Consider the following 229332-nt stretch of genomic DNA (forward strand, 5'->3'; position numbering starts at 1 on the left):
AATGCTCTCGATGGCATATTCCACGGCCACGATCCGCACGGTGCCGGTGGGCGTGTCCTGAGAATCGTTGAGCGCCTGCAACCGGCTTTCGATCTTCTCGAAACAGGGATTGAGGGTGGCCAGCAAATCCTCCCCTTCCAGCGTCGGCGCCACAGTGCGGGTCGTGCGGGTCAAGAGCCTGAGCCCGAGGCGTTGTTCCAGCCCCTTGATCGTATGGCTCAACGCCGATTGAGACACGTTGAGACGAGCCGCTGCCTTGGTAAAACTGCGTTCTTCGGCCACGGCGGCGAAGGCGATGAGGTCGTTGATATTCTCGCGTATCATGAGGGAAGCCGGAGGTTGGAACTGTATGATCAAACGGTTTCCCTCATGATATATGGCCCTGCTTCATGAAGTCGAAGGGTTTGCGGCGCATGTGGCGCATATTTCATGGCCCGCGTTTCACGCGACGATCCTCCAACGCGCATGAGGCTCTCGCCCTGGAAGGCCGCTGGCACACCGGATCGCCCGCCACACGGAGAAGGCAGGGCCAGCGTCATTCCCGGAACCAACTTTTCAATCAGAAAACGACGTGGAATCATGTCTTTGCCTTCCCTGAAAGAACACCTGTCATGCTAGACGGGCAGGTCATCGGGATCATGCCCCGTTCTCTCAGACCATTCATGATGAGCCCTCATGAATGCATTGCATGGAATGGCGATTATCCTCGCCACATTTTGCGCCATCATATCTGCAGATGTTTGCCCCTTCCCAAAGAGGATGCCAAAGAGACCATGTGCGACGCCTGTAACACCTCCCCCGAATTCCTGACACGCGAGGGCGAGAGCCGTCGCGGCTTTCTGACCGCCGGTGCGGCCGCCGCCGTGGCCGCACCGCTGGCTGCAGCCGGGTTTGCCGGGACTGCCCGGGCCCAAGACGTCAACGCGCTCGCTGAGAGCCAGGTGCAATCCTGGGCCGCCTTCGACACCGATGGCGCCTTTGCGCCCCACACCATCACCCGTCGCGCCGCAGGGCCGAAGGACGTGGTGGTCGAGATCATGTACAGCTCGATCTGTCACTCCGACATTCACACCTACAAGGGCGACTGGGGCCCGCAGGTCTATCCGCTGGTGCCGGGCCATGAGATGGTCGGTCGCGTTGTGGCCATCGGTGCAGATGTGATCAAGTTCCGCGAGGGCGATTACGCCGGTGTCGGCACCATGGTGGATAGCTGTGGCACCTGCGCCAACTGTGTCGCCGACCGGGAACAGAACTGTCTCAACGGCACGACCTTCACCTATGGCTCCGAGGATAAAATCTCCGGTGGTCTGACCCAGGGCGGTTACTCCAAGAAGATCGTTGTCAAGGAAGAGTTCGCCCTGCGCATCCCGCCGGGGGTGGACCTCGCAGGGTTTGCGCCGCTCCTCTGTGCGGGCATCACCACCTTTTCGCCGATCAACCACTGGGATCTGAAACCGGGTCAGCGCTATGGCGTGATCGGTATGGGCGGTCTGGGCCACCTCGCCGTGAAACTCGCCGTCGCGAAAGGCGCCGAAGTTGTGGTCTTCACCACCTCCGAGGACAAGATCGCCGATGCCAAGGCTTTCGGTGCCGCCGAGGCCTATCTCTGGTCCGACGAAGAGGCGCTTGCGAAACAGGCGATGAGCTTTGATCTGATGATCTCCACCGTGCCTGTGGCCTATGAGATGCAGCCCTTCCTCAACATGCTGAAACTCGACAAGACGCTGGTCAACGTCGGTGCGCTGTTCGAAGTCCAAGGCGCTCAGGGCATGATGATGGCCTTCAACCGCCAGAGCCTTGCCGGCTCCATGACCGGTGGCATTGCGGAAACGCAGGCGGTGATCGACTTTGCCGCCGCCCATGGCGTGGCCGCGTCTTATGAGATGATCACCCCGGATCAGATCGGCGAGGCCTGTGAAAAGGTCGTCAACAAAGAGGCCCGCTACCGCTATGTCATCGACATGACCGCGGCCTGATGCCATTCGGGACGGGTCCTTGCGCCCGTCCTACCCCTCACGGAGTCCAAGAGATGTTCACCCCCCTCCTCCGCGCCACTCTGCTCAGCCTCGCTTTGACCGCTCCAGCGGTCGCGGACAGCTCCGAGACGCTACACCAGAAAGACAGCATGATGACAAAAATCCAGTTCACCTTCGGCTCAGAGGTTCTCACCGCCACGCTCGATGACACCACCGCCGGGCGGGATTTCGCCGCTATGCTGCCGCTTGAGCTGGAACTGACGGATTACCACGACACCGAAAAGATCGCCGACCTGCCACGCAAGCTCGATACCACCGGCGCGCCAGCCGCCTATAAACCCGAAACCGGGGACATCACGCTTTATGCGCCCTGGGGCAATCTTGCGATCTTTTACAAACCGTTTCGAAAATCGAACGGGCTTGTGCGGCTTGGGGCGTTTGACGGATCGCTTGCGCCGCTTCTGAAGGCCGGCGACACACCGGTGCGGATCGAAATCGCCGAATGAGGACCCATCGCGACGGTATCCGCCGGACACGGCGGTGACCGGCAAGCCCATCTCAACACGCGCTCTGAGCGGAGAGGCAGAGACTTGCCCCTGAAACAACGGGCAGCGCATGGCACCAGATCACTGTTTCCCCTTAGAGCGCCCGGATCTACGCCGAGATTGAGGTAAAAATCGGCCGCGACAATATCGAAGCGCTTCTCGATCAGATCGAGCACCTGTTACAGGCGCTCGACAGATGCGCGGAGTGACGATGCGGAGGCTTGCCGGCATGCCGATGCTGCGTAGGCCTAAGTATCGGCCGGTGTGAAGGTGTGAAACCGGCCCGGCCATTCCTGTGGTGTTGCTACGTGTCTGGAGCGCCTTCGCTCCGACGCCGTGACGCAAACTTCGGCGAGATTCCGACATTCGGCGCCGATGTTCACCCCATGTGGACCCTCATCGGTCGAGGTGGTCGCGCATACGGTAATAGTGGATCGCGAGTGTCCCGTAGAGCGGATGCAGGGCATGAAATGGCATTGCCTTCACCGAGCGGGAAACCGGAACCGGCATGTCGGTGCCCAGCGCAAGATGCGCCGCGAAAGCTTTTCCCAGAGCCGTTGCGAGCGCCACGCCGCGCCCGTTGAACCCCGTCGCAAGCATCAATCCAGGCGCGGGTTCGCACACACGGATGCGGTGATCCGCCGTCATGCCCACGCGACCGAACCAACGGTATTCAATATCGAACCCCGTGCCAAAGATCGCATTCAGCTCCGCAACGATCCGGCGGAAATCTTCCGCGTGGGTCGGATCGGAAAACTGCCCCCGCCCTCCGAGCATGAGACGATTGCCCGGTCCAATTCGGAAATAGGTCCCGACCCGACGGGCCTCTGACACCACGACGCCGTTCGGCAGGATACGATCGAGTTGTGCACGGCTGAGCGGTTTGGTCGCGATCTGAAAACTGTTGGCAGGCACCGTTGCACGTTTGACATCGCGGCTCAGGCCGCGTGGCGTGTAGACATTGGTGGCAAGCACCACGCGCTCGGCACTCACAACGGCCCCTGACGGCAAAGTCGCCCGCCACTTTCCGTCTGTGCGCTTGAGCCCTACCACCGGGGTTTGCGCAAAAATCCTGGCCCCCGCCGCCTCGGCCGCCCGCGCCAGTGCGCGCGCGTATTTCAGCGGATGGACCTTGCCCGCGCGCCGGTCGATCCAGCCGCCTGCGAATATGTCGGACCCGGTCTCGCGCAGCATCGCCGCAGGGTCGAGCCAGGCCACAGGCGCACCGCGCGCCTCCCACTGGCGCATGCGGGACTGCAACCCGGCAAGATGCACCTGTTTCGCTCCAGCCTGAATCCAACCCGAGCGCGAGGCCTCACAGTCCAACCCCAGCCGCTCGACCAAATCGAACAACACATCCGCAGTGCTTCCCGCGAAGTCGGTCGCCGCTTCCCCCCAGAGACGGTCCATCGCGTCGGGATCGTCCTTGAGCCCCGGAATCACCTGCCCACCATTGCGCCCGGAGGCGCCGAAGCCGGGCTCCTGTGCCTCAAGAAGTGCAACATCTACCCCCGCTTCAGCGAGGTGTAGTGCGGTCGACAGCCCCTGAAACCCGCCACCGATCACCAGAACATCGGTTTGAAGGCTGTCGGACAGCGACGGAAACTCAGGGACCTCCGGGGCGGTTGCGGCCCAGATGGATTGAAAGCGCATGATCTTCTCCGATCACATGAGGTGGCTGACACGACGCAGGAATTCCTGTGTTCGTTCGTTTTGGGGCCGGGTCAGGACCTCTTCTGCCGTGCCCTGCTCCGCGATCCGTCCGCTGTCGAGAAAGAAGACGTTGTTGGCCACTTCACGCGCGAACTGGATCTCGTGGGTGACGATCAGCATGGTCATGTGCTCTTCCGCCAGATCGCGCAGAACGGTCAGAACCTCACCGACCATTTCAGGGTCGAGCGCGGAGGTCGGTTCATCCAAGAGGATCGCCTCGGGCCGCATCGCGAGCGCACGTGCGATGGCGACACGTTGTTGCTGACCCCCGGAAAGCGCCGAGGGGTAGAAATCCATCTTGTCGGCGAGCCCAACGCGGCGCAGGTGTTCTTCAGCACGCACGCGCACCTCGTCCTTGTTTTCGCGCAGCACCTGAACCGGGCCCTCCATGACATTTTCAAGCGCGGTCATATGTGGAAACAGGTTGAAGCGCTGAAACACCATCGCCACGCGGGTGCGAATGTCGTGAATGGAACGCGCATGGGCGTCGACCTTTTGCTCGTCCACGAAAATCCCGCCGGACTGATAATCCTCCAGCCCGTTCACACAGCGCAGGAGTGTGGATTTTCCGGACCCGGAGGCCCCGATCAGGCAGACGACCTGGCCCTTTTCGACCTCGGCATCAATGCCCTTGAGCACCTCGTGATGACCGTAGGATTTATGGATGTTCTCGAAACGGATCATCGCGATTTCCCCATTTTCAATTCGACACGTCGCATCACGATGTTGAGCGGAATGGTCAGGCACAGATAAAGCGCTGCAACCATGGTAAAGACGGTCATATTGTCAAAGGTCGAGGAGGCGAGCATTTTGCCCTGCATCGTCAGCTCAGCGACCGAAATCACCGAGACCTGCGAGCTGTCCTTGAGCAGCATCACCATGTTGTTGCCATAGGGCGGCAGCGAAATCCGCACAGCCTGCGGCAGGATGATCCGCCGCATCATTTTGCCATGGCGCATGCCGATGGATTTCGCGGCTTCGACCTGCCCGCGGTCCACCGCCTCGATCCCGCCGCGAAAGGTTTCGCCGATGTAGCACGAATAGATCAGGCCGAGGCCGATGATCCCGGCCTGAAAAGCGGTCAGGTCGATGCCCATGTCCGGCATCACGAAATAGATATAGAAGAGCACCACAAGGATCGGAATGCCACGCAGGAATTCAACGATATAGCGCGCAGGACGTTCAAGCCAGATATTGCGCGACGTGCGCATCATGGCCCAGAGAAGCCCGAGGGCCGTGGCGAGGAAAAGCGCAAGCAGAGAGACCGCGACCGTGCGCCAGAGACCGGTCAGCAAAAGCGGCAGGTACTCCTGAATCCGCTCGGAAAGGGGCGACATGATTGCCTCCTGTCGATGGGGGACGCCCGGCGGTTCGAGCGCCGGGCCAATTTCGGATCAGAGGCCGTATTTGGCAAAAATCTCGGCAAGCTCACCGCTTTCCTTCATCGCGGCAATCGAGGCATTGACCTCGGCCAGAAGCTCCGGGTTTTCCTTGGACACAGCCAGTGCGACATCGCCGATCCCCATCGGCTCATAGCCCTCGACCAGCTTCACACCGAGCGCCGGATTTTGGCCCACCTGATAGGCGATGATCGGCAGATCGCCAAAACCCGCCTTGATCCGACCCAGCTTCACGTCGCGCATGATGTCGACGAGGCTGTCATAGAGCTTGACCTCTTTGAAAATACCTTTGGCCTGAAGCTTGTCGGCAAAGGTCGTACCGATCTGGGCGCCGACGATTTCGCCGGCCAGATCGTCGAGTTGATAGGCGGTATCGTCATCGGCGGCCACGAACATGCCGTCGCCATAGCTGTAAACCGTATCCGAGAAATCCACGACTTCCTTGCGCTTGTCGGTGGCGAGCATGCCCGCCGAAATCACGTCGATCTTTCCGGTTTCGAGCGCCGGGATCAGGGCCGAAAACTGGTTGATCGCGAATTCGGGCGTATCTCCGAGATCCTCTGCGATCGCGGCGGCCAGATCAACCATGGCACCGGTCGGCTTCTGGGTCGCCGTATCAACGAAGGTGAAAGGCACGCCGGTGGTGGTCACCCCAACGGTCAGCTCATCCGCCTGAGCGGACAGCGCGGAAAGGGCCAGAGTGCTGGCGAGAGCAAGCGAGCGAAGTTTCATCAGATTTATCCCTGTTATTAAGCGCGCCTTCAGACGCATTTGAACTTTCTTCACCATATTGAAGAAAATATCATTCTCAATGAAAAATCTTCATGGTTTTCATATTTTTGAAAAAACTTGCCAAATACTTAGATTTATCTTCTTATTTCATCACGATGCATTTAGAATAATGAAGAATATCTACCAACAACCCACAACAATATCCACTTCAAGCCCCCCCTGAAAGCGCCATGTCCATCGCAGATTCGGAAGCCAAATTGAAAACTGACCCGCTGAGCGGTCATGATGATGTCTCGCTGGGCGACGCCGTGCGCCGGGCGCGTCGGGATCAGCGCCTGTCGCTTCAGACCGTCGCCGATGGTGTCGGCATCTCAACCGGGCTTCTGAGCCAGATCGAACGCGGGATTTCCTCTCCCTCGATCCGCAATCTGCGCGCCATCTGCGATGTGATCGGCATCCCCTTCCTCTCGCTCTTCGACACGGATGGCGAAGCCGATCAGGAGCAAGGGCTGATCGTCCGGGCCGCTTCTCGACGGACCGTCGACTTCGGCGATCGCGGCATGGTGAAATCGTTCCTGACAGCTCATGACGACGGCACACTTCAGGTGATGGAGATCATCATGGCACCGGGCGGCGGATCGGGAGAAGACGCCTATGCCCATGAGGGCGAAGAATGCGGTGTCATCCTCTGCGGCGAGGCCGAGCTTTTCGTCGAGGACAAAGCCTATCATCTCAGCGAAGGCGACTCCTTTCACTTTGAAAGCAAACGTCCGCACCGATTTCGCAACATTGGTGACGAGACATGTCGCATCATGTGGGTCACGACGCCGCCGGTTTGGTAAGGCATTCGCCGGAAGCGCAAGCTGGTTCACTTCTCTGGATGATCGTAAAAATCACAAAGATACTTTGTGCTCACGAAACCGTAACCGCACCGATCTCCATGGATGGGAGAGGACGGTTCCTTGGCAACATCTTCATAGAGCGGCTGTGACCGACGCTGAAATATGAATGCGTCTACCTACATGCCTGGGAAACCGGCTCGGAGGCAAAGGCAGGCATCCGGAAATGGATGACCTTTCACAACAACCAACGCCCACACTCAGCCCTCGGCGACAGACCACCCGTCGTGATCTACGGGCTGAGAAACGAAACAACCAACCTTGATCAGCAGGTGCAGGGGGTAGGTGATGACCGTCGGACGGAACAGACCCATTCGAGCTCGACTTCTATGACCCTCAAAGCCTCTGGCAGCGCGACAGCAATGTCTGCAAAAATTCACACTATTGAGCAGCCCGTTTCCAAGGGCCTGAGCGCGCAACGCTATTAACATTGCGCGCCTGATGCAGGAGGTGCGCACGGTTTCGGGTCCGGTCCATGAATGCATCTGCGAGTAAGGGGGCGTTGATGTAATCATACCATTCCTTTGGCAAGCACTGCGCGATCATGATGGTCGAACTATGTGCGGAACGGTCATCGCGCGTTTCTTCTCGGGATTCACTTCTTGAGCCCTTCGGATAAAAATCGTTCTCAATCACCAACCTCCCGATCTTCGTGTGAAATTCCTTCACCTCCGCCTCGGGCGGGCCGCTCTGTTTGCCGCCAGAAAACACATCCGCCATGCCTTCCAGGACTTGACGCTCCCAAGCGCTCACCTGGTTCGGGTGCAAATGATGTTTCGATGCGATCTCCTTAATCGCCTTATCGCCCGCAGCGCTTCCAATGCCACCTCGGACTTAAATTGATCTGTAAAATATCGGCGCTTCGCCTTTCTCATCCCCCTTCAAAGGTCCGGGATACACCTTAGCTCATTGTTTGATTTCCTGAGACCACTTCAAAACGGCTTATTCTGTCTCATAAGCGAGACATATTTTCTCCGACTTAAGTCTTATTTTGAGGCAGGGTGTGGCAATTTGTTACATGCAGGCTAAATCAAGCCCCTCAAAAGACTAAGATGTTCCCAAGCTATATCTCATCGTCACACAGCCATAACATCAGACACCCAAAGGTTCTTCAGCCCCATGATCAAACGCATATTCACCGGTGGTGTCGCCCTCGCGGCATTGGGCATCGCCGGTTTCGCGATCTACGCATGGCATCCGGCAATCGACCCGGTTGCAACGCCCCCCGCAGACAGCTTTGCGCCAGCTCAGATCGAACAGGGGCGTATTCTGGCCGCCGCCGGATATTGCGCCACCTGCCACACCGCCGCGGACGGCGCGCCCTATGCGGGCAACTATCCGATGAAGACGGATTTCGGCACCATCTATTCCACCAACATCACGCCCGACCGGGAAACCGGGATCGGGGCATGGTCGGAAGAGGCCTTTGAACGCGCGATGCGCGAAGGGCTTGATCGCAGCGGCGCACATCTTTTCCCCGCTCTGCCCTTCGATCACTTCACCAAAATGTCCGACGAAGACATCTCGGCGCTTTACGCCTATATCATGTCCTCCGTGCCCGCCGTGGCGCAGGAGCATCGCGACAACGACCTGCCCTTCCCGCTCGACCAGCGGTTTTTGCAGGCCGGTTGGAAAATGCTCTTTTTCGATGAGGGCCGCTATGAGCCAGACCCCGCGAAATCCGAGGAATGGAACCGGGGCGCTTATCTGGTCGAGGGCGTGACCCACTGTGGTGCCTGCCACACCCCGCGCAATGCGCTCGGCGCCGAGGAAACCGACGAGATGTACGCCGGCGCCGCGATCGACGACTGGATCGCACCGCCTCTGACCGCCGCGAACCCGTCGGGCGTGGCCTGGACCTCCTCCGCCTTCTTCGACTATCTCAAAACTGGATCGTCGCGCTACCACGGTGGCGCCTCCGGCCCGATGGCGCCGGTGGTCCACGCCGGTCTGCGCGAACTTCCCGACAGCGATCTGCGGGCGATTTCCGTCTATCTCGGTGATATCGTCGGCGCGCCCGATGAAGACCCGGCCACCAATCCGGCCGTGATCAAATCGCTTGAGGCCGGTATCCCGCAACAGGACTATCGCGCCAATCAGGGCGAACGCCTCTATGCCACCGCCTGTGCGTCCTGCCACTACAACAGCCAACAGATTGCCGCGGGTCGCCCCGATCTGGGCATCAACTCCGCCATGCGCCTCGACGATCCGACCAACCTCATCCATGTGATGCTTGAAGGCGTCAAAGCCGATCAGGGCATGGAAGGCGTGGTCATGCCCGCTTTCGGGTCTACCATGTCGGACGAACAAATCGCCGCCATCGCTGCCTATCTGCGGTCCACCCGCACCGACAAGGCACCCTGGGCGGATCTGGAACAGAAAGTCGCCGACATCCGCGCCCTTGGCGCAGCGGCGCATTGAACGGATCGGGAGAAAGAGAATGACTCGTTTTACGATCAACGGAAAAGCGATTGAGGTCGATGTCGAAGAGGATACGCCCCTTCTGTGGGTGATCCGCGATGAGATCGGCCTGACCGGCACCAAATTCGGCTGTGGCGTTGGCATGTGCGGCGCCTGTACCGTCCATGTCGGCGGGCGCGCGACGCGCTCCTGCGTCACCCCCGTCTCCGCCGTCGATGGCGCGGAGATTACCACCATCGAGGGCCTCTCCGCCGAAGGCAATCACCCGGTGCAGACCGCGTGGCGTGATCTGAAAGTGCCGCAATGCGGCTACTGCCAATCCGGTCAGATCATGCAGGCCGCTGCCCTTTTGCAGGACATCCCCGAGCCGTCCGACGACGACATCGACGCGGTGATGACCGGCAACCTGTGCCGCTGCATGACCTATTCGCGCATTCGCGACGCCGTGCGCGAGGCCGCAACCGCAATGAAAGAGGAGCGGTCCAATGGCTAAGCTCAAACTTCCGCCGCGTGGTGAAGCTACGGCTGAACTGACCCGTCGCGGCTTTCTGATCTCCATGACTGCCGCCGGGGCCGCCTTTGGCTTCCCGCGTGCCGGTCTCGCCGCGATGGACCCGGCAACGCCCGATGGCGTACCGCCTGCGCCTGCGGGCGCTGTCTATGAACCCTCGCTGTGGTATTCCATCGACGCCGAAGGCAAGGTCAACGTCAACATCATCCGCGCCGAAATGGGCCAACACGTCGGCACGGCAATTGCCCGTATTCTGGCCGATGAGCTTGAAGTTTCCTGGGAGGATGTGCGCATCACCCATGTCGACAGCGCCGAAAAATGGGGCCTCATGGTCACCGGCGGAAGCTGGTCCGTGTGGCAAAGCTGGCCGCTCTATCGTCAGGCGGGCGCCGCCGGGCGCACCGCGCTGATCGAAGCCGCCGCCGCGAAATGGGGCGTCGAGACCTCCGACTGCGTGGCCCGCGACGGGAAGATCACCTCCGGCGACAATGCGATCAGCTATGCGGATCTCGTGTCCGAAGGCATCACCCGCAGCTTCACCGAAGACGAGCTCAAAGCCCTGCCGCTCAAGCCGGTCTCGGATCTGCGCCTCGTCGGCAAAGAAGTCACCGCCCTCGACATCGCCAACAAGACCACCGGCAAAACCATCTACGGCATCGACGCCAAAATCGACGGCATGGTCTATGCCGCGCCGCTTTTGCCGCCGACCCGTCTGGGATCGTCCGTCACGAACGTGGACGACAGCGCCGCACAATCGGTCAAAGGCTATGTCCAGACCCTGACCCTCGACGATCCGTCGGGCACGGTGCCGGGCTGGGTCATGGTGATCGGCGAAACCTTCATGGCGGCGCAGCGCGCGGCGGAGAAGGTCAAGGTCACCTGGGCCGCCGGTCCGACCGCCGATGTCACGGAAGCGCAAATTCAGGACCACGGGCGGGAGCTGATCGCCAACCCCGATGTCGGGTCCATCCTCGACACCGGCGACACCAACACCGCGCCCGTGTTCGAAAGTGCCGCTGACGTGCTTGAGGCAGAATATACCACCTCGACCGTGCTGCATTTCCAGATGGAGCCACTCAACGCCACCGTCTTCCAGAATGCCGATGGAGTCTGGGAAATCCACACCGGCAACCAATGGCAATCGCTGATCCTGCCGACCTTGCAGACCGCTTTGGGCGTCGAGGCCGACAAGATCGTGATGCGCACCTACATGCTGGGTGGCGGGTTCGGGCGTCGTCTCAATGGCGATTACGCCGTCCCCGTCGCGCTGGCGTCCAAGGCGCTTGGTGGCAAACCGGTCAAGATGGTGATGATGCGCCCCGAAGACGTGCTGTTCGACAGCCCGCGTTCGGCCTCCGTGCAACAGCTCAAAATGGCGTTTGACGCCGAGGGAACTGTGATCGGCATGGAACATCACGCCACCGCCGGTTGGCCGACCGAAGTCATGATCCCGGGCTTTATGCCCAAGGGCATCAACGACGAACCTTACGACCCCTTCGCCATTGCGGGCGCCGATCACTGGTATTCCGTCGGCGCACAAAAGGTGCGGGCGATCTCCAACGATCTCGCCAATGCCACCTTCCGCCCCGGCTGGCTGCGGTCCGTGGGGCCGGGCTGGACCAACTTCGCCGTGGAAAGCTTCATGGACGAGGCGGCGCATAAACTCGGGCGCGATCCGCTTGAGTTCCGCCTGAGCCTCTTCACCGCCGAGGGCCGCAACGCCGGTTCCGCTCCCAATGCGATCGGCGGCGCGAAACGTCAGGCGGCAGTTGTGAAACGGGCCGCTGAACTGGCCGGATGGGGCGAAGACCTTCCCGCCGACACTGGCATCGGTATCGCGACAAGCTTCGGTCAGGAACGTGACATGCCCACTTGGGTGGCCTGTGCTGCACGCGTGAAAGTGAATCGCGAGACGGGCGAGGTGACGGTGGAGAAACTGCATCTCGTGACGGATGCCGGCATCGTTGTCGATCCCGACGGCGCGCTGGCTCAGACACAGGGTGCCGCGCTTTGGGGGCTGTCCATGGCGCTTTACGAGGGGACAGAAATCGAAGCGGGCAACGTGCGCGACACCAACCTCGACACCTACACCCCCTTACGGATGATCGACACGCCGGAGATGGAGGTCGAATTCATCGACAGCGCAGAGGTGCCCGTGGGCTTGGGCGAACCCGCAACGACTGTTGTCGCACCGGCCATCGGCAACGCAATCTACAACGCGGTCGGTGTGCGTCTGCGCTCTTTACCGATGACACCGAAGAAGCTCCGCGCAGCCCTCGCAAGCTGAGCCTAGCTTTTCGGCAAAGAAGACACCGGGGCGGCATAGAGCGGCCCCGGTTTTTTTTAATGTCTCAGCCGGGCGATATCCTCCGGCGTATCAATATCGACCAGGGCGTCGGGTGGCAGGGCGACGCATTGGTGCTCAGGCAAACCCCGGATCAAGGTCCCCGCTCCACGATCTCCCGTGAGTGTGCTAAGCTGCGCGAAATAGCGCGCAGGAAAAACCGCCGGGGGCAGCGTTTTCTCCCCGTCGAAACTCGCCGCCGGATCAGCGTGCCCCCTTTGCAAAAGCGTTTCCAGATGCGCCGAAGGCACGTTCGGCATATCGGCCAGTGAGATCAGCAAAAGCGCCGCGCCCGCACGCTCTGCGACCTCTGTTCCGGCCCGAAGACTGTCGCTTTGCACAGGGTCGCCGTCCAGCAGAACGATCTCCTCAAACCCCGCCAGACGGAAGACCTCGCCGACCTCCGGGTCGGACACCACCGCGATCCTCAGGTCGAGAGGAGCGGCCCGCATCACCTCTGCGGCATGGGCACAAAGCGGTGTACCCCGAAACGGGGCAAGCAGCTTGTTCTCTTTACCAAAGCGCCGCGACTGACCGGCAGCCAGTACAAGCCCGGCGCTGTTCACGACGCCAGCCGCGTCGAAGCCACACCGTCCACCATCGTGGCGCTCTCATGAGACAGCACCTCGGCCAGCACAGACACCGCCAAGGTGCGCGGGTCTCGGGTCGATGGAATGACCCCGATCGGGCCTTTGATCCGGTCCAGATCCGCCTCGCCAAAGCCCATGGCGCGCAGCGTCGCGATCCGGGTCGTGGCGGTCCTCAAGCTGCCTTGCGCGCCGATGTAAAACGCCTCCGACCCAAGCACCCGTCCCAGAATTTCCGACTCCCAGTCATGGCTGTGAAAGAACATCGCCACGGCGGTGTAACGGTCGATGACGACGTCTTCGGGCAGGGTTGCGCTGGTGATCTGGCGGGTGAGGAGCCCGGGCGCCTGTCGCTGTGCCATGCCCAGCGTGTCGGCATCGGGCGACAGCAGAACGCTGTCATAGCCTGCCGCGGCCGCCATCGTGGCAAAGGCCACCGCCTCGGTGCCGGCGCCGAAGATCACGAAACGCGTGTCAGGTAAAATGTGGAGGTGCAGATCGCCCTGCGCCGCCGCCTCCAGCGAGATGTCACCCCGCGCCATGTCCAGCCCCAGGACGACCGGTCGGCGTCCGCCAAGAGAGGACTCGAGCGGCTCAAGTCGAAAGATGTCCGGCACAGGCATCAGGTAAATGTCCAGCGATCCGCCACAGGGCAGTTGAATGTCCATGAAAGGCGAGCCCTGCCCGTAACGCAATTTGCGCGGTGTCTTCTCTTGCAAGGCGCGCGCGGCATGATGAGCCACATCGCCGTCGATGCACCCCGACGACAGCGCCCCGAAACAGGTGCCATCGGCCATAACAATCATGCTCGCCCCCACGGGGCGAAACGACGGCCCGCCGGTGGCAGCGATCACCGCCAGAACGCATCCGGGTGCGGCCCCTTCGGCCTGACGGCGCACATGGGCGATGGCGGAGGCGATGGGAAAATCAAAGGCGCGCACGGTAATCATGACGATGTTTTAGCCTGTCCGGGGAGAGATTGCCAACTTGCTGCGGGCGCTGATGCGGTCCAACTGGAGACGGAGGAAAATACCAGTTGAGATGCCGCGCCTGAAAGGCTTCCACTTCCCATGTGTGATTATCACTTATGCAGTTTGAGCGCACCACCGTTTCATCCTCAGCACGGCGGATGTTAAAGACCTGCTTGCCGAGAGAGCCGTAATCTTCAGCCGGGGAACCGTAAGCAAATGAGTGAACCGGTTCGGTCAGCATTTCGTCCGTTGTGTTAAGCTTGACCGGCCTGCGCCGACTGACAAATGGCACCTAGATGAAGTCATGATACCGATCAAGGGGTCTGATGCCGGAGATTGCAGAAGCCTACGCCAAATACCGGGCTCTGTTGCAAATTTTTCGTGAGTGCGCAAAGCTCCGATTTTCAGGTAGCGGCCACCGTATCTATTGGATACGAGTCCTGCTGACCGTTCCGAGCCTACAAGCTGCAGGAACCCGGTGACTCCTGTGTGGGTTTGCAAGTTCTATTTTCAAAACGCAGTAGGTGATCGCTGCACACAGACTGACGGGAGGCTGTGAAGAGCATTGAATAATCAGTTTATTATCGCAACAAGCGCCATCATTGCTTTGGGCGGAGCGGCGTTTTTTGTTTTGAACAGGGACCAAGAACCTGCCTATCCCACCCTGCTCGACAACCTACCCAAAAGCAGCTTCGCGGTGGAGCAGACCCTGCCAGATGATCTGTCTGCCTGGATCGCCAAAACCCCCCTTTCCAACCCCTGGACTCCACACAAGGACGCTTCTCGGGATCAGATCGTTTTCACCAACGAGAATGAAATCTTCCCGTTTCTGGAGGGGTGGGAAACGGACTTTCCCAGCCTGATGGACGATGATTTCCTTGAGAACACGCATCTGACCTTCAAGGACCCGGAATACGGCGAAAGCATTGCCATGGCTGCGATCCTGAAAGAGCCGCAAGAAGTGTTTTTGAGCTCGTCCTATTCCGGCTTCGCGAATCCGATATTCTCGGGCGTGAACATTACCAACCCGCAAAGTGTTTCGGCCCGCCTGTCCGACATGGGCATTAATTTTGATAACGAGAGCCAAAAGGAAAGCATCCTGTGGGTTTCGCGATCCCCCGCCCTTGAGGACATGATGCTTCTTTTCAATCAGAATGGCGGACTGGTTTACGCTGTCGCGATTGGCTGCAATCGCGCAGAGGTACAGCCGTGCCTGGAAAAAATCAAAGACATCCGGCAAGAACTTGGGTTAAGCGGCTTGGCCGATGCCGACATATCCGCTGAAAACGTTGATTTTCAAGGCTCTGGCAACAGCAGCGCTCTCGTAAACAGCTCACCAGTCGACGTATATCTTGATCCTCGGCCAGATGATCCTATGAAACGCCTTATAGGATCCGGTGCATTAAAGATTCCCTTCCTGAATGATTGGCAGACGGAAGAGGGCGACGGCGCTTACACATTTAGCAAGCAAGGCGAGGCTGGTCCGGCGACCATTCGGATTTCCAGTCAGGAAGTATCGCTTTCATCTGAAGATGAGCTGTCTGAACTTACCAGTCAGCACCCAGATTATACGGTTTACAAGAAAACGGACAGTATTCTCGGGATAAATCCTGACACCTATATTCTGGCAAAAGAAAGCCAACTGGACGAGCGCACCGTTGGTCAAGCTGTCACATCTCTGCAACCCGGGAAGTTGGTTATTTTCGATTACTCCTACCCAATTGGAGATGCTGACTTGAGCTCTACAATCAAAAAAGCGGTCCATTATTCTTATTATAGCGATTAGTGATCGCCTTCAGGATCAGGCTTCATATCTGTTGATTTCCGCAGAAAAGTGCCCCGGTACTGTCGCAAAGTTTCTGGTTTCCCGTCTCACGTGAATATGTCAGCGCCGCCAGATGGTTGGCGAGGGTCGTTGTGATGAACCAGTTCAAAGGGGCATAGTTTCCGAAATCGGCGATCTTGTGGCCTTTCGCGGCCCTGCTGGTATTGGGTTTTTGGTAAATCGGCATCAGGCGCATCAGATCTAGATTCCCTTTCGGTTCAGTGTGGCCGGAGACGGCACCTGAAAACTCGCCACTTCAGCCGTCTCCTCTCCGGCCTCGGGAAGGTATGCGCAAGCCAACGGAAACGAATTTGTCCGTTGCGCGGATCATACGGCGGCAGTGCTGTTCGTTATCCGCAATTATTTTCTGAGCTACCTGTTCCATCTCGGGCGTCAGTTCAGTCGCCATAATCTGGCGATATTGCTCTTCCACCTGCTGACCGACTCCGTCGAAAGAAAAGTCGCTGTGGTAGCCTTTTTTGAAAACATAGTTTAGGAGCCGCCCCGATGCGGGCGGGAGGCGTTTTCCCGAGAGATGCTGCCGAAACAACCACAAGATCAAATCAGCGATCTGAATTCCGGCGCTGTCGTCCGACAGCGGAAACCTCAAAGGTAGACCCCGCCACCTTCTGAAATACAATGGTTTCGCCGGGTCGATGGATCGGCTCATCGGAAGCGTTAGAGAACATCTTATGCCACTCAGCGAGCGACCCCTCGAACTGAGATTGTCGATCGTGGACAATCTTCCTCAAGGGCCGACGCCAGCGTTTCGAGAAACCCTCCAAGCCATCGAGGAGATTTGCGAAAGCAACCATGTTGGGCATGTGGCCATTCTTGGCCTGCCGTCCCTCGATGAAGATGTCGAGTGCCTCTGGATGATCGCGAGACCATATTAGCGTCTCTGTTACGACTTCACGTGAGCGCGCATCTGCTAAAGTCGGCACCTGCGCCAAAAGAGCTTCGCAGATAACAGGAATTGTCTGGCGGGCAGTCTTTTCGTTCCGCGCCATCAGCATGTCCCAGAAGTCGCGGGCAATCTGCTCAGTGATCAAGGTCACGACCTTGAAGCAAAGGATCATCTTCAGAGGTCTGATGTTATACGCTGACCATGAGGCAGCTGGGTTCTCTCCTGAGTCGAAGAAGACATCGTAGACTTTGGTTGCCAGTAGGTATCGCTTCTCTACACGAGATACGAAGAAGCGGGCATCAATTTTCTTGAGTAGGCTCAAGATGTCGCCCGCAGCGTTCTCGATTGGCCCCATTCCAACCACGGAGGCATGCAGGGCCGGGACGCCTGCGCATGGAAATCGACTGGAGCGCCCTTCCATGCAGAACGTCGAAATTCGTCTTCGTGACCAATGCAGCCGTGAAAAAGTCAGGCTGATCCGGGTCAAATATGTTTTTGCCGGTGTTACCGGTTTCATCCACGTAGGCGAACATTTTTTAACTGTGGTTTTCTGGTTCCCGGTTGCGTCGTCTTAGAAGAATATGGCTCCTTTGATGATGGCAGGCAACATGAACGGGATCGCATGTAAACCTGCATTTGAAGCGCGAGTCCGCTGTCAACCTTGTCATCAGGGCCATTCGCGCCATCGACGAACGACATCGAAGTCCGCATTGCTGCCGTCCCGCACTTTTGGCTGGGCTGATCCTTGAAGCCGCGCGGCCGCTAACTAAATTGCCACGATGCCGATTTGAGGCAAGCGCTGACGCCTTCCGGAAACTCCACAATCGCTCGATCCTTGGCGTCTCGCTCATGTGGATTTTCCGGCTCCCGTTGCACACACCGGCCCCGCCTGACATCGCCTCCCACACGGCAGGGGAAGGTGGGGACGGCAGTCGCTATCCCTGATGGCAGGACATGGAGTCCCCGTCATTTGCAGCGCGAACCCGCCCCGCAGGAGGCATGTACCTGATTGGAGCAATCCGGCTGGCTGGGCATCTGCAAAATCCGTCTGATTTCGTCGTTTGTTCTTGATTAAGGTGACTCATGTAGACATTGTGTCAGAAAAATACCCAGAGGGGCGCTGACACATGCAGGCTGATTTTTCGACACTTCTGGCGCAGGCCGGATACACTGTTCCAGAGGCCGCGCGCGTGCTCGGCTATTCGGAAGGCCACATCTATCGCTGGAAGCGCGGTGAGGAAATCCCCCGTGAAAGTGTGATCCGCCTGCTGAACATGGAGATCGAGCGGCGTCGCGATCCTGGCGATAGGGAAAAGACCTTTACCTTCATCGATCTCTTCGCGGGGATCGGCGGGCTGCGGCGGGCAATGGAAAGCGCGGGCGGGCGCTGCATCTTCACCTCGGAATGGGACAAATACGCCCAGCAGACCTATATGGCAAACTTTCCCGACAACCGGCTTCCGGTGGGCGATATCCGGGAGGTCGAGGCCGAAGACATCCCCGCGCATGACGTGCTGGTCGCGGGATTTCCCTGCCAGCCCTTCTCGATCGCCGGGGTGTCCAAGAAGAACGCGCTCGGCCGCGCTCATGGTTTTGAAGATGAAACCCAGGGAACACTGTTCTTCGACGTACTGCGCATCCTCATGCACCACCGTCCTGCGGGTTTCATGCTGGAGAACGTCAAAAACCTGAAAAGCCACGACAAGGGTCGGACCTTCGAGGTCATCCGTCGCAAGCTGACGGAGGAGCTGGGTTACACGCTGGAAACCCGGATCATCGACGCTGGACATTTCGTGCCGCAGCACCGCGAGCGGATCGTAATGGTCGGCTTCCGTGAAGCGACCGGGTTCAGCTTCGATGATGTGCATCTCCCGGCTTACGGCACCAAACGGATGCGCCATATTCTGCACCCCGAGAATGGCACGGAACAGCCCGAGGGCCATTTCACGGTGGGGCCGGATGCGGTGGTCAGCGACAAATACACCCTGACCGATAAGCTCTGGGCCTATCTGCAAGGCTATGCCGCGAAGCATAAGGCCAAGGGGAATGGGTTCGGCTTTGGCTTGGTGGATGGGGATAGTATCTCGCGCACGCTTTCGGCCCGCTATTACAAGGACGGCTCTGAAATTCTGGTCAGTCGGGGCGAAGGCAACAACCCGCGCCGCCTCACGCCACGCGAATGCGCACGCCTGATGGGCTACCCGGATGACTTCCGGATCCCGGTCTCGGATACACAGGCCTACAAGCAATTTGGCAACTCGGTCGCGGTGCCTGTATTTTCCGAGGTGGCAAAGGTCATGGCTCCGCACATCCTCGCGCTGACGAGAGCTGAACCGCTCAAAAAAGTTGGCTGACGTTCACGACAGTAAAACCCGCAGCCGCAACATGGCGGCGATCCGGGGGGCTGACACCAAACCGGAAATGCTGATCCGGCGCGGGCTTCATGCCCGTGGCTTTCGTTATCGGCTCCACGACCGGAAACTGCCAGGAAAGCCGGACATCGTGCTGCCAAAGCACCGTGCTGTGATCTTCGTCAATGGCTGCTTCTGGCATGGTCATGACTGCCCACTCTTTCGATGGCCCGCAACACGGCAGGAGTTCTGGCGCACGAAGATTACCGGCAACATCGAGCGGGACGCGCGGAATATTGACATGCTTCTTGTCTCCGGCTGGCGCGTTGCGACGGTCTGGGAATGCGCGCTGAAGGGGCGTGGCAGGCTGTCGCCGGAAGCAGCGATTGACTCCCTGACCCGATGGATATGTTCTGAGGGCCAAAGGCTGAGTCTCGAAGGCCTGCACACAGAAACAGGCGATTTGAGTTGAGCGAGCAGGGTATTTTCGATTTTGAGGGTGAAGGCGGCGGTCCGGCCGGGCTTCTGACGGATTTGCTGGGCCGGGCTGAGCGGGTTCTGGTCAAGAAGCTCTCGAACAATGACCGTGACTGGGCGCGTTACGCCAACAAGCACCAGGCCGGGATCTATATCCCGGCGGAACAGCGCGAAGGCGGGTTCTTTCCGCCGCTGGAGGTCAAACCGCGCAAAGACCCGGATGCGGCCCCGATCCGGGAGGCCTGGTTCGATACGCTCTGGCCGCAGGCTTCGGGCGATGAGCAGGCCAAACGCACCAGGATCGTGCATTACACGAGCAAGGGCCCCGAGACGCATATGACGCGCCTGCCGAAAGAGTGCTTCGAGCAGCTTTCGCCAGCCTCTTTCCTCGTGATGGGGCGGTATTGGCAGGGTGAAAACGCCGTCTACGAATGCCTGACCATCGATTCCGCCGGCGATGAAGCCGACCTGCTTCTCCTGCAACTCGACATCACGCCGGATTTCCTGATCGGTGAATTTGAGCCCGCTGAGGTCCGGGCACGTGAACAGGACCGTGTTCTGGATTTTGCGGAAGAGCTGATCGCAGCATGGAAGGCAGGCGCGATCGTCGAATTCGGCCGCTCCCATGCTGCCATGCCGAAAACCGAAGAACTGGCCGGACTTGCCAGCGCCCGTTACCTGGAAATCCACGGTCTGGACTGCCTCGATCCCTTTGCAATTGATCGCCCCGGTGATGCGCTCCGTGAAATCAGCCGCAGCATCGAGTGGGATATGTTCCGCGACTTCCAGCGCCGCGAGCGGGCGGTCGAATTGGTGCGCATCGTCCTCGGAGACAAGCCACGCGACATGACCGTCGCGGAGATCATCCGGCAGCTGATCAGTGAACTGCCCCGGATTGACGCGCTGATGCTGTCGGCCAGCCAGCAGCGGAAATCACGAGCGGGCTATTCCTATGAGCACCATATCGAGGCGATGCTGAGCGGAGGAAAGATTCCCTTCGAAAAGCAGGTGGTCATCGAGGCGAAGAAGCGGCCCGACTTCATTCTTCCTTCACTCGCCTTCATCAACAGCGGTGAAGCCATCGCCGCAACCGGTCTGATCCTGAGCGCGAAAACCACCCTGCGCGAACGCTGGAAACAGGTTGAGCGCGAAAAAGGCGAACGCAGGCTCTATCTGACCACCGTGGACGAAAACATCGCGGGCAACGCCATTCAGGACATGGCTGGCATTGGCGTACAGCTTGTGATCCCCGAGAGCCTGATGGACGCCAAAGAGACCGAATATGCCGGGCACAAGAACGTGCTGACCTTCCGGCGGTTCTGCGATGAGGTGGTGGAACCGAATTTGGCAGTATGGGGGTAGTACGATCGCCGGTTATTTAGGCATGAAGGGCGGAAACCAGTCCTGCATTGCACGCCGCACGAATATCCGGTTTGTGGATATGCCCGCTTACACCAAGTACGTTCTCTCGCTCATGACACTGCACGTTCCAATTTCCCCCTTGAGTTGATCTTTCACGAGGTTACACTCACGCCAACGCATTCATAGTCTTCCGGTTTCTCGCATGAATTTCTTCTCGCAAACCTCCCGCATGGGTCGCCTGACCACCGCACTTGGCGAGGACGTTTTGGTCCTGATGCGCTTTGAAGGCGAGGAGCGGGTCAACGGGCTTTTCACCTACCACGTCGACTGTCTCGCCTCCGCCGATGATATTGATTTCGATGCGCTTTTGGGCACCCATGCCACCGTAACCCTGCGCACCCATGACGGCTCGGATAAGCCTTTTGACGGCATCATTTCCGAAGCGCGGTGGATGGGCGCGGGCGAGAATGGGCATCGCTATCGGTTGACGCTCAAACCCTGGTTCTGGCTCGCCTCTTTGCGCCGCAACCAGCGGATTTTTCACAATAAAACCGTGATCGACATCCTCGCCGAGCTCCTCGGTGCCTATGCCTCGGCGGGCAAGATGGAGCCCCGGCTGACGCTCGATTACCCGGAACTCGAATACACCGTTCAATACCGAGAAAGCGACATGGATTTCGCCGCGCGCCTCATGGAACGGCACGGGATTTCCTATCATTTTGAACAGGATAGCGGCTCTCACCTGATGGTTCTGACCGACATTGTCGAGAGCCATGCGACCATCGGCGCGCGCCCGTTCAAGCCCTATGATGGCCACCACCAGGAGGAAATCGAGCACTTCTGGGAATGGCGTCCGGCGCGGCGGATCACGACCGGGGCTGTGCGGCTGACGGATTACAATTTCAAGACGCCGACCGCGGCGATGGAAACCAATTCTTCATCTTCTTCGACCTATGCTCAGGGCCAGATCGAGAGTTTTGACTGGCCGGGGGATTACCTCGACCAGGGCCGTGGCGATGTGGTCGCGCGGCTGCGCTCAGAAGGCGAGACCGGCCAGGACCGGCGCTTTGAGGCGCAGGGCGATATTCCTGCGCTTGGCGCGGGGCTGCGGGTGACGCTTGGCGGCGAGCCTCTGCCGGGAACGGGGGAGGACTATCTGTGCCTCGTGGCGCATCACAGCTACACGTCGGACAATTACGGTTCCGGCGGCGAAGAGGGCGACGGCTACACCTACACCGGGCGCTATGTTTTGCTGCCTGCCGACGCGCCCTTGGTGCCGGAGTTGAAGACCGCGCGGGCGGACGTGAAAGGTCCACAAACGGCGGTGGTCGCGGGCGATGGCGAGATCGACTGCGACGAATACGGGCGCATTCTGGTGCAGTTCCACTGGGACCTCGACGCGGCCTATTCGATGCGCTGCCGTGTGTCGCAGAGCTGGGCGGGCAACGGCTGGGGTGGCATGGTCATCCCTCGGATCGGCATGGAAGTCGTGGTCGAATTCCTCGACGGCGACCCGGACAAACCGCTGGTCACCGGGTGCGTTTATAACGGCAAGAAAATGCCCCCTGCCGCGCTTCCTCTACACTCGAGTAGATCCACTTTCAAAACCAATTCAGTCGACGGTGAAGGCTTTAACGAACTGACCTTTGAAGACAAGGCCGGTGCGGAGTTTGTCTATCTTCACGCACAAAAGAATCTCGATATGCATATTGAGAATTCGTCTCAACGGCGCGTCGAATTTGATGATGCTGTTTCGGTTGGCAATGATTCAATGCTCTCCGTTGCGGCCAATCGGACTGTTTCCGTTGAAGGCGATATGGGGCTGACTGTCATTGGCGCATTAAGTGAAAAAATTGACGGCAATCATGGCCACAAAGTGGGTGCTGACTTCTCGCTGCAAACGGGCGGAGATTTGACGCTCAAAGCAGGTGGGGAGATTGTTATCGATGCGTCGAAAATCACACTTGTCGCGGGCAGTTCTGCAGTTGTGGTGCAAGGAGGAGCTGTGAATGTCGCTCCTGTTCTGAACGTCGGCAACGCCTCTCCGGGAGCAGCCGCCATCCCAGCCATTCCGACTGTTCTGAAGGCTGCAGCAGGCGAAGGCTCACCTTTTGTCAGCCACTGCCCCCTTAAAGACGAAGCCTAATCATGGTTGGTGTAACTATAGATCAGTTCCTGTCCCCGAAGGGCTCTCCTGCATGGCTTGTTTTGGACGGGGTGAATTGCCCTGATCTTTCGCATTTTCTCGGGCGAACCGCGAACTGTTGCTTTTATCGCGAAACGGGTCAGAAGCAGCCCATTCATGCGCCTTGGATGATCAGCATCGATGATAAAATCTCCGAGATGGCGTCTTTCCTTCCGAATGATACGCATTGGGGATTCATCTTTACGTCCCATTGGCCCATACGAGATTTGCGTGCACATTTTCGGCGCTACACGATGCTGAAAACGCCGCAGAATGAGGCTCCAGTCTATTTCCGTTTCTATGATCCTCGTGTGTTGTTCGACCTTAGTCATGCACTTGAGGCAGAGAAACTCCGGATGTTTATGCGACCATTCGACCGGCTTGCGCTTCCTTTATCCCCTCTTCTCGGTGAAAGATGTGGTCTTTCTCCATTGGCTCACCATAACGAATTCAGGTCTAAGTTTCTAACGCTCCCGCTCCCGCCAGCATATCCGCCGGAAAGTGGGTCTCAGAGTTTTCAGATCGGAACAGCCGAGTATCGGCGCTTTGAAAGTCTGCAAGCCCGGAGGGCTGAACGCAAGTTGGCTCGCGAGTTGCATCTTATGGCGCGGAACAGGTCCGATACCGAAATTCTTGACATTGCAGCGGCAGCGCCCGCGCGCGCAGCGAGATATGATTTAACGTCCGTGCGCCAAATCAGGTTGTTCGCGAATTGCATGCTGAAATTCGGAATCACCTTCGACGAAAGTCACCCGGGGGCGCGAGAGGTTTTAACTCTGAGGTGGGCCTCTGTTCGCGAAAAATTTGTCGCTTTGCAAAACTGGTACACAACTGCGAGCGACAAGTCATATCCTGCACAGGCGTCTCAGGATTTGGATATTTGGGATCAATTGGAAAGAATGCGCATTTCATGACAGATTATGTTCCAACACTGGATGACATCGAAGCGTTGGTCGGTGCGCATCCCGATAAATTCTCGTCCCCGTTGCAAACCATGCGGTCTATTTCCAGTGCTCGTGCCCAAGGGGAAACGGTCAGTGAAATCACTGCGCAACATCAGTATGGGGATTATTTGTCCAATGGTGGCGAACCGCTGAGTTCGGATGGAGCCATTCCGTCAGCGGAAGCATTGCACGATCAGCCTCAAGGCAAAGCGGGATGCGATTGCGAGGCGGCTATGCCATGCTGCGTGAATTCGATAACGCTCGGCTGCTCGCACCGAGAGGGACGCCTTATCTTGCCACAGGAGGATAAAGGTGATGGCCAGTCTCAGTGCAAACTCGTTCTTGTGGCGGATCAAGGGGGCGCTTCCGGATATGATCTGCTGAAGGTGACGCTCGACAGGACACCTCATGGCGACTGTGTCATGCCAAAGCAGATGCCAAAATCCCTGATCAAAATGGAAGGCGGGGAGACAGAAGAAAAGACCGAAGAAGACTATGAAATTCAACTGTCTTATCCCGGAAATACCGATCTTGGACAAACGGACATCGAAAGATTTGTCAACGCCACAAAGCACACACTGTTTGGCGATCTGGAGAAACTTGGAACAAATTATTCTCTAAAGCTCGACACTTGCAGTGGCGAGACGACGTTCGACAGCGTGCTTCAGGTTTATCCCAAACTCGAATGGACGGCTGCAAGTTTTGGCTACGAGATTAAAGGCACCTACTACACGGACTTTACCTTTGTTCCCAGCGTGGCTTTGACTGGTAAGCTCAACGGTACTTTCGGCGCATCTACCTTTTCCATCGATGGCAAGGGAGAGAGCAAAACCGATCCGGAAAATCATTCCAAATCCCTTATTCCTTTCCTCGACAAGACGCTGTCCAAACTTCAGGACCTGACGGGTGAAGGATCGAGAACCAGCGAAAAATCCACACATTCGTCGATTTCAGTGTTCCACAAGGTCAATCTCGGAACGAGTAAATTCAAGCTGGTGGAGCATCCCACCGATCCGGCTGCCGTAGGGATCGAAGCGAATGTGACAATGGGCTTCGCCCCTCTGATCGGGATCGAAGCCAAGCTCGATATTATTGATGCGCTTTTGACGGCGGCCAACGGTGTGGCGCCTGGATTCGCGGAGGCTCTTCGTAAAGCGCGCGAGGTGATGGCGAAGGGTATCGGGGAAAAAGGTAGCAACGCACACCTTTCTGCTCATGCGGCTATCACGTTAACGATTACCGGAAATCTGGGCGATGCCAGCGTAGCTATATCTCGCAAAGTCAATGAGACGAGATGGTCGGGCAAGGGACAGGTATCTGGATCACTCGAAATTTCGATTGCCGCTATCGTGAAGGCAGAAGGAAAAGCCTATATCGTGGAAAGCACTTTTTCCGCGTCAGGAAGTGCGAAATCGAAACTCACTGCGGCACTCCAGACAATCCCTTCACCACAAACTGATAAGAAGTTGCACGCAAAAGTCGGATGGAACGGCATTAAGGTGAATGTCGCTGCCGAAGCAAAAGTTCGCGGTTTCGGTGTTGTCGATATGAGTGCTCAGAGGAAAAAAGAAATCCCAATACGCAAAGAAGAGGTGTTTTACGATGTGGATTTCTAAACTGGTATTGATGATAAGTTTGATGATGTCAGGGAGCACAATGATGGCAAATGAACTCGCCCCTTCGGAAACAGCGCTTGGGATTGATCTGGATCTAAGCGCCGCCGCGCTCGATTTCCGTGTCAATGATGTGCCTATCCTGGATCCGCAGGTCCCTCTGAGTACTGACGCGCAGATCGCAACGCAGCTGACATTGAATGAGGCCTTTACCAAAGGTCAGAATACCATATCTTTCGCTGTACAGTTCAAACCGAATTCAGAGTGGACGCCAGGCCTTCATCTTCGACTGCATTCCTGGCCAGCAGGAACCATACCCGAGCTCTTTCAGGGATCGGATTTTGTTTTTGATGTAATCGTAGCTGTTTCGCAAAATGATCCGGGCAAGCTCGAAATGACACAGATGGTTGGCTCAGGGGAGCCGCTGGTCACAATCGCCGAGATACACCAAACGGCTGGCGATGGCACAACCGATGGTTGGAACACATGGTCGGTGACAGCAGAGGTGATGATCGATTTCCCGCAGGACGCCTGGCAGTCCGCGCAGGTTCTTGAGGTCACGCCCGAACTACGACGAGAACTTTCTGGTGAATATATGAAGCTGCATTCCGCGCTTGCAGAGGGAGGACGCACCGCTCAAATGGCTTTGGCCCCCTATATCCATCGTCTTGCCGGGGGCGTCGGCGCCAGCGACGCGGAATATTATACCTCCGGCTATGAGGCGTTACTTTCCGGAGACGCTGGGTTTACGCTCCGTCCGTTCGATGCCGATGAAAGCAAGGTGCAGCTTTATGGTCATGGCAGGCTTGCTGCTTTATTGCCTCTTCCAATCCGATATTGGAATCCCGAAGCAGAACAGGAAGCCAGCCTTTTCATTTACTTTTGGAAAGACCAGACTGGGCAATGGCAAATCATCCATTGAAGAGAGGTCGTGTTCCTCTGAGAGCTTTTCTGATCTTGGCCTATGTCTGCGCCGCTTTTGGGGGCTTTGCCGCGCCTTCATTGGCAAACGAACGCGACCCGGCTCAAACCGCACTTGGAATGGACATTTCTCTTTCCGGTGTACAGCTTGACCTGCGGGTGAATGATGTGCCGATCTCCGACCCATCGTTTCCGCTCGGATCGGACGGGCCATTTTCTACGGTTATGACGCTGAACAGCGCGTTCGCTTCGGGCAAGAACTCAGTCACATTGTCGGTTGCCCCGAACGCCGAAGTATCGCCTGGCTGGGACCAACATGCCCATGCACGTTTTGGGTATTGGCCCGCAGCCGATTTTCCGATGCCTTTTGATGACCGAGCTTTTGCAATAGATGTCCAATATCGCCTTGAAACGGATGCGACGGAAGGCGACTTCTCTGTCACATATGCAGCTCAGGAGTACCTGACAGCATCACAGTCCGGGAACATCGCATCGACCGACGAAGGAGACATGTTCGGGCTGACCCTTGATATCGGGTTGAACTTGCCGCCTCTGGCATGGATGCAAGGGCAACACCTCACGCCGGACGCAAAGATGCAGCGTGAACTTGTTGAACAATACGCAAAGCTTCATACGCACATTGCCCAAGGTTTTGACGGTATGAACGAAGCTCTCTCGCCCTATTTCACGCGGCAAGCCGCTGCATTTGGCGTAAGCTTGGAGCAGTTCATCGCGCTGAACGTTCGTCCGATGTTCGGGCCCGAAAGCGGTACGGAATTTCTCCCGTTCGACATCTCGAAATCTGAACTCCGCGTTTATGGGAATGGTCGGCTGGCTGCGCTCGTCCCGATGCCATTGACCTATCGAAACGAAGCCTATGGTGAGGAAGGGGCGTTACTTATTTACTTCTGGAAGGACCAGACGGGGCAGTGGCAGATCATTCATTGAGATTGGTACAGAAACGCACGGTTGAGTGGGGCCATTATGTGTTCGGCATCATGCTGTTTGGAATGGCGTTTCTTGTGCCCGACACGGCTGAAACCGAAGAGATAGCCTTGCGCAACACTGCGATCCTTATGGATTTGTCCGTCACCTCGGGTGCGGTGGATGTCCGTGTGGAAGACGTGCCCCTTTTTGATCCTGCCGCTCCGATAACGGCCTCACAAACTCTCGACACACAGTTTCCGATCAATCAGGCGTTTCATTCCGGCGATAACACGATGACGTTTCGTGTGCGCTTTACCCCTTCATCGGATCCGGTCGTCGTCCCTTCACTTAAAGTTGCGATAGGGGCCTACACCGGCGTCAGTTGGCCAAGCATTGGTGAAAACAGACCGTTGGTGTCTGACTTTGAACTCAAACCTGTCTTGACACCTGAGGGCAGGTATCTTGTGGAAGTCAAAGAACGCCATTCTGAGCAGGAGGTACTACAAGCAGGAGAATTAACGCATATCTCAGGCGATGGCCTCCCGGAAAGCTGGAACACCTATCAGTTACGTTTAAAGGTCGCTCTGCCGCTGTCCGAATTCGCATGGCAACAAGGACAGATCCTGTCTGCAACGCCAGATACCGAGCAAAGTCTCAGAGGTGAATATCAGCGTCTGTTTCATATTCTTTCCCAAAAAGACAGTGCGCTATACCGGCAAGCTTTGTGGCCATTTCTGAGCAATATGTCTGCGGCGCAAGGGCTCGACACAGAGACCTATACGGCAATGTCGCTCGATCCTGTCATCGGTCCGCAGAGCGACTATGATCCAGTTCCGTACTCCGCCGTAGGATCGCATCTTGAACTCTTTGGGGAGGGGCGCTTGGCGGCACTTGTTCCAATCCCTCTCAAGTTTCGCCATCGTGAGTGGGGCGATGAAGCTACGCTTTTCATTTACTTTTGGAAGGACCAGACTGGGCAATGGCAAATCATTCATTGAAATTGGATAAGATTAGGATCGGTATTACATGAAACCTGTGGCATGCTTAGGGGACAAACACATTTGCCCAATTCACGGGAGCAACGCGATTGTAAGTGTTGCCTCCAAATCCACCTGTGACGGATTGCCGGTTGCATGTGTAGGAGATGTAACTGGATGTGGTGCTACCATCACGTCTGGCTCATCAAGCTGCATAACTGACGGAAAACAAACGGCTTACGTTGGTTCAACAACCAGCCATGGTGGAACGATTGTGTCCGGATCTTCGAAACAAATGATCCCCGATTAGCGACTGTACCTGTCGTTAGCAGCCCCCAAAGTGGATTACGAGTACAGGCGTAATACCTTGTATAAAGGGCAATCGGGTGTCGCCCCCGCATTCAGGGCAAAAAATGCGTCTATTAGAGACAAACTTTTTGCTCTCGCTGCTGACCTGCTCCCCTGAGAGTCCGCGTTTATTGGTTAGCTCTGTTCAGGGTTTGGTCCTCTCTTGACCGTTGATGATACTCCCACGGGGTGAGCCCGTCGAGGCTCGAGTGGGGGCGGTGATAGTTGTAGTCCTCGCGCCATGCCGCGATCAGATGACGGGCATGGCGCAGGTTGGCGAAGAGGTGCTCGTTCAGGCACTCGTCCCTCAGGCGGACGTTGAAGCTTTCGACGAAGCCGTTCTGCATCGGTTTTCCCGGCGCGATGTAATGCCATTCCACATGCCTGTCCTCCTGCCATTTCAGGATCGCGTTCGAGGTGAGCTCGGTGCCATTGTCCGACACTATCATGCAAGGATAGCCCCGCATCTCGGCAATCCGGTCCAACTCCCTGGCAACACGCACGCCCGACAGCGACGTATCGACAACCGAGGCCAGGCATTCCCGGCTGAAGTCGTCGATCACGTTTAGGATGCGGAACCTGCGTCCCTCGGAAAGCGAGTCCGACACGAAGTCCAGGCTCCACCGCTGGTTCGGCCCCTGAGCACGGGTGAAGCTCTGGTCTGTAACGAGGATCAGGTCGTCGGCGAGTTCGTCAGGTAATTGCCGTTTTATAGCCGCAAGATTCTCTCGAAATTCGTCCGTAACTTTAGCCGCAGGTTTCACAGCGACAGCCAGCCTGCGCCCGTCCGTCAGTGTGACCAACAGGTCAATATGGTGGCACCCCTTTTTACCTGACGCGTCGATGAACGAAACTTCGAACGGCTGTTCGATCAGATCGGCGAAATTCGGGCGGGTTGTCGCCATGTGGATCGTCAAGAGTTCGAGCAAACTCTCGAACTGGACCCGGAAGCGGTGACCATCGTGTTTTCTGGCAACCGTTGTCCAGCCACGGCAGCTGAACCTAGATCGCATCGCCACCATGCGTGTGGCGCGCGACATGAGAGGGAGGGTGACGCCGGAGCTGCTCTCCGCGCCTTGAATGGCATTCATTGGTGTTTTCCTTGCGTACAAAAGTTGGTCGCGAGCAGTCGCCTGCACGCGTTTTTGTTTGACTTTTGTTCCGGAAAAGGTGATCAATGGGCCAAGCGTTGGAGGTCATTGATCTTCACAAAGGGCTCGGAAGTTTGCAGCTTTCGGGCCTTTGCCTTTTCTGGGTATCTGTTGATTTCTTTATGTCATGATTGCGTGGCCTCTTGGGTTTGTTCTCTGGCTTCGCCCCAGATTTCTTCGATATCTTTGCTGAGCCGCTCAGCAATTGCAGTTTCAATTCGTTTTGAGACGTGCCGCCGCTTTGCGGCATGGACGACTGACGACGGGCCCACCCCAAGTTCACGAGCAATCTGGGAAAATGAAGAGCCACGCTCTCTCAAGGCTGCCTTCAACCATTCATGTCGGTTTTTGATTTCTGGCATTCTCGCCTCACCACTGATTCGTTTATCGAATCGCACACTTTATTTGGTATCGCAACATATAGTTGATTTTGTCCAATTTATTCGAATGATGTTCTATATGTTGTGTATATATGTCTGTTTTATTTAGCCTTCCGAAGGAGAAAACAGACACAGAAGGCGGATAAACTGACAGCGCTATAGAATGGCTTGCTTCGGAAACCGCGCCCTGAAGGCTAAGTTGGCGATTTTCAGGTAAATCAGAAAAGCTTCATCGTTGAAGAACCAATTCACAAAGCCATTCAAAACAAATTGTTATTATGAATCTTGTGCAGAAGTGTCGGGCTGCACCAATTCGATATGACTAACGCCAAGTGCCTGTGCGAGTTCGTACAGGGTGATCACTGTCGGGTTGCGCTTACCCCTCTCTAAGCCGCTTAGATACTGCTGGCTGAGGCCTGAACGCTCTTCGACCTGCTCCTGTGTCAGACCTTTTTCCCGACGCAGGCGTGCAAAATTCCGACCGACCAGTTTGCGCATATCCATGCGCAACAAGGTCGCGGTTTACATACTTTAATGTTATCAACTATAATATGTAAATTGAGCCATTATCGTATATTCATGCGACCTGACGGGTGAAAAAATGAAAAGATTTTCTCATATATTGATGTTTTGCGGCGCTTTGTTTGCTCCCCTCACAGTTTTCCCTGTTGCGGCCCACGCCCAAGATCACCTGACCGAAACGCTCACCCCCGAGCCGCGCCCTTATCCCTACGCCATCCTCGACATTCAGCCGGGGGCGGAGGCGATGGAGGCGAGCAGCATGTTCGGAGAACGGATGATGCTGATCCTCGTGCCCGAACAGGTTGCGCTGCGGGTCGAGAATGGCGAGGGGCGCGCCTTTGCTCTGACCTTCGACCAAAAGTTGGTGACACAGGGCGTGGGGCTGCACACCCGCATGGGGCGCGATCCTTATGCCGAGATCACCGCCACGCTGGCGACCGAGACCATGGGCGGGCGGGTGCTGCAAATCCGGCGCACGATGCGTGAGCCGAACGAGAACCTGCCCGAACCCGCCGCGCTGATCGCGCAGTTGGAGGAGCGCTATGGCCCGCCGTCGCAACGCACGGCTTATGGTGCGACCTGGGCTTGGGGGGATGACGGCTTTATTCCCGATCTTGACGGTCAGCCGCTGCACGAGATCACGACTGTGGATCGCTTTGGCTCCCGCAAAACGACACAGTATCGGCCCTGTTCAGGTGGTTTCAGTGGCGATGCCGAATACCGTTTCCGCCAGCACCGCGAAACGCAGATCATGCCGGGGTGCACGGCGCTGTTCTCGGTCAGCTTTAACGGTGGCGCGCAGACTTCGACCATCAGCTTTTCGCTGACTGATTTCGACCTGATCCGCCAGCATGTGGCCGAAGTAGATCGTCAGATCATGGAAACGTTGACGGACGACGCGCCGGTCGCGCCCGCCGATATGGATCTGTGAACCATGGCCGACACTGCATCTGAGACCCAGACCTGCCCGTTCTGCTACACCGAAATGGACGGCCGGGCAGACGTTTGCCCAAACTGTCTGGCCACCAAAGACACGACGCCCGAATGGGCCAAGCGCCTGAAGGTCTACTGGTCGGCGGCTGTCGTCATATTCATCGGGCTCGCGCTTGCGTTCATAGACGGCAAGGGCATGAACTGGTGGGGGATGCCTTTTGTGGGCGTGGGCGCCTTCTTCCTGCTCAAGGCCCGCAAGGTGGACGTCTCGGATGTGATTTGGCACCGCAAAGAATAGGATAGACGTCTCTCATGGAAACTCAGTGGATCGACAGCCCAAAGCGCAAGTCTGCTCTGGCAGCAGATGACGCATCTTACGAAAAACAGTTCGACGGCCCATGGCGTGGGAATAAGGATGGCAAGCCTCCTTTCGGCCCGAGAGAATGTCCTGATGTGATGAGAAAGTAATACTGATGCCTCGTTTCTTGGTTTGGAGTGACCTGCATGATGAATTCTGGGAAGGTTTTGACTTGCCCGACCTGTCTGCACCTGTAGATGGGGTGCTGATCGCGGGCGACACCCATACGATGGGTCGCCATCTGGAAATCCCAGCACGGGCGGCGCGCAAGTATGGCTGCCCGGTCGTGGCGATCTGGGGCAACCACGAACCCTACGGCTCGATCTGGTCGGAGCTGTTGGGGGAGGAAGAATGCCAGCTTGCGGCGTTCCGCGCTGAGGGTCTCGACATCCGTGTGTTGCATGGCGCGGCCACCGAGATCGCGGGCGTGCGCATCATCGGCGCGCCACTCTGGACCGATCTGCAACTTTATCCTGAGTTCGACTATCTTGCCGAAATCATGGTCTCCAGCCAGATGATGGATTATCGCGCGATCCGAACCGCGCCGAAGGCCAAGTTTACGCTCGATCACATGCGAAGGCAGCACGCAAAAGACAAGAAGGCCATTCTTGCAGAGCTGAGCAAGCCCCATGATGGCAAAACGGTCGTCATGACCCATCATATGCCCGTCCGTGAGTTGATCGCCCCGTGGCGAACTGTCGGAAGCAACATAAACCGCGCGCTGAACAACGCCTTTGCCAGCGATCTCTGGGATGAAATCCGAGGCTTCGACATCCACACGTGGATCTGGGGCCATAGCCATGAGGGGGAGGCCTGGACCGGCGAGGGGGAACATGGCCCGATCCGCTTTGTCACGAACCAGCGGGGGTATCCGGGGGAGGGGACTGAGTTTGATCCAGCTTTCGTACTGGAGATTTGATGTGTCGAATACGAATGGCAGCAATGCGGAGAAGGCGGTTTGTTGAATGGCAAGCATCTCGTTGCCTCGAAAATGAGCCACAAGATTGACCTTGTGAGTGTCAGCGCCGATAAGTGCAGTTACATGGAAGCAAGGCATTGAAGGCTAGGTCATGACATTAGACATCCGTGGTAGCCTCAAGAATACTCGCAAAAGCAAGAATGCCTTCGTCGTTGTCGACGAGTTGATGGCAAACTCGATTGATGCTTTTTTGATTAGGCGCGCTGCCACGGACGGCGATTTGAGTCTTGAAATCAAGTTTTCAACCAAAGCGCAAAAAACAGATCTGCTTGGTCAAGAATGCGACTTGGAAATTGAATGCGTTGACAATGGGTGTGGTTTTGGACCGGATCAGTTAAAGGCGTTCCTTACCAAAGACACATCATACAAAGACGATCTTAGTATTCCGGGCATCGGCAATTGCAAAGGGGCGGGTCGAGTTCAGTTCTTTCATCATTTCTCAAAGTTGTCAGTGTCGTCGCTGTATTCAGAGAATGGTGAGAAGTACGGCGTATACTTGCCTGTTGAAGAAGCCCGAAAGGAAATTGAAGAATCCGATTTTCTAATCGAACCGCGTGACAGTGGTAAGATTGGGACGGGGGTAACGCTTTCAGGAGTTTTGCCCAAAATCCGCGAAACTATTTTCACCGTTCAATTCGTTCAAGAGTGGTTCCAAGCTGAGGCGCTCAAGCAGTATGTTTTATTCAGTGCATTACAGAGGTTTGTAAGCCTCAAAGAGGTTCTTGGGAACTTTCGTATCGCGTTTGAGAGCGATTTTGATGGCGTAAGGTCAAACGCGATATTGAGTGCATCCGACATTCCCGAGCGCACCTCAGTGCACAATCTGGATATTGTTCATTTAGAAGGCGATCAGACTATTCACGCACCACTAACCGTGACGCACTACAAGCTTGATGAGAGCAAGTATCCTTTGCCGAAGAACGTTGTTGGATTGTGTGCGAAATCTGCAATCTCTGAGGATATAACCAAACGCTACTTGCGATCTAAGTCGATTGAAAACAATGCAATTCAAGGTTTCTACCACATAATCCTTGTCGAAGGCCCGTTGCTTGATGAAGGTGTGAATGAACAGCGCGATGGGTTCGATAAAATTCCGCGAGAAAATGGGAACGCTGACCTGTTTGACGGAAGTCCGATCAGTTTTGAAGACATTTATGCTAAGCTTGATGACAAGGTGCAGGAGCTACTTACGCCCCCTGATTGGTCTCGTGACAAGATCGTGTCTGAAGTCGGTCATGATTTTGGTGTGTCGGAAGAAATGCTTTCCCATTCGAATACACGAGTGTCATTTGGTGATACGCCTTCAAGTGTTGCTAAACGGGCGCTTAAGAACTTGCAGGAAAAAGTGGTGGATGAAACGGCTAGCCTTTTGTCGATGAAGGAAGCAATTGCGCGACTAGAGCCCGACAGCGATGACTTCCGGCGCAAAGTCGATGACTTATCTTGGCAGTTTACAGCATCATTAAAAACTGTGGACATGGCTAATCTGTCCCAATTGGTGGTGCGGCGATCCAATATGATCGAAGTTCTAGCTATGGCAGTGAAAGAACTTCTGAGAGTCCAAACTGACGTGCAGCCCGGAGAGCGAAAGAAGAACGAAGCCCTCATTCACAATATCTTTTTTCCTATGCGGAAAGATAGCACTGAGGTTTCAGACCACGATGTGTGGCTTCTAAGTGAAGAGTATCACTATTACGACTACATCGCCTCGGACAAGCGACTGAGCCAGATCAAACTAGGCGATGAATTGTTGTTTGAGGAAGAAATAGACGAACGCGTTGATGAGCTTCTTGACCGCATGAGTGAGGAAAACAAGGCTGTGCGGCCTGATATTGCGCTTTTCCATGAAGAAGGGGCGGTCGTAATAGTTGAGTTCAAAGCGCCGGGAGTTAGTTTGGACAATCATTTTGGTGATTTGGTGGAGTACGCCACGTTGCTGGCTGCCAAGTCTAAAGGCAAACTAAGGAAGTTCTACGGTTATCTCATTGGCGACAAAATCAACACCGCCCGTCTGGGTAGCTTTAAGCCCTTGCCGGGTGCGAAAGGGTGGTTTGATACAATAGATATTCGGGAACCTGAAACGCAAGTTGGGATTGGACAACTCTACTCGGAGCTGTTGTACTATGATGATGTGGTCGAACGTTCTCGAAAGCGAATTGGAGTTTATAGGGAGCGCTTGAAACTCCCTAACTGATTAGGAACTTTATCTGAAAATTACAGGCGATGAATGATGCCGTATTTGCATTTCAGGTGGTTTCATCGAGAACCAATTGCGCCTCGCGCGAAGGCCCAGCTTAGGCTGCATTCACTATCTGCGGTGCCGCACATGGGTATACAGATTTGGATGAAAATGTCCGAGTATTGGCAGGGGTGGAAAATGTAAAATGGCGCTTCCGCCGCGAGAGCGAGGTGATCGCAGAAACGCGTTTTTGGCGGCGGAAATTCTAATCGGCCTGGGTTTTGAGAAGCGTATACAGAAGATGAGTTTAGAAAATTCAAAAAGTTCAGATCAGCCCAACGCGCGCAAGCTGATATACACTCAGCAAGCGACGATCTGGCTGGATCAGTTCGAACCGCTCGATCAAGAAACAGCGAAGCTTCTTCTAAATTCGCTTACATTAGTCTCTCACAACGAATTTCGAAGAAACCTTGAAACCTTAATTGTTGAGTCCTCAAATGAGCTGGATGGGCCGGTTGCTCTCTATGCGGTGAGAGAAATGAAAAAAGAGATTGAGGAGGGTGCCTGGGACGGACCAGTCATACCCTTCTTCGATCAGGTGTCCTTAAGCGACGATGGAAAGAGTATAAACGCGGTTGATGCTACTTCGGATCAAGGCAGCGAGGCGATAGTTGCTCAAATCATCCGGCAACTTTCGAGAGCGCACCCCGACAAACTGCTGAATCACCCTTCAAGAGAAGAACTAAGGGTGCGCAAATGTGATTCACTGATGTTTGTTGATGACTACGTTGGGTCTGGACGCCGAGTGTCTGAGTTCATCGAAGCTTTCTGGCGCGATAAAACCATCATTTCGTGGCTTTCATCGAAACATATAAAAATTCAAGTGGTGGCATATTCTGGGACCGAACATGGGATCAGAAGCTTAAGACGTCTCAGGGCAAGACCCGAACTGAAAATCCACCGAGATTCACCGACCTTTTCAACCCTACCTATCAATCTTGAGCGGCGGCAAGCACTGTCCGACCTATGCGAAAAATATGGCCGTAGAGCTTTGAAGACCCGTAAGCATTTCTGGTGGGGCTTCAAGCAAGGGATGTCCTCCCTAGTTTTTGAACATGGCTGCCCAAACAACACGCCTGCGATTTTGTGGGATCCAGACGACAAAAACGGAAAGTGGGTAGGTGTTTTCCCCAACAGGACTGTGGGGACGACAACCGCGTCAGTTTTCCCCCCTGAGATCATGCGTGGCGATGCAATACAAACGCTTCGTGACGTTGGCCAGACACGGCTGGCGAAATCTGGGGCCTTGATGAGAAGGGGAGAACTTGGGGTTCTAATTCTCGTGATCTTAGGGATCATCGCAAAGGGGCAACGAAAAAGAGCGGTGATTTGCTATGCGACAGGGCTGAGTTCTAAGGAATGTGAGGCGGTGATATCGAAGTGCATCAAGTGGCAATTCCTAACACCGGAGCGCCGGATCACACCGAGGGGGCTATCTGAGCTGACGGCGGCGAAACGAATGTCATTTTCACCCCAAGGCTTCCTTGCCGTCGGCTCTGATTATTACTATCCTCGTCAGTTGAGAGCGGTCACCTATGACTAGTGCTAGCGAGCGATTCAAATTCGCACCCTCGGGGGCGAAGGAGGATCGCTACACCACTGTAAGGTGGATGTTGGGGTACGGATTCCGGGGCCTCACGGAAAAGCCCACGCATGGCTGGAGACGGCGCACTCTGCCTCATCCAGCGTATGCCTCGGGTCACCAGAGCGCGCCGTCGCCTGCGGCGACGCATCGGAGTAGTTTTATGTGGTCCTCTCAATCCTACAAGAACCAAGGGTTAGCCAAGGGCGTTTCTGAAACATTGCTAGACAACGCAATCGTTCAAAGTGAACTCCTTATCTATTCAGAGCTCAGCCTTCCCTCAATTCTGAGTCTGAACCATTTGGCCAAGCGTACCTGCGTCGAATATGAATGGCTTCGAGGTTTCGTGATGCGGCGAGCAATGAACGGGGTTGAAGACTTCGAATCCTACAAAAAGTTTTCGATCCGAAAGCGCTCTGGTGGTCGACGTTTCATTCACGTCCCGACACCCAAACTGATGCACACTCAACGCTGGATCAATGAGCACATTCTGAAAGGCGTGCCTGTTCATCCAGCAAGCCAGGCTTTCGGCAAGGGTAGCTCCATAAAGAAATGCGCATCACGGCACTGTGGAGCAAAATGGCTGATCAAAATAGACATCGCGGACTTCTTTAGTTCAGTATCCGAAATTCAAGTTTTTCGTATTTTTCGATCATTTGGATATCAGCCGCTAGTCGCATTCGAGCTTGCGCGTTTGTGCACTGTCGGCACCTATTGGGAGAGTCCAAGAGGCAGTTTGCCTCAGTGGAAAACAAGGCACCCCAACAAGTCTATCCCATTGTATGATCAGAAGATATTGGGCTACCTGCCTCAAGGGGCACCAACTAGTCCACTTCTCGCAAACCTTGCAATGAAAGACTGCGATAGGGCGCTGCAAGCCTTAGCCCACAAGAACGGCCTTGCGTACACGCGCTATAGCGACGATCTGAGCTTCTCAACAAAAGACAAGGGTTTTAGCCGGTCCCAATCTCGAGAATTTGTTTGTGATGCGTATGCTATTCTTTCACGATCCGGCTTCAGGCCAAATTTGAGAAAAACTACTGTTGTGCCACCGGGCAGTAGAAAAATCGTACTGGGTCTCAATGTAGAGACCGAACACCCAAGATTGACGAAGAGCATACGAGACCGAATCCGGCAACATCTACACTTCTTGAAAAAGGTAGGGCCTGTAGAGCACGCCTTTAATCGAGAGTTCGACTCCGTTTGGGGGCTGAAGGCACATCTTCGCGGCTTAATTGACTTTGCAAATATGATCGAACCTGACTTTGCAGAAGCGTCTCTAAAGGAGTTCGATTCTGTTGAATGGCCCGTTTAGGAATTGATCGAGAAAGTCGGAGAGGTCCTATCTCTTCCCAAGGGAATGAATGATCAGCGCTCTAAGTGCGCCTGCGTCAAAAGGCTTGAACGGCAGCTTGTATGTGTGGTGGCGTAGAATCCAGTTAGGCCATTCGATGCTCACTTCGTGCTACGAGGGTTCGTAGAGCCTCGGTCGTACTCGCCCGAAGGTGATCGAAAGATACCGAAGTAATGAAATTCGTCGCGATCATCACCGAGATAGTCTTTGCATCCCAAGTGTCATGACTCACACTTGGGATGAGCTTCCATGAGGCCAATGGACAAGAATCCTGTCAGAAATGGACAGAAACCCGTCACAAATGGACAAGTCGGGTGTCACCAGACATTAATGTAAGAAAGTGGTGAGCCGTGCAGGATTCGAACCTGCGACCCACTGATTAAAAGTCAGTTGCTCTACCAACTGAGCTAACGGCCCACTCTCTCAGTCTCATCGACTGTGCGGCGGGGTTTAATGTCGTGGGTCAGGACCGTCAAGCGCAAAACTGAGATTTTCTTGGAAAAGGTTTCGACAAGGTTTATATGCCCGCCCATGCAACAGGATTTTGACACCTCCCGCCGCCTTCCGTTTCTGAAAATGCATGGGCTGGGCAATGACTTCGTGATCGTCGATTCACGAGGGCGGGACGCGATTGTCACCGCTGAACTAGCGCGCGCCGTGGGGGATCGCCATCGCGGCGTGGGGTTCGATCAGCTGGCCGAGATCCGTAGCTCGGATGCCGCCGATATTGATCTCGACTTTTGGAACTCTGACGGATCGCGGGCGGGCGCTTGTGGCAACGCCACGCGCTGTGTCGGGCGGTTGATGTTGGATGAGACGGGAAAGGACGAGATTACGATTCGCACTGAGCGCGGGATTTTGATCGCCCGGCGTGCAGGCGATGAGGTCTCGGTCAATATGGGCCACCCGCAGCGGATGTGGGACGAAGTGCCTTTGTCGCATCCGGTCGACACCGATTTCCTGCCACTCGAAGGTGAGCCTGTCGCGGTGGGCATGGGCAATCCCCATGCGGTGTTCTTTGTGCCGGACATCAAAGAGGTCGATGTCGCCGGTTGGGGCAAGCGCGTCGAATACGACCCGCTTTTCCCGCAGCGCACCAATGTCGAGTTTGCAGAGGTGCGATCCCGTGATGAGATCAGAATGCGCGTCTGGGAGCGTGGCACGGGGATCACGCTGGCTTGTGGCTCGGGGGCCTGTGCGACGGTTGTGGCCGCCTCTGTGCGCGGCCTCACCGACAAAAAGGTGCGGATGGAGGTCGACGGCGGCTGGCTCACGCTCGATTGGCGCGAGGATGGCGTCTGGATGACCGGACCGACGCAACTGGTGTTCCAGGCGGAATTCGACGCGTCTTTTCTGGAGCGCGTCTGATGTCCGCCAAACCGCCAATCTTTGCGACACTCGGCTGTCGCCTCAACGCCTATGAAACCGAGGCGATGAAGGAGCTGGCCGAGACCAATGGCGTCGAGAACGCGGTTGTTGTGAACACCTGCGCCGTGACCGCCGAAGCCGTGCGCAAGGCCCGCCAAGAGATTCGCAAACTGCGGCGCGAAAACCCGGAGGCGAAGATCATCGTCACCGGATGCGCGGCGCAGACGGAGCCGGAGACCTTTGCCACGATGAGCGAGGTCGATCTGGTGATCGGCAACACGGAAAAGATGCAGCCCGAGACCTGGCAGAGCATGGGTCCGAATTTCATAGGCGACACCGAACGCGTGCAGGTCAATGACATCATGTCCGTGACGGAGACCGCCGGGCATCTCATCGACGGTTTCGGACGGCATCGGGCCTATGTGCAGGTCCAAAATGGCTGTGATCACCGCTGTACGTTCTGCATCATTCCTTATGGCCGGGGCAATTCGCGCTCCGTGCCCGCGGGTGTTGTGGTCGATCAGATCAAGCGGCTGGTGGATAAGGGCTTCAACGAGGTGGTGCTCACCGGGGTCGATCTGACCTCTTGGGGGGCGGATTTGCCCGCGACGCCGCATCTGGGCGATCTGGTGATGCGGATTTTGAAACTGGTGCCGGATTTGCCGCGCCTGCGTATTTCGTCGATCGATTCGATTGAGGCCGATGAGATGCTGATGCAGGCGATCGCCACCGAGCCACGTTTGATGCCGCATTTGCACCTGTCCTTACAGCATGGCGATGATTTGATCCTCAAACGTATGGCGCGGCGGCACCTGCGCGACGACGCGATCCGGTTCTGTGAAGAGGCGCGCAAGCTGCGGCCTGAGATGACCTTTGGCGCGGACATCATCGCGGGGTTTCCGACGGAGACCGAGGCACAGTTCGAGAATTCGATGAAGCTGGTGACGGATTGCGACCTGACTTGGCTGCATGTCTTCCCCTATTCGAAACGCGAAGGCACGCCCGCCGCGAAAATTCCGCGTCAGGTGAATGGCAAGGTGATCCGTGACCGCGCTGCGCGGCTGCGGGCGGTGGGGGATGAACAGGTGCAAAAGCATCTTCAGGCCCAAATTGGCCGTGAGCATGTGATCCTGATGGAAAACCCGCATATGGGTCGGACGGAACAGTTCACAGAGGTGAGCTTCGAGACGGCTCAAGACGAAGGCGCGATCCTCAAGGCGGTGATCACCGGCGTCAAAGGCACGCAGCTCACCGCATGAGACCTATCCTCTATACCTTTCGCCGCTGTCCCTATGCGATGCGGGCGCGGCTTGCGATTGCCTCGGCAGGCGTCGAGGTGGAACTGCGCGAAGTGGTGCTTCGCGACAAGCCGCAAGAGATGCTTGCGGCCTCGCCGAAAGGCACCGTGCCGGTGCTGATCACTGGGACGGGCGTGATTGAGGAAAGCCGCGACATCATGGATTGGGCGCTGACGCAGAACGACCCGGAGGGGTTGCGCGACATGCCCACCGAAGGGGCGGGCTGGATTGCCCGGATCGAAGGTCCGTTCAAGACCGCGCTGGACCGCTACAAATACGACACACGCTATCGCGACGCCGATCCCGCTGCAGAACGCACGAAAGCCGCCGCGATCCTCTGGCAAGTTGATGCGGCCTTGCGTCGCAGCCTCTGGCTGCACGGCGACCGCCCGACATTGGCCGACCTCGCCACGATCACCTTCGTGCGGCAGTTCGCCATGGTGGATAAGGCGTGGTTCGACACTCAGGACTGGTCCGGTGTTCGGGGCTGGCTTTACCGCTTTCTGGCCTCGGAACGCTTTGCAGCGATCATGCAAAAGCACGCGAAATGGCACATTGCAGATGCGCCGGTGCTTTTCCCATTGCCGGAACTTGCCGAACTGACAAAATGCCAAGGCATCCTGCAAACGGGTTTCGAGAAGCCCTCTGACGGATATAGATAAATCCCTGATATATCTTATATAGGACACAGTTTCCAGTCCCGACAACACATCACGCTGTTCACAATTCATTGAATGCTAGACTGAGCGGCCTCCTGCCGCTACAAGCGGCGGCGAAGGGCCAGGGTAAAACCATGGCCTCTCATCGTATGGGCCGGGGAGGACCGGCTGGAGAAAATGGAGATTTGCTCGTGTCCCACGTAGAAGAACACGAAGGCACCCGCCGCGATTTCCTGTACTACGCCACAGGTGGCGCAGGTGCAGTAGCCGCCGGTGCTGCCGTCTGGCCCCTGGTCAACCAGATGAACCCGTCCGCAGACGTTCAGGCGCTCTCCTCGATCCGCGTGGACATCAGCGGCGTCGAGGTCGGCACCCAGCTCACCGTCAAATGGCGCGGTAAACCGGTGTTCATCCGTCGCCGGACCCAGGACGAAATCGACGCGGGTCGTGCCGTGACCATGGACGAACTCGTGGACCCGATCGCGCGCAACAACAACATCGACTCAGGTGCCGATGCCGAAGACAAGAACCGCACGCTGGACGAAGCGGGCGAATGGCTTGTCATGATGGGGGTTTGCACCCACCTCGGCTGTGTGCCGCTGGGCGATGGCTCCGGTGACTTCGGCGGCTGGTTCTGCCCTTGCCACGGCTCGCATTACGACACCGCCGGTCGCATTCGCAAAGGCCCGGCTCCCGAAAACCTTCCGGTTCCGATCGCCGCCTTCGAGGGCGAAACCGAGATCATTCTGGGCTAAGGGAGAAATTCATGTCTGGTATTCCGCACGACCACTATGAACCGAAGACCGGCTTCACCAAAGCGGTGAACTCCCGTCTTCCGATCATCAGCCTGATCTACGACACGCTGATGATCCCGACACCCAAAAACCTGAACTGGATGTGGATCTGGGGCATCGTCCTCGCGTTCTGCCTCGCACTTCAGATCGTCACCGGTATTGTTCTGGTGATGCACTATACGCCGCATGTCGATCTGGCCTTCCGCTCCGTCGAGCACATCATGCGTGACGTGAACGGCGGCCATATGCTGCGCTACCTGCACGCCAACGGCGCGTCGCTGTTCTTCTTCGCCGTGTATCTGCACATTTTCCGCGGTCTCTACTACGGCTCCTACAAGGCGCCGCGCGAGATCACCTGGATCATCGGCATGATCATCTACCTCCTGATGATGGCAACCGGCTTTATGGGTTACGTTCTGCCCTGGGGTCAGATGTCCTTCTGGGGTGCGACCGTGATCACCGGCCTCTTCGGCGCGATCCCGTTCATCGGCGAGCCGATCCAGACCTGGCTTCTGGGCGGACCGGCCGTGGACAACGCCACGCTGAACCGCTTCTTCTCTCTGCACTACCTCCTGCCCTTCGTGATCGCAGGTCTGGTGATTGTGCACATCTGGGCCTTCCACAACACCGGCAACAACAACCCCACGGGTGTTGAAGTGCGCCGCACCTCGAAAGCCGAAGCGGAAAAAGACACGCTGCCGTTCTGGCCGTATTTCGTGATCAAAGACCTCTTCGCCCTGGGCGTGGTCCTGATCGCCTTCTTCGCGGTTGTCGGTTTCATGCCGAACTACCTCGGCCACCCGGACAACTACATCGAAGCCAACCCGCTTTCGACGCCGGCTCACATCGTTCCTGAATGGTACTTCCTGCCGTTCTACGCGATCCTGCGCGCTTTCACCGCCGATGTCTGGCTCGTCCAGATCATCAGCTTCCTGACGGGCGGCATCGTCGATGCGAAATTCTTCGGCGTGCTCGCCATGTTCGGCGCGATCATCGCCATGGCTCTGGTGCCCTGGACCGACACCTCGTCTGTGCGTTCCGGCAAATACCGCCCGATGTTCAAGGTCGCCTACGGGCTGCTCGTGTTCTTCTTCCTCGGCCTGACCTGGGCCGGTGCACAGGGCACAGACCTGATCATGGTCGGCATCCTCGACGGTCATCCGGTGTTCATGCAGGCCCTCTCCGGCGCCGATTTCGACAACACCATCGGCATGTCCGCCCCGGGCTTCGCCCTGATCGGCTCCGCCTACTGGTTCGGCTATTTCTTCGTGATCCTCCCGCTTCTGGGCATCATCGAGAAACCCCTGCCGATGCCGGCGACGATCGAAGAAGACTTCATCGCTCACTACCCGTCCGCCGCCAAAGAGCCGGCCGAGTGAGAAAGGACTTGAGGAACATGATCAAGAAACTCACCCTCTCCGCCCTCACCGCTCTGGGTCTCTCCGCCTCGGCCGCCATGGCCGCAGGCAGCGGTGGGCATATCCACGATGTGGACTTCTCCTTCGAGGGTCCCTTCGGCAAATACGACCAGATGCAGCTTCAGCGCGGTCTGCAGATCTTCACCGAAGTCTGCACCGCCTGCCACGGCATGAAATTCGTGCCGATCCGCACCCTTGCGGATGAAGGCGGCCCGGAGCTTCCCGAGGATCAGGTCCGCGCCTATGCGGCCCAGTATCCGGTGAACGACGAAGCCGCGAACATGCATCTCTTCGACTACGAAGAAGGCGCGGCGCGTCCGCTGACCGAGAACGACCACTTCCCGGCCAACGCCTCGCAGAACGCACCTGACCTGTCGCTGATGGCGAAGGCCCGGGCTGGCTTCCACGGTCCGGCGGGCACCGGTATCAACCAGTTCCTGAAAGGGATCGGCGGGCCGGAATACATCGTCGCCATTCTCACCGGCTACACCGGCGAGGAGAAAGTCGAAGCGGGCACCACCTATTACGAGAACACCGCCTTCTCGACCGGTTGGATCGCCATGGCCCCGCCGCTCTATGGGGAAGACGTCGAATTTGCCGACGGTCACTCCAACGAGCTGCACCATGAGGCCGAAGACGTCGCAGCCTTCCTGATGTGGGCCGCCGAGCCCAAGATGATGGCGCGCAAGAAAGCCGGTTTTGTCGCCGTGACCTTCCTTGTGATCCTGACCTCGCTTCTGTTCCTGACGAACAAGAAGCTCTGGGCACCGCATAAGGGCAAAAAGACCACGCTCTGATCAGAGTTGGCTCGAAACAGAAAGCGCCCCGATTTGGGGCGCTTTTTTCATGTTCCGATGTAGGCTTTGAGTCCTTCTGGCGGATCGGCTTTCATCTCCGCCCAGTCTCTGGGCGGCAGGCAACGCCCGTCTTCGATCCAGATCACCAGATCGGCAAACCGGTCCACATCGGCAATGTCATGAGTGACCATCAACATGGTGGCTCCGAGTTTCGCACTGACCTCTTTCGCCAGCCCGATCATCTCGCCCCGCATCGCCGGGCCCAGCGCCGAAAACGGCTCATCCAGCAGGATCAGCGGCTTTTCCTGCACCAGCACCCGCGCAAGCGCCACCCGGCTTTGCTGCCCGCCAGAGAGCTCTGCGGGGCGTCGCGCTTCCATCCCGGAGAGCCCCACCGAACTCAACGCCTCGGACACACGCGCCTGCTCCGTTTTTGTTAGGCGCAAGCTGGGCCGAATCCCAAGCCCGACATTCTCCGCCGCCGTCATATGCCCGAACAGGTTGTTGTCCTGGAACAGATGCGAGATCGGGCGCTCATGCGGCAAAGCCTTGGTCAGGTCCTGCCCATTCCACAGAAGCCGCCCCATATCGGGGGCCTCGAACCCGCCAATCAAAGACAGAAGCGTGGACTTTCCAGCCCCCGAGGGGCCGATGACGGCAACACGAGACCCGAGCGGAATCACGCAATCGACGGACAGGGTGAACTCCCCTTGAGTGAGACGGATGGATTGAAGCTCAAGCACGGCGCTTCCCCCAGAGATCGAAGATGTAAAACAGGGTCAAACTCAGCCCCAAAAGCAGCAAAGCCGCCCCCATGGCCTGATCCATACGGTAAGCCCCCATGAGGCGGTAAATCTGCAAGGGAAGCGTGGCCGCCTCAGGACGGGCAAAGAGTGTGATCACCCCCAGATCGCCCATCGACAAAGCCGCAGCGAGACCGGCGGAAAATCCCATAGGAACGCGCAGACGTGGCAGAAACACGAGCCGAACCCGGCTCAAACCGGTCAGTCCGAGACTGTCAGAGAGACGCCCGTAATCGCGTTCTGCCCCCATCAAAGCCGGGCCAAGCGCGCGCAGGATGAAGGGCATCGACATCACCGCGTTGACCAAGGCCGTGATGGGCAGCGCCCAATCGGCCGGGTCGGTAATGGCGAAAAGTACGATGTAGAGACCGGTACCCATGACCAGAGGCGAAGCCGCGATGGAGGACATGCCAATGATCTCCAGCCCCCGCCAGCGCAGCGCGGAGAGGGCCAGTGCGAGAGACATCAGGATCGCCAGCGCGGCAGAGCCAAGCGCGGTGATCAGGGAGCGCAGAGCGGCCTGCCAGACCGAAGCGGGCAAATCGGTGATCCCCGCAGCCCCGCGCAAGGCGATGGCCAGAAGCGGGGCCAGGAGAAACAAGCTCACGACAACGATCCAAAAGAGATCAAGGATGCGGGCTGGAACTGTCCGCGCGTCAAAACGCTGAACGACACGATTGAGGCCTCCCCAGCCCATTTGCGGCACGCGGAATTTGAGCGACAGGACAACGGCCAAGGCACAGATCAGCACCTGAATCAGCGCGAGCAGCGAGGCTTTGCCCAAATTAAAATCGTACCGAAAGGCCTCATAAATCGCGAGTTCGACCGTGGTGGCCTTCGGTCCGCCGCCAAAGGTCAAAGCCACCGCAAAAGAGGTGGTGCAAATCAGGAAGATCACGGTAAAGGCGCCGGGGACAATGTCGCGCAACATCGGCAGTTCAATGTGGCGAAACACGTCCTTTGGCCCGAAATGCAGAGAGGATGCCAAGCGGAACCGCTCCGCCGGGATCGCGCCCCAGCCCTGCAACAAAAGCCGCGTCGCCAGAGGCAAATTGAAAAACACATGCGCCAGCACGACGCCATGGAATCCGTAGATCGAAATCGGCTCTAATCCGGCCCAACTCAGCACGACAGACACGAATCCCGACTTGCCGAACACGGCAGTCAGACCGAGGATCGCCACAATCGTCGGCAGGATGAACGGCGCCCCCAGAAGCGTGATCAGAAGCTCGCGTCCGGGAAAGCTGCGGCGAGCCAAGGCTCGCGCAGCAGGGATCGCAAAGAGAACAGAGAAAAGCGCCGAGAGAAACGCCTGCACGACGGTAAACCGCACCGCAAGCCAATCGAAATAGGAGAGGGCAGAGAATGTCTCCGCCCTAAGCGCCACGGCGCCCAAAGTACCCAAGGTCAAAGCGGCGACCAGAGCCGCCGCTATAAGCCCCGGCCAGAACGTTATTGAGAAAACGCGGTGCGCCATTCGACGATAGCCTCATCCCGAAGCGCGTCAGCTTCGTCCTCGTTCAGGAAAATCGCTTTTTCCGGATAGTTGAGCTGCGAAAACGCCTCCGGCCATTGATCCTTGGGCAAAGCTGACGGATAGGACCAGTTGGCGGTCGGGATGATGTTCTGGAAGGTCGGCGACAGGATGAAAGCCATGAATTCATCCGCCAGCTCCGGCTGATCTGTTCCGGCCAGCTTAGCGGCTGTTTCGACGATGAAATAGTGGCCCTCATCGAACAAAGCCGCCGATTTCGTCTCATCCTCTTCCGCCATGATGTGATAGGCGGGGGAAGTCGTGTAGGACAGAACCATGTCCACCTCACCATCGGTAAAGAGGCCATAAGCCTCCGACCAGCCCTTGGTCACAGTGGTCACTTTCGGCGCGAGTTTGGCCCAGGCTTCCGGCGCGTCATCGCCGAAAACCTCCTTACCCCAGAGCACCAGAGCGAGACCCGAGATCGAGGTCCGCGGATCCTGAATGGCGATGCTCCAGTCCTCATCCGAATTCACCAGTTCGTGGAACGACGTCGGCGGATTGGTGATTTTGGTGTTGTCGTAAATGAAAGCCGTGTAGGACCAGTTGAACGGCAGGAAGATGTCATCTTGCCAGTCGATCGGCAGGGTCAGAGGAGACAGGTCCAGCCCATGCGGCGCAAACAGCCCGGTCTCGCGCGCTTTCTTGGTCACGTCGGAATTGAACCCGATGGCGACATCCGCCTTGGTGCGCTCGCCCTCAAGCATCAGACGGGGCAAGACATCCCCTGTGACATACTCGATCTCGCACGCGCACTGCGCCTCGAAGGCCTCCTTGATCGCCGGACCCGGCCCCCATTCGGAGGCGAAATAATCGGGCGCATAGATGGTGAGAGGCTCTGCCGAGGCAGCGGACGCGGCCATCACGGCCGCAAGGGTAAGACCATATTTCATGGCTCGCTCCATAGAATATGGGCGAAGAAAAAGGGCAGCTTGTCCGGGTAGATCAGCCGAAACCTTCCCTCCGCCGGTGTTAGCCGGTTCAGGTTCAACGGGTTCGCATTCGCATCTCAGCCGTGATCTCTCACGGGCACCCCGAGGTGTGGATCAACTTAGCGCGAAATCCACCGGACACAAGACCCGCTCTTTTCGAACCGCGTCGAAGCGGTTAAACGTCTATGCGACCAAGGAGCCGCCCATGAGCATGAATACATTCGGACATCTTTTCCGCTTCACCACCTGGGGTGAAAGCCATGGCCCCGCCTTGGGCGCTACCGTTGATGGCTGTCCTCCGGGGATCCAGATCAATGAAGAGATGCTTCAGGTCTGGCTCGACAAACGCAAACCCGGCACGTCGAAATTTACCACCCAACGGCGCGAACCGGATCAGGTGGAAATCCTCTCGGGCGTATTCGAAGGCAAGACCACCGGCACGCCGATTCAGTTGATGATCCGCAACACGGATCAACGTTCGAAAGACTACGGCGAAATCGCGCAGGCGTTCCGCCCCGGTCACGCCGACATCACCTATTACCAGAAATACGGCATCCGTGATTATCGTGGCGGCGGGCGTTCCTCCGCGCGGGAAACCGCCGCGCGCGTGGCCGCCGGTGGCGTGGCGCGGGCGGTTTTGGCTGAATTGGTGCCTGATTTGCAGATCACCGGCTACATGACCCAGATCGGTCCGCATGGCATCGAAGGTCCACGCGATATGGCGGAGATCGAAAATAACCCGTTCTGGGTGCCCTCTGCGCAAACCGCCGACAAATGGGCCGATTATCTGGGCGAGATTCGCAAAAACGGCTCGTCCGTTGGCGCCATCGTCGAGGTCGTCGCGAAGGGCGTCCCTGCGGGCCTCGGCGCGCCGATTTACGCCAAGCTGGATACCGATCTCGCCGCCGCGATGATGTCGATCAACGCCGTCAAAGGGGTCGAGATCGGCGAAGGCATGAATGCCGCCTGTCTGACCGGAGAAGAAAACGCCGACGAGATGCGGATGGGGCCGAATGGGCCTCAATTCGGGTCTAATCATGCGGGCGGCATCCTTGGCGGGATTGCCACCGGGCAGGATGTCGTCGTGCGCTTTGCGGTGAAACCGACCTCCTCGATCCTCACCCCGCGCAAGACGGTGACGAAATCCGGCGAAGACACAGATTTGATCACCAAGGGCCGCCACGACCCCTGTGTCGGCATTCGCGCCGTGCCGGTGGGCGAGGCGATGATGGCCTGTGTGATCCTCGATCACTTGCTCTTACATCGCGGCCAGATCGGCGAGGGGCTTCGCGGCAAAATTGGCTGAGATTCTCACCATTTTCGGGATCACATTCCCGATCTTCGCCATGGTCGCCATCGGGTATGCGACGGTCACAAAGGGCGTGTTTCGCCCACAGGACATGAGCATCCTCGGCGGTTGGGTGATGAATTTCGCCCTGCCCGCCTTGGTTTTCGGCGCGATTTCCTCCCGTCCGATTTCCGAGGTGATCCACCCGGATTACATCGTGGTCTACGCACTCTCCGGCCTCCTGACGGCGGGGCTAACCTTTCTCTGGTTCTCCATCGTCGCCGACCCAGGTCGTCGCGGCGTGGTGACGATGATTTCTTATTGCCCGAACTCGGGTTTCATCGGCTACCCGATGTTCCTCATCCTCGTCCCCGATCACGCCGGAATCATCCTTGCGATGAATTTTCTCGTGGAGAACATCGTCTTCATCCCCCTCGCGCTCATGGCCATCGAGGCGGGAAAACCGCGTGAAGACCGCCGGGGGAATGCACTTCAACAATTCGGCCAAGTCCTCAAAAGCCTGCTCAAGCGACCTCTGATCATCGCCATCATCCTTGGCTTTCTCATTTCCGCCTCGGGTCTGTCCCTGCCCGGCCCGGTTCACAAACTGATTGATCTGGTCGCGGCCTCCGCCTCTGCCGTCGCGCTTTTCGTCATTGGCGGCTCGCTTGTAGGACTGTCCTTTGAGGGTAATCTACGCTTGGCAGGCCAGGCCGCGGTGGGCAAACTGATCGTCATGCCCGTTTGTACAGCGCTTGTGATCTTCTTCATCGGCCACTTTGGTGTCACCATGGATTCGAACCTGCGCACCGCTGCACTTATTTCCGCAGCCCTTCCGACCATGGCGATTGCGGCGCTCTTTGCCCAGGAAGTCGGACGCGGTGCGCTGGCCTCCCTCTCCATCCTAGTCAACACACTGGGGGCCTTCGTCACCCTCAACATCGTGCTATTTCTGGTGGTTTAGAGACTGTTTTCACCGAGCACACCACCAAAGAAAAAGGGCCGCGAACCGCGACCCTTTCCCTTAAACCTTAAAACCGGTTCAGCCGTTCACGCTGTCTTTCAGCGCTTTGGCGATGGTCATTTTCACGACCTTGTCGGCTTCTTTTTTCATCTGGTCGCCGGTCTGCGGGTTGCGAACCATGCGCTCCGGGCGCTCGCGGCAGTAGATCTTGCCAACACCCGGCAGGGTCACGGCGCCACCGGCGGACACTTCTTTGGTGATGATCGCAGTGATCGCTTCGAGCGCAACACCAGCGGATTTCTTGTCGGTGCCCATTTCTTCGGCCAGAGCAGCCACGAGCTGGGTCTTGGTCATCGGTTTCGACATTGTCTGTATACTCCTCGTACGCCCCCCTTGGATTAGGGGATTATCGCGCATTTCTAAGCCAATATTGCGGGGGCATACAACGCCTAGTGTACATATACTGGGGTTTTTCGCGCATTTTGGACGAAAAAGACTCAGTTAAAGGAAAGCCGTCTCCTCGAAGGAGCGCAATTTCCGGCTATGGATTCGCTCGATCGGCATCGCCCGCAAAAGCTCCATGGCGCGAATGCCGATCAGCAAGTGCCGGGAGACCTGCGATTTGTAGAACTCGGACGCCATCCCCGGCAATTTCAATTCGCCATGAAGCGGCTTATCCGACACGCACAAAAGCGTCCCGTAAGGCACACGGAACCGGAATCCGTTGGCGGCAATCGTCGCGCTTTCCATGTCGAGACCGATGGCACGCGACTGGCTCAACCGCTGCACCGGACCGGATTGGTCCCGAAGCTCCCAGTTCCGGTTGTCGATCGTCGCAACCGTCCCGGTTCGCATGATCCGCTTAAGCTCATAGCCCTCAAGTTCGGTGATCTGCTCCACCGCATCTTCAAGCGAGGTCTGAATCTCCGCCAGCGCCGGGATCGGCACCCAAACCGGCAGATCGTCATCCAGCACATGATCTTCGCGCAGATAGGCATGTGCCAGAACGAAATCGCCAAGCCGCTGGGAGTTGCGCAGACCCGCACAATGGCCGACCATGATCCAGGCATGCGGCCGCAGCACCGCAATGTGATCCGTCGCGGTTTTCGCATTCGACGGCCCGACCCCGATATTCACCAAAGTGATCCCGCCGCCATCGGCGCGTTTCAGGTGATAGGTCGGCATTTGCGGCATCTTCGACGTGGGCGGGATCACCGTATCGGGATCGGTGATTTCGACATTCCCGGTCGAAACGAAGCTGGTGTAGCCGCTCTCCGGATCGGCCAGAACCTTGCGCGCATAGGCTTCGAATTCCGAGACGTAGAACTGATAGTTGGTGAACAACACATGGTTCTGGAAATGGCTCGCATCGGTCGCAGTGTAATGCGACAGGCGGGCCAGAGAATAATCGATCCGCTGTGCCGTGAAGGGCGCGAGCGCGGAAGACCCATCCTCGTGCAGATAGCCGAACCCGTTCACAATATCATCATGGGTGGTGCTCAGATCCGGCACATCGAAGACATCGCGCAGCGGAAAAGCCATCGCCCCCTCCTGCGGCACGGTGATATTTTCGTCATTGGCGACCGCGAAATGCACCGGCATCGGGGTCTGCGACGACCCGATCTGAACCTGCACCCCGTGATTGCGGATGATCTGGGTGATCTGTTGTTTGAGATAATTGCGGAACAGGTCCGGTCGCGTGATCGTCGTCGAATATTCGCCCGGCCCTGCCACATGACCAAAGGACAGCCGACTGTCCATCGTGGCGTGCGAGGTCGTCACCACGCGAATCTCCGGATAATAGGCCCGATACCGCGCCCTGGGCTTTTCGCCGCGTGCGATCATCGAGAATTTTTCCGCCAAGAAAGAACAGGCTTCCGTGTAGAGCTCTTCGAGTTGGCTGACCGCCGCCTCCGCGTCGGAATAACTCCGGGGATCGCGTTCTGGCGGGGTTTCAAGCATCAGGCTCGTCAAACGGCTGTCCATTCTTATATTCCTTTTATCAGCACGGTATCTCCACAGTTGAGACCATGTGCGGCGCGGACGCAAGAGCCCCGAAATCAGGAGAGACCCATGACCACACAGAAACTGTTTTCCTTCGGTCACGGCTATAGCGCGCAGGCTTTGGCCCGTCGTCTCCTGCCGCAGGGCTGGGAGATCATCGGCACCACCCGTAACCCCGAAAAGGCACGGGAATTTGACAATGCAGGTGTGGAGCCGATTTTACTCGGACAAGAGCCGATTCCAGCGCAATTAGGCGGCGCAACACATCTTTTGATCTCTGCTGGCCCGAATGCAGAGGGGGATCCGTTTCTGCGCGATTACCGGCAGCCTCTCATCAACGCCGCCCCAAATCTGCAATGGATCGGCTATCTTTCAACCACCGGGGTGTATGGCGATCATGGCGGAGGTTGGGTCGATGAGGAAACCCCTCTGACCCCCGCCACGAAACGCGGCATCGCACGGGTTCAGGCCGAAATGGATTGGCAGGAGACTGCGCAGGATTTGGCTCTAAACCTGTCGATCTTTCGCCTCGCGGGCATCTACGGGCCGGGTCGAGGACCCTTCGCCAAGGTCCGAAATGGTACGGCCCGGCGCATCGTGAAAAAGGATCAGATCTTTTCCCGCATCCATGTCGAAGACATCGCTCAGGTTCTGGAAGCCTCTATCCACAGGCCCGACTCCAGCGGAATCTATAATATCTGCGACGACCTTCCGGTCCCGCCGCAGGAGGTGATCGGCTATGCCGCCGAACTTCTCGGCTTGCCGCTCCCGCCCGAAGAAGATTTCGAAACAGCGGAGATGACGCCCATGGCGCGGAGTTTCTATGCAGAAAGCAAGAAGGTGCGAAACGACCGGATGAAGCGGGATCTGGGCATCCGGCTCATCTACCCGGATTACAAAACCGGCCTGCAAGCCTTGCTGCAAGAAGATCAGTAACGCCAGTTCCGCCGATAATCCCAAAGCGTAATGCCGTACAGAACCACCCCGGCAAAGGTCAGCACCGCACCGACATAGCCCGAGGAGGTGAACCCGTAGCCCTTCGCGAGGTAGATCGAGGCGATAAAGGGCCCCAGCGCATTGGCCACATTGAAGGCGGCATGGTGCAACGCCGCCGCCAGCGCCTGCGCATCGCGGGCGACATCCATGAGTCGGGTCTGCAACAGGATCGGAAAACCGTTTGCCAGCCCCATCGCCAGCACCAGCCCCGCCATGGCCCCACTTTGCCCCGCGATCAGCGGGTAAAGCAAAAGCAGACCGATATTCACGAACAGCATCAGAAACACCGACAGGTTCAGCGCCCGGTCCGCCGCCCAACCGGCAATCAGCGCGCCGAGCGTCATGCCAACCCCCATCAGCGCCAGAAACCACGGCACGGCGCCCTCTGCGACCTGCGTCACCTCCAGAAGCGTGGAGGTGAGATAGGTGTAGAAGGCAAAGAACCCGCCAAACCCGATCGCCCCGCTCAACAGGGTCAAAAGCACCTGCCGGTTCTTCAGCGCACCAAGCTCCTGCACCGCATTGGACCCATCGCCCGCCGCCGAAACCGGCGCGAAACTCAAAATCAACACTGCCGTCAGCGCCGCCAGAACGCCGACCAACGCGAAAGCCCAGCGCCACCCCACCGTCTGACCAAGCACATTCGCCATAGGCACACCGACCACCGTCGCAATGGTCAGCCCCAACATGAGACGCGCCACAGCCTTGCCCCTCTGTCCGGGGCCGGCAAGAGAGGCCGCAAGCAAGGCCGCCACGCCGAAATAGGCGCCATGCGGCATACCGCTCAGGAAACGCGCGATGAACATGGTCGTGTAATTCGGCGCTATCGCCGAGAGGACATGGGTCAGACAGAACATCGCCATCAAACCGACAAGCAACATCCGCCGCTCGATCCGCGCCGCTGCAATGGCGATCATCGGCGCACCGACGACAACCCCCAGCGCATAGGACGAGACAAGGTGGCTCGTCTTCGCCTCATCTATGCCCAGCCCCACGGCCATATAGGGCAAGAGGCTCATCGTCGCGAATTCCGTCGTCCCGATGGCGAACCCGCCCATCGCAAGCGCGAAAAGAACGATACCCGGACGGGTGCCGGGCGCGGCTGTGGAGGCAACGGCCATGGGAAATCCTGATTTGAGGCAGACTGCAAACGCCAGTCTTCGTCCATTCAGATCAAAGGATCAACCGCACGACCAAAGCGCTGGCGTCATACCCGCCTTGCGAAAACCGCGATCAGGCGCGTTTGCTGGCAATATCGGCAACCCCGAGCACGGAGAGCACCTTCGTCTCGATGTCCGGCGTGTTGAGACCGGCGGTCGCATACATGGCCTCGGGGCTGGCATGGTCGATGAACGTATCCGGCAAAGTCATCGAGCGGAATTTCAACCCGTGATCAAAGACGCCCTCATTGGCGAGGAAATCCGCCACATGCGACCCGAATCCACCGACAGAGCCCTCTTCCAGAGTGATCAGCGCTTCGTGGTTGGCCGCCAGATCGCGGATCAGATCGTGATCGAGGGGCTTGGCGAAACGCGCGTCGGCCACGGTGCAAGAGATACCCTTGGCCGCGAGGTTCTCAGCAGCTTTCAGGGCGGGTTCGAGGCGTGTGCCAAAAGACAAAAGCGCCACGCGCGTGCCTTCGCGCACGATCCGGCCCTTGCCAATCTCCAACACTTCGCCGCGTTCGGGCATCTGGACGCCAACGCCCTCACCGCGCGGATAACGGAAAGCAATCGGCCCCTCGTTATGCGCCACGGCGGTGGCAACCATATGCTTCAACTCCGCCTCATCGGCGGCGGCCATCACCACCATGCCCGGCAGGTTCGCCATGAAGGCAATATCGAACGCGCCCGCGTGGGTCGCCCCATCGGCGCCGACAAGACCCGCACGATCAATGGCAAACCGCACAGGCAGGCGCTGGATCGCTACGTCATGGACGATCTGATCGTAACCGCGTTGAAGGAAGGTCGAATACATCGCACAGAACGGCTTCATCCCGCCAGCCGCCAGACCGGCGGAAAAGGTCACGCCATGTTGTTCGGCGATACCGACATCGAAACACCGGCTCGGAAACCGTTCGGCGAAAAGATCGAGCCCCGTGCCATCCGGCATGGCGGCGGTCACGGCAACAATCTTGTCGTCCCGCTCCGCTTCCTGAATGAGCGCATCCGCAAAAACCCGTGTGTAGGACGGCGCATTGGATTTCGCTTTTTTCTGTTCGCCCGTCAAAACATCGAATTTCGCCGTCGCATGCCCCTTGTCCGGACGGCTTTCGGCAGGCGCGTAACCCTTGCCCTTCTTCGTGATCGCATGGATCAGGATCGGCCCGGTGGCCCGCGCCTTCACGGTGCGGAGCACGCTCAGAAGCTGGTCCATGTCATGCCCGTCGACCGGCCCGACATAGGAAAAGCCCAGTTCTTCGAACAGCGTGCCGCCCACGGTCATGCCCTTGAGCATTTCCTTCGCGCGCTTGGCCCCCTCCTGAAACGGATACGGCAAAAGCGATACGGCCCCTTTGGCGGCCGCTTTCAGCTCCTGAAACGGCGCTCCGGCATAGAGGCGGGTAAGATAGGAAGACAGCGCCCCGGTCGGCGGCGCGATGGACATTTCGTTGTCGTTCAGGATGACGATCAGGCGTTTGCCCAGATGGCCCGCGTTGTTCATCGCCTCGAACGCCATACCTGCCGACATGGAACCATCACCGATCACGGCAATCGCGTCGCCCAGCCCGTAGTCCGGCGCGCCCCCGAGATCGCGCGCAACGGCAAAACCAAGGGCCGCGGAAATCGAAGTGGAACTGTGCCCGGCACCAAAGGGGTCAAAGGGGCTTTCCGAGCGCTTGGTGAAGCCCGAAAGACCTTTCTCCTGTCGCAGCGTCCGCATCCGGTCGCGACGCCCTGTCAGGATCTTGTGCGGATAACATTGATGCGACACGTCCCAGATCAGCCGATCTTTCGGCGTATCGAACACCGCGTGCAACGCCACGGTCAGCTCCACCACGCCAAGCCCCGCCCCAAGGTGCCCACCGGTCTCGGATACGGCGGAAATCACCTCCTGGCGCAACTCTCCGGCAAGACGCTTGAGTTCGACATCAGACAGCGCCTTGAGATCGGCGGGGACATTCACGCGGTCAAGTGTCGGTGTGGCTGGACGATCGGACATGGCGTCTCGCTTTCTCAGGTTTCCCGCGAAATAACGAAGCGGGCTACGTCTCGCAAGGGTTCGGCACGGGTTCCATAGGGGCTTAAGGCCGCACAGGCTTCATCGACCAAGGCCACGGCACGCGCTTTCGCCCCCTCAAGACCCAGAAGCGACACGAACGTCGCCTTCCCCGCATCTGCATCCTTGCCCACGGCCTTGCCGGTTTTTTCGACATCGCCCTCGACATCGAGAATGTCGTCCTGAATCTGGAAGGCGAGGCCCAGCGCCTTGGCATAGGCGCCCAGCGGTGTGGGATCGGCCCCAGCCAGAACCGCCCCCGCACGGGCGGACCATTCGATCAGCGCCCCGGTCTTGTTGCCCTGCAACACAGTGATCTCGTCGAGGCTCAGAGGCGTAGCGGAGGTTTCCGCCGCAATATCCTGCGCCTGCCCCAGAACCATGCCCCGTACACCGGAAGAACGCGCCAGAGAGGCGATCAATTCGACCCGAACCTGACTGGAAACACCCAGTTCTGGCCGGGTCAAAAGCTCGAAAGCAAGGGGCTGAAGCGCATCGCCGACGAGCACCGCCGTCGCCTCGTCCCAGCGCTTGTGCACCGTCGGCTGACCCCGGCGCAAATCGTCATCGTCCATACAGGGCAGATCGTCATGCACGAGGCTATAGGCATGCAGCGCCTCGATCGCGGCCGCAGCCCAGACGGACTGCGCGGGTGCAATCCCATGCAATGCCGCACCTTCCATCACGAGGAAAGCCCGCAAACATTTGCCGCCCTCAAGTGCATAGCGCATGCCCTCCTCGACCGGCATGGCACCAAGCGGGGACAAAACAGTCTCAAAACAGGCGGAAACCGCCGCTTTGCAACGCGCCAGACCGTCTTGCATCAGACACCTTCGGCCTTGGTCACGCCCTTGGCTTGGCCATCCGGGCCGATGGTGATCTTTTCGACCTTTTCCTCGGCGTCCTTGAGCTTGGCCTCGCAATGCGCCTTGAGCGCCGCGCCGCGTTCGTACAAAGCAATGCTGTCCTCAAGCGCCACGTCACCGCGTTCGAGCTTGCTCACAACCTCGTTCAACTCCGCCATAGCGGTTTCAAAGGACATTTCGCTGACCGGCGTATCGCTCATCTGACTCTCCAAAATGCTTTCTCACTGCATATAGGAAAACCGGCGGGAAAAGCCAGTTTGACTTTGCCGACTTACTCCGGCGTCAGCATATATCCCGCACCCCGCACGGTCTGAAGATAACGCGGCTGGCGCGGGTCGTCTTCGAGCTTGCGGCGCAGACGCGTGATCTGGACATCGACGGCCCGCTCCTGCGCCTGATCGCCATCGCGTCCCAGCCGTTCGACCAACTCGCTCCGCGTGACCGGCTCTCCCGCCGAGGTCACGAAAATCTTCATCAACTGCGCCTCGGTCCCGGTCAGCCGCACGATCTGGTCGCCTTCCCAAAGCTCGCCGCGCTCGACATCGTAACGGAACCGCCCGAGATGCAGGTATTTCGGCCCCGCCTCCGCCTGCTCCATCTGCGGCATCCGGCGCAGCACCGCGTTGATCCGCAACAAAAGCTCTTTCGGCTCGAACGGCTTCGGCAGGTAATCGTCCGCCCCCGCCTCAAGCCCGGCAATCCGATCCTCGGTCTCGCCCTTCGCGGTCAAAAGCATGATCGGCGTCGAAAGGGTCTTACGCAGATCGCGCGTCAGGCTGATCCCGTCCTCGCCCGGCATCATCACATCGAGCACAATGAGATCGAATTCCAGCCCCGCAAGCAAACGCCGCGCATGGGCCGCATCCCGCGCCGCCGTCACACAAAACCCGTGCCGGATGAGGAACTTCTGCAACAGCCCCCTGATCCGCTCGTCATCGTCCACAATCAGAAGGTGGATTTCCCCACTCAACCTAGTCCTCCTTCCCGGACAGCGCGTTGAAAAACGCCGTCTGATCCGGGTCCATCATCGCCTCGAGCACCTGCCGGAACCCCGAAACGGCCTCGTGTCCCGCCTCGCGATACGCCGCGCGCATCCGGGCGCGTTGCACCTCTGCAATCTCACCTTCCAGCACTTTGCCCGTCTCCGTCAAATAGAGATGACGTTCGCGCTTGTCCTGAACGCCCACTCGGCTTTCCACCAGACCGTCTTCGATCAACGTCCGCAGCACACGGTTGAGCGACTGTTTCGTCACGCCGAGAATGCCCAGAAGGTTGTTCACATTGGTGCCCGGAGCGCGGGAAATGAAATGCAGTGCACGGTGATGCGCCCGGCCATAGCCGTGTTTTTCGAGAATACGATCCGGGTCCGCCGTAAAACCGCGATAAGCAAAGAACATCGCCTCGATGCCCTTACGAAGCTGTTCATCCGTCAGAAAAAGCAGTGCTTCCCCACTCTTGGTTCCGCCAGATTTACCATCCGCCATATCCTGCCTCGTTCTCGAACTGCGCAAATTACGTACAGTTTAAGTCAGTGTTGTTGACATTCCAAGACGGAATTGATAGCGAAACCGGGATTTCACGCAACAATCATCCCATTTGATGCCATCCGGCGCAACTTCATGAAAGAGGGATGTCGACAAAGGAGAGTCCCATGGCTGGCAGCTACGAAGATCGCGACGGCTACATCTGGATGGACGGCACGCTCGTCGATTGGCGCGACGCCAAGGTCCATATTCTTACCCATGCCATGCATTACGCCTCCTCCGTGTTCGAGGGTGAGCGTTGCTACAATGGCAAGATCTTCAAATCCGTCGCGCATTCCGAACGGCTGCTCGCCTCGGGCAAGGCGCTCGACATGCCGATCCCCTATTCGGTCGAAGAGATCGAAAAGGCGAAATACGACATGCTCAAGGCCAATGGCTGGACCGACGCCTATGTGCGCGTGGTCGCCTGGCGTGGCGCTGGCGAAGACATGGGTGTCTCTGCGCTGCGCAACCCGGTGCGCATGGCCGTCGCCGGTTGGGAATGGGGCGCCTATTATGGCGATGCCAAAATGAAGGGCGCCAAGCTCGACATCGCGAAATGGAAACGTCCCTCGCCGGAAACCATCCCGACCGCCGCCAAAGCCGCCGGTCTCTACATGATCTGCACCATGTCGAAACACGCCGCCGAAGCGAAAGGCTGCTCCGACGCGCTGTTCATGGACTATCGCGGCTATGTGGCCGAAGCGACCGGTGCGAACATCTTCTTCGTCAAGGACGGCGAGGTGCACACGCCGATCCCGGACGCGATCCTGAACGGCATCACCCGCCAAACCGTCATCGCCATGCTCAAGGACAAGGGCGTGACCGTGCACGAACGCCGTATCCTGCCCGAGGAGCTTGAAGGTTTCGAACAATGCTTCCTCACCGGCACCGCCGCTGAAGTGACCCCCGTGGGCCAGATCGGTGACTATATGTTCGAGGTCGGCGCACTCACCCGCGAGATCTCCGAAGATTACGAAAAACTGGTGCGCAGCTGAGATCAAACCCTTTTGCGCTCCCAGCAAAGGACATTAACCGGGAAATAAGGGCTTTCTGCCAATCTGCGCGCACATGATTGGCAGGAGGTTCCCGTGGTCTCGAAAAAAGACACCATCGTCATTACCCTCATCACGGTGTTCGTCGTAACACCGGCCATTCTGGCGCTGACCGCGTATTTCGTGACAAGAAACCCATCCCTGCGCCCGCTCGGCATCACGGTCGAACGATTAACCGAGGCCGGGCAGATCGAGAACAAGAGCCTGATCATCGCCGTGGTCGACATCGGCCAAGAGGCGAAGGCGACCAGCACCAGAGATCAGTACAAGACCGCCCTCGAAACCGCCTTTGCCCGCATGGAGGCGAAGGTTCAGGTCAAATTCCGCACCATCCCCGGCAGCCGTGAGGTGAACGTCACCTATCTCGTTGGAGAAAGCCGTATCGGCCCCTTTCCCATCGCCCGCGCCGCCGCCGGTGTCGCCGCCGCGACTCAGGCCGAGCGCATGGTCGTCGCCCAACGCAAAGCCGTCGAAAAGGAACAGGAACGCCGCGCCCAGATGAAACGCGACGGTTTCTGGCCTCATGTGCTGGAGTAATGGAAACGCTTTAAAGTGCGTCCGCCTTCTTGCGCTTGGCCGCACTGACCCCAAGCGCGCGCTCGCGCAGAATGATTACGATACCAGCAGCAATCACGATGGACGCGCCCAAAAGCATCGGCTTCGTCGGCACGTCGCCAAACACCGCGTAACCGATGCCCAGAGCGAAGATCATCGAGGCATAATCGAACGGCGCAAGAAGCGAGGCATCGGCATAGCGATAACAGGAGGTCAGGAACACCTGCGCCACTCCGCCGATGAGACCGCCGAGGATCAGAAACACCAGAACCTTACCGCTCGGCATCACCCATGGCGTAACGAACAGGGTCAAAAGCCCCGCAAACGTACAGGACATCGAAAACCAGAACACGATGGAGGTCGTGCTCTCCGTCCGCACCATATTGCGCACATGGAGCTGAACGATGGCCGCCAGACAGGCCCCGCCCAGCGCCATCATCGCCCCAAGCTGCTCCTTCGGATCGGGCGCGCCGTGCAGCACCGTCATCCGCGGCGCAAGCACGATGGTCACCCCGATCAGCCCGGCAAACACCGCTGTGAACCGGAACAGGCGCACATCCTCCCCTGCGAACATCGCCGCAAAAATCACCAGAAGCAGAGGCGAAGCATAGCCAATCACCGTCGCCTCGGGCAGCGGCAAAAGTGCCAGCGCCATAAAATTGAGAAACATCGCACTTGCCCCGATCAGACCGCGCCAAAGATGCCCCATCGGTGATTTGACCCTGAGCCCTGCACGAAACTCACCACGCCCGGCAAGCCAGATGAAGATGATCGGCAAGGCAAAGAACGACCGGAAAAACACCGCCTCGCCCGCAGGCACCTCGTCGCTTGCGGCTTTCACAAGTGCTGCCATGATGACAAAACAGATCACGGAAGCGAGCTTGAGACCGATACCGCGAAACGGCTGCATGATGCGTCTCCTGTCAGGTGGGAATACGCCTGTGTGTCATTCCTCCGTCAGCCGCGCAACGGCCCATCGCGCCGCGTCGCGCACGGTGGGGTCGGCATCCTCGCACAACCCTGCCGCTACGTCACGCAAACCGGGCGAACCCGAATTTCCGATGGCATAGAGCACATTGCGTACGAACCGATCCCGCCCAATCCGCTTGATCGGAGAGCCGGAAAACTTTTCCCGGAACGCCGCATCCTCCAGAAGCGCCAGTTCCGCCAGCGGGGGAGAAATCAAATCCGCCCGCGCCGCAAACCGCACCTCTTTCGCCTCCACCGCGAACTTGTTCCACGGGCATGCCGCCAGACAATCGTCACAACCGTAAATCCGGTTGCCCATTCGCGCGCGCAACTCTTCCTCCACCGGCCCGTGATGCTCAATCGTCAGGTACGAAATGCACCGCCGCGCGTCGATCTGATACGGCGCCGGAAACGCGCCCGTCGGACAAGCGTCGAGACAAGCACGACACGACCCGCAATGGGGCTTTTCCGCTGGATCAGGGTCGAAATCATGGGTCGTAAAAATCGCCCCGATAAAAAACCAATTACCCAGATCGCGAGACAGGAGATTGGTGTGCTTGCCCTGCCAACCAAGCCCGGCCTGCGCCGCCAAAGGTTTCTCCATCACCGGCGCCGTGTCGACGAAAACCTTGATCTCCGTCCCCTCACCGGCCTGCTCAATGAGCCAGCGCCCAAGCCGTTTGAGCCGCTTTTTGACGATGTCATGATAGTCCCGATTGCGGGCATAGACCGAAATTGTGCCAGATTCGGGTCTATTAATCGCCTCCATCGGATCGTCATCCGGCGTATAGGCCTCCGCCAGCATGATCACCGAACGCGCATCAGGCCACAGCGCCGCCGGGTCCCCCCGCCAGTGCATCCGGTCTTCCATCCAGCCCATCTGGCCATGCCGCCCTTCGGCAACAAAACTCTGCAAATGCTCCATCGCACCGGGAATCTCCGGACGCCCGAAAGAGACCTTGGAGAACCCTTCCTCCAAAGCCCGCGCGCGCACGATTTCCTTGTCCAACCCGGCCAAACGAAGCCCTTTCTTTTGTCCGGAAATATCCTCGGGGGAAATTGCCCGAAGGACAAGGGGGGCGGCAGACAGCCCCCGGCATCGCGTTCAGAAATCGAGATCCGTGTAATGTGCCGGTGGCGGAAAACCCGACACCTGATCCGCCAGAAGCGAGCGGAACGACGGGCGCGATTTGATCTTGGCGTACCAATCCTTCACCACATCGTGCCGGTTCCAGTCCACATCCGAGATATAATCGAGAGCAGACAGATGCGCGGCTGCCGCGAAATCGGCGAGCGTCATGGCATCGCCCGCCAGCCAGCGGCGCCGGTCCAGCAACCACGCCATGTAATCAAGGTGATATTTGATCGCCTTCGAGCCCGCCTTGACATTGGCCGCCACCGGATAGCCGGTCTTCATCAACTTGCGGTTCACCCGCTCATAAAGAAGTTTCGACGTCACCTCATGGTGGAACTTGTCATCGAACCACGCCACCAGACGGCGCACCTCATAGCGCCCTTCGATATCCTTCGGCATCAAAGGTGGATTCGGATAACGCTCTTCAAGGTATTCGCAAATCGGCGCGCTTTCCGACAAATGCATGTCGTCGATCCGCAGCACCGGCACTTTGCCCGCCGGGTTACGCCGCAGGAAATCCGCATCCTGTTCCCAGTACCGCTCTTCGACCAGCTCCACCTCGAGCTTCTTTTCCGCCAAGCAAAGACGCACCTTGCGGCAAAAAGGGGACAGGGGAACGTGGTATAGGCGGATCATGATCTCTACTCGCGGTTTTCTCTCTACTTGCCGCAAGCCCCGCGGCAGTTCAATCCTCGAAACAGGACGCGCGCCCGTCTCGCGCAATTGTGGCCGCCCCATCCACGATCTGCGCAGCTCTTTGCCGAACGAAAGGACCCGGATTTCCGGCATCGCGTGTCTTCGGCGACGGCAGGATCGCGGCAAGTCGGGCAGCTTGCGTCGCGGTCAAATCTTCGGGACCCACCCCGAAGTAATGCCGCGCAGCGGCTTCGGCGCCGAACACGCCTTCGTCGAACTCGGCGATATTGAGATACACTTCAAGAATCCGCTTCTTGCTCCAGCTCAGCTCGACCACGGGAGTGAGCAACGCCTCAAGCGCCTTGCGCGGCCAGCTCCGCCCATGCCATAGAAAGGCGTTTTTCACCGTCTGCTGGGTGATCGTGGATGCGCCGCGATTGCCCCCCTCGGAGATGGCGGACCGAATCGCCCCGAGATCGAATCCCCAGTGCTTACAGAAATTTGCGTCCTCCGCGGCGACCACGGCGCGGGCGAGATGCGGCGACATCCGCTCGATCGGCGTCCATTGATAATCGACCATCTGCCCCTGACGCCCGCTTTCCGCCAACATGTAAAACGTCCCCGGCACCGGGATCACCGAATAGGACAGAATCCAAGCGAGCACGAGAATGAAAGCCAGAAGAATGCCGCGCAAGACACGGCGGCGCAGACGTCGAAACATGCCCACGGGCCTCGCGGAGTTCGTTTTGGATTTGCGCGTCTTAGCCATGGGGACGAGGAACCATGCGGGACGCGGGGAGGTCAAGCCTCGGCTGCGTACACAAAAGAAAAAGCCCCCGAAACGGGGGCTTTTTGCTGGATCGGTGTCGATTTCACTCGGCCGGAATCGCGCCTTTTTCAAGCGTAAGCGGCACCGGCAAGTGAATGAGCATCTCTTTCGGGCAGATCTGGAGGAAGTTGCCTTTCTCCTCGTCCCAGTGATCGAGAATTTCCTTCGCCTTGATGGAATGCGTTTCCTTGGCGTGACGTTCGATGAGTTCCTTGAGCTGGGTCTCCCAATGATCCACTGTGACCGGGCACGTCACGAGGGTTTCAAGGTTCATCAGGTCGAGCGCCTTGCCCTCCGGGTCGTAGAGATAGGCCATACCGCCCGTCATCCCCGCCCCGAAGTTCGCGCCGATGGCGCCCAAGATCACCGCAATCCCGCCGGTCATGTATTCACAACCGTTGGAGCCGCAGCCCTCGATCACCACTTTCGCACCGGAGTTCCGGACCGCAAACCGCTCGCCCGCACGACCCGCGGCAAAGAGATAGCCGTCCGTCGCGCCGTAAAGCACGGTGTTGCCGATGATCGTGTTCTGATCGGCGATGAGCGGCGAATGCATCGGCGGACGCACCACAACGGTGCCACCCGAAAGGCCCTTCGCCACATAGTCGTTGGCATCGCCCGACACTTCGATCTTGAGACCCGGCGCCGCGAAAGCACCCAGCGACTGCCCCGCAGAGCCCGTAAGTTTCACGGTCAGGTGGTCCGGCTGGAGGCTGTTGCGCATGCCGAATTTCGACACGATATGCGACGAGGTGCGCGTCCCGATGGTGCGAAGCGTGTTCTGCACCGCGTAGGACAGCTGCATCTTTTCGCCATCGTTGAGGAAGCGTGCGGCATCCGACACGATCTGCGCATCGAGCGTATCCGGCACCGCATTGCGCGGTTTGGAACGGTCATAGACGATCCGGTCCGAACCATCGACGGAGAGCAGAAGCGGGTTGAGGTCGAGATCGTCGAGATGTGCCGAGCCACGCGAGGTCTGGGTCAGAAGATCGGCACGACCGATGACTTCGTCCAGCGACCGCGCCCCGAGAGAGGCGAGCAACTCACGCACTTCCTGCGCATAGAAGGTGATCAGGTTGACGACCTTGTCGGCATTGCCGGCAAACTTCGCACGCAGGCGCTCGTCCTGGGTACAGACGCCGACCGGGCAGGTGTTCGACTGGCACTGACGCACCATGATACAGCCCATCGCGATCAGAGCGGCGGTGCCGATGCCGTATTCCTCGGCGCCCATCATCGCCGCCATGACGATGTCGCGACCGGTGCGCAGACCGCCATCGGTGCGAAGCGTCACACGATCCCGCAGGTTGTTCATCGCAAGCACCTGATGCGCCTCGGTGAGACCCATTTCCCACGGCAGACCGGCGAATTTGATCGAAGTCGCTGGCGAGGCGCCCGTGCCCCCGTTGTGACCGGAGATCAGGATGATGTCGGCTTTCGCTTTCGCCACACCGGCGGCAATCGTACCGACGCCGGAGGAGGCCACGAGTTTCACCGTTACCTTGGCTTTCGGGTTGATCTGTTTCAGGTCATAGATGAGCTGCGCCAGATCTTCGATGGAGTAGATGTCATGGTGCGGCGGCGGCGAGATCAGCGTCACGCCTTTGGTCGAGTGCCGCAGCTTGGCGATGAGGTCGGTGACCTTCATCCCCGGAAGCTGACCACCCTCGCCCGGTTTCGCACCTTGGGCAACCTTGATCTCCAGCTCTTCGCAATGGATCAGGTATTCGGCGGTCACACCGAAACGACCCGACGCCACCTGTTTGATCTTCGCGGACGCGTTGTCACCATTGGGTTCCGGCGTGAAATCGTCCGGAGACTCACCGCCCTCACCCGAGTCGGATTTCGCCCCGATCCGGTTCATCGCGATGGACAGCGTGCGGTGCGCCTCAGGCGACAGCGCACCCAGCGACATCCCCGGCGTCACGAAGCGTTTGCGGATCGAGGTGATCGATTCCACCTCTTCGATCGGCACCGGTTTGCCGAGCGCTTTGAAGTCCAACAGATCGCGCAGATGGATCGGCGGCATCGACTGCATCTTAGCCGAATACTGCTTCCACATCTCATAGGATGCACGATCACAGGCCGATTGCAGCATGTGCATCGACTGCGCTTCCCATGCATGGGTCTCGCCCGATTTCCGCGCTTTGTAGAAGCCGCCGATCGGCAGCGTGTTGCCACCAAGCCAGCCCTGTTTGTGCACGGCTTCGAGTTTGCGCTGAATGCCACCGACGCCGATGCCGGAAATCCGCGAGTGCATGCCCGGGAAGAAATCCGCCACCATGGCGCGCGACAGGCCCACGGCCTCGAAGTTCAGACCACCGCGATAGGAGGAAATCACCGAAATCCCCATCTTCGCCATGATCTTCAACAGACCCGCATCCACCGCCGCACGATAGCGCGACACCGCCTCGGTCAGGGTGCAATCCAAGAGCCCTCGCTCGATACGATCCGCAATCGAATCCTCAGCCAGGTAGGCGTTCACGATGGTCGCACCGCAGCCGATCAGCACCGCAAAATAATGCGGGTCGATACATTCGGCAGAGCGCACACCCAGCGAACAGAAGGTCCGCAGCCCCTTGCGCGTCAGCCAGCTATGCACCGCAGAGGTCGCGAGAATCATCGGCATCGCGATTTTCTCTTCGCTTTGCTTCTTGTCGCTCAGAATAATGTGACCGCCACCGGAGCGCACAGCCTCTTCGGCCTCCGCACGGATGCGTTCCAGCCCGTCACGCAGCGCGTTCGGCCCGCCGTTCACCGGGAAGGTACAGTCGATCTCGGTCATCGGCGCATTGAAATGGCCTTTCAGCGCCTCGAACTGGGCATTGCCGACAAACGGGCTTTCCAGCACGAGAATCTCGGTCTGGGAGCTGTCCTCGTCGAGCACGTTCTTGAGGTTGCCGAACCGCGTTTTGAGCGACATCACGCGATATTCGCGCAAGCTGTCGATCGGCGGGTTGGTGACCTGAGAAAAGTTCTGGCGGAAGAAGTGGCTGAGCGGACGGTATTTCTCCGACAACACAGCCGCAGGCGTATCGTCGCCCATGGAAGCAAGCGCTTCCTTGCCGTCTTCGGCCATCGGAGCCAGCATCTGTTCCAGTTCTTCGATGGTGTAACCGGCCGCGATCTGACGCTTCTTAAGCTCGGCGCCGGTGAAAATCGCCGTCTCCTTCAGACCCGCAAGCTCTTCGTCCAGATCGACGATCTTGCCGACCCAATCGCCAAAGGGCTGGGAATTCGCCAGACGGTTCTTGATGTCCACGTCGTGGTAAAGCTTGCCCTCGGCCATATCGACGGCCAGCAACTGCCCCGGACCCAGCGCGCCTTTTTCCACCACGGTCGCCTCGTCGGTCGGCACCATGCCCACCTCGGAGCCCGCGATCACAAGACCGTCACCGGTGACGACATAGCGCATCGGACGCAACCCGTTCCGGTCGAGACCGGCACAGACCCAGCGACCGTCGGTCATCGCCAATGCGGCCGGACCGTCCCACGGCTCCATCACGGAGTTCACGTAGGAATACATGTCGCGCCACGCCTGCGGCAGTTCCTCGGCGTTTTTCGACCAGGCTTCGGGCACCAGCATGGTTTTCGCCATCGGTGCAGACCGCCCGGCACGCACCAGCACCTCGAAGACGGAATCGAGCGCGGCAGAGTCCGACGAGCCTTGCGGGATGATCGGCTTGATGTCCTCGGCCATGTCGCCGAAGGTCGACGAGGCCATGCGGATCTCGTGCGATTTCATCCAGTTGGTGTTGCCTTTGATCGTGTTGATCTCACCGTTATGCGCCAGCATGCGGAACGGCTGGGCCAGCCACCATTGCGGGAAGGTGTTGGTGGAATAGCGCTGGTGATAGATCGCGAAGGCGCTCTCGAACCGCTCGTCCATCAGGTCCGGGTAGAACACCGCGACCTGTTCGGCCAGCATCATGCCTTTGTAGATGATCGAACGGCAGGACAGCGAACAGATGTAAAGCTCGCGCACACCGGCGGCCTGGGCGGCCTTCTCGATCCGGCGGCGGATGACGTAAAGTTCGCGCTCGAACGTCTCTTCGTCCACGCCTTTGGAGTTGGAGATCAGGATTTGCTCAATCTCGGGACGCGTTGCATTGGCCTTCTCGCCCAGGCAGGACGTGTCCACCGGAACATGGCGCCAGCCGTAAATGTAATAGCCCATGCGGAGCACTTCGGTTTCCACGATGGTCCGGCAGGTCTCCTGCGCGGAGAAATCCGTGCGGGGCAGAAACACCTGACCCACGGCCAGCAATTCGCCGTGACGGGCTTCGTGCCCGGTACGGCGAATCTGGTCGCCAAAGAAATGGTGCGGGATCTGAACGTGGATGCCCGCGCCATCGCCGGTTTTGCCGTCGGCGTCCACGGCACCACGGTGCCAGATCGCTTTCAGCGCGGATATGCCGTTTTCCACGACCTTGCGGGATTTCGACCCGTCGATGGACACCACGAGACCCACCCCGCAGGAAGAGTGCTCGTCGTCTTCGCGGAACAGCGAGTGTTCCGCCATCCACTGGCGTTTCGCCTCTTCACGGGCGGCCCAGCTTTCATCAAATTTCGTCATGTCGGATACCTTTCAGATAAAGGCGGCAGGGACCTCTCTCCCTGCCCTTTTGAAGTCGAATTACTCAGCCGCCACAGCCGCGCTCTGATCGAGATACTCGACCATCGCGTCCGCTGCTTCGCGCCCGTCCCGGATCGCCCAGACCACAAGCGAGGCACCGCGCTGGATGTCGCCACAGGCATAGACACCCTCAAGGTTGGTCGCATGGGTTTTGAAGTCGGCCATAACGGTGCCCCAACGGGTGGTCTCAAGCTCTTCGACACCCCAGAGGGTCGGCAGATCTTCGGGCTCAAAACCAAGCGCCTTAATCACAAGATCGGCCTCTTCGATATAGTCGGCGCCCTCGATGATCTCAGGCGACTGACGCCCGGAAGCATCCGGCGCACCAAGGCGCATCTTCTGCACCATGACGCCTGTGACCGGATCGCCCGCAAAGCCTTTCGGCGCGGAGAGCCAGACGAATTCGACGCCTTCTTCCTCGGCGTTCTGGGTCTCGCGCTGAGACCCCGGCATGTTGGCACGGTCGCGACGATAGAGACATTTGACCGAGGTCGCGCCCTGACGGATCGCGGTCCGCAAACAGTCCATCGCCGTGTCCCCGCCACCGATCACGACGACCTTCTTGCCAGCGGCGTTCAGCTCGCCACTCTCGTACTCTTCAACCTCATCGCCAAAGGACAGCTTGTTCGAGCAGGTGAGATAGTCGATCGCACGCACGATTCCGGCGGCACCGGACCCCGGCCCCTTGAGATCGCGGGACTTGTAGACACCCGTGGCAATCAGCACGGCATCGTGTTTACCGCGGATCGCATCGAAGGAAATGTCTTCGCCCACGTTGCAGTTCATCACGAACTCGACACCCGAATCCTCGAGCTGCTTGACGCGACGCAGGACGATGTCCTTCTCGAGCTTGAAGCCCGGAATGCCATACATCATAAGTCCGCCGGCACGGTCCGAGCGTTCGTAGACCGTGACCTTAAGGCCCGCACGGCGCAGACGGTCTGCAGCGGCCAGCCCCCCCGGACCGGAGCCGATGATGCCAACGCTTTCCTCGCGCTCGACAGCGGGTTTGATCAGCTCGACCCAACCTTCTTCCCAAGCCGTGTCGGTGATGTATTTTTCGACGGAACCGATGGTCACAGTGCCGTGGCCGGACTGTTCAATGACGCAGTTGCCTTCGCAGAGACGGTCCTGCGGGCAGATGCGACCGCAGATTTCAGGGAAGCTGTTGGTGGCCTGAGAAATCTCATAGGCCTCTTTCAGCCGTCCCGTTGCAGTCAGACGCAGCCAGTCGGGGATGTTGTTGTGCAGCGGGCAGTGGGTATGGCAGTAGGGCACACCGCATTGAGAACAGCGCGACGCCTGTTCCTTGGCTTTTTCATCCGCGAACTCGCCGTAGATTTCCAGAAAATCGTCCTTACGATCCTCCGCGTCCCGCTTGATCGGCATATCCCTGCCTACGGTCACGAATTTGAGCATCGGCTCTTTCGCCATGACACCACATCTCCGAAGGTTGGTAAAATTGTCGAGGCCTCATTATAGCGTCTCGAAAAAAAAGAAAAGTCAGAAGTGCTGTCTTATTTTTCATTTCTGAGCCACCGCGCAGCGGAAATTCAGACCGAAACGTCAAATAATACGTCATAATTATTGACTTATAATTTGCCTTCTTATTGATTCCAAATGAGTTTACCCTAACCGCCACCAAGGCCGCATCGGAGACCCCATGAGCCTCTTTTATCTTCTCATCGTTGCAATCGTGCAGGGTATCACGGAGTTTCTTCCGGTTTCGTCCTCCGGACACCTGATTCTATTGCCTCTTTTCCTTGGCACGCACGACCAGGGTCAGGCCATCGACGTGGCCGTCCATGTCGGCACGCTGGGGGCCGTAATCCTCTATTTCTGGCGCGACGTGAAGGACGGCCTCGCCGGGCTGCCCCGGTTGATGACCGGGCGCATCGACACGCCCGGCTCCAAACTCGCCTTGCTTCTGGTCGTCGCCACCGTCCCGGTGATCGTGATCGGCCTCATCCTCAAGATCACCGGACTGTCCGACGCCATGCGCTCGCCGCTGGTCATCGGCTGGACCATGCTGATCTTTGGTCTCGTGCTCTATTGGTTCGACCAGAAGGGCGCCGAAGTGAAGAGAGAGACAGACTGGACCCTCAAGGACGCGATCAAGCTCGGTCTCTGGCAGGCGGTGGCCCTGATCCCCGGCACCTCCCGCTCGGGCATCACCATCACCGGCGCGCGCGCCATGGGATACACCCGTGCAGATGCGGCGAAAATTTCCATGCTGATGTCGATCCCGACCATCATGGCCTCCGGCATCCTGCTTGGCGCGGAGGTGGTCGGAGACGCGGATTGGGCGATGCTGAAAGATGCGGCCATCGGAGCGGTGTTCGCCTTTGGCGCGGCGCTCCTTGCTCTGACCCTGATGATGCGGCTGCTGAAATCGGTGAGCTTCACACCCTATGTCATCTACCGTGTGATCCTGGGTGTGGTGCTTCTCGCCATGGCCTATAGCTAAAAGAAAACGCGCCCCGGGAGGGCGCGTTTGTCATTCGATCCATGGGCGCGATCAGATTTCGCGCAGGTTTTTCGCGCTTTCGCGAATGGCGTCATACTGACCACCGTCGCGGTACACCCACATGTAATCAGGCAGAACCGCCTGCATCGCCGTCGGCTTGATCCCCAGATCAGCAAAGCTCTTGGCGCTTCCGGACACGACATTGTCGACCTTCAGGTTGGCGATCTGATCGCGTGTCAGGATACCGTTGTGGAACAGGCCCAGCGACACTTTCTGCAACACGGTGAAACCGAAAGCCATCAGACTGCCGACCCAGAAGGGCAGACCGATCACCGGACGCTTGCGATGCACGACCTTGAGCATTTCCGCCATCAACTCGCGGAAGCTGCAGACATCGGGCCCGCCCAGCTCATAGATCCCCGGCTCCGCCTGCCCCAGAACGCCCTTGACGGCGGCCTGCGCCACATCATCGACATAGACCGGCTGGAATTTCGTATTGGCGCCCACAAGCGTGAGAACCGGATTTTTTTCCGCCATCTTGCCAAAACGGTTGAAGAACTGGTCCTCCGTCCCGAAAATCACCGACGGGCGCAGGATTACGGCCGACGGGAAGGCCGCAAGCACCTTGGCCTCGCCTTCCGCCTTGGTCCGCGCGTATCTGGACGCCGCCCCGGCACCCGCCCCCAGCGCCGAAAGGTGCACGAGCTGCGCCACGCCTTCTTCCGCTGCAATACGCGCGATGCGGCCAGCGCCGTCGGCCTGCACGGCATCAAAGGAATTCTTGCCACGCTCGGTCAGTACGCCCACGCAGTTCACGACCGCATCCGCGCCAAGCATGGCCGCACGCACGGAGGCGTCGTCACGAATGTTGCAGAACACCGGCTCGACCTGTCCAACCGCACCGTAAGGTTTGACGTGAAGCGATTCGTTGGGGCGACGCACTGCGACGCGGACACGCCAGCCCTCCTTTGCCATACGACGGGCGATATACCGCCCGACAAAGCCAGCGCCGCCATAGATGGTGACCAGTTTCGTCATCTGCATCTCCAATGCCAAATTGTCGCGTCTGGTTTAGCTTTTCAGGCGGAAATGAACAAGGGATCTTCGCTCTCGCAAAAAACATTGAAAATGGCCGTTGACACGCCCCGCGTCTGCCTTTAGATCACCGCCTCACGACGCATCTGTGCCCAGATGGCGGAATTGGTAGACGCGCCAGCTTCAGGTGCTGGTGTCTGTATGGACGTGGAGGTTCGAGTCCTCTTCTGGGCACCAAAATCCCCCCTTTTGAACATCGCAAAATGTCATTCAGGCGGGATTGCGTCGTGCCTCCTGCGTCATAAGTGGAAACGGCGTCCGATCTTGTGGCGAAATGCGCCCATGTTCGACTCCAACATCTGCCCGCGCGCTACGGAACCTGCATGCCATATGCGTCAGTCCCGAATGAGACCCGCAAGATATTTACCATATTCGGTTTTCTTGAACGTTTCGGCATGCTCCCGCATTTTCCCGGTGTCGATCCAGCCTCTTTGATAGGCGATCTCTTCCGGACAGCCCGATTGCATACCCTGACGCATCGAGAGCGTGCGCACGAAATTCCCGGCATCCAGAAGCGAGCCATGCGTGCCAGTGTCGAGCCAGGCGTAACCACGCCCCATCCGCTCCACCGACAGCGTGCCATCGGCAAGATAGCTTTCAAGCAGTGTCACGATTTCCAACTCGCCACGCGGCGAAGGCCGGACTTCTTTTGCCCTGCGCGGCGCATCGCCATCGAGGAAATAGAGCCCGGTGACCGCGTAATTCGACGGCGGGACCTCGGGTTTCTCGATGATTTCCTCGACCGTGCCTTCGGCATCGAACCTGACCACGCCATAGCGCTCGGGATCGGCCACATGATAGCCGAACACGGTGCCGCCCAGTTCTTTGGCATCGGCCCCAGCCAGCATCTCCGGCAAGCCATGACCAAAGAAAATATTATCGCCCAGCACCATGGCGGAGGGCGCACCATCGAGGAAGTCTTCGGCCAGAATATAGGCCTGCGCCAGACCGTCGGGCGAGGGCTGGGTGATGTAGGTCAGGGACAGACCCCATTGCGATCCATCGCCCAGAAGGCGTTTGAACTGATCTTGATCCTGCGGCGTGGTGATCATCGCGATCTCGCGAATGCCCGAAAGCATCAGCACGGAGAGTGGATAGTAGATCATCGGCTTGTCGTAGATCGGCATAAGCTGTTTCGAGACAGCCATAGTCAGCGGATAAAGCCGCGTGCCGGAGCCGCCTGCGAGGATGATGCCTTTGCGGTCAGTCATGATGTCTTCCCCAACTCTTTAAGAACCTCGGCCAAACCGGCCTTCCAGTCCGGGCGTTTTATCCCGAATGTGGCCTCCGTCGTGCTGCAATCCATGCGGCTGTTGCCCGGACGTTTCGCGGGCGTCGGATAAGCCGACGTCGGGATGTCCTCGACCGCCATCGCCTTGCCGGCCTGCGCGAAAATCTCGCGGGCGAAATCCGCCCAGCTCACATCCGGCGCACCGGAGAAATGATAGGTTCCGGCTCTGTTCGGGTCTGTTTTGAGCCGCTCCACGATGGTCACACAAGCCTTCGCGATGTCGCGTGCGGGCGTTGGGCCGCCGATCTGATCGGCCACGACCGTAAGCTTGTCGCGGGTCTCGGAAAGCCGCAACATGGTTTTGACGAAGTTCCCGCCATAAGCCGAGAACACCCAAGACGTGCGCAGGATCGCAAAAGCCCCGCCCGCCTCTCGAACGCCATTCTCGCCCTCGAGCTTGGTCTCGCCATAAACACCCAGCGGGGCGGTCGGATGATCGGGGGCGAAGGGCGCATCCCCTGCCCCGTCGAACACATAATCGGTCGAGATATGCACAAAAGGAATGCCCAGATCGGCGCAGGTCTCGGCCATCTCTGTGGGCGCCGCCGCATTGACCAGCGTGGCGACCAATGGGTCGTCTTCGGCCTTGTCGACGGCGGTATAGGCCGCGGCATTGATCACAGCCTCGGGTTTGAGATCGCGGATGATCCGGCCACAGACCAACGGATCGGTCAGATCCGCCTCATCGCGCCCAAGGAACGTGGCCTCGGGCAGAAGCGTTTGCAGCTCGCTCGCCACTTGACCGGTTTTGCCGAAAACGAGGATCATGCCTTAACCCCCAACCGTTCCCCGACCCCGTGGCGTTGCTGCAGGGCACGCCACCAATCCTCGTTGTCGAGATACCAAACGACCGTCTGCGCCAGCCCCTCCTCGACCGTCACCGAGGGCCGCCAGCCAAGTTCTTCGCGGATGCGCGACGGGTCAATCGCATAGCGCGCATCATGACCCGGACGATCCGTCACAAAAGTGATCTGATCGGCATAACTTCCGCTGGATTTGGGTCGCTTTTGATCGAGAATGGCACAGAGCGTTTTCACCAGCTCGAGGTTCGTCCGCTCGTTTTCGCCACCGATATTATAGCTTCGCCCGATCTCGCCCTTTTCGACCACCAGCAAGAGCGCGTCGGCATGATCCTCGACATAAAGCCAATCGCGAATGTTCGAGCCGTCGCCGTAAATCGGCAGAGGCTTGCCCGCCAGAGCATTCAGGATGATCACCGGAATGAGTTTCTCAGGGAAGTGGAACGGTCCGTAATTGTTCGAGCAATTGGTCAGAACCACCGGCAGCACATAGGTCTCATGCCATGCGCGCACCAGATGATCCGAGCTGGCTTTCGAGGCCGAATAGGGCGAACGCGGGTCGTAGGGGGTGTCTTCGGTAAACTTGATCGCCGGATCGTTGGGCAGCGAGCCAAACACCTCATCCGTTGAAATGTGGTGAAAGCGGAAGCTCTCCGGCTTGCCCGTCTCGACCCAGTATTTGCGCGCCGCCTCCAGCATGTTGAACGTGCCGGTGATATTCGTCTCGATGAAATCGCCCGGCCCGTCGATGGAGCGGTCCACATGGCTTTCGGCGGCCAGATGCATCACCGCATCGGGCCTATGTTTGGCAAAAACAGTGTCCAATCCCGCCCGATCACGAATATCGACCTGCTCGAACGCATAGAGCGGGCTGTCGGACACAGAGGCCACATTGTCGAGGCAGGCCGCATAGGTCAGCGCATCGACATTCACCACCTCATACCCGCGAGACACCGCAAGCCGCACCACGGCGGAGCCGATGAACCCCGCGCCTCCTGTCACCAGAACTTTCATATGTTGTCCTTCGTGAAAGGCGTTTCGAACGCGGCGAAAACCTGCGCCTTCTCATCCTTTTCCGAGATCACCGGCGTGATCCCCTCAAGCGGCCAGTCGATGCCACAACTGTCCCATTTCACCGCACCGTCGCAGTCCGGCGCGTAGTGATCGGTGCATTTGTAGACGATCTCGCTATCCGGCTCGAGCGTCATGAAGCCATGCAGGAAACCCGCCGGTATCCAGAGTTGCTTGCCATTCTCGAACGACAGCTCCTCTCCAACCCATTGGCCGTAAGTCTCCGATCCTTTGCGCGCATCCACGGCCACATCGAAAATCCGGCCCCGCCCACAACGGACAAGCTTGCCCTGCGCATGCGGCGGGCTTTGGAAATGCAGGCCCCGCACCGTGCCGACTTCGCGCGAAAGCGAATGGTTGTCCTGCACGAATTCCGGCAAATCGAGTCCCGCTTCGATCAGTTTCTTCTTGTTCCAGCTTTCGGAAAAGAACCCGCGATGGTCGCCGAACCGGGGCGGCGTAATAAGATAAACGCCCGGAAGCGAAGTTGGAGAAATCATGACGACCTGTCTTTTCCTCTGGAAACACACTTGCGCCGAAGGTGCATAATTTCTGCCCCAGCCGCAATCTTTCGCATTTCATAAAACAAGACTATCGCCAATTTGCAGCACTGGCGCCAAGCTGCCGTCAAAAACGCGCAGGGGAACACCGCTCCCCCGCGCGGACATCTCAGAAGTCCCAGTCCTCATCTTCGGTCGCAACCGCCTTGCCAATCACATAGGACGAGCCGGAACCGGAGAAGAAATCGTGGTTTTCACTGTCGGGGCTGAGAGCGGCCAGAATTGCCGGGTTCACCTCGGAGACTTCGGACGGGAACAGTGCCTCGAACCCGAGGTTTTGCAACGCCTTGTTGGCGTTGTAATGCAGAAACGCCTTCACATCCTCGCTCAAGCCGAGACCGTCGTAGAGCTCTTCGGTATATTGCGCTTCGATGTCGTAGAGATCGAACAGCATGGCAAAGGCATAATCCTTGAGCGCCTGTCGTTCTACCTCGGGCAGGCGCTCCATGCCGCGCTGGAACTTGTAGCCAATGTAATAGCCATGCACCGCCTCGTCACGAATGATCAGCCGGATGAGGTCCGCCGTGTTGGTCAGTTTCGCCCGCGACGACCAGTACATCGGCAGGTAGAAGCCGGAATAGAACAGGAAGCTTTCGAGGAAAACGGAGGCGATCTTGCGTTTAAGCGGATCGTTGCCCGGCGCGTAGGTTTCGAGGATCACACGCGCCTTGGCCTGAAGATGCGGGTTTTCCTCCGACCAGCGGAAAGCCTCATCCACCTCTTTCATCGAACACAGCGTCGAGAAGATCGAGGAATAGGACCGCGCGTGCACCGCCTCCATGAAGGCGATGTTGGTCAAAACGGCCTCCTCATGCGGCGTCACCGCATCGGGCATCAGGGACGGCGCACCAACGGTGTTCTGGATCGTGTCCAAGAGCGTCAGCCCGGTGAACACCCGGATGGTCAGGCGCTGTTCGTCCTCGGTCAGGGTCGACCAGCTCGGGATATCGTTCGACAGCGGCACCTTCTCCGGCAACCAGAAGTTCACCGTCAGGCGGTTCCAGACCTCAAGATCCTTATCGTCCTCGAGGCGGTTCCAGTTGATGGCGCGCGGGATGCGGATATCGGTCATATCTTTCATAAGAGCCTCCTCAGAGCGTGCAGGACACGCAGCCTTGCACCTCGGTGCCCTCAAGGGCGGCCTGACGCAAGCGGATGTAATAGATGGTCTTGATGCCTTTTTTCCACGCGTAAATCTGCGCTTTGTTGATGTCGCGCGTGGTGGCCTCTGCCGGGAAAAACAGGGTCAGGGACAGGCCCTGATCGACGTGTTCGGTGGCGGCGGCATAGGTGTCGATCAGGGCTTCCGGCCCGATCTCATAGGCATCGCGGTAGTATTCGAGGTTCTCGTTCGACATGAAGGCGGCCGGGTAATAGACGCGACCGATTTTGCCCTCTTTGCGAATCTCGACTTTCGACACAATCGGGTGGATCGAAGAGGTCGAATTGTTGATATAGGATATAGAACCCGTCGGCGGCACGGCCTGAAGGTTACGGTTGTAAAGCCCGTCCTTCATCACCGCCTCTTTGAGCTTCGCCCAGTCCTCGCGGGTCGGCAGATCCATGCCTTCGAACAGCGCTTTCACCTTCTCGCTTTCCGGTAACCAGTCGCGGTCGGTGTATTTGTCGAAGAAGGCGCCATTGGCGTAGTCGCTGTCAGCAAAGCCCTTGAAGCTCTCGCCATGTTCGCGCGCCAAAGCGTTGCTCTCACGGATCGCGTGATAGGCGACAGCGGCGAAATAGACGGAGGTGAATTCGACGCCTTCGGGGCTACCGTAATGGATGTGTTCGCGGGCGAGGAACCCATGCAGGTTCATCTGACCGAGGCCGATGGCATGGCTTTCATCATTGCCGCGACGGATCGACGGCACGCTATCAATCGCGGACATTTCCGACACGGCGGTCAGCGCACGCACGGCGGTGCCGACGCTCTGGCCCAGATCCTTGCCGTCCATGGTTTTCGCGATATTCAAGGACCCGAGGTTACAGGAAATATCGGTGCCGAGGTGGCTGTAGCTCAGGTCGTCGTTGAACTCAGAGGCCTCGTTGACCTGCAAAATCTCGGAGCAGAGGTTCGACATGTTGATCCGGCCCGCGATCGGGTTCATCCGGTTCACCGTGTCCTCGAACATGATGTAGGGATAGCCGCTTTCGAACTGAATCTCCGCGATGGTTTGGAAGAATTCCCGCGCGTTGATTTTTTTCTTGTGGATGCGTTTGTCATCCACCATGTCCTCATATTTCTCGGTGACCGAGATTTCGGAGAAGGGCACGCCGTAGACTTTCTCCACGTCATGCGGAGAGAAGAGATACATGTCGGCGTTTTTCTTCGCGAGTTCAAAGGTCACGTCGGGGATCACCACGCCAAGAGAGAGCGTCTTGATGCGGATTTTCTCGTCGGCGTTTTCGCGTTTGGTGTCCAAGAACCGCATAATATCAGGGTGGTGCGCGTTCAGGTACACGGCGCCGGCACCTTGACGTGCGCCCAATTGGTTGGCGTAGGAAAAGCTGTCTTCCAACAGCTTCATCACCGGAATGACGCCCGAAGACTGGTTCTCGATGCCTTTGATCGGCGCGCCGTGCTCGCGGATGTTGGTCAGCAAAAGCGCTACACCGCCGCCGCGTTTCGACAGTTGCAGCGCGGAGTTGATGCCGCGGCCGATGCTTTCCATGTTGTCTTCGAGACGCAGAAGAAAGCACGAGATCAACTCGCCACGGGATTTCTTGCCGGCGTTCAAAAACGTCGGTGTTGCGGGCTGGAACCGGCCCGACAGCATTTCGTCCATGAAGGACAGAGCCAGCGCCTCGTCACCGCGCGCCAGAGCCAGCGCGGTCATCACCACACGGTCCTCATAGCGCTCAAGATAGCGCTGACCGTCGCGGGTCTTCAGCGTGTAGGAGGTGTAATATTTGAAGGCGCCGAGGAAGGTCGGGAAGCGGAATTTCTTGGCATAGGCCTCGTCCCAGATCTTGCGCATAAAGTTCTTGGAATATTGGTCCAGAACCTCCTCCTCATAGTAGCCTTCCTCCACGAGATAGCCGAGCTTCTCGTCGAGCGAGTGAAAGAACACGGTGTTCTGGTTCACATGCTGCAAAAAATACTGCCGCGCGGCCATGCGGTCGGCCTCGAACCGGATATGACCATCGGCGTCATAGAGGTTCAGCATGGCGTTCAAAGCGTGGTAATCGAGACCGTTCAGGTCGCTGTCGAGCATGGCTCCATCCCCAATTTTTCCAATCCCGCACGCACGCGGGTCAAATCCCTGTCAAATCCCGCCAACTCGAATTTATAGAGCAGCGGGACATTGCATTTGCGGGCGATGACGTCGCCCGAACTGGCAAACAATGTGCCGAAATTCCGATTGCCCGTGCCGATCACGCCCACAAGATGCGCGCGGTTCGCCACATCGTTGAGAAACCGGATCACCTGTTTCGGCACCGCACCGCGCCCTTCGCCATCCGCATAGGTCGGACAGATCAAAACAAAAGACCGGGTCGCGGCAGGCATTGCCTCTTTCGGAGAGATCGGGATGCGTTTGGCGCCAAGTCCAAGCCGCTCCACGAAGCGCACCGTGTTGCCCGAGGCCGATGAGTAAAAGATGATCTCCGGGACGTTCTCTGGGACGCTGGGCGGTCGTACCTCTGCGCCCATCGGATCAGGACAGGCGGGCGATCATATCCGGGCGAAACCCGGACCAGTGATCCTCACCGGCCACCACAACCGGCGCCTGACGGTAGCCGAGACCGGTAACATGGCTCATCGCATCGTCATCCTGCGTCAGGTCGATGATGTCATAGGAGATGCCTTTCGCGTCGAGCGCACGGGTCGTCGCGGTACACTGCACACAGGCCGGTTTGGAATAGACGGTGATGCTCATTTTGTCCTCTCGCTTTTCATTCAGCCGAGGACGCGCACGGAAAACCCGTATCACACGCCCCCGAACCCTCCGTTCGTGGTCACTTCATGCTTCCGGCAGGTCTCCTGACTTGCGGGTCGCAGCATTGGCTGGCCTTCCCGGGCAAAGGCCCAGTGGCATGATCAGCCGTGCTCACCGCTTACAGTTACGGGGGTAGCGCCGGATTTTCACCGATCTTCCCTCTTAGCTATCGACTCATGTCGATAGAACCGAAGCAACATCATATAGCTTCTTGGAGCGGCATACTGTCAACATATAGATAGCGCTTGACAGGGATTTCCTGAGTCTCACCGAAGACTCGCTGGCTCCCTTGCCCCGGCACGGCGGAAGGCTTATGCACATCCGCACAGTGGGATTTCAGCGCGAAAGGCCAGAGCCATGGCGAATTTTCTGTATCAAAACGACCTCCCCGACGATCTCGATCTTGGCCCCGTGGTGGCGATTGATTGCGAAACCATGGGACTGAACCCGCATCGCGACCGCCTCTGCCTCGTGCAAATGTCCGGCGGTGACGGCAATGCCCATCTCGTACAGGTGTCACGCGGCCAGACTGAGACCCCCAACCTGTGCAAGATGCTGGCCGACCCGAAGGTGCTGAAACTTTTCCACTTCGGGCGCTTCGACATCGCGGCGATGTATCACACCTTCGGCACGCTCGCGCAGCCGGTCTACTGCACCAAAATCGCCTCGAAACTGGTGCGCACCTTCACTGATCGGCACGGCCTCAAGAACCTGCTCGAACAATTGCTCAAGGTCGACATTTCGAAATACCAGCAGATGAGCGACTGGGGAGCCGAGGAGCTGACCGCCGCCCAGCTCGATTACGCCGCCTCCGACGTGCTCTATCTGCACCAGTTGCGCGACAAGCTGAACGCCATGCTCGAACGCGAAGGCCGGATGGAGATTGCGCAATCCTGCTTCGATTTCCTGCCGACCCGCGCCAAGCTCGATCTCGAAGGCTGGCCCGAGATCGACATTTTCTCTCACTGACATCCCCACGGAGCGTCACGACATGACACAGCCCGTCACTTTCCTCGACACCGCCCGCCGTGTGATCCGGCAGGAGGCCGATGCGCTCGGGCTTCTGGCCGACAGTCTCGGCGCGGAATTCACCGGAGCGGTCGAAACGATCCTCGCCGCAAAGGGTCGCACCATCGTCACCGGCATGGGCAAATCCGGCCATATCGCCCGCAAGATCGCGGCCACCTTGGCGTCGACCGGCACCCCCGCGCATTTCGTTCATCCGGCAGAAGCGAGCCATGGCGATCTGGGCATGATCGGCGACGGAGATGTGTGCCTCGTGCTGTCGAATTCCGGGGAAACACCGGAGCTGGCGGACGTGATCGCCTACACACGTCGGTTCAAGATTCCGATGATCGGGGTCGCCTCGAACCCCGACAGCTCGCTCATCCGGGCCTGCGATGTGGCTCTGATCCTGCCGAAGGCGGCTGAGGCCTGCGGTCATGGCATCGTACCGACCACCTCGACCACGATGACGCTGGCGCTTGGCGATGCCATTGCCGTTGCTCTCATGGAACATCGCGCCTTCACCGCCGACAATTTCCGCGTCCTGCATCCGGGCGGGAAACTTGGCGCGCGTCTCACCAAAGTGCGCGCGCTGATGCACACCAACATGCCGCTCGTGACCGCAGAAACCCCGATGCGCGACGCGCTTTCGGTGATTTCGGACAAAGGCTTTGGCGTGGTCGGCATCGTCGATGCGCAAGGCCAGCTCACGGGGATCATCACCGACGGCGACCTGCGACGCCATATCGACGGGCTTCTGGAAAAAACTGCGGGCGAGATCATGACCAAGGGGCCGATGACCATCACCGCCGATGCGCTGGCCGAAAAGGCCGTGGCGCGCATGGATGAGCGTGCGATCACCTGTCTCTTTGTGCGGGAAACTGCCGATGACGGACGTCCCTGCGGGATTCTGAAGATTCAGGACTGTCTTCGCGCCGGGGTCGTGTAAGACGTCCTTATGGCGCGGTTCGATAACTCCTATTCCAAATTCGTGGCCTTTGCGAAGGTCGCCTTACCGTTGGCGAGCCTCGCGCTTTTGGCGACGCTCTTTCTCTTTGCCCGCGGCAAGGAAATCGGCATCTCGATCCCCTATGCCGATGTGGATCTCGAGACCCTCGCCCGTGAACAGCGTATCGAGGGGCCGTCCTTTGCGACCGTGACGCGCGATGGGGCCGAGCTTGAGATCTCCGCCGATGTCGTACGCCCGGACCTGTCGACCCCGGATGTGATCAATTCCACCATCGTACGCGGCGCGCTCAGGATGCCGGATAACGGTTCCGTGACGCTCAAGGCCGATGACGGCGTGATCGACGGCCCCGCCCAGATCGCGGAACTGTCCGGCCATGTGGAGATCGAAACCTCCACCGGTTACACGATCACCTCCGAACGGATCGCCACGCTCCTCGATGTGTCGAAGATCGAAAGTCCCGGAAGTGTCGAGGCGACCGGTCCCGCAGGCGATCTGACAGCCGGTTCCATGGAAATTTCACAGGATCCGGAGACCGATGCCTACCTTCTGGTTTTCAAGAACGGCGTGAAGCTGATATATCAGCCCTGATTTTCGAGGATTTGCACGTGCCCACCATCCGGACTCTTTCGCTCAGTTGCGCCCTGGCCCTTGCGCTCACCCTTCCCGGCCTGCCGTCGATGGCACAGGGCACGCAGATCGCCTTCGGGGGGATCAGGCACGACAGCGCCCTGCCCGTCGAGATCACCTCCGACGAACTCAGCGTCGACCAGAACACCGGTCAGGCGATCTTCACCGGCAATGTCGTGATCGGCCAAGGCACGATGCGGCTCGCCGCCCGGACCGTCGAGGTGATCTATGCCAGCGACACCAGCCAGATCGCCCGGCTGCTGGCTTCCGGTGGCGTGACGATCACCAAAGAAGGCGAAGCCGCCGAGGCGCAAAACGCCGAATACAATCTCGAATCAGGCACCGTGACCCTGACCGGCAGCGTGCTTTTGACCCAAGGGAACAGCGTGATGTCCGGAGAACGCATGGTGATCGACCTGAACACCGGCACCGGTCGCATGGACGGGCGTGTCAGAACCATCCTGCAATCCGGCTCACAAACCGGGGCCGATCAATGAGCGACACCACCGGGCTGAAGGTCCGCAATCTGCGCAAGGGCTATCGCAAACGGACGGTGATCCGCGACGTGTCGCTCGATCTCGAACGCGGTGAGGTCGTCGCCCTTCTGGGGCCGAACGGCTCCGGGAAGACCACCTGTTTCTACACCATCGCGGGGCTTGTCATGCCGGAAGGTGGCGAAGTCAGCGTCGATGGGCGCAACATTACGCTCTTGCCGATGTATCGCCGTGCCAAGCTCGGCATCGGCTACCTGCCGCAGGAAGCCTCGGTGTTCCGCGGTCTTTGCGTCGAAGACAACATTCTCGCCATTCTCGAAGTCTCGGAGAGCGACCCGCTCCTGCGGCGTGAGAAGCTCGAGGATCTGCTGTCGGAATTCTCCATCGCCCATCTGCGGCGCGCACCGGCCTTGTCGCTGTCGGGCGGCGAACGGCGGCGAGTCGAAATCGCACGCTGCCTCGCCTCCGATCCGTCCTACGTGCTGCTCGACGAACCTTTCGCAGGCGTTGATCCGATCGCGGTGGCGGAAATTCGCGGACTGGTTTCCGATCTCAAGACACGCGGCATCGGCGTCCTGATAACGGACCATAACGTTCAGGAAACATTGGGAATTATAGACCGCGCCTACATCCTCCACGATGGTCACGTCCTGATGTCAGGGACCAAGGAAGACATTGTCGCCGACGAAACCGTGCGGCGCGTTTACCTTGGCGACAATTTCCGGATCTGAACGCGGGTTTCGATTGACATTCCCCCGCATTCTGGCGCCTTATAAGTGTCCAATGCGTGACGTAAGGATGAGAGTCTGCGCCATGGCACAAAAGAGCCACAGAGCGCCGGAAAAACGCCCCGACAGATTGTCCGGGTTCCCCCGCCTTCGCATGCATTGTAATCCCGCTTTCAACAAAAACCCAGGACCTCGCATCCACGCCGGAGGAGGCGTTCAGGCGTAGGTCAAACAAAGAAGGAGGTATCTATGCGGTACCAAATCAGCGGAAAACAAATCGACATCGGTGAATCGCTTCAAACGCATGTGAAAACCGAGCTTGGCGCCGTTCTGGACAAATACGGACAACGTCCGACCGACGCGAATGTCGTGTTTTCCAAATCTGGGGCGGAATATGTTTGCGAGGCCGTGGTGCACCTGTCCTCCGGCCTGAACGCACAAGCCAGTGCAAAGGCTCATGAAATCTATGCCGCCTTCGACGCTTGCGCCGAAAAAATGGACAAGCAGCTGCGTCGTTACAAACGCCGCCTGAAAGATCACCACAAGGAGCGCACCGAGCCTGTTGAACTTTTCGGCGCTTCTCAGTATATCCTCGCCGCATCGGAACACGATGAGGATCAGGAACCGGAAACCCTGCAACCGATGATCATTGCGGAGATGGAAACCAAGATTCCGACTCTGACGGTGGGCGAAGCGGTGATGCAGATGGAGCTTGCCGGGGCCCCTGTTCTTGTGTTCCACAAAGAAGGTAAGAACGGTGTAAACGTGGTCTACCGCCGTGCCGATGGCAACATCGGTTGGGTCGACCCTGACAACGCGAAATAATGAAACCGGCCCGCCTCGACGGGTCGGGGCGGGTAGTTTCAAATGAATATCGCAAAGATCTTGGATCCGCAGGCCATCAAGGTCGTGGGTAAAATGACGAGCAAAAAGCGTCTGTTTCAGGATCTCGGTGAGATCGCCGCGAGCGCATACGGTCTGTCGGAAAACGGCACGGTCGATGCGCTTCAGGCCCGCGAAAGCCTTGGCCCAACCGGTGTGGGCCATGGCATCGCGCTTCCCCACGCCCGCATCGAAGGTCTGGAGCGCGTTGTCGGTGCCTTCATGCGCCTCGAGAGCCCGATGGATTTCGACGCGGTGGATCGCCAACCGGTCGATCTGGTCTTCGCCCTCTTCGCCCCGGCCGAATCCGGTGTCGATCATCTCAAGGCTCTGGCGCTCGTCTCCCGCACCATGCGAGACAACGACATCTGCGCCAAGCTGCGCGCCAACAACGATCCGGCAACGCTGCACGCCATTCTGACCGAAGGCCCGGCGATCAAGGCTGCCTGAGCGCCCCTCTCCGTTTATCTCCAGGGCTTGAACCCGAACATCATGTAATCGCGCTGATAGGCCGTCCGCACGGCCTCCTCGACCTCTTCGTCGTAAATCTCGGCGAGGGCAATCGGCACATCCTGCGGTTCCTCCCCGACCAGTGGCGGCAGCTTGCCCAGCGCACCGGCGAGATGGGTCAGATCCTCGGCAAGGCTCTCTTCACGCAGCACCATGTCGGGCAGGGAAAAGTCGGCGAAACCCTTGATCACCTCGGATTGCGACGCCCATGTGCCGTCGACACGGATCGACGTCTGACCGTTGAGGTTGCCGCGCACGAAATCTGCGAATTTGATGAAGGCCTCGCGATGCTGATCCCGGCTGTAGTCCGCATCCGGCCCGCTGATCGGCAAGGGCAATTTATAAGTTGCCCGCAGGGTTTCACGAATATCGCCATAGGTCTGCCCGCTGAGGTTCAGAATATACTGACAAAACGTCCGGTGCAGCCGCTGCACCGGGTGTGCAATCACCGTGAAACTGCGGTGCCCCTTGTTCTGTCGCTTCCACTGCCTCAGGGATTTCTGCGTGAACCCCTGTGTCAACTCCTCAGGCGTCACCTTGTCGAGCGCGGCTATCCAGGCCTTCACCGCAGTCTCCGGCCCGCTGCGCACCGGCATGTAGAGCACGGACGCCGCCTGTCCCGCCACATAGGTCGGCACGGCCGGATGGCGCCGCGGTTCGAAATTCGGTGTATTCGACAGGTTGAAATGGTCGACGTTCGACAGGTCGGAGACCATTTCGGCGTAGTTCAGAACCTTGTCTTCGAGACGTGCAGGGTTCTGCACCTTGGTCTTCTGGTTGGTCTTGGCGCGTTCCTCGGTCACTTCAAGGAAATGCGCCAGACCGTTCAGCACCTCGATGTCCTGAATATCCTCGTAATTGATGTAGAATGCGGTCTGCCCGGTGGTTTGCAAACTCCGTTGCAAGAAGAGTTGAAACTCTTTCAGCGCGTCGAGCATCTCCTGAAACTCGCGCCTCTCAAATCGCACCTTGGCGGATTTGGCATCCTTGAGGTCGCCGAGCCGCCATTGCCCGGTGGCACCCGCAATCTTGCGCGACACGTAGCTTTCGAGCGGGTTACGGGTCAGGATGATCTTGGCGCAACGCGGATCTTGCAACACATGAGACAGGATGCGCGGATCGTGGTCGTGGAAAAACCGAAACCCGGAAAGCCCCTCCGTCTCTTCCCGCATCCGCCCCAGCAACGCGGTGGGATCGGCCTCCCGCATTGCCATGGTGACGCCCAGCATTTCCTTCTGGTTCGATTTGCCGATGAAGGCCGGATTGAACACCTCGCCCCAGCATTTCAACCCCGGATAGGAATTGACGTTTTCCTCGAGAAAATTGGACCCGGTCCGCATCTCGGCGAAAATCACGAAATAATCGAAAGGCTTGACCATGTGTTCGTTTTACCAGCGTTACTTTACAAGATAGGGCCGCTTGTGTTCCCGCGTCCGCATGTCCGGCTCGGACCCCATCGGGAAATCCCCCATGAGATGCGGCTTCATCCCCTGGTTCTTCAGATTTTGCAGGAATTGCCCGAAACCCGTCAAATCCCGCATCCGCGGCGCCTCGGTCAGACGGCGGACATTGCGCGGGCCAATCTCGTCGATGATCGCCTGCAAAGGCTCCATCTGGCTCTCGATGAAATCCGCCATGGTCCAGATCCGCACCCGCGCCTTGATATGTTGCGAACGCAGGATCTCGATGTGCTCCGCTTCGATCCGTTGCAGACGCGCAGCTTCGCGGCGGACTTCGGAAAAACTCTTGTTCGAGCGGAACAGGGTCACCGCCCAGGCTCCGGAAATCACCGAGATCTGCGCATTCGGGTCGGTGGCAATCAACCAGCTGATTGCCTGATTGTCGCGCGGGCCGTACATGAAACATTGCCGCTCGCCGCGGGTGTTCCAGATCAGCGACGTCAGGAAGCCGCAGGGGTTGTAATCACGCAGGGTTGCATGACTGGAGAGCGCACCGGAAAAGACCTTTTGTCCGCCGGAGAATTCCACCGCATCGGGTGCAAAAAGATGACCATGGACGCGCGCACTCACTGCCCGCGACAGCCATTCGTCGAAATTCTCGAACAGGTCCGAGAAGCCTTCGAACACCGAATAAGGCGCGCTGGTCTTGCCATGCCCCCTGCCATGTCCGGGCATCCGGCTTTGCATGTAAAGCCCTTCGCGCCCCATGACGCGCCGCTCCACTGCCTTGGAAAAAATCCGGTCGATCTTGCCCGGGTTGGGCTCGGTCCCTTTCATCGGATTGCTGTCCGGGTTGAGGAAAGTCGCGTAGAGGCGTTCCGCCTTTGGCCAGATCTTGCGCGCCACGAAACAGTCGGAACGCCGCAGGAGCTGCAGGTGGTCGTCGTAGAAAATATGCGGTTTGCCCTGATAGTCGAACTTCGACAAGGTCAGGGACCGGCTTTCGATATTGTTCGAATAGAGCCGCACGAGGGTCTGGTAATAGCTTTCGTCCGGAATCCAGACTTTCTTGAAATAGTCGTCGTAAAGCTGGCGATCCGGGTCTTCGAGAATGGCAGACAGGGTCTGACGCGTCAGACACCACCATTGCGAACCCAGATGCGGCACCAGCCCGTCGGGGATCTTGCGCTTGTATCCGATCCTGCGCTGAAGCGCGACATAGCGGTCGAACAGCCGCCGCTGCTTTTTCCACGAAAACGGGAAACGCAGAGTGAAGCGCTCAGAATCGAGACCTCCAACGGTCCAGGGCACATCCTCGGTCGTCACGCTTTCGATGAAATTCGTCATCGGCCGCGCCGCGAGGTAGCGTTTCAGATCCTCAACCGGACGCAGCGGCAGGCAGGCTCCGGAGGACAGGTAGACATGCCGCGCCTCCGGAAAACGCGACAGCATCAATTCGGAGGCGTCCTGAGATGCCGCCACCAGGGACCATGTGCCCCAGTCACAGGCATGACGTTTGGAAAACAGCACATTGTCCAGATCGGAGAGGCTGTCGACGAAGGGTTGATAAATCTCTTTCTTCACCCGCCGGTCGACATGGATCACCACCGGGCAACCATGCGTCGCCCAGTGGCGTGCCACCTGTTCGGCACGGTCGAGCGCGGTGTGGACCAACATCACGAAGCCGACGGTCATGCCCAGTTCCCCTTGGACATGAGACCCAGAATTTCTAGCTGGCGCCAGTTGATGTATTTCTCCGACCAGTTGCACCACAGCTCCGGGTCATCCTTGATCCGGTTGTGATAGGCGAGATATTCGCGCGAGCCGGCGTAATGCTGACGGCGCTGCAATTCTTCTTCGGTCTTCTGCACGAAGGTGTTGAGAAACTTCGCATGCAAGAGCGCGCCAGACGCCTTTTCCCCACCTTCCGTCTCATAGACGAAATTGAGACCGCGCGGCAAAAGCATGTGGGTCGAATGCATATAGGCATAGTCGCGATGCCATTTGACCAGCGGGATCTTGTTCAGAGACGGCGCATTGAACGGGTCGTCGTTGAAGAACAGACGCGCGCGCGGGCCGCCCTGTATCCAGAGATTGTAATATTCCGGATTGGTCGAGATCATGTAATTGCCACTGTCGAACCATTCCGCGATCTCGAACGGATTCTGCCCCTCGCGATAGGGCTGCGCATCAATCGGCCCCTTCGGATACATGTCGATCAGCATCGCGGAGAAACTGCGAAGGCCTGAATTGTCGAGCCAGTCGGTGAGCGCCGGGATCGGACGAGTGTCGCAGAACGGAAAGACCAGAAACTCGTCCACGTCCACGGTCAGCGTCCAGTGACCGTGGCAATATTTCCGCGCCAGCCAGTTCATCCAATGCACACCGAAAAGCGATTTGCGATAGCTCGCCGTGGTGTGCCATATCGAGACATCCTCCTGCCCGATCAGGAATTCGCGCGAGCCGTCATCACTGTCATTGTCGACGAACAGGAAATGGCTAACCCCCATATCCCTGTAATATTTGAGAAAATACGGAAGGCGGATACGTTCGTTGCGCAGAGTGCAGACGACGAGAATATCCTCCGGCCGAATACGGGCGGTGTTGTCCTGAATCAACATGAGGTCCCGGCGCGCCCGAAAGGCCCGCCAGAGCGCCTGTTTGCGCCTCAGCCGCATCCTATATTGCAACAGCCTGCTCACCGATCAGCCTTAATGTTCCCCGAGAGCGAATATGACACATTCCGCGCGCCGGACTGAGCCATATTCGTGTATTTTGCGGTTCAATTTACGGGTTTACGCCAAAAACGTAAACAATTCATATTAAATGGCAAAACTGTTCCATCAGCCCCGCCAATCCCCACGCGCCATCAAGCCCAGCTTTTCCAGTTGCCGCCAATCCTCGTAGGCCACGGACGACTCATGCCAAAGCGTCGGCCCGGCGATCAGCTCATCGTAATAGGCGCCGAACTGGTCGGGATCGGCGAAATGCTGACGCCTTTCCTTTTCTTCCGCGGATTTTTCCACCACGATCGACAGGAATTTCGTATGCAAAAGAACGCCCGACAAATGCACCTGCCCCGGGCCATCATAGGCCAGGTTCAGTGTCTGCGGCAGCATCGCATGGGTCGAATTGACATAGGCATAGCGCCAGTGCCACTTCACCAGCGGCAACTTGTTGAGCGTCGGGCCTCGCCGACGATTCCGGGCAAAGAACACCCGCTCCCGCACCCCCCCCTGAACCCAGAGATTGTCCTTCGGCTTCTGTCGCTCGCTGCGATACGGCCCCGCATCGAAGTAACGCAGGATCTCGAGGGGATTTTGCCCGGGGCGATAGGCAACCTCGTTGAGTCCCTCTTTCGGGTAAAGTTCGAGCATCAGGGCTCCCATGGCCCGAACATCTATGCCCTCCAGATACCCGGTCAAATCCCTCAGAGAGCGGGTCTCGTGATACGGGTAAATCAGCAATTCATCGGCATCGAGGGTCAGGCACCATTTGCCATGCGCGTATTTCATCTGGAGCCATGTCGTCCAATCGAGCCCGAAACGCGCCGCCTTGTAACTCGCGGTTGTGGACCAAAGCGACACGTCCGGCTGCTCGGACAGAAGCTCCGCCGTGCCGTCGGTGCTGTCATTGTCGACAAAGAGAAAATGAGTCACGCCAAGGCGCCGGTGATGATCCAGAAAATAGGGCAGGCGTTGCGACTCGTTGCGCACGACCGCGACACAGAGGATCGCATCGGGTCCGATGGCAGAGGTCCGATTCCGCACGACACGCAACCCATGCCGGGCCCGAAACGCCCGCCATAGCAAATGCCGCCGCAACACCCGCAACTTGTAGCTCTGCCAAACCCGGCCCAAAATCGTCCCTTCCCCGCGATTTCGGGCAGATTAAGCGCTTTGCCGGAAACCGGAACCCCGGATGTGCAAGAAGGGCCAAAAGGCCCTTCCTGTGTGTCATTTGTCATAATGGCCGCTTTGGTGCCATCGCCAGGCATCGCCGATCATCTGCACCAGGTTCGAGCGCTCCGGCCGCCAGCCCAGCTCCGTGACCGCACGTTCGGATCCGGACACCAGCTTGGTACAATCGCCCGCGCGGCGATCCCCCTCGACATAGGGCACATCCCTGTTGGTCACCGACCGCGAATGGTCGATCACCTCACGCACGGAAAACCCCTTGCCGGTTCCCAGATTGAACATCCGGCTGCCCTTGCCGTCCTCGAGCCATTTCAACCCAAGCACATGCGCATCCACAAGATCGCAGACATGGACGTAATCGCGAATGCAAGTGCCGTCCGGCGTATCGTAATCCGTGCCAAAAATGGTCAGGGCGTCCCGCTTGCCTGCAATCGCATCAAGCATCAGCGGGATGAGATGGGTCTCCGGCTGATGGAACTCGCCGACCTCAGCCTCGGGATCCCCCCCCGCGACGTTGAAGTAGCGGAAGATCACCGAATTGAGACCGTAGGCCTGTTCGAAATTCTCGAGAATGTCCTCGATTGCCCGCTTCGACGCCCCGTAGGAATTGATCGGCATTTGCACGGACTCTTCGTCCAGAACCACATTGTCCTGATCGCCAAAGGTGGCACAGGTCGAGGAAAAGACGAAATTCATGCAACCGGCCGCCACGGCCGCCTCGATCAGCGTCAGGGAGCCGATGACGTTGTTGCGCCAGTATCTGCCCGGATCCTTCATGCTTTCACCGACCTGCGAGAAAGCGGCGAAATGCATGACGGCAACCGGCCGATACGCGGCAAAGACCTCGTCGAGACGGGCACGATCCAGAAGATCGCCCCGCTCGAAAGGACCGAATTTCACCGCGTCCTCCCATCCCGTCGACAGGTTGTCGAAAGTCACGGGAACATAACCCGCCTCGCGCAGCGCCTTGCAGGCATGCGAACCGATATAACCGGCCCCGCCGGTCACGATCACGTTCCTGGTCATTTCGGACCCTTACTGAGCCGCGGCACGAACCGCAGAAAGTTCGTCGAGATATTCCTGAAGCTCATCGCGCAGATCGTCACGCGACAGACCAAAGGCAATCGTCGCCTGAAGGAAGCCGGCCTTGGAGCCGCAATCGAAGCGCTGGCCGGAGAAGCGATAGCCATAGACGCCACGCTCGGTCCCGATCTCGTCCGCGATCGCATCGGTGAGCTGAATCTCCCCCCCGGCACCGGATTTCATCTGGTTGAGGTTATTCATCACGGCCGGGTCGAGGATGTAACGTCCGATCACCGCCAGATTGGACGGCTCGGTGCCCGGCGCAGGTTTCTCGACCATGCCTTTGACCGACACCATATCGCCCATGTCCTCCTTGATATCGAGCACGCCATAAGAGGAGACCTTGTCCGCCGGAACCTCCATGGCCGCAACCATCGAGCCGCCATGTTCTTCATAGGCTTCGACCATCTGCTGCAGACAGGGTTTTTCCGCCGCGATCACATCGTCCGGCAGGATCACCGCGAAGGGTTCCTTCGGGTCGAGCAGGCGACGCGCACACCACACGGCATGACCCAGACCGAGCGCCTTGTGCTGACGAATATAAGCGATCGCACCGCTGTCCATATTGGTCGATTTCAGCACTTCGAGCAGCTTGTCCTTGCCCTTGCGACGCAACTCCTGCTCGAGAATCGGGGAGTGGTCGAAATAATCCTCAAGCGCGCCCTTGCCGCGCGAGGTGACGAAGATGAATTCCCTGATCCCGGCCGCGCGCGCCTCGTCGATCGCATATTGAATCAGGGGACGGTCGACCAAGGTCATGATTTCCTTCGGAATCGATTTGGTCGCGGGCAGAAACCGCGTCCCAAGACCGGCCACCGGGAAAATCGCTTTGGTCACTTTGCGTGTCATCTTGTCTCCTTCGGCCCTTACTCACGAGCCAATCAAATTTCTTTCACCCGCCTCGACCCTACGCTTTGAAAGGCCGCAGGTCAGTACCATGCGCCGGTATTCACACAGGAATGCTACGGATTTGCAACCCCGCCCACTTGAGGCGGGAGAGGTGACGTTTTTTTGGGCAAATTATTGCTCGCACTGCATGACTCGGAGAATCATTACGCGCATTTCATCTCCGTCAGCATGGCCTCGATCCGGGGCACATCCTCGGGGTTGTTCAGTTCCCAGAACTGCCGCCCACGCGCGTCCACCTCGACACAGAGCACCGGGCGCTCCTGTTCGAGAAAGCGCAGCTGCTCGAGCCCTTCGAGACGCTCGAGCGGCCCCATCGGCCATTTCGGATAGGCGCCCAGCGCGGAAGGACGATAGGCGTAGACACCGACATGGTGAAACACCGGGGTCGCATCCGCATCCGCATAGGTCTCGGAGGTATAGGGAATCACTTCCTTGGAGAAATAGAGTGCCTTGTGATCCGAGCCAAACACGGCAGTTGTGCCACCGACCCGACCCGCACGGCGATCTTCGAGAAACCCGTTCAGCGCCCGTCCGTCGCAGCGCAGGACAGGTGTCGCAACTTCGGCGGTCGGATGCGCCCGCAAACCTGCCACGAGGTCTTCGACAAACCATGCGGGCGTCAGCGGCGCATCGCCTTGCAGGTTGACGACGATGTCATACCCGCCCCCAAGATTTTCCAGAGCCTCGGCACAGCGCTCGGTCCCGTTGGCGCAGGCCTCCGAGGTCATCACCACCTCAGCGCCGAAGGCCTCCGACGCCACGCGAATGCGATCATCATCGGTGGCCACCACGACCCGATCCACACCTCTGGCTGCGACAGCAGCCTCCCAGCTCCGCCGGATCAGGGACTTTTTCTCCCCGGTGGCCCCGGTCAGTTCGACAAGCGGCTTGCCCGGGTAGCGGGTTGAGGCGAAACGGGCGGGGATAACGATCAGGACGGACATTCAGGCGTCTTTCAGTTCGACGCCCGGCGCGTAGGCGATGAAGAAGGGGTTGGCATAAGCCGGCTTGCCATAGGTCAGAGGCGTATGGTCGTCGAACCGCACAACATCCCCCCCCGCGCCCAACAACACGGCATGGCCGGCAGCGGTGTCCCATTCCATGGTGCGCCCGACACGCGGGTAAAGATCGGCCTCACCGGTGGCGACGAGACAGAACTTGAGCGAAGAGCCAGCGGATTTGCTGTCCTTCGCCTTGTATTTGGCGAGGTAATCCTCGGTCGCCTGATCGCGGTGCGATTTCGACGCCACGATCATCAGCGCCTCATTGTCCGGCGTGGAGACGGAGATTTTCTTCATCTCGCCCGGTGTCCCGGCAACAAAGGGCCCGCTTTCCTCATAGGACTGACCAGACGCGTCGGTGATGAACAAACGTCCCCGCGCCGGGGCATAGACCACACCGCGCAGCGGCACGCCCTTTTCAACATAGGCGATGTTCACCGTGAAATCGCCGCGTCGCTTGATGAATTCCTTGGTGCCGTCGAGCGGATCGACGATCAGGAAGGTCTCGGCCTTCACCTCATGGGAGGCGGCCTGTTCCTCGGTGATCAGGGTCACATCCGGAAAGACGGCGCGCAGCCCCGCCGAGATCAGCGCATCGGCGGCTTCGTCGGCCTCCGTCACAGGGCTTTCGTCGGATTTGGTTTTGACCTCGAAATCGTCCGCATTGTAGATGTCCATGATCTTCTCACCGGCCTCAATGGCCAGTCGGCGCATCACCGGGACGAGTGTGTCGAAATCCATATCCTGCTCCTGTCTGTCACCACATTCGTTTTCGTTGAAAGAAAACGGCAAGAACCTTATGCTATGCGCTTATGGGAACAGCAAGAATTCCCTGCCGGGCAGGCAAGTTTCCAACATGGGACCAAACAGATGTTTCACTACTCCAGAAGCCAAAGCGGATTTTCCGCCGCTCTGACGGTCCTGCGTCTGATCTTCGTCAACACGGTGCGCCATGTCCGCAAGACCAATGGCAACCCGCTGATCGGTCTCTTGCTGAACGTGTCGCAAGCGATGGTTCTCGTCCTCGTGTTCACCTTCATGTATTCGATCCTCGGCGTCCGCAGCTCCGCGATCCGGGGGGATTTCATTCTCTACATCATGTCCGGGATCTTCCTGTTCCTGACCCACAACAAGGCATTGGGCGCCGTCGCAGGCTCCGAAACCGCGACCTCTCCGATGATGCAACACGCCCCGATGAACACCGCCATTGCGATTTTCTCCTCGGCGCTGAGCACGCTTTACATTCAGGTGCTCTCGGTCTCGGTCATCCTTTTCGGTTATTCGCTCGGCTGGGGCACCGTGACCTTTGAAAACATCACCGGTGCCTTCGGCATGCTGCTTTTGGCATGGGCCTCCGGTGCTTCGATCGGCATGGTTTTTCTGGCCGCCAAACCCTGGGCGCCGGGCCTCATCCAGATCGTTCAACAGATTTACACCCGCGCCAACATGTTCACCTCGGGCAAGATGTTCGTCGCCAACCAGACGCCGAACTACATGCTTGCGATGTTCTCATGGAACCCGCTGTTCCATACCATCGACCAGGCCCGGGGCTTTACCTTCGTCAATTACAATCCGCACAAAAGCTCGATCCTCTATCCGGTCGTCTTCACCCTCGTGTTCCTCACCATCGGCCTCCTGGCCGAATTCTTCACCCGCAAACGCGTCTCGCTGAGCTGGGGGCGTTAAACCGCCTCAGCTCACCACCCGGAGCGTCAGGTTGATCCGCCCACCGCGCGGCAAAATCCTGCTGCTCCCGGCCTTGATCCGGTCGATGCCGTGATACAAAAGCCGCGCCTGCTGCCCCATCACGAGCACATCGCCCGATTTGAGCCAGACGCTTTCCGTCTTGCCCCCGCGCGTGAGGTTTCCGACCCGGAACAGCGCCTCGTCCCCGAGCGAAATCGACACCACCGGCTGGCCGAAATCCGCCTCGTCCCGGTCCTGATGCATCCCCATCTTCGCCTCCGCGTCGTAGAAATTAATCAGGCAGCATTCCGGTTCCCGCTCCGTCCCGGACACCTCATCCCAGACCTCAAGCGCGATCTGCGGGATCGCGGGCCAGCGCATACCCATCGGATGCGTCTCGCTATACCGATACCCATGACGATCAGAGACCCAGCCAAACCGCCCCGCCGACGTCATCCGCACGGACATCTGTTTGCCGGACGGCGTGACCGGATGAAACAGCGGCGCTTCGCGCACCACGCCGCGAAGCGCCTCGACCAGTCGCTCCTGCGCCTCCGGCCCGATCAATCCGGGAAACAGCTTCATCCCTCGCAAATTCAACGGCTCCCGCCCCTGCATTTCAGCCCTCCCCTCCACTTCCTCAGGAAATGACTCGATTTTTCCACACCTCAACCCCTTCGCACAACTTGCAGGCACGAAAACCCGTCCTTATATACGCCCAGAAGCCTTGATCGGACTGGTCATCAGACCTGATTGTCAGCCCGGTCAAAATCACTGGGATCGACCGCGGGTGCCGCAACGGGCCCAACGTCACAACATCGCCTAAGAGAGGATTTTGAGCATGGCCAAAGTCATCGGTATCGACCTCGGGACTACCAACTCCTGCGTTGCCATCATGGATGGTTCGCAACCGCGTGTGATCGAGAACTCCGAAGGGGCGCGTACCACGCCCTCCATCGTCGGTTTCACCGACAGTGAACGCCTCGTCGGCCAAGCGGCCAAACGTCAGGCCGTCACCAACCCCGAAAACACCGTTTTCGCCGTCAAACGTCTGATCGGCCGCCGCATGGGCGACGAAGCCGTTGAAAAAGACAAGAAACTCGTCCCTTACGCCATCGTAGACGGCGGCAATGGCGACGCTTGGGTGGAAGTGCACGGCGAAAAATATTCGCCCTCGCAAATTTCCGCCTTCATTCTTGGCAAGATGAAAGAAACCGCCGAGTCCTATCTCGGTGAGGAAGTGACGCAGGCCGTCATCACCGTTCCGGCCTATTTCAACGACGCCCAGCGTCAGGCCACCAAGGACGCCGGCAAGATCGCGGGCCTCGAAGTGCTCCGCATCATCAACGAGCCGACCGCGGCCGCCTTGGCCTATGGCCTCGACAAGGAAGACACCAAAACCATCGCCGTTTATGACCTCGGCGGCGGCACCTTCGACGTGACCGTGCTCGAACTGGGCGACGGCGTGTTCGAAGTGCAGGCCACCAACGGCGACACCTTCCTCGGTGGCGAAGATTTCGACATGCGCATCGTGAACTACCTCGCCGAGGAGTTCAAAAAAGAGCATGGCGTCGATCTGACCAAAGACAAAATGGCGCTTCAGCGTCTGAAAGAAGCCGCCGAGAAAGCGAAAATCGAGCTGTCGTCTTCGTCCCAGACCGAGATCAACCAGCCGTTCATCTCGATGGACCCGTCTTCCGGCACGCCGCTTCACCTCGTGGTCAAACTGACCCGGGCGAAACTGGAAAGCCTTGTGTCCGACCTGATCAAGCGCTCGATGGATCCGTGCAAAGCGGCTCTGAAAGACGCGGGCCTCACCACCTCCGACATCGACGAAGTCGTACTTGTCGGGGGCATGACCCGTATGCCGAAAGTCATCGAAGAGGTGACGAAATTCTTCGGCAAAGAGCCGCATAAGGGCGTGAACCCGGACGAGGTCGTGGCCATGGGCGCCGCCATTCAGGCCGGTGTTCTGCAAGGCGACGTCAAAGACGTCCTGCTTCTTGACGTGACCCCGCTGTCTCTCGGCATCGAAACGCTGGGCGGTGTCTTCACCCGCCTGATCGACCGTAACACGACGATCCCGACCAAAAAGTCGCAGATCTTCTCCACGGCTGAGGACAACCAGTCCGCCGTGACGCTGCGTGTCTTTCAGGGCGAGCGTGAAATGGCCGCCGACAACAAGATGCTCGGTCAGTTCAACCTCGAAGGCATCCCGCCGGCACCGCGCGGCATGCCGCAGATCGAAGTGACCTTCGACATCAACGCCGACGGCATCGTCGAAGTGGGTGCGAAGGACAAAGGCACCGGCAAAGAGCAGAAGATCACGATCCAGGCTTCTGGTGGTCTCTCCGACGAGGACATCGAAAAGATGGTCAAGGACGCCGAGGCGAATGCCGAAGCCGACAAGGCCCGCAAGGAACTGGTCGAAGCGAAAAACCAGGCCGAAAGCCTCATCCACTCGACCGAAAAGTCGATCGAAGAGCATGGCGACAAGGTGGATCCGACCACCATCGAAGCCATCGAACTGGCCATCGCTGCGCTCAAGGACCAACTGGAAACCGAGAACCCGGACAAGATCCGCTCCGGCATCCAGAACGTGACCGACGCGGCCATGAAACTCGGCGAGGCCATCTACAAGGCCGAGCAGGAGAAATCCGGCGGTGCCGAGCCTGACATGGACGATGTCGATATGGGTCCGTCTTCTGTCGATGACGACATTGTCGACGCCGACTTCGAAGACCTCGACAGCGACAAACGTTCGTAAACCGTAATCGCGGACACGATCGACCGGTCCGGAGATCCGGGCCGGTCATCGCGTTCCAGAAGGAGTAAAATCCATGGCAAAACGCGATTATTACGAGGTGCTTGGTGTCAACAAGGGCGCCGATGCCGCGGAATTGAAGAAAGCCTATCGCAAGAAAGCGATGGAATTTCACCCCGACCGCAACAAGGACAACCCCGATGCGGAATCCAAGTTCAAGGAAGTGAACGAGGCCTACGACACGCTCAAGGATCCCGACAAGAAAGCCGCCTATGACCGGTTCGGTCATGCCGCTTTCGAGCAGGGTGGCATGGGCGGCGGACGTCCCGGCGGCGGGTTTGGCGGCGGTCAGGGCGATTTCGCCTCGGCCTTCTCCGATGTGTTCGACGACCTGTTCGGCGATTTCATGGGGGGACCGCGCGGTGGCGGGGCCCGGTCGCGGGCTCAGCGCGGATCGGACCTGCGTTACGACATGCGCGTCACGCTCGAAGAAGCCTATAAGGGTGCGCAAAAGACCATCAATGTTCCCACCTCCGTGGCTTGTAACAGCTGTCACGGCACGGGGGCTGCGAATGGTGCGGAGCCGCAAACCTGCCCGTCTTGTTCCGGCATGGGCAAGGTCCGCGCGCAGCAAGGCTTCTTCACGGTCGAACGCACCTGTCCGGCCTGTGGCGGTCTGGGTCAGATCATCAAGGATCCCTGCCCCGATTGTCACGGCGCGGGCCGTGTGGAGAAAGAGCGCTCTTTGTCGGTGAACATCCCGGCGGGTGTCGAAACCGGCACGCGCATCCGTCTTGCCGGCGAAGGCGAAGCGGGGCTGCGCGGCGGTCCGACGGGCGATCTCTATATCTTCATCGAGGTGCGTCCGCATCCGATCTTCGAGCGCGAAGGCGTCAACCTGCATTGCACCGTTCCGGTCTCCATGGCCACAGCGGCGCTGGGTGGCGACATAGAGGTTCCAACCATCGACGGCGGACGCTCGCGAGTAAAAATCCCGGCCGGCAGCCAATCTGGTCGCCAGATGCGCCTGCGTGGCAAAGGCATGCCTGCGCTGCGCGGTGGCGGGCAGGGTGACATGTTCATCGAGCTTGCGGTCGAAACGCCTGTCAATCTCACCTCGAAGCAGAAAGAACTGCTTCAGGAGTTTGAAAAACTCGCCGAGGACAACAATCCCGAAAGCTCGTCCTTCTTCAAGAAGGTCAAGAATTTCTGGGATGACATGACCAGCTAAGATCATGAGACAGGGCGCTTCGGCGCCCTTTCTTAATGCCCGTTAACTCCTTTTTTAGCGAATCGGGGCACGGTTTCTGTCATGACAACGCCCGTGACCCCCTCCGCATTTCGGGAAATGCCCGACTGGCTCTTCGATCTCGAAGAGGCCCGACCGGTTGCCCTTCCCTCGCGCCCGCCCAGCTATTTGCGCAACCACCGCAAGCATTTGCAGGAGCGGTTCTTTGAGGGCGGCGCACAGGCGATGCCGGATTACGAGCTTCTCGAGCTCATCCTCTATCGCGCCCTGCCCCGCGCCGATGTCAAACCGATCGCCAGTGCACTCATTGACCATTTCGGCGATTACAACCGTGTCATCTCCGCCCCGATCCCCCGCCTTCTCGAAGTCGCGGGCGTCGACCTCTCGGTCGCACAGGAACTCAAGATCGTCGAAGCGGCCGCTCATCGTCTGGCCCGCGCCCGCGTCATGCAGCGGCCAGTGATTTCAAGTTGGGATGCGGTCATCGACTATTGTCACACCACTATGGCGCATCGGGAAACCGAACAGTTTCGCGTGCTCTATCTCGACCGGAAAAACATCCTCATCGCCGATGAGGAACAGGCCCGCGGCACGGTCGATCACGTCCCGGTCTATCCGCGTGAGGTTGTCAAACGGGCATTGGAACTGAATGCCTCCGCCCTGATCCTTGTCCACAATCACCCTTCGGGCGATCCGACGCCTTCGGATGCGGACATCAGCATGACGAACCAGATCCGCGATGCGGCGGAGGCGCTGGATATCCAACTCCACGACCATCTGATCATCGGAAAATCCGTCGAGCTGAGTTTTCGCGGGTCCGGTTATCTTTGATCCCGGACCCAGACCTCGACACGCCGGTTGAGCGAACGCCCCCAACCGATGTCGTCACAGGCCAGAGGCATCGCCTCGCCATACCCCTCCGCCACCATCTGCATGCGCTCCGGCTCATAGGCCTCGCCCAGCGTCTGTCGTACGGCGCGCAACACGGTTTCCGCGCGACGTTTCGACAGCGTCCGGTTCACGCCCGCCGCCCCCTGCCCGTCGGAAAACCCGGCGAAAGTCAGGGATTGCCCCTCATAGACACCGGCTTCCAGAAGTTCTGCCAAAAGATGCACGTTGGAGCGAGACTGGGCATCCAAAGTTGTCGATCCCCCTTCGAAGCGGAACCCAAGCGTCAGACGTTTGGCCCCCTGCAAAGCGCCGGTGACGTCTTGGAGGTCCTTCAGCGAGACCTCCTCCCCTGCATGGGTGATCGCATTGGCAAAGCGCCGCCCCTGATCGCGGAACGACAATTCATCGACGCCCTGATCGACGAAATCGGTCCGCGCCACAACGATCTGTGCCGCAGGCGAGCGCGCGAAAGCCAGGAATTCCCGCGCCAGAACCGGTAAGCGGCGTGCAGGTGTGTAAAGAAACACCGGGCGGGTCAGCGGGTAATCCTCGGTCTTGATGTCGGCCGGCGCCGCCTCCGCCTCGAAGCCGCAGGCCCCGCTGAGCCCAAGAGGTTTTACCGCGCCGCCCTCGGACATGCGCCCAAGCCCGATGGCATAAGGGTCCTGCTCCACCGCCGCAACAAGTCCGTCGTAGCGCTCATGCAACTGCACCACCCCGACCGGCACTTCGACACCCCGCCCGAGAATCATCCGGCGAAACTCACTGCCTTCGCGCAGATCGTCCCGCATCAGATGCGGCACCACCGGTGCGTCGCCGCCGCCGAGCTCCTTCCAATTGGTAATCTTGCCGGAGAAAACCCCCGCCAGATCGGCAAGCGACAGGCGCTCGACCCGATTGGAGCGCGACACCACGGGGATCAGCGCATCCAAGGCCACGACCCGCGCCCGCAACGGATCGGAGAGATCCCCGACACCGGCGTCAAAGGCCAGAACCATTTCGCTCGGTGCAACCTTGCGCAGGGAGAGCACAATGTCGGTGTTCTCCGCCACCAGATCGGCGAACCCCTCGGAGCTTGAGGTGTCGGAGAGGAGGAACTCCCCGACCGTAAGATCGTTTTCCGTGTCGGTCAGGACGATGGAGGTCAGACCGACGTCGGGCGTGCTGGTGGCCACGGCATAGCCATTGCGCATGGCAAAAGCGGTCACCAAAGCAGGCAGGAGTGTCCGCGTGCCCTGGGCATCGCCGGACATCCGGACCTGTGCATAATATCCATCGAGATCGGGGCACCCCGGTCCTTCGCAGCGCACGCCGGACCCGTCGACGGTGAGCACCCCGAGATCGGTGTCCACCCGGTAGAATTCACCATCGAAACTGAGAAACGTGCCGCTGATCGCAATCGAACCGTCACGAGACATGAGATTGACGTCCTGCGCTGCGGCAGGCTGTGACACGGCCAGACAGGCGAAGAGGCCGAACACGGAAAATTTCAACATGAGCGAGCCTCTGCGCTTTGAAACCATTGGCGAAAACTACCGTGCCGCCGGGAAATCAACAAGCAATGAAAAAGGCCCGCGCTTTCGCACGGGCCCGTTTTCGGTATGGCTCCGGATCACACGGCGCCATGGCAATGTTTGAATTTCTTGCCGGACCCACAGGGACAGAGATCATTGCGCCCCGGATTGCCCCAGGTCGAGGGATCGTTTTCGTCGAACCCCGGCACGGCATTCGGATGCCCCTCTTCGGGTTCGTCCACCGGCTGCGGCGTTGCCCCGGCAGCGAGAGCCGCCTGTTGCTCCATGAGCTGTTGCAACATGGCGTTGCGCTCTTCCTCGGTCATCGGACGCACACGGGAAAGCTTTTGCGTCACTTCGCTGCGCAGGCTGTCGAGCATGCTCTCGAACAACTGGAAGCTTTCGTTCTTGTACTCGTTGAGCGGATCACGCTGGGCATAGCCACGGAAACCGACAACGGAGCGCAGGTGCTCAAGCGTCAGAAGATGTTCACGCCATTTGCTGTCGATCGTGTTCAGCAGGAACTGTTTCTCGATCTGGCGCATCTGATCGGCGCCGAAAGCCGCTTCCTTCTCCGCCATCATCTTGTCGGAGGTTTCGGAAATCCGTTCGCTGATCGCCTCGTCGTCGACACCTTCTTCCGCGGCCCAGTCCTTGATCGGCAGATCCATGTTAAGCATCTCGGCAACGCTTTTGTGCAGCCGCTCGATGTCCCACTGATCCGGGTAGGATTTCGGCGGGATCGCCTCCTCCACTAGATCCTCGATCACCTCGTGACGCATGTCCTCGACGATCTCGTTGACGTTCTCCGATTCCATGATGTCGCGACGCTGGGAGAACACCACCTTGCGTTGATCGTTCATTACGTCGTCGAATTTCAGAAGCTGTTTACGGATGTCGAAGTTGCGGCCCTCGACCTTCGCCTGCGCCTTTTCGAGCGATTTGTTGACCCAGGGGTGGACGATGGCCTCCCCCTCTTTCATCCCAAGCGACGACAACATCTTGTCGAGACGCTCGGAACCGAAAATCCGCATCAGATCGTCATCAAGTGACAGGAAGAACAGGGAACGCCCCGGGTCGCCCTGACGCCCGGACCGACCGCGCAACTGATTGTCGATGCGGCGGGATTCGTGGCGTTCGGTGGCCAGAACGTAAAGCCCGCCCGCCTCCAACACACGTTTCTCTTCTTCGGCATGTTCCGCCTCGATCCGCGCACGGATTTCATCCGGTTCAGCCTCGGGGTTAGCGGCAATCGCCTCCATCACCTTCATCTCGACATTGCCGCCGAGTTTGATGTCAGTGCCGCGCCCGGCCATGTTGGTGGCGATGGTCACCGCACCGAATTTACCGGCATCGGCAACGATCTGCGCCTCCTGTTCGTGGTGACGGGCATTGAGCACGTTATGCGTGACGCCTTCACGGGTCAGAAGCTGCGACAGCTCTTCGGATTTCTCGATGGAGGTGGTGCCGACCAGAACCGGCTGGCCTTTCTCATGCGCCTCCTTGATCGATTCAACCACGGCGGCGAGTTTTTCACCCTCCGTACGGTAGACCCGGTCGTGCTCGTCGATCCGCTGGATCGGACGGTTGGTCGGCACTTCGACCACCCCCAGCTTGTAGATCTCCATGAATTCCTCGGCCTCGGTCGCGGCCGTCCCGGTCATACCGGAAAGTTTGTCATAGAGACGGAAATAGTTCTGGAAGGTCACCGAAGCCATGGTGATGTTCTCAGGCTTGATCTCCAGCCCTTCTTTGGCCTCAATCGCCTGATGCAGACCTTCGGAGAGACGACGCCCGGACATCATCCGCCCGGTGAATTCGTCGATCAGCATCGCCTCACCATTGCGCACGATGTAATGCACGCCGTTCTGGAACAGCTTGTGTGCACGCAGGCCCTGGTTCACGTGGTGTACGATGGTGGTGCTTTCCGGATCGTAAAGCGTTTGCCCTTCGGGCAGGAACCCGGCCTCGTGCAGGCGTTTTTCGAGATACTCATTGCCCTCTTCGGTGAAGGTCACCTGACGGGTTTTCTCGTCGATCTCGTAATGCTCTTCGGTCAGTTCCGGGATCAGCGAGTCGATGGCCTTATACAGCTCGGACCGGTCGTCCGATGGCCCCGAGATGATCAGTGGCGTGCGCGCCTCGTCGATCAGAATGGAGTCCACCTCATCGACGATGGCGAAATGATGCCCGCGCTGAACCATGTCCTTCAGCTCGGATTTCATGTTGTCGCGCAGGTAATCGAAGCCCAGCTCGTTGTTCGTCGCATAGGTCACGTCGCAGGCATAGGCCGCGCGCTTTTCCGCTTCGGGCTGGTTCGAATAGATCGAGGAACAGGTCATGCCGAGCGCTTCGAAGACATTCGTCATCCATTCGGCGTCGCGCTTGGCAAGGTATTCGTTGACCGTCACCACATGAACGCCCTTCCCCGTCAGGGCGTTCAGATAGGACGGGAAGGTGGCAACCAGCGTCTTACCCTCACCGGTCTTCATCTCGGCGATATTGCCCTGATGCAGGAAGATGCCGCCCATAAGCTGGGTGTCGAAAGCACGCAGGCCAAGCGCACGGCGCGCCGCCTCGCGACAGTTGGCGAAGGCTTCCGGGAGAAGCGCATCGAGGCTCTCGCCTTCGGCCACCCGTTTCCTGAATTCTTCCGTCTTGGCGATCAGACCCGCATCGTCGAGTTTCTCGAACTCCGGCTCCAGCGCGTTGATCTTGGCCACGAGAGGTCGGGTCGCCTTGATCTTGCGATCGTTTGGGGTCCCGAAAACCTTTTTCGCGAGTGTACCGATGCCCAGCATATTTTCTCCGCTCGATGCGTCCTGACAGGATCGTGTGAGAGGAGGGATTGCCCCGTTGCCTCACAACCCATAGAAACAGGCGCAAAGGCTCCTCTTCAGTGACCTATCGCGATGTAAGGGGCCATATCATGAGTGTCAACGTCGCGCCCCGGAATGGCGCCGACAGGAAGGATTTTCTCGATGAAATACCGCATTTCCGCCACCGCAGCCCTGTTTTCGCTGGCCATCACCGCTGCGGCGCCCTCTTTTGCCGAAGATATGACCGCAAACACCGTGGTTGCGCGTGTCAACGGGGTCGAAATCACCCTCGGCAACATCATTGCGGCGCGTCAATCCCTTCCGGATCAGTACCAGAGCCTGCCCGATGCACAGCTTTTTGATGGCATCGTGAACCAGATCGTGCAGCAGGAACTGCTGAAACAGTCCGCCGGCGACATCACCGACGCGCTGAAATACCAGCTCGCCAACGAGGAACGGGTACTGATCGCGGGTCACGCTCTTGAAACCATCGCCGATGCCGCTGTGACCGACGACGCGCTCAAGGCCGCCTATGACGCCAAATTCGCCGAATTCGAACCGGGCCGCGAATATCACGCCGCGCATATCCTCGTGGACAGCGAGGAGGAGGCGAAAGCGATCATCGAAGAGCTGAACAACGGTGCCGATTTCGCCGATCTCGCCCGCGAGAAATCCACCGGCCCGTCGGGTCCGAACGGTGGCGATCTCGGTTGGTTCGGCAAGGGTATGATGGTCGCGCCCTTCGAAGACGCTGTAGTGAAAATGGAAGAGGGTGCGATTTCCGAACCGGTTCAGACCCAGTTCGGCTGGCATGTCATCAAGCTGATGGAAACCCGTCTGGCCGAAGTGCCGCCGCTCGAGGACGTTCAGGACGAACTGACCGCCGACATTCAGGAACAGGCCATCCGCGCGAAGCTCGACTCGCTCGAAACCGAGGGCGATGTGGAGATGGTCGAAGGCATCGAGCCCTCCGCCCTGCGGATGGACGATCTGATCGCGAACTGACATCACCTTTGAGGATCGCCGACCATGGCCAAGATTGATCACGTCTCTCCCCTCGCCCCGAAAGCGGGCTTTCCTGACCTGCCTGTGATCGAGGGGGTGCGTTTTGCCGCCCTCGAGGCCGGGGTGCGTTACGCCGGTCGGACCGATGTCATGCTGGCCGAACTGTGCGAGGGCACGGCCGTGGCCGGTGTCTTCACCCGCTCGACCACCCGCTCCGCTGCGGTGATCGACTGTCAGGACAAGATCGGGCTCGATCTTCCGGGCAAGGCGGCGATCCTCGTGAATTCCGGCAACTCCAATGCCTTCACCGGCAAGAGCGGCTTTGACTCGGTGGCAAAAATCACCGCCGCCGTTGCCGAAGAGATGGGGATCGAACAGAAACGCGTCTTTACCTCCTCGACCGGCGTGATCGGCGAGCCGATCAAATGGGAGCGGATCACCGCCAAGATCGGCGACCTCAACGCCGCCCTCGCTGAAGATGCCATGGAAATGGCCGCCCGTGCGATCATGACCACCGACACCTTCCCGAAGGGTGCGACACAAAGCGTCACGCTCGACGGTGTCGAGGTTAAGATCGCCGGGTTCGCCAAAGGCTCCGGCATGATTGCCCCCGATATGGCCACCATGCTCTGCTACATCTTCACCGATGCCGCGATCACCCGTGACGTGTTGCAACAATGTCTCTGGCTCGACAATGCCAAGACCTTCAACTGCATCACCGTCGATGGCGACACCTCGACCTCCGACACTGTTCTTGTTGCCGCGACGGGCAAATCCGGGATGGGCACGATCACCGATTTCGCCGATCCGCGCGTGCATGACTTCCGCGAAGCTCTGCATGCGGTGATGAAGGATCTCGCAATCCAGATCGCCCGCGACGGCGAGGGCGCCACCAAACTGATCGAGGTTCAGGTCACCGGCGCCAATGCTAGCGGTCCGGCGCATCGTGTCGCCATGGCCATCGCCAATTCGCCGCTCGTGAAAACCGCCGTGGCCGGAGAAGATCCGAACTGGGGTCGTATCGTCATGGCCGTCGGCAAATCCGGTGAGCGTGCGGAGCGGGATCGTCTGACGATCTGGTTTGGTGACATTTTGGTTGCCGAAAACGGCTGGGTTGCGCCGTCCTATTCCGAAGAAGCCGGTGCCGCTTATATGAAGAATGACGAAATCGTCATTCGCGTCGATCTTGGCCTCGACAATGGTACCGCAACCGTCTGGACCTGCGATCTCACCCATGGCTACATCACGATCAACGCGGATTATCGCTCGTGAAGCTGGTTCTCGTTTCTGCCGTGGCCCTCATAGACGTTGAGGGCCGCGTGCTTCTTGCCCAGCGCCCGGAAGGAAAATCCATGGCGGGTCTCTGGGAATTTCCCGGCGGCAAGGTCGAACCCGGGGAAACTCCCGAAGCCGCGCTGGTACGTGAATTGCACGAAGAACTCGGCATCGAGACCTGGAATTCCTGCCTCGCACCGCTGACCTTTGCCTCCCATGGCTATGACGATTTTCACCTGATGATGCCGCTCTTTGCCTGTCGCAAATGGAAGGGTATTCCGACACCCCGCGAAGGTCAGGTGTTGAAATGGGCAAAGGCCTCGGAGTTGCGCGACTACCCGATGCCGCCCGCAGATATTCCGCTGATCCCGATTCTCCGCGATCTTCTTTGAAATGCGCAAAGCAGAAAAGCCGTTTTATTTCAAAAACCCCTACATATGCACAACATTTGTGCTTAAAAGTGCCAATTGTCTTAAATTTGTAAATGATTTTTGACCGCATTTATGCAATTCTTTGGGTAAGTCATTCAAACTGGGGATAAAGCAATGATGCGTTCGATCACTCTTGGAAAATACATTTCCGTTCAGGGTCGCTATGTTGGCGAAACCGACAACGGAAAAATTCAGGTGCGCGTCGGCGACAAGACTTTCGTCGGCAAACCGGTGTCCTATACCAAGGCAGCCTGATTCCATCGTCGTCCGCTACAGTTTCACGAAAAAGGCGCGCCCAATGGCGCGCCTTTTGATTTGGTCCTGAAAGGGGGCGACAGCTCAGTCGAGCTGGCGTTCCACTTCCTCGCGTTCGAAAATCTCGATGACATCGTTCGGACGGATGTCGTCGTAATTCTCGAAAGCCATCCCGCATTCCTGACCGGAAATGACCTCTTTGACCTCGTCCTTGAAGCGTTTAAGCGTCTTCAGCGTGCCTTCGTGGATCACCACATCGTCGCGCAGAAGGCGCACGCCCGCGGAACGACGCGCCACACCTTCGGTGACGAGACAGCCAGCAACCTTGCCCACGCCGGAGACCTTGAAGACCTCTTTGATCTGCGCATAACCGATGAAGTTTTCGCGGATCTCGGCAGACAGAAGACCGGAGGCCGCCGCTTTTACGTCATCCACAAGATCGTAGATCACGGAATAATAGCGGATTTCCACGCCCTTCTGGTTCGCGGCATTGCGCGCGGGCGCATTGGCACGAACGTTGAAGCCGATGACCGGCGCGCCGGAGGCTTCGGCCAGGCCAATGTCGGTTTCGGTGATCGCGCCCACACCGTAGTGCAGCACGCGCACACGCACCTCGTCGTTACCGATTTTCTCCATCGCCTGAACGATGGCTTCGGCGGACCCCTGCACGTCGGCTTTCACCAGGATCGGCAGTTCCTTGACGTTCTCGTCGGCTTTGGCCTTCGCCAGAAGCTGATCGAGGGTTGTCGCGGCACCGGCGGCGGCACGTTTGTCCTTGGCGGCCTGTTCGCGATACTCGGCAATCTCGCGGGCTTGCGCTTCGGTCTCAACAACGTTGAGCACGTCACCGGCTTCCGGCGTCCCGTTCAGGCCCAAGACCTCGACCGGCACGGACGGGCCAGCCTCGTCGACGCGGTCGCCCTTGTCGTTGACCAGCGCACGGACCTTGCCCCATTGCTCACCCACAACGAAGATATCGCCGCGTTTGAGCGTACCTTTCTGGATCAGAACGGTGGCAACCGGACCGCGGCCCACATCGAGCTGAGCTTCGATGACGGCACCTTCAGCGGCACGATCCGGGTTGGCCTTGAGTTCGAGAATCTCGGCCTGAAGCGCGATGGCTTCGAGCAGATTGTCGAGCCCCATGCCCGTTTTGGCAGAGACTTCAACGTCCTGCACCTCACCGGACATTTCCTCCACGATCACCTCGTATTGGAGAAGTTCGGTGCGCACTTTCATCGGATCAGCGCCCGGTTTGTCGCATTTGTTGATCGCCACGATCATCGGAACACCCGCCGCCTTCGCGTGCGCGATGGCTTCGACCGTTTGCGGCATGACCGAGTCATCGGCAGCCACAACCAGAACCACGATATCCGTCACCTGCGCCCCGCGGGACCGCATGGAGGTAAAGGCCGCGTGGCCCGGCGTATCGAGGAAGGTCAAGACAGACCCGGATTCCGTCGTTACCTGATAGGCGCCGATGTGCTGGGTGATGCCGCCGGCTTCACCGGAGGTCACGTTGGCATGACGGATCGCATCGAGCAGGGAAGTTTTCCCGTGGTCGACGTGGCCCATGATGGTGATCACCGGTGGACGCGGTTTCAGATCTTCGGCCTTGTCGTCGACCGACTGGATCACGTCCTCGACGTCGGCGTCGGACACACGTTGGATGCGGTGGCCGAATTCCTCGACGATCAGTTCGGCGGTGTCGGCGTCGATCGACTGGTTCTGAGTGACCATCATGCCCATTTTCATGAGCGATTTCACGACATCGGCCACGCGCTCGGCCATGCGGTTCGCCAATTCGGAGACCACGATGGTTTCCGGAACCTGCACGTCACGCACGATTTTCTCGCGCGAATCCGCCCCGCCCATCGCCTTCTGGCGCATGCGTTCCTGTTTGCGCTTCATCGCGGCCATCGAGCGTTGACGTCCGCCTTCGCCACCGTTCAGCGCCTGGTTCACGGTCAGCTTGCCGGAACGACGGTTGTCACCGCCCTTATTGCGTCCGCTACGATCATCCGGCTCACGCGTTTCGCGACCGCGCGCCGGCGTTGCGACACGACCACCACGTTCCTGTTTCTGCATCGCAGCCTGCGCCGCAGCCGGATCGTCGGTCTTCTCAGCAGCCGGGGCCGGCGCCGGTTTCTTGGCAGCGGATTTCGCCGCAGCTTCGCGCTTCTTGGCCTCTTCGGCCTCACGTGCCGCACGGGCGTCCTCTTCTTCCTTGGCTTTCAGCGCCGCTTCGCGCTCCGCCTCTTCGCGGGCCTTTTCTTCGATCTCACGACGACGGCGCTCGCGCTCTTCCTCGCGGGCCTTCTCATCTTCTTCGCGCTTTTTCGCCTCTTCGGCCTCAGCGGCCTTCGCAGCGGCCAGCGCCTTCATCCGGCGCTCCATCTCCGCATCGGAAATGCCAGCCGGACGTTTCGACGGATCGCCCAAAGCCGGGTTGCCCGAGCCCGACGACTTGGAAGCACCCGGCTTCGGCACCACAACACGTTTGCGTTTGGTTTCCACAACCACGTTCTTCGTGCGCCCATGCGAGAAGCTTTGCTTCACCGAACCGGAACCACCACGAAGGCCGAGGGTTTTCTTGCCGTCTGTATCGCTCATTTCGTCGTCTTACCCTTCCCGGCGGAGCCCTCTCCACCGATTGTCTCGCGCACGCCCATAAGGCGGTTGGCATCCTCTACAACACGTTTTGAGAGTCCGCCACCTGCGAGCGCGCCATGTATCACACTTTCGCGGCCAAAAGCCAAACCCAATTCGGAACTCGTCAGATGACCGAACCAACGCCCGCCTTCGGGCGTCCAAAGCTTGCCTTTGCCACGTTCAGAACCGTCCGAGGCCTGGAGCAGCACCTTCGCATGCCCGTCGGCCAGCCAGCTTTTGACCTTTTCAAATCCGCACACCGCCTGACCCGCCTTGCGGGCCAGAGAAATCAGATGCACCACCCGATCCGCCAGCCCCGCCTCAAGCAGATCGACAAATCCGTCGGGTACCGTGACCGGTTGACGTGCTGCCTTAGCAAAGAGGTTTTTCTTTACAGCCTCTTCAAGAGCGGCACGATCCGCGCTGATCCAAAAGCCCCGGCCCGGCAGTTTCTCGGCCAGATCGGGAACGATGAGCCCGTCGGGCGCCACCACGAACCGGATGAGACCACGCCGCGGCTCTGCCTCGCGCGTGACGATGCAGCGCCGTTCCGCCTCATCCCTGACTTTCGTGTGTCCGCCTCTGCTCATCGCTCACCTTCTTGCAAACGAGGCCCGATCAGGCCTCGCTCTCCTCTGTGGTTTCGTCAACCTCTTCCTCGGATTCGAGATCGGCCGGGTCCACCCAGCCAAGCTGAATGCGTGCGGTCATCACGAGGTTCTGGGCTTCTTCGAGGGAGACGTCGAACTTTTCGAGGACACCGTCGTCCTTCACACGTTCGCCGTTCACCGTGGTCCAGCCACCGGCAAGTTCCCAATCGGCGCAGGTCGCGAAATCTTCCAGCGACTTCACGCCGTCCTCGGCCAATGCCTCAATCATCTGGGGTGTCAGACCCTCGAAATCAACCAGGCTGTCTTCCACACCCAGCTCACGGGCATGTTCCATCGCCTTGCGATTGGCCTCTTCGAGCACGTCACGGGCCCGAGCCTGGAGCTCGGTGGCCGTATCTTCATCGACACCGTCGATCACCAGAAGCTCGTCAACGTCGACATAGGCGACCTCTTCCAGGTTCGTGAAACCCTCGGAGACCAGAAGCTGGGCAAAGAATTCGTCCAGATCGAGGCTGTCCATGAAGAGCTGCGTGCGGGCCGCGAATTCTTTCTGACGACGCTCGGATTCTTCGGCTTCGGTCAGGATGTCGATGTCGAGACCGGTGAGCTGCGATGCCAGGCGCACGTTCTGACCGCGACGACCGATGGCCAGCGACAGTTGCTCGTCCGGCACCACGACCTCGATCTTGCCAGCATCCTCGTCGAGCACAACTTTCGACACTTCGGCGGGTTGCAGCGCGTTCACGAGGAAGGTCGGCGCATCGTCATTCCACGGAATGATGTCGATTTTCTCGCCCTGAAGCTCGTTCACCACGGCCTGCACGCGCGAACCGCGCATACCGACACAGGCACCGACCGGGTCGATGGAACCGTCATAGGAGATCACGGCAATCTTCGCGCGCGAACCCGGATCTCGGGCCACGGCCTTGATCTCGATGATGCCATCGTAGATTTCCGGCACTTCCATCTTGAACAGTTCGGCCATGAATTCCGGCGCGGCGCGGCTCAAAAACACTTGAGGCCCGCGCACTTCGCGGCGCACGTCCTTGATGTAGCAACGGATGCGGTCGTTCGGGCGATAGGTCTCGCGACCGATCTTCTCGTTGCGGCGCAGGATGCCTTCGCCGCGACCGATGTCGACGATCACGTTGCCGTATTCCTCGCGTTTCACAACACCGTTGATGATGGTGCCCACACGATCCTTGAACTCGTCGTACTGACGATCACGCTCGGCTTCGCGCACTTTTTGCAGGATGACCTGTTTCGCGGATTGCGCGGCAATCCGGCCCAGTTCCACCGGCGGAACCTCGTCCTTGATCTCGTCGCCGATCTGCGGGTCGGCCATGTATTGCTTGGCCTGTTCGACGGTCAGCTCGGCCTGGTAGTTCTCGAGCTCTTCGTCTTCCACCACCGTGCGCACACGGGTGAAGGTGGCGCGGCCGGTCTTGCGGTCGATGTGGACGCGGATGTCCATTTCCGAGCCGTAACGCGATTTCGCGGCACGGGCGAGGGACTCTTCCATCGCTTCGACCACGAGATTCGGGTCGATCATCTTCTCGCGGGCCACGGCCTCGGCGGTTTGCAACAGCTCAAGCTGGTTTGCAGAGGTGATTGCCATATTCAGTCCTCTCTCAATCCTCTGAAGACCCGTCGTCGGTCTCGATGTCGTCAAATTGGGTTTCGTCGATTGCGCCATTCGCTTTGCGTTGACGCAGCATTTCGCGGATCAGCTCATCGGTCAGCACGAGTTTCGCGTCCGACAGCCAATCGAAATTCAGACCGATGGTGACCTCTTCACCAGTCTCATCTAGGGTGAGCAGAACCTCGTCCCCTTCGACACCGGCAAGCACACCCTTGAAACGGCGGCGGCCGTCGATCATCTCGGTCGTTTCGATCTTGGCCTCATAGCCCTCGAAGGTTGCAAAATCCTTCAGACGGGTCAGCGGACGGTCGATCCCGGGGCTCGACACTTCGAGCGTATATTCATCTTCGATAGGGTCTTCGACGTCGAGAATAGCAGAAACCGCAGTGGAAATCTCGGCACATTCGTCAACTTCGATGCCGCCTTCGGGGCGCTCAGCCATGATTTGCAGCGTCTTCGATTTCGTCGAGGACATCAAACGCACACGCACAAGCTCGAACCCCATCCCTTCGATGACGGGGCCGACGATTTCCGCCATCCGGCGGTCGATCGCGGTCTTGGCAATCAGTTCGGACATGTCTTGCCTTTCAGAACTGGCAACGCCCTCATGAGGAAACTCACGGTAAGGGCACAAAAAAACGGGCGCGCGGCCCGTCGATCTTTCCCGGTGGAGCCTCGGGAACTCCCGACAGCGCCGCTGTTGGAGGGGTCTATACGCGCCCTGCGGCGAATCTGCAAGCCCTATCGCGCCCGCCCTCAACGCCCCAGCCGATCCATGGTCATCACGAGCGCCTCGGTGATCCCTGGCTCCGACAGGGCATGCCCCGCCTGCCCGACCATGATGAGCCGCGATTTCGGCCAGGCTTTGTGCAGCTCATAAGCCGTCTCCGGCGGGCAGATCATATCGAACCGCCCCTGCACGATGGTGCCGGGCACCTCCGCGATCCGGTCGACATTGCGCAAAAGCTGGCCGTCGTGAGCGAGAAAGGCCTTGTTGATAAAGTAATGGTTCTCGATCCGGGCAAAGGTTCGGGCATAGTCCGGCCCCGGATCGCCGACGACACCATCGGACCCCAGCGACGCCAGAGCGTTCTCCCAACGCGACCAGATCCGGCCATAGGTGACCTCCTGCCGGTGGTCGCCGCTAAAGAGGCGCCGGTGATAGGCGGTTATGAGATCGCCCCGCTCCTCCGGTGGGATCGCATCGCGGAACTCTGCCCAATGCATGGGCCAGAACCGCCCCGCCCCCCCGGCATAGAACCAGTCGAGTTCACTTTTGCGTGCAAGGAAGACCCCGCGCAGCACCAGATGGATCACGCGCTCCGGGTGAGTCTCCGCATAGGCCACACCCAGGGTTGCCCCCCAGCTTCCGCCGAACACCATCCAGCGCTCGATGCCCAGCGCCTCGCGAATACGCTCGATATCGGCGACAAGATGCCATGTCGTGTTGGCCTCAACCGAGGCAAAAGGCCGGGATTTCCCGCAGCCGCGCTGATCGAACAGAATGATGCGATAGAGCGATGGATCGAAATAGCGCCGCATATAGGGGCTGCACCCGCCACCGGGACCGCCATGCAAAACCACCACCGGAATCCCCGCAGGATTGCCGCTTTGCTCGACATAAAGCTTGTGCCCGTCGCCGACATCCAGCATGCGGTGGTCATAGACCGCGATTTGCGGATAGAGATAGCTGTATGCGCTGTTTTGGCCTGAGACCTTGTCCATGGGTGTCCTATATAGAGCGGGTCCAAGCGGATGTCCCGACGAAGCGAGTTGAACATGAAGGAGGCGATCATGCAAACCACCATTGACCCCGATGAGGTCGCGAAATTCGAGGCCATGGCCGCCGAATGGTGGGACCCGTCCGGCAAGTTCAAGCCTTTGCACATGATGAACCCGGTTCGGCTCGATTATATCACCACGCAAATTGCCGCAGAGTTCGGGCGCGATCTGTCCGCCGACAAACCGTTTGAGGGGTTGCGTCTTCTCGACATCGGCTGTGGTGGCGGGCTTTTGTCCGAACCGATGGCGCGATTGGGCGCGACCGTCGTGGGCGCGGATGCCGCGGAACGCAATATTCCGGTGGCACAGGTCCATGCCGAACAATCCGGGCTCGACATCGACTATCGTCACACCACCGCCGAAGCACTTGCCGAAGCCGGAGAGCAGTTCGACGTTGTGCTGAACATGGAAGTGGTCGAGCACGTCGCCGACCCGCTTGCCTATCTCACCGCCTGCCAGACACTCTTGAAACCGGGCGGTTTGATGCTGTGTTCGACACTCAATCGCAATCCGAAAAGCTACGCCATGGCCATCTTTGGCGCCGAGGTCGTCATGCGCTGGCTGCCGAAAGGCACCCATGAGTGGAAGAAATTCATCACGCCCGATGAGCTGGTCGACCTGATTTCGAAAGCGGGTCTTGAACCGGTGGACCGCAAAGGCTTCGTGTTCAATCCGATCCTGTGGAAATGGTCGATCTCGGCGCGCGATCTTTCGGTCAATTACGTGACGGCTTCAATCAAGAAATAGACCCTATTTCGGCGTCCGTGACGCGGATACCACCCGCTCGACCGGAACGAACCCCGCGCGCTGATACAGTCGCGCAGCGGTGGTGCCGTCTTCCGCCACGATCACCTGACGCGCATCGGGATAACGCGCCACCGCGCATGCACTGACCTCCCCCAGAAATGCCGCGCAGAGGCCGCGACGACGATGGCTTGCGCGGGTTTCGACAGATTGGTAGCGCACCAGAGCCGGGGACCAGACCAGCCCCATATCGGCCACAAGCAGTTGCCCCTCGAACAATCCGTACCAGACGCCTCGTCCAGCCTCACTCACCTGACGCCTGCGCAAAAAGCTCTTTTCGATATAGCTTTGGGCTGTGTTCGGCTCGAATCCGTCGCGCAACATCCCCTCGAGCTGCAATGCAATCACAGCCTCCCAGTCGGCATCCGATATTATCTGCCGAAACGCGATGCCGTCCGGCAAGCCCGGTCGCGCCGCCCGATCGCCCGCAAGCGTGATCCCGGTTTCGATCTCGTAGCCTGCCGTCTCGAATGCCGCTGCGAAAGGTCTCGTATCCGCATCGGGCACATCCCAGAAGATCACGGAAAAATATGCCTCGGGATGATCCCCCTGCGCGATGGCGATCTGTGTCTCCGCTTCCGCCGCATTTTTCGGCAGTGACTTAAAAATCGTGCGATTGCCGAACCAGAAATCGGGTTGAGCGGGCGTGTTCTGGACAAACCGGTCCGCATGGCACGTCAACTCGGACTGATCCCCCATGACGAGGAGGTCCGTTGCAAGTTCGAGCGTCTCAAGATCCGTCATCTTCAAGCCGTATCCTCATTTCGCGCAGCACAGGCAGAGCCGCCTTTACCCGTTCCGTTCCGATGGCCTCGACAATATCAGACAGGATCGGCGCAATCGCCGCTAGAGCCGCATCCCGGGCTGCGCGTCCGGCGGGCGAAATCGACACGAATTTGCGGCGCGCATCGTCCCAATCGGGCCGGACGTGGATATACCCCGCCCATTCCAGCTTGTTGATCGTGTTGGTCATCGCGCCGCGGGTGACGTGAAAGGCACGGGCCAACTGGGCCGGAGAGCGCTCATCCCCCAGCCGTGCAAGGTGATTGAGCAAAGAAAAATGGCTGATCTCCATACCTTTCGGCAGGGCTTTGGTCAGCCGGTTGCGCGCCAACTGATCGGCCATGAAAATCTCGGAAAACAGCGCGACCGAGAGGGCATCGTTGTTGGAAGACCCGCTCATGTCTCGACCCTGAACTCCCGATCGTGCGACAGGGCCGGAATGCGTTTGCGCGCCTTGTCGACTTCGGCCAGATCAAGCTCGACAAGACCCCAACCCGGCTCGACGCCCCCATCGAAGAGCACTTCGCCCCAAGGCGACACCGCCAGAGAATGCCCGTAGGTGCAGCGGTTCACATCGACCTTTTCGCGGTGATGTCCGGTCTGCGCTGGCGCCAGAACGAAACATCCGGTTTCGATGGCCCGCGCGCGCAACAGACTATGCCAATGCGCCTCGCCGGTGATCGCCGTGAAAGCCGCGGGCTGGGTAATGATCTGTGCGCCCGCCTTCGCCAGCGTCCGGTGCAGATGCGGGAAACGCAGGTCGTAACAGATGGTCATGCCGATCCTGGCAAAAGGTGTGGTGGCAACCACCGCCTTTTCACCGGGACGATAGCCATCGGATTCGCGGTAACGCTCGGTGTCGCTCACATCCACATCGAACATGTGAATTTTATCGTAACGCGCAGCGATCTCTCCCTCCGGCGAGATCAGGAAAGACCGGTTGGCAAAACGCCCGTCCGGGTCATCTGTTTTCAGGCCTAGAGAGCCGATCAAGAGCCAAATCTGGCGCAAACGGGCAGTTTCACGCAGAGCGGCCAGCGTCGGATCGTCGGCCTCGTGACACAGGACCTCTTTCTGATGGGCCCGCGACGAAGACACGCAATTGGTCACCTCCGGCGTCATCACGATTTCGGCCCCCGCATCGGCAGCGGCGTTCACAAAGCCCTGCGTGATCGGCAGGTTGAAGAGCGGATCGTCGCTCGAATTCAGGGTGATGAGACCGACGCGCAACATGGATCAGCCCGCCAGGAGCGGATCGAGCTTGCCCGCGCGCTCCAGCGCATGGAGATCGTCACAACCGCCGACATGGGTGTCGCCGATGAAAATCTGCGGCACGGTATAGCTGCCGGGCGCACGTTGCATCATTTCCTGACGCAGCGCGGGATTGGCCATGACGTCGATGTCGGTGTATTCAACGCCCTTGCTGTCGAGAAGACGCTTGGCGGCAATGCAATAAGGGCAGATGGGCGTTGTGTAGAGCGTGACGGGTTGCATGAGAGGAAATCCTTTTGTCTTGCGGCGACTATAAGGATTTAGGCCTCCCTGTCCACGCGCGCCAGAACCGCAACATGGACCGACGTCGCGCCAGCCTTGCGACAGGCCTGTGCACATTCGCCCAAGGTCGCACCCGTTGTCAGCACATCGTCGATCAGCAACACGGGCCGCCCCTCGATCCGCCCAGCCTGTGCGCGGTTGATTCGGATGGCGCCAGCCACGGTATCGCGCCGCTGTTCCGCCGTCATGCCATCGAGCTTGCGCGTCGCCGACGGGCGCCTCAACAGGTCCGGAATGTAGTTCACCCCATGGAGTTTCGCGACTCTCTGCCCCAAAAGTGCCGATTGATTGTAACGCCGCCGGAGCAGGCGCAACCAATGCAGCGGCACCGGCGCCACCACCGTCTCCGGCGCGATCAAGGGCGCTGCCGCCTCCGCGAGCCAGGTTCCCATCGGATGCGCCAGATCGGTACGGTCGCCATGTTTGAAGCGCAACACCATGGAGCGCGCATTGCCTCCGTAAAGCATGACCGCCCGACCACGGTCCCAGTCCTTCGGTCGGCTGCGGCAATCGTCACACAGATCGCCCTCCTCGGCATCGCCGACCAGAGGCCGTCCGCAACAATCGCAGGGATGATCCACGATATACGGCGTTTCGGACCAGCATTTCGGGCACAGACCACGCTCAACCTCGATCATTTCGTCGCAGGTCAGGCATTGCGCCGGATAGATCAGTTTGGCCAGTCTTTGCATTTCCCGTCCGACTACCTAGATTGACGCCCGCAGACCATCATCAGGACGAACCCCATGTCACAGCCCCCTCTCCTCGTCGATCGGGAACAAATTGCCCGAAACCGGCAACGTGCGATGCGGATGGGAGGGGATTTCTTCCTGCATGAGGAGGCCCGTTTCGAAATCGAGGATCGGGTGGATATGGTTAACAAATCGTTTACATCTCCCGCCGTGGTCACGGGTTTTCCCGAAATGTGGGCAGGATACTTTCCCGAGGCCAAGATCGTTCCCGACGATGACATCCTCGCCCTCGAAGAAGGGGCGCATGATCTGGTGATCCACGCCATGAGCCTGCATTGGGCAAACGATCCGGTCGGACAGCTCATCCAATGCAATCGCGCGCTTAAGCCGGACGGGCTCATGATCGCCGCGTTTTTCGGGGATCAGACCCTCAATGAGCTGCGCGCCTGTCTCGGTCAGGCGGAGACGATGGTCAGCGGCGGGCTGTCACCGCGCGTCCTGCCGATGGGGGAACTGCGCGATCTCGGTGCTTTGCTGCAACGTGCCTCCTTCGCCCTTCCGGTCGCGGACAAGACCGTGCGCAAGGTGACCTACCCGTCCCTTTCGCGCATGGTCGAAGACCTGCGCGCCATGGGAGAAAGCAATGCTCTGACGGCCCGGCTCAGAATACCGAGCCCGGCCCGACTCTTCGTGACAGCCGAACAACTCTACAAAGATCACTTTTCCGAAGACGGGCGACTGATCGCCACGTTCGACATGGTATTTCTCACCGGTTGGGCACCGGATGAGAGCCAGCCGAAACCGCTGATGCCCGGCTCCGCGAGGATGCGTCTGGCCGATGCACTTCACACCGAAGAATTCAAGCTACCGGAAGGCTGAGCTTGACCCGCCCCCGAACCGACCTAAGCCTAGAACAAACAAAAATCAGGAAGATCACATGGGACTCATGAAGCCTTCGCGGCTGAACACCAACGCACCGGACGCCACCTGTCCGCTGCATGCGCCGAAAGACCATCCGAAAGTGCCCAGGGAAAAGATCGGCGTGTTGCTCGCCAATCTCGGAACCCCGGACGCCACGGATTACTGGTCGATGCGGCGGTATCTGGGTGAGTTCCTGTCCGACAAGCGGGTGATCGACTACCCTTGGTGGAAATGGCAACCGATTCTGCAAGGCATCGTTCTGACCTTCCGCCCCTCTAAATCCGGGGCGGCCTACAAGTCGATCTGGAACACCGAGGCGGATGAAAGCCCGTTGATGACGATCACCAAGGAGCAGGTGAGTGCAATCAAGATTGCGCTCGAAGCGGAATATGGCGATCGGGTCATGGTCGATTTCTGTATGCGTTACGGCAACCCCTCAACCAAATCCAAGGTTGAAGAACTGGTTGCCGAAGGCTGCTCGAAAATCCTGTTTTTCCCGCTCTACCCGCAATATGCCGGGGCCACGACAGCGACCGCAAATGATCAGTTCTTCCGCGCACTGATGGAAGAAAACTGGCAACCCGCGTCCCGCACCGTGCCACCCTATTTCGACGATCCCGCCTATATCGACGCCCTCGCGCAATCCGTCGAGCGCGCCTATGCGGCGGCGAAGCGCAAACCGGACATCCTGATCTGTTCCTATCACGGCCTGCCGGAACGCTACCTGAAAGAGGGCGGCGACCCCTATCATTGCCAATGCCAGAAAACGACTCGGCTTTTGAAAGAGCGTCTGGGCTGGAACGAAACCCGGATCATGACCACCTTCCAGTCCAAATTTGGCCCCGAAGAGTGGCTTCAGCCCTATACGGTCGAAGAGGTCGCGCGTCAGGCCGGGAAAGGTAACAAGAGTATTGCCGTCTGCGCCCCGGCCTTTTCCGCCGATTGCATCGAGACGCTCGAAGAGATCAACGAAGAGATCAGGGAAAGCTTTGAGCATGCAGGCGGTGAGGAGTTTCTCTATATCCCCTGTCTCAACGCGGACCCGCTGCACATCAGCGCGCTGGTCGGTCAGGTCAGGAAAAACCTTGCCGGATGGGTGTAACCCCTCCGGCCTATCCTCTGGACAAATGAAAAGGGCGGTTCAAAAGAACCGCCCTTTCAATTCTGTTGTGTCTGGCGACGATTAGTCGGCAGCAACAGCAGCAGCCACCAGAGCCAGGATCAGAAGCGGCACAACGTAGCCACCAGCGGACGAAGAAGAGGTTTCTTCGACAACAACCGGAGCTTCGATGACCGGCTCAGAGTAGCCGCCAGCAAAAGAAGCGGTGCCAGCCAGAGCGAAAACGGCAGCAACAGCGAGTTTTTTCATAGTCAATCCTCCTTGAACCCCACGACAGAGGGCAGGTTTGTTTCACACAATCAGCTATATGAACCAATCGTGAGCAAAATCAATTGCTCCTTTGATCCTGCCATATTTTCCGACCTCTTGTCGTCAAATTAGCAACACTTGCGTGCCGACCTTGGCGAGCTGAAACAGCTCCGCGATGTGTTCGTTGTACAAACCGATGCACCCGTTCGAGGACCGACGCCCGATCTTGCGCGTGTCGTGGGTGCCGTGGATACGGTAATACTGCCAGCTCAGATAAAGCGCATGAGTGCCCAGCGGATTGTTCGGACCGGGACCAACAAAGTCGGGCCATTCGGGATTGCGTTGCTTCATCGACGGCGTCGGCGCCCAACTCGGCCCCTCGACCTTGCGGATTACCTCGGTCCGTCCGCGACGGGTCAGATCCTCGCTCAACGGCACGGAGGTCGGGTAGAGTTTATAGATGCTCTGGTCTTCGCTCCAGAAATGCAATGCCCGAGAGGTCGTGTCCACAAGGATCGCCCCGTTGCGCAGATTGCTGAAATAGGGTCGCCAATCCAGCGAGCGAAAGCTCGAAATGTTGCGGCGTACCACGGTCGAGAGATCGTTCTCCATCTCCGTCGTCCCTTCCGACTGCGCAAGCGCAGGCGTGCTCAACAGCGCGACACTCCCGGCCACGAAACTGCGCCGGGAAAACTTGAAAACGGGGGCTTTACTCATGAGACTTCGCCATTTCGTGATGTGATCTTGATCGCCATGCGTTATATGGCGCGTTTGTTGCAGTCGCAAATCAAACAATCGTTCATGGGCGCCCCTCATGGCGAAAAGCCGCGAACAGGATTTGATCCCGGCCCGCAAAGCGATTAACTCATGCCAATCATCTTGGCCAAAAATCCCGGCCGCTAAAGTTCATGGAGTATCCGGAATGTCGCGCATCGTCGCCATCCTCATGTTGGCCCTGGTCGGTCTGACCGCTTGTGAAACACCGACCGAACGTCTTGGCCCCGATGGCAAGCCCCTGCCCCGCGTCTATCGCGTCCACGCCAAGGACGAAGCGACGATCCAGTATCGCATGCTCGATTCGATCAACGCCCTGCGGTCCGCCGCCGGCGAACGTCCGGTACAGCTCAACGCCAACCTAAACGCCGCCGCCGCAACCCATTCGCGCGACATGCACGTCCAGAACCGCCCTTGGCATTTCGGCTCCGACGGCTCTTCGCCGCTCGATCGGGTGACACGCTCGGGCTACAGCGGACTGATGCTGGGCGAGAATATTTCCGAGACCTACGAGACCGAGCTCGAGACTCTTTCAGCTTGGATGGAGCAGCCCGACACGCGTGACGTCATCCTCGACAGCCGCGCCACCGATATCGGCTTTGCCTGGTATCAGGAGGACAGCGGCAAGCTCTGGTGGACCCTGCTGATCGGGGCGCAGACCGCACAGGCCTACGCCGCCAACTAAGGCGTAGCATCCAGATATTACGGGAAAATATCGACCTGGGTGCCGTTCTGCACCATCATGTAGATTTTCTCGATATGGCGATCCTTGACGGCGATGCACCCCGCAGTCCAGTCCTTGCCCTTGCCACGGTTCTCACCGGCCCGGCCATGGATGAAAATATCACCTCCGGGACGCCGCCCCATTGCCTGAGCATAGGCGGCATCTTCGGCGTTCGGATAGGAAATCCCGAGCGACAGGTGATAGGCGGAATTCGGATTGCGGCGGTCGATGATATAGCTGCCTTCCGGCGTCTTGCCATCGCCCTCGAATTGCTTCGGACCGACCGGATTGCCACCCAGACCGATCTTGTACTCCTGAACGATCTCATCTCCATGCAGGAGATAAAGTCTGCGCCGCTCCTTGTAGATCACCACCCGGGTAATCTCCGGCCCCGAATAGGGCTTCAGTTCGCGTGCAAACGCAGCTTTGGAAAAGGCCAGCGCAGAGGCTGCCGAGACAAGGAAAACCCGCCGTTTCATGATCACTACCCGATCTTTGTTTTTTCCACTCCATACACCGGATCGGCAAATCCCGCCAAATCATTTTCGCAGATCAGGCGCGTCGAAAACAGGCGGCAATTTCAACATGGGTCGACCAGCGGAACTGATCCACTGGCACGATCCACTCAAACTCAAAGCCCGAATCGATAAGCTGTTTGGCATCACGGGCAAAGGTGATTGCGTTACAGGACACGAATCCCACACGCGTCAGATTGCTTTTGGAGATTTCCGCGCATTGCGCCTGCGCCCCTGCCCGCGGCGGGTCTATCACAGCGGCATCGAATCGGTTGAGTTCATCGCTGCGCGCAGGCTGCCGGAACAGATCCCGCGTCTCGACAGACATACGTTTCAGCCCCGGTGCCTGGCGCCAGCCTTTCATCAACGCATCGAGCATATCGGAGACACCTTCGACCGCATGCACCTCGGCACTTTCCGCCAGAGGCAGAGAAAACGTACCGCAACCAGCAAAGAGGTCGATAATTCGCTCCGCATCGCCAACCGCCCGCCGCATCAGCGCCACCAGAGCGGCCTGCCCTGCGGCGGTCGCCTGCAAAAATGCACCCGGGGGCGGAACGACGAGAGCTTTACCGAAACTCAGGAAGGGCAGCGCCTCTCCAGCAAGATCTTCGCCATTCCACGACAAGCGAGACAGACCCAAATCCCGCACGAATTGGCCCAATTCGACCCGCATCCCGAGATCGAGCGGCTTGCCATTCCGAACCGAAATATCCAGCCCACTGTCGGAGGCGATCACGGTGATGTCCATCTCTCCGCGCCGCGATCCCCCCAGTTCGACCAGCCGTTCCAGATCGGCGTAATGTGCCATGATTTCAGGCACCATCAGGATGCAATCCGGCACCGGCACCAGACTGTCGGAGGCGCGGGCATGAAGTCCGAGCATCACACCCTTTTTCGTCCGCCTTCCATGAAACACTGCACGTCGTCGACTTTGCGTTGGAGAGGTCAAAATAGGCTCTAACCCGGTGGAAATCCCCTGATGACGCAATGCGGTGGCGACAAAATCGGTTTTCCACTGCGCCACGAAATCATCCGAGGCATGTTGCAGGGCACAGCCTCCACAAGCCCTGGCATGTCGGCACGCAGGCTTCACCCGGTCAGGCGACGGCGTGACAATACGGACGTCTGCGATCCGCCCCTCGGCAGGCGTACCTTCGACCACCTCCCCCGGCAAAGCGTTCGGCACGAAGAGGCCTTCCGCCGTAATGCCATCGCCCTTATGGCCCAACCGCTGAATGACGTACTCCATCAGCCTCTCTCCACACCTCGCAACAGCTCTTCTTTCGTGAGACGAAAGCTGCTGTCGATCCAATCCTGCTCAAGCCGCTTTAAAGCCGCGCCCAACTCTTTCCCGAAAAGAGAGGTCATCAGATCACCCGCCGCAATCGGAAACTGCGCCGCCAGGCCTTCGCGTATCTCTTTTGCAAGCGTCTCCGGCAAAGGCTGTTCCAGAAAGGCCGCGCGCAGGGTCATGGCCCCTATCGCAATCGTTTCACCCTCCCGATAGGCAATTTCCTGAGCGCTTTGCATTCCGAGAGCGGCTTCTCGCAAGGCCCGATAATACCGGATTTGAGGCTTCGACAGACGCAAAAGCTCCGCCACATCGAAATCCCCCAGAGCCGCAAGACGCAGGATCGGATCGGGCGCCCGCTCCAGAGAGGTCAGAATGAAAAGCGCCTTGGTCGACGCGCCCGGCAAAAGCGCATTCAACACCCCGCTCTGATCCATTGCGCCCAGCGCACGATCAGGTGAGGTGGCGGACAAGAGTTTGATCATCTCATGCCCGATCCGTTCCCGAGACAGGCGCGCGAGGCCATCGATATGCGCAGCACAGGCCGAGAGTCCATCGGGGTCGAGCCCCGCCTCGTCATCCCCATACCAGGCGTGAAACCGAAAAAACCGCAGAATTCGTAAGTAATCCTCACGAATCCGCTGTACTGGATCGTCAATGAACCGCACCCGTCTCGCCTCAAGATCCGAAAGCCCGCCAAGCGGATCGACGATGCGGCCATCGGCCTTCGCATAAAGTGCATTCATCGTGAAATCGCGCCGATGTGCATCCTCCTCAAGCGTCTCGGAAAAGGCCACGACGGCACGACGCCCGTCGGTTTCCACGTCCCTGCGAAAAGTCGTGATCTCGAAAGGCTCCCCCTCGACAACCACCGTGATCGTCCCGTGATCAATGCCGGTCGGAATCGCCTTGAACCCCGCGGCTTTGGCCAGTTCCACGGTGCGCTCCGGGCGCACCCGCGTGGCAATGTCGAGATCGCTGACCGGCACACCCAACAGGCTGTTGCGAACACAGCCGCCCACGAAATAAGCCTCCTCCCCCGCCTCGGAAAACATCGACATGATGCATTGCGCGGGAGAGCTTTCGATCCAGTCCGCCGTAAGTTTCATGACCCGCTCACCCGATCCGCAAGCACACGCAAGATCCGCGCTGTCGCTCCCCAGATGTAATAGGGCCCATATGGCACGGTGTAGAAGGAACGCATCTGACCGCGCCAGCGTCGGGACTGGATGGAGAAGTTCTTGGCATCAAGCACATGGGACAGAGGAACTTCAAAAACTTCAGAAACTTCCCCCTCTTCGGCAATTGGCGTGAAATCACCTCTGATCCAGCCCAAAACCGGGAACATTTCAAATTGCGTCACAGTTTCATGGGTCGGAAGCTCCCCCAAAACCTCGACAAGAGAGCGCGGCAGGCCGATCTCTTCGGTCGCTTCGCGCAGGGCGGCATCAATGGGGTCGCGGTCCGTGGGATCGACACGCCCGCCCGGAAACGCGATCTGACCGGGGTGATGTTTCAACGCCGAGGAGCGTTTGGTAAGGATCAGCCGCAGCCCCTGAGGCGTGTCTCGGATCGGCACGAGAACACCCGCAGGGCGCAGTTTCGCCGTCGCAGCCGGACGCAGGTCTCGGTTCAGGTCGAAATCCGAAGAAGATGCCCCCGGATCACTCAGCAGAGCCTTGAGGGCATCCCGATCAATCGGCGTCACCATCTGGGCTTTCCTCCGCTTCGAACCCGACGGTTTTCGGGTCGAGCACATAATGCGCGCCGCAGAACTGGCAATCCGCCGTCACGACACCCTCGTCGGTGGTCATGCGCAAAATATCCTTGGCCGAATAGATCGACAGGCTCTGACGCACCTTTTCCTCCGAACAGTTACAGCCAAAATGCACAGGTTGCGGGTCGAACACGCGGGGACGTTCCTCGTGGAACAGGCGCACGAGCAATTCCGTCGGCTGCACATGCGGACCGATCAGTTCCATATCCTCGACCGTATCGAGCAGAATATTGGCCCGGTTCCAGTCCTCGAAATCGTCATCGTTCAGGATGTCGGCCGCCTGCAAAAGACCGTCCTCGTTGTCCTGTTGTGCGGCGAAAGGCGAAGCTTTCGGCATTTTCTGGAGCATGATGCCACCAGCACGCCAATGCTCCTCCCCTCCCGCCAGACGGGTGGTGCCGAAAGTTGTGGAGAATCGCGTCGGCAATTGCTCCGATTGCGCGAAATAGGTCTCGGCACAGGACGACAGAGAACCGCCCGAAATCGGGGTGATGCCCTGATAGGGCACCATCCCCTTGCCCTGGTCGATCAGGATCGCAAAATAGCCTTTGCCGATCTGGGAAAACGCATCGACACGCGGCAAAAGCCGGTTGGCATCGAAGGATGCATAGGCGCGGATACGTGCCGGTTCGCCCTCGGCAGTGGGCGCATAGTAATCGGTCGCGATCAGACGCGCCGGACCATCGCCGCGCACCTGAAGGGAAAGTTTCCAGCGCAGCTTCATCGTCTGGCCGATCATTGCCGTCAAAAGCGCCATTTCCGCGACCAGGGCCTCGATTTCCGGCGGGTAGGCATGCTGTGCGAGGATGCGATTGAGCACCCCGTCGAGACGCGCCACGCGCCCGCGGATGTCCGAGGCATCCAGTTGGAAAGGCAGGACGGTATCGTCCCAGGCAATTTTCGATCCGAGCATTTGTGCTTCCCCTCAGCTTCGGCGCTGGAATATCCTGTTCATATAGGCGGAACAACCACCGAAGAAAGGCAGGGCAGACATGCGACGATACGGGGAACCCAGACTTGAGGGACAATCTTACCGTGCCCGCCCCGGGGCCTATGCCATCCTGCCGAAGAACGGACGGCTGCTTTTGACTTATCAGGCAGGCATCCACAATGAATTCCAACTGCCCGGGGGCGGGATCGACCCGGGCGAAAGTCCGGTGACGGCCCTGCATCGCGAAGTCTTCGAAGAAACCGGCTGGCGGATCGCACAGCCGCGTTTTCTCGGTGCCTTTCGACGGTTTGTGTTCATGCCCGAATACGATCTCTGGGCCGAAAAGATTTGTCACATCTATCGGGCGCATCCGGTCCGCAAACTGGCCGAGCCGCCAGAAGAAGATCACTCCGTCCATTGGGCAAGCCCCGAACAAGCCATGGTCAGCCTTGGAAATCCCGGTGACCGGGCCTTTCTTCAGCGCGTGTTCTGACCGGAATATTCCAGCAAAATAGCCGAGATATCGTCGGGGAAATCCCTGTCCTTGTTGTAATCGTTGAGATCCCACAGGAAGGTGTCGAAAAACGCGTTTCCGGTCTCACGGCTCACCTTGCGACACATCTCGGCAAGCCCCTCCTCACCGAGCATTCCGTCGCCGCCATCGGGACATTCCGTCACGCCGTCGGAGAAAATCAGGATACGCTCACCTGGCGAAAGGGTCAGACGCACATCTTCATACGGCGCATTCGGGATAAGCCCGACCGGCATGCCACCGTCACCGAAGAAGGTCACACTCCCGTCGGTCGATTGGAATATCGGGGTCGGATGACCGCATTGCGCCATCACAAAATCGCCGCTGAACCGATCGAAATGCCCAAGAATCATGGTAAAATAGAGATCCGTTTCCATCTCCTCGAGCATCAGCCGATTGAGGGCCGCCGCGACCTCGGAGGGATCTGCGGGGTAAAACCCACCCTGTTCATTGCTGCGGATCGCAAGGTTCTGTTCCGGTGTCGACCCTGTCAGATAGGCCGCAAGCCGCGCCGTCATCAATGCGGAGGCAATGCCATGCCCCGACACGTCGAGCGCGAAAATGCCGAACTGTCGCTCGTTGATCGGGAAAAAGCCGACAAGATCGCCTCCGACATGCCCACTCGGCCGCAGCAGCAATGACACCTGCGCCGTCTGGAAATCCCGGAACCGCTCTCGCACCAGCGACTGCTGCATCTTCCGTGCCTCGACCAGATCGCGATCGAGCGAATCGTAGAGCGCCGAGATCTCGGCCAGGGTCGAGCTGACCAGGCGGTTCTTTTCCGTCAGTTCCCGCTCCATTCGCAAAATGCGTTCCCCGGCACGGATGCGGGCCAAAAGCTCATCGCCCGCCACAGGTTTGGTTAGAAAATCATCCGCACCGACATCGAGCCCCTGAGCCACCTCCGCCTTGTCGGATTTCGACGTCAAAAGGATGAAATAACCATAATGCGCACGGTCGAGTTGCCGAAAGGCCTGACAAAACTCCAGCCCGTTCATTCCCGGCATCATCCAGTCGGAAACTACGAGATCAATCGGCTCACGCTGGCAGATTTCTATCGCCTCCCCCCCCGAAGCCGCCTCGAAAACCACATATCCCCAACGGCCGAGATAAGAGGACAAAATACGGCGTTGTGCCCGCGAATCGTCCACGACCAGAACGGTGTTCACGACGCCACGTTCAGGTACGGCTTGTAAATACGTGTGATTTTTCTGAGCGATGAGCAAAACGAAGCACCCTGACCTGTGACGTGTTCCGCTCATCCTGAGCCAGACGATTTAATGTCGCCTTAAATCTAAAATTTTCCGGAAAATCGGGACCGCGCTTACATTTGCGTAACCTTATTGCACTCTTATCGCTCACAGACAGGAGGCTGCCATGATTGACTGGGACCGGGTTGCGGAATTGCGAGACGAAGTTGGCGCGGAAGATTTTCGCGAAGTCGTGGACCTGTTTCTCGAGGAGGTCGACGAAGTGATCAAGCGCATGAAAGCCATGTCGGACTCATCGTCTCTCGAACAAGATCTTCACTTTCTCAAGGGCAGTTCGCTGAACCTCGGTTTTGCTGCCTTCTCCGCCCTGTGCCGTGACGGAGAAAAAGCAGCGCGAGAGGGGCGCTCCGAAGTGATCAACATGGCCAAAATCTTTGACAGTTACGCTCAATCACGCTCCGAATTTATCAGCCGGGCTGTTGCCTGAACAGCCATCTATAGAACGAATTCCGCCAGATCCCGATCATTTGTGATATCACGATAGACCAGCCCGGCCTTGTTCATGTTCTCGAACAAATGCGCAAAATTCGCCGGATCGTCGGTTTCGATTCCAATCAGGACCGATCCGAAATTGCGAGCGGATTTTTTCAGATATTCGAAGCGAGCGATGTCATCGTTCGGCCCCAGCATGTCAAGGAAATCGCGCAAGGCACCGGGACGCTGCGGCATACGCAGGATGAAATACTTTTTAAGCTCCCGGAAACGCTGTGCCCGTTCCTTGACTTCCGGCAGGCGTTCGAAATCGAAATTGCCACCAGACGTCACACACAGAACGCGTTTACCCTGAATCGCGTCACGAATGTCCTGAAGCGCGTCTATCGACAAGGCCCCAGCGGGTTCCAGAACGATGCCCTCGACATTCAGCATGTCGAGCATGGTCGAACAGATGCGATCCTCGGGGCAGGCGAGAATGTGATCGGTGGGAATGTCCTGCAGAATCCCGAAAGGCAGCGCTCCGATCCGCGCGACGGCCGCCCCGTCGACAAAACTGTCGACATCGCTCAGCGTCACGGGTTCTCCGGCCGCAACCGCAGCCGCCAGAGAGCGCCCACCCATCGGCTCCACCAAATAGACCTCGGTCGCAGGCGCCGTTTCGCGCAGGTAGGACAGCACGCCCGCCGAAAGCCCGCCGCCGCCCACGGGCAGGACAACTACGTCCGGTACCATCTGGGACATGAATTCGACGGCCACGGTCGCCTGCCCCTCGATCACATCCATGTCGTCGAAAGGTGCAAGAAAATGCCCGCCCTGCTCCGCGCAATAGCTCTGTGCTGCCTCCAGTGTGTTGTCGAAATAGTCGCCAACCAAACGGATCTCGATGTTGTCACCGCCAAAGACCTTGGTCTTGTCGATCTTCTGCTGCGGCGTCGTGACCGGCATGAAGATCACCCCTTTCACCCCGAATTGCCGACAGGCAAAAGCCACGCCCTGTGCATGGTTCCCCGCAGAGGCGCAGACGAAAAGACCGATGCTCGGGTCTTTTTCCCGCGCTTTTATCATCGCATTCCATGCGCCGCGCAGCTTGTAGGATCGCACCGGCGTCAGATCCTCGCGCTTCAGCCAGACATCGCAATCATAGGCTTTCGACAGGTGATCGTTGCGCAGGCAGGGCGTAGGCGCGAACAGACGCCGGACCAGCGTTTCCGCAGCGCGCGCACGTTCGGTGAAAGGACCCGTCTCAGTCATGAAGCTCTCCCCGCATGGCCAGTTCGTAAATCGACGACAACAGGCTCACGTTGACCATCAGCAAAAACCACCCCGCCAGCAATTCATAAAGCAAGCCCAGCAAACCGCTTCCGAACACCGATCCGATGAGCTGAATCACGATGAACAAAGCGATAGACAGGATCACGGCCTGAAAGATCACGGCGGAATGCGGCTTCGTGGCCTGCCAGGCTTGAACGAATGAGATTTTCTGCCCCAGCGCAACTGCGGGCAGGGTCGGAGAGAGCCGGAAAAACACGAACACGGCAGGCAATGCGATCAGTACCACGACAAACAGCCCGCCCAGGGCCTGCGCCAGAACATTTCCAAAGAGCCCAAGCAGAAGACCACCCAAGAGCCCAACGGAAAGACCGATCAGCAAGCCAATGACGATCGACAGGATCAGATAGCCCCAGATGCGGGACCCGCTCCAGGACGGGAAGGCCGAGGTCGGGCGTTTGCCCTCCAATGCGTAACGGTGCCACTCGACAGCGATCCAGCAGGAGCCCACCGCCATCACCACATTCGACAGGAGAATGAGCCAGATGCCACTGCCTGCAACAGCCTCCGGATTCCCCGAAGCCAAAGCCTCCATATCGACGGCATTAAAAGTGAGAATCTGCACGATCAGAATGCCGATCCAGATCAGACCGGAAACGGCGAGCGCCTCGTCCAGATGCCGGATGACCCGCAGAACCGCGTTTTGGAATAGAATGAAACCCGTCATGACGACCTTTCTCAGAACTTATGCCCGCAGGTTTAGTGCTTTTGCCCGGGGAGCTAAAGCAATCTTGGGCGTAAACCTTGCTCTTGCCCCAAAAAACCGATAATCGCGCCTGCGAACTCCGAAAAAGGAATGTCCCATGTCTGCGCCTAAAAAAGTGGTTCTCGCCTATTCCGGCGGCCTCGATACTTCGATCATCCTGAAATGGCTTCAGACCGAATACGGTTGTGAGGTCGTGACCTTCACCGCCGATCTCGGTCAGGGCGAGGAGTTGGAGCCAGCGCGCCAGAAGGCGGAACTCCTTGGTATCAAACCGGAAAACATCTACATCGAAGATGTGCGCGAAGAGTTCGTGCGTGATTTCGTCTTCCCGATGTTCCGCGCCAACGCGCTTTATGAAGGCGAATACCTGCTGGGCACCTCGATTGCGCGTCCGCTGATCTCCAAACGTCTTGTCGAGATTGCCGAAGCGACCGGGGCCGATGCCGTGGCGCATGGCGCGACCGGCAAGGGCAACGATCAGGTGCGTTTCGAGCTTTCCGCCTACGCGCTCAACCCCGACATCAAGGTGATCGCGCCCTGGCGGATCTGGGACCTGTCATCCCGTACAAAACTCATTGATTTTGCTGAGAAAAACCAGATCCCGATCGCCAAAAACAAACGTGGCGAAGCGCCGTTCTCGGTCGATGCCAACCTGCTGCACACCTCGTCCGAGGGTCGCGTTCTCGAGAACCCGGCAGAGCAAGCGCCGGACTACGTTCTCCAACGGACCGTGCCGGTGGAACAGGCGCCGAACGAGCCGGAATATGTCGAAATCACCTTTGAAAAAGGCGATGCGGTTGCGGTCAACGGCGAGGCGATGTCTCCGGCTACCCTGTTGACAAAGCTCAATGAATTGGGCGGCAAACATGGCATCGGCGTGCTCGATCTGGTGGAAAACCGCTTCGTCGGCATGAAATCCCGCGGCATCTATGAGACCCCGGGCGGTACCATTCTTCTGCAAGCGCACCGCGGCATCGAACAGATCACGCTCGACAGCGGCGCAGGCCACCTGAAAGACAGCCTGATGCCGCGCTATGCAGAGCTGATCTACAACGGCTTCTGGTTCTCCCCGGAACGCGAAATGTTGCAGGCCGCCATCGACAAATCGCAAGAACATGTGTCTGGCACCGTGCGCCTGAAACTTTACAAAGGCGCTGCGCATACCGTGGGCCGCTGGTCCGAGGCCTCGCTTTATTCCGAGAAACACGTGACCTTCGAGGACGATGCCGGTGCCTACGACCAGAAAGACGCCGCAGGCTTTATTCAGCTCAACGCTCTGCGCCTGAAACTTCTGGCGGCCCGGAATCGCCGCCTGAAATAACTGTCGGCAAAACGTCGGACTATTGTCGGACTTCCGTCGGGCACAGGTCCGACAAACGTATAAGAAAAGGGCGCCCGAAGGCGCCCTTTTTCATGAGAGGATCCGCCCCGGTCTTAGCCACGAAAGGCTTTGACATCCGCCGCGGTTGGAATGGCATCCGCGGTACCCGGACGGGTGACCTTGAGCGCCGCCGCCTGTACCGCCCACTCCATCGCCGTGCGGATCGGCATACCGAAATCGAGACCCGCCGCCACATAGCCCACAAAAGTGTCACCGGCGCCTGTGCTGTCGACGGCAGTGACTTTCGGTGAGGTCACTTCGATCACCTCGCCGGTTTCGTTCGAGCGCCACATCGCCCCTCTGGCCCCGAGTGTCACGAGAACCTGCGGCACCGGAATCTGATCGAGGGTCATGCCCATCTCGGAACAGAGCTGCGAGGCCTCCACCGCGTTCATCACCACCATGGAGACATCGGGGATCACACCGCGCACCGCCTCGACGGAGAACGGAGCAGCGGAGTAGATCACCCGCATGCCCTTCACCAGCGCAAAGGTCGCGGCATGGGCCTGAAGATTGGTTTCGTTCTGGAGCAAAAGCGTATCGCCAGATTTGGCCTGATCAATGGCCTGAATGACGAATTCGCTATCCTGTTTCACATTCGCACCCGGGTCGATGACAATCATGTTTTCGCCATCGGGCCCGACATAGATCACCGCATGACCGGTGGGCTCGTCGACCTCCCGCAGGAATTTACAATTGGCACCGTAGGTTTCGATCCGCTGCCGCACCCAGGGGTCGGTCTTGCCGATGGCACCGATGTGATAGACCTCCGCCCCGGCTTTCGCGGCGGCGACGGATTGGTTGGCCCCTTTGCCACCCAATCCGATCTTGTGCCCGGTGGCGCTTAGCGTTTCGCCGGGGCCGGGAAAGCGAGGCAGGGTATAAAAGCGGTCGATATTGACCGAACCGAGATTGAAAATCGCCATTTATACACCTCCTCAACAGAGTTCTTCTTACTTGGTCTGGCCCACCTTGCAGGCGGCCAGGATCGCCATGTTCAGAATGTCGTTTACCGTCGAAACGGTTGAACAAATCTGAATAGGCTTGTCGACACCGGTCAGGATCGGCCCGATCACCGTCGCACCGGCCATTTCCTGCATCAGCTTGACGGAAATAGAGGCGGAGTGACGTGCGGGCACGACGAGAATATTGGCCGGACCGGAGAGACGACAGAACGGGTAAGAGGCCATCGCATCAGGGTTCAGCGCCACATCGACGGTCATCTCGCCATCGTATTCGAAATCGGCGCCACGGGCGTCGAGCACCTCGGAAGCGACATGCATTTTATGCGCGCGCTCCGACACCGGATAGCCGAAGGTCGAGAAGGAAGCGAAGGCCACGCGCGGCTCGATCCCCATGGACCGCGCAACACGGGCGGCAGCGATGGCGATGTCGGCGAGATCCTCTTCGACCGGCCATTCATGCACGAGCGTGTCGGCGATGAAGATGATCCGGCCCTTGTGCAGAAGCGCCGTGACACCGACCGCGCCATCCTGTGCCGTTGCATCGAACACAGAATTGATTCGGTCGAGCACATGGGCGGATTTGCGGGTCGCTCCGGTCACCAAGCCGTCGGCATGGCCATGGGCCAGCATCAGCGCAGAGAAGGCATGACGGTCGCGGGCGGCGAGACGGTGGATGTCCTTCTGGTCGAAACCACGACGTTGCAGGCGTTTGTAGAGGAAATCCTTGTAATCCTGCAGGTGGCGCGTGTTGGCCGCGTTGACGATCTCAAGCTCGGAAATCGCTTCGCCGAGACCTTCTTCCTGCAGCTTGCGGCTGATCTCATCGGTACGCCCCACGACGAGCGCGCGACCGAACCCGCCCCGGTGGTAGGCCACAGCGGCGCGCAACACACGGGGATCGTCGCCCTCGGCGAAGATCATCGTCGCCTGTTCCTGACGCGCGCGGGCATAGAGCCGTTGCAGAAGGTGCGCGGTCGGATCCATGCGGGCCTGAAGGTCCTGCGCATAGCCTTCCATGTCGATGATCGGACGACGGGCCACGCCGGTGTCCATCCCGGCCTGCGCCACGGCGGGCGGAATGGTGTAGATCAGACGCGGATCGAAGGGGGTCGGGATGATGTAATCGCGACCGAAGGACAGTTTCTGACCGTAGGCCAGAGCCACCTCATCCGGCACATCTTCGCGGGCCAGTGCCGCAAGGGCCTGAGCACAGGCGATTTTCATGTCGTCGTTGATCGCACGGGCATGGATGTCGAGCGCACCGCGGAACAGGTAGGGGAAGCCCAGGACGTTGTTGACCTGGTTCGGATAATCGGAGCGCCCGGTGGCGACGATGACGTCGTCGCGCACGGCATGAGCGTCTTCAGGCGTGATCTCAGGGTCGGGGTTCGCCATGGCAAAGATCACCGCATCGGGCGCCATGGATTTCACCATGTCCTGGGTGACGGCGCCTTTGGCAGACACGCCGAGGAAGACATCCGCGCCTTCCATCGCCTCGGCCAGCGTGCGGGCATCGGTGACGGCGGCATGGGCCGATTTCCACTGGTTCATGCCCTCGGTGCGACCTTGGTAAATCACGCCCTTGGTGTCGCACATGATGCAGTTGTCGTGCTGTGCGCCCATCGCCTTGATGAGTTCGAGACAGGCGATCCCGGCAGCACCGGCGCCGTTCAGGACGATTTTACAATCCTCGATCTTTTTCCCGGAGAGGTACAACGCGTTGATCAGACCGGCGGCACAGATCACGGCGGTGCCGTGCTGGTCGTCGTGGAAGACCGGGATGTCCATCTGTTCCTTGAGCGTCTGCTCGATGATGAAACACTCCGGCGCCTTGATGTCCTCAAGGTTGATGCCGCCAAAGGTCGGCCCCATGAGACGCACGGCGCGGATGATTTCTTCCGGATCGGTGGTGTCCAGTTCGATGTCAATGGAGTTCACGTCGGCAAAGCGTTTGAACAGAACCGCCTTGCCTTCCATCACCGGTTTGGACGCCAGCGCGCCAAGATTACCGAGCCCCAGAACGGCCGTACCGTTGGAGATCACCGCGACGAGGTTGCCCTTGTTCGTATAGTCGTAGGCGGTTTCCGGCGTTTGCGCGATTTCCTCGCAGGGCACGGCCACACCCGGAGAATAGGCCAGCGACAGATCGCGTTGGGTCGACATGGGCACGCTGGGCGTGATGTCGAATTTGCCAGGGCGCGGTTCCATGTGGAACGTCAACGCCTCTTCGCGGGTCTGTTTGGTCTTGGACATGCGCGCGTGCCTCCTCGTCGTCAGTCGGTCCTACTTACCCACAGCCCGTGGGATGCTCAACAAAAAGAACGCGATCAGGGCCTTTACCTCACCCATCGGGGCGATAAGTTGGTCCGAAATCAAAACCGGAAGCCGACAGTGTCCTCAGAACCTCCCGCCACGCCCATGATGGCGCAATATCTCGAAATCAAATCGCGACATCGCGACGCGCTCCTGTTCTATCGCATGGGCGATTTCTACGAGATGTTCTTTGACGATGCGATTGCCGCCTCCGAGGCGCTCGACATTGCCCTGACGAAACGCGGCAAACATGCCGGTGACGACATCCCGATGTGCGGCGTGCCGGTGCATGCGGCGGAAACCTATCTTTTGAACCTCATTCGCAAAGGCTTCAAAGTCGCGGTCTGCGAGCAGCTCGAAGACCCGGCGGAGGCGAAAAAGCGTGGCTCCAAATCTGTGGTCAAACGCGATGTGGTGCGATTGGTGACGCCGGGCACCCTGACCGAGGACAGCCTTCTCGATGCGCGACGGCACAACTACCTCGCGGCCTATGCGGAAATCCGTGAAGAAGGCGCGCTCGCCTGGGTCGATATTTCCACGGGTGCGTTTCACGTCATGCCCTGCCCGCTGGTCGGTCTTGGCCCGGAACTGGCGCGGCTGAACCCGTCGGAAATCGTGGTTTCCGAGGCGCATGAGGCGAATTGGGCCGAATTTGTGCCTGATTTTCATGATCGCATGACCGATCTGTCGCGCGCATCCTTTGACAGCACTTCGGCGCAGACACGACTGACGGAGCTTTTCAAAGTGTCTTCGATGGACGCGTTCGGGCAGTTCACCCTACCAGAGATTTCCGCCATGGGGGCGATCGTCGACTATCTCGACATCACCCAGAAAGGCAAGCTGCCGCTGGTGCGGCGACCGGTGCGGGAGAGCTTGCGCGGTGCGATGCAGATCGACGCCTCGACACGGCGCAACCTTGAGATCTCGCATTCCCTGTCCGGGTCGCGCGAAGGCGCGTTGATTGCCACCATGGACCGCACCGTGACCGCAGCGGGTGGTCGTCTTTTGGAACGTCGCCTTGCCAGCCCCTCGCGCGATGTCGCGGTGATCACCGACCGTCTCGATGCGATCACCTTTGCGATTGAAAACAGCCGTACAGCTCAGGCGCTGCGTGAAGCGCTGCGCAAAGTGCCGGATATGGAACGGTCCTTGTCCCGGCTTGGGCTCGACCGGGGAGGCCCCCGCGATCTGGCCGCCATTCGCAACGGTCTTGCTCAGGCGGAAAGCATTCGCGACATCCTTGTGGATGCGCCGATTTCGACACTAATCCAGCAGAAAATGGCATTTTTGACGGATCATGCCGAGCTGATCGACCTGCTCGATGCAGCGCTTGTGGCAGAGCCGCCATTGTTGGCCCGCGATGGCGGTTTCATCGCGCCGGGTTACGACGAGGAGCTCGACGAATGCCGGACCCTGCGTGACGAAGGACGCGGGGTGATTGCCTCCTTGCAGAGGAAATATGCCGAGACTACTGGCGTGCAGTCCTTGAAGGTCAAGCACAACAACGTCCTGGGCTATTTCATCGAAACCACCTCGACCCATGCGGAGAAAATGTTGTCGGCACCGCTGTCGGAGACCTTTATCCACCGTCAGACCACGGCCAATCAGGTGCGGTTCACGACGCTGGAACTGTCCGAGCTTGAGACCAAGATTCACAATGCCGGGGGACGAGCACTCGAGATCGAGAAACGGCTGTTCGAAGTGCTGCGCATGGCCATTCTGGAGCGTGCGCCAGCGATCAACGATGCCTCCGGGGCGCTTGCGGAACTGGATCTGATCACATCTCTGGCCGATCTGGCGCAAAGCGAGGGGTGGACCCGTCCTGAGGTGGATTTGGGTCGAAAATTCGAGATCAAAGGCGGGCGTCACCCGGTGGTGGAACGCGCGCTTCGAAAACAGGGCGGCGAGAAATTCGTCGCCAATGACTGCGCCCTGTCGGACGGGCGTGACGGCGCGGCGATCTGGCTTTTGACCGGGCCGAACATGGCCGGTAAATCGACTTTCCTGCGACAGAACGCATTGATCGCACTGATTGCTCAGGCCGGGTCGTATGTCCCGGCGGAGCGAGCGCATATCGGCATCGTCTCCCAGCTATTCTCCCGCGTGGGCGCATCGGACGATCTGGCGCGCGGGCGCTCGACCTTTATGGTCGAAATGGTCGAAACCGCCGCAATCCTCAATCAGGCGGATGACCGGGCCTTGGTGATCCTCGATGAGATCGGGCGCGGCACGGCGACCTATGACGGACTGTCGATTGCCTGGGCAACCTTGGAGCATCTGCATGATGTAAACAAATGCCGGGCGCTTTTTGCGACGCATTATCATGAGATGACGTCGCTTTCCGACAAGTTGCCGGGGGCGGACAATGCCACCGTGGCGGTGAAGGAATGGGAGGGAGAGGTGATTTTCCTCCATGAGGTGATCAAGGGCAAAGCGGACCGGTCCTATGGGGTTCAGGTGGCGCGGCTTGCGGGCCTGCCCGATGCTGTCGTGGAACGGGCCAAATCTGTTTTGGAGGCTCTGGAAAAGGGTCAGGCGGAAAATGCCGCCAATCCGAAGGCGATCATCGACGATCTTCCGCTTTTCGCCGCCATACCCGCCGCGCCACCTCCGACCAAGGTCAAGGAAAGCGCCGTTGAAAAGGCATTGGCGGAGATTTTGCCGGATGATTTGACCCCGAGAGAGGCGTTGCAGGTGCTTTACGATCTGAAATCGAAACTGGGCTGAGGACAAAAAAAGCCCCCGGGTTTCGGGGGCTTTTCTATTGCTGGTCTCTGAGTTTTCAGGGCGGAATCTCTTATGCGGGCGTCGAGGATACACCGACCTGCGCCGGGCGCAGAAGACGGTCGTGGATCATGAAACCGACGTTCATCACCTGAATGATGTCACCTGCCTTGGTGCCCGGAACCGGCGCCTCGAACATGGCTTCGTGCTGGTTCGGATCGAATTTCTCGCCGACGTCCGGGGAAATGATCTGAATCCCGTGCTTGCCGAAGACGTTCAGCAATTCGCGCATGGTCAGTTCGATGCCTTCGATCAGCGCCGCCTGTTGTGCGCGCTGTTCCTCGGTGATCGCATCGACCGCGCGTTTCATGTTGTCGAACACCGGCAACATGTCGCGCGCCAGTTTCGAACCGCCGTAATTCTCAGCCTCCTTGCGGTCACGATCCGCGCGCTTGCGGGAGTTTTCCGCATCGGCCACCGCCCGCATGAAGCGGTCCCTGAATTCGTCGCGCTCGGCACGCAGCGCGTCAAGCTCCGCCATAAAATCTTCGTCCCCCGGACCTTCAAGGGCCTCTTCGGAGGTGATGTCGATGATTTCTTCGACCCCGGTTTCGATTTCTTCAGACATGTCTTTTTTCGGATCCGTCATGTTCCACCTTTTCACGCCTTGCCGGACAAAATCCGCCCCACAAGCTGGGCCGTGTAATCGACGATCGGGACGATCCGCCCATAGTTCAGGCGAGTCGGTCCGATGACACCCACGGCACCGATAATTTTTCGTTCAGCGTTCATATATGGAGAAACCACCAAAGAGGAACCCGAAAGAGAGAAAAGTTTGTTTTCAGAGCCAATGAAAATACGCACGCCCTCGCCGTCTTCGGTCAATTCGAGGAATTCGGCGATGTCGCGCTTTTTTTCCAGATCGTCGAACAGGGTTCTGATCCGGTCGAGCTCCTCCGCCTCCGCACTGTCGCCCAAAAGATTCGCGCGGCCACGCACGATCAGACGTTCGTAAGACGAGCCCTCGCCTTCCCAGAACGCCGTTCCGCTTTCGATCAGATCGGCCGCGAGGCTGTCGAGCTCCTGCCGGCGCAGTTTGATTTCGCGTTCGACCACGGAACGTAGTTCTGACAGGGTTTTACCCTCCGCCAGCGCATTGAGGAAATTCGCAGCCTCTCGGAGCGACGAGGGTGTTTGCCCCACGGGCGGCGTGAAAACGCGGTTCTCCACCTGCCCGTCGGCGAAAACCAGAATGACAAGGGCTCTATCCGGCGCAAGGCTGACGAATTCCACATGTTTCACCGGGGCTTCATGTTTCGGGGCCAGCACAAGGCTTGCCCCATGTGTCAGCCCCGAAAGCGCGGACCCGACGCGGTCGAGCATTCCGCCCACATCGCTGGCCTCGCTCCGCACCGTATGCTCCATCCTGGCACGCACATCATCGGTGACCGTGCCGACCTCCAGAAGCCCGTCGACGAAAAGCCGCAAGCCAAGCTGGGTCGGCACGCGACCGGCGGAGACATGCGGGCTGTCCAAAAGGCCGAGATATTCGAGATCCTGCATCACGTTGCGGATCGTCGCGGCAGAAACCTTTTCGCTCATGCTCCGCGTGAGCGTGCGCGAACCGACAGGGCCGCCGCTGTCGAGATAGCCCTCGACCACACGCCGAAACACCTCCCGCGAGCGGTTGTTCATTTCGGCAATCAGATTGGCACGTTCGGTCATTTTTCCTGCGTCTTGCGAGGCCTTCTGCAATTAAAAGACATCCGGGCGGAGGGTCAATGAGGCTTGCGCCTCCGAGCCCCTCTTCGCTATGTCTGCCGCAACAGATGCGGAAGGAACGATCATGCGACCCTCGGGTAGAAATTTAGACGAGATGCGACCGATTTCAATCGAGACCGGTGTGACAAAACATGCCGAAGGATCGTGCCTGATCCGCTGCGGCGACACCCATGTGCTTTGTACCGCAACGATCGAGGAGCGCGTGCCGCCGTTCATGCGCAATTCCGGTCAGGGTTGGGTCACCGCCGAATACGGCATGTTGCCGCGCTCGACCTCGTCGCGGATGCGTCGCGAGGCCACTCAGGGCAAACAAGGCGGGCGGACCGTTGAGATTCAGCGTCTGATCGGGCGCGCCCTTCGTGCGGGTGTGGATCGCGTGGCCTTGGGTGAGCGTCAGATCACCATCGACTGCGACGTCATTCAGGCCGATGGCGGCACGCGTTGTGCCTCGATCACCGGCGGTTGGGTGGCCCTGCGACTTGCCATCAACAAGCTGATCAAGGCGGGCGACATCGTCACCGATCCGTTGATTTCCAATGTGGCCGCCGTGTCCTGCGGGATTTATGCCGGTCAGCCGGTGCTGGACCTCGATTATCCCGAGGATTCCGAGGCCGGCGTCGATGGCAATTTCATCATGATGGCCAACGGTCAGTTGATCGAAACCCAGATGAGCGCCGAGGGTGCCACCTATTCCCGCGCGCAGATGAACGAGTTGCTCGATCTCGCCGAAAAAGGCGTGGCGGAACTCGTGGCCGCGCAGAACGCGGCGGTGGCGTGATGCGCGCGTTCGATGGCGACAAGCTCGTCCTCGCTTCGCACAACAAAGGCAAGCTTCGCGAGATCGCGGAGCTTATGGAGCCGTTCGGGATCGAGGTAATTTCCGCCGGTGAGTTGGGCTTTGAAGAGCCGGAAGAGACCGAGGACACATTTGCCGGAAACGCACGGATCAAGGCGCATTTTGCCGCCAAATCCAGCGGCCTCCCTGCCCTGTCCGATGACAGCGGCCTTGCGGTCGACGGTCTCGATGGCGCGCCCGGCGTGTATTCTGCGGACTGGGCCGAAACCCCCAATGGCCGCGATTTCGCCATGGCGATGCAAAAGGTCTGGGACCGTCTCGAAGAGACGAATGCAGCCGAACCCCGCACCGCGAGGTTTTGTTGCACTCTCTGTCTCGCCTGGCCCGATGGCCATGACGAGATTTTCGAGGGCACCGTCGAAGGCCGGATTGTCTGGCCCGCCCGCGGACCGCATGGCTTTGGCTACGACCCGATGTTTCTGCCCGATGGGGAAACGGAAACTTTCGGGGAAATGGATCATGCGCGGAAACAGGCGATGAGCCACCGCGCCGACGCGTTTCACAAACTGGTCTCAGGACCCTTCAAGGATCTCAACACATGAGCACCCGCAAACTGATCTCCTCCGGCTCTGATTTCGAGAAAGTCATGGGCTATTCCCGCGCCGTCGTGCAAGGCGACTGGTGTTTCGTCTCCGGCACCACCGGCTACGATTACGCTACGATGACCATGCCGGAAAGCATCGCCGATCAGGCGCGCAATTGCTTCAAGACCATCTCCGGTGTGCTCGAAGGCGAAGGGTTTTCGCTCAAGGATGCCGTGCGTGTGCAATACACGATCACCGATGCCGCACTTGTGGACGAGGTTGTCCCGGCGCTTGGTGAGTTTCTCGCCGATATTCGCCCCGCAGCCACCATGGTCGTTGCCGATCTCATCAAACCCGAGATGAAGATCGAAATCGAAATCACGGCGTTCAAGGGCTGATCGTGGAAGACTGGCAAAATGGTGGCTTCGGCCTCTACATTCATTGGCCGTTTTGCCAGTCGAAATGCCCCTATTGCGATTTCAATTCCCATGTTGCCGCGACAATCGATCAGACGGCATGGGAACGCGCCTACCTCTGCGAAATCGAACGTGTTTCACGGGAAACATCCGGCCGGGTTCTGAACACCGTGTTTTTTGGCGGCGGAACGCCATCCCTGATGGACCCAGAGCTTGTAAATGCCATTTTGAGAAAGGTTCGAGACTGTTGGACGCTTGCCAACGATGTGGAAATCACACTCGAAGCCAATCCGACATCGGTCGAGGCCGGACGGTTTCAGGGCTATCGCGACGCGGGCGTCAATCGCGTGTCGATGGGGATTCAATCTCTGCATGACGAGGATCTGAGGCGGCTGGGGCGATTGCATTCGGTCTCCGAGGCGCAAAAAGCGTTTGAGATTGCCCGAAGCACCTTTGATCGCGTGAGTTTCGACCTGATTTATGCCCGTCAGGGCCAGACGCAGGAGGCCTGGCGCAAGGAATTGCGCGAAGCCCTGTCCATGGCGGTCGATCATTTGTCGCTTTACCAGCTGACCATCGAACAAGGCACAGCCTTCGGAGATCGTTACAATCGCGGGCAGCTTCGGGATTTACCCACGGACGATGACGCAGCAGACATGTATTTCATCACTCAGGAAGAGTGTGAAAAGGCGGGAATGCCCGCCTATGAAGTATCTAACCATGCCCAAAAGGGCTCTGAAAGTCGCCATAACCTGATCTACTGGCGCTATGGCGATTATGCCGGGATCGGCCCGGGTGCCCATGCGCGGTTAACACTTGGCGGCCAAAAATACGCCATCGACACCCCCCTATCGCCGCAGCTCTGGCTCGCGTCGGTCGAGCAAAAAGGCCATGGGGAAAATCCTCGCGAAACGCTCAGCGGTTACGATCAGGCCGTTGAGTACCTCATGATGGGACTAAGAATTACCGAAGGCGTCGAGATTGAGCGGCTCTCCATCCTTTTGGGTCAAGAATTTTCAATTGAAAACAATTACTTGATCGAAGATGGCTTTGTGAAAAAGGAAAAGGGCCGCCTTTTCGTATCGGAAAAAGGCAAGCCCCTGTTGAATGCAATCATCCGGGATTTGATTCCCGAAGCTTAAGCGCCCCGGGAAAGAATCGCGCAAAGCGTGTCCAGCTCGTCCAGACTATCGTAAGAAATCGTCACGGAACCCTGCTCCGTACCCCCCTTATGCTCGATGGTCACTTTCATGCGGATAGCCGCAGAAAGATCGCCCTCAAGCGCGCGCGTATCCGCGTCTTTTTCGACGAAATTCTGCGTTTTCGGTGTTTTGGGCTGCGTTGGGGCCTTTTCTCCCTTCACCAGCTTTTCCGTCTCGCGGACGGAAAGCCCTTTGTGAATGATCTCACGCGCCAACTCGGACGGGTTTTCGGCGGTCACCAAAGCCCGTGCGTGCCCGGCGGAAAGCTGCCCCTCGATCACATAGCTCTGAACTTCGGAAGGGAGCTGCAAAAGACGCATCAGGTTCGCGATATGGCTTCGGCTTTTGCCCAATGCTTCGGACAGTTTTTCCTGTGTATGACCAAAGCGCTCCATCAATTGCTTGTAGCCAGCGGCCTCCTCAATCGCATTGAGATCGGAGCGTTGAATGTTTTCGATGATCGCAACTTCGAGCACTTCCGTGTCGGAATAATCCCGCACCAACACCGGAAGCTCATGCAAACGCGCAAGCTGCGACGCACGCCAGCGGCGTTCACCCGCGACGATTTCGTATTCCCCGGCCTTGCGCGGGTTTTCACGCACGATCAGGGGCTGAATCACCCCTTTTTCACGAATCGACTCGGCCAATTCCTCCAAGGCAGACTGATCGAAGGTCCGTCGCGGCTGATCCGGGTTGGCCGCAATTCTTTCGATTGGTACCATCATATCGGCACGGCGCGGTTCAGATGTGGTTTCCGAGGACACGTTCTCCTGCGTGACATCCGCCATCAAGGCGGACAATCCGCGGCCAAGACCTCTGTTTTTGGGTTTGCCCGATTGCGACATGTTTTATCGTCCTTTTTTTGCCAGAACTTCGAGAGCGAGCGCCTGATAGGCTTGGCTGCCTTTCGAAGTCGGATCGTAATCCAGAACCGGAAGCGCGAAAGACGGCGCTTCGCTGATCCGGACATTGCGCGGAATGACCGTCTGAAACACCAGCTCTCCGAGATTGTCACGCGCGTCCTGCTCCACCTGTCGGGACAAGTTGTTGCGTTGATCATACATAGTCAACACAACACCTTCGATCCGCAACTTGGAATTGGCGGTTTGCCGGACTTCGCGAACCGTCAACATCAACTGCGACAGACCTTCCAGCGCAAAGAATTCACTTTGCAGCGGCACCAAAACGGAATCCGCCGCGACCATGGCATTGACCGTCAGCAAGCTCAGCGATGGCGGGCAGTCGATCAGAATGAAATCGAAGTGAAAATCGTCGATCGCCGGTTGTCGCAAAGCATCGTGCAAAAGGTAGCTGCGCTTTTCATTGGACACCATTTCGATGTCGGCGGAACTCAGATCCACCGTGGCCGGGGAAATCCAGAGACCTTCGAAATCGGTGGTCTGAATGACGTCATGCAGATCGACATCTCCAAGAACGAGATCATAGGTCGTGTAATTGCGGTTTTCCGGATCAATCCCAAGACCTGTCGAGGCGTTGCCCTGGGGATCGAGATCGACGACCAGCACCCGGCAACCGTTTTTGACCAAAGCTGCAGCAAGGTTGATCGAGGTTGTCGTTTTTCCAACCCCACCCTTCTGGTTCGCAATCGCAATGATTTTCGGGCTGCTGGACGAAGAAAAATCAGACACGATCAATATCTCCAATGAGAAGGATGACGGATTCGGGATCCGTGACGCTCGGGTATTCTTCGTGGGTGAAGCGCCAGCTTTCAAGGGATTCGGAGATTTCCTCGCGGAAAGACATCCCTTTCATGAAAATCGCATGACCTCCAGGCACCAGATGCCTTTCGGTAAACTCCAGAAGCTTCGGCAGGCTTGCCAAAGCGCGGGCAGAAATGAGATCGGCTTCAAGAGGCATGAGCTGTTCGATACGTTGAGACAAGACCTCGACATCGAGGTCCAGCTCACGCGCAACAGTCCTCAGGAAGGTTGCCTTGCGTTGGTCCGATTCGACGAGGGTAAAACGGATTTTTGACGAGAGCTCTCTGGCAAGCGTGGCGCAGACCAGGCCCGGGAACCCGCCACCACTGCCGAAATCAGCCCAATGCCGAATATGTTCCGGCACAAGAGAAAACACCTGCGCCGAATCAATAAAATGCCTTTGCCAAGCCTGATCCAGCGTCGATTTAGAGACCAGATTGATCGCAGGGTTCCATTTTTTCAAGAGCGCCAGATAGGTTTCAAGGCGCTCCAATGTTTCACGTGAAACATCGAGACCCGCTATAGTCTGGGTATTCATCAGGAGGCTTTCTGCCGCTGGCTCTGGCGCAAGCGTGCAAGAATAAGAGTGACGGCAGCCGGTGTCATTCCCTCCACACGCCCGGCCTGAGCGATGGTTTGCGGTCGTGCCTTGGTAAGTTTCATCCGCAATTCGTTCGACAGACCACTGAGCGCCGCATAATCGAAATCGTCCGGGATATTCTGTTGTTCGTCGCGCTTCAAGGCTTCGACATCACGTTTCTGACGTTCGATGTAATTGGCATAGAGAGCGTCCCGCGCAATCTGTTCCTGGATTTCCGGGGAAATCTCGGCAAAAGACGAATCGAGAGCGATCACGTTCTTAAAGGTGACATCTGGAAATGCGAGGACCTGATACGCATTGCGGCGCGCACCATCGGAACTCACAGACACCCCGGCCTCGCCCAGTTCGCGTGGTGTGTAGCTTGAGCGCTCAAGCTGTTCACGACCTTTTTCCAGAGCCTCCATCTTGCCAGAAAACGCAGCCTTGCGGTTCTCACCGACAAGACCAAGTTCGATACCCTGTGGCGTCAGGCGTTGGTCGGCATTATCCGCACGAAGCGACAGCCGGAACTCGGCCCGGGATGTAAACATCCGGTAAGGTTCGCTAACACCGCGGGTGACAAGATCGTCGATCATCACCCCGATGTAGCTATCGGAGCGCGTGAAGGTGACACCCTCCTGCCCCATAGATTTACGCGCCGCATTGAGACCGGCCACCAAACCTTGTGCCGCCGCCTCTTCATAGCCCGTCGTCCCATTGATCTGACCGGCAAGGAAAAGCCCCGGCACATTGCGCAGTTCAAGCGTCAGACGCAGCGCGCGCGGATCGACGTAATCGTATTCGATGGCATAAGCGGGCTGAAGGATTTCGACCTTTTCCAGACCGCGGATCGAACGGACATAGGCCTCCTGCACATCGACGGGCAGAGAAGAGGAAATGCCGTTCGGATAAACCGTGTCATCCTCCAAACCTTCCGGTTCGAGGAAGATCTGATGCGAAGTTTTATCGGCAAATCGGACGATCTTGTCTTCGATCGACGGACAATAGCGTGGGCCGACCCCCTCGATATGACCGCCATACATCGCAGACCGGGAAAGATTCTCGCGAATGATGTCATGGGTCCGCTCGTTGGTGTGGGTGATGCCGCAGGACACCTGACGCGCGAAAGGTTTGCGATTCAGGAAGGAAAACACCACGGGATCGTCATCACCCGGCTGTTCTTCGAGAATCTCCCAGTTGATGGTTTTGCCGTTCAGCCGCGGCGGCGTCCCAGTTTTCAGGCGTCCAATGGGAAGATCGAAACCGTAGAGACGTTCCGCTAGGGCGATAGACGGCTTATCACCAATCCGCCCTCCTGGGTATTTGACGTCGCCAATATGGATCAAGCCTTTCAGGAAGGTGCCCGTAGTCAAGACAACAGCACCGGATTTGATCTGCGAACCGTCGCCCAACACAACACCCGCCACGGATTCGCCGGACATCACAAGATCGGTGACTTCCGCTTCGACGATGGTCATGTTGTCTGTGGATTCAAGTTCCGCGAGCATCTCGGTGCGGTAAATCTTTCGATCCGCCTGAGCACGTGGCCCCTGGACCGCAGGGCCTTTGCGCCGGTTCAAAAGGCGGAATTGAATCCCGGCCTTGTCGGCAATCCGGCCCATCACACCGTCAAGCGCATCGACTTCGCGCACGAGATGGCCTTTACCAAGCCCGCCGATGGCCGGGTTACAGGACATCACCCCGATGTTTTCGCGCTTCAGTGTGACAAGGGCCGTGCGCGCACCTGCCCGGGCCGCTGCCGCCGCCGCGTCACATCCCGCATGGCCGCCCCCTACGACGACGACATCGAAGTCGGTATGTTTCACGTGAAACACTCCTTGCTCATTTCCCGATGCAGAAACTGGAGAAAATTTCTCCAAGCACAGCTTCCACATCAATACGACCGACCAAACAATCCAACGCATGGATTGCCCGCCGCAACTCTTCGGCAGCAAGCTCGGTCCGATCAGGCCCATTCAATACCTCATTTCGTGCCGATTCCATAGAGGCCAGCGCGGCTTTCATCGCCACACGATGACGCTCCCGGATCGCAGTTGACGCGGAACTGGCTCGGACACTCAAGGTTTCGGAAATCCCAGCCACCATTACATCGACGCCCTGCCCGGTTTTCCCGGAAATGGAAAGCCCCTGCCCGGTAAACTCCCCGGCATCGTCTTTTCCGATCACGACGAGATCACCCTCTACCGGTTCAATTTCCGGTTTGGCATCGACGGAGGGGATCAGGATGACACGAAGGTCCGCATGTTTCGCGCGTTCCCGCGCGCGTTCAATGCCGATGGCTTCGACGACATCTTCGGTTTCGCGCAGACCTGCAGTGTCGAGCAACGTGACCGGCAGACCTTTGAGTTCCATCCGAACCTCGATCACATCGCGCGTCGTGCCCGCGACCTCGGAGGTGATCGCCGCTTCGCGCCCCGCAAGCATGTTGAGCAAGGTCGACTTGCCCGCATTGGGCGGACCGACAATGGCAACCTCGAACCCGTCACGGATACGTTCCGCCATTTTGGCGCCTTCAACCTCGGCCTCAAGTTCGATCATCACCTCGGCGATGAGAACCAGAACCTCGGGGGAGACATCCGTCGGGACCTCTTCGTCGGCGAAATCAATCGTAGCCTCCAGGAGAGCGGCAGAACGCAAAAGCGCGCGGCGCCAGCGTTCGGTTTTTTCACCCAATGCGCCGGAGAAGACCTTCAAAGCCTGACGGCGCTGCGCCTCTGTTTCCGCTTCGATCAGATCGGCGAGACCTTCGACCTGCGCCAGATCGAGGCGTTCGTTTTCAAGTGCGCGGCGGGTGAATTCCCCGGCCTCAGCAAGACGCAAGCCATCGATCTCCGACAGGCATTTCAGCACCGCATTGACGATGGCGACAGAACCGTGAAGCTGCAATTCCGCGCTTTGCTCGCCGGTGAAGGACGCACCTTCCTCGAAGCAGATCACCAAAGCTTCGTCCAGCACGATGCCGTCGCGATCCCTGAGCTGACGCAGCGCGGTCCGACGCGGCGCAGGCACGTCGCCGACCAGCATTTCGACAGCTAAAAACGCAAGCGGCCCGGAAATCCGGACCACTGCGACACCCGCTTTGCCGCGGGCGGTTGCCAGGGCGTAAATCGTATCCATAGGCGTAACCTATTGATATCCTTTTATTTAAGCGTTCATCGAGTCGAAGAACTCGCCATTGGTTTTGGTCTGTTTCAGCTTGGAAATCAAGAACTCGATGGCATCCGTGGTCCCCATCGGGTTCAGGATGCGGCGCAGCACATAGGTTTTCTGGAGATCTTTCGCATCCACGAGAAGATCCTCTTTCCGGGTGCCGGATTTGAGGATGTCCATCGCCGGGAAGACGCGTTTGTCCGCGACTTTGCGATCCAGAACGATCTCGGAGTTACCCGTACCTTTGAATTCTTCGAAGATGACCTCGTCCATCCGCGAGCCGGTGTCGATAAGCGCGGTGGCAATGATGGTGAGCGACCCACCCTCCTCAATGTTCCGCGCGGCACCAAAGAAACGCTTCGGGCGTTGGAGCGCGTTGGCGTCGACACCACCGGTCAGAACCTTGCCGGACGACGGCACGACAGTGTTGAAGGCGCGACCCAGACGGGTAATCGAGTCGAGCAGGATGACAACATCACGCTTGTGCTCGACGAGACGCTTGGCTTTTTCGATCACCATTTCGGAGACGGCAACGTGACGGGTGGCCGGTTCGTCGAAGGTGGAGGACACAACCTCGCCTTTCACCGAACGCTGCATGTCCGTCACCTCTTCGGGACGTTCGTCGATCAGCAACACTATGAGATAGCACTCAGGGTGGTTGGTCTCGATCGAATGGGCGATGTTTTGAAGCAAAACGGTCTTACCCGTGCGCGGCGGAGCAACGATCAGGGCCCGCTGGCCTTTCCCGATTGGCGCGACGAGGTCGATGATCCGGGCAGAACGATCCTTGATCGTCGGATCCTCGATCTCCATTTTCAAGCGCTCATCGGGGTAGAGCGGCGTCAGGTTGTCGAAGGCAATCTTGTGACGCGCCTTTTCGGGCTCTTCAAAGTTGATCAGCGTCACCTTGGTGATCGCGAAATAGCGCTCGGTCTCGTTCGGCGCCTGCATCACGCCGTCGACCGTGTCGCCGGTGCGCAGACCGTATTGGCGGATCACCTCGGGGGAGACGTAGATGTCATCGGGACCCGGCAGATAGTTGGCCTCGGGAGAGCGCAGAAAGCCAAAGCCATCTTGCAGCACTTCGAGCACACCGTCACCGGAAATCTCCCAGCCCTCATCCGCGCGTTCGCGCAGGATCTGGAACATGATCTCGCCTTTGCGCATCGTGGAGGCGTTTTCGATCTCAAGCTCTTCGGCCATCGCCAGAAGGGTCTTGGGGCTCTTGGCTTTCAGATCGGCCAGATTGAGTTTTTCTTCAGTCATGGAAATCCATCGGGACCCGCGCGCCGCGCCGGTCTTTTCTCTCAAATGTCACAGGAGAATCCCCTTGGCCGGACGGCCGGGATTTGCGCCTCAGTAAGAGCAAAGACTGTGTGAGTCAATCTTTCTTAGAAAGGCTTCACGATGATCATAATGACGATGAAGATCATCAGGAGCGTCGGAAACTCGTTCATCATGCGGTAATGGCGGCCTGTTCGGGTGTTCGTACCGGCGACGAATTCCTTGCGACGCACAGCGAGCCACATGTGAAACCATGTCATGGCCAGGACGCAGGCGGCTTTCACCCAAGGCCAGCCATCGGACCAGACGATGATGCCCGGGGTCATGACGAGGCAGAGACCGAAGAACCAGCTCGAGATCATAGCCGGATTCATGATCAGCTTCAGGAGCTTCATTTCCATATCCTGAAACAGAAGATCGGTTTCAGTGCCCTGCTTCACGCTTTCGGTGTGACGCACATAGAGACGTGGGAGATAAAAGATCCCGGCCATCCAGGCGATGATCGAGATCACGTGAAGCGATTTCGTCCAAAGGTAAACGCTTGCCAGAAAATCGCCCATGACCGTCCTTTCGAAGTTTCCTTCTAAATAAAATATTAAAAGAAAAAAGAAAGATGATGATTTAGTAGGGCCTGTGGATAGTCTGGATTATTCGCTTATCCCCAGCGTCGTCCAGAGGTTCACAATCTTTCATTTTCTTATCCACATCTGCGGATAGAATAAAATAATCCATTTATTTTCAGTGAATTGAAAAGATATATGTGGGCGGGTTTCGTGGAACAAACGCTCGCAAGACGGGGGCAACGAGGTTATTCCGAGGGAGACGATTTGTCTTACCCACGATGATAAGACGCAGAGAGTTTGGGGTTGGACCGCGCAGTTATCCCCGTGAAAATGAGGCGCCGGGTTTTCGGCAGAACGATCACCAGAGTGACACAGGAGTTTTCAACAGAATTATGAACATCCCGGGACAACTCATCCTCGCCTCAGGGTCCGAAATTCGCCAAACGCTTCTGCGCAATGCGGGGGTGCCGTTCGAGGTCATCGTCGGACGAATTGATGAAGAAACGGTAAAGGACGCGCTTGTGGTCGAGGGCGCCACGCCGCGCGACATCGCGGATGCACTGGCCGAAGGGAAAGCGCGGAAAGTGTCGATGAAACATCCGGAGGCGATGGTGATCGGATGCGATCAGACACTGTCGTTCAAAGGCCGACTTTTATCAAAAGCGCGGGACAAGGAGGAGGCACGGGCGCAGTTGCAGGGGATGCGGGGCGAGCGGCACAAGCTTTTGTCTGCGGCGGTGATCTATGAAAACGGCGAACCGAAATGGCGGCATGTCGGTGAGGTGCGTTTGGAGATGAAGAATTTCTCGGACGCTTACCTCGACGCCTATCTCGACCGAAACTGGGATCAGATCCGTCATTGTGTCGGGTCCTATATGCTTGAGGCGGAGGGCGTGCGACTGTTTTCCAAGATCGACGGTGATTACTTCACAGTCCTGGGTTTGCCCCTGCTGCCGCTTCTGGCATACCTGTCGGAAAGAAGGGTGATTGCATCATGAGCGGACATATTCCATTGGCGGGTGTGATCGGCGCACCGGTCGCGCATAGCAAATCTCCGGCGCTGCATGGCTATTGGCTCAAGCGTTACGGGATTGCGGGGCATTATGTGCATCTGCATGTGGAGCAGGCCGATCTCGAAGAGGTGCTGCGCGCGATGCCCAAGATGGGCTTCGTGGGCGCGAATGTGACCATTCCGCATAAGGAACATGTTCTGGCGATTGCCGACATCGTTACCGACCGGGCGGCGCTGATCGGGGCCGCGAATACGCTGATCTTTCGGGCCGATGGTAAGCTGCATGCGGACAACACCGATGGCTATGGGTTCGTTGAAAACCTGCGGATGAATGCGGATTGGGACCCGAAGGCGGGGCCTGCGGTGGTGCTGGGCGCTGGTGGCGCGTCGCGGGCGGTGATTGCTTCGCTTCTTGAGGTCGGTGTGCCGGAAATCCGGCTATCGAACAGAACCCGCACGCGCGCCGATGCGCTGCGCGAAGAGTTTGGGGCGAAGATCAACGTCGTCGAGTGGGTCAACGCGGGCGATATGATGCAAGGCGCTGCGACCGTGGTGAACACCACATCTCTCGGGATGGAAGGGCAGCCGGAGCTTAAGGTTCCGCTCAATCTTCTGAGTTCCGATGCCGTGGTGACCGACATCGTTTACACACCTCTGCACACGGCTTTTCTCAAAGAAGCCGCGCGCAAGGGCTGTCAGACGGTCGATGGGCTTGGAATGTTGCTCTATCAGGCCGCACCTGGGTTTGAGCGTTGGTTCGGACAACGGCCCGAAGTGGATGAAGACACTCGCAATTTCATCCTTGCCTCATGACACAGCCTTTTCTCATCGGTCTGACCGGCTCCATTGGTATGGGCAAAAGCACCACGGCTCAGATGTTTGCCGAGGCCGGTGTGCCGGTTTGGGATGCGGATGCGGCCGTCGCACGGCTTTATGAGCAAGATGGTGCAGCGGTTCAGCCGCTTTTCGAGGTGTTTCCCGAAGCTATCGTGGATGGTGCGGTGTCGAAAGAGCGGCTGAAAGCGATCATTGCCAGAGACCCGGAAGCGCTCAAAACCATTGAAGCTATCGTGCACCCGCTCGTCGCAGAAGATCGTGCGGACTTCATTGTCCATTCGCAGGCACCGATTGTCCTGATTGACATCCCCCTGTTGTTCGAGACGGGGGCCGACAAGGCCATGGATGCTGTAGTTGTCGTCTCCGTCGACCCGCAAACACAGGCCGAGCGCGTCCTCGCCCGTCCCGGCATGACGGAGGCGCATTTCAAAACCATCCTCGCGAAACAACTGCCCGACGCGGAAAAACGCGCGCGGGCGGATTTCGTGATCGAGACCGCAAGCCTTGAAGCCGCCCGCGCACAGGTGCAGGATGTGCTCTCGCAAATCAGGAGCCGTTTACCCCATGCGTGAGATCGTTCTCGACACCGAAACCACCGGGTTCGACCCGTTCAGCGGGGATCGTCTTGTGGAAATCGGGGCGATTGAGCTTGAGAACCACATGCCGTCGGGGCGGACCTATCACCAATATATCCACCCGGATCGCGATATGCCGGACGAGGCCTTCGGTGTGCACGGGATCGGGCCGGATTTGTTGCGCAATCCCCGTCCGCCGAAAGACGGCGAGGTGATCCTCAAGGACAAGCCGTTCTTTCGGGAAGTGGGGCGCGCGTTTCTCGATTTTATCGGTACGGATTCGAGGCTGATCATCCACAACGCCGCGTTCGATATGAAATTCCTCAATGCCGAGCTGAAATGGATCGGCCTGCCGGAAATCGCCTATGAGCGCGCGATCGACACGCTGCCCATGGCGCGGAAAAAATTTCCCGGGGCTCCGGCAACACTCGATGCGCTGTGCCGTCGGTTCGGGATCGACAACTCGTCGCGGACCCTGCACGGGGCGCTGCTCGACTCCGAAATTCTGGCGGAAGTGTATCTTGAGCTGATCGGGGGGCGTCAGCCAGATCTGGTGCTGGCGCCAGTGGGCAAGAAATCCGCCAGCTCTGCCTCCGGTCCGCAAGAGGCATGGCGCCCGACCAGACGTCCTGCCCCCCTGCCCCCGCGCATCACAGACGAAGAGGCCGCCGCCCATGCTGCCTTTGTCGAGCAGTTGGGCGACGGCGCGCTTTGGAAGAAATTCGACTGAGGGAACTCAGTTGACCGGTGCGGCGGCCTGTTGGGCTGCGGCGCGGCGTTGCATGTCCTGACGGTAGAGCTGAACGAAGTCGATATTGTCGAGGTTCAGCGGCGGGAAGCCACCGTCGCGGGTGATGTCGTGGGTCACACGGCGCAGGAACGGGAAGAGCATGCGCGGGCATTCGATCATCAGGAACGGATGCATCTGTTCGTCCGGCACGTTTTCGATGTGGAAGATCCCGGCATAGTCCAGCTCAAGGATGAACAGGGTCTGATCGCCGCTCTCGGTCTTGGATTCGACCTTCACCTTGGTGGCGACTTCGAACTGGTGCTCTTCTTCACGTTTTTTCGCGTCGAGTGCGACCTGAACGGAGATCGCCGGGCGACCTTCGATTTTCAGACCTTTCTGGGCCAGAATGTTCTCGAACGACATGTCGCGGATGAACTGACCCAGGATTTGCATTTTGACGGGCGCGGGTTGAGCGGCGGCCTCGGGTTGCGGAGCGGTTGTGCCGTTTTCGGCCATCTTCTCTGTCCTCAAAAAATGAAATTCGCGGATTTGTATCAGGTCGACGGCGGTGCCTCAATGGCGAGTCCAGCCCGAGGGGCCCTGATTTTTCGGTTTATCCGCGTCAAGCTCTTCCCATTCACCGTCGATTACACCCGGATCCTGCGGGTTTTGGCGATAGGGAGGGCGGGTCTGTGTGAACCCGGCCTGTTGCCCCATGACAAAGCTTTGGACCTTGACGCGTTTGCGCAGTTCCTTGAGGACAAAGGTCCGAAACGCGGGAATGAGCAACAGGAAGCCGACGGTGTCGGTGAAGAACCCGGGGGTCAGAAGAAGCGCGCCCGAGAGAAGGATCATCGCGCCATGCGCCAGAGGTTCCGCCGGATCGTTCAGCTCGGCAAAGGACTGACGCAGTTGCGACATGGCCAAAGCGCCCTGTTGCCGCACCAAAGCGGTGCCCAGAATGGCCGTCACCACGACGATCAAAAGCGTGGGCCAAAGCCCGATCAGACCGCCGACCTGGATGAACAGGGCGATCTCGATGATCGGAACAGCGACAAAAAGCGCGAAAAGCCACATGGAAAGTCCTCTCTTATCTCCGCCCCACAGGTAGACTTGGCGGGGTGCGTCACCTACATAAGGTCGGAACATAGTTATTTCCACGTTTGAACGGAGATCGAACGCCGATGGGGAATTCCCTTCTGTCCATTCTTGTCCTCGCGGGCATTGCCATTTTCCTGATCCTGCGTCTGCGCAGCGTTCTCGGCACGCGGGAAGGATTTGAAAAACCCCGTGCCGAATATCCGGGCGCTGAAGAGGCCACGCGTGTCAAACGCGATTTCGAGGTGATCGACGGTGGTGTGGACCATGACATTGTCGACAATGTCGAGGCGGGGACCCGGGCGGCGGAAAATCTGGCGGCGATCAAGCGGATGGAACCGTCTTTCAACGTAGCGGAATTCCTCTCGGGCGCGCGCGGCGCCTATGAGATGATCCTGATGGCCTTCGAGCATGACGATCTCGACAGCATCAAACCTTTCCTTTCCGAAGATGTTTACGAGGCCTTTGCCTCCGTTGTGGCGGATCGTCAGGCCAAGGGTCTGACCATAGACAGTCAGTTTATCGGCCTGCGCGAGATTCAGATCATCGACGCCGATCTCGACCGGGCGACGGATGAGGCGGAGATCAAGATCCGCTTCGTGGGTGAAACCACCTCTGTCGTGCGCAATGCCGAGGGCGAAGTGGTCGAGGGCGATCCGCAGGCGGTCAAACGCCAGAAGGACATCTGGACCTTTGCGCGCCACCTGGGCAGTGCCGATCCGAACTGGCAGCTTGTCGCGACCGGTGCCTGATGTGGGCGAAGGTGGCCAAGGCCGCCTTTGCGGCAGGGCTCGCTCTGAGCGCGCCAGCGTCCTTTGCGGAGGATCTCATGGCGCGCGTGCTTTCCTTTGATGATCTGCCTGAATGGGCCGTGGACGATCATGCCGCGGCCCTTACCGTGTTTCGCAATACTTGCGATCTGATCGACGGGCCCGAATGGCCACAGCTTTGCGAGCTTGCCGCGCGTGTGCCGGATGCTCGCGCATTTTTCGAATTGTTTTTCCGCCCTGTCGTGATCGAGGACGGGCAAGAGCCGCTTTTCACCGGCTATTTCGAACCGGAGCTGCGCGGTTCGCGGTATCAGACAGGGCGCTATCGCTACCCGGTTTATCGCCTGCCTCCGGATGTCGTTTCTGGCGCGCCCTATCTGACGCGGCAGGACATCACGGAGGGGGCGCTTGTCGGGCGGGGTCTTGAGATCGCCTGGGTCGACGATCCGGTGGAGTTGTTCTTCCTTCAGGTGCAGGGCTCGGGGCGCATCCGTCTTGAAAACGGTTCGGTGATCCGTATCGGTTATGCCGGACACAACGGGCGGGATTATCGCTCCATTGGCAAAGAGCTGATCCGGCGCGGCGTTTACGATGCGCATCAGGTCTCCGCGAAGGTCATTCAGAACTGGGTGCGGCGCAATCCGGTCGAAGGCTCGGAGCTTTTGAACTTCAACCCGTCCTATGTGTTTTTTCGCGAACTGCCACGCCTTCCGGCAGACAAGGGGCCGATAGGGGCGATGCATCGTTCGATCACCACGATGCGCTCCATTGCGGTCGATCCGAAATTCGTCACTCTGGGGGCACCCGTTTGGATCGAAAAAGAGGGCGAGACCCCGCTGCATCGTCTGATGATCGCGCAGGACACCGGATCGGCCATCAAGGGCGCGCAGCGCGCCGATATTTTCTTTGGCACCGGTGATCTGGCCGGTGAAGAGGCCGGGAAAATTCGCGATCCGGGGCGGATGATCGTGCTTTTACCGATCCAGCTTGCCTATGCGCTCGAAGAGAGGGTGGAAGGGTGAGCCGTCGCAAGAAATCGCTGACGGAAGAGGACAAGACGCTCTGGAACGCGGTGCGCAAGACCGCGACGCCGATGCATGTGGAACGGATGCCCGATCCCCTGCCCCGACCGGAACCGGCAAAGACCCCTACACCGAAAGCCCCGCGAGAGATTGAGGCGTTTGAGATCGAGATCGGCAGGCACGCGGGCAAAACTGCGCTGGGGCACGACCTTGCGCCAACGATTTCGGAACACCTGTCGCAAGCGCCGCTGCGGATGGATCGCAAGACATTCGGCAAGATGCGCAAGGGCAAGATGCTGCCCGAGGCTCGCATCGACCTTCACGGCATGACACTGGCGCAGGCGCATCCGGCGCTCATGCGGTTCATCCTGAATTCATGGGCGATGGAGCGGCGGCTGGTTTTGGTGATCACCGGCAAGGGCAAGCCGCGCGACGAGGATGGGCCGATCCCGGTGCGCAGGGGTGTGTTGAAACATCAGGTGCCGCATTGGCTACACAGCTCACCCCTGCGCGAGGCGGTGTTGCAGGTGTCGGAGGCGCATCTGAAACACGGCGGCACAGGGGCCTATTACGTCTACCTGCGCCGCCCGAAGTGAGGAGTTTCACGTGAAACCTCAGAGCATATATCGGCTCACATCCGCAATCTTGGCCATCTCGTCCACATGGGCGTGGACATAGGCAGCATCGACCGTGATCTTTTCACCCGGCTTGTCGGGGGCCACGAAAGACAGCTCCTCGAACACCCGCTCCATGATCGTGTAAAGCCGCCGGGCACCGATGTTCTCGACCGTCGTGTTCACATCGGCGGCGAGTTTCGCGATGGCGGCGATGCCGTCCTCGGTGAAGGTGACGTCGACCTCTTCGGTCTCCATCAGTGCCTTGTATTGCAGCGTCAGAGCGTTGTCGGTTTCGGTCAGGATGCGGACGAAATCGCCCTCCTCCAACGCGCGAAGTTCGACACGGATCGGCAGACGGCCCTGCAATTCCGGCAACAAATCCGAAGGTTTGGCGATGTGGAACGCACCTGAGGCGATGAACAGGATATGGTCGGTTTTCACCGGGCCGTGTTTCGTGGAGACCGTCGTGCCCTCGATCAGCGGCAGCAGATCGCGCTGCACACCCTCGCGGGACACGTCGCCGCCACGGGCATCGGAGCGGGCGCAGACCTTGTCGATCTCGTCGATAAAGACGATGCCATTTTCCTGCACGGCCTCAAGCGCCACGCGCGTTACGGTCTCGTCATCGAGCAGTTTGTCGGCCTCTTCGCCGATCAAAATGTCGTAGCTTTCGGCCACAGTCAGCCGTTTCTTGACGGTCCGGCCGCCAAGCCCTTTGAACAGATCGCCGAGGTTCATCATGCCGCCCATCTGTGGCTGGCCGGGAACCTCGAACATGCCCATCGGCATGCCGGTATCCTGAAGCTCAAGCTCGATCACCGTGTCGTCCAACTCGCCGGAGCGGAGTTTCTTGCGGAACATGTCGCGGGTCTGCTCGCGGGCGTCCTTGCCGGCGATGGCTTCGATCACACGGTCTTCGGCCGCGCCCTGTGCCTTGGCTTTGACGTCCTCGCGCATCTGATCGCGGGTCTGGGAAATCGCCGCATCGACGAGATCGCGCACGATTTGCTCCACATCGCGCCCGACATAGCCGACTTCGGTGAATTTCGTGGCCTCGACCTTGACGAAAGGCGCTTTGGCGAGTTTGGCCAGACGCCTGGAAATCTCCGTCTTGCCGACGCCGGTCGGACCAATCATCAGGATGTTCTTCGGGTAAACCTCTTCACGCAGATCATCGGAAAGCTGCTTGCGCCGCCAACGGTTGCGCAGCGCCACGGCGACGGCGCGTTTGGCGTCGTTCTGGCCGATGATGTAGCGGTCCAGCTCGGACACGATTTCACGGGGGGTCAGATCAGTCATTTGGTAATCTTCTCAACGGTCAGGTTGCCATTGGTGTAGACGCAGATGTCGGAGGCGATTTTCATCGCCTTGCGCGCGATGGTTTCGGCGTCATGCTCGGTTTCCATCAATCCACGCGCGGCGGCGAGGGCAAAGTTGCCGCCCGATCCGATGGCTGCGATGTCATGTTCGGGCTCAAGCACATCGCCCGCGCCGGTCACGACCAAAAGCGTCTCGCCATCGGTGACGATCAGCATGGCTTCGAGTTTCGAGAGGTATTTGTCGGTGCGCCAATCCTTGGCCAGCTCGACACAGGCCCGCGCCAACTGGCCGGGCGTGGCCTCAAGCTTGCTTTCCAGCCGCTCCAGAAGCGTGAAGGCATCCGCCGTAGATCCGGCAAATCCGCAAACCACGTCATGCCCGCCGGGTTTCAACCGCCGCACTTTCCGCGCCGTGCCTTTGATCACGGTCTGACCGAGGCTCACCTGCCCGTCACCGGCCACGACCACCTCGCCACCGCGTCGTACGCCGATGATCGTCGTGCCGTGCCAGCCGGGAAATTCTTCTTTCGACATTCGGAGTTCCTTTCGCTTGGTCCTCTATATGTGACCGCGATCCGCGTGGTGCAACCGTACCTTCAAACCGGACATGAAAAAGGGCGCCACAAGGGGCGCCCGAATTCGCATAATATCCCTGAAAATCAGGTCTCTTCGGCGATCCAGTTGGCGAGGACCGCTTTCGGAGCTGCGCCGATTTTCGCGGAGGCCACTTCGCCGCCTTTGAACATGAACAGAGCCGGGATCGAGCGCACACCAAATTGTGCCGGCGAGCTCGGGTTTTCGTCCACGTTCACTTTGACGATTTTGACCTTGCCGTCGAGTTCCTCGGACAGTTCCTCAAGGGACGGGCCGATTTGTTTGCACGGACCGCACCATTCGGCCCAGAAATCGACAACCACGGGGATGTCGGATTCAAGAACTTCGGATGCGAAAGTGTCGTCGCTGACTTTTACGGTTGCCATGGGGCTTCTCCTGAATTTGTACTTGAGCAAAAACCTATGCCTCTGCCCCTGATGGGTCAAGATGTGGCGGTGCGACCCAGTGCCTCCATCACGATCTCGAGAGGCACGGGTTGAAGTGTTGCGATTTTCGTCCACAAAAGCGCCACTTCGATCTCGCGACCGGGATAGATGTCGCCGACGGCCTGCGCATAGGCGCCAAGCTGGCGCAGCAGGCCTTCGGGGATGTCCCGGGGACGCTCCGGGACGACCGTGTTGGATTTGTAATCCACGATCTGCACACGCTCGGGCTTGACGATCAGCCGGTCGATGATGCCGTGGATGATCCGATCGCCCATCTTGCCTGTATAAGGTACTTCGGCGAGAGAATTGGGGCCGAAAATATCCCAGTCGTACTGCCCGTGAATGACACCGAGCGCTTCGGTCATGAGATCCGGGATTTCTTCGTCGAGCGCAGCTTCTTCGCCAGTGGAAAGGACAAATCGGGCGACGGTTTCGCGATCTTGCACGGCGACGCCGGGCAGGACCTCGATCAGCCGGTGCAACTGGCTGCCACGCCGCATGGCGGCCTCTTTATCAAAAACACCGTCCTCGCCGGGCAGCGCTTTGGCGCCACCGAGATCGGAGGGGGAAATGATGTCCATGCCCGGTTCAGGCGGTTTGGCGGGAGTCAGAGCCCAATGCGGCAGGCTGTGGGATTTTTTCCGCGACGCCTCCGATGTACTGGCGATATCGGGCCAGACCCCATGGCTGAACCGGGTTCCGAGACGGCCCGCCAATTCGCAGGTTTCGGTCGCAAGGCCGGAAAGCCCCCGTTTCACCAACTCATACCATGTGTCGGGCTTTTCTTCCCCGGCACCGCAGACGATCAGCCATTTTTCCGCCCGGGTCATCGCCACGTACAAAAGCCGCCTGTCTTCTTCGAGATCGGCGATTTTGAGCTGGTTTAGTCTCTGTTTTACCTGATCGGAGCGCCGCCCCGCCGCGCCCTTCCAAACCACATGTCCGAGCTCGGGTTCGATGAATTCCTCGCGGGTTTCGCGCTGCGTTTTCAGCGTGTCCGGCAGAATGACGATCGGGGCCTCAAGCCCTTTCGAGCCATGTGCCGTCATCACCCGCACGAGGTTGGAGTTTTCATCCAGCACGCGTTTGAGTTGAATGTCCTGAGATTCGAGCCAGGCGATGAAACCGGTGAGACTGGGCGTCTCGGCGGTTTCATAGCTCCGCGCCTGATGCAAAAGCGCGTCGAGCCCGTCCTCGGCTTCCTTACCGAGCCGGGCAATGAATTTGCGCCGCCCATTGTGACGGATCAGCACCCGTTCGATCAGGTCATAGGGCCGCAAGAAGTCGGAGACCTGCCGCAAATCTTCGAGGATCGCATAGGTCTCGGGCCAGTCCGCCCGGCGTTCATAGAGTTGACGCCAGAGCGTGATCGTCGTGCGTCCGTGGGCAAGTCGGTAAAGATCGCGCTCGGACCAGTTGAACAGCGGCGATTTCAATACTTCGGCCAGAGCGAGATCGTCGTCCTGCAAGGACAGGAAGGCTAGCAGGGAGCGCATGTCCTTGACCGCCATTTCCTCGCCCAAGGTCATCCGGTCGGCCCCGGCCACAGGAATGCCCGCCGGATGAGACTTCAACGTCCGCAACATCCGACCGAACAACTCGGACCGGCTGCGCACGAGGATGAGAATATCGCCGGGTTGAACCGGGCGACCCTTGCCGTCTTTTTGGGGAATTGAGCCAGATTCGAGAAGCTCTGCTACAAAATCCGCCACACGTTTGGCCAGGCGGGCGTTGTGATGCTCGGGGCGAATGATGTCGACCGGATCTTCCCAGTTTTCATCTTCCTCGTCGGTGTCGTGGCGTTCCTCAAGCGACCAAAGGTCAACGCGTCCGGGGATGTCGTCAAAGAAGGCGATATGTTCCGGGATGCCGCCGACCCCCTCGCCGCCATTGGCCGCAAAGACCGCATCGGTCGCCGCCAAAATCGCGGGTGAGGAGCGGAACGAATATTGTAGAGCTAGGTCCTGAAGCGGTTGTCCGACAGCGTTGAGCCGTGCGCCGAAATGCGTCTTCATCTGGTCGAAGGCTTCGGGGGCGGCCCCTTGAAAGGAGTAAATCGACTGTTTGTGATCGCCGACGACAAAGATCGTGCGGGTCACATCGGCACGCGCGCCCTCGCCCGAAGTGAACTCGCCCGCCAGCAATTGCACCACGCGCCACTGATCGGGGCTTGTGTCCTGAGCTTCGTCGACAAGGATGTGGTCAATGCCGCCATCGAGCCGGTAAAGCACCCATTGCGACACGTTCGAGATCGACAAAAGATCGCGGGCGCGTCGGATCATGTCGTCGAAATCGAGAAGCCCGAGCTGCGCTTTGCGCTCCAGATAGGGTGGCAAGAGCGCCTGAGCGAAGCGGTGCAGCGCGAGCGTGCGTTTGGCGTCGTAAAGCGCGAACAGGCGGGGGCGGATGGTTTCCACCCGTTTCATCAGTTCTTCGAGACGGTCAAAGGCGCCGGGATGGGCGTCAATGAGCTTGCGCGTCGGCAGGCTTGAATGCTGGGCATAGAATTTCGATTGCAGCGGGGTTTTGGCGGTTTCACCGGTGAGAAGCTTGTCGCATAGCTGCTCTACAAGAGCCAAACCCGGCTCCAATCCAGCCCAAAGACGGAAAAACGGAGCCATTTTCTGATCGGCGGCGCTCGATCCTTCCATCAGGGCAGAACAGGAGGCAAACATCTCCTGTTCACCGCCGAGGAAGACATCGGCAAGAAGCGCGGCTTCATCGTAGCCGTCGGGCAGACCGAACCAGGGCCAGATGTCCTTTTCGGTTTTCGCGGGCAGAAAACTGTCGCGTTTCGTCACGATCTTGAGCGCAAGTTCCGTCAGGTCGAGATCGCTGATATGAAGTGCGACAGCATCGAGCAGATTGCGCGAGGGGCCAAGGGCCAGATCTTCGAGAATATCGGCAATCATCCGGCGGGATTGCCGCTCGTCCATTTCCTTGAACTGTGGCGACACCCCCGCTTCGAGCGGGAAGCGTCTCAAAAGCGCGCTACAGAAGGAGTGGATGGTCTGGATTTTCAATCCGCCCGGTGTCTCGATCGCGCGGGCGAACAGCGTGCGGGCATGGCGCAGCACGTCGCTGTCCAGATCCTTGTCCGGGGCCAGTGCTTGCAACTCGGTCGTCAACTCCGCATTCGGCAACATCGCCCAGTCGCCCAGGCGTTTGAACAGCCGGTTCTGCATTTCGGCGGCGGCGGCCTTGGTATAAGTCAGACAGAGGATGTGTTGCGGCGGCGTGCCATCGAGCAGCAGACGCGCCACGCGGTCCGTGAGCACTTTCGTCTTGCCCGAACCGGCATTGGCCGACAGCCATGTCGACATGTCCGGGCGTGCGGCCATGATCTGGCGCCGGGTGGCCTCGTTCATCTCAGTCATCGAGGTCCTCCGGCACGGGAGTATCGGAAATCGACCATTCGCCAAACCGCGCGAGATGTTCGAAATCGGTTTTATATTGCACGGTTTCCATCATGCGGCGGGAGGTGTAGCCGAGCCCGGGATCGTCATAGGCGGCGATCAGTTTGACGAGGCGGTCGCGGATTTCCGCGATGTCATGCGGTTCCAGCGGCAGAACCGTCTTTTTCAACGCGGCATTCAACCCGAGATAGGCGACTTCCGACACCCGACCCTTGGGGACGCCTTCGAATTTCCCCGCTTCCATCATCATGGCCTCGAGCAGAAGTTGAATGCTGAATTTTCTTGTCTGTTTTTCGCTGGGCGGTGTGCCGGATTTGTAATCGTAGATGACGAACGTGTCGTCTTCCTTGCGGTCGATCCGGTCGGCCTTGCAGGTCAGGGAAAAATCCACCTCGGACAAATGCATGGCGGCTTTGGTCTCGATGCCGCAGGGGGTGCCTCTCAGGAGTCTGTCGCGTTCGTCGCGCACCAGTTGATCGGCAATCCGGCGGACGCGGGCCAGCCAGACACGCCGCGCCGAAGGCCAGGCCACCTCCTGTTCAAGCACCTCTTCGGCGACAGTCAGAAATCGTGCCAAGGCGGCTTCATGACTGTCGTCGCCGATCTGGCCGAGATAGCGCTCCATGATCGCATGTAGCGCGGTGCCGCGTTCGCGAATGTCGGGGTCGCGGGACAGCGAATCGAGCTTGCTCAGGCGCAGGATGCGGCTGGCGTAAATGTCATAGGGATCGCGGATCAGGGTCTCGATCCGGGTGACGGAAAGTTGCCGGGGGCGGGCGTCTTTGGGCGGGCGCGGGCTTGGCCGTTTTGCGGGCGGGATGGCTGTGTCGGGTTCGTCGAGCGCGTCTGCAAGCCCCATCCACGCGGTGCCCCGCTTGCGCATGTCCTCAAGGCCCTCACGTCCCTCGTCCGACATCCCCGCCATCAGGTTGGTCAGCCGGATGAGCCAGCGCGAGGCGACGGTTTCCGCCTCCGCATCGCGTTTGGCGCGGGTAAGGATGACCTCCTGGGCCGCGATGGCCTGTTGAAAATCGTGGGCGGAGAGGCCGATCATCTGTTCGGGGGAAATCAGCCCGGCTTGCCGCCGCATATCGCGGCTGAACCACGGATCCTGACCTGTGGACTGCGGCCAGATGCTTTCGTTCAGCCCGGCGAGAATCACCAGATCGGCCTGAAGGGAGCGTGCTTCAAGCGTGCCCCAGATCATCACTTTCGGATGTTTCGGAGAGGGGTCACGCACTTGACCTCGCCCGAGAAGGGCGCGGAACAGGTCGGCAAATTCATGGATGCTCAGGCTCCCGCCATAATCGGATTCGCGTTGCAGATCCTCGATGAGACGACGTGCCTCCCGGCCGGCATGCTGAGCCCAAAGCTCGCCGTCATCTTCGCCGTTCGGACCTTTGACGAGAGCCGAAGCCAAGGACACAAGATGTTTCAGGTGATCGGACAGGAGACTGTCCTGGGACACCTGGACCTTTTCCAGAAGATCGGACACCCAGCCCGCCCAATGTTTGCGGCCGTCCTTGTCTGCCTTGTCTTTGCCGGACTCGATCGCCCATTTCAGCAAATCTTCGCGTGCGGGAAAGGCTGGCCCCTTGCGGCGCAGATGAACTTCGAGTTCCCGCGTCCACAGCAGGTGATAGCCGCGGCCTTCATCCCCTTGCGCGCCGCGCGCGCTGAGCGGATGTTTCAGCAGCACGAGCAGGTCTTCGGAGGACATGGTGCGGCCGATGAAACCGACGATATGGCGCAGCAAACGACCGGGGGGGGTCTGATTGAGCGGAATCCCGGCGCTGTCGTCCGGCACAATGCCCCATCGCTCCAACAAGGCCGTGACGCGCCGGGCGAGATCGCGGTCCGGGGTGATCATGGCGGCGGTTCTGTCATGTTCTGCGGCATGGCGCAAAATGAGGGCAATGGCATTCGATTCGATGCGCATATCGGGAGCTTCGATCAGGGTCATGTGATCGGTAGCCTGCATGACATCTTTGAAGGCGGGGCCCTCCTCCATCCATTGATCCGTCACAGGGGCGGGCCTCAAAGCAAGAGAAATAAGCCGGTTTCGGGTCGAATTGGCACATGCGGTCGTATGCCAGGGCCGGATGTCTTGTGGACGAATACCAAGACGTTCGGCCATGCGGGCGGTGCGTTCCTGTGGATGCTCGACGGAAGCACGTTCTGGGTTTCGGATTTGCGTCCAAACCGTGTCCGGCATGTCGAAATCGACGCCAGGCAGGATGACGGCCCCCATCGGCAGGTTTGCGACGAGAGACATGAAGCGGGCGGTCAGCCCGCGTGAGCCGGTCGAGCCTGCTACAAGGATCGGATGATCCGGCGGGGTATCGCGCCAATGCCGCTCCAACCGGTCGATGACCAGTTTCATGCGGGCCTCCGGTCCCGGATCCGCGGCGCTTTCGGGACCGAAGAAATCGAAGATGATCGAAAGGAATTGCAGGGATTTTTGCCAGTGACCGGAGGAGTCCTGCACCTTGAGATTGCGGATGGCTTCGGGGGTGACGTCTTCGTCCTGCATCTCGCTGAGTACTTGTGCGAGGCTGTCGGAGAGATCGAAAATCGAGGCGCGGGTGGCGAACTGCGGTTCCTGCCGTAGAAAATGCGCGACGAGTTGCGACAACTCAAGACGCCTGCGCAGACTGTTCACCGGAACCGGGAGATCGAGAAACTGATGATCCGTGCCCAATTCGGTCAAAAGACGGATTTTTGGCAGGAATCGGGTCGATTCATCGTCGAAGGCACGCTGAATATCCTTGCGCATGCGAGAGGTGTTGACGAAAATCTCCGTGCGCGCCAGCAGCTCGGGAGCTGTGTCTTTCAGACGCTCCAGAAGCCCGATCTTGATCGCACGCGGATACTCCGCGCCGCAGGGCACGCCAAACAAACCCGGTTTCCCCGCCTCGGCGAACATCACGCCTCCTTCAAAACCTCTTCCGCAATGGCAATACCATCGGGGTGGCCGACATCGCACCAATGCCCCTCATATTCCACCCCATAAATCCGTCCGGCATGGAACAGAGTTTCCCACACGCGGTTGAGCGAGAAATGCCGGTCTTCGATGTCTGCGACCGGGTCAGTTTTCAAAATCTGCATCCCTGTGTAAACGGTCTGAGTGCCGCGGCGCAGTTGGCCGTCTTGTAACAGATCGAAATCGCCCTGCCCCAGATGCCCGTGAGCGCGGGATTTTGGGACCACGAGAAGCAGGGCGTCCATCTTGTTCGGCTGCCAATGTGCGGCAAGGACCTCGGAAGCGCGCGGACCTTTCCAGACCGCATCGGTGTTCATCGTGAAGAGGGCATTTTCGTGAAACATCGGCAGGGCATTTTTCAAACCACCGCCGGTTTCGAGGAGATCTTCCTCGTAAATCGTCTGCACACCGGCGTTCTTGAGGTGCTTTTCGAGCGTCGTGGGGAGATAATGCAGGTTGGCAACACGATGCTGCACGCCTTCCAATTGCTCCAGGGCATGATCGACCAGAGGCCGTCCGGCCACCTCGATCAGGGGCTTGGGGCGATGGGTGGTCAGTGCTTTCATGCGGGTGCCTCGACCCGCGCAAAAGATCATTGCAGAGTCGGGATGGTGCCGCATTTTGCCTTCAGGGTTTCGAGTGCTTTTTCATTGGGTTCGGGCAGCGTGTTGTGCAGCCGGTTTGCCAGATCGGCAAGGTCGGGATGTTGCAGATCCTGTTGCAGATAGCGCCAGACGCGCGGGATCAGATCCACGTAATGCGGGCGCCCGAAATGCAAGGACATGCGCCCGAACACCATCAGGATGCGGAGGTTGCGCTGGACGGAACAAATAGCCGCCTGACGAGAAAAATCGACCCGATTCTGGCCCAAACCGTCGCAAAAACGGTCGATGCAACGGGTTTGAATGGCGCTGGAAACATCGCGCCGCGCGTCTGTGGTCAGGGAGATGAGATCATAGGCCGGGTGACCCAGCATGGCGTCCTGAAAGTCGAGCAGGCCGACATGTGCCGTCCCGGAGCGTTCCGGAAGCCAGAGCAGGTTCTGGGCGTGATAATCGCGAAGAATGGTCACGCGGCCGGGGCCGAGCTCGTCGATCAGCGGCGTAAGAGCGACGCGTGTGGCTTCACGTTCTTCTGATAGGTCGCGCTCAAGGATCGGTTCTGCGTACCAGCGAAAGCAGGACAGGGCGAGATCGGTCATTCTCGGACCGTAATCTTCGAGCCCTTGCATCGGATCGGCGCTGCTCAACCGGACCAGAACGTCCACGGCTGCGTCGTAAATCTCGGGTTCCGAGGCGGGGCTGCGCAGGCAGACCCGATCGTAAAGATCTTCGCCGAAATCTTCGAGGATCAGGAAGCCTTGCTCCTCATCCGTGGCGTAGATTTCAGGTGCGGAGAGCCCGAGACTGCGCAGATAGGAAGCGACTTTGAGGAAGGGTCGGACATCTTCTCCAGCCTCTGGAGGGGCATCCATCACGATAGCCTGACGCCCGGAGGCGTCATCGAACAGGCGATGGTAACGGCGGCGGGAGGCGTCTCCCGCCAAAGCAACCGAGCGCACCGAAGCCCAGTCGCTGGAGTGCAGGAATGCCGCAAGTTTATCGGCGCGATCACTGGATTGGGTCACGTTGGGGCCTTTTGCGTCGGACGTGTGTCGCCCGACTTTAGGCCCCGCTGCGGGGGATACAAGGGGTGGCTTACATCTTGACGAAATGCGTACCGCTGGCCTGTGGTCGCAACGCCGGGCGCAGGGTGCTGGCGCGCGCCTCGGGGGTGAAACCTACAAGTGTTTGCCCGGACGGCAAAGGGACAAAACGGCAATTCAGCCGACGCCCATCCCAGAGCCGGGTCTGGCCGATCCAATCGCTGCGTTCCCCGGTTTGGCTGACGAAGTCGCGAATGTCGCCCCAAAGTGGGGAGGGGGCACATTTGGCGTGCCAGACGCGTGTGGCATCGGTGATGCTGGTTTCGGCGATGCCTTCGAGCGGATCGAGCCCCCAGAGGCTTGTGTAGGCGCTATTGGCCATGACCAACATGCCTTCGCCGGAAAACACGGCAATCGCCTCCGACAGGCTGTCGAGCACGGCCTGACCGGTTTCGATCTCGGCCCGGAAGCGGCGGGTGAGCGACATTTCGGCAGAAATGTCCTCGAACAAAAAGGCGATGGCGCCGTCGGGATGCGGACGACCGGAAATCCGGTAGGTCATGCCGCCCGGCAGTGTCCAGACCTCTTCGTAGGTTCCATCCTCGGCGGCATTTTCAAGCGCGGCCATTTCCTGACGCCAGGATTTGTAATCCTTGGGTTCCGGCATCATCTGATTGTCGCGCAGGCGGTCGAGAAAAGAGGTAAGCGCGGGACGCGTGATCAGGAATTCGGCGGGTAGAGCGGTGAGATCGGTCAAGGCCGGATTGAATAGGGCCAGACGCCGGTTGCGGTCGAATACGGCCAGACCGATGGTGAGATGCGAAAACGTCTTGGTCAGGGTCTGGGTGAATTCGCGCAGAGTTTCCTCGGCCTTGACCGTGCGATCGGCGGAGCTTGCCGCGTAAAGCGAGTCGCAGCCAATGGTGAAACGATGGATGTCGAACCAATGCGGCTCACCGTTCCTGTCCTTTAAATTCAGGCGACGCGACTCATTCGGCACGGCTTGTGCCAGCAGTTTGGTGTCGAACAGGGCTGCGGGCGGCCAACTTGTCGTTTCGCCTGTGTCAGAGAGGCTGTCGGCAAGGGCTATATAGGCACTGTTGGCCCAGCTGATCGTGCCGTCTTCGACCTCGCGCCAGACCGGAAACGGCACATTCTCCGTCGTGGCGCGGAGCGTTTCCAGTTCCTGTTCCATGGCCATGAGGGAATGGCGGTCCATGTCGATATGCGCCTGTTCGGTTTCCCGGTCGAACAGGGTGAGCCGGGCCAGACCGTTGCGCCATTCGCACTTGAGAACCGCACTGCCATCCCGGGATTCGAGCGCCATGTTGCCACGGTCGGCCAGTTCGGCGATTTCGTATTGTAGGGTCGGAAATTTCGATATCATCACGGACAAAAGCCGTGACCAGTCTGAGCCGACATCCGCCGCGGCGGCAAGGACGCTTTGCGCGGAGGGCGTGGCGTTCACCAGTTTCTCGTCGTCGAAGAGAAAGACGATATCGTTGTCCTGCGAGGCCAGTGTGATGGCGTCCACGCGTTCCTTGCGCGCCCCGATCCAGGCCAGACCGTAAAGCACGAGAAAGGCGATGCCGAGGCTGCCGACAACCAGAGAAAAAAAGGTAAACAGGGCATTCGGTGACATGTGATTCCCATCAGACACAGCGCATAAGCGACGCGCACAGTGTCGGTAATGATGGTTAACGCGTGGTTAAAACGCGTCTTGTTCACGGTGTCAGGAGCGTATTTTCGCCCAAGGCCTTGTTTTGTTCCCCTTCAGGGACGCTGATCACCGCCCGTCTCCAGGTCAATTCGACAATCGCGCCGGATCTGCGCCCGGCGTGCAGATGCAAATCGTGCGGGTCTGAACCGTTGGAAAAACCGATTTCCGCACCTGTCCGTTCGAGCAAGGTTTTGGCAATGAAAAGACCCAAACCCATGCCTTTATAACCGGGTCGTTTTTCAAATTCCTTATCCGCGCGCCGCCCATGCATGAAGGGATCGCCGATCCGCCCAATCACGGAGGCAGGGAAGCCGGCGCCGTCGTCGATGATCCGAAGGCGAATGTCGTCGGCGCTCCATGCGATGTCGACCCAAACCGTCGTCTCGCAGAAATCAACGGCGTTCTGAACGAGGTTGCGCAACCCGTGAATGATCTCCGGTCGCCGATAGACATAGGGCTGCGCGCTGTCGTCTTCGGCACCGAGAATATCCAAGGTGACAGATTTGCCGCGCGCCATGTGGGGTTGGGCGGCTTCCTCGACCACGGCTTGCAGCGGGGCGAAGCGCATGTGCAGATCGTCTTTCCCCGCCTGCCCCATAGAATGCAGAATGTCGCGACACCGATCCGCTTGTTCGTTGATCAGCCGGGCGTCGTCGCGCAACTCCTCCTGGCCTTCGAGATCGTCAACCAGCTCACTCGACACAAGTTTGATCGTTGCAAGAGGCGTGCCCAGCTCATGCGCGGCGGCGGCCACGACGCCGCCGATGTCAGTCAGTTTCTGTTCGCGAGTGAGCGCCATCTGGGTGGCCAGAAGCGCCTCCGACATGGTGTGGATTTCCGAGGCGACTTTCCAGGAAAACACGCCGAGAAACACCACGCCGATGACAATCCCCGCCCATGTGCCGAACAAAAACAGTCCCGGCACGGTCAGGATGTCGCCTTCGCCGGTCTGCAAGGGCACGTAATAGAGCGCGAGGACACTGACCAAAGCGATGGCGACGGCGCCGGTGAGGATTGAGGATTTCGGACGCAGGGCGGAGGCGGAAATCGTCACCGGCGCGAGGATGAGCATGGAGAACGGATTGTTCAGCCCGCCGGAGAAATACAAAAGCGCCGACAGTTGCAGGATGTCGAACAGCAGCATCAGCGTCGCCCCGCGCTCGCTCAGCCGGGTGTTTTCCGGGTAGATGAAGCTCGACACGATGTTGAGGATGATCGAAGCGCCGATCACCAGAGCGAAAGCCCCGTGGTCGAAGCGCAGGCCGAGCGCGAGCATGGCGATGAGAATCGTGCCGATCTGACCGGCGATGGCGATCCAGCGCACGGCGACCAAGGTCCGCAAGCGCACCCAGTCGGAGCGCCGCTCACCGGTGAAGAGACCGTTTCCGTTTTCAGTCATTGACGTGATTTTTATCCAGCTGCGTCATTAAAACCCTTGTTAGTGCCTGTGTTTCTCCCGATCAATGCGCAGCAACGAGAGGAGAGAAAGATGTCCACGAAATCCATTGCCATTGCAGCCGTTGCCCTTGTGGCTGTTGGGATCGGCGCAACCGTCTGGTACGCCACACGTCCTGCTGCTGACGATCCCTTTGCCCAGTGTCGCGTGTCATCTGTGGGCGGTGGAGCCGCCGCGATTGGCGGACCTTTCGAATTGGTGAATGAAGACGGCGTGACCGTGACCGACAAGGATGTCTTCACCAAGCCGACGATCCTCTATTTCGGCTATACCTTCTGTCCGGATGTCTGCCCGCTCGACAATATGCGCAACGCCGATGCTTTGCGAATCCTCGACGAGCGCGGTTATGACGCACAGGCCGCCTTCATCTCCATCGACCCGGAACGCGACACGCCGGAGGTGGTCAAGGAATTCACCTCACTCTTCCATGACAACATGATTGGCCTCACCGGCACGCCGGAGCAGGTCAAGGCCGCCTCCATGGCCTACAAGACCTATTACAAGAAACAGGAAGACGGCGATCCGGAATATTACCTCGTCGATCACTCCACTTTCGCCTATCTGGTGTTCCCGGAGATCGGCTTTGTCGACTTCTTTAAACGCGAGGATACGGCCGAGCAGATGGCGGATCGGGTGGCTTGTTTCATAGACGCCGCAGGGTAAAAATTGACCCTCCCTTAGACTCGTTCTAAAACCTATCTGAATTTATCAGATTTATGCCGATGGCGGGAGGGTCCGAGATGGACGCGGACGAGATTGTGGAACTGGGCGAAGACAAGTCGCTTCTCTTGGTCGATGACGACGAACCGTTCCTGCGCCGCCTTGCGCGTGCGATGGAAAAACGCGGTTTCGATGTCGAGATGGCCGGTTCCGTCGCCGCGGGTCGGGCGATTGCCACAGCGCGCCCGCCGGCCTATGCGGTGGTCGATCTGCGGCTTGAGGACGGCAATGGTCTCGATGTGGTCGAGGTTCTGCGCGAAAAACGCCCGGACAGCCGGATCGTCGTTCTGACCGGCTATGGTGCCATTGCCACCGCCGTGGCCGCCGTGAAAATCGGCGCGACGGATTATCTTTCGAAACCTGCCGATGCCAATGACATCGTGCATGCGCTTTTGGCCACAAGCGACGAGCTTCCTCCGCCGCCGGAAAACCCGATGTCTGCGGATCGTGTGCGTTGGGAGCATATCCAGCGGGTTTATGAGCTTTGCGACCGAAATGTCTCGGAAACCGCGCGCCGCCTCAACATGCACCGCCGCACGCTTCAACGTATTCTGGCGAAACGCTCCCCGCGCTAAGTCGCTTCGGGCGCGAGCGTTTTCAGCCAGTCGATAAAGAGCCGGGTGGAGGCGCGCTCCACCCCTTTTGGCGTGGCGGCGAAATAGGTGAAGTCCTGTCCGAGATCGTAGGGCAAGCGGACCAGCCCCCCGCTTTTCAGATCGTCGCTGACGGCGATTTCCGACACAAACGTCATCCCGACGCCACGCACCACGGCTTGCACGCTTTCCGATTGGCCTTCGATGTAAATCGCCGAGGCTTTGCTGCCGTCCACACCGCATTTCCGCATCAGTTCAATGTCGTCCATTTGTGCCCGAGATCTGATCCACGGCATGTTTTGCAGCGGCAATTTCGCGATATCGCCCCCGTGTTTGCCAATCAGGATCGGGCTGGCGACCAGAATGATCCGCGTGCTCCAAAGAGGTTCGACATCGACACCGGGCCAATTGCCGCTTCCGGTGCGAATGCCCAAATCGAATTGCCGCCGTTTCAGATCGTCGACCGAGCCCGAAGGCGTCAGAGAGACGGGAATGTCAGGGTGATCGTCCCAGAATTGCCCAAGGCGCGGGATGATGAAAGCATAGGACAGCGCGGGCGTACAGGTCACGCGAAGACCGCGCGATCTCGGGCCGTTGCGCGCCTGTGCAATCCCGTCGGAAATCGTGGCAAACCCATCGGAAAGCGCCTCGGCCAATTGTCGCCCGGTCTCGGTGAGCGCCATCCCCCTGCCCTCACGTTGCAACAGTGTCAGCCCAAGGTCTTTTTCCAGCGCGCGCACCTGCTGCGTGATCGCGGCATGGGTGACGTTCAGCGCCCTGCCCGCGGCGGTAAACGAGCCGAGGCGCGCGGTCGCCTCAAACGCGCGCAGGGTGGAGAGCGAAGGCATATGGCGCCAGTCGATGTCGGACATATGTAATTTTTATTTACAGTTTGGAAAAATCCCTGAGTGGATCAATTTCATCATAGGTAGTAGATGAAGCCAATATCAAGCTTTTCGGGAGTAAACCAATGTTACAGATAATCGCCAATCAGATGATGCGCGGGCCGGATATGACCTCCCCGGAGGTGCAACATCGCCGCGAGATTCTGGCGCGTAAGCGGATGACAGGCAAAGCCGCCCGCGCCGCATGGGTTCAGAAATTTCTGGCGTTTCCCGGAAAACTCGGCCGTTTTGCGACGGATCGTGAGGTTAAAGCGCAGCCATCAGCTCCGCATGCCGCTGCGTAAACGCCTTGCGTGTCTCGACCGGTGGGCGAAGATGAATGCGCAGGTCTCGGACCAGATCCGGGTCCATCCGGCCAAAAAACTTGTTGCTTTCCGCTTCTGAAAATCCGCCGATCTGAGTGGCCTCTAACCAGGCGGAAATCTTGTCCGCTTTCTTGATCTTCTTCTTGATCGTCGCCGGGATTTTCGCGGGCAAACCAAACCGGATATGGATCGCAGCGGTCAGCCGTTCGTCCAGAGCGCCGTAATCCGGACCGATGGCGGCCTTCACCGGCGAAATCATATCGCCGATCACATATTCCGGCGCATCGTGCAAAAGTGCGGCGAGCTGCCATTTCACCGGTTCCTTCGGGTAGAGGCGACGAAAAATCTCTTCGACCAGAATGGAATGTTCGGCGACGGAATAGGCGTAATCGCCCCGTGTCTGACCATTCCAACGGGCGACGAAGGCCAGCCCATGAGCAATGTCCTCGATCTCTATATCCATCGGCGTCGGGTCGAGCAGATCGAGTCTGCGTCCCGACAGCATCCTTTGCCATGCGCGCGTCTGAGCCATGTCACCCTCTCCTGTCTCAGGGTTTAGGTATCCCTGTGCCCTCCGGGTTTCCACGATTTTTCGCGGCTTAACCTTAAATCAATGGGTCTGCGTTGTAAGGAAGGGACCAAGCTGCTAACCAGCCTCCAAACCTCATGTTCAAGCAGGAGCCACCGATGGGCACCGATTATATTGTCAAAGACATCTCTCTCGCCGAGTTCGGGCGCAAGGAGCTCGACATCGCCGAAACCGAAATGCCGGGGCTGATGGCCCTGCGCGCGGAATATGGCGAAAGCAAGCCGCTCAAGGGCGCGCGCATCGCCGGTTCCCTGCACATGACAATCCAGACCGCGGTCCTGATCGAGACGCTGGTGGCGCTGGGCGCGGATGTGCGCTGGGCCTCGTGCAACATTTTCTCGACGCAGGATCACGCAGCGGCGGCGATTGCGGCGGCGGGCATTCCGGTCTTTGCGATCAAGGGCGAAACTCTTGAGGAATATTGGGATTATGCCGACAAGATCTTCATGTTCGAGGAGGGTACCTGCAACCTGATCCTCGACGACGGTGGTGATGCGACGCTGTACATACTTCTGGGGGCCCGTGTCGAAGCCGGTGAAACCGACCTGATCGAAGTGCCGACCTCCGAGGAGGAAGTCGCACTGTTCAACCAGATCAAGAAGCGCCTGAAAGACAGCCCCGGTTGGTTCACGAAACAGCGGGATGCGATCAAAGGCGTGTCCGAAGAGACCACGACAGGCGTGCACCGTCTCTACGAGCTGGTGAAAAAAGGCCTCCTGCCCTTCCCCGCGATCAACGTGAACGACTCGGTCACCAAATCGAAATTCGACAACAAGTACGGCTGCAAGGAATCGCTCGTCGACGGCATCCGCCGCGCAACCGATGTGATGATGGCTGGGAAAGTGGCCGTGGTCTGCGGCTATGGCGATGTGGGCAAAGGCTCCGCGGCTTCGCTGCGCGGTGCCGGTGCTCGTGTGAAAGTGACCGAGGTCGATCCGATCTGTGCGCTTCAGGCGGCGATGGACGGGTTCGAGGTCGTGCTGCTCGAAGATGTGGTGAAAGACGCCGACATCTTCATCACCACCACCGGCAACAAGGACATCATCCGCATCGAGCATATGCGCGAGATGAAGAACATGGCGATCGTCGGCAATATCGGCCATTTCGACAATGAAATTCAGGTCGCTGCGCTCAAGAACCACAAATGGACCAATATCAAGGATCAGGTGGACATGATCGAAATGCCCTCGGGCAACAAGATCATCCTTCTCTCCGAAGGGCGTCTGTTGAACCTCGGCAACGCCACTGGTCACCCGTCCTTCGTGATGTCCGCCTCCTTCACCAATCAGGTGCTGGCCCAGATCGAGCTTTGGACCAATGGCGACAGCTACGAGAATGACGTCTACATTCTGCCGAAGCACCTCGACGAGAAAGTGGCACGTCTGCATCTCGAGCGGATCGGCGTGAAACTGACGCAATTGTCGAAGGAACAGGCGGATTACATCGGTGTGACCCAGGAAGGTCCGTTCAAACCGGAACATTACCGCTACTGAGGCGATGATAGGTAATTAGGCCCTCTCGTGACGCTACGAGGGGGCCTTTTTCATGAAAGTTTTCCCTTTGTATCGTGTGGGCTTGCCACTAGGCTCACCCCGAGCCTGAAATGGCTTTTGTAATGAGCCTGAAACTCTTTGATGGTGGGAGACCGACTATGGGAAAACGTGACGACCTGATCGCAAAATATGCCGAAGATCTGAAATCCAAATGCGGCATGGAGCCGGATATGGATCTTTTGACGAAAGTGACCATCGGCTGTGGTCCGGCGATCTACAACGACGATGCCTCCACCGTGGCGGCGTCTCAGGACAGCGAACTTGAGACCGTCAAAAACAACTTCCTCATCAAGAAACTCGGCCTCGCAGACGGACCTGAACTGATGGATGGGATCAACGCGGCGATCGAGACCTATGGTCAGTCGGAGCGCAACAAATACCGCGCGGTGTTTTACTACCTGCTGGTCAAGCACTTCGGCAAAGAAGCCGTTTACGCCTGATCGCGCTGGGATATAGAAACTGGGCCGCTCCCATGGGGGCGGCTTTGTTGTTTCTTGCCCGCTTCCGGGCGTGACGCGTTAAGCAGAAGTTTCGGATTCATTTTCAACCTGAATTACTTCGGATTTGCACGGAACCGGCAAAGATCCTAGGTTGAAAGCACGGAGCCAGGACGGCCCGGACCCTTGAAATTCGAACACGTGTGGTGCTTGGGAGCACGTGGGGTGGTGGAGGGTTCCGGGGGGTCGGAACCCTCCTTTTTCATGACATCATCAGACCAGGATGTGTCTGTTCAGGACGGATCGGTTTCACCGAGTTCACAGACAATGTTCCACTCTTCCTCCGTGACCGGCTGAACCGACAGGCGGCTGTTGTTCACCAGAACCATATCCTTGAGCCGCGGGTCTTCCTTGCACATGGCCAGTGTCACCGGTTTTGTGAACGGTCGGACGGCCTTGATGTCCACGCATTCCCAGCGCGGATCACCTGCCTTGCTGTCCGGGTGCGCTTCGGCGCAGACCTCGACGATGCCGACAATCTCGGTTTCCTTGCGCGAATGGTAAAAGAAGCCGCGCTCGCCAAGTTTCATCGCCCGCATGTTGTTGCGTGCCTGATAGTTACGCACGCCGTCCCATTCCTCGCCAACCTCGCCTTTGGCAACCTGCTGATCCCAGGACCAGACCTCCGCTTCGGATTTGAAAAGCCAGTGTGCCATCAGCCGATCACCTGTTTCCACGCTTCGATGCGCACATCGGTGAACAGCCCTGCCTTGGCATAGGGATCGTTTGCGGCCCAGTCTTTTGCTGCCTGGAGGTCTTCGACCTCGATGATCACGAGAGAGCCGCACATGTTGCCTTCGGCATCGAGAAACGGCCCGGCGCGCTCGACCACGCCACAGGTTTTCAGATATTCGACATGGTCCGGACGGGTGTCGAGCCGGATTTGCAGCCCGCCGGGCTTGTCAGTGGAAATGACCGCGTATTTCATGGATTACTCCCTTTTCAATGGGCGGGCGAGCAGGACCTCCGCCGCCTCGGATATGGATATCTGGCCGTTCAGGATCTGTGTCACGGCCGTCGTGATCGGCATATCAATACCGACGCCCTGAGACAAACGCGCAACCGCCTGCGCCGTTGCGACCCCCTCGACCGTCACAGTCGGGTCGATGGTGGCACCGGACCCGAGTTTCAGTCCGTGCGAATAGTTCCGCGACTTCTCTGAGGTGCAGGTCAGCACCAGATCGCCAAAACCCGACAGGCCTGATAGTGTCGCAGGGTCGGCACCGAGCCGCAACGCCAGGCGCTGCATCTCGGCAAAGCCACGGGTCATCAGGGCGGCGCGGGCACTTTCTCCAAGACCCGCTCCGATGGCGAGGCCACAGGCGATGGCAATGACATTTTTGAGCGCGCCGCCGAATTCGACACCGAGGGGATCGAGGCTGGAATAAAGCCGGATGTTCTCTGTGGTGAGCAGGGCTTGCAGCCGGTCCACGGTGTCCTGCCGGCGCCCGGCCAGGGTCAGTGCCGTGGGCAGCCCGTCGGCAATGTCGACGGCAAAAGACGGGCCAGAGAGAATGGCGATTTCGGCCTCCGGCAGCGTGTCTTCGAGCACCGCGAGAGGCCCGCGTTCGGATTTGAGATCGACACCTTTGCAGCAACATACAAGCGTTTTGTGCTGGATCAGGGTCTTGTTTGCTTCACAAAAACCGGCGAGTTGCTGCATCGGAACGGCGAGCAAAAGGATCGGTGCGGTGCACGCATCGGCGAGATCGGACGTCGCGGCGAGGTTTTCGGGAAAGGCTTTGCCAGGCAGGCGGAGAAGATTCTCACGCACGTTTTGCATGGCGGATACCGCCTCGTCAGACCGCGCCCAAAGCGTAATCTTGCGACCGGAGCGCGCCAGTGAAATGGCCAGCGCGGTTCCGAACGCGCCCGCGCCGAGGATGGAAATCTCACGCACGATTTGTCACTCCCCTGTGGTTGCCTTGCGGCTGCGCGGTTCTGCAAGATTGTTTAACCGCTCTTTGGGAGGTATCACCGGGAGAGACACCAGACAATCCCGAGACCGATTTTGCCCGTACCGCTCCTGATCACACGCCCGCTGGACGACGCCGAACGACTGGCGGAGGAGGTGCGGGGGCTTGTGCCGGGCATTTCCGTGATCCTGGCGCCAGTGCTGGAAATCCGTCCCCTGCCCTTTGAACCACCCTCTGAACCTGTCGATCTTGTGCTGATCAGCTCGCAACATGCGATCACGACGGCGCTGAGTTGTGAGAATCTGCCGGTGGTCTGCGTCGGGGCTGCCACGGCCCGCAAAGCCGCGGCGGCAGGTTTGACGGTTCAGGCAACCTATCCGACCGCTGATGATCTGGTGCATGGCTTGACGGGTCGAAAAGGGCTGCGAGCGTTGCATCTTCATGGCCGTCATACCCGTGGTCACGTGGCCGAAAGGCTCACATTGGCTGGATTAGAGACGCAAGAGCGCATGGTGTACGATCAGATCGCCCGGCGTTGGACAGCGGACGAGCAGCGCCGGATTTTCGCGGAACCGCAGCTTGTCGTGCCGCTCTATTCGCCGCGCTCGGCGCAGATTTTGTCGGAAAATCTTGTCGGCTATGCCGGAGAATTGACGCTTGTTGCGATTTCCGAAGCCTGTCGGGAGGCATGGTCCGGTCCGGTGCCAAAGACCATTTGTGTTGCGGACCACCCCGATGGTGAAACAATGAAACGTGTAATTGCATCAAAGCTGTCCTGATCGCGACTTGAGGGTGCAGGCCTCAGGGTCTAAGTTTCCAGTGCGATCATAAAATTGGTTCTGGAATCGAAAGGTTAGTCTCATGCCAGGTGATAAAGAAACCCCGCTGGACGCCGTGAAAAACGACGAAAACGAGGTTCAGGATCAAGAGGTTGCCGTCGATGAGGATGCAACCGACGCCCCGTCGGGGGAAGAGGCGCCCGAGGTGAAGGACGAAGAGGCCGAGACGGAGGAAAGCTTCGAGTCGCCCGAAGCGGGGCCTGTTGAACCCGAGCCCGTCGTGGAAGAGGGAAAGGTCGAACCGGCCCCTGCCCCAACGGTGGTCAAACGCGGTGGCTTTGTGCCGATGCTGCTGGGCGGTGTGATCTGTGTCGCTCTGGGTTATGGCGCAGCGAATTTCGTGAAACCCGATGGCTGGCCCTTTCCCGGCACCAATACCGAGGAGCTTGCGCAGGAGATCACCGTTCTGAAAGCGCAACTGGCCGAGATGCAAAGCACCAGCGCGGCGCAAGCGAAAACGCAGGCTGCGGCGCTGGAGGCGTTGGACACGACATTTGAGCAGAAACTCTCCGAAATGGGTTCCGAAATAGACAAGGGAGCCGAGATTGCGGCGCTGTCGGATCGGATCAAAGGGTTCGAGGATCGGGTGACGGAGATCGAAGCCCGCCCGGTGGCGGAGGCCATTGTCTCTCCGGAAGCGACGACGGCTTATGAGCGCCAGTTGGCGCAGATGCAGGACTTGCTCAACAGTGAAATCGCCCGCCTCGAAGACGCCAAGGACAAGGCCGTCGCCGAAGAAACCGCGGCGCGTGCGGCCACGGCCAAGGCGCGTCTGCAAACGCTGGTCGATGCCGGAGAACCCTTTGCGGAGGCATTGACGGATGTCGGCGGCAATCTGCCACAGGCGTTGAAAGACGCGGCGCAGACCGGCATTCCGAGCGTGACGCAATTGCAGGAAGGCTATGCCGAAGCGGCGCGCAAGGCGCTGGTTGCGGCGTCGCGTGCGGCCTATGAGGCCGGGGAGGAAAGCTGGTTCCAGACGGTTCTGCGCACGCAGATCGGATTGCGGTCGACCAAGCCGAAAGAAGGCGGCGACGCGGATGCGATCCTGTCGCGGGCCGAACAATCGGTGCGTAACGGGCTGTTTGCAAAGGCAATTGCGACGCTTGAGGCCCTGCCGGAGGCAGGCAAGGCGGAGATGCAGCTCTGGATCGCAGAGGCGCAAAAACGGGTGGATGCGATGACTGCCCTCGATGAAATTCTTGGTCAGTAAGGTAGGTTCAACATGCTCTGGTCCCTCGTCAAAATCGTTCTTTTTGTCCTGATCGTCGCCGCACTTGCCTATGGCGGCATGGCTCTCATGGATATGGACGGCGGTGCGCAAATCGCGTTCGGCTCGGTCGAGATCAGCCTGACGCCGCTCAAGGCCGTTCTGGCACTGATCGCTCTGGTGGTCGCGATTTATGTGGCCTTGAAATTGCTTGGTCTTCTTGTGGCGGTGCTGAAATTCCTGCTCGGCGACGAAACCGCGATCTCGCGCTATTTCGACCGCAACCGCGAGAAAAAGGGCATCGAGGCGGTGACCGACGGTTTGATGGCGCTGGCGTCCGGCGATGGTCGGCAGGCCTTGGCCAAGGCGACGAAGGCGGAGAAATACCTTCAGAAACCTGAGCTGACCAATCTTTTGAAAGCGCAGGCGGCGATGATGAATGGCGACAAGCTGACCGCCGAACGGGCCTTCAAACAGCTCGTGGCCGATGAGCGCACCCGGTTTGTCGGCGTTCAGGGCATCATGAAGCAAAAGCTCGAAGAGGGCGACACGGATACGGCGCTGAAACTGGCCGAGAAAGCTTTCGCGCTGAAACCCAAGCATGAGGAAACGCAGGACATTCTGTTGCGCCTTCAGGCCGAAAAAGGCGATTGGTCCGCCGCGCGTGGCACGCTGTCGGCCAAGCTGAAACACGGTGCGATCCCGCGCGATGTTCACAAGCGTCGCGATGCGGTTCTGGCGCTGTCGCAGGCGAAGGGCGTGTTCGAGAAAGGTGCGAGCATCGAGGCGCGGGAAGCCGCGATCGAGGCCAACAAGAAATCGCCGGACCTGATCCCGGCGGCGGTCATGGCCTCCGACGAATATGTCGCGGAGGGCAAGGGGCGGCAGGCAGCGCGGGTGCTCAAAAAGGCATGGGAGGCCCAGCCGCACCCCGATCTCGCAGCGGCTTTTGCCCGTATCGAACCGAAGGAAACCCCGGAGCAACGCCTCAAACGCTTCAGTGCCCTGACCAAGGTGCATCCCGAGGACCCGGAAACCAGGATGCTTCTGGCTGAGCTTTACATTGCGGCAGAGGATTTTCCGGCGGCGCGGCGTGCACTGGGCGATCTGGCGGAGATCAATCCGACGGCGCGAAGCCTGACGATTCTGGCGGCGATCGAGCGTGGCGAAGGCTCCGACGATGTCGTGGTTCGCGGCTGGCTGACCCGGGCGCTGACCGCACCGCGCGGGCCGCAATGGGTCTGTGACAAATGCCAGACTATCCATGCGCAATGGGCCCCGGTCTGCGAGAATTGCGGCGGGTTCGACACGCTGAGCTGGCGCAAACCGACGCATTCCGAAGTGGCGATGCCTGCGGGTACGGAGATGCTTCCGATGATTGTGGGCGCCGCGCCGGAGCCGGAGATCGAAGAGGTGGAAACCGTCGAGGAGGGTGTGGTCGACAGGCCTTCCATGGTCGATGTGACCCCGCCCGAGCCGGAGGAAAAAGCCAAGGTTGAAAATTAGGGCTACACACCTTTGAAAGAGGGTGGTAAAGACCCGTTCACGCAGGAAGCGCCGTCTTCCGGCATAGGAAAGTGCCGGTGTAGCTCAGCTGGTAGAGCACGTCATTCGTAAGTAGCGGGTCCGCCCGCAAATGACGCGCAAAACCAGTCGCTTACAAGCGGCGCTAAGTAACTAGTAGGGCCATAGTAGGGCCGTACGAAAGAAGGATGCCGCTGTAGCTCAGCTGGTAGAGCACGTCATTCGTAATGATGGGGTCGGGGGTTCGAGTCCCTTCAGCGGCACCATCCTTCTTTCCTAACCACCCACGAATTTAGCATCAATTTCAGCACCTTCCGCAAGTCGGCAGGGTGACGTTTGCGCTTTCGATTTCTCAGGCTTCCCGCTAGGCTACGCTCAGGATTGGCAAAAAGAGCCGATCCCGGGGCGTCGTAACCCACACGGAGCGGTCGGTGCAGACCGTAATGCACCTCCTCGAACCTCTATGGTCGGGGAGGCTATGGCGTATGTCCAGGGCTTGCCTAAAGGCCATGGCGGTCGTCTTCGTGCGGCTTACGAACTCCCCGGCTGCCAGAGGAAACTCTGGTGGCCGATTTCGTTAGTCGAGGAGCCATTATGAACCCCAAAAGTCATAAGACTGAACCATCACCAGACGCAACGCCGTCGATCCTTCGCCGCTATGTTCACTTCCAAGTCGTTCTGATTGAACTCGCCCTTGTGGGTTATGCCCTGCACCTCCTGCAAGGGACGAACGCCAGCGCCCAGACACTCGTGGCGACGGCGCTGTTTCTTATTGCGATGTTTACGCTGATCACGGGCAGGGGCTTGCCGCATTTTCGGAGGCGGAGCAAAGCCCTGCTGTTCGTGCTGCTGTCCGGCTTTTTTGTGATGTCTGGTGCTGTCGTTTTCGATCAGGAGCGTGAGGCCCATCTTGCAGAACTGCGTGAAACAGACCCGGTGTCCTACCTGACAGAGCTGCGTGAGATCGACGAGGAGCGCTGGTTTGCGGCCTTGCAAGAGATTGACCCGGACGCCTATGCGCAGGAGGTGGAACACCGTGCCGCCGAGGCTGAGGCTCAGCGCCTTGATGCCTGTTCCAAGGCGAGCGTCAGCTTGGCCTATGTCATGATACAGTCGGACGTCAAAAATCGGCTGCGCGCACCTTCGACAGCGAAGTTTCCGGGCCGGTATGGGACCGGGACAGGATACTTGGGCAACTGCATTTTTCAGGTCGTGGGCTCGTTCGATGCTCAGAACGGCTTCGGCGCGATAATCCGGGGCGATTTCCACGGAACAATAGAGTACTACCCCGAGACCCAGAGCTGGCGCACACAGGCGCTTGAGGTACAGGGTTAGGCCCAACCCTGCCCCGGCCCGGCGTGGGGCCTCTGCGGCCCTGCTGGGGGCGCTGGGCGGGCGGGCGCAAGGCACCTTCAACTTCTCGCCTTTGTAACACTGTGCGCGTGTCCTCCGCCTCCGACCTTTTTGGGAGGGAGAGTAAAAAAAGAAGGGGTGTATCCCCTTTAGGCAAGTTTCATGAATGTTCCGGCTTGATTGACTCCAGTCAACCGGACCGCTTGCGCTTGACGTCTTTCGTCAATCAAGGCATAACGGTTTCAGGAAACTGGAGCCGATTCGTTATGTCGCAAACGCTCAGAGATTTTATCGCGAACCGCGAAGGCGAGGTTAAAGCGCAAATCAAGGCGCTGAATGATGAGTTGCGTGAACTCCGTGCCGCTAAATCTGCCATTGACGGCGGGCCATCTCCTGTTGCGGATCGCGTCCCATCTGGCCGCATGACGCATCGCGACATGATTGTTGCGATTCTTGACGAGAGGCCAGAAGGTGGAACCTCAGACAAGGTAATAGAGTGGGTCAGGGAGAAATTTGACGTTGATATTCCGCAGGCAAGCATGTCGTCACAATTGTCTCGCGCAAAGTCTGACGATGTTTTGACGCTTGATCCATCAACTAAGGTTTGGCGGCTCTCAAAGCACTCCGCCAAAGAGAATGAGCCGCCCCTGGGCGGCTCAGAAACCGGGGAATCTGTAACTTCCTCAATTCATGTCGAAGGGTCACGCTCGGGCCTCCCTTCGGCTCTCTTTCCTGACCCGACAGGGCCGACCCGGCACGGCTAGTTGCCGGGGACTTGATCGGGGGTGGTTCTATGGAACCATTAACCGACCTCCAGATCACAGGATGACTTCGAAGCGCCTGTGATGTGCAGCCCCGTTGGGGGACCAAGAGCGGGTGGCCATGGCCACCCGTTCGCCTGCCAACTTTTCTATGCTACAATGGAAAGCAAGTCAAGAATCTTGGAGAGAAGCCAGCATGTTATCTCTGTCAGAAGCGCAAAAAACCGGTCAATTAGAAGAGTTTATCGCTCAAGAAGAAGCGAGGGGCGTTGGCCCTATCAGCGCGGCGGAGTTCGATGAAAACGCCGCGAAAGTGATTAAAACGCCGCCACAAGACGATCAAACATCAGGTTCGCTTCCCCGCGATGGTTCGCACGGAAAGTGAATTCGTCCAGATACCGGCGCATGTGCTTTTGGCTGATCGAAACGTGAGTGCCGCGGATCGAATGCTTGAAATGACGCCAGAAACTTTCAACGTGGTTCGTATGGTGCAGCGTGTCGGTGTCGGCATCATACACGGCCCACTCTTTCGCCCCATGCTTTACGGCAACGTGCGAATAGCCGTGCTCTTTCAGTAAGCGATAGCTGTAGAGTTCGTCAGTCGATACGGTCGAACCCGCTTCAACGGTCTTAAGCGTTTCGGCCCGCAGGGTTTTCAGTTTCACGTCAGGGATAATCTCGGTCACAAGACGCCCACCACGCTCTTTGAAGCCCATGACGATGGTTTTGCCAGCGGCACCGCGACCACGCTTGCCGGGGCGTTTTCCACCTACATAGGCTTCGTCAATCTCAACATGGCCTTGCAGCATAGCTTTCAGATCGTGCTTGTCCATTTGCTCACGGATTTTATGGCCAATCCGCCATGCGGTCTTGTAGGTCACACCTAGCTGGCGCTGGAGCTCTTTGCCGCTCACGCCATGGCGCGTCGTGACAAACAGGTAGATCGCATAGAACCATATCTGGAGCGGTGTGCGGGTATCTTGGAAGATGGTGCCAGCGGTCGGGTAAACATGATCACCACAGGCTGCACAGGCCCACGCCCGGCGGTTGCTCATACGATGAAAGGTGCTCTCAACACCACAAGACCGGCACACGTGCTTTTCGCCAAAGCGGACGTTGAAGATGTGCTCAAGGCAGGCTTCATCATCCGGGAAGCGCTTGAAGAACTCGCGGACGCTGAAATCGGGGGTGGCGGATTTGCTTTTCTGTTCCATGACCTCAATATAGGGTCACGGATTACTTGCGTCAAGGGGATACGCCCCAAAAAGAATGGATTGTATACGGTGTATAGGGTGTATGGGCAATTTTTGCGCCAGCTTGAAGACAGTAAAAAAGGGCAGCGTAGAAGCTGCCCCTTTTGCCTATATCACCTATATCAAAACGGTGTCTCATCCCCATCATCGAAGCCGCTGTAGTCGTGCGGTGGATCGACGTCGCCCTGCCAGTCCTGTGCCTCATCCTGCCACGGGATAGGTTGCCCGATATAGTCTTCGAACATCTTCCGGCACACGCGCAAGGCTGGGAACTGGTATCGCATCGAGCGAACAACAATCGGCTCTCGCTGCTGGCTATACCCCGTGATGAATTTTCCGCTTTGGATCTTCTTGAGGTTTGCAAAGATCTTACCAAGATCCCGACCGAACAGAGTTTCGTGGACGTACTCCGCCCCCGGCTGAGAGCGTTTCATTTCCGAGTACATGGCCGCAATCGTCGTGATGCCGGGACCGTTGCCGGGGGCCTCCGACTGAGGCAGGCATCCAGAATCAAGAATCTGGTAGATGTATTTCTCCACCGGACCCTGAGCCTGAATGATCTGGTCGAACAGCTCCGGCGTCCTGATCGTTTTTCGCGGGTCCGGCCCGATGGAAATGTCCCGCCCAAGCAGCTCATGAAGCATGGCCTCATACCCACCCGCTCTCATCTGCTTCATGATCGCCGAGAAGTAGGGCTTGTCCTCTCGGTGCTTGTCGGACACTTCGAACACCTGCCACCGACGGTCCCCGATATCAGCGGGCACTACTGATCGCTCATTCGAGGTAATCATGAAAATCATGTGATTATCGAGCCAGATCGGATCGACACCCTTTCGCTCGATCATGATCTGCGGTTCGGTCAGCATGGTTTTGATCACTCCGGCATTCTTACGGTCCCCTCCGAACATAGCCTCATCGATATAGACGAAGCGTCTTCCTTCGAGGTGTTGGTTGAAGCGGCCTCGCACGTGATCGTCCTTTGTGATCGACACAAAATGCGGTTTCCAAAGGTGCCCGTAGGCATTCGCAAGAATGCCTTTGCCTGTACCTGGGAGACCACGCAGCACAGGAGCTGTTCCGATAGGCAAGGCGGGCTTTTGCACGCCCAGCGCCATCCAGTTCAGAATCCAATTATAGTAGTCTGTGTTCCCGCCGCAAATGTTGGTGAAGATATGTTCCTTAAGTTTGTCCCAGTCGCCGGGGGCAGGTTCCATCGCAAAGCCACGCCACATATTCCAGCGAAACCCGTTGTGCCCGCGCGGCAGAGAGGGGTCGAAAATCACCTCGTGATAATGAGCGGCATAAGGATGCTGCATCCAGTACCGGGATTTGCTCCGCCATGTCGTATTGCCGTTGTCATCTGTCACGGGAAATTTCTCAGGCGCTAATCTGTCCTCAAATGCACCTTTCCCGAGCAACGGCAAAACTTCTGTGCTTGTAGTGTCTTTCTGAATAATTCGGGTTGTGGAGCCATAGGTAAGAATACCAAAACGGTTATTCATTTCACGGACGATGGAATTCTTCGGTCCGTCCCAGCCACAATCCTGTGCGTGTTTGAAGACGGTGCCAATCGTCAGGCTGCCGTTAGGCTCGAAGCTTTCCCACTTCTCGCTAGTTTCTTCGCGACCTTCATACTTCGCAGACTTCTTGGACCAATCATCGTACAGGCTAAATGCGCCTGCACCGAGGCTATTCTTGATAGCCATGCCGATGGTCACCCAAGTGTCATAGTCATCTGCATCAATAAACATGAGTGCTTCCCGAACCTCATTCTCATCGCCCGGCAACACCTCACTCAAGATCGCACTCTTTGTAGTGTGGTCCGATAGCGGTCTTGATTTTTTCGGTTTCAAAGTAGGGGGATCGAAAATATCAGAGACGTTCGGATTGTAGAGTTCTTCGATATTGGGCGGAGCAAAGTCGTTCCACGCGATAGGGTGCAGTTGATCGTTCAGCGGCATGGAAGCCCGTGCAAAAGGGAGAGCGACGAGGTTTCCGAGACTGCCCGAGCCGACACTGTTATTCTTCGGGAATACTTCGACCTCATGGTCTCGGACGCCCTTCGTTCCATAGCGAAGGCCGCACGTTTCAAGAAACTGGCGGAGAAAGTCTTTCACAATCTTTGCCGGTTGCGGCTGCTCAAAGAACAACCAGATGTGAAGGCCTGCACCGCCGCCGGAAACGCAACAAAAGGGTTTCAGCCCTATATCTTTCAGCTTGCCCACGATGGGTTGAGCGGTTTTGCGCATCTCCTCCCAATCCATGGTCTTATCGTGGTCATCAAAATCGATGACGGCGACTCGCGTTTGATCTCCAATGACAAAGTAGCAGCCAATGGGCTGCTTATCTGTGAGGTGGTCATTGATAATATCTGAAGTGATAACAGTCTCCCGGGGGCGGTATTTTGGTTTTCCTTTTGGCTTGAAGACCGCATGCGCCTTCGGGTTACCGAGTTTTGCGATAGCTTCTATTAGAGCTATGTTTTCCGGAGTTACTTTGTGGAATTTAGACATCTGCGCCTCCTTGCGGAGTGCATTCGTGAGCAGTAATCCAGTCGTCTACTGCAATTGCGCGGTAAAGAACTTTGCCGCGAATCTTCAAGAAGTCTGGGCCATACCCATAGACACGGCCTTTCTCAAAAAACGAAGTGCTAAATCCGGTGATGGTAGCAACTTCTTTTGTGGTGAGCAGGTCGCGAGTATTACGGTGAATGGGGGAGTGATTGTGCGCCGACTGTTCGCGCATAACCGCAACAATCGAAAGTGAGGTTCATCAAAATATTTCGTTTCTTTAGTGGGCATGGCTGTTCCGAGCGAAATGATTTCTTTCAATTTTGTTCGCACATTGTGACGTGCCGCAAGGCGGTGCAACCAAAACGAACGGCAGCTCCGTCCGCACTGCCGACCTTCAGCCACGAAAAATGCTGCGCGATGCACGAATGGCCGGTCTGGTGAAGCTGCACCGCGGCGATCGGCCAGGGACTGAAAGGCAGCTCAGGGCCGAGAGCGACGTCCGCCCAGTCTATGCTTTGCAAAGGTGGATCAAAAATAAGAAAAGGGGGCCGAAGCTCCCTTTTCAACCAATTTCGCCTGATGGAGACTACGCCGCGTTGACTGAGGGTTTTGCGCGTTGATCTCGATCAGAAGCTTTCACGTCTGAGAGCTGTCCCTCACGCTGGAAAAGCACAGATCGCGCACATCCTTCAATCTCATCGTGATTGACATAAAGCCCCTCAACTGCCGAGAATACGACGTCATACAGTTCCAAATCTTTGGAAAACGCATCATGCGTTTCACATGCGATTTCGATCAGCTCGTGGTAGGTGAACTTACTGTCGTAGAGGGCATCCTCAGCCAACAGACTTGTCCAACTTCTCGTGTCCCACATGTCTGGTATTGGCGGCAAAAAAGCCCGACGCATTGCACTTGCGCCGGAGCGATAGGATCCAAACCAAAGCCCATCTGGATCATATGCAGGACGGCTTCCTTTGGCTCGGTAAAACCCAACACCTTTCGTTGCCATCATCTCAAACAGCCTCTCAAGCCGTTCTTTGGTCCGCCCAGACAGCTGAGAAGAACTGCGTAGGTCATTCACTCCAACACCACGAGTGAAGGCAGTTTCAGGCCAATGAGGTTGCGAAGTTTTTAGCATGGCGTCAGGAACCCCCGAGAGCTCGGACAAGCGCTCAAAGAATTGTCCCTGGTCAAACTCGACAACCTTGGGAGCGTTTGCCTGCTGCAAGTCATCAAGCAAAGCAGCCTGGGTATTGAAGCCTACAGATCGGGCAAACGCCTCTGTGAGGTGGGATGACTTGATATTGAGCTCTCTTCCGAAGTGAAGAAGATTGCTTTTTACGGTTTTCATTTGAGAAGAGGAGATTGAAGTCACAAACATGACATAGCCTTTCGAAAAGCGCTTCACCTTGCCGATTACAGAGACGCGCATCCAAAGAGGCTGCATCATTGCAGAGTTTGTAGATTTTTGACTTCTGAACGCTTTAAGTCGGCAAGAACTTCGGACGTCAACCTGTCATTGACTTAGGAAGCGCTTCGTAAGGGTTCAAGCTAAAAGCCTAAGTTTTCTTCGAGATTATCATGATCAGATGTCATCGCAGCACCTCTTCAAGGATTGCGAGACCCATTGGGACAGGATCAGGCCAGTTCGCTGGCGCTGCGTTGCAGCGACGGCCTCTGTCAAGAATGTCGGATTTGGGCCGAAAGTAACTGACGCAACTAACGGCCCTAAGCCGACATTCGTCAATAACGCGGATGACGCAGCGCAGCTTCCCTAGACCGGCCATTTGTCAATCGTGCAGCGCTTACCCACCACAAGCCCAAAAGCGCCTGTACGCCCCTCTGTGGCGCTCATAATCCGTAGCCTCATTTGTCTGCCACCGAAATTTTTGTAACTTGTACCCGTAACTTAGGTCGGAAGGGTTTGGAAAAGTAAAAGGCGGGGCACCATAGCGCCCCGCCGGGTAATGCAGGCCAGTTTGGGCGTTATGTTACGTTACAGGTTGCGCTGGGCTGCTCAAAACGGCGGTTCATCGTCATACCGCGCATCAAGAGGCACGATCACGACCACACCACCGTCCATGCGCTGCGCGATGTACTCGGTCTTGCGCTCATCCGCGTCGCCACGAGCGAACCCCTTGCGCTGGGCCTTTTCGACCTTGCCGAGATCATGGAGGCGGTGGGTGCCATAATCCCACCCCAACCCGGTCATGACCGCTTTGATCCGTTGGGAGTCCAGCGGTTTCATGCACGCGGTTTCGAGATCAACGAGGAGCTTGACGCTGTCCATCGACACTCGCCCCTTCTTCTCGGCAAAAGCATCCTCCAGAACGTCCGCATAGGCATCCTCGACCATACGCTGCCCCTGCACCTTCGAAGCAGCAGCCCACAGATGCGGGGACAATGTAATCGACTCGCACGCCTCGCCATCTGCGTTCCTAGATTGCCTCGAAGCTGAGCTTAGAGAGCCGGAACCGGCCATACGCGCCATTAACCAGCCTCCAACACCATCTGATCGGGCTCGCGCTTTGCGCGGGCCTTTTTCCGTTTCACCGGCGGCGAGGGCGCTCGAGGCGGCGTTTGCAATTGCTCCAAATTGGTGTGGAATTGCTCCAAACGCGAAAGATGTTGGAAATTACGATGCTATCTCAATTGGTTGCGGATGATTCGTTTTACGAGCCGTTGAGATCGGTATTCTTATGGTCCAATGACACAAATTTCCTGACGCAGACAGGGCGTGGCGCGCCATTTTCCCAGATCTCGGAAGCTTAAAAAGAATCCCCTTAATTTTAGGGGTTAAGCCCGTGTTCATCCCTCTCTGTTACTCCTCATGCCGGGTGAATATGAGGTGGTGGTATGAGCGGAAAGGGTAACGCTCCGATTATCATCAAGAAGAAGAAGGTTATTCAGGGCGGCGGTCACCACGGCGGTGCCTGGAAAGTCGCCTATGCCGACTTCGTGACGGCGATGATGGCCTTCTTTCTGTTGATGTGGTTGCTCAATGCGACAACGGAGAAACAGCGCAAAGGTCTGGCGGATTACTTCAATCCGACCATTCCGGTGAACCGGATTTCCGGCGGTGGCGATGGCTCCTTCGGCGGTGACTCGGTGTTTACCGAGGAAACCCTGTCGCAAAATGGCACGGGGGCGTCGAGCGCTCATGCGGCCAGTGACAAAGGTGCCGCCAAAAATGACACATCGGCCGAGGAAGATGCCACGAAGGCCATGGATGCAAGGTCCTTCGCCGATGCCCAGGAACTCCTGTCGGCCTTCAGCGGGGAAAGCATGGCGGCCGACAAGGCGCTGCGCCATATCGTTACACGGGTCACCGACGAGGGTTTGATCATCGAGCTGTACGATCTCGAGGGAGAGCCGCTTTTTGCCCCAAGATCGGGAGAGCCCGAAGAGGTGCTCGTTCTTTTGGTTGGCATGCTTTCTGAAGTGTTCAAAGTCGTGCGAAATGACATCGCGATCACGGGATATGTGCGTTCCGAACCTCTGGTCGTTGCGGACAACCCGGTCTGGGATGTCTCAACCGCGCGCGCCGATCGGATTCGGCTGCTGCTCGAGGCGAATGGCACGTCCTCGAAACGTATTCAGAGGGTGACCGGTTCGGCGGATCGGAAACCGGCTGTCGGCAATCCCATGGCCCTGCGCAACAATCGGGTCGAGATCGTTTTGTTGCGCAATCAGGCGGGTAAATAGATCGCATTTTAGACGTTAGGGGCGTGTTAAGGCTCAGGGTGCATGCTGAGGCCAGTTCTTCGGGTCTCAGCAGCAGAAAGGCGCTACCCCTATGTCTATTTCCTCCTCGCTCAACGCTGGTGTGGCCGGGCTCAGCGCCAACGCCACTCGTCTGGCGACCATCTCTGACAATATCGCGAACTCCGGGACCTATGGTTACAAACGGGCCGAAACCGAATTCGAATCCTTTGTCATCAACGGCTCGACGAATTCCGGCACCTATTCGGCCGGCGGCGTGCGGGCAAGCAGTTCGCGCCTGATCGGGGAACAGGGGGCTCTGGTGTCTACTGCGAATGCCACGGATATTGCTGTGTCGGGAAATGGTTTCATCCCGGTCACGACCGAGGTCTCTCTCGACGGTACCATGGGGGATCAACCTCTGATGATGACCACCACCGGCTCCTTCTACACCGATGCCGACGGGATCCTGAAAACCGACTCGGGTCTCGTGCTTCTGGGCTGGCCTGCCGAAGCAGACGGTTCGATCGCGACCTATGCCCGTGACACGATGACGGGTCTCGAACCTGTGGTCATCAATTCCAACCAGACGGCCGGCGACCCGACCACGGAAATCAATTTGGGTGTCAACCTGCCGGCTGAGGACGCAACCTCGGCCTTGCCGCTTTCCGTGGAATATTTCGGCAACCTCGGCACCTCGGAATCGCTCGACATCACCTTCACGCCGGACGGTGTAACCCCAAACACCTGGACCATGACGATCACCGATTCCGCCTCCGGCGGGGCGATCATCGGGGAATACACACTTGTGTTCGACGATTCCCGGGGCGCCGGTGGCACATTGTCTTCGGTGACGCCGACGGCGAACAACCCGGTGGGGGCCGATTACAATGCGACAGATGGCACTTTGGCCCTGACTGTGGATGGCGGGCCGATCGAAATGACAATCGGCAAGCCCGGCGATACCAACGGCCTGACCCAGCTGTCCGACAGTTTCGCGCCGACCTCGATTTCCAAGGACGGTTCGCCGGTTGGTAACCTCACTTCGGTAGAAATCGACGATGGTGGCTATATCACCGCGACCTATGACACCGGTTTCACCCGCGTGATCTATCAGATCCCGCTTGTGGACGTCCCGAACCCGAACGGCCTGACCGCCCTGGGCAACCAGACCTATCAGGTTTCGCCGGACTCCGGGTCCTTCTTCCTGTGGGATGCCGGTGACGGCCCGACGGGGACGATCGAAGGTTACGCGCGTGAAAGCTCCACCACGGATGTGGCGGCGGAACTGACCGATCTCATCCAGACCCAACGGGCCTATTCGTCGAATGCGAAGGTCATCCAGACGGTCGATGAGATGCTACAGGAGACGACCAACATCAAACGGTAACGGATCAAAGCCTTCGGGGGCAGGAGGATAAACGATGAGTATTTCGAATGCTCTGGTGAATGCGCTGACGGGGCTGAATGCCGTGTCGCGTGCGGCCGATGTCGTGTCGTCGAATGTCGCCAATGCCATGACCGAAGGCTATGGCAAGCGTGAGATCGAATTGACATCTCAACAGGTCGGACGGACCGGTTCGGGCGTGTCCGTGGTCGGCGTCAACCGTTACTACGATCCGGTGACGACGGGGGAACGGCGCTATGCGGATGCGGAAGTCGCTCTCGAAGACACGCGCGTCGAATTCTACGAGACGTATGCGGAAGCCATGGGGCAGGTGGATGAAGAGGATTCGATTGCGGGCCGGATCACCGGTCTGGAAACCGCCCTCATCGAAGCGGCCAGCCGCCCGGATTCGGAAGCGCGGCTGGCGACGGTTCTGGATGCCGCACAGGATCTCGCTAGGCAGATCAACGATGCCTCCGATGTGATCACGGACACCCGAATGGCAGCTGACAAGGAAATCGGTCAGACCGTTGACTTTCTCAATTCCGCCTTGCAACGGGTTGTCGATCTCAACGTCGCTATTCAAAAGCAGATCACGCAAGGCTACGACGCCAATGCGCTGATGGATCAACGGCAAACTCTTGTCGATCAGATTTCGGCGATCATTCCGGTCAACGAAATCCAGAAAGACAACGGGATGATCGCGCTCTACACCAATGGCGGCGCCTTTCTGGTCGACTCGAAAGCGGCCACTCTGGAATTCACCGCGACCCCGACGATTTCCGCCGATATGACGATCGGCAACGGCGCGCTGTCCGGTCTGACCATCAACGGCATATCGGTGTCAACCGACACGGAAAAGGGTGCGATTGCGGGTGGCAAACTCGCTGGCCTCTTCGAAGTGCGAGACGAGCTTGCTCCACAGGCTCAGGTGGAACTCGATGCATTTGCGCGGAACCTCATCGAACGGTTCCAGTCCACCGATGCAGACGCCACGCTAACGACTGGCGCGGCCGGTCTGTTCACCGATGGCGGTGCAGTCTTTGACACCGCAGATGAAGAAGGGCTGGCGGGACGCATTTCGGTGAACGCTTTGGTCGACCCCGACCACGGAGGCGAGCTTTGGAAACTGCGCGACGGTTTGGGGGCCTTGGCCGAGGGCGATCAGGGCGATGCAACGATTCTGAAGTCCCTGACCGAAGCCCTGCAAAATTCACGCGTTGCATCGTCTGGCGGACTGACGGGAATCGAGCGATCCGCGCTGGGTTTTGCGTCCGACATCTATTCCCTGGCGGAAACAAGGCAACTCAATGCCGAAGCGGATTTGAGCTACGCTTCGGCACGACAGGAGTCGCTCGAGGAGATCGAATTGGCGAACGGCGTCGACACGGATTACGAAATGCAACGGCTTCTGGTGATCGAGCAAACCTATGCGGCGAACGCAAAGGTGATCGAGACGATCCAGACGCTAATGGATCAACTGATGGGGATTTGACAATGAGCGCGATTTCTTTCGGTGATATGGCGGCCTCTCTGCGCAACATGCGCATGACGGCACAGGTGAAACAGGATCTCGATCGGTACAATTACGAGGTCGCAAGCGGTGAGAAATACGATCTCGCCGAGGCAGTCTCGGGCGATTTCGCGCCTTTGGCATCCATCGAACGGGCCCTGCGGACCCTGAGTTCCTATGACACGGCCATTCAGGAAGCGAGTTTGTTCGCCACGGCGATGCAAACAAGTTTCGAATCTGTATCGACCCATGTCGAGGAATTGTCTTCCACTCTTATGACGGCCTCCACCAATGCGGATGCCACCAGCGTTTCCGTCGCTGCAAGCGATGCCAGGACCCGCTTTGACGCCGTGGTGTCGACCCTGAACACCCGGATCGGTGATCGGTCCTTGCTCAGTGGGACGGCCACCGGCAAAACCTCTCTGATTTCAGCGGACGACATGATGGCTGACCTTTTGACTGCGGTTTCCGGTGCGACCACGGTCGAAGACGTCGGGATCATCGTTGACGATTGGTTCATGTCTGCCGGTGGTGGCTATGAAACCGTGGCCTATCAGGGCTCTGCCAACGCGCTGTCTCCCTTTTCGCTGGGGGAGGACGAGACGGTGCGCATGGACATCACGGCGCTGGACGAGGCGGTGCGTGAGACCCTGAAAGGCCTGGCATTGGCTTCCCTTGTCGATGAGGGAGTTTTTGAAAACGATGTGAGCGCCCAGGCATCTTTGCTGCGAAGCTCCGGGGAGGCGCTCATGGGAGCGCAATCGGGGCTTGCCGATCTGCAGGCGCGTGTCGGCAGCGTCGAGGCCCGGATCGAGGAGGCCAGTCTCGCGAACACTGCCATGACCTATTCCTATGAAACGGCCAAATCCGAAATCATTTCGGCCGATGCTTATGAATCGGCGTCGATGCTGACGCAAACGGAAACGCAGCTTCAGCTCATGTACACCCTGACCGCTCGTATGTCGCAACTCAGCCTCGCGGATTACCTCTGATGTTCAAAACACTTCTCTCTTTGCTGCTCGCCATTTGCCTCGCTTTGCCTGCTACGGCCAATCCCATTCGCATCAAGGATTTGGTGGAATTTGATGGTGTGAGGGGTAACGATCTGGTCGGCTATGGTCTCGTGGTCGGCCTGAACGGCACTGGAGATGGCATCCGCAACGCGCCCTTCACCGAAGAGATCATGTCGAGTATCCTTGAACGCCTCGGGGTCAATGTGACTGGGGAACAATTCCGTCCTAAAAACGTGGCGGCCGTGTTTGTGACGGCGGATCTGCCGCCGTTTTCGCGGGCAGGCAGCAAGATCGATGTGACTGTTTCCGCCATTGGCGACGCCAAAAGCCTTTTGGGGGGAACCCTGATCATGACGCCGTTGAACGCTCCGGATGGTCAGATTTACGCGGTTGCGCAAGGTACGATCATCGCTGGTGGCGCTTCGGCACAAGGCGATGGGGCCTCGGTCGTGCAAGGTGTGCCGACCTCGGGCGTGATCCCTTCGGGTGCGCGCGTGGAGCGGGAGATTGACTTCGATTTCACACAAATGAAATCGGTGCGTCTGGCCCTGAGAGAGCCGGATTTCACCACGGCCGAGCGAATCGAAAATGCGATCAATCAGGATTTTGGCCGTGTCGTTTCGCGCATGCTGGATGCAGGGACGGTGGTCCTCGACATCAAGGCGACCCGGGAATTGTCCCCGGCGCATGCCTTGGGGCGGGTCGAGAATATATTCGTGCAGCCGGAGCGCAAGGCGCGCGTGGTTGTCGATCAGCGCTCCGGCACCATTGTCATGGGCGAGGATGTCCGGATTTCCCGGGTGGCGGTCAGCCAGGGCAATCTGACACTGCGGATTGAGGAAGAGCCGCTCGTGGTGCAACCCAACCCCTTTTCCGAGGGTGGAACGGTTGTTATCCCGCGCACCCGTGCCGCGATCGATGAAGAGCCGGGGATCGGTCTGGCGGAGATCCATGAGGGCACGTCCCTGTCGGAAGTCATTGCCGGGCTGAACGCTCTGGGTGTGTCGCCGCGGGACATGATCGACATTCTGAAGAGCATCAAGGCAGCAGGAGCCCTGCACGCAGAGTTCGTGGTGCGGTGAGAAGAGGGGACTTTCTGCCTCGGCTTATACGCAGGAAAATGTAGGCTGAGCGCATGAGGAAGCCCGCGTGAGATCTTTCTCCTGCGGGTTTTTATTCTTGTCGGGATGTTCAGAAGTAGCTGCGAACCAGAGCGCTTGAGATCAGGGCCCAGCCATCGGAAACCACGAAAAAGGCGAGTTTGAAGGGCAGGGACACGATGGCGGGTGGGACCATCATCATCCCCATGGACATCAGGATTGCGGAGACGACGAGGTCGATGATCAGGAAGGGCAGGAACACCAGAAAGCCGATCTGGAAAGCGCGTTGAATTTCCGAGAGCAGGAAAGACGGGATCAGCAGCGACAGAGGGGCGTCGCGAGTCAGGCCATCCTCATTGGCGAAATCCGGTCGCAAATCCTGCAGCTCGGCAAAAGTGTCCGGATCGGTCCGGTTCGACATGAAACCGCGAAACGGGTCCATGCTCAGGCGAAACGCTTCGTCGAATTCGATCTCGTTGTTCACATAGGGCTGCACGCCGCTCGTCCAGCTTTCGACGAAAACCGGTTCCATGACGAAATAGGTCAGAAACATCGCTAGGCTGACCATGAGCATGTTGGGCGGCGATTGTTGCAATCCGATGGCCTGGCGCAGAATGGACAGAACCGTCACGATGAACGGAAAACAGGTCAGTGTGACGGCGATGCCTGGCACGATGCTGAGCACGGTCACCAGAAGCAGAAGCTGGATTGAGCGGGCGGCGAGTGAGCCGTCGTCGCCGAGGTCCAGAGTGATGTTCTGAGCCACTGCCGCGTCGCTCAGACCCAGGACAAGCGCGCTCGCAAGCAATAGGAAAGGAAACGGTCTCATTTGGGGTTACAGACCGTTTTTCAGGTCTGCAACCTCGGTCAGGCGCACGGCAAGCTGACCGGGCTGTCCGCCTTCGACCTCCTGCAACTCACCGCGGGCGATCAGTTTGTCGCCGATGTAAAGTTCCACCGGGTCTTCGACATTGCGGTCGAGCGGCAGGATGCTGTCGCTTTGCAGTCGTAGCAGGTCCTTGACCAGCGGGCGGGCTTTTCCGACGGAGATCGTGATTTCGATCGGAACCTGGGAAAACGGGTTCGCCGCGCTGTCTTCCGTATGATCAACCATGTTTCATGGCCTCCTCGTTCAATGCATAGACCGCCTTGATCGCCTGGCCGATCTTTTCCACGGTGGCGTCCATATCGATCTTTTTCTCAAGCTCACCCATGCGCAGGTAGACCTGCCCCTCGGCGAGGCTTGGTTCCTCTATGATTTCGAGCGGAATGGTTAACGACCCGTCAACGAGATGTTGAATTGCCGGACGTGATGCCGTCGAAACAACGATCTGGATCGGTGCATCGGAGGCCGCCTCGGCCATGGGCAGCAATTCTTCGAGAATCGTTTGGCCCAGTGTTTGAGACACGAGTTGTGGCAGTACTTTGCTCACCATTTCCGACAGGAGCGGTTCGAGCGCTTTCATGATGTGTGACCGTGCCTCATGAAAGGTGAAGCCCAGATCCTGAAGATTGCGTGCGAATTCGACCCCGATGCGGGACTGGTCCTCGGCCTCGGCACGGGCCGCATCGTCCCATCCGGCCTTGTAGCCCTGCTCATAGGCTGCCATGCGATTGGCTTCGATCTCTTCAGGGCTGGGACCGGGCGGTGCGACGGGTTCCGCGACCGGAGCGGTCTTCGGTTGTGTCTGCGGCTTGGGGCGTGGCGTGGCGCCGAAATCCTCGAGCGGAAACAGAGGTTTCATCTCGCATCCTCCTCCGTGTCTTCCATCCAGCTCCGCAGAATTTCAACGGTCTCGTCCTGACGATCCTCGATGAGTTTCTTGAGCCGTTTGACCGGGTCCGAAGGCATGCCGATCTCGTCGTCACCGAAGTCGAAGTCGGACACGACCCCCATGGTTGGCAGCTCGAACCCGCCGGTGTCGATTTCGCCGCTCAGCGCGGGGGCGGCGCGGGGAAGATCCGGAACCGGAATTGTGGCGGGCATGCTGTCGAATTCGGATTGTGTGCCCTGAGCGCTGGGTGCGGGCAGGGCGATGGCCGGTTTCGCAAGAAGCGGACGCAGGACGAAGAGCCCGAGTACGAGTGACACGACGGCCAGAACCGCAAGCTGAACCAAGGACATCAGATCAATGCTCATGGCCGAAATCAGCGAACTCCGTGCCTCCGTCCCCTCAACGGCGAGGGGTTCGAACTCCATGGTCCTGAGCGTGATCTGATCGCCGCGAGCTTCATCGAACCCGATGGCGGAGGCCACGAGATCACGCAGCGCTTCGAGTTCTTCGGCACTTCGGGGCGCCCAGGTGACCTCCCCGGTATCGGGATTGATTGTACGGATACCGTCGACCAGCGCCGCAACTGTGAGTCGTTTGATTGCTCCGGGGCCACGTTGAATTTCGCGCCGGGTTTCGGAGACTTCGTAATTCACGCGCTCACGGGTCTCGCTGTTGTTCGAACTGGAATCGCCACCGCCCGCCCCGGCGCCATTGGGCAGGTTCGAGGCGACCGTGACGGAGCCACCGCCCGTGTCCTGCGACGAATTGCTGCGCTCTTCGGTTTCCGAACTGATCGCGACACGGCTTTCCGGATCGAAATGACGTTCGACGATCGATTCCTGATCGGTGACCGTCTCCATGGACACCTCGACCACAGCCTTGCCAGCGCCGACGCGGGCTTCGAGCAGGCGTTGTACATTCTGGCGCAGCTCATCGGCACGATCATTGCTCGTACCGCCGCCGGTCTGTGTTTCATCTCCCGACACCACGACGCCGTTGCGGCCGTCGATCACGGACACATCCTCCGGCGCGAGACCTGCGACGGCGGAGGAGACGAGATAGCGGAAGGCCTTGGCCTGATCGGCGGAAATTGCACCGCTGACGGCTGTGACGGTCACGGAGGCGGAGGCGGCAATCTGACGCTTGAACGGTTGCGAGGAGGGGTTGGCAATGTGCACGCGCGCCGAGCGGATTTGCTGCGACGATACGATGGTGCGGGCCAGTTCGCCTTCTTTGGCACGCCAATAGGCGGCGTCGAACATTTGCGAAGTGGTGCCAAAGCCAGAAAGCGAATCGAGCAGTTCATACCCCCCGGTGGAATTTGCGGGCAGCCCTTCCGAGGCCAGCGTCATCCGCAATTCGTCGCGCTGGTTGGCGGGAACGAAAATCGCTCCACCGCGAATCTCATACGTCACACCCTGCGCCTCGAGAGACTGAACGACCTCACCCGCCGCACTCGATTCCAGACCGGAATAGAGCAGCGACATCGACGGTTTCGTGGCCATGCGGGACAAGCCGATGATGGCGGCGAACATGAGAACCGTCGCGCCAATCACGATGATACGGCGTTTGGGGTCGAGGTTGGACCAGATTGAGAGGATCTGTTGCAAGACGACACTCCTTGGATGTGCGGGCTTCTGCCCCCGTCTCTCCTAGAAATGTCCGATCAGCCTTAATAATCGGTTAGCTACCTTGGGGATAAAACAGATTCGGAAAAAATTTTTCTGGATTGGACCAATGGCTGAAGAAGAACAGCTGGAAGAGGAACCGAAGAAAAAATCGAAGCTGCCCCTTATCCTCGGGGTGGTCCTGATGTTGGTTCTGGGTGGCGGCGGATTTTTCGCGGTCTATTCGGGGATGCTGTTTGCGCCCGAGGAGACGCATGTCGATGAGGATCTGAGTGCATTGGAAGAAGAGGCGATGACGCCCCTGCCCAATGTGGCCTTCGTGTCCGTCGAGCCGCTGATCGTGAATCTGATCGACCTGTCGGGGCGTGCGCGTCACCTGCGGTTCCAGGCCCAGCTCGAGGTGCCCGCACAGTACGAGCAGGAGGTGATCACCTTGCTGCCCCGCGTTGTGGATGTGTTGAACGGCTATCTGCGCGCGGTCGACGTGGCGGAGTTGGAAAACCCGTCCGCGCTGGTGCGTCTGCGCGCGCAAATCCTGAGACGTCTTCAGATTGTTGCCGGGGAAAACCGGGTGAAGGACGTTCTGATTATGGAATTCGTGATCAATTGAGGAGGCGGATATGGAACTGATCGCTGATATGCTGATGATCGTCGGCACGGTGGCCGTGGCGATCTACTGCGTGGTTCTGGCTCGCAGGCTCAGCCGGTTTACCGACCTCGAAAAAGGTGTCGGTGGTGCGATTGCGGTCTTGTCCGCCCAAGTGGACGATATGACGAAAACTCTGACGCGGGCGCAGAAAACGGCGGGGGCCTCTGCGGTCAAACTTGAGGAGTTGACGCAACGTGCAGAAGACGTGTCACGACGTCTGGAGTTGTTGATTGCATCAATGCATGACCTGCCGACGGTTTCGGAGAGCAAAGTCGCGTCGAAACCTTCGGCGTCTGAAGCCGCCTCTCAGGAAGCCGAGGAGATCGGTGAAACCCTGTTTCTGAGCCAAAGACGCCGTGTGGAGGCCGCCGAATGACACAGGCACATACGTCCACTTCGCAAGCTCCGAAAAAAGCCAAACGTAAACGGCGCCCCGGGCGTGGTGCCCTTTGGCTCATAGCGTCCGTCTTCCTTGCGTCTGCGGTCATCCGCCTGGCGTCCGGCACCGGCGTTGCCATCGCACGGGAAATGTCGGAGCTGACCCATGGCGATATGGCGGAGGAGCATTCGGCGACCACTGAGCTGTGTAAAACCGATGCGGAAACATCGGCCCTGCTCAAAGCTCTGCTCAAGCGGGAAAAAGACGTCGAAGAGCGCGAGCTGATGCTGGCTCAGAAAATGAAAGCGGTCGAGCTGGCACGCTCTGAAGTGATGCAGAATATGGCGGTGCTCGAGGATGCGGAAGCACGTCTCGAAGCCACCATGACGCGGTCTCAAAGTGCCGCGGAGGACGATCTGGCCAAGCTGACAGCGGTTTACGAATCGATGAAGCCGAAAGAGGCCGCTGCCTTGTTCGAGGCCATGTCCCCGGATTTCGCGGCCGGATTTCTCGGACGCATGCGGTCTGATGCGGCGGGTGCGATCATGGCGGGGCTGACACCGGAAACGGCCTACACGATTTCCGTCATTCTGGCGGGCCGCAATGCCAGGGCGCCGAGTGAATAAGAGGGGCTGAGCAAACTTTCTTAAGAGGTTTGTGGCAGGCTGTGCCTGTTTGGTCCCCAACAATGAGGAAACAAGAAAATGATCGGGATCGTCGGGATTCTGCTGATCTTCGTGATGGTGTTCGGTGGCTATATTGCGGCTGGCGGCAAGCTCGGGATCATTCTGAAGTCGCTTCCGTTCGAGTTCATGATGATCGGGGGGGCTGCCGCTGGCGCTTTCGTCATTTCCAACGACATGTCCGGGATCAAACACACGCTCAAGGACATCGGCAAGGTGTTCAAGGGGCCGAAATGGAAACCCGAGGACTACAAGGATCTTCTGTGTCTGTTATTCGAATTGATCCGGCTTGCGCGGCAAAACCCTGTCGGTCTGGAGGAGCATATCGAAGCTCCGGAAAACTCGTCGATTTTCACCAAATATCCAAAGATCCTTGCCGATAAAGAGGCGATTTCACTGATTTGCGATACTTTGCGGTCTGCTTCTATGAACTATGATGACCCGCACCAGGTCGAGGAAGTTCTGGAAAAACGGCTGGAGGCCAATCTGCATCACGCGCTGCATTCCTCCCATGCGATGGCCGCAATCGGTGACGGTCTGCCGGCACTGGGTATCGTTGCGGCTGTGCTCGGGGTGATCAAGACAATGGCCTCGATCGACCAGCCGCCCGAAATTCTCGGGAAGATGATTGGCGGGGCACTCGTCGGCACATTCCTTGGGGTGTTTTTGGCCTATGGGATCGTCGGGCCTTTTGCAGGCAAGATGAAAGACGTCATCGAAGAAGACGGCCATTTCTATCAGTTGATCCGTGAGGTGCTTGTTGCGAACCTGCACAATCATGCCACGAATATCTGCATCGAGGTGGGACGTCAAAACACGCCCGGCCATTATCGCCCGAGCTTTTCCGATCTTGAAGAAGCACTGAAAGAGGTGAAGTCGGAGGCGGCATGATCCGGATTTTTACATTCATCGCTTTCCTGCTGGTCATGCCGCTGGGTCTTCGGGCCGAGGTGATCGAGGTGCGTTCGGGCGAACATGCCGGGTTTTCCCGCCTCGTGATGCAATTTCCGTCGGTTGTCACCTGGGAGTTTGGCCGGTCCGGCGGGGATTACGAGTTTCGTGTGCGGGATGCGGATGTGACATTCGAGATTGCGACGGTATTTAGCAAAATTCCCCGCACGCGGATCGTTTCCCTGAACGCGAACGAATCCCTTTTGACCGTGACGGTTCGCGGCGATGTCCATGCGGACGTGTTCGAATTGCGCGCGGGACGGGTCGTCATCGACATCAAAGACGGCCTCCCCGAGGCCTCCTCGGTTTTTGAGAAAACGCTTTCAGCGGTTTCGAAAGACCCGGTGGAGAGACTGGAGACGCCGTCTGCGAAACAGTCTCGTGCGGCGGATCCCGCACCTGAAACCCTGTTGGCGTCGGCCGGTCAAACGCAAGTGGGTGTGCCAAATAATGATGATCTGGTGTCGGAAAACCCATGGGAGTTGCCGATCATTATTCCGGGTCGTGTGAACGGCCCGGAGCAACCCATACCTTTGCTGCCTGCAGATGATGCATTGTCGGAGCCGAGATCCGAAAGAGTGGATCGTCTCGAGCGCGAGTTGATCGAACAGATCGGGCGCGCAGTGTCACAAGGGTTGCTGGATGCGGATGTTTCTCCAACCGAGCAAATTGTCGAAGAGGCGAATGCGCGGCAGGGTGGCGAGGAACAAGCTGAGTACGCGCCGGTCCCTGCGCAGGAGGTTCAACCTCAGGCGGAACGCAGTCACGTTCGGATTCAGTCCTCCATTGATCGCGAACAGGTCAATCGTACGGATTCGCAAGAAGCAGATGGACATGGGAATATATGTATTGAAAATCAATATGTTGATATTAAAAATTGGGGCGCTGCACCGGACGAGGAGTTGCAGTTTTCGACCCTGCGCGCAGCCACGCTCGGAGAGTTTGATCAACCCGATCCGGAGGGTGTCAAACGACTTGCCCGATATTATATCTTCCTGACATTTGGCGCGGAAGCCAAAGCCGTGATGACGAACTTCGGCATTCATGTCGAGGGCGAGGACATCCTTCGGACGATGGCAGATATCATGGATGAGGGCTATTCTGCGCGCCCCGGGCGTCTGGAATATCAGTTCCATTGCGATGGCCCTGCGGCGTTCTGGTCGGTTATGGCGAAAGAGCACCTGAGCACATGGGAAGATTATAACCTCGACAGTGTGCGGTCGACTTTCTCCGCCTTGCCGATTCATCTGCGCCGATATTTGGGGCCGCCCCTGTCCGAGCGCTTTTTAGCGATCGGTGATGAGAAAACGGCGCAGTATATCCAGAATGCAATTGCGCGCGCAGGTGGGGATCAGGGCGATGCCTTCTCACTGCTGGATGCCGAACTGACGCTTGCGGACGGGGATTGGAAGGCCGGCGCGGCCAAGTTGGAGGGGATCGTGGCTGAAGACGGCCCTGATGCGGCAGAAGCGCTTGTTAAACTGATCGTGGCCAAGGTGCGGGCAGGCGAAGCAATCGACCGGAAAACCGCTGAAACGGCGGAGGTCATGGCGGTTGAATATCGTGGAAACCCCTATGAGTTGCAATTGCAGAACGCTGCCCTTCTGGCGCGCATTCATTCTGGAGATGCGGACATGGCGATACGCCGGCTTCTGGATGAGGGGCCGAACCTTGAGGATGAAAATCGGTCTGCTTTGCTCTCCGAAGCGCTGATGGTCCTGTCTCGGGATGCCGATCTGATGCAGTTTTCGAAAGTCATGTTGGGCCATATCGCTGAAATTTCGCAACTGAACCTGTCGGATATGGCGCGTTTGACTGTGGCCCAGCGTCTATTGGGTGCCAGCTTTTTCGAGGAGACGCTGGACCTGATGGCTGGCTATGCCGTACAGGATGATGAAGAGGCAAAACGCATTCTGGCGGAAGCATTTCTTGGAATGGGCGAGCCGGAGGCTGCGCTCAGATACGCATCGCAACTTGAGGATGAAGAAGGCAAGCGCCTTGTTGCCAAAGCCTATTTCCATCTCGACGACCCTGAAAGTGCCTTGCGTGCATTGGACGGACTCGCGCCGGACACAGAAAGCGATGCCTTGTCGATCCTTGCGGAAGATTGGGACACATTGGAGCGCTCGAACTCGCCTGAAATGTCTCGATTGGCGGGAATCATTCAACAAGACACGCCACCGGAAGACTTCGGCGCGGAGGGGGCCCCGTCGCTCTCTTCCGTGCGTGACATGATTTCTTCCAGCCAACAAACGCGGGAAGCGTTGGATGCTTTGTTGAACTAGTGATGTTCGGGGGGTGGTTATACACGCTTTGTAAACCATGGCTGCCGTAGTCTGCGAGGAAATGCAGCAAGAATTGCAGCGGGTGTTCGGACATGAGAAACGGATTCTGGTACTTTGGGGCTGAGCGCCTCTGTTCCCTGATCGCGGGGAGCGCAGCATGAACATCAGCATCTCCGAGATTTTTAAACCCACGATCCTGCTGGCTCTGGCGCTCATGGTCGTGATCGTGATGATGGTCCTGCCGGTGCCTTCCTGGATCCTCGATCTGGGCCTCGCGACCAGCTTTGCCCTCGCAATCCTGATCTTTACGGTTACGTTGTTTATCGAGAGGCCGCTCGATTTTTCGGCCTTCCCGACCATTCTTCTCGCAAGCCTCATGCTGCGCCTGTCGCTCAACGTGTCCTCGACCAAGCTGATCATCGGCCAGGGACACACGGGAACGAGTGCCGCCGGGAATGTGATCGAGGGTTTTGCCAATTTCGTGATGAGCGGCTCCGTTCTTCTGGGGCTGGTTGTGTTCACGGTTCTGCTTATCGTGAACTTCATGGTGATAACCAAGGGCGCTGGGCGTATGGCCGAAGTTGGCGCGCGTTTCGCACTCGACGGGATGCCCGGACGACAACTCGCGATTGATGCCGATCTCTCCGCAGGGGCGATCAGCCACGAACAGGCCAAAGAAAGACGGGAACAGGAACTGGCGGAAACCACGTTCTTCGGTTCTCTTGATGGTGCGTCGAAATTCGTCAAGGGCGACGCCATTGCCGGCCTTCTGATCACATTGATGAACATTGTCATGGGGTTGGTCATCGGTGTGGCTGTACACCACATGCCGCTTGGAAAAGCCTTTGAAACCTATGCCATTTTGACCGTCGGTGACGGTCTGGTGAGCCAGATCCCCTCGGTCATCATCTCGATCGCTGCGGCATTGCTCTTGGCCAAGGGGGGCACCAGCGGCTCCGCCGATATGGCGCTGTTCCGACAATTGGGGAAATACCCGCCCGCGCTGTATACGGTCGCGGTTCTGATGACGCTGTTCGCTTTCGTGCCCGGGTTGCCGTTCATCCCCTTCATCGGGGGCGCGATGGTACTCGCTGCAGCCGCCTATTTCGTGAGCCGGAAAATGCAGGAAGAGGAAAAGGAAAAAGCGAAAAAGGAAGCCGCCAAACCGCAGGTCGCTGCAGAGCGCGAGTCGATGGGGGACATTCTTGATCTCGACGATATCCATGTCGAATTCGCACCGGATCTCGTGGCGATGGTTCTCGACCAGCAAACCGGTCTCGATGTGCGGATCGTGAATATGCGCAACCATGTGGCGACCGTCTTTGGTCTGATTCTGCCGGAAATTCGCCTGACGGACGATCCGAGCCTGCCGCCCGGCACTTATGTCGTGCGCATTCAGGGTGTCGAACAGGCTCGCGATCGCCTGCGCAAGGACAAGGTGCTGGCTCTTGTGTCCGGCGATGCGAGCGGTCTGCCGATCGGTGAGGATGTGGCCGAACCGGTCTACGGTGCGCCCGCCCGTTGGATCAGTCCGGCGCAAAAGGAAGAGGCCGCCTTGATGGGCAGCACCGTGGTCGGTGCGACCGAAGTGCTTGCGACGCATCTACTCGAAGTGATCAAGCGGAACTTCCCGCGTCTTCTGACGATGAAATCCCTGCGCCGGCTGCTCGATGAGATGACCAACCTGACCGATAAGACGCGCGGCGAGGCCAATCAGAAACTGCTCAACGAACTGATCCCGGACCGGGTGCCGATGGACCTTCTTCTGTCGGTCCTGCGTCTTCTGTTGGAAGAGCGGGTGTCGATCCGCAACATGGCGCTGATTCTCGAGGCGATTTCCGAGGCGCGTGGTGCTCATGCGACGGCGGAATCGATCTGTGAACATGTGCGCCAACGCCTTGGATTTCAGTTGATTTCCGAGATCAAACGCGATGACGGCACCTTGCCGCTGCTGCAATTAGCGCCGGAATGGGAAGATCGTTTCTCGACCTATCAGGTCGATGGCGAGCGAGGGCATTCCGACATTGCCCTGCCGCCGGATCAATTCAACAGACTCGCGAAAACCATGGCGGACAAGATCGCCCGAGCCGGAGAAAGCGGGATCTATCCGGGGATCGTGACGTCAACGCGTCGTCGTCGCTTCCTGCGCACGGTCCTGTCGGCCCAAGGCATCCAGAACCCGGTCTATTCTTTCGAGGAGATCGGAACCGACGCCAAACCTTCCCTCGTGGGATTGGTGCCGGTATGACGGAAACTCTGGCGGACCTGATGGGGCAGGCTCAGCTCAACCTTACTCTGGGGTTCCTCGTTTTCCTGCGCGTCGGCGCGATGATGGCGATCCTGCCGGCATTTGGAGAGCGGTCGATCCCTGAACGGGTACGACTCGTTCTGACGATCGCCTTCACCGCGATTGTCTTTCCGGCTGTGGCGGGAAATCTCCAAGGCCTCGTGGTCACCACATCGGGTCTCATGCGCGGGCTTGCGACCGAAGTCATTGCGGGGCTGCTCCTCGGGCTTGTCCTGCGTCTCTTCGTCATGGTGCTGCAAATCGCGGGCACGATGGTGGCGCAATCCACCTCCCTGTCGCAGATTTTCGGCGGCGGCTCCGTCGAGGCCCAGCCCGCCATCGGGCATCTGTTCCTTGTCGCGGGGCTTGCGCTTGCGGTGATGATGAAGCTGCATGTGCGGGTCGCCGAGATGCTGATCCTGTCCTACGATTATTTTCCGGCGGGGTCGTTCATCCCGACGCAAGATGTTATGATCTGGGGTGTCGATCACATTTCGTCCGCCTTCGCCCTGTCTTTCAGCCTCGCTGCGCCTTTCGTCATCGCCTCGCTGATCTACAACGTCGCGCTCGGGGTCATCAACCGGGCCATGCCGTCCCTTATGGTGGCCTTCGTCGGTGCACCTGCGATCACCCTCGGCGGTCTGCTGTTGCTCTTTGCCACCACGCCGATCCTGCTCGAAGTCTGGCGTTCGGGCTTTGCCGAGCTGCTCCTAGATCCGTTTGGAGTGGACTGATGGCGGAGGACGACGACGACAGCGACAAGCAATATGAGCCGTCACAGAAACGCCTGGATGACGCGCGTAAAAAGGGTGAAATCCCGCGCTCGACCGACCTGATCACGACCGCCTCCTATTTTGGGTTTATCGTCGTTGCGATGGCACTGGGGGCTGGCAGTCTGCAAAAGATGGGCACAGCGCTTCAGGTCATGCTGGGCAATGCGGACCTGAATGCCGAGGCCTGGTTCAATGGATCGGCGGAGCCCTGGACGATGGGTCTGATGCAAACCGTGGGCGCGGGGCTCTTGCCCTGGTTTCTCATTCCGGCCGTCATGGCGCTCGTCGTGATCTTTGCGACCCGGTCGATGATTTTCGCCACCTCCAAGCTGGAACCGACACTTTCGAAAATCTCTCCTGTGTCGAATGCCAAAAACAAATTCGGTCGCTCCGGTTTGTTCGAATTTGCCAAGAGCTTTTTCAAACTGTCGATCTACTCGGGTGTTTTGGGCGTCTATCTCTACACTAAACTCCCGGACATCATGTCCACCATGTCCTTCAGTCCGGGGTTTGTGGCGGCGACACTGGCCGATCTGGTCGTGGGGTTCATGCTGATCGTGCTGACGATTTCTCTGGTGATCGGCGGGGTGGATTACCTGTTTCAGTATAACGAGCATATCCGCAAACACCGGATGACCCGCAAGGAGCTGACCGACGAGGCGAAGGAGCAGGAAGGCGACCCGCATTTCAAACAGAAACGGCGCCAGAAAGGCTTCGAGATCGTGATGAACCAGATGCTCGCCGAAGTGCCAAAGGCAGATGTGGTGATCGTCAACCCGACTCATTACGCGGTGGCGCTGAAATGGGATCGTTTGCAGGGCGGTGCGCCGATCTGTGTGGCGAAAGGGGTCGATGAGATTGCGGCCCGCATTCGGGAGGTGGCCAATGAAAACGGCATTCCGATTCACCGCGATCCGCCAACGGCACGCGCGCTTTATGCCACCGTTGAACTCGGTGAGCAGATTTGGCCGGAGCATTACCGTGCCGTTGCCGCCTCGATCCGCTTTGCCGAACATATGCGTCAGAAAATGAAACATCAGTTCGGGAGGTGAGCATGTCGCAGAAACGGGATCGGCTGAAACGTCTCAAAGACGTTTCCGAACTGGCGTTCAATGCGGAACTGACGCGTCTCGCAGAGATCAAGCAGGAAGAAGAGCCGTTTCGTGCCCGGATTCGGGAGATTGATCAGGCCCGAAACAATCGCACTGCGATACTGACGGTTGCGGAGGGCTTCGACATGGCGAGCCTTATGGGGGCGGATCGGACCTGGGACAAATGGGCGAAACAGGAAAAGCGCAAAGCCATGTTGGCGCTTGCCAAGCTCGCCGAACGCCGGGAAACGCAACTGGAGCGGACGCGCAAAGCCTTTGGCAAAAAAGATGCGCTCGACCGGTTGGCCGAGCGCGATGTTTCAAAGCGTTGAGCGTGACGGGCTTTAGCCGACATCCTGACGCACGATGTCGATCACCAGAACATCGTTGATTTCCGGCCCGAGGGTGGTCTGCGCTGCCTCCAGAAGTGCATGGCGCAAGGCGTTCATGGTCACGCTGTCGGTGAAATCGCCTTTGAATCCTCCGGTGTTCGCATGATCGAACATGACCTGCAGGAACACGTCCCGAAGTTTCGGTTCCCGTGCATAGATGCTTTCCCGGGAGCCGGTTCTGGCCTCGAGGCTCAGCGAGAGAACCACCATGGAGACGACGCGCCCGTTCTCGAGATCGGGGATCACGAACTGATTGTTCAACTTGACGTACTCGAACGCGGCGTGTTCGGGATCTTCTTCACCGTGTTCGTCCTTTGCATCATGTTCTGCGGTCGTGGTGGGCAGATCGCCACAGGGATTGATCTCGACGACCTCTTGCGGAGCGGGGCGGAGCATGAGCCCGCCACCGATCCCCGCGCCAAGGCCGATCAGAGCCAGAAGAAGAGGGAGGAGCTTCTTGATCACGGCATTTTTCCTCAGAACGGAAGGACGATATCGGCGACCTGTTGGCCGTATCGCGGTTGCTGCACCTGGGTGATCTGACCGCGACCGCCATAGGAAATCCGGGCCGAGGCGATCTTGTCATAGGTGATCTCGTTCTGGCGGGAAATGTCCTCGGGTCGGACGTAGCCCTCGACCAGAAGCTCGCGGATCTCGTAGTTCACGCGTACCTCCTGCGAGCCCTGGATGTGGAGGACGCCATTCGGCAGAACGTCGACAATGGTGGCTGCGACCATCAATTGCAGTTTCTCGTTGCGTTTCACGCTGCCGTTGCCGGACGATGATGAGCTGGAATTGGTGCTGACGGCGGAATCCATGCTGGCCCCGGCCGGGAGCGCTTCATTGATGCGCTCAGGAATGCCGAACAGGGAAGAGATACCCATGTTCTCGGAGCCGGACCGCCCGCGGCTTGAGGTGTTCGACATTTCCGCGCTGTCGTCGATCTCGATCACGACGGTGAGAATGTCACCGCGTTCAATGGCGCGTCGATCTCCCAAAAGCGACTGACGCGACGCATTCCAGAGCGAGGCCGCATCCGACGGGTTGCGGCTTGCGACCTGTTCGGGCAGCGACGGGTTGCGCATCGCGGCGGTCTCCGCCGAGCTTTCGATGGGCGTGAACTCCGGCAGACGTCCGACCTCCTTGAGATCGGAACAGGCGGTGAGGACGAGAAGGGCGGGGAGCATAAGGTAAAGACGCATGACAAATCCTGATTACTGAGCGGCAAGCCCGCCGACATGGATGGACCCATCCGGCGCAACGACGCCGGACACGGTGGTTCTGGAAGAGAGATTCATGACGCGCAGGACATCGCCGATGCCAGCACGATTGAGCGCCCGCCCGTCTGCGGAGATCGAAAGTCCGCCATGGCTGTAACGCAGAACGACGATCTGATTGCGGTCGACGATGGCTGCGGGCCCGATGTCCGAGGCGGAAATCGGGCGCCCTGTGTAGAGCATTACCCTGGCCTCCAGTCCGACCGCCTCGTCGATCGAGTCGATGGCACCGGGCACATCGCCTGCGACCATGGTGAGATCGGAGGGCGCAAGGATGGTCTGTGCGCGAATGGTCCGTGCGGCGATGACCGTATCGGCAATGGCCGGTGTGGCGGCCAGCCAGAGGCAGGCGGTTATGAGAAGGCGTGCAATCATCTGATTTGCGTCGTCGCGGAAAGCATCTGGTCGGCGGCGGTGATGACCTTGGCATTCAACTCATAGCCACGCTGGGCTTCGATCAACTCGGTGACCTCTCGGACCGCATCGACGGAGCTGTCCTCCAGATAGCCCTGACGCAGCGTGCCCAATCCGTCGAGGCCGGGCGTTGTGACATTGGCCGGGCCCGAGGCCTCGGTTTCGAGAAACAGGTTCGAGCCGATGGCCTCCAACCCCTTGGCATTCGAAAACCCCGCGAGGGTGAATTGGCCGAGAAGTTCCGGTTCGATCTGATCGGAGAAATAGGCGTAAATTTCGCCATCTGCATTGATCGACAGCGACAGGGTATCGTCCGGAATGGTGATGTCGGGCACGACGGGATAACCGTCGGAGGTCACGATCTGACCATCTGCCGAGCGTTTCAGCCCGCCATCGCGGGTATAGGCCGATTGACCCGAGGGCAGAGTTACTTCGAGATAGCCCTTGCCCTCGATCGCGATGTCGAGATCGCCACCGGTGTGTGACAGGGACCCCTGCGCCAGTTCGAGTGTGACCGACGAGGGCCGAACGCCCAGCCCGAGTTGCACCCCGGTCGGCAGTACGGTGCCATCGGCGGAATTGATCGTGCCGGGCCGAGAGGCCTGTTGGTAATGCAGATCGGCGAATTCGGCCCGCCGGGCGTTGTAGCCGGTGGTGCTCATGTTCGCGAGGTTCTGCGAAATGGTTTCCACCCGCATCTGCTGGGCGCTCATGCCCGTGGCTGCGATTTTAAGGGCGCGCATGTCAGGCTCCTTTCCTAGCGACCGAGCGTCGAGATGACGGATTTGATCCGTTCATCTTCCTGCTGGGAGAATTGCTGGCCCATGGTGTAGGCGTTTTGCACCTCGATCATCCGGGCCACTTCGGTGATCGCGTTGACGTTCGAATTTTCCACGTAGCCCTGCAGAATGACTGCTTCTTCCTGCGGTACGATGGCGCCGTCGGTGTAGAACCGGACACCGTTGCTGCGGGTCAGGCTGGTAGGATCCTCCGGCATGTAGAGCCCGATCTGCGACAGCGGTTGCCCGTCGGCGGAGAGCGTTCCGTCGGAGGCAACGGCGATGGTCTTTGCATCCTGAGGAATGAAAATTGCCGCCCCGCCATTGTCCAGAAGCTGATACCCGTCATGGGTGGTCAACTCGCCATTCTGGTTTGTCGTAAAAGCGCCGTTGCGGGTCAGGGCCTGACCGTTTGGTGTGTCGATCAGAAAGAACCCGTTGCCTTCGATGGCAAAATCATAGGCGCCGCCGGTGGGTGTCAGGGGGCCCTGCGTCCCGTTGGTGATCCGCACATTGCCATCCGCCATGGAAAGGCTGTCCTCGCCCTTTTCCAGTTGCGAAATATACTCAGAGAACAGCATGCCTTCCTTACGGTAACCGGTGGTCGAGACGTTGGCGATGTTGTTCGCAATGGTCTGCAATTCGCGATTGAGACCGACCATGCGTGTGAGGGTGGTATAACCTGCACTGTCCATTACAAGCCTCCGATCAACGGGATGATACGGTCGGTGAAAAAGCTGGTCAGGGTTTCTGTCATGAAGCCCATCGACATCCAGAACACGATCAGAATCGCCACCAGTTTCGGCACGAAGGTCAGAGTCATTTCCTGAATGCTCGTGAGCGCCTGAAACAGGCCGACGGTGACGCCGGCAATCAGGGCGACGACCAGAATCGGTGTTGCAACCATCGTCGCGATCCAAAGCGCCTGTCTCAGCGTGTCGTAGAAAACCAGATCATCCATGGCTTACACCGGCATCCTGAGGATTTCCTGATAGGCTTCGACGACCTTGTCTCGCACGGTGACGGCGGTCTCGATGGCCAGTTCGCTTTGGGCAAGCGCCTGAACCAAAGCCTGGCTGTCGGCCTTTCCCGCCATGGCGGCCTGCGCAACCTCTTCGCCCTGGGCGAGGGTTTCGGCAAAGCTCGTGGCGGCTTTTCCGAGCGTGTTTTGCGTGGCTCCTGCCCCCTCGCTTGGTCTCGGTGCGGTGACGGGACGCGTGGCGGCGTAGCCCTGGGCGGCAAATGCGGATCGGATGTCCATTCTGGTCTCCTATCGGTGAGTCGGCTTTTACCGACGCAAAAGATCAAGCAGCGATGACGACATCTGCCGCGCCTGATCGAACATTTTGAGGTTCGCCTCATAGCTGCGCTGCGCTTCGCGTGCGTCCGCGATCTCGATCATCAGTTCGACGTTGGAGCCGTCGTAAAACCCGCTTTCGTCGGCAAGCGGATGGCCGGGATCGTAAATCTCCTTGAGCGGCGAGTTGTCGAGCCGGACGTCACCGGTGGTGACCGCACCGGTCTTTACGCCCTGGTCGACGATTTCTTCGAAAGAGACGGTCTTGCGGTGGTAACCGGGTGTGTCCGCGTTCGCGATGTTCTCGGAGACATGGCGCAGGCGGCTGGCCTGGACCTTCATCCCCGACGCGGAGAGGTTGAGGATATTTTGCAGATCAGGCATTCACATTTCTCCCCTATTTGCGCCCGATGGAGGCGCGCAGGATGTTCATCGAGCTTTTGTAAACGGCGAGCGCGGTCTCATGTTGTTGCCGCACCTGCACGGCTTTCATCATCTCGGTTTCGAGAGAGACGGTGTTGCCATTGGGCGAGCTTGCATCCGGTGCGTCCAGAACCGTGTAGCCCTGAGAAGTTTCCTGCGAGTTGAGGAAATGCGCAGCCCGCGTGGCACGCATGCCGGTGGCGAAATCGCCGCCCTCGTAGGTCTCGGCAAAGGATGCGATATCCTTTGCGCGATACGCGGGGGTATCGGCATTCGCGATGTTTTTCGCGATGACTTCCTGACGGGAAACGGCGTGATTGGCCAGTCCGCTCGCCATTTTGAAGATATCCAGGTTTTCGAACATCGGGGCTTCTCCTCCGAGTTATCTCAACCAAGGCTTAACCCTGATTCCTTTAGAAAGAGTTGTCGAAAGCGGAGGGTGTTCATGAACGGCGTCGGATTCGAATTGCTTCTGGCCGAGGTGGCTGCGGTGAAACCGGTCCAATCGGTAGGTCGCGTGATCGAGGTGTCGCGGGGGGTCCTCACCGTGTCGGGGCTGAGCGGTATTGCGGCCTTGGGAGATCTCGTGGAGGTCGGTCATGGCAATCGCATTCGCAGAGGAGAGGTGCTGCAACTGGATAAGAAAACGGTGACGGTTCTGCCGGATGGCGGACCGGACGGGTTGTCCATCGGCGACCCGGTGGCACATGTCGGCAAGAACCACATCGCTCCGGATGAAAGCTGGATCGGTCGGGTGATTGATCCCTTTGGACAAGCCCTTGATGGAAAACCCATTCTTCAGGGTCGCAAGCCGCGTCCCTTGCGTGGTGAGCCGCTCAATCCGACCGAGCGCCGGGCTTTGGGGAGCCGCCTTGAAACCGGGCTCGCGGTGTTCAACACCTTGTTGCCGATCGTGCGCGGTCAGCGGGTGGGGCTCTTTGCCGGTTCCGGTGTCGGAAAATCCACGCTTCTGGCAAAACTCGCCACGGGTCTGCAAGCCGATGTCGTGGTGATTGCCATGGTCGGCGAGCGAGGGCGCGAAGTCCGTGAGTTTATCGACCGGGTGCTTGGGCCCGCCGGGATGAAGCGTTCGGTTCTCGTTGCAGCCACCTCGGACCAGTCCCCGATGGTGAGGCGGCGCTGTGCCTGGACTGCCATGTCGGTGGCTGAATATTTCCGCGACAAGGGCAAACAGGTTCTCTTCCTTGCCGATTCCGTCACCCGCTTTGCCGAGGCGCATCGCGAAGTGGCACTTGCCACAGGCGAATCCAGTTCGCTTCGGGGGTTTCCCCCTTCGACATCGCATCTGATCACCACGCTTTGCGAGCGGGCGGGCCCGGGGATCGGAGACATGGGAGACATCACGGCGGTGTTTTCGGTTCTGGTGGCGGGTTCAGATATGGAAGAGCCGATTGCGGATATTCTGCGTGGTGTCCTTGACGGCCATATCGTTTTGGACCGCCAGATCGCAGAACGCGGTCGCTTCCCGGCGATTGACCTTCTGAGATCGGTGTCGCGGGCTTTGCCGCATGCCGCATCGGAGGGGGAAAACGCCTTGATCTCGCGGGCACGTCGCCTGCTTGGGGTTTTCGACCGTTCGGAGATGATGATTCAGGCGGGGCTTTATTCTGCAGGTACAGATCCCGTGATTGACGAGGCGATTGCAACCTGGCCGAAACTCGATCAATTTCTGGCGGAATCGGAACCCAATGGGACACGGGAAAGCTTCGAACGGCTCGAGGCCTGTTTCTCAGACCGGACCAAGGCGTGAGTCTCAGAAAGATCCTGTCAACAGGGCGAGTGCATTCGAAGCGGCCGATGTCCCGGTGGGGCCGGAATTCAGTTCGGAACGGATGAGAAACAGTTTGACGAGATCCTCGCGTTTTTTCGGGTCGGAGAATTGCGAGACTTCAGAAACGTGAAAATATTGTTCGGCCTTGTCGCGAAATATGGTCAGTTGTTGATCGAGGTCGAGGCTACTGACGGAACTGGGCAGGCCAAGGGCCGTTTCGAACACGGTTCGGAGCGCCTCGTTGCCCATGACGGAATACCAGCGCCCATTGTCCGTGGTGTCTTTGTCGACCAGACCCATCAGATCGTCCTCAAGATTGAGTGCGAGCCGCATGCCTTCATCCTGATCGCCGACGGCGATCTGGAATTGCTTTTCCTGATAGGCAGAGATGATTTCGTCAGGAAAATCGCTTAGCACGGTGTTGGGCGTATCGAAATTCCCGAACCCGAAGGCTTCGGCAAGTTTGAAATACCGCTTGTCGGTCAGCTTGTTGGCGATGGCCTTGTCATCGAGCGTGCCTTCGCTGAGAACCTTTTCGACAAAAAACTTGCTGTTGATGTCATCGTCGAGCCCAAATGCGCCCAAAGCAACCTTCAACAGCCTGTAATCCGAGACCAATTCTTCTGCATTCCTGACATTCGCGATGTTGTTCCGGAAATAGTCGGTGTCCCTCTGGATTTCGGCAGATTTGTTGAAGGCTTCCTGTTGAGTGGCCTGAGTTTTTTGAAGGACGACCCATCCAGCGTAACCGCTGAATGGGATGACAGGCTGATATGTCATTGATACTGCGCGGCCGACAGAAGCCGCTCCTCCCTCGGCAAAAGCGCCCGTAGCATCTTAAGGGCCTGATAGTACTGCCCGCTTTGAATCTCAGTTGTTGCCGTGTTGAGAATCTTGCGGCTGTCCGGGTCTGTGAGCACCTGGCTGAGTTGCTCGATGCCACGCATGAGTTGCAGGCTCGCCTCCTTCGGTTCGGCATCGCCGGAGAGAATGAGTTGCGCGATGTAGCAGACCCGCCGCACAGGTGTATTGACCTCTTCGGGGTGTATGGCATCGCGCAGCCGCAGGATGTTTGCGTTTGGTGTTACAATGGACAGGCGCGATCTCCGGTCGCCGTTCTCGATGACGGCACCGTTGATCAGGACCCGTTCCTTGGGGCCGAGTTTGAGAACAAGACCGCTCATTTACTGGCCCTCCCGCTGCAGGCCGCGCATGATCGCCGTGTTGATGTCGATCAGCGGTGTCTCATCGGCTTTTTTGGCCAGAATGTCGGATGTGTGTTTTGCCGTGAACTGCGCGAGATAGAAAATCTGCGCCCTCAGTTCTTTCGGTAGTTGATTGTCGCTCTCTGCTACATTTGTCGCGAGAAGGGTCCAGAGCCGACGATTGTCGTAGAGAGCCTTCACATAAGCGGAGTAGGACAGTTTCTTGTCCTGAGCCGTCTGACGAAGACGATGCGTAATTCTGGCAAAGGCTTCGTATTCGGTGCCGCGCGGCGTCCTGATCGGCGCGGCGGTATTGGAATAGGCCGTTCGGGCCATCTGAAGAGCGTTCACGTCTTATCCTTCCGGTGACAATGAATTTCAACGCGCGGTCTTTTACCGCGGAGAAACCGGGCGCCTGTCGGGCGCCCGGTCAAAGCTCTTAGCCGAAGAGCGACAGGATGGTCTGCGGCGCCTGGTTGGCAATCGAGAGCGATTGCACACCGAGCTGCTGCTGCACCTGAAGCGCTTGCAGTTTCGCGGAGGCCTCTTCCATGTCGGCGTCGACCATCGAGCCGATCCCGGAGGTCAGTGCATCGGTCAGGTTGGAGATGAACGTCGACTGGGTCTGGATCCGACCTTGGGCGGAGCCGAATTCCGACGCGGCATCGACCGCGTTGCTGATCAGGGTCTCGATATTTCCGAGCGCCGCATCCGCACCGTCATTGGTCGTCACGTCGATGTTGTCGAGGCCGAACAGCCCCCCCGAGGCTTCCCCCCCGGTTCCGACGGTCAATTTGAGCGTGGTGCTCGTACCGTCGCCGTTGTCGTCGTCGACAGCCAGTTTCCACTGACCCGTAGTTTCGTCTTTTTGAACGGCCGTGGTCACGCCTTCGGTAGCAGCAGAGTCGATCGCGGTTTTCAGGCCGCGGGCGACGTCTTCCATGTTCTCGTCCTTGCCAGCCACATAGGTGTAGGAGCTGGATCCGACGGTCACCTTGAAGCTGTCACCTTCGTTCACACCGGCAGAAGTGCTGAAATCAATGGTTGCGGCGCGCTGGTTCAGCGTCGCGGCATTGGCATCGGTGATGTCGACGCCGTTGATTTCTTCCACTTCGAAGTTCGTGGACGTGGTGGAATCGGCGGTAAGCGCGACATCTGAGAAGGCGTTGGTGTTCAACACGCTCAGCTTGCCGGAGGTGCTGGCATCGACGGAGATGCCCTCGATCCCGAGTGCGTTGATCTGGGAGGCCAGAGCATCGCGCACGCTGTCGGCGTCGTCACCCGAAGCGGTGGTGTAGCTGACCTCATGACCGCCGATGGTCATGGAGTAGGTGTCGCCATCGCTGCCATAGGTGATGCCCATGATGGCTTCGGTCCCGCCGGCATCCGTGGTGAAATCGGAGTTGGTGGTGCCGTTCACGGTGCCATAAGCGGCCGATGCAGCGTCGGACAGTGCCGTACCGAAGGTGCCGGCAGAGGTCGAGAGATCCTGGCGTTTCACGGTGATGTCGGACGCGGTCACGGTGCCGTTGGATGCACGATCGAGCGAGGACAGGATGTTGACGTCTTCGGTTCCTTCTACGAGGGACAGGCCGTTGAACTGTGCGGCGCCGATCACCGATTTCACCTGGCCGACCAGAGCGTCGATATCCGTTTGAATTTTATCGCGGTCGACGTTCTCTTCCTGAGCCGAGACGACCTTCTCTTTGATCTGGGTCAGCAGGTCGGTCACGGTTTCGGCGGCTTCGGAGGCCACGGCCAGGGTCGATTCGCCGAGCGCAAGGCTGTCGGAGATCGCGTTGAAGCCGGCGACGTCGGATTCCATCACTTTCGAAATCGCCCAGACGGAGGAGTTGTCCTTTGCGGAGGCCACGTCTTTGCCCGTCGAGATCATGCTCTGGGTTTTGGACAGGTCGGAGTTGATGGAGTTCAGGGTCTGCAGCGCGACCATCGCGCCATTGTTGGTCAGAATGCTGGACATAGCATAATTTCCTTTGATCTTGGGACGCGTTTTGCGCCACACGAGTTTCGAGATCCGCCCCCACGGGCGGTTTCAGGATCGTCATTCTGACTGATTACGGATGACCGCTTCCGGTCGACCGTGCCACCCCCTCGGGATGCACTCTGATCTTTGGAGCTTAAAGGCTAAAAGTTTCCTAAGCTGGCTCCGATTGATGCTTTTAATTTGAGGCAAAAATTGGACAAAGCCTCAGGCTTTTCTCTTCATGGTTAACGACTTGCGTTCGATCTCGGTCGCTTTCCCCGCCGGGCCGTAGGCTGTGAACCCCCGGGACTGATGGCGCAGGGACAGGATGCGTTCGCGCGCCGTGCGCAGGCCTTTGGCGGAGGCCATCAGGAGGCGCTTGTTGTGCTCGCTGCGCTTTTTCAGATCCTGGAGCACCACGACGGGCGTTTTCGATTTCGCGACGAGGGACAGAAGCGATTCCTTCGATTTCGAAAGCGTCTCAAGGGTGGCGAAGTCACCTTTAAGAATCGCGGCCTTTTCCTTGTCGAGCAGATCGGCAAGCGCGCTTGCCGGGCGGAATGCATCAAGAAATGCCATCGGATGTGTCCCTCAATGCGTTGAAAATCTGTTCGGCGAGACTGATTCCCCCGGCCTCGACCATTTTTTCTGCCTGTGCCTGAACCAGAAAGGACGAGAATTGATCCTCCCCCGATCCTCCTCCGAAGGCGTCCGGTGTCTTCCCGAAGCCTGCGCTCTTGAGCATTTCCGCCAGAAACGTCGCCTCAAGCTGTTGCGACACGTCACGCAGCTTTTCCTCCTGCGACGCCTGCGGAAGGGGTGGGTGGGCTGAGGATGGGACAGCGGAGACGGCCATGAGGGATCACTCCAATTCGAAGCATTTTTCGACTCGTAACCGCAATCTGGTAAAGAACCGGTAACTCTCTGCGCAGATAGTGGCATCACGGCGAAAGAAATCCCGGATGCAAGAAATGCAGTTTCAGACCTTTGACTTTGTTAAAGCCGCGGCCAGCCCAGAGGCCGGGCGATCCGAAAAAGCCAATGCTTTCGGAAAAACCAGTACCTTCGGAAAGGTCTCAGGTGAGACGTCACCGGATACCGGTGACAAAGGCATGGCTTTGGACAAGCTGCCTTCGAAGACGGCTGCACGCAACGCAACGCAAGGCGATACATTCGCGAGCTATCTTCGTGGACAATCGGGACCGACCCGGGGTCTGCCGGGCGATGGGGTTCCGGCCAAAGACCTGAAAGTCCTGGATGTGGGCAAGGCTGAAACCGAAGGGGACTCCGCACCTCACATATCCGTTTCGGGAGATGTCGCCGATCAGGGGAATGCCGTCATGCACCCAGGTGAAGGCGCACTGGACACAGCGTCCGTTGTGGCGCCCGGTGTCGGAGCCTCACGGAACGGATTTGCCATTCAGACGGCCATTCAGCAGATTCTCGTCGCAAATGGCGATCCTGAAGCAAAGGCGCTACTCACCGGTGATGGCACAGCCGATATGTCTCCGACCGATGCCGATGCATCCCAAGGGGAGACACCCGAAGACGTCTCACCTGAGACCTTTCAAATTTCGCCGGACGCATTCTTGAACATGGGCGTCCCTTCCGAAACCACGCCGCTCAAGGGACAGGCGAAAGAGGATGCAGGGCACACGACAGAGTTTTCCATTGAGGCGGATGATGTGCCCGGCGGAGTGAGCCTTGGCCATTCCGAGACGAACGCGGATCAAAAGATCCTCTCCCCCGACGAACGCCTGACAGCGATGACGCGTGACCTGGGGGCGGGGGATCGGAGCGGCTTTTCCGATGCTGTGAGGGAAGCCGAAAATTCATTGACCGCCGAACAATCTGCGACGGATGCGAAGGAGATTGTAAAGGATAATCTGAAGGACGATCAAAGGGTTGTCCTGTTGCAGGAGCAAGTCACGACCATGATGGGCGTGGCGACGCACATGCATGCATCTCAGTTGCAGGAGGCAGAAGATGACACCGCATCGGTGGCGCGTCTCGATCTTCCATCGAAGATGCAAGACGTCGGTGTCTCACGCCTCTTTGCGGTCGCTCCGAGCGGGAGGTCGAACGGCGCGGATGCGACATCGCCGATGGCTGAGGCGGTCGATCTGACATCGCGGAAAGCCAGGGTTGACATGTCACAGCCTGATGTGTCGGCCTCCGCCGCTTCCGTAAAATCCTTCGTAAATTCTTCGGACGCTACTGCCCTGTCGCTTGGTCAGTTCCCGGCGGTGTCCGATGGTCTGCCCGCTGAAACGCGGCCTGATGGGCGGGCGAATCCCCTTGCTCCGGGAGGGCATAGCGACCTGAGCCCACAGCAACAGGCCTCGGGCCTCCTTGCGAATACGACCGTCACCTCTGTTTCCAGCGAAAGGAAACAGGCTCCGCAAACGCCAGCCACAGAGATGTCGGGCGCGGCCTCTCTGGGGGACAGGGAAGACATTATCGCACCGAAGGTGCATCGTGAAACGGCCGACGCGTTGGCGACTTCCACCGCCCGGCCGCAGCAAAGCTCCGCAGCGCCGGGAATCTCCTTGATCTCCGCAGAGGCCCTGATGTCTTCCGGCCCGGATCGTGATCAAGGGCTTTCGGTCGAGGAACTGGGTCCGATGCCCCATATGTCCTCGGAAGCGGACGCCATGCGGGAGCAGAGTTCCGCGACAAGTGCCATGAACCGGGTCGAATTGCCGACTCGTCTGGCGTCGCAGATTGCCGATGTCGCCCGGCAATTGCCGGATCGTCCGGTCGAAATCACGTTGTCTCCGGAGGAACTCGGCAAGGTGAGGCTGTCTTTTCATCTCTCCGAGAACGGCGCGATGCAGGTGGTGATTGCCGCCGAACGGGCCGACACGCTTGATCTGATGCGGCGCAATGTCGAAAGCCTGATCACCGAATTCCGCGATCTCGGCTATGCCGACAGCGGGTTCACCTTTCAGAATTTCGATCAGGGGGCACAACAAGGCGGTTCTGATGTTTTTGCTCCTCCGGCCGGTTCCTCCACCACATCCGACATGACCGATCCCATGCCGTCCGCTCCCCCCGTGCGCCTGTCGCTTGGGAATGAGTCGGGCATGGATCTCAGGCTTTGACAGGAGCGCAAGATGGTAAACACGATCACCGCCGCGACGACGGGCACGACCGGAGCAAGCAGTTCGAGTTCCAGCAGCGAGGCCGGGTCTGCGCTGAGTTCGGATTTCGACACGTTTCTCAAGATGCTTACGGTCCAGATGCAGAATCAGGATCCGCTCAACCCGATCGAATCGAGCGATTACGCGGTGCAGCTCGCCACCTTCTCGCAGGTCGAGCAATCCGTCATCACAAACGATCTGCTGGAAGGTCTTTCGGCGCAGCTCGGTCTCATGGGCTTTTCGGAATTGTCCGGCTGGGTCGGCATGGACGCCCGGAGTGAGGCCGCGGCCTATTTCGATGGCGCTTCGCCGGTCACGCTGACGGGCGAATTTGCGACCGCGGCGGATACCGGCGTCTTGATCGTGCGCGATGCCGATGGGGCGGTGGTCCAAAAGCTCACCATGGTCCCGACAGACCATGCCTTCGAGTGGTCCGGGCACGATGGAAATGGCGACGCATTCGAGGCCGGACTCTACTCTTTCGAGATCGAGAATTACCACAACGGTGATTATCTCTCCACCACAACGGTCGAGGGGTATTCCCGCATCGTGGAGGCCCGCTCCGACGATGGCGATGTCGTTCTGGTTCTGGCCGGTGGCAATGAAATCGGTTCCGACGATGTAACCGCCTTGCGCGATCCGTCGTGATCCGCTTGAGAGCGTGACGCTCCCTCGCTAGACTCGGACGGTCCACAACCCCGGAGCGCCCGTAATGTCCTGTGCCGCAGATCTTCCCCCGAAGGGGCTTCGGGATCTCGTGGCGCAACGCGTCACTGCGCCGGTGTGCTGGGTGCGCTTGCCCGGAGGTCGGACAAACCGCAGTTGGCGGGTACGTGGGGCCACCTGTGACTGGGTGGTCAAACTGTTCGACGCCAGCCGCTCCAACCGCCTGTTCCCGAACGATCCGCAGGCGGAACGTCAGGCGTTGATCGCTTTGGCGGGGCAGGGGCTTGGGCCGGACTTCGTGGCGGAGTTCGAGTTGCAGGGGGAAGTCGGTCTGATCTACGACTATGTCGAGGGTGCGCTTTCCGGCAAGACGGATCATCGCACGATCCGCGCGTTGGGCCGTTTGCATCACCTGACGCCTCCCCCGGGGCTGCGCCAGATCGACGTGTGTCCCGTGGTGCTTCTCGAGCAAGGTCGTTCTTTTCTGCGGGGGCTCGATACCCTTCTGGTGCGTCATCTGATCGCAACGGAACCTGCCCCTTCTCCCGTTCCGGGCGGCAGAGAGGTGTTCCTCCATGGCGACCCTGTGCCTGCCAATGTCCTGATCCACGACGGTCGGCTCCGGTTCATCGACTGGCAATGCCCGGCCCGCGGCGATGCGACAGCGGATCTGGCCATCGCTCTGTCCCCGGCCATGCATCATGTCTATGGACGGGGTATTTTTGCGAAAGCGGAACAGGAGACCGCGCTTGCTGCCTATCCTGAGGCCGACACCATTGCACGTTACCGTCAACTCGCCCCCTTTTACCGCTGGCGCATGGCGGCCTATTGCGCGTGGAAGGTGGCGCGGGGCGAGGCGATCTATGAGGTGGCCGCAGAAGCCGAGCTTAACCCAGAACGAGCATGACCGCGGCGCCGATCCCGGCGGAGACGATACCGCCGACGATCAGCCAGAGAACCTGCCAGCGGTTGCTCTGGGCAACGGGGGCGACAGATTCCTTGCTTTGAGCGATCAAAAGTGCCTCTGCCAGTTGCGGCAGGCGAGGTCCGAAGCGCGACAGTACCCTGGCCGTGTGCCAAAGATCGCGGGCCAGGGCCTTGGGGCCAATGTTGGCCTTGATGTACTCTTCGACCACCGGCTTGGAGACTTCCCAGATGTTGATATGCGGATCGAGAGAGCGCGAGACGCCTTCAACCACCACCATGGTGCGCTGCAACAGGATCAGTTCGGTCCGTGTCTGCATCCCGAAGCGTTCGGTCACCTCGAACAGGTAGGACAACAGCCGTGCCATGGAGATGCGCGTCGCGTCCATGCCGAAGATCGGATCGCCGACGGCCCGCAGCGCACGGGCGAATTCATCCATGTCGCGATCAGCGGGAACATAGCCCGCCTCGAAATGCACCTCGGCGACACGTTTGTAGTCTTGTTTGATGAATCCGTACAAAATCTCGGCATAAACACGTCGTGTATACTCGTCGAGCATCCCCATGATGCCGAAATCCAGCGCAATGATGTCGCCGTTCGGCGCGATCTTGAGATTGCCGTGATGCATGTCGGCATGAAAGAATCCGTCACGCAAAGCATGGGTCAGGAACATTTGCAGGACGCGGGGACCGAGAACCGTCACATCGTGACCGGCGGCGATGATCTCGTCGATGTCGGAGGCGGCGATGCCCTCGACCCATTCCAGCGTCATGACCCGTTTCGAGGACAGGGCCCAGTCGATGGCCGGGACGTTGAAGCCTTCATCGCCCGCCGTATTCGCGGCATATTCGGAGGCTGAGGCGCTTTCCAGGCGCAGGTCCAGCTCACCATGAACGACGCCTTCGAAATGTGCGATGACATCGGTCGGACGGAGGCGGCGCGAAGCGGGAGAGAGGTTCTCGATCAGGGAGGCGAGGAAATAAAAGGCGTCAATATCGGTGCGAAACGCCTTCTCGATGCCGGGACGCAACACCTTGACGGCAACCGCCTGACCGGTGTCGGCGCGCACGGCCTTGTGGACCTGCGCGATGGAAGCGGCCGCGACCGGTTCGGAGAATTCGGAAAACAGCTCGGAGATCGGCGCCTGAAGTTCGGCCTCCACCGTCTTGATCGCCGCATCGCGCGGGAAGGGCGGCATCCGGTCCTGAAGCACCTGCAACTGCTTGGCGAGATCGGCACCGACCACATCGGGGCGGGTCGAGAGAATCTGTCCGAATTTGATATAGGCTGGCCCCAAGGCGGTAATCGCGCGCGTCAGCGGCGGCAGGTTCGGATCGCCCTTATAGCCGAGCCAGCGGAAGGGCCAGACGACGGTGCGGGCCAGTATGCGAAAGGCGCGGGGGGCGTCGAGCGCGTCCATCGCCTGGGTCATCGCACCGGTACGCTCCATGGTTGCACCGGTGCGGATAAGCCGCCAGAGATTGTGAGGTCCGCGCATCAGATTTTCCACCCGGAATGCAATGCCGCGATGCCCATAGTCAAATTACGATACTTTACATTGGAAAAACCAGCGGTTTTAATCATCTGCGCAAATGTATCCTGATCCGGGAATTTGCGGATGCTTTCTACCAGATATTGATAGCTGTCCCGATCCCCGGCGATCATCTGCCCCATGCGGGGGATGACGTTGAAGGAATAGAGATCGTAAGCCTTCTGCATCATCGGGTTCGGCAGTTGCGAGAATTCAAGCACCATGAGACGTCCGCCGGGTTTCAGAACACGGTAGGCCTCGGAGAGCGCATCTGGGATGCGGGTCACGTTCCGGATGCCGAAGGAGATCGTGTAAACGTCGAACTGATTGTCCTCGAACGGCAGTTTCATTGCGTCGCCCGTGACCCATTGCAGGCTCTCGGCCATCTGTTCGGCCTCGGCGCGTTTGCGACCTTCCACCAGCATCGACTCGGTCATGTCCAGAACGACGGAGGTCGCCCCCGGCGCGCGTTTCAGGAAGCGAAACGAAATGTCGCCCGTGCCACCGGCCACATCGAGAAGGTGCTGATCCGGGCGCGGCGCCAGCCAATCCATCATCGCGTCTTTCCAGACCCGGTGAATGCCCATCGACATCACATCGTTCATGATGTCGTATTTCGACGCGACGGAGGTGAACACCCCATGCACCATCCCGGCTTTCTGATCCTCGGCCACATCCTTGAAACCGAAATGGGTGGTTTTGCCGTTCTCGCTCATCGCTCTTGAACCTTTCTCGAAACTCACCCTTCTTATAGGGCTCACATCGGGCGTGACAATCGCATGTCGCAAAGCAAAGGGGCCAAAATGCCGGAATTGCCAGAGGTCGAGACGGTTCGTCGCGGGCTGGAACCCTCAATGGCGGGGGTGCGGATCACACAGGCCGATGTGAACCGGCCCGATCTGCGCTGGCCCTTCCCGGAGCGGATGGCGGAGCGGCTCATGGGTGCGAGGGTTGAGCGGCTGCGCAGGCGGTCGAAATACATCTTGGCCGATCTGGATACGTCGGAAACCCTGCTCATTCACCTCGGCATGTCCGGGCGGATGACGGTTTCGGGCGATCCGCTTGGGCAATTCGTGCATGACCATCCGGCAAAGGAAAAGCATGACCATGTGGTGTTTCATATGGAAAACGGCGCGCGCGTGACCTTCAACGATCCGCGGCGTTTCGGGGCGATGGACCTGATGGCCACGGGGACGGAGGAGACGCATCCTCTTCTTGCCAAACTCGGGCCGGAGCCTTTGGGCAATGCGTTCAGCGAGGAGCACCTGATTGCCGCGCTCAAAGGCAAGAACACCCCGATCAAATCAGCGCTTTTAGATCAGCATATCGTCGCGGGGCTGGGCAATATCTATGTCTGCGAAGTGCTGTTCCGCGCGGGCATCCATCCGGGGCGCAAGGCGTCAAAGATTTCCGAAGCGCGCATTGCCTCACTCGTCCCGATCATCAGGGAGGTGCTTTTGGAGGCCATCGAGGCCGGGGGATCGTCGCTCAAGGACTTCCGACAGGCCGATGGAGAGCTGGGATATTTCCAGCATAATTTCCGTGTTTACGGACGCGAAGGTGAACCCTGTGTGACGCCGGAGTGTGCGGCGCGTATAAAGAGGATCACCCAATCCGGGCGTTCCAGCTTCTTTTGCCCGACCTGTCAAAGATGACTTGATCCGTTCGGGTCAGATGTTAGGACTGCCCGGAAGGACCAGAAACCGGAGGGCGCAATGGCCTATAAAACGCTTCTTATCGAGATCAAGGATAGTGTCGAACTGATCCGTCTGAACCGACCTGAGGCGCTCAATGCGCTCAATTCCGAATTGCTCTGCGAACTGGCCGATGCGCTGGGCAAGGCCGATCTCGATCCGAAAGTGCGTGCCATCGTCATCACCGGCTCGGAAAAGGCTTTTGCGGCAGGCGCCGACATCAAGGAGATGTCGGAAAAGAGCTATGCCGATATGGCTTCCGAACGTCTCTTCGCCGAAGATGCCGACCGGATCGTGGCAACGCGCAAGCCGGTGATTGCCGCTGTGGCGGGTTATGCGCTGGGGGGGGGCTGCGAGTTGGCGATGATGTGCGATTTCATCCTTGCGGCTGATAACGCGAAATTCGGCCAGCCGGAGATCAATCTTGGCATCATTCCGGGCATCGGCGGCACGCAGCGTCTGACGCGCTTCGTGGGCAAGTCGAAAGCGATGGAGATGATCCTGACCGGACGCTTCATGGAGGCCGAAGAGGCGGAGCGCTCCGGTCTCGTTTCCCGCGTCGTGCCTGCCAAGAAACTGGTCGAGGAAGCACTCGCTGTGGCGGACAAGATCGCTGAGAAAGGCGCGATCTCCGTGGCGGCCGCGAAGGAGGCGGTGAACCGTTCTTATGAAATGACCCTCGCCGAAGGTGTGCGGTTCGAACGCACCAGCTTCCAGGGTCTTTTTGCCACGGAAGACCAGAAAGAGGGTATGGCTGCCTTCATGGAAAAGCGCGCGCCGCAGTTCCGGGACAAGTAAGTCGACAGGTTTCGGTGAAATCGGGCTTTCCTTTTCGGCGATTCTCGACTAAAGGGACGCCTTACATGCGCGTGGAGCCCGCTTTAGGCTATGATTGACCGCCCTTCTCAAAGGGATTCGGGGTTCGTTTGCGCAATCGATATTGTAACACGACCTCGAAGAGGAAAATCCCATGGCGAATTCGCCCCAGTCCAAAAAACGCGCCCGTCAGGCCGTCCGTCGCACCGACGTCAACAAGGCCCGTCGTTCCCGTATCCGCACCTACCTGCGCAAAGTCGAGGAAGCCATCGCTTCCGGCGATCAGGCCGCTGCCAAAGCCGCTCTGCAGGCTGCTCAGCCGGAGCTGATGCGTGGCGTCACCAAAGGCGTGGTTCACAAGAACACCGCGTCCCGCAAAATGTCCCGCCTCTCTTCGCGCGTCAAAGCGCTCGGCTGATATTTGCGAAGAATTGATGTGAAAACGCGCCCTTTGGGCGCGTTTTTTGCGTTTTGGCGAGGCCATCCGGGAGGCGGTTGCGATGCGGCTCCGCAGCGAATCTTTCGCGGCGGCGGCGCCTAGCAAGACTCACCTCAGAGTGACAATCGCCTCGCTCAAATCTTTCTCGAAGAGACGCAATCTGAGGCATATGCGCCACGGCTTTCTCAGCGCTTATTGAGCTTTTTGGATTCGGTTTCGGTAAAGACAGAGTCAAGCGCGAAGTTCGATTGCGACTCCGTCGAAGGGGTTGCTAGCTTGCCCATGCGATTCACGTCGTCTTGGGGGGACATTCAGGATCGTGTCGCGGAAGAGCGATAGGTGTTTGCCGGAGAGAAGAACATTCTTTCCGACAGGTCTCCTTTGCCAACGCGCATGGTTTTGAAACCATTTTCGGATAGGGGTATCCGGGAAACGGTTGTCCGAAGAGTCTGTGCCTTTGCACGGGGCTTTCCGGTCTGTCCATATAACCCGTGTCGCCGCCAATGTGCCTGTCTCCGTGGGGTGTGAGGTTCCCACAGGTTGAAGGGTGCGTGAGGCGTTCGGCACATCACCATTCTGGCCGGGTCGGCCGCAACCGCGACTTTGTGAGGGTGTCGCGGGGTCGACCGTATTTCGGCCTGCGTGGCGACAAGACGACCCGAGGCGCAAGAGCCGTGGGCGTTGCGGGCAACCGCAATTCCCCATGCCGGATCAAAACCGGCATAGATAAAAACGATAATGGGTCGAAAAGAGAAAATGAAAAACGATACGTGGGGACGTGTTAAGGAACAACTTCTTGAGTCTGTGGGGCGCAGCAATTACGCGAACTGGATCGAGCCGCTGGAACTGAGGAAAGTCGACAACGGGGTTGCCGTATTTTCCGTGCCGACGAGTTTCATGGCAAACTGGGTGTCCCGCAATTTCGCCGATACCATCCTGACCCATCTCAAGGCGGCGAACGCGCCTGCGTCCCGCGTCGAGTTCAAGGTTGAGCCGCATCAGAGCCAGACTGTCACGCCTGTCGACACCGCGCCCGTTGCGCATGAGCCGACTCCGGTGACGGTTCAGGAGACGCCTGCCGCCGATCTGCCCGGCGCGCCGCTCGATCCGCGTTTTACCTTCGACAATTTCGTCGTCGGCAAGCCGAACGAACTGGCCCATGCCGCCGCGCGCCGTGTGGCCGAGGGAGGTCCGGTGACCTTCAATCCGCTGTTTCTCTATGGCGGTGTCGGCCTCGGGAAGACCCACCTGATGCACGCCATCGCCCATGAGATCCGGGTGCGCGATCCGAAGTTGCGTGTGCTTTATCTCTCTGCCGAACAGTTCATGTACCGCTTCGTTCAGGCGCTGCGCGATCGTCAGATGATCGACTTCAAACAGATCTTCCGGTCTGTCGATGTGCTCATGGTCGATGACGTGCAATTCATTGCCGGCAAGGACAGCACGCAGGAAGAGTTTTTCCATACGTTCAACGCCCTCGTGGATCAGAACAAGCAGATCATCATCTCCGCCGACCGCGCGCCGGGCGAGATTCAGGGCCTTGAGGACCGGATCAAATCGCGTCTGCAATGCGGTCTCGTCGTCGATCTGCACCCGACCGATTACGAATTGCGTCTCGGTATTTTGCAGACCAAGGCCGAAGGCTATCGTGCGCAATATCCCGATCTGAAATTCGCTGACGGGGTGCTGGAATTCCTCGCGCATCGCATCTCGACCAACGTGCGGGTGCTCGAAGGGGCCCTGATGCGTCTCTTCGCCTTCGCCTCGCTCGTGGGGCGCGAAATCACGCTGGACCTGACGCAGGAATGTCTGTCCGACATCCTCAAGGCCTCCGAGCGCAAGGTTACGGTCGAGGAGATTCAGCGCAAGGTCTCCGAACATTACGCCATTCGTCTCTCCGATATGATCGGACCGAAACGGGTGCGATCCATCGCCCGCCCGCGTCAGGTCGCCATGTATCTGGCGAAACACATGACCACGCGGTCCCTGCCGGAGATCGGGCGTCGTTTCGGCGGTCGGGACCACACCACCGTCATGCACGGGGTGCGCCGGATCGAGGAGCTCAAGGCCACCGACAGCCAGATCGCCGACGATCTGGAAATGCTGCGCCGCACGCTTGAGGCGTGAGGCCCAACCTGAGTCAAATGCGCTGCACCGCCGTGACAATCGTCTCCGGCGGTGTCTGCGTCTCTTGACCTTCCGAACCGGACGCAACACAGTCTGGGCAAACAAACTATTGCACCCGGCGATGGATCGTTTACCTTCATCGCCCCGGGCTTTGAAACACGCGAGGGTGGTATGAAAATCAGCATCGAACGCGGCACGCTTCTGAAAGCGGTCGGTCAGGCGCAATCCGTGGTCGAGCGCCGCAACACGATCCCGATCCTCGCCAATGTTCTGATCGAGGCCGAGGGCGACACCGTGTCCTTCCGCGCCACCGATCTCGACATCGAGGTGGTGGACAAATGCGCCGCCATGGTCGAACGCGCAGGCGCCACCACGGTCTCCGCCGTGACGCTGCACGAGATCGTGCGCAAGCTGCCGGACGGCGCGATGGTTCAGCTCACCGACGACAGCACGACGGGTCGTTTGACGGTTGAGGCCGGGCGGTCGAACTTCTCGCTCGCGACGCTTCC

Annotated in this window: 223 protein-coding genes, 3 tRNA genes, 5 pseudogenes and 2 riboswitches (2 of these 233 running past the window's edge); of the genes and pseudogenes, 108 read left to right on the plus strand and 123 right to left on the minus strand. The window is 58.6% G+C overall.

Annotation, left to right across the window (positions count from 1 at the left end):
• Positions 1-324, minus strand: partial view of a LysR family transcriptional regulator gene (locus tag CEW89_RS12195; RefSeq protein ID WP_066704732.1) — the beginning only. The gene continues 573 nt to the left of window position 1, outside the view; the window shows 324 of its 897 coding nt (coding positions 1-324); it begins with the start codon at positions 322-324; its stop codon lies off the left edge, out of view.
• 449 nt (positions 325-773) lie between these two features.
• On the opposite strand from CEW89_RS12195, the gene CEW89_RS12200 reads away from it, so the two are divergent.
• On the plus strand, positions 774-1976 hold the full coding sequence (locus CEW89_RS12200) for an NAD(P)-dependent alcohol dehydrogenase (RefSeq protein ID WP_096806073.1): 1203 nt from the start codon (positions 774-776) through the stop codon (positions 1974-1976).
• Between the two features lie 53 nt (positions 1977-2029).
• Positions 2030-2482: a cyclophilin-like fold protein gene (locus CEW89_RS12205; protein ID WP_244906053.1), complete on the plus strand. Its 453-nt coding sequence runs from the start codon at positions 2030-2032 to the stop codon at positions 2480-2482.
• Between the two features lie 435 nt (positions 2483-2917).
• Here CEW89_RS12205 and CEW89_RS12210 read toward each other — a convergent pair whose 3' ends face one another.
• Genes CEW89_RS12210 through CEW89_RS12225 form a run of 4 tightly spaced genes read right to left on the minus strand, consistent with a single transcriptional unit; the run spans position 2918 to position 6366 of the window.
• A complete protein-coding gene (locus tag CEW89_RS12210) occupies positions 2918-4174 on the minus strand; it encodes an NAD(P)/FAD-dependent oxidoreductase (RefSeq protein WP_096806074.1) in 1257 nt (418 codons plus the stop codon).
• A gap of 12 nt (positions 4175-4186) precedes the next feature.
• Positions 4187-4918, minus strand: coding sequence for an amino acid ABC transporter ATP-binding protein (locus CEW89_RS12215; RefSeq protein WP_066704741.1), 732 nt, complete (start codon positions 4916-4918; stop codon positions 4187-4189).
• Entirely contained in the window at positions 4915-5571 is a 657-nt protein-coding gene (locus tag CEW89_RS12220) for an amino acid ABC transporter permease (RefSeq protein WP_096806075.1), read from the minus strand. Before CEW89_RS12220 ends, CEW89_RS12215 begins: the two co-directional genes overlap by 4 nt.
• 57 nt (positions 5572-5628) lie before the next feature.
• Positions 5629-6366, minus strand: coding sequence for an ABC transporter substrate-binding protein (locus CEW89_RS12225; RefSeq protein WP_081423806.1), 738 nt, complete (start codon positions 6364-6366; stop codon positions 5629-5631).
• 230 nt (positions 6367-6596) lie between these two features.
• Between CEW89_RS12225 and CEW89_RS12230 the strand changes: the two genes are divergently transcribed.
• Positions 6597-7208, plus strand: coding sequence for a cupin domain-containing protein (locus CEW89_RS12230; RefSeq protein ID WP_066704747.1), 612 nt, complete (start codon positions 6597-6599; stop codon positions 7206-7208).
• 92 nt (positions 7209-7300) lie between these two features.
• Positions 7301-7501, plus strand: a pseudogene (locus tag CEW89_RS12235) (integrase core domain-containing protein); the annotation flags it as partial.
• Positions 7502-7646: 145 nt separating this feature from the next.
• On the opposite strand, the gene CEW89_RS21045 reads toward CEW89_RS12235, so the two are convergent.
• The gene (locus tag CEW89_RS21045; RefSeq protein ID WP_198403571.1) at positions 7647-7985 is read right to left on the minus strand and encodes a hypothetical protein; all 339 of its coding nucleotides are present in this window, start codon (positions 7983-7985) and stop codon (positions 7647-7649) included.
• 399 nt (positions 7986-8384) lie between these two features.
• On the opposite strand from CEW89_RS21045, the gene CEW89_RS12240 reads away from it, so the two are divergent.
• Genes CEW89_RS12240 through CEW89_RS12250 form a run of 3 tightly spaced genes read left to right on the plus strand, consistent with a single transcriptional unit; the run spans position 8385 to position 12484 of the window.
• Positions 8385-9686 (plus strand): cytochrome c, encoded by a 1302-nt coding sequence (locus tag CEW89_RS12240; protein ID WP_096806076.1) that lies wholly within the window; start codon positions 8385-8387, stop codon positions 9684-9686.
• Positions 9687-9705: 19 nt separating this feature from the next.
• Positions 9706-10179, plus strand: coding sequence for a (2Fe-2S)-binding protein (locus CEW89_RS12245; protein WP_066704752.1), 474 nt, complete (start codon positions 9706-9708; stop codon positions 10177-10179).
• Entirely contained in the window at positions 10172-12484 is a 2313-nt protein-coding gene (locus CEW89_RS12250; RefSeq protein WP_096806077.1) for a xanthine dehydrogenase family protein molybdopterin-binding subunit, read from the plus strand. The genes CEW89_RS12245 and CEW89_RS12250 overlap by 8 nt, the downstream gene beginning before the upstream one ends.
• A 56-nt stretch (positions 12485-12540) precedes the next feature.
• Here the strand turns inward: CEW89_RS12250 and CEW89_RS12255 are convergent, their stop codons facing one another.
• Together CEW89_RS12255 and CEW89_RS12260 are read right to left on the minus strand one after the other, a co-directional pair.
• Positions 12541-13107: a nucleotidyltransferase family protein gene (locus tag CEW89_RS12255; protein WP_096806078.1), complete on the minus strand. Its 567-nt coding sequence runs from the start codon at positions 13105-13107 to the stop codon at positions 12541-12543.
• A complete protein-coding gene (locus CEW89_RS12260) occupies positions 13104-14078 on the minus strand; it encodes an XdhC family protein (protein ID WP_066704756.1) in 975 nt (324 codons plus the stop codon). Before CEW89_RS12260 ends, CEW89_RS12255 begins: the two co-directional genes overlap by 4 nt.
• Before the next feature lie 52 nt (positions 14079-14130).
• On the opposite strand from CEW89_RS12260, the pseudogene CEW89_RS21230 reads away from it, so the two are divergent.
• A pseudogene (locus CEW89_RS21230) lies at positions 14131-14421 on the plus strand (IS6 family transposase); the annotation flags it as partial.
• A 243-nt stretch (positions 14422-14664) separates the two neighbouring features.
• On the plus strand, positions 14665-15885 hold the full coding sequence (locus tag CEW89_RS12265) for a hypothetical protein (RefSeq protein WP_096806079.1): 1221 nt from the start codon (positions 14665-14667) through the stop codon (positions 15883-15885).
• A gap of 22 nt (positions 15886-15907) precedes the next feature.
• On the opposite strand, the gene CEW89_RS12270 is transcribed toward CEW89_RS12265, so the two are convergent.
• Both CEW89_RS12270 and CEW89_RS12280 read right to left on the minus strand, forming a co-directional pair.
• A complete protein-coding gene (locus CEW89_RS12270) occupies positions 15908-16120 on the minus strand; it encodes a hypothetical protein (RefSeq protein WP_096806080.1) in 213 nt (70 codons plus the stop codon).
• 367 nt (positions 16121-16487) lie between these two features.
• Positions 16488-17348 (minus strand): hypothetical protein, encoded by an 861-nt coding sequence (locus CEW89_RS12280; protein WP_157779837.1) that lies wholly within the window; start codon positions 17346-17348, stop codon positions 16488-16490.
• Between the two features lie 610 nt (positions 17349-17958).
• Between CEW89_RS12280 and dcm the strand changes: the two genes are divergently transcribed.
• The 10 genes from dcm to CEW89_RS21475 all read left to right on the plus strand — a co-directional run bounded on the left by dcm (position 17959) and on the right by CEW89_RS21475 (position 28898).
• On the plus strand, positions 17959-19185 hold the full coding sequence (gene dcm, locus CEW89_RS12285; protein ID WP_096806083.1) for a DNA (cytosine-5-)-methyltransferase: 1227 nt from the start codon (positions 17959-17961) through the stop codon (positions 19183-19185).
• On the plus strand, positions 19178-19654 hold the full coding sequence (locus CEW89_RS12290; protein ID WP_096806084.1) for a very short patch repair endonuclease: 477 nt from the start codon (positions 19178-19180) through the stop codon (positions 19652-19654). The genes dcm and CEW89_RS12290 overlap by 8 nt, the downstream gene beginning before the upstream one ends.
• Positions 19651-21021, plus strand: a complete 1371-nt coding sequence (locus CEW89_RS12295; RefSeq protein WP_096806085.1) for a type II restriction endonuclease — start codon at positions 19651-19653, stop codon at positions 21019-21021. Before CEW89_RS12290 ends, CEW89_RS12295 begins: the two co-directional genes overlap by 4 nt.
• A gap of 202 nt (positions 21022-21223) precedes the next feature.
• On the plus strand, positions 21224-23167 hold the full coding sequence (locus CEW89_RS12300; protein WP_096806086.1) for a type VI secretion system Vgr family protein: 1944 nt from the start codon (positions 21224-21226) through the stop codon (positions 23165-23167).
• Positions 23168-23169: 2 nt separating this feature from the next.
• Complete coding sequence (locus CEW89_RS12305; protein WP_096806087.1) at positions 23170-24120, plus strand: DUF4123 domain-containing protein; 951 nt, start codon at positions 23170-23172, stop codon at positions 24118-24120.
• Complete coding sequence (locus CEW89_RS21050) at positions 24117-25766, plus strand: hypothetical protein (protein ID WP_096806088.1); 1650 nt, start codon at positions 24117-24119, stop codon at positions 25764-25766. The genes CEW89_RS12305 and CEW89_RS21050 overlap by 4 nt, the downstream gene beginning before the upstream one ends.
• Positions 25767-25809: 43 nt before the next feature.
• Positions 25810-26685, plus strand: coding sequence for a hypothetical protein (locus CEW89_RS12315; RefSeq protein WP_157779838.1), 876 nt, complete (start codon positions 25810-25812; stop codon positions 26683-26685).
• Positions 26667-27632 (plus strand): hypothetical protein, encoded by a 966-nt coding sequence (locus tag CEW89_RS12320; RefSeq protein ID WP_157779839.1) that lies wholly within the window; start codon positions 26667-26669, stop codon positions 27630-27632. The genes CEW89_RS12315 and CEW89_RS12320 overlap by 19 nt, the downstream gene beginning before the upstream one ends.
• Entirely contained in the window at positions 27614-28609 is a 996-nt protein-coding gene (locus tag CEW89_RS12325; protein ID WP_157779840.1) for a hypothetical protein, read from the plus strand. The genes CEW89_RS12320 and CEW89_RS12325 overlap by 19 nt, the downstream gene beginning before the upstream one ends.
• 28 nt (positions 28610-28637) lie before the next feature.
• The gene (locus CEW89_RS21475; protein WP_096806092.1) at positions 28638-28898 is read left to right on the plus strand and encodes a PAAR domain-containing protein; all 261 of its coding nucleotides are present in this window, start codon (positions 28638-28640) and stop codon (positions 28896-28898) included.
• Between the two features lie 166 nt (positions 28899-29064).
• On the opposite strand, the pseudogene CEW89_RS12335 reads toward CEW89_RS21475, so the two are convergent.
• The 3 genes and pseudogenes from CEW89_RS12335 to CEW89_RS12345 form a co-directional block, all read right to left on the minus strand.
• A pseudogene (locus tag CEW89_RS12335) lies at positions 29065-29574 on the minus strand (IS3 family transposase); the annotation flags it as partial.
• A gap of 638 nt (positions 29575-30212) precedes the next feature.
• Entirely contained in the window at positions 30213-30449 is a 237-nt protein-coding gene (locus tag CEW89_RS12340) for a helix-turn-helix domain-containing protein (RefSeq protein WP_096806093.1), read from the minus strand.
• Between the two features lie 294 nt (positions 30450-30743).
• A complete protein-coding gene (locus CEW89_RS12345) occupies positions 30744-30965 on the minus strand; it encodes a helix-turn-helix domain-containing protein (RefSeq protein ID WP_244906054.1) in 222 nt (73 codons plus the stop codon).
• 103 nt (positions 30966-31068) lie between these two features.
• Here CEW89_RS12345 and CEW89_RS12350 point away from each other — a divergent pair, with 103 nt between their 5' ends.
• The 6 genes from CEW89_RS12350 (at position 31069) to CEW89_RS12375 (ending at position 38395) form a co-directional block, all read left to right on the plus strand.
• On the plus strand, positions 31069-31920 hold the full coding sequence (locus tag CEW89_RS12350; protein ID WP_157779841.1) for a hypothetical protein: 852 nt from the start codon (positions 31069-31071) through the stop codon (positions 31918-31920).
• A 3-nt stretch (positions 31921-31923) separates the two neighbouring features.
• Positions 31924-32220: a hypothetical protein gene (locus CEW89_RS12355; RefSeq protein WP_096806096.1), complete on the plus strand. Its 297-nt coding sequence runs from the start codon at positions 31924-31926 to the stop codon at positions 32218-32220.
• A gap of 175 nt (positions 32221-32395) precedes the next feature.
• Complete coding sequence (locus tag CEW89_RS12360; protein WP_096806097.1) at positions 32396-33199, plus strand: metallophosphoesterase; 804 nt, start codon at positions 32396-32398, stop codon at positions 33197-33199.
• Between the two features lie 151 nt (positions 33200-33350).
• Positions 33351-35453, plus strand: a complete 2103-nt coding sequence (locus tag CEW89_RS21055; protein ID WP_198403418.1) for a hypothetical protein — start codon at positions 33351-33353, stop codon at positions 35451-35453.
• A gap of 190 nt (positions 35454-35643) precedes the next feature.
• Complete coding sequence (locus CEW89_RS12370; protein WP_096806098.1) at positions 35644-37041, plus strand: phosphoribosyltransferase-like protein; 1398 nt, start codon at positions 35644-35646, stop codon at positions 37039-37041.
• 202 nt (positions 37042-37243) lie between these two features.
• On the plus strand, positions 37244-38395 hold the full coding sequence (locus CEW89_RS12375) for a reverse transcriptase family protein (RefSeq protein ID WP_157779842.1): 1152 nt from the start codon (positions 37244-37246) through the stop codon (positions 38393-38395).
• Positions 38396-38775: 380 nt separating this feature from the next.
• On the opposite strand, the gene CEW89_RS12380 is transcribed toward CEW89_RS12375, so the two are convergent.
• Positions 38776-38851: transfer RNA gene (locus CEW89_RS12380), tRNA-Lys, on the minus strand.
• Between the two features lie 114 nt (positions 38852-38965).
• Here CEW89_RS12380 and dapF point away from each other — a divergent pair.
• The 7 genes and pseudogenes from dapF to CEW89_RS12410 all read left to right on the plus strand — a co-directional run bounded on the left by dapF (position 38966) and on the right by CEW89_RS12410 (position 44768).
• Positions 38966-39802 (plus strand): diaminopimelate epimerase, encoded by an 837-nt coding sequence (dapF, locus tag CEW89_RS12385; RefSeq protein WP_096806100.1) that lies wholly within the window; start codon positions 38966-38968, stop codon positions 39800-39802.
• Entirely contained in the window at positions 39802-41061 is a 1260-nt protein-coding gene (gene mtaB, locus CEW89_RS12390; RefSeq protein ID WP_096806101.1) for a tRNA (N(6)-L-threonylcarbamoyladenosine(37)-C(2))-methylthiotransferase MtaB, read from the plus strand. The genes dapF and mtaB overlap by 1 nt, the downstream gene beginning before the upstream one ends.
• Positions 41058-41762 (plus strand): glutathione S-transferase, encoded by a 705-nt coding sequence (locus CEW89_RS12395; protein ID WP_096806102.1) that lies wholly within the window; start codon positions 41058-41060, stop codon positions 41760-41762. Before mtaB ends, CEW89_RS12395 begins: the two co-directional genes overlap by 4 nt.
• A 188-nt stretch (positions 41763-41950) precedes the next feature.
• A complete protein-coding gene (petA, locus tag CEW89_RS12400) occupies positions 41951-42514 on the plus strand; it encodes a ubiquinol-cytochrome c reductase iron-sulfur subunit (RefSeq protein WP_096807226.1) in 564 nt (187 codons plus the stop codon).
• Between the two features lie 11 nt (positions 42515-42525).
• A pseudogene (locus CEW89_RS12405) lies at positions 42526-43681 on the plus strand (cytochrome b); the annotation flags it as partial.
• Positions 43682-43785: 104 nt separating this feature from the next.
• Positions 43786-43932: pseudogene (locus tag CEW89_RS21480) on the plus strand (cytochrome b); the annotation flags it as partial.
• Positions 43933-43949: 17 nt separating this feature from the next.
• Complete coding sequence (locus tag CEW89_RS12410) at positions 43950-44768, plus strand: cytochrome c1 (RefSeq protein ID WP_066703217.1); 819 nt, start codon at positions 43950-43952, stop codon at positions 44766-44768.
• Positions 44769-44815: 47 nt separating this feature from the next.
• Here the strand turns inward: CEW89_RS12410 and CEW89_RS12415 are convergent, their stop codons facing one another.
• Genes CEW89_RS12415 through thiB form a run of 3 tightly spaced genes read right to left on the minus strand, consistent with a single transcriptional unit; the run spans position 44816 to position 47998 of the window.
• Positions 44816-45511: a thiamine ABC transporter ATP-binding protein gene (locus tag CEW89_RS12415; protein WP_096806104.1), complete on the minus strand. Its 696-nt coding sequence runs from the start codon at positions 45509-45511 to the stop codon at positions 44816-44818.
• Positions 45504-47048: a thiamine/thiamine pyrophosphate ABC transporter permease ThiP gene (locus CEW89_RS12420; protein ID WP_096806105.1), complete on the minus strand. Its 1545-nt coding sequence runs from the start codon at positions 47046-47048 to the stop codon at positions 45504-45506. The genes CEW89_RS12415 and CEW89_RS12420 overlap by 8 nt, the downstream gene beginning before the upstream one ends.
• Positions 47024-47998 carry a thiamine ABC transporter substrate binding subunit gene (thiB, locus tag CEW89_RS12425; RefSeq protein ID WP_096806106.1) on the minus strand — a complete coding sequence of 325 codons (975 nt, stop codon included), beginning with the start codon at positions 47996-47998 and terminating at the stop codon, positions 47024-47026. The genes CEW89_RS12420 and thiB overlap by 25 nt, the downstream gene beginning before the upstream one ends.
• A 48-nt stretch (positions 47999-48046) precedes the next feature.
• Positions 48047-48152, minus strand: a riboswitch (TPP riboswitch).
• Positions 48153-48242: 90 nt separating this feature from the next.
• On the opposite strand from thiB, the gene aroC reads away from it, so the two are divergent.
• Together aroC and CEW89_RS12435 are read left to right on the plus strand one after the other, a co-directional pair.
• The gene (aroC, locus tag CEW89_RS12430; protein WP_096806107.1) at positions 48243-49343 is read left to right on the plus strand and encodes a chorismate synthase; all 1101 of its coding nucleotides are present in this window, start codon (positions 48243-48245) and stop codon (positions 49341-49343) included.
• Positions 49336-50289: an AEC family transporter gene (locus CEW89_RS12435; protein WP_066703232.1), complete on the plus strand. Its 954-nt coding sequence runs from the start codon at positions 49336-49338 to the stop codon at positions 50287-50289. Before aroC ends, CEW89_RS12435 begins: the two co-directional genes overlap by 8 nt.
• A 78-nt stretch (positions 50290-50367) precedes the next feature.
• Here CEW89_RS12435 and CEW89_RS12440 read toward each other — a convergent pair whose 3' ends face one another.
• Positions 50368-50655 carry an HU family DNA-binding protein gene (locus tag CEW89_RS12440; RefSeq protein WP_066703235.1) on the minus strand — a complete coding sequence of 96 codons (288 nt, stop codon included), beginning with the start codon at positions 50653-50655 and terminating at the stop codon, positions 50368-50370.
• A 135-nt stretch (positions 50656-50790) separates the two neighbouring features.
• Complete coding sequence (locus tag CEW89_RS12445; RefSeq protein WP_096807227.1) at positions 50791-52251, minus strand: AMP nucleosidase; 1461 nt, start codon at positions 52249-52251, stop codon at positions 50791-50793.
• 111 nt (positions 52252-52362) lie between these two features.
• Here CEW89_RS12445 and CEW89_RS12450 point away from each other — a divergent pair, with 111 nt between their 5' ends.
• The gene (locus CEW89_RS12450) at positions 52363-53229 is read left to right on the plus strand and encodes an SDR family oxidoreductase (protein ID WP_096806108.1); all 867 of its coding nucleotides are present in this window, start codon (positions 52363-52365) and stop codon (positions 53227-53229) included.
• Here the strand turns inward: CEW89_RS12450 and CEW89_RS12455 are convergent.
• The 6 genes from CEW89_RS12455 to CEW89_RS12480 all read right to left on the minus strand — a co-directional run bounded on the left by CEW89_RS12455 (position 53223) and on the right by CEW89_RS12480 (position 58858).
• On the minus strand, positions 53223-54410 hold the full coding sequence (locus tag CEW89_RS12455) for an MFS transporter (RefSeq protein ID WP_157779843.1): 1188 nt from the start codon (positions 54408-54410) through the stop codon (positions 53223-53225). The two genes, CEW89_RS12450 and CEW89_RS12455, sit on opposite strands and share 7 nt — an antisense overlap.
• Before the next feature lie 112 nt (positions 54411-54522).
• Positions 54523-56451 (minus strand): 1-deoxy-D-xylulose-5-phosphate synthase, encoded by a 1929-nt coding sequence (dxs, locus tag CEW89_RS12460; protein WP_096806109.1) that lies wholly within the window; start codon positions 56449-56451, stop codon positions 54523-54525.
• Between the two features lie 14 nt (positions 56452-56465).
• A complete protein-coding gene (locus CEW89_RS12465; RefSeq protein ID WP_096806110.1) occupies positions 56466-57332 on the minus strand; it encodes a polyprenyl synthetase family protein in 867 nt (288 codons plus the stop codon).
• The gene (locus tag CEW89_RS12470; protein WP_066703249.1) at positions 57332-57574 is read right to left on the minus strand and encodes an exodeoxyribonuclease VII small subunit; all 243 of its coding nucleotides are present in this window, start codon (positions 57572-57574) and stop codon (positions 57332-57334) included. Before CEW89_RS12470 ends, CEW89_RS12465 begins: the two co-directional genes overlap by 1 nt.
• A gap of 71 nt (positions 57575-57645) precedes the next feature.
• Positions 57646-58344 (minus strand): response regulator, encoded by a 699-nt coding sequence (locus CEW89_RS12475; RefSeq protein WP_066703252.1) that lies wholly within the window; start codon positions 58342-58344, stop codon positions 57646-57648.
• Position 58345: 1 nt separating this feature from the next.
• Positions 58346-58858: a MarR family winged helix-turn-helix transcriptional regulator gene (locus CEW89_RS12480; RefSeq protein ID WP_066703255.1), complete on the minus strand. Its 513-nt coding sequence runs from the start codon at positions 58856-58858 to the stop codon at positions 58346-58348.
• Positions 58859-59025: 167 nt separating this feature from the next.
• Here CEW89_RS12480 and CEW89_RS12485 point away from each other — a divergent pair, with 167 nt between their 5' ends.
• Together CEW89_RS12485 and CEW89_RS12490 are read left to right on the plus strand one after the other, a co-directional pair.
• Positions 59026-59895, plus strand: a complete 870-nt coding sequence (locus tag CEW89_RS12485; RefSeq protein WP_066703257.1) for a branched-chain amino acid aminotransferase — start codon at positions 59026-59028, stop codon at positions 59893-59895.
• A gap of 93 nt (positions 59896-59988) precedes the next feature.
• A complete protein-coding gene (locus CEW89_RS12490; RefSeq protein WP_066703259.1) occupies positions 59989-60489 on the plus strand; it encodes a hypothetical protein in 501 nt (166 codons plus the stop codon).
• A gap of 10 nt (positions 60490-60499) precedes the next feature.
• Here CEW89_RS12490 and CEW89_RS12495 read toward each other — a convergent pair whose 3' ends face one another.
• The 6 genes from CEW89_RS12495 to CEW89_RS12520 form a co-directional block, all read right to left on the minus strand.
• A complete protein-coding gene (locus tag CEW89_RS12495; protein WP_096806111.1) occupies positions 60500-61417 on the minus strand; it encodes a DMT family transporter in 918 nt (305 codons plus the stop codon).
• A gap of 36 nt (positions 61418-61453) precedes the next feature.
• Complete coding sequence (gene queG / locus CEW89_RS12500; protein ID WP_096806112.1) at positions 61454-62494, minus strand: tRNA epoxyqueuosine(34) reductase QueG; 1041 nt, start codon at positions 62492-62494, stop codon at positions 61454-61456.
• Positions 62495-62581: 87 nt separating this feature from the next.
• Positions 62582-63247 carry an FtsZ-binding protein FzlA gene (gene fzlA / locus CEW89_RS12505; RefSeq protein WP_066703267.1) on the minus strand — a complete coding sequence of 222 codons (666 nt, stop codon included), beginning with the start codon at positions 63245-63247 and terminating at the stop codon, positions 62582-62584.
• 49 nt (positions 63248-63296) lie between these two features.
• Positions 63297-63968, minus strand: coding sequence for a monofunctional biosynthetic peptidoglycan transglycosylase (mtgA, locus tag CEW89_RS12510; protein WP_425321007.1), 672 nt, complete (start codon positions 63966-63968; stop codon positions 63297-63299).
• 151 nt (positions 63969-64119) lie between these two features.
• Entirely contained in the window at positions 64120-68655 is a 4536-nt protein-coding gene (gene gltB, locus CEW89_RS12515; RefSeq protein WP_096806114.1) for a glutamate synthase large subunit, read from the minus strand.
• Between the two features lie 60 nt (positions 68656-68715).
• A complete protein-coding gene (locus CEW89_RS12520; RefSeq protein ID WP_096806115.1) occupies positions 68716-70149 on the minus strand; it encodes an NAD(P)-dependent oxidoreductase in 1434 nt (477 codons plus the stop codon).
• A 229-nt stretch (positions 70150-70378) separates the two neighbouring features.
• Here CEW89_RS12520 and CEW89_RS12525 point away from each other — a divergent pair, with 229 nt between their 5' ends.
• A complete protein-coding gene (locus tag CEW89_RS12525) occupies positions 70379-71182 on the plus strand; it encodes an undecaprenyl-diphosphate phosphatase (RefSeq protein ID WP_096806116.1) in 804 nt (267 codons plus the stop codon).
• A 51-nt stretch (positions 71183-71233) separates the two neighbouring features.
• Here CEW89_RS12525 and CEW89_RS12530 read toward each other — a convergent pair whose 3' ends face one another.
• The gene (locus CEW89_RS12530; protein ID WP_096807228.1) at positions 71234-72220 is read right to left on the minus strand and encodes a complex I NDUFA9 subunit family protein; all 987 of its coding nucleotides are present in this window, start codon (positions 72218-72220) and stop codon (positions 71234-71236) included.
• Positions 72221-72367: 147 nt separating this feature from the next.
• On the opposite strand from CEW89_RS12530, the gene CEW89_RS12535 reads away from it, so the two are divergent.
• Positions 72368-72454: transfer RNA gene (locus CEW89_RS12535), tRNA-Leu, on the plus strand.
• A 158-nt stretch (positions 72455-72612) separates the two neighbouring features.
• Here the strand turns inward: CEW89_RS12535 and rfbA are convergent.
• From rfbA to nrdH, 8 genes are all read right to left on the minus strand, one after another.
• Positions 72613-73488 carry a glucose-1-phosphate thymidylyltransferase RfbA gene (gene rfbA / locus CEW89_RS12540; RefSeq protein WP_096806117.1) on the minus strand — a complete coding sequence of 292 codons (876 nt, stop codon included), beginning with the start codon at positions 73486-73488 and terminating at the stop codon, positions 72613-72615.
• Complete coding sequence (gene rfbD / locus CEW89_RS12545) at positions 73485-74336, minus strand: dTDP-4-dehydrorhamnose reductase (RefSeq protein WP_096806118.1); 852 nt, start codon at positions 74334-74336, stop codon at positions 73485-73487. Before rfbD ends, rfbA begins: the two co-directional genes overlap by 4 nt.
• Entirely contained in the window at positions 74333-75382 is a 1050-nt protein-coding gene (rfbB, locus tag CEW89_RS12550) for a dTDP-glucose 4,6-dehydratase (protein WP_096806119.1), read from the minus strand. The genes rfbD and rfbB overlap by 4 nt, the downstream gene beginning before the upstream one ends.
• On the minus strand, positions 75379-75939 hold the full coding sequence (gene rfbC / locus CEW89_RS12555) for a dTDP-4-dehydrorhamnose 3,5-epimerase (protein ID WP_066703293.1): 561 nt from the start codon (positions 75937-75939) through the stop codon (positions 75379-75381). The genes rfbB and rfbC overlap by 4 nt, the downstream gene beginning before the upstream one ends.
• A 169-nt stretch (positions 75940-76108) precedes the next feature.
• Positions 76109-77080, minus strand: coding sequence for a class 1b ribonucleoside-diphosphate reductase subunit beta (gene nrdF, locus CEW89_RS12560; protein WP_096806120.1), 972 nt, complete (start codon positions 77078-77080; stop codon positions 76109-76111).
• A gap of 10 nt (positions 77081-77090) precedes the next feature.
• On the minus strand, positions 77091-79214 hold the full coding sequence (gene nrdE / locus CEW89_RS12565; RefSeq protein ID WP_096806121.1) for a class 1b ribonucleoside-diphosphate reductase subunit alpha: 2124 nt from the start codon (positions 79212-79214) through the stop codon (positions 77091-77093).
• Positions 79196-79651, minus strand: coding sequence for a class Ib ribonucleoside-diphosphate reductase assembly flavoprotein NrdI (nrdI, locus tag CEW89_RS12570; RefSeq protein ID WP_066703306.1), 456 nt, complete (start codon positions 79649-79651; stop codon positions 79196-79198). The genes nrdE and nrdI overlap by 19 nt, the downstream gene beginning before the upstream one ends.
• 4 nt (positions 79652-79655) lie before the next feature.
• On the minus strand, positions 79656-79877 hold the full coding sequence (nrdH, locus tag CEW89_RS12575) for a glutaredoxin-like protein NrdH (RefSeq protein WP_066703309.1): 222 nt from the start codon (positions 79875-79877) through the stop codon (positions 79656-79658).
• A gap of 77 nt (positions 79878-79954) precedes the next feature.
• Positions 79955-80145, minus strand: a riboswitch (cobalamin riboswitch).
• A gap of 149 nt (positions 80146-80294) precedes the next feature.
• Here nrdH and CEW89_RS12580 point away from each other — a divergent pair.
• The 7 genes from CEW89_RS12580 (at position 80295) to CEW89_RS12610 (ending at position 85093) form a co-directional block, all read left to right on the plus strand.
• Positions 80295-80906, plus strand: a complete 612-nt coding sequence (locus CEW89_RS12580; RefSeq protein ID WP_096806122.1) for a ribonuclease D — start codon at positions 80295-80297, stop codon at positions 80904-80906.
• A 22-nt stretch (positions 80907-80928) separates the two neighbouring features.
• Entirely contained in the window at positions 80929-81891 is a 963-nt protein-coding gene (locus tag CEW89_RS12585; RefSeq protein WP_096806123.1) for a KpsF/GutQ family sugar-phosphate isomerase, read from the plus strand.
• A gap of 9 nt (positions 81892-81900) precedes the next feature.
• The gene (gene lptC / locus CEW89_RS12590) at positions 81901-82500 is read left to right on the plus strand and encodes an LPS export ABC transporter periplasmic protein LptC (RefSeq protein ID WP_096806124.1); all 600 of its coding nucleotides are present in this window, start codon (positions 81901-81903) and stop codon (positions 82498-82500) included.
• A gap of 17 nt (positions 82501-82517) precedes the next feature.
• Entirely contained in the window at positions 82518-83036 is a 519-nt protein-coding gene (gene lptA / locus CEW89_RS12595) for a lipopolysaccharide transport periplasmic protein LptA (protein ID WP_238379685.1), read from the plus strand.
• Positions 83033-83764, plus strand: a complete 732-nt coding sequence (gene lptB, locus CEW89_RS12600; protein ID WP_066703323.1) for an LPS export ABC transporter ATP-binding protein — start codon at positions 83033-83035, stop codon at positions 83762-83764. The genes lptA and lptB overlap by 4 nt, the downstream gene beginning before the upstream one ends.
• 246 nt (positions 83765-84010) lie before the next feature.
• On the plus strand, positions 84011-84586 hold the full coding sequence (hpf, locus tag CEW89_RS12605; protein WP_066703326.1) for a ribosome hibernation-promoting factor, HPF/YfiA family: 576 nt from the start codon (positions 84011-84013) through the stop codon (positions 84584-84586).
• 42 nt (positions 84587-84628) lie between these two features.
• The gene (locus CEW89_RS12610) at positions 84629-85093 is read left to right on the plus strand and encodes a PTS sugar transporter subunit IIA (RefSeq protein WP_066703328.1); all 465 of its coding nucleotides are present in this window, start codon (positions 84629-84631) and stop codon (positions 85091-85093) included.
• A 14-nt stretch (positions 85094-85107) separates the two neighbouring features.
• On the opposite strand, the gene CEW89_RS12615 is transcribed toward CEW89_RS12610, so the two are convergent.
• The 8 genes from CEW89_RS12615 to cysQ all read right to left on the minus strand — a co-directional run bounded on the left by CEW89_RS12615 (position 85108) and on the right by cysQ (position 94204).
• Positions 85108-86532 (minus strand): nodulation protein NodH, encoded by a 1425-nt coding sequence (locus tag CEW89_RS12615; RefSeq protein ID WP_096806125.1) that lies wholly within the window; start codon positions 86530-86532, stop codon positions 85108-85110.
• 18 nt (positions 86533-86550) lie between these two features.
• The gene (locus tag CEW89_RS12620) at positions 86551-88248 is read right to left on the minus strand and encodes a DUF5927 domain-containing protein (protein ID WP_096806126.1); all 1698 of its coding nucleotides are present in this window, start codon (positions 88246-88248) and stop codon (positions 86551-86553) included.
• Positions 88245-89231 carry a glycosyltransferase family 2 protein gene (locus CEW89_RS12625; protein WP_066703336.1) on the minus strand — a complete coding sequence of 329 codons (987 nt, stop codon included), beginning with the start codon at positions 89229-89231 and terminating at the stop codon, positions 88245-88247. Before CEW89_RS12625 ends, CEW89_RS12620 begins: the two co-directional genes overlap by 4 nt.
• Positions 89232-89396: 165 nt before the next feature.
• The gene (locus tag CEW89_RS12630) at positions 89397-90323 is read right to left on the minus strand and encodes a glycosyltransferase family 2 protein (protein WP_244906056.1); all 927 of its coding nucleotides are present in this window, start codon (positions 90321-90323) and stop codon (positions 89397-89399) included.
• A 186-nt stretch (positions 90324-90509) separates the two neighbouring features.
• The gene (gene galE, locus CEW89_RS12635) at positions 90510-91496 is read right to left on the minus strand and encodes a UDP-glucose 4-epimerase GalE (protein ID WP_096806128.1); all 987 of its coding nucleotides are present in this window, start codon (positions 91494-91496) and stop codon (positions 90510-90512) included.
• A gap of 9 nt (positions 91497-91505) precedes the next feature.
• Positions 91506-92402, minus strand: a complete 897-nt coding sequence (locus CEW89_RS12640) for a UTP--glucose-1-phosphate uridylyltransferase (protein ID WP_096806129.1) — start codon at positions 92400-92402, stop codon at positions 91506-91508.
• Positions 92403-92605: 203 nt separating this feature from the next.
• Positions 92606-93406: a 3-deoxy-manno-octulosonate cytidylyltransferase gene (locus tag CEW89_RS12645; RefSeq protein WP_096806130.1), complete on the minus strand. Its 801-nt coding sequence runs from the start codon at positions 93404-93406 to the stop codon at positions 92606-92608.
• The gene (gene cysQ / locus CEW89_RS12650; protein ID WP_066703348.1) at positions 93407-94204 is read right to left on the minus strand and encodes a 3'(2'),5'-bisphosphate nucleotidase CysQ; all 798 of its coding nucleotides are present in this window, start codon (positions 94202-94204) and stop codon (positions 93407-93409) included.
• Positions 94205-94333: 129 nt separating this feature from the next.
• Between cysQ and CEW89_RS12655 the strand changes: the two genes are divergently transcribed.
• Positions 94334-95149: an ABC transporter permease gene (locus tag CEW89_RS12655; RefSeq protein ID WP_066703597.1), complete on the plus strand. Its 816-nt coding sequence runs from the start codon at positions 94334-94336 to the stop codon at positions 95147-95149.
• A gap of 6 nt (positions 95150-95155) precedes the next feature.
• On the opposite strand, the gene CEW89_RS12660 is transcribed toward CEW89_RS12655, so the two are convergent.
• Positions 95156-95767, minus strand: coding sequence for an alpha-ketoglutarate-dependent dioxygenase AlkB family protein (locus CEW89_RS12660; RefSeq protein ID WP_096806131.1), 612 nt, complete (start codon positions 95765-95767; stop codon positions 95156-95158).
• Between the two features lie 223 nt (positions 95768-95990).
• On the opposite strand from CEW89_RS12660, the gene dnaK reads away from it, so the two are divergent.
• From dnaK to radC, 3 genes are all read left to right on the plus strand, one after another.
• Positions 95991-97916, plus strand: a complete 1926-nt coding sequence (dnaK, locus tag CEW89_RS12665) for a molecular chaperone DnaK (protein ID WP_066703352.1) — start codon at positions 95991-95993, stop codon at positions 97914-97916.
• Between the two features lie 73 nt (positions 97917-97989).
• Positions 97990-99144 carry a molecular chaperone DnaJ gene (gene dnaJ, locus CEW89_RS12670; RefSeq protein ID WP_066703354.1) on the plus strand — a complete coding sequence of 385 codons (1155 nt, stop codon included), beginning with the start codon at positions 97990-97992 and terminating at the stop codon, positions 99142-99144.
• Between the two features lie 81 nt (positions 99145-99225).
• The gene (gene radC, locus CEW89_RS12675) at positions 99226-99993 is read left to right on the plus strand and encodes a RadC family protein (RefSeq protein ID WP_096806132.1); all 768 of its coding nucleotides are present in this window, start codon (positions 99226-99228) and stop codon (positions 99991-99993) included.
• Here the strand turns inward: radC and CEW89_RS12680 are convergent.
• Together CEW89_RS12680 and secA are read right to left on the minus strand one after the other, a co-directional pair.
• On the minus strand, positions 99984-101549 hold the full coding sequence (locus CEW89_RS12680) for a phosphate ABC transporter substrate-binding/OmpA family protein (protein WP_096806133.1): 1566 nt from the start codon (positions 101547-101549) through the stop codon (positions 99984-99986). The genes radC and CEW89_RS12680 overlap by 10 nt on opposite strands.
• 116 nt (positions 101550-101665) lie before the next feature.
• A complete protein-coding gene (gene secA, locus CEW89_RS12685; RefSeq protein WP_096806134.1) occupies positions 101666-104368 on the minus strand; it encodes a preprotein translocase subunit SecA in 2703 nt (900 codons plus the stop codon).
• A gap of 180 nt (positions 104369-104548) precedes the next feature.
• On the opposite strand from secA, the gene CEW89_RS12690 reads away from it, so the two are divergent.
• The 4 genes from CEW89_RS12690 (at position 104549) to CEW89_RS21060 (ending at position 107352) form a co-directional block, all read left to right on the plus strand.
• A complete protein-coding gene (locus CEW89_RS12690) occupies positions 104549-105391 on the plus strand; it encodes a peptidylprolyl isomerase (RefSeq protein WP_096806135.1) in 843 nt (280 codons plus the stop codon).
• Between the two features lie 24 nt (positions 105392-105415).
• Positions 105416-106663: a bifunctional glutamate N-acetyltransferase/amino-acid acetyltransferase ArgJ gene (gene argJ / locus CEW89_RS12695; protein WP_096806136.1), complete on the plus strand. Its 1248-nt coding sequence runs from the start codon at positions 105416-105418 to the stop codon at positions 106661-106663.
• Positions 106660-107058 (plus strand): 8-oxo-dGTP diphosphatase MutT, encoded by a 399-nt coding sequence (gene mutT / locus CEW89_RS12700; protein WP_066703367.1) that lies wholly within the window; start codon positions 106660-106662, stop codon positions 107056-107058. Before argJ ends, mutT begins: the two co-directional genes overlap by 4 nt.
• A gap of 153 nt (positions 107059-107211) precedes the next feature.
• Positions 107212-107352, plus strand: coding sequence for a hypothetical protein (locus CEW89_RS21060; protein WP_096806137.1), 141 nt, complete (start codon positions 107212-107214; stop codon positions 107350-107352).
• Positions 107353-107436: 84 nt separating this feature from the next.
• Here CEW89_RS21060 and infB read toward each other — a convergent pair whose 3' ends face one another.
• From infB to pip, 5 genes are all read right to left on the minus strand, one after another.
• Positions 107437-109965: a translation initiation factor IF-2 gene (gene infB, locus CEW89_RS12710; RefSeq protein ID WP_096806138.1), complete on the minus strand. Its 2529-nt coding sequence runs from the start codon at positions 109963-109965 to the stop codon at positions 107437-107439.
• Positions 109962-110594 (minus strand): RNA-binding protein, encoded by a 633-nt coding sequence (locus CEW89_RS12715; protein ID WP_066703373.1) that lies wholly within the window; start codon positions 110592-110594, stop codon positions 109962-109964. Before CEW89_RS12715 ends, infB begins: the two co-directional genes overlap by 4 nt.
• A 28-nt stretch (positions 110595-110622) precedes the next feature.
• On the minus strand, positions 110623-112233 hold the full coding sequence (gene nusA, locus CEW89_RS12720) for a transcription termination factor NusA (RefSeq protein WP_096806139.1): 1611 nt from the start codon (positions 112231-112233) through the stop codon (positions 110623-110625).
• Positions 112234-112246: 13 nt separating this feature from the next.
• Positions 112247-112834 (minus strand): ribosome maturation factor RimP, encoded by a 588-nt coding sequence (gene rimP, locus CEW89_RS12725; RefSeq protein WP_066703379.1) that lies wholly within the window; start codon positions 112832-112834, stop codon positions 112247-112249.
• A 179-nt stretch (positions 112835-113013) separates the two neighbouring features.
• Complete coding sequence (gene pip, locus CEW89_RS12730; protein WP_096806140.1) at positions 113014-113982, minus strand: prolyl aminopeptidase; 969 nt, start codon at positions 113980-113982, stop codon at positions 113014-113016.
• Positions 113983-114051: 69 nt separating this feature from the next.
• Between pip and ubiG the strand changes: the two genes are divergently transcribed.
• Positions 114052-114786, plus strand: a complete 735-nt coding sequence (gene ubiG, locus CEW89_RS12735) for a bifunctional 2-polyprenyl-6-hydroxyphenol methylase/3-demethylubiquinol 3-O-methyltransferase UbiG (RefSeq protein WP_066703602.1) — start codon at positions 114052-114054, stop codon at positions 114784-114786.
• Positions 114787-114789: 3 nt separating this feature from the next.
• Here the strand turns inward: ubiG and CEW89_RS12740 are convergent, their stop codons facing one another.
• Genes CEW89_RS12740 through CEW89_RS12760 form a run of 5 tightly spaced genes read right to left on the minus strand, consistent with a single transcriptional unit; the run spans position 114790 to position 117872 of the window.
• Complete coding sequence (locus tag CEW89_RS12740; protein WP_096806141.1) at positions 114790-115587, minus strand: GNAT family N-acetyltransferase; 798 nt, start codon at positions 115585-115587, stop codon at positions 114790-114792.
• Entirely contained in the window at positions 115574-116026 is a 453-nt protein-coding gene (locus CEW89_RS12745) for a MarR family winged helix-turn-helix transcriptional regulator (RefSeq protein WP_066703388.1), read from the minus strand. Before CEW89_RS12745 ends, CEW89_RS12740 begins: the two co-directional genes overlap by 14 nt.
• Positions 116023-116859: a carbon-nitrogen hydrolase family protein gene (locus CEW89_RS12750; RefSeq protein ID WP_420795652.1), complete on the minus strand. Its 837-nt coding sequence runs from the start codon at positions 116857-116859 to the stop codon at positions 116023-116025. The genes CEW89_RS12745 and CEW89_RS12750 overlap by 4 nt, the downstream gene beginning before the upstream one ends.
• A gap of 3 nt (positions 116860-116862) precedes the next feature.
• The gene (gene grxC, locus CEW89_RS12755) at positions 116863-117120 is read right to left on the minus strand and encodes a glutaredoxin 3 (protein ID WP_066703391.1); all 258 of its coding nucleotides are present in this window, start codon (positions 117118-117120) and stop codon (positions 116863-116865) included.
• Between the two features lie 38 nt (positions 117121-117158).
• Complete coding sequence (locus CEW89_RS12760; protein ID WP_066703394.1) at positions 117159-117872, minus strand: ComF family protein; 714 nt, start codon at positions 117870-117872, stop codon at positions 117159-117161.
• 54 nt (positions 117873-117926) lie between these two features.
• Here CEW89_RS12760 and CEW89_RS12765 point away from each other — a divergent pair, with 54 nt between their 5' ends.
• Together CEW89_RS12765 and hemH are read left to right on the plus strand one after the other, a co-directional pair.
• The gene (locus CEW89_RS12765; RefSeq protein ID WP_066703397.1) at positions 117927-118751 is read left to right on the plus strand and encodes a methyltransferase domain-containing protein; all 825 of its coding nucleotides are present in this window, start codon (positions 117927-117929) and stop codon (positions 118749-118751) included.
• A gap of 58 nt (positions 118752-118809) precedes the next feature.
• Entirely contained in the window at positions 118810-119895 is a 1086-nt protein-coding gene (gene hemH / locus CEW89_RS12770; RefSeq protein ID WP_244906057.1) for a ferrochelatase, read from the plus strand.
• A gap of 81 nt (positions 119896-119976) precedes the next feature.
• On the opposite strand, the gene CEW89_RS12775 is transcribed toward hemH, so the two are convergent.
• The gene (locus tag CEW89_RS12775; RefSeq protein ID WP_066703401.1) at positions 119977-120162 is read right to left on the minus strand and encodes a hypothetical protein; all 186 of its coding nucleotides are present in this window, start codon (positions 120160-120162) and stop codon (positions 119977-119979) included.
• Between the two features lie 123 nt (positions 120163-120285).
• The gene (locus tag CEW89_RS12780; RefSeq protein ID WP_066703404.1) at positions 120286-120879 is read right to left on the minus strand and encodes a L,D-transpeptidase; all 594 of its coding nucleotides are present in this window, start codon (positions 120877-120879) and stop codon (positions 120286-120288) included.
• 205 nt (positions 120880-121084) lie between these two features.
• On the opposite strand from CEW89_RS12780, the gene dalA reads away from it, so the two are divergent.
• On the plus strand, positions 121085-121621 hold the full coding sequence (gene dalA, locus CEW89_RS12785; protein WP_066703407.1) for a divisome-associated lipoprotein DalA: 537 nt from the start codon (positions 121085-121087) through the stop codon (positions 121619-121621).
• 17 nt (positions 121622-121638) lie between these two features.
• On the opposite strand, the gene CEW89_RS12790 is transcribed toward dalA, so the two are convergent.
• The 5 genes from CEW89_RS12790 to hslO all read right to left on the minus strand — a co-directional run bounded on the left by CEW89_RS12790 (position 121639) and on the right by hslO (position 126159).
• Entirely contained in the window at positions 121639-122139 is a 501-nt protein-coding gene (locus CEW89_RS12790; protein ID WP_066703610.1) for a L,D-transpeptidase family protein, read from the minus strand.
• Between the two features lie 73 nt (positions 122140-122212).
• A complete protein-coding gene (locus tag CEW89_RS12795) occupies positions 122213-123427 on the minus strand; it encodes a class I SAM-dependent RNA methyltransferase (RefSeq protein WP_157779844.1) in 1215 nt (404 codons plus the stop codon).
• Positions 123427-124578, minus strand: a complete 1152-nt coding sequence (locus tag CEW89_RS12800) for a CCA tRNA nucleotidyltransferase (RefSeq protein ID WP_198403420.1) — start codon at positions 124576-124578, stop codon at positions 123427-123429. The genes CEW89_RS12795 and CEW89_RS12800 overlap by 1 nt, the downstream gene beginning before the upstream one ends.
• Complete coding sequence (locus tag CEW89_RS12805) at positions 124575-125180, minus strand: CoA pyrophosphatase (RefSeq protein WP_096806142.1); 606 nt, start codon at positions 125178-125180, stop codon at positions 124575-124577. The genes CEW89_RS12800 and CEW89_RS12805 overlap by 4 nt, the downstream gene beginning before the upstream one ends.
• On the minus strand, positions 125164-126159 hold the full coding sequence (gene hslO, locus CEW89_RS12810; RefSeq protein ID WP_096806143.1) for an Hsp33 family molecular chaperone HslO: 996 nt from the start codon (positions 126157-126159) through the stop codon (positions 125164-125166). Before hslO ends, CEW89_RS12805 begins: the two co-directional genes overlap by 17 nt.
• 79 nt (positions 126160-126238) lie before the next feature.
• Here hslO and CEW89_RS12815 point away from each other — a divergent pair, with 79 nt between their 5' ends.
• Complete coding sequence (locus tag CEW89_RS12815) at positions 126239-126670, plus strand: NUDIX hydrolase (protein ID WP_096806144.1); 432 nt, start codon at positions 126239-126241, stop codon at positions 126668-126670.
• Here CEW89_RS12815 and CEW89_RS12820 read toward each other — a convergent pair.
• A complete protein-coding gene (locus CEW89_RS12820; protein ID WP_066703430.1) occupies positions 126655-127878 on the minus strand; it encodes a PP2C family protein-serine/threonine phosphatase in 1224 nt (407 codons plus the stop codon). The genes CEW89_RS12815 and CEW89_RS12820 overlap by 16 nt on opposite strands.
• A gap of 208 nt (positions 127879-128086) precedes the next feature.
• Between CEW89_RS12820 and CEW89_RS12825 the strand changes: the two genes are divergently transcribed.
• Positions 128087-128407, plus strand: a complete 321-nt coding sequence (locus CEW89_RS12825) for an Hpt domain-containing protein (protein ID WP_096806145.1) — start codon at positions 128087-128089, stop codon at positions 128405-128407.
• Between the two features lie 8 nt (positions 128408-128415).
• Here CEW89_RS12825 and ilvA read toward each other — a convergent pair whose 3' ends face one another.
• Both ilvA and CEW89_RS12835 read right to left on the minus strand, forming a co-directional pair.
• Positions 128416-129666 (minus strand): threonine ammonia-lyase IlvA, encoded by a 1251-nt coding sequence (gene ilvA / locus CEW89_RS12830; RefSeq protein ID WP_066703434.1) that lies wholly within the window; start codon positions 129664-129666, stop codon positions 128416-128418.
• Positions 129659-130411 (minus strand): hypothetical protein, encoded by a 753-nt coding sequence (locus CEW89_RS12835; protein WP_096806146.1) that lies wholly within the window; start codon positions 130409-130411, stop codon positions 129659-129661. The genes ilvA and CEW89_RS12835 overlap by 8 nt, the downstream gene beginning before the upstream one ends.
• Before the next feature lie 136 nt (positions 130412-130547).
• On the opposite strand from CEW89_RS12835, the gene CEW89_RS12840 reads away from it, so the two are divergent.
• Positions 130548-131771: an argininosuccinate synthase gene (locus tag CEW89_RS12840; RefSeq protein ID WP_066703439.1), complete on the plus strand. Its 1224-nt coding sequence runs from the start codon at positions 130548-130550 to the stop codon at positions 131769-131771.
• A gap of 113 nt (positions 131772-131884) precedes the next feature.
• On the opposite strand, the gene CEW89_RS12845 is transcribed toward CEW89_RS12840, so the two are convergent.
• On the minus strand, positions 131885-132757 hold the full coding sequence (locus CEW89_RS12845; RefSeq protein ID WP_066703442.1) for a ribokinase: 873 nt from the start codon (positions 132755-132757) through the stop codon (positions 131885-131887).
• Positions 132758-132784: 27 nt separating this feature from the next.
• A complete protein-coding gene (locus CEW89_RS12850; protein WP_066703445.1) occupies positions 132785-135049 on the minus strand; it encodes an NADP-dependent malic enzyme in 2265 nt (754 codons plus the stop codon).
• A 165-nt stretch (positions 135050-135214) separates the two neighbouring features.
• On the opposite strand from CEW89_RS12850, the gene mutS reads away from it, so the two are divergent.
• Complete coding sequence (gene mutS / locus CEW89_RS12855; RefSeq protein ID WP_096806147.1) at positions 135215-137836, plus strand: DNA mismatch repair protein MutS; 2622 nt, start codon at positions 135215-135217, stop codon at positions 137834-137836.
• A gap of 70 nt (positions 137837-137906) precedes the next feature.
• On the opposite strand, the gene CEW89_RS12860 is transcribed toward mutS, so the two are convergent.
• The gene (locus CEW89_RS12860) at positions 137907-138482 is read right to left on the minus strand and encodes a nucleotide exchange factor GrpE (RefSeq protein ID WP_066703450.1); all 576 of its coding nucleotides are present in this window, start codon (positions 138480-138482) and stop codon (positions 137907-137909) included.
• A gap of 11 nt (positions 138483-138493) precedes the next feature.
• Positions 138494-139558: a heat-inducible transcriptional repressor HrcA gene (hrcA, locus tag CEW89_RS12865; protein WP_096806148.1), complete on the minus strand. Its 1065-nt coding sequence runs from the start codon at positions 139556-139558 to the stop codon at positions 138494-138496.
• A 121-nt stretch (positions 139559-139679) separates the two neighbouring features.
• Here hrcA and rph point away from each other — a divergent pair, with 121 nt between their 5' ends.
• Genes rph through hemW form a run of 4 tightly spaced genes read left to right on the plus strand, consistent with a single transcriptional unit; the run spans position 139680 to position 142553 of the window.
• Complete coding sequence (rph, locus tag CEW89_RS12870; protein WP_066703455.1) at positions 139680-140393, plus strand: ribonuclease PH; 714 nt, start codon at positions 139680-139682, stop codon at positions 140391-140393.
• Positions 140393-141013 (plus strand): RdgB/HAM1 family non-canonical purine NTP pyrophosphatase, encoded by a 621-nt coding sequence (gene rdgB / locus CEW89_RS12875; protein WP_081423777.1) that lies wholly within the window; start codon positions 140393-140395, stop codon positions 141011-141013. The genes rph and rdgB overlap by 1 nt, the downstream gene beginning before the upstream one ends.
• Positions 141010-141393, plus strand: coding sequence for a RidA family protein (locus CEW89_RS12880; protein ID WP_066703461.1), 384 nt, complete (start codon positions 141010-141012; stop codon positions 141391-141393). The genes rdgB and CEW89_RS12880 overlap by 4 nt, the downstream gene beginning before the upstream one ends.
• Positions 141394-141395: 2 nt before the next feature.
• A complete protein-coding gene (gene hemW / locus CEW89_RS12885; protein WP_096806149.1) occupies positions 141396-142553 on the plus strand; it encodes a radical SAM family heme chaperone HemW in 1158 nt (385 codons plus the stop codon).
• Here the strand turns inward: hemW and CEW89_RS12890 are convergent.
• The 7 genes from CEW89_RS12890 to hemJ all read right to left on the minus strand — a co-directional run bounded on the left by CEW89_RS12890 (position 142550) and on the right by hemJ (position 149929).
• Complete coding sequence (locus CEW89_RS12890) at positions 142550-143458, minus strand: ParB/RepB/Spo0J family partition protein (RefSeq protein ID WP_096806150.1); 909 nt, start codon at positions 143456-143458, stop codon at positions 142550-142552. The two genes, hemW and CEW89_RS12890, sit on opposite strands and share 4 nt — an antisense overlap.
• Positions 143459-143461: 3 nt before the next feature.
• Positions 143462-144262, minus strand: a complete 801-nt coding sequence (locus CEW89_RS12895) for a ParA family protein (protein WP_066703467.1) — start codon at positions 144260-144262, stop codon at positions 143462-143464.
• A complete protein-coding gene (gene rsmG / locus CEW89_RS12900; protein ID WP_425321031.1) occupies positions 144255-144875 on the minus strand; it encodes a 16S rRNA (guanine(527)-N(7))-methyltransferase RsmG in 621 nt (206 codons plus the stop codon). The genes CEW89_RS12895 and rsmG overlap by 8 nt, the downstream gene beginning before the upstream one ends.
• On the minus strand, positions 144872-146740 hold the full coding sequence (gene mnmG / locus CEW89_RS12905; RefSeq protein WP_096807232.1) for a tRNA uridine-5-carboxymethylaminomethyl(34) synthesis enzyme MnmG: 1869 nt from the start codon (positions 146738-146740) through the stop codon (positions 144872-144874). Before mnmG ends, rsmG begins: the two co-directional genes overlap by 4 nt.
• A 16-nt stretch (positions 146741-146756) precedes the next feature.
• Entirely contained in the window at positions 146757-148052 is a 1296-nt protein-coding gene (gene mnmE / locus CEW89_RS12910) for a tRNA uridine-5-carboxymethylaminomethyl(34) synthesis GTPase MnmE (protein ID WP_096806152.1), read from the minus strand.
• 27 nt (positions 148053-148079) lie between these two features.
• Positions 148080-149351, minus strand: coding sequence for a transcription termination factor Rho (rho, locus tag CEW89_RS12915; protein ID WP_066703479.1), 1272 nt, complete (start codon positions 149349-149351; stop codon positions 148080-148082).
• 125 nt (positions 149352-149476) lie between these two features.
• Positions 149477-149929, minus strand: coding sequence for a protoporphyrinogen oxidase HemJ (hemJ, locus tag CEW89_RS12920; RefSeq protein WP_096806153.1), 453 nt, complete (start codon positions 149927-149929; stop codon positions 149477-149479).
• Between the two features lie 395 nt (positions 149930-150324).
• On the opposite strand from hemJ, the gene CEW89_RS12925 reads away from it, so the two are divergent.
• From CEW89_RS12925 to dnaQ, 4 genes are read left to right on the plus strand one after another with little or no spacing between them, the layout of a single operon-like run.
• The gene (locus CEW89_RS12925) at positions 150325-150930 is read left to right on the plus strand and encodes a Maf family protein (RefSeq protein WP_425321008.1); all 606 of its coding nucleotides are present in this window, start codon (positions 150325-150327) and stop codon (positions 150928-150930) included.
• Positions 150927-151757: a shikimate dehydrogenase gene (locus CEW89_RS12930; RefSeq protein WP_096806154.1), complete on the plus strand. Its 831-nt coding sequence runs from the start codon at positions 150927-150929 to the stop codon at positions 151755-151757. Before CEW89_RS12925 ends, CEW89_RS12930 begins: the two co-directional genes overlap by 4 nt.
• A complete protein-coding gene (gene coaE, locus CEW89_RS12935) occupies positions 151754-152353 on the plus strand; it encodes a dephospho-CoA kinase (protein WP_066703490.1) in 600 nt (199 codons plus the stop codon). The genes CEW89_RS12930 and coaE overlap by 4 nt, the downstream gene beginning before the upstream one ends.
• The gene (dnaQ, locus tag CEW89_RS12940) at positions 152346-153086 is read left to right on the plus strand and encodes a DNA polymerase III subunit epsilon (protein WP_066703492.1); all 741 of its coding nucleotides are present in this window, start codon (positions 152346-152348) and stop codon (positions 153084-153086) included. Before coaE ends, dnaQ begins: the two co-directional genes overlap by 8 nt.
• 6 nt (positions 153087-153092) lie before the next feature.
• Here dnaQ and secB read toward each other — a convergent pair whose 3' ends face one another.
• Together secB and CEW89_RS12950 are read right to left on the minus strand one after the other, a co-directional pair.
• Positions 153093-153602: a protein-export chaperone SecB gene (secB, locus tag CEW89_RS12945; protein WP_066703494.1), complete on the minus strand. Its 510-nt coding sequence runs from the start codon at positions 153600-153602 to the stop codon at positions 153093-153095.
• A 57-nt stretch (positions 153603-153659) separates the two neighbouring features.
• Positions 153660-154163, minus strand: a complete 504-nt coding sequence (locus CEW89_RS12950; protein ID WP_096806155.1) for an FxsA family protein — start codon at positions 154161-154163, stop codon at positions 153660-153662.
• Positions 154164-154270: 107 nt separating this feature from the next.
• Between CEW89_RS12950 and CEW89_RS12955 the strand changes: the two genes are divergently transcribed.
• From CEW89_RS12955 to CEW89_RS12965, 3 genes are read left to right on the plus strand one after another with little or no spacing between them, the layout of a single operon-like run.
• Positions 154271-154936 (plus strand): Tim44/TimA family putative adaptor protein, encoded by a 666-nt coding sequence (locus CEW89_RS12955; RefSeq protein ID WP_066703500.1) that lies wholly within the window; start codon positions 154271-154273, stop codon positions 154934-154936.
• Positions 154936-155976, plus strand: a complete 1041-nt coding sequence (gene mltA, locus CEW89_RS12960) for a murein transglycosylase A (protein WP_096806156.1) — start codon at positions 154936-154938, stop codon at positions 155974-155976. The genes CEW89_RS12955 and mltA overlap by 1 nt, the downstream gene beginning before the upstream one ends.
• A complete protein-coding gene (locus CEW89_RS12965; RefSeq protein WP_066703506.1) occupies positions 155973-156572 on the plus strand; it encodes a Smr/MutS family protein in 600 nt (199 codons plus the stop codon). The genes mltA and CEW89_RS12965 overlap by 4 nt, the downstream gene beginning before the upstream one ends.
• An 18-nt stretch (positions 156573-156590) precedes the next feature.
• Here the strand turns inward: CEW89_RS12965 and hslU are convergent, their stop codons facing one another.
• The 9 genes from hslU to regB all read right to left on the minus strand — a co-directional run bounded on the left by hslU (position 156591) and on the right by regB (position 170115).
• Entirely contained in the window at positions 156591-157892 is a 1302-nt protein-coding gene (gene hslU, locus CEW89_RS12970; RefSeq protein ID WP_096806157.1) for an ATP-dependent protease ATPase subunit HslU, read from the minus strand.
• Positions 157889-158446 (minus strand): ATP-dependent protease subunit HslV, encoded by a 558-nt coding sequence (gene hslV / locus CEW89_RS12975; protein ID WP_096806158.1) that lies wholly within the window; start codon positions 158444-158446, stop codon positions 157889-157891. The genes hslU and hslV overlap by 4 nt, the downstream gene beginning before the upstream one ends.
• A gap of 125 nt (positions 158447-158571) precedes the next feature.
• Positions 158572-158892, minus strand: a complete 321-nt coding sequence (gene trxA, locus CEW89_RS12980) for a thioredoxin (RefSeq protein ID WP_096806159.1) — start codon at positions 158890-158892, stop codon at positions 158572-158574.
• A gap of 56 nt (positions 158893-158948) precedes the next feature.
• Positions 158949-162329: a double-strand break repair helicase AddA gene (gene addA, locus CEW89_RS12985; RefSeq protein WP_096806160.1), complete on the minus strand. Its 3381-nt coding sequence runs from the start codon at positions 162327-162329 to the stop codon at positions 158949-158951.
• A complete protein-coding gene (addB, locus tag CEW89_RS12990) occupies positions 162322-165294 on the minus strand; it encodes a double-strand break repair protein AddB (RefSeq protein WP_096806161.1) in 2973 nt (990 codons plus the stop codon). The genes addA and addB overlap by 8 nt, the downstream gene beginning before the upstream one ends.
• Positions 165294-165917, minus strand: coding sequence for a nucleotidyltransferase family protein (locus tag CEW89_RS12995; RefSeq protein WP_338012176.1), 624 nt, complete (start codon positions 165915-165917; stop codon positions 165294-165296). The genes addB and CEW89_RS12995 overlap by 1 nt, the downstream gene beginning before the upstream one ends.
• A gap of 26 nt (positions 165918-165943) precedes the next feature.
• Positions 165944-166978, minus strand: coding sequence for an aminoglycoside phosphotransferase family protein (locus CEW89_RS13000; RefSeq protein WP_096806162.1), 1035 nt, complete (start codon positions 166976-166978; stop codon positions 165944-165946).
• Between the two features lie 70 nt (positions 166979-167048).
• On the minus strand, positions 167049-168638 hold the full coding sequence (locus CEW89_RS13005) for a PAS-domain containing protein (protein ID WP_096806163.1): 1590 nt from the start codon (positions 168636-168638) through the stop codon (positions 167049-167051).
• An 82-nt stretch (positions 168639-168720) separates the two neighbouring features.
• Positions 168721-170115 carry a sensor histidine kinase RegB gene (gene regB / locus CEW89_RS13010; protein WP_096806164.1) on the minus strand — a complete coding sequence of 465 codons (1395 nt, stop codon included), beginning with the start codon at positions 170113-170115 and terminating at the stop codon, positions 168721-168723.
• Positions 170116-170205: 90 nt separating this feature from the next.
• On the opposite strand from regB, the gene CEW89_RS13015 reads away from it, so the two are divergent.
• Together CEW89_RS13015 and CEW89_RS13020 are read left to right on the plus strand one after the other, a co-directional pair.
• Positions 170206-170835 carry an SCO family protein gene (locus tag CEW89_RS13015; RefSeq protein WP_066703534.1) on the plus strand — a complete coding sequence of 210 codons (630 nt, stop codon included), beginning with the start codon at positions 170206-170208 and terminating at the stop codon, positions 170833-170835.
• Between the two features lie 77 nt (positions 170836-170912).
• Positions 170913-171467 (plus strand): ActR/PrrA/RegA family redox response regulator transcription factor, encoded by a 555-nt coding sequence (locus CEW89_RS13020; protein ID WP_066703538.1) that lies wholly within the window; start codon positions 170913-170915, stop codon positions 171465-171467.
• Here CEW89_RS13020 and CEW89_RS13025 read toward each other — a convergent pair.
• Positions 171464-172357 (minus strand): LysR family transcriptional regulator, encoded by an 894-nt coding sequence (locus CEW89_RS13025; RefSeq protein ID WP_096806165.1) that lies wholly within the window; start codon positions 172355-172357, stop codon positions 171464-171466. The two genes, CEW89_RS13020 and CEW89_RS13025, sit on opposite strands and share 4 nt — an antisense overlap.
• 98 nt (positions 172358-172455) lie before the next feature.
• Between CEW89_RS13025 and CEW89_RS20830 the strand changes: the two genes are divergently transcribed.
• On the plus strand, positions 172456-172674 hold the full coding sequence (locus tag CEW89_RS20830) for a hypothetical protein (RefSeq protein WP_157779845.1): 219 nt from the start codon (positions 172456-172458) through the stop codon (positions 172672-172674).
• Here the strand turns inward: CEW89_RS20830 and CEW89_RS13030 are convergent.
• The gene (locus tag CEW89_RS13030; RefSeq protein ID WP_066703547.1) at positions 172637-173227 is read right to left on the minus strand and encodes an HD domain-containing protein; all 591 of its coding nucleotides are present in this window, start codon (positions 173225-173227) and stop codon (positions 172637-172639) included. The two genes, CEW89_RS20830 and CEW89_RS13030, sit on opposite strands and share 38 nt — an antisense overlap.
• 155 nt (positions 173228-173382) lie before the next feature.
• Between CEW89_RS13030 and ahcY the strand changes: the two genes are divergently transcribed.
• Together ahcY and CEW89_RS13040 are read left to right on the plus strand one after the other, a co-directional pair.
• A complete protein-coding gene (gene ahcY / locus CEW89_RS13035) occupies positions 173383-174777 on the plus strand; it encodes an adenosylhomocysteinase (protein ID WP_096807234.1) in 1395 nt (464 codons plus the stop codon).
• A 158-nt stretch (positions 174778-174935) separates the two neighbouring features.
• A complete protein-coding gene (locus CEW89_RS13040; RefSeq protein WP_066703551.1) occupies positions 174936-175277 on the plus strand; it encodes a DUF2853 family protein in 342 nt (113 codons plus the stop codon).
• Positions 175278-175567: 290 nt separating this feature from the next.
• Here the strand turns inward: CEW89_RS13040 and CEW89_RS13045 are convergent, their stop codons facing one another.
• From CEW89_RS13045 to CEW89_RS13055, 3 genes are read right to left on the minus strand one after another with little or no spacing between them, the layout of a single operon-like run.
• Entirely contained in the window at positions 175568-175990 is a 423-nt protein-coding gene (locus CEW89_RS13045) for an EVE domain-containing protein (protein WP_096806166.1), read from the minus strand.
• Positions 175990-176262: a YciI family protein gene (locus CEW89_RS13050; RefSeq protein ID WP_096806167.1), complete on the minus strand. Its 273-nt coding sequence runs from the start codon at positions 176260-176262 to the stop codon at positions 175990-175992. Before CEW89_RS13050 ends, CEW89_RS13045 begins: the two co-directional genes overlap by 1 nt.
• Positions 176263-176265: 3 nt before the next feature.
• A complete protein-coding gene (locus tag CEW89_RS13055) occupies positions 176266-177234 on the minus strand; it encodes an NAD(P)H-dependent glycerol-3-phosphate dehydrogenase (protein ID WP_096806168.1) in 969 nt (322 codons plus the stop codon).
• Positions 177235-177345: 111 nt separating this feature from the next.
• Between CEW89_RS13055 and CEW89_RS13060 the strand changes: the two genes are divergently transcribed.
• From CEW89_RS13060 to CEW89_RS20835, 7 genes are all read left to right on the plus strand, one after another.
• Entirely contained in the window at positions 177346-178029 is a 684-nt protein-coding gene (locus tag CEW89_RS13060) for a uroporphyrinogen-III synthase (protein WP_157779846.1), read from the plus strand.
• An 82-nt stretch (positions 178030-178111) separates the two neighbouring features.
• Entirely contained in the window at positions 178112-179302 is a 1191-nt protein-coding gene (locus tag CEW89_RS13065; protein WP_096806170.1) for a COG4223 family protein, read from the plus strand.
• A 12-nt stretch (positions 179303-179314) separates the two neighbouring features.
• Positions 179315-180805: a heme biosynthesis protein HemY gene (locus CEW89_RS13070; protein ID WP_096806171.1), complete on the plus strand. Its 1491-nt coding sequence runs from the start codon at positions 179315-179317 to the stop codon at positions 180803-180805.
• Positions 180806-181013: 208 nt separating this feature from the next.
• Positions 181014-181089 (plus strand) — tRNA-Thr (locus tag CEW89_RS13075).
• Between the two features lie 298 nt (positions 181090-181387).
• A complete protein-coding gene (locus CEW89_RS13080) occupies positions 181388-182158 on the plus strand; it encodes a hypothetical protein (RefSeq protein WP_096806172.1) in 771 nt (256 codons plus the stop codon).
• Between the two features lie 284 nt (positions 182159-182442).
• A complete protein-coding gene (locus CEW89_RS13085; RefSeq protein WP_096806173.1) occupies positions 182443-182940 on the plus strand; it encodes a hypothetical protein in 498 nt (165 codons plus the stop codon).
• A gap of 118 nt (positions 182941-183058) precedes the next feature.
• On the plus strand, positions 183059-183322 hold the full coding sequence (locus tag CEW89_RS20835; protein WP_157779847.1) for a hypothetical protein: 264 nt from the start codon (positions 183059-183061) through the stop codon (positions 183320-183322).
• On the opposite strand, the gene CEW89_RS13090 is transcribed toward CEW89_RS20835, so the two are convergent.
• From CEW89_RS13090 to CEW89_RS13105, 4 genes are all read right to left on the minus strand, one after another.
• Positions 183255-184151: an IS1595 family transposase gene (locus CEW89_RS13090; protein ID WP_096806174.1), complete on the minus strand. Its 897-nt coding sequence runs from the start codon at positions 184149-184151 to the stop codon at positions 183255-183257. The two genes, CEW89_RS20835 and CEW89_RS13090, sit on opposite strands and share 68 nt — an antisense overlap.
• 161 nt (positions 184152-184312) lie before the next feature.
• Positions 184313-186703: a non-homologous end-joining DNA ligase LigD gene (gene ligD / locus CEW89_RS13095; RefSeq protein WP_096806175.1), complete on the minus strand. Its 2391-nt coding sequence runs from the start codon at positions 186701-186703 to the stop codon at positions 184313-184315.
• A 586-nt stretch (positions 186704-187289) separates the two neighbouring features.
• Complete coding sequence (locus CEW89_RS13100; RefSeq protein WP_096806176.1) at positions 187290-188153, minus strand: hypothetical protein; 864 nt, start codon at positions 188151-188153, stop codon at positions 187290-187292.
• A gap of 567 nt (positions 188154-188720) precedes the next feature.
• On the minus strand, positions 188721-189059 hold the full coding sequence (locus CEW89_RS13105) for a hypothetical protein (protein ID WP_096806177.1): 339 nt from the start codon (positions 189057-189059) through the stop codon (positions 188721-188723).
• A 500-nt stretch (positions 189060-189559) separates the two neighbouring features.
• Between CEW89_RS13105 and CEW89_RS13110 the strand changes: the two genes are divergently transcribed.
• From CEW89_RS13110 to CEW89_RS13130, 5 genes are all read left to right on the plus strand, one after another.
• Positions 189560-190408 (plus strand): flagellar motor protein MotB, encoded by an 849-nt coding sequence (locus CEW89_RS13110; RefSeq protein WP_096806178.1) that lies wholly within the window; start codon positions 189560-189562, stop codon positions 190406-190408.
• A gap of 91 nt (positions 190409-190499) precedes the next feature.
• Positions 190500-191795 carry a flagellar hook protein FlgE gene (locus CEW89_RS13115; RefSeq protein WP_096806179.1) on the plus strand — a complete coding sequence of 432 codons (1296 nt, stop codon included), beginning with the start codon at positions 190500-190502 and terminating at the stop codon, positions 191793-191795.
• A 34-nt stretch (positions 191796-191829) separates the two neighbouring features.
• Positions 191830-193287: a flagellar hook-associated protein FlgK gene (gene flgK / locus CEW89_RS13120; protein ID WP_096806180.1), complete on the plus strand. Its 1458-nt coding sequence runs from the start codon at positions 191830-191832 to the stop codon at positions 193285-193287.
• A 2-nt stretch (positions 193288-193289) separates the two neighbouring features.
• Positions 193290-194297, plus strand: coding sequence for a flagellin (locus tag CEW89_RS13125; RefSeq protein WP_096806181.1), 1008 nt, complete (start codon positions 193290-193292; stop codon positions 194295-194297).
• Positions 194297-195400, plus strand: coding sequence for a flagellar basal body P-ring protein FlgI (locus CEW89_RS13130; RefSeq protein ID WP_096806182.1), 1104 nt, complete (start codon positions 194297-194299; stop codon positions 195398-195400). Before CEW89_RS13125 ends, CEW89_RS13130 begins: the two co-directional genes overlap by 1 nt.
• 109 nt (positions 195401-195509) lie before the next feature.
• Here CEW89_RS13130 and fliP read toward each other — a convergent pair whose 3' ends face one another.
• Genes fliP through fliF form a run of 4 tightly spaced genes read right to left on the minus strand, consistent with a single transcriptional unit; the run spans position 195510 to position 198803 of the window.
• Positions 195510-196247 (minus strand): flagellar type III secretion system pore protein FliP, encoded by a 738-nt coding sequence (fliP, locus tag CEW89_RS13135; protein ID WP_096806183.1) that lies wholly within the window; start codon positions 196245-196247, stop codon positions 195510-195512.
• A gap of 6 nt (positions 196248-196253) precedes the next feature.
• Positions 196254-196532, minus strand: coding sequence for a FliM/FliN family flagellar motor switch protein (locus CEW89_RS13140; RefSeq protein WP_096806184.1), 279 nt, complete (start codon positions 196530-196532; stop codon positions 196254-196256).
• Entirely contained in the window at positions 196525-197163 is a 639-nt protein-coding gene (locus CEW89_RS13145) for a FliH/SctL family protein (protein WP_096806185.1), read from the minus strand. The genes CEW89_RS13140 and CEW89_RS13145 overlap by 8 nt, the downstream gene beginning before the upstream one ends.
• Positions 197160-198803, minus strand: coding sequence for a flagellar basal-body MS-ring/collar protein FliF (fliF, locus tag CEW89_RS13150; RefSeq protein ID WP_096806186.1), 1644 nt, complete (start codon positions 198801-198803; stop codon positions 197160-197162). Before fliF ends, CEW89_RS13145 begins: the two co-directional genes overlap by 4 nt.
• A gap of 127 nt (positions 198804-198930) precedes the next feature.
• On the opposite strand from fliF, the gene CEW89_RS13155 reads away from it, so the two are divergent.
• From CEW89_RS13155 to CEW89_RS13195, 9 genes are all read left to right on the plus strand, one after another.
• Entirely contained in the window at positions 198931-199431 is a 501-nt protein-coding gene (locus CEW89_RS13155; protein ID WP_096806187.1) for a flagellar basal body-associated FliL family protein, read from the plus strand.
• Positions 199432-199441: 10 nt separating this feature from the next.
• Entirely contained in the window at positions 199442-199846 is a 405-nt protein-coding gene (locus tag CEW89_RS13160; protein WP_096806188.1) for a hypothetical protein, read from the plus strand.
• Positions 199843-200475, plus strand: coding sequence for a MotE family protein (locus CEW89_RS13165; RefSeq protein ID WP_096806189.1), 633 nt, complete (start codon positions 199843-199845; stop codon positions 200473-200475). The genes CEW89_RS13160 and CEW89_RS13165 overlap by 4 nt, the downstream gene beginning before the upstream one ends.
• 78 nt (positions 200476-200553) lie before the next feature.
• On the plus strand, positions 200554-201423 hold the full coding sequence (motA, locus tag CEW89_RS13170; RefSeq protein ID WP_096806190.1) for a flagellar motor stator protein MotA: 870 nt from the start codon (positions 200554-200556) through the stop codon (positions 201421-201423).
• Entirely contained in the window at positions 201420-203768 is a 2349-nt protein-coding gene (locus CEW89_RS13175) for a hypothetical protein (RefSeq protein WP_096806191.1), read from the plus strand. Before motA ends, CEW89_RS13175 begins: the two co-directional genes overlap by 4 nt.
• Positions 203769-203925: 157 nt before the next feature.
• Complete coding sequence (gene flhA / locus CEW89_RS13180; protein ID WP_096806192.1) at positions 203926-206016, plus strand: flagellar biosynthesis protein FlhA; 2091 nt, start codon at positions 203926-203928, stop codon at positions 206014-206016.
• Positions 206013-206789 (plus strand): flagellar biosynthetic protein FliR, encoded by a 777-nt coding sequence (locus CEW89_RS13185; protein WP_096806193.1) that lies wholly within the window; start codon positions 206013-206015, stop codon positions 206787-206789. Before flhA ends, CEW89_RS13185 begins: the two co-directional genes overlap by 4 nt.
• Positions 206789-207880 (plus strand): EscU/YscU/HrcU family type III secretion system export apparatus switch protein, encoded by a 1092-nt coding sequence (locus tag CEW89_RS13190; RefSeq protein ID WP_096806194.1) that lies wholly within the window; start codon positions 206789-206791, stop codon positions 207878-207880. The genes CEW89_RS13185 and CEW89_RS13190 overlap by 1 nt, the downstream gene beginning before the upstream one ends.
• Before the next feature lie 2 nt (positions 207881-207882).
• Positions 207883-208251, plus strand: coding sequence for a hypothetical protein (locus CEW89_RS13195; RefSeq protein WP_096806195.1), 369 nt, complete (start codon positions 207883-207885; stop codon positions 208249-208251).
• Between the two features lie 12 nt (positions 208252-208263).
• Here CEW89_RS13195 and CEW89_RS13200 read toward each other — a convergent pair whose 3' ends face one another.
• The 9 genes from CEW89_RS13200 to CEW89_RS13240 are packed head-to-tail and all read right to left on the minus strand — an operon-like array spanning position 208264 to position 212865.
• Entirely contained in the window at positions 208264-208776 is a 513-nt protein-coding gene (locus tag CEW89_RS13200) for a flagellar basal body-associated FliL family protein (RefSeq protein WP_096806196.1), read from the minus strand.
• Between the two features lie 11 nt (positions 208777-208787).
• Positions 208788-209513 (minus strand): flagellar basal body L-ring protein FlgH, encoded by a 726-nt coding sequence (gene flgH / locus CEW89_RS13205; protein ID WP_096806197.1) that lies wholly within the window; start codon positions 209511-209513, stop codon positions 208788-208790.
• A gap of 12 nt (positions 209514-209525) precedes the next feature.
• Positions 209526-209963, minus strand: coding sequence for a flagellar basal body P-ring formation chaperone FlgA (gene flgA, locus CEW89_RS13210; protein WP_096806198.1), 438 nt, complete (start codon positions 209961-209963; stop codon positions 209526-209528).
• Positions 209960-210745, minus strand: coding sequence for a flagellar basal-body rod protein FlgG (gene flgG / locus CEW89_RS13215; RefSeq protein WP_096806199.1), 786 nt, complete (start codon positions 210743-210745; stop codon positions 209960-209962). The genes flgA and flgG overlap by 4 nt, the downstream gene beginning before the upstream one ends.
• A gap of 14 nt (positions 210746-210759) precedes the next feature.
• Positions 210760-211476: a flagellar hook-basal body complex protein gene (locus CEW89_RS13220; RefSeq protein WP_096806200.1), complete on the minus strand. Its 717-nt coding sequence runs from the start codon at positions 211474-211476 to the stop codon at positions 210760-210762.
• Positions 211476-211742: a flagellar biosynthetic protein FliQ gene (locus CEW89_RS13225; protein WP_096806201.1), complete on the minus strand. Its 267-nt coding sequence runs from the start codon at positions 211740-211742 to the stop codon at positions 211476-211478. The genes CEW89_RS13220 and CEW89_RS13225 overlap by 1 nt, the downstream gene beginning before the upstream one ends.
• Positions 211743-211745: 3 nt before the next feature.
• Positions 211746-212042, minus strand: coding sequence for a flagellar hook-basal body complex protein FliE (fliE, locus tag CEW89_RS13230; protein ID WP_096806202.1), 297 nt, complete (start codon positions 212040-212042; stop codon positions 211746-211748).
• A 27-nt stretch (positions 212043-212069) separates the two neighbouring features.
• Positions 212070-212462 carry a flagellar basal body rod protein FlgC gene (gene flgC / locus CEW89_RS13235; RefSeq protein WP_096806203.1) on the minus strand — a complete coding sequence of 131 codons (393 nt, stop codon included), beginning with the start codon at positions 212460-212462 and terminating at the stop codon, positions 212070-212072.
• 13 nt (positions 212463-212475) lie between these two features.
• Entirely contained in the window at positions 212476-212865 is a 390-nt protein-coding gene (locus tag CEW89_RS13240) for a FlgB family protein (RefSeq protein WP_096806204.1), read from the minus strand.
• 81 nt (positions 212866-212946) lie between these two features.
• On the opposite strand from CEW89_RS13240, the gene CEW89_RS13245 reads away from it, so the two are divergent.
• Positions 212947-214272, plus strand: coding sequence for a FliI/YscN family ATPase (locus CEW89_RS13245; RefSeq protein ID WP_096806205.1), 1326 nt, complete (start codon positions 212947-212949; stop codon positions 214270-214272).
• 3 nt (positions 214273-214275) lie between these two features.
• On the opposite strand, the gene CEW89_RS13250 is transcribed toward CEW89_RS13245, so the two are convergent.
• The 6 genes from CEW89_RS13250 to CEW89_RS13275 form a co-directional block, all read right to left on the minus strand.
• The gene (locus CEW89_RS13250; RefSeq protein WP_096806206.1) at positions 214276-215073 is read right to left on the minus strand and encodes a DUF1217 domain-containing protein; all 798 of its coding nucleotides are present in this window, start codon (positions 215071-215073) and stop codon (positions 214276-214278) included.
• Positions 215070-215477, minus strand: a complete 408-nt coding sequence (flbT, locus tag CEW89_RS13255) for a flagellar biosynthesis repressor FlbT (protein ID WP_096806207.1) — start codon at positions 215475-215477, stop codon at positions 215070-215072. Before flbT ends, CEW89_RS13250 begins: the two co-directional genes overlap by 4 nt.
• Complete coding sequence (gene flaF, locus CEW89_RS13260; protein ID WP_244906059.1) at positions 215478-215849, minus strand: flagellar biosynthesis regulator FlaF; 372 nt, start codon at positions 215847-215849, stop codon at positions 215478-215480.
• Between the two features lie 88 nt (positions 215850-215937).
• Positions 215938-217479, minus strand: coding sequence for a flagellin (locus tag CEW89_RS13265; RefSeq protein WP_096806208.1), 1542 nt, complete (start codon positions 217477-217479; stop codon positions 215938-215940).
• 228 nt (positions 217480-217707) lie between these two features.
• Positions 217708-218061 carry a hypothetical protein gene (locus tag CEW89_RS13270; RefSeq protein WP_066703046.1) on the minus strand — a complete coding sequence of 118 codons (354 nt, stop codon included), beginning with the start codon at positions 218059-218061 and terminating at the stop codon, positions 217708-217710.
• Entirely contained in the window at positions 218048-218338 is a 291-nt protein-coding gene (locus CEW89_RS13275) for a rod-binding protein (RefSeq protein WP_096806209.1), read from the minus strand. Before CEW89_RS13275 ends, CEW89_RS13270 begins: the two co-directional genes overlap by 14 nt.
• Before the next feature lie 106 nt (positions 218339-218444).
• On the opposite strand from CEW89_RS13275, the gene CEW89_RS13280 reads away from it, so the two are divergent.
• The 3 genes from CEW89_RS13280 to CEW89_RS13290 all read left to right on the plus strand — a co-directional run bounded on the left by CEW89_RS13280 (position 218445) and on the right by CEW89_RS13290 (position 222198).
• Positions 218445-220586 carry a flagellar hook-length control protein FliK gene (locus CEW89_RS13280; protein WP_096806210.1) on the plus strand — a complete coding sequence of 714 codons (2142 nt, stop codon included), beginning with the start codon at positions 218445-218447 and terminating at the stop codon, positions 220584-220586.
• Positions 220587-220598: 12 nt separating this feature from the next.
• Complete coding sequence (locus CEW89_RS13285) at positions 220599-221273, plus strand: flagellar hook capping FlgD N-terminal domain-containing protein (protein WP_096806211.1); 675 nt, start codon at positions 220599-220601, stop codon at positions 221271-221273.
• Between the two features lie 64 nt (positions 221274-221337).
• Positions 221338-222198, plus strand: coding sequence for a phosphotransferase (locus tag CEW89_RS13290; RefSeq protein WP_096806212.1), 861 nt, complete (start codon positions 221338-221340; stop codon positions 222196-222198).
• On the opposite strand, the gene ubiB is transcribed toward CEW89_RS13290, so the two are convergent.
• Positions 222179-223714, minus strand: a complete 1536-nt coding sequence (gene ubiB, locus CEW89_RS13295) for a 2-polyprenylphenol 6-hydroxylase (protein ID WP_096806213.1) — start codon at positions 223712-223714, stop codon at positions 222179-222181. The genes CEW89_RS13290 and ubiB overlap by 20 nt on opposite strands.
• Positions 223714-224463, minus strand: a complete 750-nt coding sequence (gene ubiE / locus CEW89_RS13300; protein ID WP_066703064.1) for a bifunctional demethylmenaquinone methyltransferase/2-methoxy-6-polyprenyl-1,4-benzoquinol methylase UbiE — start codon at positions 224461-224463, stop codon at positions 223714-223716. Before ubiE ends, ubiB begins: the two co-directional genes overlap by 1 nt.
• A gap of 87 nt (positions 224464-224550) precedes the next feature.
• Between ubiE and mutM the strand changes: the two genes are divergently transcribed.
• The 5 genes from mutM to dnaN all read left to right on the plus strand — a co-directional run.
• A complete protein-coding gene (mutM, locus tag CEW89_RS13305; RefSeq protein ID WP_066703187.1) occupies positions 224551-225402 on the plus strand; it encodes a bifunctional DNA-formamidopyrimidine glycosylase/DNA-(apurinic or apyrimidinic site) lyase in 852 nt (283 codons plus the stop codon).
• 60 nt (positions 225403-225462) lie between these two features.
• A complete protein-coding gene (locus tag CEW89_RS13310; RefSeq protein WP_096806214.1) occupies positions 225463-226239 on the plus strand; it encodes an enoyl-CoA hydratase in 777 nt (258 codons plus the stop codon).
• 172 nt (positions 226240-226411) lie between these two features.
• Positions 226412-226675, plus strand: a complete 264-nt coding sequence (rpsT, locus tag CEW89_RS13315; protein WP_066703068.1) for a 30S ribosomal protein S20 — start codon at positions 226412-226414, stop codon at positions 226673-226675.
• A gap of 777 nt (positions 226676-227452) precedes the next feature.
• Positions 227453-228823, plus strand: coding sequence for a chromosomal replication initiator protein DnaA (gene dnaA / locus CEW89_RS13320; RefSeq protein ID WP_066703071.1), 1371 nt, complete (start codon positions 227453-227455; stop codon positions 228821-228823).
• Between the two features lie 171 nt (positions 228824-228994).
• Positions 228995-229332: the start of a DNA polymerase III subunit beta gene (dnaN, locus tag CEW89_RS13325; RefSeq protein WP_066703074.1), read on the plus strand. Its footprint extends 781 nt past the window's final position; the window shows 338 of its 1119 coding nt (coding positions 1-338); the start codon lies at positions 228995-228997; its stop codon lies beyond the right edge, outside the window.

The organism is Celeribacter ethanolicus, assembly GCF_002407265.1.
GTDB lineage: Bacteria > Pseudomonadota > Alphaproteobacteria > Rhodobacterales > Rhodobacteraceae > Celeribacter > Celeribacter ethanolicus.

Bases quoted from the DNA above. Each gene is read 5' to 3' on its own strand.
- CEW89_RS12200 (WP_096806073.1), top strand. From the start codon at position 774: ATGTGCGACGCCTGTAACACCTCCCCCGAATTCCTGACACGCGAGGGC.
- CEW89_RS12205 (WP_244906053.1), top strand. From the start codon at position 2,030: ATGTTCACCCCCCTCCTCCGCGCCACTCTGCTCAGCCTCGCTTTGACC.
- CEW89_RS12210 (WP_096806074.1), bottom strand. From the start codon at position 4,174: ATGCGCTTTCAATCCATCTGGGCCGCAACCGCCCCGGAGGTCCCTGAG.
- CEW89_RS12215 (WP_066704741.1), bottom strand. From the start codon at position 4,918: ATGATCCGTTTCGAGAACATCCATAAATCCTACGGTCATCACGAGGTG.
- CEW89_RS12220 (WP_096806075.1), bottom strand. From the start codon at position 5,571: ATGTCGCCCCTTTCCGAGCGGATTCAGGAGTACCTGCCGCTTTTGCTG.
- CEW89_RS12225 (WP_081423806.1), bottom strand. From the start codon at position 6,366: ATGAAACTTCGCTCGCTTGCTCTCGCCAGCACTCTGGCCCTTTCCGCG.
- CEW89_RS12230 (WP_066704747.1), top strand. From the start codon at position 6,597: ATGTCCATCGCAGATTCGGAAGCCAAATTGAAAACTGACCCGCTGAGC.
- CEW89_RS21045 (WP_198403571.1), bottom strand. From the start codon at position 7,985: ATGGCGGATGTGTTTTCTGGCGGCAAACAGAGCGGCCCGCCCGAGGCG.
- CEW89_RS12240 (WP_096806076.1), top strand. From the start codon at position 8,385: ATGATCAAACGCATATTCACCGGTGGTGTCGCCCTCGCGGCATTGGGC.
- CEW89_RS12245 (WP_066704752.1), top strand. From the start codon at position 9,706: ATGACTCGTTTTACGATCAACGGAAAAGCGATTGAGGTCGATGTCGAA.
- CEW89_RS12250 (WP_096806077.1), top strand. From the start codon at position 10,172: ATGGCTAAGCTCAAACTTCCGCCGCGTGGTGAAGCTACGGCTGAACTG.
- CEW89_RS12260 (WP_066704756.1), bottom strand. From the start codon at position 14,078: ATGATTACCGTGCGCGCCTTTGATTTTCCCATCGCCTCCGCCATCGCC.
- CEW89_RS12270 (WP_096806080.1), bottom strand. From the start codon at position 16,120: ATGCGCCTGATGCCGATTTACCAAAAACCCAATACCAGCAGGGCCGCG.
- CEW89_RS12280 (WP_157779837.1), bottom strand. From the start codon at position 17,348: ATGAAACCGGTAACACCGGCAAAAACATATTTGACCCGGATCAGCCTG.
- dcm (WP_096806083.1), top strand. From the start codon at position 17,959: ATGCAGGCTGATTTTTCGACACTTCTGGCGCAGGCCGGATACACTGTT.
- CEW89_RS12300 (WP_096806086.1), top strand. From the start codon at position 21,224: ATGAATTTCTTCTCGCAAACCTCCCGCATGGGTCGCCTGACCACCGCA.
- CEW89_RS12305 (WP_096806087.1), top strand. From the start codon at position 23,170: ATGGTTGGTGTAACTATAGATCAGTTCCTGTCCCCGAAGGGCTCTCCT.
- CEW89_RS21050 (WP_096806088.1), top strand. From the start codon at position 24,117: ATGACAGATTATGTTCCAACACTGGATGACATCGAAGCGTTGGTCGGT.
- CEW89_RS12315 (WP_157779838.1), top strand. From the start codon at position 25,810: ATGGCAAATGAACTCGCCCCTTCGGAAACAGCGCTTGGGATTGATCTG.
- CEW89_RS12320 (WP_157779839.1), top strand. From the start codon at position 26,667: ATGGCAAATCATCCATTGAAGAGAGGTCGTGTTCCTCTGAGAGCTTTT.
- CEW89_RS21475 (WP_096806092.1), top strand. From the start codon at position 28,638: ATGAAACCTGTGGCATGCTTAGGGGACAAACACATTTGCCCAATTCAC.
- CEW89_RS12340 (WP_096806093.1), bottom strand. From the start codon at position 30,449: ATGCCAGAAATCAAAAACCGACATGAATGGTTGAAGGCAGCCTTGAGA.
- CEW89_RS12345 (WP_244906054.1), bottom strand. From the start codon at position 30,965: ATGCGCAAACTGGTCGGTCGGAATTTTGCACGCCTGCGTCGGGAAAAA.
- CEW89_RS12350 (WP_157779841.1), top strand. From the start codon at position 31,069: ATGAAAAGATTTTCTCATATATTGATGTTTTGCGGCGCTTTGTTTGCT.
- CEW89_RS12355 (WP_096806096.1), top strand. From the start codon at position 31,924: ATGGCCGACACTGCATCTGAGACCCAGACCTGCCCGTTCTGCTACACC.
- CEW89_RS12360 (WP_096806097.1), top strand. From the start codon at position 32,396: ATGCCTCGTTTCTTGGTTTGGAGTGACCTGCATGATGAATTCTGGGAA.
- CEW89_RS21055 (WP_198403418.1), top strand. From the start codon at position 33,351: ATGACATTAGACATCCGTGGTAGCCTCAAGAATACTCGCAAAAGCAAG.
- CEW89_RS12370 (WP_096806098.1), top strand. From the start codon at position 35,644: ATGGCGCTTCCGCCGCGAGAGCGAGGTGATCGCAGAAACGCGTTTTTG.
- CEW89_RS12375 (WP_157779842.1), top strand. From the start codon at position 37,244: ATGTGGTCCTCTCAATCCTACAAGAACCAAGGGTTAGCCAAGGGCGTT.
- dapF (WP_096806100.1), top strand. From the start codon at position 38,966: ATGCAACAGGATTTTGACACCTCCCGCCGCCTTCCGTTTCTGAAAATG.
- mtaB (WP_096806101.1), top strand. From the start codon at position 39,802: ATGTCCGCCAAACCGCCAATCTTTGCGACACTCGGCTGTCGCCTCAAC.
- CEW89_RS12395 (WP_096806102.1), top strand. From the start codon at position 41,058: ATGAGACCTATCCTCTATACCTTTCGCCGCTGTCCCTATGCGATGCGG.
- CEW89_RS12410 (WP_066703217.1), top strand. From the start codon at position 43,950: ATGATCAAGAAACTCACCCTCTCCGCCCTCACCGCTCTGGGTCTCTCC.
- CEW89_RS12420 (WP_096806105.1), bottom strand. From the start codon at position 47,048: ATGGCGCACCGCGTTTTCTCAATAACGTTCTGGCCGGGGCTTATAGCG.
- thiB (WP_096806106.1), bottom strand. From the start codon at position 47,998: ATGAAATATGGTCTTACCCTTGCGGCCGTGATGGCCGCGTCCGCTGCC.
- aroC (WP_096806107.1), top strand. From the start codon at position 48,243: ATGAGCATGAATACATTCGGACATCTTTTCCGCTTCACCACCTGGGGT.
- CEW89_RS12440 (WP_066703235.1), bottom strand. From the start codon at position 50,655: ATGTCGAAACCGATGACCAAGACCCAGCTCGTGGCTGCTCTGGCCGAA.
- CEW89_RS12445 (WP_096807227.1), bottom strand. From the start codon at position 52,251: ATGCTTGAAACCCCGCCAGAACGCGATCCCCGGAGTTATTCCGACGCG.
- CEW89_RS12450 (WP_096806108.1), top strand. From the start codon at position 52,363: ATGACCACACAGAAACTGTTTTCCTTCGGTCACGGCTATAGCGCGCAG.
- CEW89_RS12455 (WP_157779843.1), bottom strand. From the start codon at position 54,410: ATGGCCGTTGCCTCCACAGCCGCGCCCGGCACCCGTCCGGGTATCGTT.
- dxs (WP_096806109.1), bottom strand. From the start codon at position 56,451: ATGTCCGATCGTCCAGCCACACCGACACTTGACCGCGTGAATGTCCCC.
- CEW89_RS12465 (WP_096806110.1), bottom strand. From the start codon at position 57,332: ATGCAAGACGGTCTGGCGCGTTGCAAAGCGGCGGTTTCCGCCTGTTTT.
- CEW89_RS12470 (WP_066703249.1), bottom strand. From the start codon at position 57,574: ATGAGCGATACGCCGGTCAGCGAAATGTCCTTTGAAACCGCTATGGCG.
- CEW89_RS12480 (WP_066703255.1), bottom strand. From the start codon at position 58,858: ATGGCGGATGGTAAATCTGGCGGAACCAAGAGTGGGGAAGCACTGCTT.
- CEW89_RS12485 (WP_066703257.1), top strand. From the start codon at position 59,026: ATGGCTGGCAGCTACGAAGATCGCGACGGCTACATCTGGATGGACGGC.
- CEW89_RS12495 (WP_096806111.1), bottom strand. From the start codon at position 61,417: ATGCAGCCGTTTCGCGGTATCGGTCTCAAGCTCGCTTCCGTGATCTGT.
- fzlA (WP_066703267.1), bottom strand. From the start codon at position 63,247: ATGATCCGCCTATACCACGTTCCCCTGTCCCCTTTTTGCCGCAAGGTG.
- mtgA (WP_425321007.1), bottom strand. From the start codon at position 63,968: ATGTTTCGACGTCTGCGCCGCCGTGTCTTGCGCGGCATTCTTCTGGCT.
- gltB (WP_096806114.1), bottom strand. From the start codon at position 68,655: ATGACGAAATTTGATGAAAGCTGGGCCGCCCGTGAAGAGGCGAAACGC.
- CEW89_RS12520 (WP_096806115.1), bottom strand. From the start codon at position 70,149: ATGGCGAAAGAGCCGATGCTCAAATTCGTGACCGTAGGCAGGGATATG.
- CEW89_RS12525 (WP_096806116.1), top strand. From the start codon at position 70,379: ATGAGCCTCTTTTATCTTCTCATCGTTGCAATCGTGCAGGGTATCACG.
- CEW89_RS12530 (WP_096807228.1), bottom strand. From the start codon at position 72,220: ATGACGAAACTGGTCACCATCTATGGCGGCGCTGGCTTTGTCGGGCGG.
- rfbA (WP_096806117.1), bottom strand. From the start codon at position 73,488: ATGACTGACCGCAAAGGCATCATCCTCGCAGGCGGCTCCGGCACGCGG.
- rfbD (WP_096806118.1), bottom strand. From the start codon at position 74,336: ATGATCCTCGTTTTCGGCAAAACCGGTCAAGTGGCGAGCGAGCTGCAA.
- rfbB (WP_096806119.1), bottom strand. From the start codon at position 75,382: ATGAAAGTTCTGGTGACAGGAGGCGCGGGGTTCATCGGCTCCGCCGTG.
- rfbC (WP_066703293.1), bottom strand. From the start codon at position 75,939: ATGATTTCTCCAACTTCGCTTCCGGGCGTTTATCTTATTACGCCGCCC.
- nrdF (WP_096806120.1), bottom strand. From the start codon at position 77,080: ATGAAAGATATGACCGATATCCGCATCCCGCGCGCCATCAACTGGAAC.
- nrdE (WP_096806121.1), bottom strand. From the start codon at position 79,214: ATGCTCGACAGCGACCTGAACGGTCTCGATTACCACGCTTTGAACGCC.
- nrdI (WP_066703306.1), bottom strand. From the start codon at position 79,651: ATGGGCGCAGAGGTACGACCGCCCAGCGTCCCAGAGAACGTCCCGGAG.
- nrdH (WP_066703309.1), bottom strand. From the start codon at position 79,877: ATGAGCATCACCGTCTATTCCAAACCGGCCTGTGTGCAGTGTACCGCG.
- CEW89_RS12580 (WP_096806122.1), top strand. From the start codon at position 80,295: ATGGCGAATTTTCTGTATCAAAACGACCTCCCCGACGATCTCGATCTT.
- CEW89_RS12585 (WP_096806123.1), top strand. From the start codon at position 80,929: ATGACACAGCCCGTCACTTTCCTCGACACCGCCCGCCGTGTGATCCGG.
- lptC (WP_096806124.1), top strand. From the start codon at position 81,901: ATGGCGCGGTTCGATAACTCCTATTCCAAATTCGTGGCCTTTGCGAAG.
- lptB (WP_066703323.1), top strand. From the start codon at position 83,033: ATGAGCGACACCACCGGGCTGAAGGTCCGCAATCTGCGCAAGGGCTAT.
- hpf (WP_066703326.1), top strand. From the start codon at position 84,011: ATGCGGTACCAAATCAGCGGAAAACAAATCGACATCGGTGAATCGCTT.
- CEW89_RS12610 (WP_066703328.1), top strand. From the start codon at position 84,629: ATGAATATCGCAAAGATCTTGGATCCGCAGGCCATCAAGGTCGTGGGT.
- CEW89_RS12615 (WP_096806125.1), bottom strand. From the start codon at position 86,532: ATGGTCAAGCCTTTCGATTATTTCGTGATTTTCGCCGAGATGCGGACC.
- CEW89_RS12620 (WP_096806126.1), bottom strand. From the start codon at position 88,248: ATGACCGTCGGCTTCGTGATGTTGGTCCACACCGCGCTCGACCGTGCC.
- CEW89_RS12625 (WP_066703336.1), bottom strand. From the start codon at position 89,231: ATGCGGCTGAGGCGCAAACAGGCGCTCTGGCGGGCCTTTCGGGCGCGC.
- galE (WP_096806128.1), bottom strand. From the start codon at position 91,496: ATGACCAGGAACGTGATCGTGACCGGCGGGGCCGGTTATATCGGTTCG.
- CEW89_RS12640 (WP_096806129.1), bottom strand. From the start codon at position 92,402: ATGACACGCAAAGTGACCAAAGCGATTTTCCCGGTGGCCGGTCTTGGG.
- CEW89_RS12645 (WP_096806130.1), bottom strand. From the start codon at position 93,406: ATGTCCGTCCTGATCGTTATCCCCGCCCGTTTCGCCTCAACCCGCTAC.
- cysQ (WP_066703348.1), bottom strand. From the start codon at position 94,204: ATGGATTTCGACACACTCGTCCCGGTGATGCGCCGACTGGCCATTGAG.
- CEW89_RS12655 (WP_066703597.1), top strand. From the start codon at position 94,334: ATGTTTCACTACTCCAGAAGCCAAAGCGGATTTTCCGCCGCTCTGACG.
- CEW89_RS12660 (WP_096806131.1), bottom strand. From the start codon at position 95,767: ATGCAGGGGCGGGAGCCGTTGAATTTGCGAGGGATGAAGCTGTTTCCC.
- dnaK (WP_066703352.1), top strand. From the start codon at position 95,991: ATGGCCAAAGTCATCGGTATCGACCTCGGGACTACCAACTCCTGCGTT.
- dnaJ (WP_066703354.1), top strand. From the start codon at position 97,990: ATGGCAAAACGCGATTATTACGAGGTGCTTGGTGTCAACAAGGGCGCC.
- radC (WP_096806132.1), top strand. From the start codon at position 99,226: ATGACAACGCCCGTGACCCCCTCCGCATTTCGGGAAATGCCCGACTGG.
- CEW89_RS12680 (WP_096806133.1), bottom strand. From the start codon at position 101,549: ATGTTGAAATTTTCCGTGTTCGGCCTCTTCGCCTGTCTGGCCGTGTCA.
- secA (WP_096806134.1), bottom strand. From the start codon at position 104,368: ATGCTGGGCATCGGTACACTCGCGAAAAAGGTTTTCGGGACCCCAAAC.
- CEW89_RS12690 (WP_096806135.1), top strand. From the start codon at position 104,549: ATGAAATACCGCATTTCCGCCACCGCAGCCCTGTTTTCGCTGGCCATC.
- argJ (WP_096806136.1), top strand. From the start codon at position 105,416: ATGGCCAAGATTGATCACGTCTCTCCCCTCGCCCCGAAAGCGGGCTTT.
- CEW89_RS21060 (WP_096806137.1), top strand. From the start codon at position 107,212: ATGATGCGTTCGATCACTCTTGGAAAATACATTTCCGTTCAGGGTCGC.
- infB (WP_096806138.1), bottom strand. From the start codon at position 109,965: ATGAGCGATACAGACGGCAAGAAAACCCTCGGCCTTCGTGGTGGTTCC.
- CEW89_RS12715 (WP_066703373.1), bottom strand. From the start codon at position 110,594: ATGAGCAGAGGCGGACACACGAAAGTCAGGGATGAGGCGGAACGGCGC.
- nusA (WP_096806139.1), bottom strand. From the start codon at position 112,233: ATGGCAATCACCTCTGCAAACCAGCTTGAGCTGTTGCAAACCGCCGAG.
- rimP (WP_066703379.1), bottom strand. From the start codon at position 112,834: ATGTCCGAACTGATTGCCAAGACCGCGATCGACCGCCGGATGGCGGAA.
- pip (WP_096806140.1), bottom strand. From the start codon at position 113,982: ATGGACAAGGTCTCAGGCCAAAACAGCGCATACAGCTATCTCTATCCG.
- ubiG (WP_066703602.1), top strand. From the start codon at position 114,052: ATGCAAACCACCATTGACCCCGATGAGGTCGCGAAATTCGAGGCCATG.
- CEW89_RS12740 (WP_096806141.1), bottom strand. From the start codon at position 115,587: ATGACGGATCTTGAGACGCTCGAACTTGCAACGGACCTCCTCGTCATG.
- CEW89_RS12745 (WP_066703388.1), bottom strand. From the start codon at position 116,026: ATGAGCGGGTCTTCCAACAACGATGCCCTCTCGGTCGCGCTGTTTTCC.
- CEW89_RS12750 (WP_420795652.1), bottom strand. From the start codon at position 116,859: ATGTTGCGCGTCGGTCTCATCACCCTGAATTCGAGCGACGATCCGCTC.
- grxC (WP_066703391.1), bottom strand. From the start codon at position 117,120: ATGCAACCCGTCACGCTCTACACAACGCCCATCTGCCCTTATTGCATT.
- CEW89_RS12760 (WP_066703394.1), bottom strand. From the start codon at position 117,872: ATGCAAAGACTGGCCAAACTGATCTATCCGGCGCAATGCCTGACCTGC.
- CEW89_RS12765 (WP_066703397.1), top strand. From the start codon at position 117,927: ATGTCACAGCCCCCTCTCCTCGTCGATCGGGAACAAATTGCCCGAAAC.
- hemH (WP_244906057.1), top strand. From the start codon at position 118,810: ATGGGACTCATGAAGCCTTCGCGGCTGAACACCAACGCACCGGACGCC.
- CEW89_RS12775 (WP_066703401.1), bottom strand. From the start codon at position 120,162: ATGAAAAAACTCGCTGTTGCTGCCGTTTTCGCTCTGGCTGGCACCGCT.
- CEW89_RS12780 (WP_066703404.1), bottom strand. From the start codon at position 120,879: ATGAGTAAAGCCCCCGTTTTCAAGTTTTCCCGGCGCAGTTTCGTGGCC.
- dalA (WP_066703407.1), top strand. From the start codon at position 121,085: ATGTCGCGCATCGTCGCCATCCTCATGTTGGCCCTGGTCGGTCTGACC.
- CEW89_RS12790 (WP_066703610.1), bottom strand. From the start codon at position 122,139: ATGAAACGGCGGGTTTTCCTTGTCTCGGCAGCCTCTGCGCTGGCCTTT.
- CEW89_RS12795 (WP_157779844.1), bottom strand. From the start codon at position 123,427: ATGGAGTACGTCATTCAGCGGTTGGGCCATAAGGGCGATGGCATTACG.
- CEW89_RS12800 (WP_198403420.1), bottom strand. From the start codon at position 124,578: ATGAAACTTACGGCGGACTGGATCGAAAGCTCTCCCGCGCAATGCATC.
- CEW89_RS12805 (WP_096806142.1), bottom strand. From the start codon at position 125,180: ATGGTGACGCCGATTGATCGGGATGCCCTCAAGGCTCTGCTGAGTGAT.
- hslO (WP_096806143.1), bottom strand. From the start codon at position 126,159: ATGCTCGGATCGAAAATTGCCTGGGACGATACCGTCCTGCCTTTCCAA.
- CEW89_RS12815 (WP_096806144.1), top strand. From the start codon at position 126,239: ATGCGACGATACGGGGAACCCAGACTTGAGGGACAATCTTACCGTGCC.
- CEW89_RS12825 (WP_096806145.1), top strand. From the start codon at position 128,087: ATGATTGACTGGGACCGGGTTGCGGAATTGCGAGACGAAGTTGGCGCG.
- ilvA (WP_066703434.1), bottom strand. From the start codon at position 129,666: ATGACTGAGACGGGTCCTTTCACCGAACGTGCGCGCGCTGCGGAAACG.
- CEW89_RS12835 (WP_096806146.1), bottom strand. From the start codon at position 130,411: ATGACGGGTTTCATTCTATTCCAAAACGCGGTTCTGCGGGTCATCCGG.
- CEW89_RS12840 (WP_066703439.1), top strand. From the start codon at position 130,548: ATGTCTGCGCCTAAAAAAGTGGTTCTCGCCTATTCCGGCGGCCTCGAT.
- CEW89_RS12845 (WP_066703442.1), bottom strand. From the start codon at position 132,757: ATGGCGATTTTCAATCTCGGTTCGGTCAATATCGACCGCTTTTATACC.
- CEW89_RS12850 (WP_066703445.1), bottom strand. From the start codon at position 135,049: ATGTCCAAGACCAAACAGACCCGCGAAGAGGCGTTGACGTTCCACATG.
- mutS (WP_096806147.1), top strand. From the start codon at position 135,215: ATGATGGCGCAATATCTCGAAATCAAATCGCGACATCGCGACGCGCTC.
- CEW89_RS12860 (WP_066703450.1), bottom strand. From the start codon at position 138,482: ATGACGGATCCGAAAAAAGACATGTCTGAAGAAATCGAAACCGGGGTC.
- hrcA (WP_096806148.1), bottom strand. From the start codon at position 139,558: ATGACCGAACGTGCCAATCTGATTGCCGAAATGAACAACCGCTCGCGG.
- rph (WP_066703455.1), top strand. From the start codon at position 139,680: ATGCGACCCTCGGGTAGAAATTTAGACGAGATGCGACCGATTTCAATC.
- rdgB (WP_081423777.1), top strand. From the start codon at position 140,393: ATGCGCGCGTTCGATGGCGACAAGCTCGTCCTCGCTTCGCACAACAAA.
- CEW89_RS12880 (WP_066703461.1), top strand. From the start codon at position 141,010: ATGAGCACCCGCAAACTGATCTCCTCCGGCTCTGATTTCGAGAAAGTC.
- CEW89_RS12890 (WP_096806150.1), bottom strand. From the start codon at position 143,458: ATGTCGCAATCGGGCAAACCCAAAAACAGAGGTCTTGGCCGCGGATTG.
- mnmE (WP_096806152.1), bottom strand. From the start codon at position 148,052: ATGGATACGATTTACGCCCTGGCAACCGCCCGCGGCAAAGCGGGTGTC.
- rho (WP_066703479.1), bottom strand. From the start codon at position 149,351: ATGACTGAAGAAAAACTCAATCTGGCCGATCTGAAAGCCAAGAGCCCC.
- hemJ (WP_096806153.1), bottom strand. From the start codon at position 149,929: ATGGGCGATTTTCTGGCAAGCGTTTACCTTTGGACGAAATCGCTTCAC.
- CEW89_RS12925 (WP_425321008.1), top strand. From the start codon at position 150,325: ATGAACATCCCGGGACAACTCATCCTCGCCTCAGGGTCCGAAATTCGC.
- CEW89_RS12930 (WP_096806154.1), top strand. From the start codon at position 150,927: ATGAGCGGACATATTCCATTGGCGGGTGTGATCGGCGCACCGGTCGCG.
- coaE (WP_066703490.1), top strand. From the start codon at position 151,754: ATGACACAGCCTTTTCTCATCGGTCTGACCGGCTCCATTGGTATGGGC.
- dnaQ (WP_066703492.1), top strand. From the start codon at position 152,346: ATGCGTGAGATCGTTCTCGACACCGAAACCACCGGGTTCGACCCGTTC.
- secB (WP_066703494.1), bottom strand. From the start codon at position 153,602: ATGGCCGAAAACGGCACAACCGCTCCGCAACCCGAGGCCGCCGCTCAA.
- CEW89_RS12950 (WP_096806155.1), bottom strand. From the start codon at position 154,163: ATGTGGCTTTTCGCGCTTTTTGTCGCTGTTCCGATCATCGAGATCGCC.
- CEW89_RS12955 (WP_066703500.1), top strand. From the start codon at position 154,271: ATGGGGAATTCCCTTCTGTCCATTCTTGTCCTCGCGGGCATTGCCATT.
- mltA (WP_096806156.1), top strand. From the start codon at position 154,936: ATGTGGGCGAAGGTGGCCAAGGCCGCCTTTGCGGCAGGGCTCGCTCTG.
- hslU (WP_096806157.1), bottom strand. From the start codon at position 157,892: ATGACTGATCTGACCCCCCGTGAAATCGTGTCCGAGCTGGACCGCTAC.
- hslV (WP_096806158.1), bottom strand. From the start codon at position 158,446: ATGTCGAAAGAAGAATTTCCCGGCTGGCACGGCACGACGATCATCGGC.
- trxA (WP_096806159.1), bottom strand. From the start codon at position 158,892: ATGGCAACCGTAAAAGTCAGCGACGACACTTTCGCATCCGAAGTTCTT.
- addA (WP_096806160.1), bottom strand. From the start codon at position 162,329: ATGACTGAGATGAACGAGGCCACCCGGCGCCAGATCATGGCCGCACGC.
- addB (WP_096806161.1), bottom strand. From the start codon at position 165,294: ATGTTCGCCGAGGCGGGGAAACCGGGTTTGTTTGGCGTGCCCTGCGGC.
- CEW89_RS12995 (WP_338012176.1), bottom strand. From the start codon at position 165,917: ATGAAAGCACTGACCACCCATCGCCCCAAGCCCCTGATCGAGGTGGCC.
- CEW89_RS13005 (WP_096806163.1), bottom strand. From the start codon at position 168,638: ATGTCACCGAATGCCCTGTTTACCTTTTTTTCTCTGGTTGTCGGCAGC.
- regB (WP_096806164.1), bottom strand. From the start codon at position 170,115: ATGACTGAAAACGGAAACGGTCTCTTCACCGGTGAGCGGCGCTCCGAC.
- CEW89_RS13015 (WP_066703534.1), top strand. From the start codon at position 170,206: ATGTCCACGAAATCCATTGCCATTGCAGCCGTTGCCCTTGTGGCTGTT.
- CEW89_RS13020 (WP_066703538.1), top strand. From the start codon at position 170,913: ATGGACGCGGACGAGATTGTGGAACTGGGCGAAGACAAGTCGCTTCTC.
- CEW89_RS13025 (WP_096806165.1), bottom strand. From the start codon at position 172,357: ATGTCCGACATCGACTGGCGCCATATGCCTTCGCTCTCCACCCTGCGC.
- CEW89_RS20830 (WP_157779845.1), top strand. From the start codon at position 172,456: ATGTTACAGATAATCGCCAATCAGATGATGCGCGGGCCGGATATGACC.
- CEW89_RS13030 (WP_066703547.1), bottom strand. From the start codon at position 173,227: ATGGCTCAGACGCGCGCATGGCAAAGGATGCTGTCGGGACGCAGACTC.
- ahcY (WP_096807234.1), top strand. From the start codon at position 173,383: ATGGGCACCGATTATATTGTCAAAGACATCTCTCTCGCCGAGTTCGGG.
- CEW89_RS13040 (WP_066703551.1), top strand. From the start codon at position 174,936: ATGGGAAAACGTGACGACCTGATCGCAAAATATGCCGAAGATCTGAAA.
- CEW89_RS13045 (WP_096806166.1), bottom strand. From the start codon at position 175,990: ATGGCACACTGGCTTTTCAAATCCGAAGCGGAGGTCTGGTCCTGGGAT.
- CEW89_RS13050 (WP_096806167.1), bottom strand. From the start codon at position 176,262: ATGAAATACGCGGTCATTTCCACTGACAAGCCCGGCGGGCTGCAAATC.
- CEW89_RS13065 (WP_096806170.1), top strand. From the start codon at position 178,112: ATGCCAGGTGATAAAGAAACCCCGCTGGACGCCGTGAAAAACGACGAA.
- CEW89_RS13070 (WP_096806171.1), top strand. From the start codon at position 179,315: ATGCTCTGGTCCCTCGTCAAAATCGTTCTTTTTGTCCTGATCGTCGCC.
- CEW89_RS13085 (WP_096806173.1), top strand. From the start codon at position 182,443: ATGTCGCAAACGCTCAGAGATTTTATCGCGAACCGCGAAGGCGAGGTT.
- CEW89_RS20835 (WP_157779847.1), top strand. From the start codon at position 183,059: ATGGCCACCCGTTCGCCTGCCAACTTTTCTATGCTACAATGGAAAGCA.
- CEW89_RS13090 (WP_096806174.1), bottom strand. From the start codon at position 184,151: ATGGAACAGAAAAGCAAATCCGCCACCCCCGATTTCAGCGTCCGCGAG.
- ligD (WP_096806175.1), bottom strand. From the start codon at position 186,703: ATGTCTAAATTCCACAAAGTAACTCCGGAAAACATAGCTCTAATAGAA.
- CEW89_RS13100 (WP_096806176.1), bottom strand. From the start codon at position 188,153: ATGATGCAGCCTCTTTGGATGCGCGTCTCTGTAATCGGCAAGGTGAAG.
- CEW89_RS13105 (WP_096806177.1), bottom strand. From the start codon at position 189,059: ATGGTCGAGGATGCCTATGCGGACGTTCTGGAGGATGCTTTTGCCGAG.
- CEW89_RS13110 (WP_096806178.1), top strand. From the start codon at position 189,560: ATGAGCGGAAAGGGTAACGCTCCGATTATCATCAAGAAGAAGAAGGTT.
- CEW89_RS13115 (WP_096806179.1), top strand. From the start codon at position 190,500: ATGTCTATTTCCTCCTCGCTCAACGCTGGTGTGGCCGGGCTCAGCGCC.
- flgK (WP_096806180.1), top strand. From the start codon at position 191,830: ATGAGTATTTCGAATGCTCTGGTGAATGCGCTGACGGGGCTGAATGCC.
- CEW89_RS13125 (WP_096806181.1), top strand. From the start codon at position 193,290: ATGAGCGCGATTTCTTTCGGTGATATGGCGGCCTCTCTGCGCAACATG.
- CEW89_RS13130 (WP_096806182.1), top strand. From the start codon at position 194,297: ATGTTCAAAACACTTCTCTCTTTGCTGCTCGCCATTTGCCTCGCTTTG.
- fliP (WP_096806183.1), bottom strand. From the start codon at position 196,247: ATGAGACCGTTTCCTTTCCTATTGCTTGCGAGCGCGCTTGTCCTGGGT.
- CEW89_RS13140 (WP_096806184.1), bottom strand. From the start codon at position 196,532: ATGGTTGATCATACGGAAGACAGCGCGGCGAACCCGTTTTCCCAGGTT.
- CEW89_RS13145 (WP_096806185.1), bottom strand. From the start codon at position 197,163: ATGAAACCTCTGTTTCCGCTCGAGGATTTCGGCGCCACGCCACGCCCC.
- CEW89_RS13155 (WP_096806187.1), top strand. From the start codon at position 198,931: ATGGCTGAAGAAGAACAGCTGGAAGAGGAACCGAAGAAAAAATCGAAG.
- CEW89_RS13160 (WP_096806188.1), top strand. From the start codon at position 199,442: ATGGAACTGATCGCTGATATGCTGATGATCGTCGGCACGGTGGCCGTG.
- CEW89_RS13165 (WP_096806189.1), top strand. From the start codon at position 199,843: ATGACACAGGCACATACGTCCACTTCGCAAGCTCCGAAAAAAGCCAAA.
- motA (WP_096806190.1), top strand. From the start codon at position 200,554: ATGATCGGGATCGTCGGGATTCTGCTGATCTTCGTGATGGTGTTCGGT.
- CEW89_RS13175 (WP_096806191.1), top strand. From the start codon at position 201,420: ATGATCCGGATTTTTACATTCATCGCTTTCCTGCTGGTCATGCCGCTG.
- flhA (WP_096806192.1), top strand. From the start codon at position 203,926: ATGAACATCAGCATCTCCGAGATTTTTAAACCCACGATCCTGCTGGCT.
- CEW89_RS13185 (WP_096806193.1), top strand. From the start codon at position 206,013: ATGACGGAAACTCTGGCGGACCTGATGGGGCAGGCTCAGCTCAACCTT.
- CEW89_RS13190 (WP_096806194.1), top strand. From the start codon at position 206,789: ATGGCGGAGGACGACGACGACAGCGACAAGCAATATGAGCCGTCACAG.
- CEW89_RS13195 (WP_096806195.1), top strand. From the start codon at position 207,883: ATGTCGCAGAAACGGGATCGGCTGAAACGTCTCAAAGACGTTTCCGAA.
- flgH (WP_096806197.1), bottom strand. From the start codon at position 209,513: ATGCGTCTTTACCTTATGCTCCCCGCCCTTCTCGTCCTCACCGCCTGT.
- flgA (WP_096806198.1), bottom strand. From the start codon at position 209,963: ATGATTGCACGCCTTCTCATAACCGCCTGCCTCTGGCTGGCCGCCACA.
- flgG (WP_096806199.1), bottom strand. From the start codon at position 210,745: ATGCGCGCCCTTAAAATCGCAGCCACGGGCATGAGCGCCCAGCAGATG.
- CEW89_RS13220 (WP_096806200.1), bottom strand. From the start codon at position 211,476: ATGGACAGTGCAGGTTATACCACCCTCACACGCATGGTCGGTCTCAAT.
- CEW89_RS13225 (WP_096806201.1), bottom strand. From the start codon at position 211,742: ATGGATGATCTGGTTTTCTACGACACGCTGAGACAGGCGCTTTGGATC.
- fliE (WP_096806202.1), bottom strand. From the start codon at position 212,042: ATGGACATCCGATCCGCATTTGCCGCCCAGGGCTACGCCGCCACGCGT.
- flgC (WP_096806203.1), bottom strand. From the start codon at position 212,462: ATGCCTGATCTGCAAAATATCCTCAACCTCTCCGCGTCGGGGATGAAG.
- CEW89_RS13240 (WP_096806204.1), bottom strand. From the start codon at position 212,865: ATGTTCGAAAACCTGGATATCTTCAAAATGGCGAGCGGACTGGCCAAT.
- CEW89_RS13245 (WP_096806205.1), top strand. From the start codon at position 212,947: ATGAACGGCGTCGGATTCGAATTGCTTCTGGCCGAGGTGGCTGCGGTG.
- CEW89_RS13250 (WP_096806206.1), bottom strand. From the start codon at position 215,073: ATGACATATCAGCCTGTCATCCCATTCAGCGGTTACGCTGGATGGGTC.
- flbT (WP_096806207.1), bottom strand. From the start codon at position 215,477: ATGAGCGGTCTTGTTCTCAAACTCGGCCCCAAGGAACGGGTCCTGATC.
- CEW89_RS13265 (WP_096806208.1), bottom strand. From the start codon at position 217,479: ATGTCCAGCATTCTGACCAACAATGGCGCGATGGTCGCGCTGCAGACC.
- CEW89_RS13270 (WP_066703046.1), bottom strand. From the start codon at position 218,061: ATGGCATTTCTTGATGCATTCCGCCCGGCAAGCGCGCTTGCCGATCTG.
- CEW89_RS13275 (WP_096806209.1), bottom strand. From the start codon at position 218,338: ATGGCCGTCTCCGCTGTCCCATCCTCAGCCCACCCACCCCTTCCGCAG.
- CEW89_RS13280 (WP_096806210.1), top strand. From the start codon at position 218,445: ATGCAAGAAATGCAGTTTCAGACCTTTGACTTTGTTAAAGCCGCGGCC.
- CEW89_RS13285 (WP_096806211.1), top strand. From the start codon at position 220,599: ATGGTAAACACGATCACCGCCGCGACGACGGGCACGACCGGAGCAAGC.
- CEW89_RS13290 (WP_096806212.1), top strand. From the start codon at position 221,338: ATGTCCTGTGCCGCAGATCTTCCCCCGAAGGGGCTTCGGGATCTCGTG.
- ubiB (WP_096806213.1), bottom strand. From the start codon at position 223,714: ATGCGCGGACCTCACAATCTCTGGCGGCTTATCCGCACCGGTGCAACC.
- ubiE (WP_066703064.1), bottom strand. From the start codon at position 224,463: ATGAGCGAGAACGGCAAAACCACCCATTTCGGTTTCAAGGATGTGGCC.
- mutM (WP_066703187.1), top strand. From the start codon at position 224,551: ATGCCGGAATTGCCAGAGGTCGAGACGGTTCGTCGCGGGCTGGAACCC.
- CEW89_RS13310 (WP_096806214.1), top strand. From the start codon at position 225,463: ATGGCCTATAAAACGCTTCTTATCGAGATCAAGGATAGTGTCGAACTG.
- rpsT (WP_066703068.1), top strand. From the start codon at position 226,412: ATGGCGAATTCGCCCCAGTCCAAAAAACGCGCCCGTCAGGCCGTCCGT.
- dnaA (WP_066703071.1), top strand. From the start codon at position 227,453: ATGAAAAACGATACGTGGGGACGTGTTAAGGAACAACTTCTTGAGTCT.